This window comes from Streptomyces sp. NPDC094032, from assembly GCF_040303965.1.
Lineage (GTDB): Bacteria > Actinomycetota > Actinomycetes > Streptomycetales > Streptomycetaceae > Streptomyces.
Genome location: NZ_JBEOUE010000001.1, coordinates 450,711 through 680,635, shown reverse-complemented (window position 1 = coordinate 680,635; position 229,925 = coordinate 450,711). Strand labels below are relative to the sequence as shown.

The 229,925-nt window shown below is 73.3% G+C and carries 184 protein-coding genes and 5 pseudogenes (2 of these 189 cut by a window edge); 93 read left to right on the top strand and 96 right to left on the bottom strand.

The features are described from left to right. The 3 genes and pseudogenes from ABTZ54_RS02735 to ABTZ54_RS02720 form a co-directional block, all read left to right on the top strand. A protein-coding gene (locus ABTZ54_RS02735) for a class I SAM-dependent methyltransferase (RefSeq protein ID WP_351656277.1) crosses the window boundary here: on the top strand, positions 1-48 show its 3' portion. It extends 780 nt beyond the left edge of the window; the window shows 48 of its 828 coding nt (coding positions 781-828); its start codon lies beyond the left edge, outside the window; its stop codon occupies positions 46-48. A 204-nt stretch (positions 49-252) separates the two neighbouring features. Continuing rightward, positions 253-837: pseudogene (locus ABTZ54_RS02730) on the top strand (RNA polymerase sigma factor); the annotation flags it as partial. Positions 838-959: 122 nt separating this feature from the next. Then, the gene (locus ABTZ54_RS02720; RefSeq protein WP_351656459.1) at positions 960-1,268 is read left to right on the top strand and encodes a hypothetical protein; all 309 of its coding nucleotides are present in this window, start codon (positions 960-962) and stop codon (positions 1,266-1,268) included. On the opposite strand, the gene ABTZ54_RS02715 is transcribed toward ABTZ54_RS02720, so the two are convergent. After that, complete coding sequence (locus ABTZ54_RS02715) at positions 1,265-2,170, bottom strand: LysR family transcriptional regulator (RefSeq protein ID WP_351656274.1); 906 nt, start codon at positions 2,168-2,170, stop codon at positions 1,265-1,267. The two genes, ABTZ54_RS02720 and ABTZ54_RS02715, sit on opposite strands and share 4 nt — an antisense overlap. A 151-nt stretch (positions 2,171-2,321) precedes the next feature. Between ABTZ54_RS02715 and ABTZ54_RS02710 the strand changes: the two genes are divergently transcribed. The 4 genes and pseudogenes from ABTZ54_RS02710 (at position 2,322) to ABTZ54_RS02695 (ending at position 5,507) form a co-directional block, all read left to right on the top strand. Continuing rightward, positions 2,322-3,380, top strand: coding sequence for a YncE family protein (locus ABTZ54_RS02710; RefSeq protein ID WP_351656272.1), 1,059 nt, complete (start codon positions 2,322-2,324; stop codon positions 3,378-3,380). Between the two features lie 123 nt (positions 3,381-3,503). Continuing rightward, a pseudogene (locus ABTZ54_RS02705) lies at positions 3,504-4,295 on the top strand (Tat pathway signal sequence domain protein); the annotation flags it as partial. Then, positions 4,269-4,715, top strand: a complete 447-nt coding sequence (locus ABTZ54_RS02700) for a discoidin domain-containing protein (protein ID WP_351656456.1) — start codon at positions 4,269-4,271, stop codon at positions 4,713-4,715. The pseudogene ABTZ54_RS02705 and the gene ABTZ54_RS02700, both read left to right, overlap by 27 nt. A 42-nt stretch (positions 4,716-4,757) precedes the next feature. Then, a complete protein-coding gene (locus ABTZ54_RS02695; RefSeq protein WP_351656268.1) occupies positions 4,758-5,507 on the top strand; it encodes an NUDIX hydrolase in 750 nt (249 codons plus the stop codon). A 170-nt stretch (positions 5,508-5,677) separates the two neighbouring features. Here the strand turns inward: ABTZ54_RS02695 and ABTZ54_RS02690 are convergent, their stop codons facing one another. Together ABTZ54_RS02690 and ABTZ54_RS02685 are read right to left on the bottom strand one after the other, a co-directional pair. Further along, the gene (locus ABTZ54_RS02690) at positions 5,678-6,190 is read right to left on the bottom strand and encodes a hypothetical protein (RefSeq protein ID WP_351656266.1); all 513 of its coding nucleotides are present in this window, start codon (positions 6,188-6,190) and stop codon (positions 5,678-5,680) included. Between the two features lie 139 nt (positions 6,191-6,329). After that, complete coding sequence (locus ABTZ54_RS02685) at positions 6,330-6,962, bottom strand: TetR/AcrR family transcriptional regulator (RefSeq protein WP_351656263.1); 633 nt, start codon at positions 6,960-6,962, stop codon at positions 6,330-6,332. Positions 6,963-7,103: 141 nt separating this feature from the next. Here ABTZ54_RS02685 and ABTZ54_RS02680 point away from each other — a divergent pair, with 141 nt between their 5' ends. Beyond that, positions 7,104-8,192, top strand: a complete 1,089-nt coding sequence (locus ABTZ54_RS02680; RefSeq protein WP_351656260.1) for a Gfo/Idh/MocA family protein — start codon at positions 7,104-7,106, stop codon at positions 8,190-8,192. A gap of 35 nt (positions 8,193-8,227) precedes the next feature. On the opposite strand, the gene ABTZ54_RS02675 is transcribed toward ABTZ54_RS02680, so the two are convergent. From ABTZ54_RS02675 to ABTZ54_RS02660, 4 genes are all read right to left on the bottom strand, one after another. Continuing rightward, a complete protein-coding gene (locus ABTZ54_RS02675) occupies positions 8,228-9,088 on the bottom strand; it encodes an amidohydrolase family protein (RefSeq protein ID WP_351656257.1) in 861 nt (286 codons plus the stop codon). 90 nt (positions 9,089-9,178) lie between these two features. Further along, positions 9,179-10,063, bottom strand: coding sequence for a 3-hydroxyacyl-CoA dehydrogenase NAD-binding domain-containing protein (locus tag ABTZ54_RS02670; RefSeq protein ID WP_351656254.1), 885 nt, complete (start codon positions 10,061-10,063; stop codon positions 9,179-9,181). Beyond that, positions 10,060-12,069 (bottom strand): acetoacetate--CoA ligase, encoded by a 2,010-nt coding sequence (locus tag ABTZ54_RS02665; protein WP_351656252.1) that lies wholly within the window; start codon positions 12,067-12,069, stop codon positions 10,060-10,062. The genes ABTZ54_RS02670 and ABTZ54_RS02665 overlap by 4 nt, the downstream gene beginning before the upstream one ends. After that, the gene (locus ABTZ54_RS02660) at positions 12,066-12,884 is read right to left on the bottom strand and encodes a crotonase/enoyl-CoA hydratase family protein (RefSeq protein WP_351656249.1); all 819 of its coding nucleotides are present in this window, start codon (positions 12,882-12,884) and stop codon (positions 12,066-12,068) included. The genes ABTZ54_RS02665 and ABTZ54_RS02660 overlap by 4 nt, the downstream gene beginning before the upstream one ends. 109 nt (positions 12,885-12,993) lie before the next feature. Between ABTZ54_RS02660 and ABTZ54_RS02655 the strand changes: the two genes are divergently transcribed. Then, positions 12,994-13,419 (top strand): MarR family winged helix-turn-helix transcriptional regulator, encoded by a 426-nt coding sequence (locus ABTZ54_RS02655; RefSeq protein WP_351656246.1) that lies wholly within the window; start codon positions 12,994-12,996, stop codon positions 13,417-13,419. 26 nt (positions 13,420-13,445) lie between these two features. Here ABTZ54_RS02655 and ABTZ54_RS02650 read toward each other — a convergent pair whose 3' ends face one another. From ABTZ54_RS02650 to ABTZ54_RS02615, 8 genes are all read right to left on the bottom strand, one after another. Further along, positions 13,446-14,474, bottom strand: a complete 1,029-nt coding sequence (locus ABTZ54_RS02650) for a LacI family DNA-binding transcriptional regulator (protein ID WP_351656242.1) — start codon at positions 14,472-14,474, stop codon at positions 13,446-13,448. Between the two features lie 71 nt (positions 14,475-14,545). Continuing rightward, the gene (locus ABTZ54_RS02645; RefSeq protein WP_351656239.1) at positions 14,546-16,489 is read right to left on the bottom strand and encodes a glycoside hydrolase family 36 protein; all 1,944 of its coding nucleotides are present in this window, start codon (positions 16,487-16,489) and stop codon (positions 14,546-14,548) included. Between the two features lie 5 nt (positions 16,490-16,494). Beyond that, positions 16,495-17,310 (bottom strand): carbohydrate ABC transporter permease, encoded by an 816-nt coding sequence (locus tag ABTZ54_RS02640; protein ID WP_351656236.1) that lies wholly within the window; start codon positions 17,308-17,310, stop codon positions 16,495-16,497. Next, positions 17,307-18,302, bottom strand: coding sequence for a carbohydrate ABC transporter permease (locus ABTZ54_RS02635; RefSeq protein WP_351656232.1), 996 nt, complete (start codon positions 18,300-18,302; stop codon positions 17,307-17,309). The genes ABTZ54_RS02640 and ABTZ54_RS02635 overlap by 4 nt, the downstream gene beginning before the upstream one ends. Before the next feature lie 2 nt (positions 18,303-18,304). Next, positions 18,305-19,648 carry an ABC transporter substrate-binding protein gene (locus ABTZ54_RS02630; RefSeq protein ID WP_351656229.1) on the bottom strand — a complete coding sequence of 448 codons (1,344 nt, stop codon included), beginning with the start codon at positions 19,646-19,648 and terminating at the stop codon, positions 18,305-18,307. Further along, on the bottom strand, positions 19,624-20,907 hold the full coding sequence (locus ABTZ54_RS02625) for an aminotransferase class V-fold PLP-dependent enzyme (protein ID WP_351656225.1): 1,284 nt from the start codon (positions 20,905-20,907) through the stop codon (positions 19,624-19,626). The genes ABTZ54_RS02630 and ABTZ54_RS02625 overlap by 25 nt, the downstream gene beginning before the upstream one ends. A gap of 228 nt (positions 20,908-21,135) precedes the next feature. Next, the gene (locus ABTZ54_RS02620; protein ID WP_351656222.1) at positions 21,136-21,774 is read right to left on the bottom strand and encodes a hypothetical protein; all 639 of its coding nucleotides are present in this window, start codon (positions 21,772-21,774) and stop codon (positions 21,136-21,138) included. Positions 21,775-21,791: 17 nt separating this feature from the next. Then, entirely contained in the window at positions 21,792-22,142 is a 351-nt protein-coding gene (locus ABTZ54_RS02615; protein ID WP_351656219.1) for a hypothetical protein, read from the bottom strand. Positions 22,143-22,229: 87 nt separating this feature from the next. Here ABTZ54_RS02615 and ABTZ54_RS02610 point away from each other — a divergent pair, with 87 nt between their 5' ends. From ABTZ54_RS02610 to ABTZ54_RS02600, 3 genes are all read left to right on the top strand, one after another. Next, positions 22,230-22,823: a TetR/AcrR family transcriptional regulator gene (locus ABTZ54_RS02610; protein ID WP_351656216.1), complete on the top strand. Its 594-nt coding sequence runs from the start codon at positions 22,230-22,232 to the stop codon at positions 22,821-22,823. Between the two features lie 70 nt (positions 22,824-22,893). Continuing rightward, positions 22,894-23,310, top strand: a complete 417-nt coding sequence (locus ABTZ54_RS02605; protein WP_351656213.1) for a hypothetical protein — start codon at positions 22,894-22,896, stop codon at positions 23,308-23,310. 36 nt (positions 23,311-23,346) lie between these two features. Further along, complete coding sequence (locus ABTZ54_RS02600; RefSeq protein WP_351656210.1) at positions 23,347-23,964, top strand: hypothetical protein; 618 nt, start codon at positions 23,347-23,349, stop codon at positions 23,962-23,964. A gap of 90 nt (positions 23,965-24,054) precedes the next feature. On the opposite strand, the gene ABTZ54_RS02595 is transcribed toward ABTZ54_RS02600, so the two are convergent. Beyond that, complete coding sequence (locus tag ABTZ54_RS02595) at positions 24,055-25,041, bottom strand: SH2 domain-containing protein (RefSeq protein WP_351656451.1); 987 nt, start codon at positions 25,039-25,041, stop codon at positions 24,055-24,057. A 97-nt stretch (positions 25,042-25,138) separates the two neighbouring features. After that, a complete protein-coding gene (locus tag ABTZ54_RS02590; RefSeq protein WP_351656206.1) occupies positions 25,139-25,723 on the bottom strand; it encodes a GNAT family N-acetyltransferase in 585 nt (194 codons plus the stop codon). A gap of 66 nt (positions 25,724-25,789) precedes the next feature. Between ABTZ54_RS02590 and ABTZ54_RS02585 the strand changes: the two genes are divergently transcribed. Further along, positions 25,790-26,413, top strand: a complete 624-nt coding sequence (locus ABTZ54_RS02585) for a hypothetical protein (protein ID WP_351656201.1) — start codon at positions 25,790-25,792, stop codon at positions 26,411-26,413. A gap of 53 nt (positions 26,414-26,466) precedes the next feature. On the opposite strand, the pseudogene ABTZ54_RS02580 reads toward ABTZ54_RS02585, so the two are convergent. Further along, positions 26,467-26,877, bottom strand: a pseudogene (locus ABTZ54_RS02580) (GNAT family N-acetyltransferase); the annotation flags it as partial. Between the two features lie 80 nt (positions 26,878-26,957). Here ABTZ54_RS02580 and ABTZ54_RS02575 point away from each other — a divergent pair. Next, complete coding sequence (locus ABTZ54_RS02575; RefSeq protein ID WP_351656193.1) at positions 26,958-28,457, top strand: carboxylesterase/lipase family protein; 1,500 nt, start codon at positions 26,958-26,960, stop codon at positions 28,455-28,457. 12 nt (positions 28,458-28,469) lie between these two features. Here the strand turns inward: ABTZ54_RS02575 and ABTZ54_RS02570 are convergent, their stop codons facing one another. Continuing rightward, the gene (locus ABTZ54_RS02570) at positions 28,470-29,642 is read right to left on the bottom strand and encodes an amino acid aminotransferase (RefSeq protein ID WP_351656189.1); all 1,173 of its coding nucleotides are present in this window, start codon (positions 29,640-29,642) and stop codon (positions 28,470-28,472) included. Then, positions 29,635-30,588, bottom strand: a complete 954-nt coding sequence (locus tag ABTZ54_RS02565; RefSeq protein WP_351656185.1) for a DMT family transporter — start codon at positions 30,586-30,588, stop codon at positions 29,635-29,637. Before ABTZ54_RS02565 ends, ABTZ54_RS02570 begins: the two co-directional genes overlap by 8 nt. A 157-nt stretch (positions 30,589-30,745) precedes the next feature. Here ABTZ54_RS02565 and ABTZ54_RS02560 point away from each other — a divergent pair, with 157 nt between their 5' ends. Both ABTZ54_RS02560 and ABTZ54_RS02555 read left to right on the top strand, forming a co-directional pair. Continuing rightward, positions 30,746-31,216, top strand: coding sequence for an Lrp/AsnC family transcriptional regulator (locus ABTZ54_RS02560; RefSeq protein ID WP_351656179.1), 471 nt, complete (start codon positions 30,746-30,748; stop codon positions 31,214-31,216). Between the two features lie 405 nt (positions 31,217-31,621). Further along, entirely contained in the window at positions 31,622-34,984 is a 3,363-nt protein-coding gene (locus ABTZ54_RS02555; protein ID WP_502997162.1) for a S8 family peptidase, read from the top strand. Positions 34,985-35,078: 94 nt separating this feature from the next. Here ABTZ54_RS02555 and ABTZ54_RS02550 read toward each other — a convergent pair whose 3' ends face one another. The 3 genes from ABTZ54_RS02550 to ABTZ54_RS02540 all read right to left on the bottom strand — a co-directional run bounded on the left by ABTZ54_RS02550 (position 35,079) and on the right by ABTZ54_RS02540 (position 38,748). Beyond that, the gene (locus tag ABTZ54_RS02550) at positions 35,079-36,101 is read right to left on the bottom strand and encodes a polyprenyl synthetase family protein (RefSeq protein ID WP_351656445.1); all 1,023 of its coding nucleotides are present in this window, start codon (positions 36,099-36,101) and stop codon (positions 35,079-35,081) included. Positions 36,102-36,211: 110 nt separating this feature from the next. Then, positions 36,212-37,363, bottom strand: a complete 1,152-nt coding sequence (locus tag ABTZ54_RS02545; RefSeq protein ID WP_351656174.1) for a tetratricopeptide repeat protein — start codon at positions 37,361-37,363, stop codon at positions 36,212-36,214. Between the two features lie 194 nt (positions 37,364-37,557). Further along, positions 37,558-38,748 carry a helix-turn-helix domain-containing protein gene (locus ABTZ54_RS02540; protein WP_351656171.1) on the bottom strand — a complete coding sequence of 397 codons (1,191 nt, stop codon included), beginning with the start codon at positions 38,746-38,748 and terminating at the stop codon, positions 37,558-37,560. 79 nt (positions 38,749-38,827) lie between these two features. Between ABTZ54_RS02540 and ABTZ54_RS02535 the strand changes: the two genes are divergently transcribed. Further along, entirely contained in the window at positions 38,828-39,931 is a 1,104-nt protein-coding gene (locus tag ABTZ54_RS02535) for an alpha/beta hydrolase family protein (protein ID WP_351656168.1), read from the top strand. Between the two features lie 69 nt (positions 39,932-40,000). On the opposite strand, the gene ABTZ54_RS02530 is transcribed toward ABTZ54_RS02535, so the two are convergent. Both ABTZ54_RS02530 and ABTZ54_RS02525 read right to left on the bottom strand, forming a co-directional pair. Then, positions 40,001-40,882 carry a diacylglycerol/lipid kinase family protein gene (locus ABTZ54_RS02530; RefSeq protein ID WP_351656165.1) on the bottom strand — a complete coding sequence of 294 codons (882 nt, stop codon included), beginning with the start codon at positions 40,880-40,882 and terminating at the stop codon, positions 40,001-40,003. A 72-nt stretch (positions 40,883-40,954) separates the two neighbouring features. Next, a complete protein-coding gene (locus ABTZ54_RS02525) occupies positions 40,955-42,550 on the bottom strand; it encodes an FAD-binding oxidoreductase (RefSeq protein WP_351656161.1) in 1,596 nt (531 codons plus the stop codon). A gap of 74 nt (positions 42,551-42,624) precedes the next feature. On the opposite strand from ABTZ54_RS02525, the gene ABTZ54_RS02520 reads away from it, so the two are divergent. Beyond that, positions 42,625-43,224 carry a TetR/AcrR family transcriptional regulator gene (locus tag ABTZ54_RS02520; RefSeq protein WP_351656156.1) on the top strand — a complete coding sequence of 200 codons (600 nt, stop codon included), beginning with the start codon at positions 42,625-42,627 and terminating at the stop codon, positions 43,222-43,224. After that, positions 43,221-44,789 (top strand): glycerol-3-phosphate dehydrogenase/oxidase, encoded by a 1,569-nt coding sequence (locus ABTZ54_RS02515; RefSeq protein WP_351656150.1) that lies wholly within the window; start codon positions 43,221-43,223, stop codon positions 44,787-44,789. Before ABTZ54_RS02520 ends, ABTZ54_RS02515 begins: the two co-directional genes overlap by 4 nt. A gap of 98 nt (positions 44,790-44,887) precedes the next feature. Here ABTZ54_RS02515 and ABTZ54_RS02510 read toward each other — a convergent pair whose 3' ends face one another. Both ABTZ54_RS02510 and ABTZ54_RS02505 read right to left on the bottom strand, forming a co-directional pair. After that, positions 44,888-45,961 (bottom strand): chitinase, encoded by a 1,074-nt coding sequence (locus ABTZ54_RS02510; RefSeq protein WP_351656144.1) that lies wholly within the window; start codon positions 45,959-45,961, stop codon positions 44,888-44,890. Between the two features lie 124 nt (positions 45,962-46,085). Then, complete coding sequence (locus tag ABTZ54_RS02505; protein ID WP_351656138.1) at positions 46,086-47,522, bottom strand: amidase; 1,437 nt, start codon at positions 47,520-47,522, stop codon at positions 46,086-46,088. A gap of 167 nt (positions 47,523-47,689) precedes the next feature. Between ABTZ54_RS02505 and ABTZ54_RS02500 the strand changes: the two genes are divergently transcribed. The 4 genes from ABTZ54_RS02500 (at position 47,690) to ABTZ54_RS02485 (ending at position 51,763) form a co-directional block, all read left to right on the top strand. Further along, complete coding sequence (locus ABTZ54_RS02500; protein ID WP_351656133.1) at positions 47,690-48,238, top strand: NUDIX hydrolase; 549 nt, start codon at positions 47,690-47,692, stop codon at positions 48,236-48,238. Between the two features lie 1,219 nt (positions 48,239-49,457). Then, entirely contained in the window at positions 49,458-49,997 is a 540-nt protein-coding gene (locus tag ABTZ54_RS02495; RefSeq protein ID WP_351656126.1) for an ArsR/SmtB family transcription factor, read from the top strand. Then, positions 49,994-51,223, top strand: a complete 1,230-nt coding sequence (locus ABTZ54_RS02490; protein WP_351656120.1) for an MFS transporter — start codon at positions 49,994-49,996, stop codon at positions 51,221-51,223. The genes ABTZ54_RS02495 and ABTZ54_RS02490 overlap by 4 nt, the downstream gene beginning before the upstream one ends. 129 nt (positions 51,224-51,352) lie before the next feature. Then, entirely contained in the window at positions 51,353-51,763 is a 411-nt protein-coding gene (locus ABTZ54_RS02485) for a PPOX class F420-dependent oxidoreductase (protein WP_351656114.1), read from the top strand. 355 nt (positions 51,764-52,118) lie between these two features. Here the strand turns inward: ABTZ54_RS02485 and ABTZ54_RS02480 are convergent, their stop codons facing one another. Next, positions 52,119-53,300 carry a glycosyltransferase family 2 protein gene (locus ABTZ54_RS02480; protein ID WP_351656108.1) on the bottom strand — a complete coding sequence of 394 codons (1,182 nt, stop codon included), beginning with the start codon at positions 53,298-53,300 and terminating at the stop codon, positions 52,119-52,121. A 475-nt stretch (positions 53,301-53,775) separates the two neighbouring features. Continuing rightward, positions 53,776-53,874: pseudogene (locus ABTZ54_RS35660) on the bottom strand (IS6 family transposase); the annotation flags it as partial. A 157-nt stretch (positions 53,875-54,031) separates the two neighbouring features. Here ABTZ54_RS35660 and ABTZ54_RS02470 point away from each other — a divergent pair. Both ABTZ54_RS02470 and ABTZ54_RS02465 read left to right on the top strand, forming a co-directional pair. Next, positions 54,032-54,952 carry an LLM class F420-dependent oxidoreductase gene (locus ABTZ54_RS02470; RefSeq protein WP_351656103.1) on the top strand — a complete coding sequence of 307 codons (921 nt, stop codon included), beginning with the start codon at positions 54,032-54,034 and terminating at the stop codon, positions 54,950-54,952. A gap of 292 nt (positions 54,953-55,244) precedes the next feature. Beyond that, positions 55,245-56,369 (top strand): Gfo/Idh/MocA family protein, encoded by a 1,125-nt coding sequence (locus ABTZ54_RS02465; RefSeq protein WP_351656098.1) that lies wholly within the window; start codon positions 55,245-55,247, stop codon positions 56,367-56,369. A 21-nt stretch (positions 56,370-56,390) separates the two neighbouring features. Here ABTZ54_RS02465 and ABTZ54_RS02460 read toward each other — a convergent pair whose 3' ends face one another. From ABTZ54_RS02460 to ABTZ54_RS02435, 6 genes are all read right to left on the bottom strand, one after another. Beyond that, positions 56,391-57,362, bottom strand: coding sequence for a phosphotransferase (locus ABTZ54_RS02460; protein ID WP_351656094.1), 972 nt, complete (start codon positions 57,360-57,362; stop codon positions 56,391-56,393). Positions 57,363-57,410: 48 nt separating this feature from the next. Continuing rightward, the gene (locus ABTZ54_RS02455) at positions 57,411-58,295 is read right to left on the bottom strand and encodes an aminoglycoside phosphotransferase family protein (RefSeq protein WP_351656091.1); all 885 of its coding nucleotides are present in this window, start codon (positions 58,293-58,295) and stop codon (positions 57,411-57,413) included. Positions 58,296-58,317: 22 nt separating this feature from the next. Continuing rightward, entirely contained in the window at positions 58,318-59,376 is a 1,059-nt protein-coding gene (locus ABTZ54_RS02450; protein WP_351656088.1) for a Gfo/Idh/MocA family protein, read from the bottom strand. Next, positions 59,373-60,491, bottom strand: a complete 1,119-nt coding sequence (locus tag ABTZ54_RS02445; RefSeq protein ID WP_351656084.1) for a DegT/DnrJ/EryC1/StrS family aminotransferase — start codon at positions 60,489-60,491, stop codon at positions 59,373-59,375. Before ABTZ54_RS02445 ends, ABTZ54_RS02450 begins: the two co-directional genes overlap by 4 nt. 148 nt (positions 60,492-60,639) lie before the next feature. Beyond that, positions 60,640-61,533, bottom strand: coding sequence for a glycosyltransferase family 2 protein (locus tag ABTZ54_RS02440; protein WP_351656078.1), 894 nt, complete (start codon positions 61,531-61,533; stop codon positions 60,640-60,642). Positions 61,534-62,415: 882 nt separating this feature from the next. Then, positions 62,416-63,801: a pyridoxal phosphate-dependent decarboxylase family protein gene (locus tag ABTZ54_RS02435; protein ID WP_351656073.1), complete on the bottom strand. Its 1,386-nt coding sequence runs from the start codon at positions 63,799-63,801 to the stop codon at positions 62,416-62,418. A gap of 257 nt (positions 63,802-64,058) precedes the next feature. On the opposite strand from ABTZ54_RS02435, the gene ABTZ54_RS02430 reads away from it, so the two are divergent. The 5 genes from ABTZ54_RS02430 to ABTZ54_RS02410 are packed head-to-tail and all read left to right on the top strand — an operon-like array spanning position 64,059 to position 69,607. Then, the gene (locus tag ABTZ54_RS02430; protein ID WP_351656067.1) at positions 64,059-65,180 is read left to right on the top strand and encodes an aminotransferase class I/II-fold pyridoxal phosphate-dependent enzyme; all 1,122 of its coding nucleotides are present in this window, start codon (positions 64,059-64,061) and stop codon (positions 65,178-65,180) included. Further along, entirely contained in the window at positions 65,177-66,028 is an 852-nt protein-coding gene (locus ABTZ54_RS02425) for an acetoacetate decarboxylase family protein (protein ID WP_351656062.1), read from the top strand. The genes ABTZ54_RS02430 and ABTZ54_RS02425 overlap by 4 nt, the downstream gene beginning before the upstream one ends. Beyond that, positions 65,994-67,712 (top strand): thiamine pyrophosphate-binding protein, encoded by a 1,719-nt coding sequence (locus ABTZ54_RS02420; RefSeq protein ID WP_351656056.1) that lies wholly within the window; start codon positions 65,994-65,996, stop codon positions 67,710-67,712. The genes ABTZ54_RS02425 and ABTZ54_RS02420 overlap by 35 nt, the downstream gene beginning before the upstream one ends. Positions 67,713-67,760: 48 nt before the next feature. After that, on the top strand, positions 67,761-68,834 hold the full coding sequence (locus tag ABTZ54_RS02415) for a PLP-dependent cysteine synthase family protein (protein WP_351656052.1): 1,074 nt from the start codon (positions 67,761-67,763) through the stop codon (positions 68,832-68,834). Beyond that, positions 68,831-69,607, top strand: a complete 777-nt coding sequence (locus ABTZ54_RS02410) for an SDR family NAD(P)-dependent oxidoreductase (protein WP_351656049.1) — start codon at positions 68,831-68,833, stop codon at positions 69,605-69,607. Before ABTZ54_RS02415 ends, ABTZ54_RS02410 begins: the two co-directional genes overlap by 4 nt. 2 nt (positions 69,608-69,609) lie before the next feature. Here ABTZ54_RS02410 and tkt read toward each other — a convergent pair whose 3' ends face one another. Further along, complete coding sequence (gene tkt, locus ABTZ54_RS02405; RefSeq protein ID WP_351656046.1) at positions 69,610-71,688, bottom strand: transketolase; 2,079 nt, start codon at positions 71,686-71,688, stop codon at positions 69,610-69,612. Between tkt and ABTZ54_RS02400 the strand changes: the two genes are divergently transcribed. Next, entirely contained in the window at positions 71,600-72,361 is a 762-nt protein-coding gene (locus ABTZ54_RS02400) for a lipase family protein (RefSeq protein WP_351656044.1), read from the top strand. The genes tkt and ABTZ54_RS02400 overlap by 89 nt on opposite strands. On the opposite strand, the gene ABTZ54_RS02395 is transcribed toward ABTZ54_RS02400, so the two are convergent. From ABTZ54_RS02395 to ABTZ54_RS02375, 5 genes are read right to left on the bottom strand one after another with little or no spacing between them, the layout of a single operon-like run. After that, positions 72,320-73,057: a response regulator transcription factor gene (locus tag ABTZ54_RS02395; RefSeq protein ID WP_351656041.1), complete on the bottom strand. Its 738-nt coding sequence runs from the start codon at positions 73,055-73,057 to the stop codon at positions 72,320-72,322. The two genes, ABTZ54_RS02400 and ABTZ54_RS02395, sit on opposite strands and share 42 nt — an antisense overlap. Before the next feature lie 38 nt (positions 73,058-73,095). Further along, positions 73,096-75,741: an ABC transporter permease gene (locus tag ABTZ54_RS02390; protein ID WP_351656037.1), complete on the bottom strand. Its 2,646-nt coding sequence runs from the start codon at positions 75,739-75,741 to the stop codon at positions 73,096-73,098. Further along, positions 75,738-76,460 carry an ABC transporter ATP-binding protein gene (locus tag ABTZ54_RS02385; protein WP_351656031.1) on the bottom strand — a complete coding sequence of 241 codons (723 nt, stop codon included), beginning with the start codon at positions 76,458-76,460 and terminating at the stop codon, positions 75,738-75,740. The genes ABTZ54_RS02390 and ABTZ54_RS02385 overlap by 4 nt, the downstream gene beginning before the upstream one ends. Beyond that, positions 76,447-77,187, bottom strand: coding sequence for an ABC transporter ATP-binding protein (locus tag ABTZ54_RS02380; RefSeq protein ID WP_502997161.1), 741 nt, complete (start codon positions 77,185-77,187; stop codon positions 76,447-76,449). The genes ABTZ54_RS02385 and ABTZ54_RS02380 overlap by 14 nt, the downstream gene beginning before the upstream one ends. Before the next feature lie 5 nt (positions 77,188-77,192). Then, a complete protein-coding gene (locus tag ABTZ54_RS02375) occupies positions 77,193-77,762 on the bottom strand; it encodes a hypothetical protein (RefSeq protein WP_351656019.1) in 570 nt (189 codons plus the stop codon). Between the two features lie 162 nt (positions 77,763-77,924). On the opposite strand from ABTZ54_RS02375, the gene ABTZ54_RS02370 reads away from it, so the two are divergent. Then, positions 77,925-79,271, top strand: a complete 1,347-nt coding sequence (locus tag ABTZ54_RS02370; RefSeq protein WP_351656013.1) for a HAMP domain-containing sensor histidine kinase — start codon at positions 77,925-77,927, stop codon at positions 79,269-79,271. Here the strand turns inward: ABTZ54_RS02370 and ABTZ54_RS02365 are convergent. After that, positions 79,244-79,837, bottom strand: coding sequence for a class F sortase (locus ABTZ54_RS02365; RefSeq protein WP_351656007.1), 594 nt, complete (start codon positions 79,835-79,837; stop codon positions 79,244-79,246). The two genes, ABTZ54_RS02370 and ABTZ54_RS02365, sit on opposite strands and share 28 nt — an antisense overlap. Before the next feature lie 209 nt (positions 79,838-80,046). Next, on the bottom strand, positions 80,047-80,580 hold the full coding sequence (locus ABTZ54_RS02360) for a sortase (RefSeq protein WP_351656002.1): 534 nt from the start codon (positions 80,578-80,580) through the stop codon (positions 80,047-80,049). A gap of 401 nt (positions 80,581-80,981) precedes the next feature. On the opposite strand from ABTZ54_RS02360, the gene ABTZ54_RS02355 reads away from it, so the two are divergent. Further along, positions 80,982-82,049, top strand: a complete 1,068-nt coding sequence (locus tag ABTZ54_RS02355) for a right-handed parallel beta-helix repeat-containing protein (RefSeq protein ID WP_351655996.1) — start codon at positions 80,982-80,984, stop codon at positions 82,047-82,049. 46 nt (positions 82,050-82,095) lie between these two features. Next, on the top strand, positions 82,096-83,124 hold the full coding sequence (locus tag ABTZ54_RS02350) for a methyltransferase (protein ID WP_351655991.1): 1,029 nt from the start codon (positions 82,096-82,098) through the stop codon (positions 83,122-83,124). Positions 83,125-83,229: 105 nt separating this feature from the next. On the opposite strand, the gene ABTZ54_RS02345 is transcribed toward ABTZ54_RS02350, so the two are convergent. The 7 genes from ABTZ54_RS02345 to ABTZ54_RS02315 form a co-directional block, all read right to left on the bottom strand. After that, entirely contained in the window at positions 83,230-83,562 is a 333-nt protein-coding gene (locus ABTZ54_RS02345) for a TcmI family type II polyketide cyclase (protein ID WP_351656442.1), read from the bottom strand. Between the two features lie 22 nt (positions 83,563-83,584). Continuing rightward, a complete protein-coding gene (locus tag ABTZ54_RS02340) occupies positions 83,585-84,061 on the bottom strand; it encodes an SRPBCC family protein (RefSeq protein WP_351655987.1) in 477 nt (158 codons plus the stop codon). 1 nt (position 84,062) lies between these two features. After that, positions 84,063-84,323 (bottom strand): acyl carrier protein, encoded by a 261-nt coding sequence (locus ABTZ54_RS02335; protein ID WP_351655984.1) that lies wholly within the window; start codon positions 84,321-84,323, stop codon positions 84,063-84,065. A gap of 27 nt (positions 84,324-84,350) precedes the next feature. Then, positions 84,351-85,598 (bottom strand): ketosynthase chain-length factor, encoded by a 1,248-nt coding sequence (locus ABTZ54_RS02330; protein WP_351655981.1) that lies wholly within the window; start codon positions 85,596-85,598, stop codon positions 84,351-84,353. Continuing rightward, positions 85,595-86,863 (bottom strand): beta-ketoacyl-[acyl-carrier-protein] synthase family protein, encoded by a 1,269-nt coding sequence (locus tag ABTZ54_RS02325; protein ID WP_351655978.1) that lies wholly within the window; start codon positions 86,861-86,863, stop codon positions 85,595-85,597. The genes ABTZ54_RS02330 and ABTZ54_RS02325 overlap by 4 nt, the downstream gene beginning before the upstream one ends. Continuing rightward, the gene (locus ABTZ54_RS02320) at positions 86,860-87,330 is read right to left on the bottom strand and encodes a cupin domain-containing protein (protein ID WP_351655975.1); all 471 of its coding nucleotides are present in this window, start codon (positions 87,328-87,330) and stop codon (positions 86,860-86,862) included. The genes ABTZ54_RS02325 and ABTZ54_RS02320 overlap by 4 nt, the downstream gene beginning before the upstream one ends. Before the next feature lie 69 nt (positions 87,331-87,399). Then, positions 87,400-88,521 (bottom strand): SchA/CurD-like domain-containing protein, encoded by a 1,122-nt coding sequence (locus ABTZ54_RS02315; RefSeq protein WP_351656439.1) that lies wholly within the window; start codon positions 88,519-88,521, stop codon positions 87,400-87,402. Between the two features lie 206 nt (positions 88,522-88,727). Here ABTZ54_RS02315 and ABTZ54_RS02310 point away from each other — a divergent pair, with 206 nt between their 5' ends. Together ABTZ54_RS02310 and ABTZ54_RS02305 are read left to right on the top strand one after the other, a co-directional pair. Further along, positions 88,728-90,386 (top strand): FAD-dependent oxidoreductase, encoded by a 1,659-nt coding sequence (locus ABTZ54_RS02310; protein WP_351655972.1) that lies wholly within the window; start codon positions 88,728-88,730, stop codon positions 90,384-90,386. 151 nt (positions 90,387-90,537) lie between these two features. Next, positions 90,538-91,845: an NAD(P)/FAD-dependent oxidoreductase gene (locus tag ABTZ54_RS02305; RefSeq protein WP_351655969.1), complete on the top strand. Its 1,308-nt coding sequence runs from the start codon at positions 90,538-90,540 to the stop codon at positions 91,843-91,845. A gap of 15 nt (positions 91,846-91,860) precedes the next feature. Here the strand turns inward: ABTZ54_RS02305 and ABTZ54_RS02300 are convergent, their stop codons facing one another. Then, on the bottom strand, positions 91,861-92,514 hold the full coding sequence (locus ABTZ54_RS02300; protein ID WP_351655964.1) for a response regulator: 654 nt from the start codon (positions 92,512-92,514) through the stop codon (positions 91,861-91,863). Next, the gene (locus tag ABTZ54_RS02295; RefSeq protein ID WP_351655957.1) at positions 92,511-93,701 is read right to left on the bottom strand and encodes a sensor histidine kinase; all 1,191 of its coding nucleotides are present in this window, start codon (positions 93,699-93,701) and stop codon (positions 92,511-92,513) included. Before ABTZ54_RS02295 ends, ABTZ54_RS02300 begins: the two co-directional genes overlap by 4 nt. Before the next feature lie 216 nt (positions 93,702-93,917). Between ABTZ54_RS02295 and ABTZ54_RS02290 the strand changes: the two genes are divergently transcribed. Beyond that, a complete protein-coding gene (locus ABTZ54_RS02290) occupies positions 93,918-94,442 on the top strand; it encodes a hypothetical protein (protein WP_351655952.1) in 525 nt (174 codons plus the stop codon). Here the strand turns inward: ABTZ54_RS02290 and ABTZ54_RS02285 are convergent. After that, positions 94,432-96,387, bottom strand: a complete 1,956-nt coding sequence (locus ABTZ54_RS02285; RefSeq protein WP_351655946.1) for an alkyl/aryl-sulfatase — start codon at positions 96,385-96,387, stop codon at positions 94,432-94,434. The genes ABTZ54_RS02290 and ABTZ54_RS02285 overlap by 11 nt on opposite strands. 181 nt (positions 96,388-96,568) lie before the next feature. Beyond that, complete coding sequence (locus tag ABTZ54_RS02280) at positions 96,569-97,204, bottom strand: TetR/AcrR family transcriptional regulator (protein ID WP_351655942.1); 636 nt, start codon at positions 97,202-97,204, stop codon at positions 96,569-96,571. Between ABTZ54_RS02280 and ABTZ54_RS02275 the strand changes: the two are divergent. The 3 genes and pseudogenes from ABTZ54_RS02275 to ABTZ54_RS02265 form a co-directional block, all read left to right on the top strand. Then, positions 97,125-97,517: pseudogene (locus ABTZ54_RS02275) on the top strand (hypothetical protein); the annotation flags it as partial. The gene ABTZ54_RS02280 and the pseudogene ABTZ54_RS02275 overlap by 80 nt on opposite strands. A gap of 52 nt (positions 97,518-97,569) precedes the next feature. Then, complete coding sequence (locus ABTZ54_RS02270) at positions 97,570-98,268, top strand: DegT/DnrJ/EryC1/StrS family aminotransferase (RefSeq protein ID WP_351656476.1); 699 nt, start codon at positions 97,570-97,572, stop codon at positions 98,266-98,268. A 373-nt stretch (positions 98,269-98,641) separates the two neighbouring features. After that, on the top strand, positions 98,642-100,969 hold the full coding sequence (locus tag ABTZ54_RS02265) for a M9 family metallopeptidase (protein WP_351655939.1): 2,328 nt from the start codon (positions 98,642-98,644) through the stop codon (positions 100,967-100,969). Positions 100,970-101,054: 85 nt separating this feature from the next. Here ABTZ54_RS02265 and ABTZ54_RS02260 read toward each other — a convergent pair whose 3' ends face one another. Beyond that, entirely contained in the window at positions 101,055-102,332 is a 1,278-nt protein-coding gene (locus ABTZ54_RS02260) for an MFS transporter (protein ID WP_351655935.1), read from the bottom strand. 227 nt (positions 102,333-102,559) lie between these two features. Between ABTZ54_RS02260 and ABTZ54_RS02255 the strand changes: the two genes are divergently transcribed. The 5 genes from ABTZ54_RS02255 (at position 102,560) to ABTZ54_RS02235 (ending at position 118,591) form a co-directional block, all read left to right on the top strand. Further along, positions 102,560-105,736: an amino acid adenylation domain-containing protein gene (locus ABTZ54_RS02255; protein ID WP_502997170.1), complete on the top strand. Its 3,177-nt coding sequence runs from the start codon at positions 102,560-102,562 to the stop codon at positions 105,734-105,736. A gap of 55 nt (positions 105,737-105,791) precedes the next feature. Further along, positions 105,792-106,841 (top strand): MupA/Atu3671 family FMN-dependent luciferase-like monooxygenase, encoded by a 1,050-nt coding sequence (locus tag ABTZ54_RS02250; RefSeq protein ID WP_351655926.1) that lies wholly within the window; start codon positions 105,792-105,794, stop codon positions 106,839-106,841. A 68-nt stretch (positions 106,842-106,909) separates the two neighbouring features. Next, the gene (locus ABTZ54_RS02245; protein ID WP_351655922.1) at positions 106,910-114,652 is read left to right on the top strand and encodes a non-ribosomal peptide synthetase; all 7,743 of its coding nucleotides are present in this window, start codon (positions 106,910-106,912) and stop codon (positions 114,650-114,652) included. Continuing rightward, complete coding sequence (locus tag ABTZ54_RS02240) at positions 114,649-118,026, top strand: non-ribosomal peptide synthetase (RefSeq protein WP_351655919.1); 3,378 nt, start codon at positions 114,649-114,651, stop codon at positions 118,024-118,026. Before ABTZ54_RS02245 ends, ABTZ54_RS02240 begins: the two co-directional genes overlap by 4 nt. Then, positions 117,944-118,591, top strand: a complete 648-nt coding sequence (locus ABTZ54_RS02235) for a thioesterase domain-containing protein (protein ID WP_351656436.1) — start codon at positions 117,944-117,946, stop codon at positions 118,589-118,591. Before ABTZ54_RS02240 ends, ABTZ54_RS02235 begins: the two co-directional genes overlap by 83 nt. 41 nt (positions 118,592-118,632) lie before the next feature. Here the strand turns inward: ABTZ54_RS02235 and ABTZ54_RS02230 are convergent, their stop codons facing one another. Both ABTZ54_RS02230 and ABTZ54_RS02225 read right to left on the bottom strand, forming a co-directional pair. Continuing rightward, a complete protein-coding gene (locus ABTZ54_RS02230; protein WP_351655913.1) occupies positions 118,633-119,502 on the bottom strand; it encodes a D-alanyl-D-alanine carboxypeptidase family protein in 870 nt (289 codons plus the stop codon). Positions 119,503-119,639: 137 nt separating this feature from the next. Further along, positions 119,640-120,878: a serine hydrolase domain-containing protein gene (locus ABTZ54_RS02225; RefSeq protein WP_351655908.1), complete on the bottom strand. Its 1,239-nt coding sequence runs from the start codon at positions 120,876-120,878 to the stop codon at positions 119,640-119,642. A gap of 201 nt (positions 120,879-121,079) precedes the next feature. On the opposite strand from ABTZ54_RS02225, the gene ABTZ54_RS02220 reads away from it, so the two are divergent. After that, a complete protein-coding gene (locus tag ABTZ54_RS02220; protein ID WP_351655904.1) occupies positions 121,080-121,874 on the top strand; it encodes a MerR family transcriptional regulator in 795 nt (264 codons plus the stop codon). 6 nt (positions 121,875-121,880) lie between these two features. Here ABTZ54_RS02220 and ABTZ54_RS02215 read toward each other — a convergent pair whose 3' ends face one another. Continuing rightward, on the bottom strand, positions 121,881-122,384 hold the full coding sequence (locus ABTZ54_RS02215; RefSeq protein ID WP_351655901.1) for a carboxymuconolactone decarboxylase family protein: 504 nt from the start codon (positions 122,382-122,384) through the stop codon (positions 121,881-121,883). A 96-nt stretch (positions 122,385-122,480) separates the two neighbouring features. Between ABTZ54_RS02215 and ABTZ54_RS02210 the strand changes: the two genes are divergently transcribed. The 5 genes from ABTZ54_RS02210 (at position 122,481) to ABTZ54_RS02190 (ending at position 127,934) form a co-directional block, all read left to right on the top strand. Beyond that, positions 122,481-123,407 carry a pirin family protein gene (locus ABTZ54_RS02210; RefSeq protein WP_351655898.1) on the top strand — a complete coding sequence of 309 codons (927 nt, stop codon included), beginning with the start codon at positions 122,481-122,483 and terminating at the stop codon, positions 123,405-123,407. 48 nt (positions 123,408-123,455) lie between these two features. Then, positions 123,456-123,800, top strand: a complete 345-nt coding sequence (locus ABTZ54_RS02205; RefSeq protein WP_351655894.1) for a GNAT family N-acetyltransferase — start codon at positions 123,456-123,458, stop codon at positions 123,798-123,800. A 122-nt stretch (positions 123,801-123,922) separates the two neighbouring features. Further along, a complete protein-coding gene (locus ABTZ54_RS02200) occupies positions 123,923-125,245 on the top strand; it encodes a DUF1254 domain-containing protein (protein WP_351655889.1) in 1,323 nt (440 codons plus the stop codon). A gap of 274 nt (positions 125,246-125,519) precedes the next feature. After that, a complete protein-coding gene (locus ABTZ54_RS02195) occupies positions 125,520-125,909 on the top strand; it encodes a TOBE domain-containing protein (RefSeq protein WP_351655886.1) in 390 nt (129 codons plus the stop codon). A gap of 87 nt (positions 125,910-125,996) precedes the next feature. Next, a complete protein-coding gene (locus tag ABTZ54_RS02190) occupies positions 125,997-127,934 on the top strand; it encodes an ABC transporter permease (RefSeq protein WP_351655883.1) in 1,938 nt (645 codons plus the stop codon). Between the two features lie 31 nt (positions 127,935-127,965). Here ABTZ54_RS02190 and ABTZ54_RS02185 read toward each other — a convergent pair whose 3' ends face one another. Continuing rightward, entirely contained in the window at positions 127,966-128,841 is an 876-nt protein-coding gene (locus ABTZ54_RS02185) for a glycosyltransferase family 2 protein (RefSeq protein WP_351655878.1), read from the bottom strand. Between the two features lie 59 nt (positions 128,842-128,900). Further along, complete coding sequence (locus ABTZ54_RS02180; RefSeq protein WP_351655875.1) at positions 128,901-130,538, bottom strand: NAD-dependent epimerase/dehydratase family protein; 1,638 nt, start codon at positions 130,536-130,538, stop codon at positions 128,901-128,903. Positions 130,539-130,869: 331 nt separating this feature from the next. On the opposite strand from ABTZ54_RS02180, the gene ABTZ54_RS02175 reads away from it, so the two are divergent. Genes ABTZ54_RS02175 through ABTZ54_RS02165 form a run of 3 tightly spaced genes read left to right on the top strand, consistent with a single transcriptional unit; the run spans position 130,870 to position 133,486 of the window. Continuing rightward, positions 130,870-131,940 carry an NAD-dependent epimerase/dehydratase family protein gene (locus tag ABTZ54_RS02175; RefSeq protein ID WP_351655872.1) on the top strand — a complete coding sequence of 357 codons (1,071 nt, stop codon included), beginning with the start codon at positions 130,870-130,872 and terminating at the stop codon, positions 131,938-131,940. Positions 131,941-131,954: 14 nt separating this feature from the next. Then, positions 131,955-132,494 (top strand): NUDIX domain-containing protein, encoded by a 540-nt coding sequence (locus ABTZ54_RS02170; protein ID WP_351655869.1) that lies wholly within the window; start codon positions 131,955-131,957, stop codon positions 132,492-132,494. Between the two features lie 5 nt (positions 132,495-132,499). Continuing rightward, positions 132,500-133,486: a mevalonate kinase family protein gene (locus ABTZ54_RS02165; RefSeq protein ID WP_351655867.1), complete on the top strand. Its 987-nt coding sequence runs from the start codon at positions 132,500-132,502 to the stop codon at positions 133,484-133,486. A 14-nt stretch (positions 133,487-133,500) separates the two neighbouring features. Here the strand turns inward: ABTZ54_RS02165 and ABTZ54_RS02160 are convergent, their stop codons facing one another. The 4 genes from ABTZ54_RS02160 to ABTZ54_RS02145 form a co-directional block, all read right to left on the bottom strand. Further along, a complete protein-coding gene (locus ABTZ54_RS02160) occupies positions 133,501-134,598 on the bottom strand; it encodes a radical SAM protein (RefSeq protein ID WP_351655864.1) in 1,098 nt (365 codons plus the stop codon). A gap of 63 nt (positions 134,599-134,661) precedes the next feature. Then, positions 134,662-135,441, bottom strand: coding sequence for a carbohydrate ABC transporter permease (locus tag ABTZ54_RS02155; protein ID WP_502997169.1), 780 nt, complete (start codon positions 135,439-135,441; stop codon positions 134,662-134,664). A 41-nt stretch (positions 135,442-135,482) separates the two neighbouring features. Then, entirely contained in the window at positions 135,483-136,397 is a 915-nt protein-coding gene (locus tag ABTZ54_RS02150) for a carbohydrate ABC transporter permease (protein WP_351655855.1), read from the bottom strand. After that, positions 136,387-137,688, bottom strand: coding sequence for an extracellular solute-binding protein (locus ABTZ54_RS02145; protein ID WP_351655852.1), 1,302 nt, complete (start codon positions 137,686-137,688; stop codon positions 136,387-136,389). Before ABTZ54_RS02145 ends, ABTZ54_RS02150 begins: the two co-directional genes overlap by 11 nt. Positions 137,689-137,885: 197 nt before the next feature. Here ABTZ54_RS02145 and ABTZ54_RS02140 point away from each other — a divergent pair, with 197 nt between their 5' ends. Together ABTZ54_RS02140 and ABTZ54_RS02135 are read left to right on the top strand one after the other, a co-directional pair. Next, positions 137,886-139,061 (top strand): serine/threonine protein kinase, encoded by a 1,176-nt coding sequence (locus ABTZ54_RS02140; RefSeq protein WP_351655849.1) that lies wholly within the window; start codon positions 137,886-137,888, stop codon positions 139,059-139,061. A gap of 4 nt (positions 139,062-139,065) precedes the next feature. Then, the gene (locus tag ABTZ54_RS02135) at positions 139,066-139,839 is read left to right on the top strand and encodes an HAD family hydrolase (protein ID WP_351655847.1); all 774 of its coding nucleotides are present in this window, start codon (positions 139,066-139,068) and stop codon (positions 139,837-139,839) included. Here the strand turns inward: ABTZ54_RS02135 and ABTZ54_RS02130 are convergent. Further along, a complete protein-coding gene (locus tag ABTZ54_RS02130) occupies positions 139,790-141,130 on the bottom strand; it encodes a N,N-dimethylformamidase beta subunit family domain-containing protein (protein ID WP_351655844.1) in 1,341 nt (446 codons plus the stop codon). The genes ABTZ54_RS02135 and ABTZ54_RS02130 overlap by 50 nt on opposite strands. A 283-nt stretch (positions 141,131-141,413) precedes the next feature. On the opposite strand from ABTZ54_RS02130, the gene ABTZ54_RS02125 reads away from it, so the two are divergent. After that, a complete protein-coding gene (locus tag ABTZ54_RS02125; protein ID WP_351655841.1) occupies positions 141,414-142,259 on the top strand; it encodes a class I SAM-dependent methyltransferase in 846 nt (281 codons plus the stop codon). Positions 142,260-142,314: 55 nt separating this feature from the next. Beyond that, entirely contained in the window at positions 142,315-143,085 is a 771-nt protein-coding gene (locus tag ABTZ54_RS02120; RefSeq protein ID WP_351655838.1) for a GNAT family N-acetyltransferase, read from the top strand. On the opposite strand, the gene ABTZ54_RS02115 is transcribed toward ABTZ54_RS02120, so the two are convergent. Next, complete coding sequence (locus tag ABTZ54_RS02115) at positions 143,054-144,148, bottom strand: hypothetical protein (protein ID WP_351655835.1); 1,095 nt, start codon at positions 144,146-144,148, stop codon at positions 143,054-143,056. The genes ABTZ54_RS02120 and ABTZ54_RS02115 overlap by 32 nt on opposite strands. A 116-nt stretch (positions 144,149-144,264) precedes the next feature. Then, positions 144,265-144,564 (bottom strand): hypothetical protein, encoded by a 300-nt coding sequence (locus ABTZ54_RS02110; RefSeq protein WP_351655831.1) that lies wholly within the window; start codon positions 144,562-144,564, stop codon positions 144,265-144,267. Between the two features lie 168 nt (positions 144,565-144,732). Here ABTZ54_RS02110 and ABTZ54_RS02105 point away from each other — a divergent pair, with 168 nt between their 5' ends. From ABTZ54_RS02105 to ABTZ54_RS02095, 3 genes are read left to right on the top strand one after another with little or no spacing between them, the layout of a single operon-like run. Further along, complete coding sequence (locus tag ABTZ54_RS02105) at positions 144,733-145,878, top strand: PP2C family protein-serine/threonine phosphatase (RefSeq protein ID WP_351655825.1); 1,146 nt, start codon at positions 144,733-144,735, stop codon at positions 145,876-145,878. Positions 145,879-145,880: 2 nt separating this feature from the next. Further along, the gene (locus ABTZ54_RS02100) at positions 145,881-146,162 is read left to right on the top strand and encodes a three-helix bundle dimerization domain-containing protein (RefSeq protein ID WP_351655819.1); all 282 of its coding nucleotides are present in this window, start codon (positions 145,881-145,883) and stop codon (positions 146,160-146,162) included. Then, positions 146,152-147,870: an alpha/beta hydrolase gene (locus ABTZ54_RS02095; RefSeq protein WP_351655813.1), complete on the top strand. Its 1,719-nt coding sequence runs from the start codon at positions 146,152-146,154 to the stop codon at positions 147,868-147,870. The genes ABTZ54_RS02100 and ABTZ54_RS02095 overlap by 11 nt, the downstream gene beginning before the upstream one ends. A 22-nt stretch (positions 147,871-147,892) precedes the next feature. Here the strand turns inward: ABTZ54_RS02095 and ABTZ54_RS02090 are convergent, their stop codons facing one another. Then, on the bottom strand, positions 147,893-148,687 hold the full coding sequence (locus ABTZ54_RS02090) for a CPBP family intramembrane glutamic endopeptidase (protein WP_351655810.1): 795 nt from the start codon (positions 148,685-148,687) through the stop codon (positions 147,893-147,895). A 114-nt stretch (positions 148,688-148,801) separates the two neighbouring features. Continuing rightward, positions 148,802-150,010, bottom strand: coding sequence for an alpha/beta hydrolase family protein (locus ABTZ54_RS02085; RefSeq protein WP_351655807.1), 1,209 nt, complete (start codon positions 150,008-150,010; stop codon positions 148,802-148,804). A 257-nt stretch (positions 150,011-150,267) separates the two neighbouring features. Between ABTZ54_RS02085 and ABTZ54_RS02080 the strand changes: the two genes are divergently transcribed. Next, positions 150,268-151,419 (top strand): sensor histidine kinase, encoded by a 1,152-nt coding sequence (locus tag ABTZ54_RS02080; protein ID WP_351655804.1) that lies wholly within the window; start codon positions 150,268-150,270, stop codon positions 151,417-151,419. Then, the gene (locus tag ABTZ54_RS02075; protein WP_351655801.1) at positions 151,416-152,075 is read left to right on the top strand and encodes a response regulator transcription factor; all 660 of its coding nucleotides are present in this window, start codon (positions 151,416-151,418) and stop codon (positions 152,073-152,075) included. Before ABTZ54_RS02080 ends, ABTZ54_RS02075 begins: the two co-directional genes overlap by 4 nt. Before the next feature lie 35 nt (positions 152,076-152,110). Here the strand turns inward: ABTZ54_RS02075 and ABTZ54_RS02070 are convergent, their stop codons facing one another. The 3 genes from ABTZ54_RS02070 to ABTZ54_RS02060 form a co-directional block, all read right to left on the bottom strand. Then, a complete protein-coding gene (locus ABTZ54_RS02070) occupies positions 152,111-153,712 on the bottom strand; it encodes a M4 family metallopeptidase (protein ID WP_351655798.1) in 1,602 nt (533 codons plus the stop codon). A gap of 134 nt (positions 153,713-153,846) precedes the next feature. After that, the gene (locus ABTZ54_RS02065) at positions 153,847-154,827 is read right to left on the bottom strand and encodes a LysR family transcriptional regulator (protein ID WP_351655795.1); all 981 of its coding nucleotides are present in this window, start codon (positions 154,825-154,827) and stop codon (positions 153,847-153,849) included. Positions 154,828-155,022: 195 nt separating this feature from the next. Then, a complete protein-coding gene (locus ABTZ54_RS02060; protein ID WP_351655792.1) occupies positions 155,023-155,868 on the bottom strand; it encodes a YhjD/YihY/BrkB family envelope integrity protein in 846 nt (281 codons plus the stop codon). Positions 155,869-156,007: 139 nt separating this feature from the next. Between ABTZ54_RS02060 and ABTZ54_RS02055 the strand changes: the two genes are divergently transcribed. Beyond that, positions 156,008-156,265: a LapA family protein gene (locus ABTZ54_RS02055; RefSeq protein ID WP_351655789.1), complete on the top strand. Its 258-nt coding sequence runs from the start codon at positions 156,008-156,010 to the stop codon at positions 156,263-156,265. Between the two features lie 23 nt (positions 156,266-156,288). Here the strand turns inward: ABTZ54_RS02055 and ABTZ54_RS02050 are convergent, their stop codons facing one another. Beyond that, a complete protein-coding gene (locus ABTZ54_RS02050) occupies positions 156,289-157,536 on the bottom strand; it encodes a geranylgeranyl reductase family protein (RefSeq protein ID WP_351656433.1) in 1,248 nt (415 codons plus the stop codon). 232 nt (positions 157,537-157,768) lie between these two features. Here ABTZ54_RS02050 and htpX point away from each other — a divergent pair, with 232 nt between their 5' ends. Both htpX and pspAB read left to right on the top strand, forming a co-directional pair. After that, a complete protein-coding gene (htpX, locus tag ABTZ54_RS02045) occupies positions 157,769-158,680 on the top strand; it encodes a zinc metalloprotease HtpX (protein ID WP_351655786.1) in 912 nt (303 codons plus the stop codon). Positions 158,681-158,690: 10 nt separating this feature from the next. Continuing rightward, complete coding sequence (gene pspAB, locus ABTZ54_RS02040) at positions 158,691-159,299, top strand: PspA-associated protein PspAB (protein ID WP_351655782.1); 609 nt, start codon at positions 158,691-158,693, stop codon at positions 159,297-159,299. Positions 159,300-159,307: 8 nt separating this feature from the next. On the opposite strand, the gene ABTZ54_RS02035 is transcribed toward pspAB, so the two are convergent. Beyond that, the gene (locus ABTZ54_RS02035) at positions 159,308-159,940 is read right to left on the bottom strand and encodes a glyoxalase (RefSeq protein ID WP_351655779.1); all 633 of its coding nucleotides are present in this window, start codon (positions 159,938-159,940) and stop codon (positions 159,308-159,310) included. A gap of 113 nt (positions 159,941-160,053) precedes the next feature. Between ABTZ54_RS02035 and ABTZ54_RS02030 the strand changes: the two genes are divergently transcribed. Then, positions 160,054-161,160 carry an ABC transporter substrate-binding protein gene (locus ABTZ54_RS02030; RefSeq protein ID WP_351655776.1) on the top strand — a complete coding sequence of 369 codons (1,107 nt, stop codon included), beginning with the start codon at positions 160,054-160,056 and terminating at the stop codon, positions 161,158-161,160. 36 nt (positions 161,161-161,196) lie between these two features. Here ABTZ54_RS02030 and ABTZ54_RS02025 read toward each other — a convergent pair whose 3' ends face one another. Genes ABTZ54_RS02025 through ctaD form a run of 3 tightly spaced genes read right to left on the bottom strand, consistent with a single transcriptional unit; the run spans position 161,197 to position 164,729 of the window. Next, positions 161,197-162,450, bottom strand: a complete 1,254-nt coding sequence (locus ABTZ54_RS02025) for a globin domain-containing protein (protein WP_351655773.1) — start codon at positions 162,448-162,450, stop codon at positions 161,197-161,199. Positions 162,451-162,489: 39 nt separating this feature from the next. After that, positions 162,490-162,927, bottom strand: coding sequence for a hypothetical protein (locus tag ABTZ54_RS02020; protein WP_351655771.1), 438 nt, complete (start codon positions 162,925-162,927; stop codon positions 162,490-162,492). Next, positions 162,924-164,729 (bottom strand): aa3-type cytochrome oxidase subunit I, encoded by a 1,806-nt coding sequence (gene ctaD / locus ABTZ54_RS02015; RefSeq protein ID WP_502997160.1) that lies wholly within the window; start codon positions 164,727-164,729, stop codon positions 162,924-162,926. The genes ABTZ54_RS02020 and ctaD overlap by 4 nt, the downstream gene beginning before the upstream one ends. 201 nt (positions 164,730-164,930) lie before the next feature. On the opposite strand from ctaD, the gene ABTZ54_RS02010 reads away from it, so the two are divergent. Beyond that, positions 164,931-166,556 carry a sensor histidine kinase gene (locus tag ABTZ54_RS02010; protein ID WP_351656426.1) on the top strand — a complete coding sequence of 542 codons (1,626 nt, stop codon included), beginning with the start codon at positions 164,931-164,933 and terminating at the stop codon, positions 166,554-166,556. A gap of 15 nt (positions 166,557-166,571) precedes the next feature. Here ABTZ54_RS02010 and ABTZ54_RS02005 read toward each other — a convergent pair whose 3' ends face one another. Beyond that, a complete protein-coding gene (locus ABTZ54_RS02005; RefSeq protein ID WP_351656423.1) occupies positions 166,572-167,255 on the bottom strand; it encodes a response regulator in 684 nt (227 codons plus the stop codon). 389 nt (positions 167,256-167,644) lie between these two features. Here ABTZ54_RS02005 and ABTZ54_RS02000 point away from each other — a divergent pair, with 389 nt between their 5' ends. Then, on the top strand, positions 167,645-168,070 hold the full coding sequence (locus ABTZ54_RS02000; protein ID WP_351655768.1) for a pyridoxamine 5'-phosphate oxidase family protein: 426 nt from the start codon (positions 167,645-167,647) through the stop codon (positions 168,068-168,070). 27 nt (positions 168,071-168,097) lie between these two features. Here the strand turns inward: ABTZ54_RS02000 and ABTZ54_RS01995 are convergent, their stop codons facing one another. Then, positions 168,098-169,288, bottom strand: coding sequence for an MFS transporter (locus tag ABTZ54_RS01995; protein ID WP_351655765.1), 1,191 nt, complete (start codon positions 169,286-169,288; stop codon positions 168,098-168,100). A 200-nt stretch (positions 169,289-169,488) separates the two neighbouring features. Here ABTZ54_RS01995 and ABTZ54_RS01990 point away from each other — a divergent pair, with 200 nt between their 5' ends. After that, positions 169,489-170,655 carry an AfsR/SARP family transcriptional regulator gene (locus ABTZ54_RS01990; protein WP_351655762.1) on the top strand — a complete coding sequence of 389 codons (1,167 nt, stop codon included), beginning with the start codon at positions 169,489-169,491 and terminating at the stop codon, positions 170,653-170,655. Here ABTZ54_RS01990 and ABTZ54_RS01985 read toward each other — a convergent pair. Together ABTZ54_RS01985 and ABTZ54_RS01980 are read right to left on the bottom strand one after the other, a co-directional pair. After that, a complete protein-coding gene (locus ABTZ54_RS01985; RefSeq protein WP_351656420.1) occupies positions 170,541-171,578 on the bottom strand; it encodes an alpha/beta hydrolase in 1,038 nt (345 codons plus the stop codon). The two genes, ABTZ54_RS01990 and ABTZ54_RS01985, sit on opposite strands and share 115 nt — an antisense overlap. 54 nt (positions 171,579-171,632) lie before the next feature. Next, on the bottom strand, positions 171,633-174,074 hold the full coding sequence (locus tag ABTZ54_RS01980) for a penicillin acylase family protein (protein ID WP_502997159.1): 2,442 nt from the start codon (positions 174,072-174,074) through the stop codon (positions 171,633-171,635). Between the two features lie 230 nt (positions 174,075-174,304). On the opposite strand from ABTZ54_RS01980, the gene ABTZ54_RS01975 reads away from it, so the two are divergent. The 6 genes from ABTZ54_RS01975 (at position 174,305) to ABTZ54_RS01950 (ending at position 181,333) form a co-directional block, all read left to right on the top strand. After that, positions 174,305-175,504 (top strand): agmatine deiminase family protein, encoded by a 1,200-nt coding sequence (locus ABTZ54_RS01975; RefSeq protein WP_351655755.1) that lies wholly within the window; start codon positions 174,305-174,307, stop codon positions 175,502-175,504. 184 nt (positions 175,505-175,688) lie between these two features. Then, positions 175,689-176,228, top strand: coding sequence for a hypothetical protein (locus ABTZ54_RS01970; RefSeq protein WP_351655752.1), 540 nt, complete (start codon positions 175,689-175,691; stop codon positions 176,226-176,228). 90 nt (positions 176,229-176,318) lie between these two features. After that, positions 176,319-177,155, top strand: coding sequence for a DUF4097 family beta strand repeat-containing protein (locus tag ABTZ54_RS01965; RefSeq protein WP_351655745.1), 837 nt, complete (start codon positions 176,319-176,321; stop codon positions 177,153-177,155). Between the two features lie 26 nt (positions 177,156-177,181). After that, positions 177,182-178,171 (top strand): ATP-binding cassette domain-containing protein, encoded by a 990-nt coding sequence (locus tag ABTZ54_RS01960; protein WP_351655738.1) that lies wholly within the window; start codon positions 177,182-177,184, stop codon positions 178,169-178,171. Then, on the top strand, positions 178,168-178,956 hold the full coding sequence (locus ABTZ54_RS01955) for an ABC transporter permease (protein WP_351655734.1): 789 nt from the start codon (positions 178,168-178,170) through the stop codon (positions 178,954-178,956). Before ABTZ54_RS01960 ends, ABTZ54_RS01955 begins: the two co-directional genes overlap by 4 nt. Positions 178,957-179,092: 136 nt before the next feature. After that, positions 179,093-181,333: an MMPL family transporter gene (locus ABTZ54_RS01950; protein WP_351655731.1), complete on the top strand. Its 2,241-nt coding sequence runs from the start codon at positions 179,093-179,095 to the stop codon at positions 181,331-181,333. Between the two features lie 79 nt (positions 181,334-181,412). Here ABTZ54_RS01950 and ABTZ54_RS01945 read toward each other — a convergent pair whose 3' ends face one another. Further along, positions 181,413-184,748 (bottom strand): S8 family peptidase, encoded by a 3,336-nt coding sequence (locus ABTZ54_RS01945; RefSeq protein ID WP_351655729.1) that lies wholly within the window; start codon positions 184,746-184,748, stop codon positions 181,413-181,415. 233 nt (positions 184,749-184,981) lie between these two features. Between ABTZ54_RS01945 and ABTZ54_RS01940 the strand changes: the two genes are divergently transcribed. The 4 genes from ABTZ54_RS01940 to ABTZ54_RS01925 all read left to right on the top strand — a co-directional run bounded on the left by ABTZ54_RS01940 (position 184,982) and on the right by ABTZ54_RS01925 (position 191,869). Next, a complete protein-coding gene (locus tag ABTZ54_RS01940) occupies positions 184,982-188,842 on the top strand; it encodes an nSTAND1 domain-containing NTPase (RefSeq protein ID WP_351655726.1) in 3,861 nt (1,286 codons plus the stop codon). A 199-nt stretch (positions 188,843-189,041) separates the two neighbouring features. Further along, the gene (locus tag ABTZ54_RS01935; RefSeq protein ID WP_351655723.1) at positions 189,042-190,328 is read left to right on the top strand and encodes a family 8 glycosyl hydrolase; all 1,287 of its coding nucleotides are present in this window, start codon (positions 189,042-189,044) and stop codon (positions 190,326-190,328) included. Between the two features lie 107 nt (positions 190,329-190,435). Beyond that, entirely contained in the window at positions 190,436-191,260 is an 825-nt protein-coding gene (locus tag ABTZ54_RS01930; RefSeq protein WP_351656417.1) for a VOC family protein, read from the top strand. Between the two features lie 93 nt (positions 191,261-191,353). Next, positions 191,354-191,869, top strand: a complete 516-nt coding sequence (locus ABTZ54_RS01925) for an SRPBCC family protein (protein ID WP_351655720.1) — start codon at positions 191,354-191,356, stop codon at positions 191,867-191,869. A gap of 79 nt (positions 191,870-191,948) precedes the next feature. On the opposite strand, the gene recQ is transcribed toward ABTZ54_RS01925, so the two are convergent. Continuing rightward, positions 191,949-194,036 (bottom strand): DNA helicase RecQ, encoded by a 2,088-nt coding sequence (recQ, locus tag ABTZ54_RS01920; protein ID WP_351655717.1) that lies wholly within the window; start codon positions 194,034-194,036, stop codon positions 191,949-191,951. 105 nt (positions 194,037-194,141) lie between these two features. Between recQ and ABTZ54_RS01915 the strand changes: the two genes are divergently transcribed. From ABTZ54_RS01915 to ABTZ54_RS01895, 5 genes are all read left to right on the top strand, one after another. Continuing rightward, complete coding sequence (locus tag ABTZ54_RS01915) at positions 194,142-194,810, top strand: TetR/AcrR family transcriptional regulator (protein ID WP_351655714.1); 669 nt, start codon at positions 194,142-194,144, stop codon at positions 194,808-194,810. Next, complete coding sequence (locus ABTZ54_RS01910) at positions 194,807-196,219, top strand: carotenoid oxygenase family protein (protein WP_351655710.1); 1,413 nt, start codon at positions 194,807-194,809, stop codon at positions 196,217-196,219. The genes ABTZ54_RS01915 and ABTZ54_RS01910 overlap by 4 nt, the downstream gene beginning before the upstream one ends. 107 nt (positions 196,220-196,326) lie before the next feature. Then, positions 196,327-197,148 carry a slipin family protein gene (locus ABTZ54_RS01905; protein ID WP_502997158.1) on the top strand — a complete coding sequence of 274 codons (822 nt, stop codon included), beginning with the start codon at positions 196,327-196,329 and terminating at the stop codon, positions 197,146-197,148. A gap of 57 nt (positions 197,149-197,205) precedes the next feature. Then, positions 197,206-198,459, top strand: coding sequence for an MFS transporter (locus ABTZ54_RS01900; RefSeq protein WP_351655708.1), 1,254 nt, complete (start codon positions 197,206-197,208; stop codon positions 198,457-198,459). A gap of 81 nt (positions 198,460-198,540) precedes the next feature. Continuing rightward, positions 198,541-198,822, top strand: coding sequence for an EF-hand domain-containing protein (locus ABTZ54_RS01895; RefSeq protein ID WP_351656411.1), 282 nt, complete (start codon positions 198,541-198,543; stop codon positions 198,820-198,822). 6 nt (positions 198,823-198,828) lie between these two features. On the opposite strand, the gene ABTZ54_RS01890 is transcribed toward ABTZ54_RS01895, so the two are convergent. The 7 genes from ABTZ54_RS01890 to ABTZ54_RS01860 form a co-directional block, all read right to left on the bottom strand. Next, complete coding sequence (locus ABTZ54_RS01890) at positions 198,829-199,629, bottom strand: polysaccharide deacetylase family protein (RefSeq protein WP_351655705.1); 801 nt, start codon at positions 199,627-199,629, stop codon at positions 198,829-198,831. Between the two features lie 103 nt (positions 199,630-199,732). Further along, positions 199,733-201,184, bottom strand: coding sequence for a serine/threonine-protein kinase (locus ABTZ54_RS01885; RefSeq protein ID WP_502997157.1), 1,452 nt, complete (start codon positions 201,182-201,184; stop codon positions 199,733-199,735). Positions 201,185-201,188: 4 nt separating this feature from the next. Next, positions 201,189-201,986: a serine/threonine protein kinase gene (locus ABTZ54_RS01880; RefSeq protein ID WP_351655702.1), complete on the bottom strand. Its 798-nt coding sequence runs from the start codon at positions 201,984-201,986 to the stop codon at positions 201,189-201,191. Between the two features lie 153 nt (positions 201,987-202,139). Next, positions 202,140-204,167, bottom strand: coding sequence for a DUF8189 domain-containing protein (locus ABTZ54_RS01875; RefSeq protein WP_351655698.1), 2,028 nt, complete (start codon positions 204,165-204,167; stop codon positions 202,140-202,142). Between the two features lie 108 nt (positions 204,168-204,275). After that, positions 204,276-205,745, bottom strand: a complete 1,470-nt coding sequence (locus ABTZ54_RS01870; protein WP_351655695.1) for a DUF8189 domain-containing protein — start codon at positions 205,743-205,745, stop codon at positions 204,276-204,278. An 11-nt stretch (positions 205,746-205,756) separates the two neighbouring features. After that, the gene (locus ABTZ54_RS01865) at positions 205,757-207,307 is read right to left on the bottom strand and encodes a DUF8189 domain-containing protein (RefSeq protein ID WP_351655691.1); all 1,551 of its coding nucleotides are present in this window, start codon (positions 207,305-207,307) and stop codon (positions 205,757-205,759) included. 13 nt (positions 207,308-207,320) lie between these two features. Next, positions 207,321-208,310: an alpha/beta hydrolase gene (locus ABTZ54_RS01860; protein WP_351655688.1), complete on the bottom strand. Its 990-nt coding sequence runs from the start codon at positions 208,308-208,310 to the stop codon at positions 207,321-207,323. A 242-nt stretch (positions 208,311-208,552) separates the two neighbouring features. Between ABTZ54_RS01860 and ABTZ54_RS01855 the strand changes: the two genes are divergently transcribed. The 4 genes from ABTZ54_RS01855 to mvaD are packed head-to-tail and all read left to right on the top strand — an operon-like array spanning position 208,553 to position 213,420. After that, a complete protein-coding gene (locus tag ABTZ54_RS01855) occupies positions 208,553-210,097 on the top strand; it encodes a hypothetical protein (RefSeq protein ID WP_351655685.1) in 1,545 nt (514 codons plus the stop codon). Between the two features lies 1 nt (position 210,098). Then, positions 210,099-211,361, top strand: a complete 1,263-nt coding sequence (locus tag ABTZ54_RS01850; protein ID WP_351655682.1) for a hydroxymethylglutaryl-CoA reductase — start codon at positions 210,099-210,101, stop codon at positions 211,359-211,361. Then, entirely contained in the window at positions 211,358-212,416 is a 1,059-nt protein-coding gene (locus ABTZ54_RS01845) for a mevalonate kinase family protein (protein WP_351655679.1), read from the top strand. Before ABTZ54_RS01850 ends, ABTZ54_RS01845 begins: the two co-directional genes overlap by 4 nt. Further along, positions 212,413-213,420 (top strand): diphosphomevalonate decarboxylase, encoded by a 1,008-nt coding sequence (mvaD, locus tag ABTZ54_RS01840; RefSeq protein WP_351655676.1) that lies wholly within the window; start codon positions 212,413-212,415, stop codon positions 213,418-213,420. Before ABTZ54_RS01845 ends, mvaD begins: the two co-directional genes overlap by 4 nt. Positions 213,421-213,448: 28 nt before the next feature. Here the strand turns inward: mvaD and ABTZ54_RS01835 are convergent, their stop codons facing one another. The 4 genes from ABTZ54_RS01835 to ABTZ54_RS01820 are packed head-to-tail and all read right to left on the bottom strand — an operon-like array spanning position 213,449 to position 217,590. Continuing rightward, positions 213,449-214,276 carry a tetratricopeptide repeat protein gene (locus tag ABTZ54_RS01835; protein WP_351655673.1) on the bottom strand — a complete coding sequence of 276 codons (828 nt, stop codon included), beginning with the start codon at positions 214,274-214,276 and terminating at the stop codon, positions 213,449-213,451. Positions 214,277-214,317: 41 nt separating this feature from the next. Beyond that, positions 214,318-214,851, bottom strand: a complete 534-nt coding sequence (gene cpt, locus ABTZ54_RS01830) for a chloramphenicol phosphotransferase CPT (RefSeq protein WP_351655670.1) — start codon at positions 214,849-214,851, stop codon at positions 214,318-214,320. A gap of 57 nt (positions 214,852-214,908) precedes the next feature. Beyond that, positions 214,909-216,252 carry a carboxylesterase family protein gene (locus ABTZ54_RS01825; RefSeq protein ID WP_351655667.1) on the bottom strand — a complete coding sequence of 448 codons (1,344 nt, stop codon included), beginning with the start codon at positions 216,250-216,252 and terminating at the stop codon, positions 214,909-214,911. A 12-nt stretch (positions 216,253-216,264) separates the two neighbouring features. Then, positions 216,265-217,590, bottom strand: a complete 1,326-nt coding sequence (locus ABTZ54_RS01820; RefSeq protein ID WP_351655664.1) for a D-arabinono-1,4-lactone oxidase — start codon at positions 217,588-217,590, stop codon at positions 216,265-216,267. 255 nt (positions 217,591-217,845) lie between these two features. Between ABTZ54_RS01820 and ABTZ54_RS01815 the strand changes: the two genes are divergently transcribed. The 3 genes from ABTZ54_RS01815 to ABTZ54_RS01805 all read left to right on the top strand — a co-directional run bounded on the left by ABTZ54_RS01815 (position 217,846) and on the right by ABTZ54_RS01805 (position 220,752). After that, a complete protein-coding gene (locus ABTZ54_RS01815; RefSeq protein ID WP_351656405.1) occupies positions 217,846-219,039 on the top strand; it encodes an amino acid deaminase/aldolase in 1,194 nt (397 codons plus the stop codon). Positions 219,040-219,125: 86 nt separating this feature from the next. Beyond that, positions 219,126-219,770 (top strand): TetR/AcrR family transcriptional regulator, encoded by a 645-nt coding sequence (locus tag ABTZ54_RS01810; protein ID WP_351655661.1) that lies wholly within the window; start codon positions 219,126-219,128, stop codon positions 219,768-219,770. 55 nt (positions 219,771-219,825) lie between these two features. Then, positions 219,826-220,752, top strand: coding sequence for a serine/threonine dehydratase (locus ABTZ54_RS01805; protein WP_351655659.1), 927 nt, complete (start codon positions 219,826-219,828; stop codon positions 220,750-220,752). A gap of 10 nt (positions 220,753-220,762) precedes the next feature. On the opposite strand, the gene ABTZ54_RS01800 is transcribed toward ABTZ54_RS01805, so the two are convergent. After that, the gene (locus tag ABTZ54_RS01800; protein WP_351655656.1) at positions 220,763-221,383 is read right to left on the bottom strand and encodes an L-threonylcarbamoyladenylate synthase; all 621 of its coding nucleotides are present in this window, start codon (positions 221,381-221,383) and stop codon (positions 220,763-220,765) included. A 107-nt stretch (positions 221,384-221,490) separates the two neighbouring features. Further along, the gene (locus ABTZ54_RS01795; RefSeq protein WP_351655653.1) at positions 221,491-226,446 is read right to left on the bottom strand and encodes an FG-GAP-like repeat-containing protein; all 4,956 of its coding nucleotides are present in this window, start codon (positions 226,444-226,446) and stop codon (positions 221,491-221,493) included. Positions 226,447-226,931: 485 nt separating this feature from the next. Here ABTZ54_RS01795 and ABTZ54_RS01790 point away from each other — a divergent pair, with 485 nt between their 5' ends. Continuing rightward, a protein-coding gene (locus tag ABTZ54_RS01790) for a polymorphic toxin-type HINT domain-containing protein (protein WP_351655650.1) crosses the window boundary here: on the top strand, positions 226,932-229,925 show its start. It continues 4,173 nt past the right edge of the window; only the first 2,994 of its 7,167 coding nucleotides appear in the window; it begins with the start codon at positions 226,932-226,934; its stop codon lies beyond the right edge, outside the window.

Below are 229,925 nucleotides of genomic sequence, written 5' to 3'. Positions count from 1 at the left end.
CAAGGCCTTCTCGACTACTACGTGATCACCGCCGTACGCCCTCGCTGAATCCTTTTCCGGGCTTGCCGACTCTTGTCGGTGTACCGGCCGGACGGGCCGGCGGAACCGGGAGGAACTTCCATGATGGTCACTGGTCTCGTACTGGTTGCGATCCTGCTCGTGGGCGCGTGCAGCTGGCACCTGATGCGGCGCTACAAGAGCCGCCACTGACCAGCGCCTGTACGTGGAACGACTCGTGAAGGTGAGTAGTTCGTGAACCATCGCTCCAACTGGCCGGACGAGCGGCTCGTCAGGGCCGCTCAGGACGGCGACGTGGCCTCGCTCACCACCGTCGTCGTGAGATCGCAGCCGCATGTGCGCAGGTTCGCCCTGTCGTTGTGCGCCTCCCCTCAGGACGCGGAGGACGCGGCGCAGGAGGCGCTGATCATCCTCTACCGGAAGATCGGCACCTTGCGGGCCACCGGAGCCCTTGCCTCATGGATGTTCCGGATCGTGCGGAACGAATGCCTCCGGCAGGTGCGGCTGCTTCTCGCCGCTCGGCGCGACGAGCGGCCGGGCGAGTCCGACGGGTGCGCGGAGCCGTCCGCCGAGGAGGCGGTGCTGCGCGGGCTGGAGGCCGAGCGGATCGCGGCCGCGGTCAGCGCTCTTCCCCGTGACCAGCGGCAGGTCCTGGTCATGCGTGACGTCCAGGGACTGCCCGGCAAGACCGTGGCCCGGTCGCTCGGTCTGAGCACCGCCGCCATGAAGTCGCGGCTGCACAGGGCGCGTACGGCGTTGCGTGACGCGCTGGAGGCGACCCATCAAGGCGCGGGAGAGGCCGCCGGGCCCGGTGGCGGGCCCGCCACCGGGCCCGCTGCCGAACCCACTGCCGGACCAACCGCCGAACCAACCGCCGAACCAACCGCCGGACCAACCGCCGGACCAACCGCCGGACCAACCGCCGATCCAGGCATCGGCCGATCAGTCGAAGGGGAACGATCGTGAAGAGCTTCGCCAGTGCGTCTCTCCCCCGTCACCTGGCACGCGGCGCCATCGGGTTCGGGCTGATCGTCGGGTCCATCGCCGCCGTGCCCGTCGTCGGCCCGGTCGCCCTGCTCGCGGCGCCGCTGGCCCTGATCGCCTTCCGGGGGTGCCCCACCTGCTGGGCGGTCGGGCTGGCGCAGACCGTCTCCCGTGGCCGGCTGCGACGCGAGTGCGCCGACGGGGCATGCAGCCTCGTCAAGGCGCGGCCTGCGGAGCGGGCCGTGGCGGAGGACGCCTCGCGCTAGTCGACGGCGGGCCTCGGCCCGGGCAGGACCGCGGCTGCCACGTGGGCGCGGAACCAGCGGTGGGCCGGGTCGGCGGCGTTGCGGGGGTGCCAGGCCATGGCGAGGTCCAGGGGTGGCAGGTCCAGGGGGAGGGGGAAGGTGCGCAGGCCCAGTGCCGTGGTGGTGTCGGGGAGCCAGTCGGCCAGGGTGAGGGCGACCAGGTCGGTGTTGGCCGCGAGCATCATCGCGCTCGTGTGGCTGGGGACGACCACCGCGACCCTGCGCCGGAGTCCCAGGTCCGCCAGCGCGCTGTCGATGGGGCCGCGGCGTTTGCCGAGGCGGGAGATGCCGATGTGGTCGGCGGCGGCGAAACGGCGGGCGTCGATCCGCGCGTCGAAGAGGGGGTGACCGCTGCGGGCTACGCCGACCAGGGGCACCCGGGTGAGCGGCCTGGTCAGGATTTCCGGGTCCAGGTGGCCGAGGACGCCGAGTTCGACGTCCACCCCGCCCTGTCGCAGGGCGGGTCCGCCCTCCAGTGCCTCCGGGAGGAAGACCACGTCCACGTGCGGCGCCTCGGCGTGGATGCGGTCGCTCAAGGTCCCGGCCAGTCCGGCGAGGAGCAGGTCGGTGGCCTGGACCGTGAAGGCGCGCTGGAGGTGCACGGCGTCGAAGCCGGCCCCCGGCCGCAGGACGTTGTCGCAACCGCGCAGCAACACGGCGACCTCCTCGCGGAGTTCCAGGGCGCGCGGGGTCGGGACCATCCCCTGGCCCGCGCGGACCAGCAGGGGGTCGCCGACGGTGCGGCGGAGCCGGGCCAGGGTGCGGCTGGTCGCCGCGGGGGACGTGCCGAGGCGTTCGGCGGCGCGGGTCACGCTGTTCTCCTGGAGCAGGGCGTCCAGGGCGCGCAGCAGGTTGAGGTCCATCCATACTCCTGAGCTGCGTTGTTGCGTCTGAGGCAATGATTGGGTGTCAATTCTTGCATTGATGCGGACGTCGTTCTCGGCCGAGAGTGGGGGTGTCCGCGAAGCCGCGTGACATCTCCCTTTCCTTCACCCTTCCTCACAGGAGTCGTCTGTGCAGCAGTCTCCCCGCGTCGGCCGAGAAGGCGATGTGCTGGCCGTGATCAGCCAGAGCGGCCCGACCGTGTCCTTCTTCGACGCCGCATCCGACCGGTTCATCGGTGCGGTCGAGGTCCCGGCCGAGCCGCACGAGTTGTGTTTCGACCCGACGCGGCGCCTGTTGTGGTGCACCACGGCGTACCACTCGGGCTACTACCACGCGAACAGCGGGCGGCGTACCGAGCTGACCGTCATCGACCCCGACACGCGTCGCGTCGTCGAGGTCGTCGACCTCGCCCCCGAGCACGGCCCGCACGGGCTGGCCCTGGACGCTTCGCGTGGTCGCCTCTACGTGAGCGTGGAGGGCTCGGCGGAGCGGTCCGGCGGTGTGGTCGTGATCGACACCGGGAGCCGTCGGCCGATCGGCCGGATCGACACGGGCGCGCCCGGTCCGCACTGGTTCGCCATCGATCCGGCGGGGACGACGGGCTACGCCGCCAACAAGGAGGCGCCGTTCGTCTCGGTCGTCGACCTCGAACGGGGTGCGCTGACCGCGAAGGTGGAGGTGCCGGGCAGCGAGGGGCTCGCGGTCGCGGGCGACGGGAGGTACGTCTTCGTCGCCTCGCCGTACGCCGGTTCCTTCGCCGCCGGCGACGACGATCGGCGGCCGGCGGCCGGGATTCGGGTCATCGATGCCCGGACGGCGTCCGTCGTCGACTTTCTGCCCACGGGGAACATCGTGCTGCCGGTGCATCTGACCTCGACGGGCAAGCTGCTCGCGGGCGAACTGCGTACGGAACCCGACCCGGGGTCGGCACTCGGTGGCCACGCGCCGGGGCGTCTCACGGTGTTCTCGGCCGACACCCGCGAACGGCTGGGGCAGGTCGAGGTGGGGCGCTTCCCGTTGACCGTCACCTCGTCGCCCGACGGGCGGCTCGCCTATGTGGCCTGCGTCGTCTCGTCCACCGTCGACGTCATCGACCTGGAGTCGCTGCGGAGCCTGGCCCGGCTGCCGGTCGCCAAACGCGCCGAGCCCGGCGCCCACGGCCTGGCCTACATCCCGCGCCCGGCCTGAGGGCGGCGGCGGGTACGTACATCCGGGGGGAGAACTGTCAGGAACCTTTACTGACGACCAGGGGGCGGGCACTATGGCGCGCGTCATCGGCATCAGCCCCAACCCCACCTCTGGAGGCGGTACATGACACGCCGACGCACCATCCCGGTCGCCGTCGGGGCCCTGACGGCGCTCGCCCTGGCCCTGCTCGGTCCGGTCTCTCCCTCGCCCGCCGCCCACGCGGCCGCCGCCTGGACGCTGAAGTGGGCGCCGGACGTCGCCTCCGACGGCCTGGGCGCGTTCGAGACGGTCGAGGACGACCGCGCGGGCTCGCATCCCGGGGGCGCGCCCCACATCAAGGTCGCCGGAGACGCGTACCGGTTCGACATGCACATGGTGGACCGCGACTCGTACTCCGACCGGCAGCGCCAGGAGGTCACCGGCAACCGGACCTCGCCCTCCGGCTACCTGGAGTGGCGGTCCGGTGAGACCTGGCGTGTCACGTACTCGATGTACATCCCGAGCTCGCTGAAGGCCACCTCGACCTTCACCCACATCATGCAGACCAAGCAGCCGGGCAACGGGACCTCGCCGATCACGGTGACCTCGCTGCGCCGGGTCGGCGGGGTGCAGACCATCGAGCACAAGATCTTCGATGGCGACATCCTGGTGGGGCGGACCGACCTGGAGCCGTTGCAGGACAAGTGGATCGACATCGAGTACGAGATCAAGATCGGCGACGGGACGGCCGGTTCGGTGCGCTGGGTGGTGAAGAGCGGCGGCAGCACCGTCGTGGACGCCACCAAGACGGGTGTCGACACCTTCCTCGCCGACCGGGTCCGGCCCAAGTGGGGCATCTACCGGTCGCTCGGCGACACTTCCGGGTCGCTGCGTGACACGTACCTGCTCCTGAAGAACCTGCGCGCGTACCAGCTCACCGGCGGCGGCTCCGCGCCGGAGTCTCTGCTCTCGCAGGGCCGCCCCGCCACGGCCTCGTCCACCGAGGCGGCCGGCCTCGCGCCCGGCAAGGCCGTCGACGGGTCGGGCACCACCCGCTGGGCCTCCGCCGAAGGCAGCGACCCGCAGTGGCTCCGCGTCGACCTCGGCGCCCCCGCCGCCCTCTCACGCGTCCGGCTCGACTGGGAGGCGGCCCACGCGAGCGCCTACCGCGTCCAGGGCTCCCTGGACGGCACGACCTGGACCGACCTCCACACCACCACGACCGGCAACGGCGCCACCGACGACCTGCCGGTCTCCGGCACCGCCCGCTACGTCCGCGTGTACGGCACCAAGCGGGCCACGTCGTACGGCTATTCGCTCTGGGAGTTCAAGGTGTACGGGACCCGGGTGGGGTAGTTCTCCTGGAGGCGAGTACCGGCCGGGCGTCCGGACGGCGGCTTGTCCCGGTCGATCACCTGGGACGAGGGCCGGATCGCGGGGATCCGGCTCCCCGGGCAGGAGATCACGTCGATCGAGTTCGTCGAACCTGCCCGGCTGCCTAGCCTTCTCGCGCCGCGCGACGCCCGTCGCGCGCTTTCCGCGCTGCGGGCGCGGGTGGACGGCGGTGGCGTGGTCCTGTTGGAGGACGGGCTGCCGATCGCCCCGGGTGTCCTGGACCGGGCCGGGATCCTGCGTACCGCCCGAGCCGAACACCGTTTCCCGTTCCACGCCGGCCCCGCCCCGGCCCACCTCACGGTCCGGCAGTCTTGGGGGTGGCTGTTCGACGCCGTCGGTCGCGTGCTGGTGCTCCTGGACCCCGGCACCGGTGCCGCTTGTCTCCCCGGGGGGACTCCCGAGCCCCACGACGGCGGTGACTGGGTGGCCACCCTGCGCCGGGAGGCGGACGAGGAGGCCGCGGCCCGGTTCGGCGAGCCGGTCTTCCTGGGGCACCTCACCGATCCGGACCGGCCGATCGCCCGCGTCCGTTACGCCGCCGCCCTGACCCACATCGGCCCGTCGCGGCCGGACCCGGTCACGGGGCACCCGTACATCCGTGTGCTGGCCTCCCCGGAACAGGCACTGGAGCTGTTCGACTGGGGCCTGCCGGCCGCCCACCAGCTGGCGGCCGTGCACCGGGCCCGGGAACGGCTCGGTATCCCCCGGGCCCCTCGACAGCCCGTCAGCGTGCTGGTCCCGGACTTCGCGTAGGGCCTGCGGCGAGAGTCGTGGCGGCTAGGCGCTCCCTCCTATCCCCGCTGAGGTCGCATCAGGTGCAGGTCCTCGCCCCATGCGTCCAGCACCGAGTCGTGTCCGGCCAGATGCGGTGCGCGGCGTCGAGCAGCAGGAACCTGATGCTGTCGGCGGTCCCGCCGGCTTGATCAGGTCAGCGGGAACAGCGACTCAGGGGTTACGGCGGGGGCGCGGGGTACGAGGAGGGCTACGTGGCCGGGCTCCCATCGGGTCCGGGACCGGTCGACGCGCCAGCCCAGTGGCTCCGCCAGGGCCTCCAGGCCGCCCAGGCCGATGCCCCGGTAGATCTCGGCGCCCAGGGTGACGGGGCCCTGGGGCTGCCGGGTGATCGCCCGGCGCAGCCCGATGTCGGCGCGGCCTGTCCACTCCTCCGTGCTCCCCCGGAGCTCCAGGAGGTACTGGCGCCTGTTCAGAAACAGGCTGTCGCCGCCGTACGGATCCTTCGGCAGTCCTTTCGCTCCCGCGCCCTGCGGGGCCGAGCCGCCGAAACCGCCGCTCAGGCTGAAGACACTGCCGACGAACGCGACGGCCAGCCCCAGCGGGATGTAGAGCCACTGGAGGTAGTACTGGCAAGACAGCGTCCAGCGCGAGCGCTTCGGCAGCGGCCCGGTCCCGAGTTCCCATGGGCGCGGATCCGTCAACGTACCTCTCCCCCTCCTCCACTTACATGACCATGCCAGGGGGTGCGGCGAACACCGCCACCGCGAGCCCCTCTCCGAGGACGACGCCGCCCAACCGTCCCACGGTTCCCTGGCGCCGACCGGGTGGGGTGCGGCGCGGCTACGGAGACGCGGGAGTCGGGGCGAAGATCCGGAGCACGTGGTCGATGTGTGTGCGCACGCGGGCGTGGGAGTACGGGGCCAGGTGTAGAAGGAGCCGGTAGTACAGGGGGCCGTACAGGAGGTCCACGAGCATCGTGAGGTCCGTGCCCGGGGCGAGGTGGCCGTGTTCGCGGGCCTGGAGCAGGCGGGCGCGGGCGGCGGCGATGCGTGGGTCGAGCAGTTGGGTGCGGAGGGCGTCGGCGAGGGTCGCGTCGTGCTGGGTCTCGGCGATGATGCCGGCGTAGACGGTGGCATGCGGGCCCGTCATGACGTTGTCGAGGACGGCCGTCATCTGGGTGTGGAGGTCCTCCGCGATGTCGCCTGTGTCGGGGAACCCGGTGGTCGTACCGGCCAGTTCGATGACGGCTTCTAGGAGGACGGCGCCCTTGGTCGGCCACCACCGGTAGATCGTCTTCTTGCTCACGCCCGCCCGGGAGGCGATGGCCTCGACGGTGACCTTGCCGTAGCCGTGCTCGACGCACAGCTCCATGGCCGCGTCCAGGATCGCCCGGTGGCTCTTCTCGCTGCGGCGCTGCGGGGTGGGTTGGCCGGGTTGGCTGAGCTCGCTGGGTTCGCTGGGGGACGGGAGCATGGTGGCAGCTTAACAGGAAACGATACGTGTCGTATTGACAGGAGGGGTGAGGGGGGATCAGAGTCTGAGGGAGGGAAACGGTACGTGTCGTTTCTTCTGTTCTTCGGTTCGGCTTCAGCACTCTCCTAGGGAAGTAGCAACGTGGCAGACACCATCAAGGTCGGCATCGTCGGCGCGCACGCCTCGCGTGGCTGGGGACGGGCGGTGCACCTGCCCGCCCTGTCCGCGCTGCCCGACTACACCGTCACCGCCGTCGCCGGGACCAGTCGGGAGTCGGCCCGGGACGCGGCGGACATCTGGGGCGCGGAGCACGCCTTCGACGACCCGTACGCACTGATGGCCCACCCCGACGTCGACCTCGTCGTCATCGCCGTACAGCTTCCGCGCCGGGACGGGCTCGTGGACGCGGCGATAGCGGCGGGCAAGCACGTCTACTGCGAGTGGCCGCTCGCCCTGACGGCCGGCTCCGCGGACGGGTTCCGGGCGCGGGCCGAAGCGGCCGGGGTGCGGCACGCGGTCGGGCTGCAGAGCCGTCATCACCCCGCTGTCCTGCTCATGCGCTCGGTGATCGCGGAGGGGCGGATCGGCGAGGTGCTGTCCGCCTCGCTCACCTACTCCCTCAACTCCCCCGAGGTCTGGTCGCAGCGTTACGCGGCGCTGTTCGACGCGACCAAGGGCGTCAACCACCTGGCCGTCGTCGCCGGCCACTCCCTCGACATGTTCCGCTCGGTCGTCGGGGACTTCAGCGACGTGTCGGCGACCCTGGCGACCCGCATCACCAGCGTCACCGTCCAGGAGACCGGGGAGCCGCTCGCCGTGACCTCGCCCGATCAGATCGTGGTCGGCGGGCTCCTGGAATCCGGCGCCGCGGCCTCGGCGCACTTCATGACCGGCGGCCCGGCGGGCGCCGGATTCCGCGTCGAGGTGCACGGTCGCGCCGGGCGGCTCGTACTGAGCGCCTCCGACGACTCCCTGGTGGGACCCGAGTTCACCCTGTACGCGTCCGAGGGCACCGGCGCGCCCGTGCGGCTGCCGGTGCCCGACCGCCGCCTCCTCCCGGACGCGCCGGTCCCCGTCGCGAACGTCGCCGAGGTGTACGCGGAGCTCGCGCACGCCATCCGCACGGGAGGCCCGGTCACGACCGACTTCGGCGCCGCCGCCGGCACCCACCGGCTCCTCGACGCCATTCGTACCGCCGCCGACACCGGCGTACGCCAGCGGCTGGGCTGAGCGGCGGCGGCCGGCGCGCTCCGCGGGTGAGGGACTCAGAGGCCGAGGACCCGGCGGGCGTTCTCCTTCAGGATGAGCGGGCGCACCTCCTCCTTGAGGGCGAGCGTCTCGAAGTCGGACAGCCAGCGGTCGGGGGTGACGACCGGGAAGTCCGAGCCGAAGAGGACCTTGTGCCGGAGAAAGGAGCCCGCCGCCTTGACCAGCTGCGGCGGGAAGTACTTCGGGGACCAGCCGGACAGGTCGATGTACACGTTGGCCTTGTGGGTGGCGATGGAGATCGCCTCGTCCTGCCAGGGCACCGACGGGTGGGCCAGGACGATCGTCAGGCCGGGGAAGTCGGCGGCGACGTCGTCCAGGAGCATCGGGTCCGAGTAGCGCAGCTTGATGCCCCGGCCGCCGGGCAGGCCCGCGCCGATGCCGGTCTGGCCGGTGTGGAAGAGGGCGGGGACGTCCAGTTCCTGGAGCGCCTCGTAGAGGGGGTAGTGCTCGGGGGCGTTCGGGGCGAACGCCTGGAGGCTCGGGTGGAACTTGAAGCCGCGGACGCCGTGGTCGAGGACGAGCGAGCGGGCCCGGGCGACGGCGTCCGGGCGGTGCGGGTCGACCGAGCCGAACGGGATGAGGACGTCCGGGTGGGCGGCCGCCGCCCGGGCGATCTCCTCGCTGGACAGGGCCGGGTGGCCCAGGCCCGTGGTCGCGTCCACCGTGAAGATCACGGCGGCCATCCGGCGCTCGCGATAGTGGGCGGCGATGGCCTCGACGGTCGGGGTGCGGTCCTGGCCGGCCTTGAAGTACGCCGCCGAGGCGTCCATCAGCTCGGCGTCGAGGGCGAGGTGGCCGTGGGCGTCCTGCTCGACGTGGACGTGGAAGTCGATCGCGGTCAGGTCGGCGGGATTCATGGGGGTGCTCACAGGTGCTCGGTCCGGTTGGCGGGAATCATGAGGGCGCTCACAGGTGATCGATCCGGTCGGCGGGAATCATGGGGACGCTCACAGGTGCTCGGTCCGGTTCTTGGCGTCGAGGAGGAGGCGGAGGAGGGTGTCGCGTTCGGCGACTAGGGCTTCCTCCGGGGTTCCGGTCAGTTCGTCGGCCACGCCCTGGGTGATCGCGTGGGTCAGTTCGGGCGTCAGGCGCGGTGCGCCCAGGTCGGCCCACCACTCCTCCATGGGCGGGCCCAGGTGCTCCAGGACGTGGGCGATCCCGCCGGGGCCGCCGGAGAGGTGCTGGTTGAGGAAGGGGCCGAGCAGCGCCCAGCGCAGTCCGGGGCCGTGGGCGATGGCCGCGTCGATGTCCGCGACGCTCGCCGCGCCGCGCTCGACCAGGGAGTACGCCTCCCGCCACAGCGCCGCCTGGAGCCGGTTCGCGACATGGCCGGGGAGCTCCTGGCGCAGTCGGATCGGGTGGCGTCCGAGGGTGCGGTAGAAGGCCATGGCCGTGTCGACGGCCGCCTCGGCCGTGCGCTCCCCCGGCACCACCTCGACCAGCGGGATGAGGTGGGGCGGGTTGAACGGGTGCCCCACGAGGACCCGTTCGGGGTGGGCCGCGCAGGCCTGCTGGATGCGTGACGGCAACAGCCCCGAGGAGCTGCTCGCCAGGACGGTGCCGGGCGGGGCGGCGGCGTCGAGTACGGCGAAGACCTCGTCCTTCAGCTCGGGGCGCTCGGGGCCGTTCTCCTGGACGAAGCCGGCGTCCGCGACAGCCTCGGCGAGGTCGGGGGTGAAGGACAGGCGGTCCTGGTCGGCCGTGACCGCCGCGCGGAGGCGTGCCTCCGCGCCGGGTGCGGGGTCGGTCGCGACGACCTCGTGACCGTACGAGAGGAAGAGCCTGGTCCAGGAGGCGCCGATGACGCCAGTGCCGACTACGGCGACCTTCATGCGGGGCTCCCCTGGGCGGTGCCGGCCGATCGTCCTGCGGCGAACGTGACGAAGGGGGCCAGGGAGTTCGGGTCGGCCAGGACGTCGGTGCTGGCCACGGAATCCGGGTGTGCGCCGAGGAGGATGCGTTTGACCGGGACCTCCAGCTTCTTGCCGGTGCGGTTGCGTGGGACGGCGGGCACCCGCTCGACGAGGTCCGGGACGTGCCGTGGCGACAGCGCCGTGCGCAGGGCGCGGGCGATGCGGGCGCGCAGGGTGTCGTCCAGCTCCTCCGGTCCCGCGATGAAGAGCAGGAGTTCCCCGTTGCCGCCCTCGGGGTCCTCGATGTGGACGACGAGGCTGTCGTCGACCTCGGGCAGGTCCTCGACGACCGCGTAGAACTCGGCCGTGCCGAGCCGGACCCCGCCGCGGTTGAGGGTGGCGTCGGAGCGGCCCGCGACGACGCAGTGGCCCTCGGGCGAGAAGCGCACCCAGTCGCCGTGCCGCCACACGCCCGGGTACTCCTCGAAGTACGCGGCCCGGTAGCGGGAGCCGTCCGTGTCGCCCCAGAAGCCGACGGGCATCGACGGCATCGGCTCGGTGATCACCAGCTCGCCCAGTTCACCGACGACCCGCTCGCCCTCGCTGTCGTACGCGTAGGCGGCGACGCCCAGGCAGGGGCCGGAGATCTCGCCTGCGCGCACGGACTGAAGGGGGCTGCCCTGGAGGATGCCGGTGCACACGTCGGTGCCTCCGCAGCCGACGTTGAGGAGCACCCGGTCCCCGAACTGCTCGGCCACCCAGCGGAAACCCTCCGTGGCGAGCGGGCTGCCCGCCGCGCCGAGCTGTCGCAGGCGCGAGAGGTCGAACTCCTCGGCCGGCTCGATCCCGGCCTTGCGGCAGGCCATCAGATAGCCGGGGCTCACGCCCATCAGCGTCGCCCCGGTGTCGGCCGCGATCCGCCACTGCTCCCGCAGGTCGGGGTGGACCGGGTTGCCGTCGATCATGACGATGGACGCGCGGACGAGCAGGGCGGACACCAGGGTGTTCCACAGCATCCAGGCGGTCGTGCTGAACCAGAGCATCCGGTCGCCCGGCTTGAGATCCCAGCTGAGCGCGTTGTTCTTCAGGTGCTCCAGGAGGATGCCGCCGTGGCGGTGGACGATCGCCTTGGGGATGCCGGTGGTGCCGGAGGAGAAGAGGACGAAGAGGGGGTGGTCGAAGGGGACGGGTTCGAAGGCGAGTTCCGGCTGCTCCGCCTGTCCCGTGGCCTCGGTGGCGAGCAGTTCCGTCCAGCGCAGGGCCTCGGGGAGGGTGTTGCTCCCGTACGGGACGTGGACGATCCGTTCGACGGTCGGGAGCCGGGCGGCGATCTCCGCCACCTCGGTACGGCGGTCGATGTCCCGCTCCCCGTAGCGGTAGCCGGCGACGGTCAGCAGCACCTTCGGTTCGAGCTGGGCGAAGCGGTCGACCACGCTGCGGGAGCCGAACTCCGGTGCGCAGGAGGCCCAGACGGCGCCGATGCTCGCGGTGGCGAGGAAGGCCACCAGCGTCTCGGGGATGTTCGGCAGGTACGCGACGACCCGGTCGCCCTTGCGGACGCCGAGGCGGAGGAGGCCCGCGCGGGCCCGCGCGACCTGGTCGCGGAGCTCGCCGAAGGTCAGCTCGATCGGGGCCCGGGTCTGGGAGTGGGCGACGACCGCGACGGCGTCCGAGTCGTCGGCGGCGGTGGAGCCGGACCGCCCGAGCGCGTGCTCGGCGTAGTTGAGGGTCGCTCCCGGGAACCACTCGGTGTCCGGCATGGACCTGCGGCCCAGGGTCGCCGTGGGCGGGGTGTGCGCGCGGACGCCGAAGAACTCCCAGACCGACGACCAGAAGCCGTCCAGGTCCGTGACGGACCACTGCCAGAGGCTGTCGTAGTCGGGGAAGCTCAGCTGTCGCTCCGACTCCAGCCAGCCGAGGTAGCGGCCGATCTCCGAGTCCTCCCGGACCGTGGGGGCGGGGGTGCTGAGGATCTCGCTGCTCATCGGGCGGCCTTTCCGGGGGTGACCTGGGCGGCGGGGGCGGGGTCCGCCTTCGCCGCGGCGACCTTCGGCGCGCGGCCCTCCAGGAACGCCCGCATCCGGGCCTGGGCGTCGCCGCTGCCGGCCGCTACGGCCGACATGAGGGATTCGAGCAGGAGCCCGCCGGCGGGTGAGGCCTCGGTGATCCTGGGGAGCGCCTGGAGGACGGCGAAGTTGGTCAGCGGTGCGTTGGACGCGATCCGGGCGGCGAGTTCCAGGGCCTTGGCGCGGGCCCCGCCCTCGTCGGTCAGGTAGTGCGAGAGGCCCACGGCCTGGCCCTCGGCGGCGTCGAGGACGCGGCCGGTGAGCATCATGTCCGCCATCCGGTGCCCGCCGATCAGGCGCGGGACGCGGACCGAGCCGCCCCCGCCGACGAAGAGGCCGCGCCGGCCTTCCGGCAGGGCGTAGAACGTGGACGGATCGGCCACGCGGATGTGCGCGGCGGCCGCCAGCTCCAGGCCGCCGCCGATGACCGCGCCCTTCAGCGCGGCCACCACGGGGACCCGCCCGCCCTCGATCGTGTCGAAGACGCGGTGCCACATGAGCGAGTGCTCCAGGGCCTCCTCGGTGGACCGCTCGGTCAGTTCGCCGAGGTCGAGCCCGGCCGAGAAGTGCTCGCCCTCGGCGTCCAGGACGACGGCCCGCACCTCGGGGCCCGGCGTGCGGAAGAACTCCTCGATGCGGAGCACCGTGGCGTCGTCGAGGGCGTTGCGCTTGGCCGGACGGCAGAGCGTCAGGACGGCCACTCCGTCGTGCCGGTCAATGGAAAGCGTGCTCAAGGAAGGCTCCTCAATCATCAGGAATCCTGAGTATCGGAGGGCAAGCCGCCGTCGAGCAAGGGGGGTGGGCTAGAATTTTCGACAGGATTCCTGATGAAGGGGAGGTCATGTGAAGGACGTCGCTCCGCCGTCGTTCCTGTACTCGGTGAAGCAGGTCGAACTGGTCACCCGCGCCCGGCTCGACGAACTGCTCAAGCCCTCGGGCGTCACCGCCCTGCAGTACACGGCCCTGACCGTGCTCGAACGCCGGGACGGCATGTCCGCGGCCGAGCTCGCCCGCAACTCCTTCGTCACGCCCCAGTCGATGTCCGACCTGGTCGGCGCGCTGGAGCGGCGCGGCCTCATCGACCGGACTCCCGATCCGACGAGCAGGCGCCGCCACCTCATCTATCTCACCGAGGAGGGGCGCGCCCTGCTGGCCCTCCACGCCCTGGCCGTACAGGAGTTGGAGGACGCGATGCTGAAGGGCTTCACCGCCCGCGAGCGCGCCGCCTTCCGGGACTACCTCAACCGCGCCCGCGCGGCGCTCGGGTAGCGCTCCCGATCCTTCGCGTACGTGGCCTACCGGCCCGGCGTGCTGCCGCGCACCACCCGTTCCGCCGGGAGCAGCAGCCCCTCCCCGGGGGCGGCTTCGCGGTTCTCGACGGTGCTGATCAGGCGGTCGAGGAGGGCCTGCGCGATGGCCGGCAGGGGCAGCCGGACGCTGGTGAGGGTGGGCTGGAGCAGGGTGCAGAGCGGCATGTCGTTGAAGCCCGTGACGGCGACGTCGGTGCCGACGGTGAGGCCGGCCGCGCGGACCGCCTGGTACGCGGTCAGGGCCAGCCAGTCGCTCGCGCAGACCAGGGCCGTGGGACGGTCGGGGCCGACCAGGAGGCGCTGGAGCGCGTGGGAGAGGGCGGCCGGGTCGTCGTCGGGGACGCCCACCTCGAAGGCTCCGTCGGGGGCGGCGGACGCGGCCTGGAGCAGGCCGGCCCTGCGGTCGGCCAGCCAGGGCAGGGACGCCGCGGAGTTGACGTAACAGATCCTGCGGTGGCCCTGTCCGAGCAGGAGGCCCACGAGGTCCGCCATGGCCGCGGCGGAGTCGATGTCCACCCAGTTCTGGGGGCGGCCCGGGGCCGTACGGCCGAAGGCGACGAACGGGAATCCGGCCTCGGTCAGCACGTCGACCCGGGGGTCGTCGTGGACGACGTCGGAGAGGACGAAGCCGTCGACCTGGCGGGCGGCGATCAGTCCGTTGAAGGACTTGGCGACGGCGCCGGCGCCCTGCTGGGGGTCGCAGCGGAAGAGGAGGACGCGGTGGCCGACGGCGTCGGCGGCGCTGACGAGGGCCTGGAGGAAGCCGCCCATGAGGGGGTTGGGGTCGGCCGGGTTGTCGGCGGGTGCCGGGTAGCCGATGACCTTGCGGGTGCCGGTGCGCAGGCTGCGGGCGGACTGGTCGGGCTGGTAGCCGAGCTCCTCGATGGCGGCGGTGACCCGGGCGAGTGTGGTCGCGCGCAGCCGGTGGGGGGCGTTGAGGGCGTTCGAGACGGTCTGGCGGGAGACTCCCGCCGTGCGTGCGACGTCCTCGATGGTCACCTGTTGAGCGGTCATCGTTCCTCTGTGGGGGCAGGGTGGCCGGTGGCCCGGTGGGCGGCGCGCGGCCGCCCCCGGGCCACCGTCGTTCAGGCCTCGCGGGTCAGGGTGAGCAGTCCGCCGGTCGGCACGGTCACCGGGTTCACCCCGACGACGAGGTCGAGCGTGGTCTCGGACAGGATCTCACCACGGCAGTCCTGGACGAGGGCGAGGGCCCGTTCCGGCCTCGTGGCCGTGAGGAGCACCACGGGGTCGCTGTCCGCGTTGGCGACCAGGAGGGTACGCGGGCCGTCCGCCCCGCCCCCGTCCGGGAGCCCGGCCGGGAGCTCGATGGGCAGCGGCCCGTAGCGTGCGACCACGGTCGTGTGATGGTCGCCGGCGCGGACCAGGGGGTAGCCGAGGTCGGGGCGCGCGGGTTCCAGGGTGCCGCGTTGCAGGACGTCGGCGTAGCGGCGGAAGACGCCGAGCCAGAAGCGCAGGGTGGCGAGCTGGTCCGGGGTCTGGGCGGCGAGGTCGACGGAGATCTGCGGGACCGAGAACAACGCGTTGACGAGATGGACGGCCACCGACTCCGGGGTCTCGGCGGAGTGCCACATGATCATGTCCGCGTGGACGGCGAGCGGACCCGCGACGAGCCGGCAGTCGACGGTGCGCTGGCGGTTCTCGGCGGGACTCAGCGGGCAGTCGGTGGCGCGGACCATGGTGGCGTACGGCCAGAGGCCGGGGCTGACGTACGGCTGGCGGTGCTCGACGATCACGTCGGGTCGGGTGCGGCGCAGCCGGGCGTCGAGGTCGGCGAGGAGCGCGCGTACCCCCTCGTGGACGGTGGCGTGGTCGGCGCCGGCGGGTGCGGGCGGGGGTTCGGGGACGGCGAAGCGGTCGATGAAGTCCAGCTTCACGCCGTCCATGCCCCACTCCTCGACGGCGCGGGCGACCTTGTCGATCAGGTAGGCGCGGACCTCCGGGTGGCGGGGGTCGGGCACGGCCGCGTCGAGACGGGGTTCGTCGCGGAGGATCAGGTCCTTGAAGCGGTCCCAGGCCTCGTTGTGGCGGCCGATGAACGGCAGCGCGTACCAGAGGAGGTAGGCAAGACCGAGGCGGTGCACCTCGGCGACGTGGGCGGCGGGTTCGGGGAAGGCCTTCGGGTTGATGTCCCAGTCGCCGCAGTGTCCGTAGCCGCGGTTACGGTCGGAGGTCTGCCAGCCGTCGTCGACGATGATGCTCTCGCAGCCGACCGCCGCCGCCAGGGCCGCCTGGCGTTCGACGGTGGCGGCGTCGACGTTCTGGTGGAGGCTGTACCAGGTCGAGTACGCGGGCATCCGCGCGGCGGGGGCGACGCCGGGGTGGTCGGTGCCCTCGGCCCACCAGTCGGTGACGGCGCGGAGGGTGGCGGCGAAGTGGCGGCCGCTGAGGTCGATCCGTACGCGCAGCGGGGGGCCGTCCGGGGTGAGGTCCTGCTCGACGGTGAAGGCGAACTCGCCGCTCTCCTCCACCACTCCGGCTCCGACCCGTACGGGCGCGGCCGTCTCGCCCGCCGCCGTGGTGCACAGGGCCCTGTCGTCGGCGCCGATCAGGCTGGCGACGGGGGCGCCCAGGGCGAGCGAGACGGTGCGGGGGGCGCTCCAGGAGGGCGGGAGCCAGCGGTCGGCCTTGCTGTCGGGGGTCCAGTACGCCGTGGCCCCGACGCACGGGACCCGCCATTCGGCACGGACGGTGACCGCTTCCGCCGCCGTGACCTCGACGAGCGCGACGCCGTCGGCGACCCGGGTGGCGGACGCCTGCCAGCGGTCGCTGCCGAGGCCGGTGAGGTGGATGAGGAGCGGGGTGCCGGTGCCGGTGGGGTGGAGGAGGTCGGTGGGGAGTGTGCGGTGGGTGGGGGTGGCGGTGGTGGGGTGGCCGGGGGTGCCGGACGGGCTCCCGGTGGGGGCGTTGGGGCGCCAGGCCGGGGTGGGGACGTCGTGTGCGGGCGTAGCCGATGCGGCGGTATCCGCCGTGGGAACGTCGTGGGCGGGCGTGGCCGGTGTGGGTGTCACGGTGGTCACTCCTTGGTCGCCCCGGCCAGTAGGCCGGAGATGAACTGGCGCTGCAGGACGAGGAAGAGGGCCATCACGGGGATGGCGGCGATGGCGCCGGCGAGCAGGACCTGCGCGTAGTTGGTGGTCGAGAGGCCCTGGAGGGTGGCGGTGGCCACCGGCAGCGTGTGCATCTCCGGGCTGCGCAGGGCGATCAGCGGCCAGACGAACTGGTTCCAGCCGCCGAGGAAGACGAACAGCGCGAGCGCCGCGATGACCGGCCGGTTGACCGGGATGACGATCCGCCACAGCACCCGCAGCTCGCCGGCGCCGTCGACCCTGGCCGCGTCGAGGAGTTCGTCGGGCATGGAGCGCAGCGCCTGCCGCATCAGGAAGATGCCGAAGGGGGTGACCAGGCCGGGCAGGATGACGGACTGGTACGAGTCGATCAGGCCCAGGTCCATCATCATCTGGAAGATCGGGATCAGCATCACCGTGTCGGGGATGACCAGCGTGCTGAGCAGCAGGACGAAGAACAGGTTCCGGCCCCGGAAGTCGAACTTCGCGAACGCGTAGCCGGCGAGGACCGAGACGGCGACCGCGCCGACGGTCTGGAGGCCCGCGACGATGACGCTGTTGAGCAGGACGCGGGTGAGGCCGATGGAGTCCTGGAGGCCCTGGAGGTTGTCCAGGAGGTGGCCGCCGGGCAGCAGCTTGGGCGGCCAGGAGAACACGTCGTTGTCGTTCTGCGTGGCGGCCATGGCGAGCCAGTAGAACGGGCCGACGCACAGCCCGAACGCACCCGCGAGCAGGACGGTGAGCAGGGGGGCGCGGGACTTCATCGGCGTTCTCCCATCAGGCGGACCTGGAGGACGCCGAGCACGGACACGATCAGCGCGAGGGCGTAGGCGAGGGCTGAGGCGTAGCCGAAGTCGAAGTACTTGAAGCCGTTGTCGTAGAGGTACATGGTGACCGTCAGGGTGGCGTTGTCGGGGCCGCCGCCGGTGAGGACGTACGGCTCGTCGAAGAGCTGAAGGGTGCCGATGGTCGAGAGCACGACCGTGAGCAGGAGGATCGGCCGCAGCTGGGGAAGGGTGATGGAGAGGAAGCGGCGGACGGGGCCCGCGCCGTCGACCATGGCCGCCTCGTACAGCTCCTTGGGGACGCCCTGGAGGCCGGCGAGGTACATGACGGCGTTGTAGCCGGTGTAGTGCCAGGTGAGGACGAGGACGACGCCGATGCGGGCCCAGAAGGAGCTGCCGAGCCAGTTGACGGGGTCGATGCCGAACAGGGAGAGGACCCAGTTCAGGAGACCCGCGTCGCGGTTGAGGATCACGGAGAACATCACGCCGGTGGCGACCAGGCCCGTCAGGGACGGGATGAAGACGCCGAGTCGCCACAGCGGGCGCAGCCACACCTTGGAGTGGTTGAGGCCGAGCGCGACGAGCAGGGCGAGGCCGAGCATCAGCGGGACCTGGACGACCAGGATCAGCGCGGTGTTCTTGAGCGCGGTCCAGAAGAGCGGATCCGACAGGAGGCGCCGGTAGTTGGCGAGCCCGGCGAAGCGCGCGGAGTCGCCGTTGCCGGTGGTGAGGCTGATCCAGAACGAGGCGGCGATGGGGTACGCCTTGAAGACGGCGAAGCCCAGGACGGCGGGCATGATCAGGACGTACGGGATGGAGCCGCGGGTCAGCAGTCGGCGTCGGCCGGTGGGGCGGGCGGGGCCGGTGCGCGGCCGTCGGCGTGGGGAGCCGGGTTCCGCGTGCCGTCGGCCGGCGGGGCCTTCGGCGGCGGCGTTCCCGGCCGGGAGGCGTTCGGAAGGAGCGAGGGACATGGTCAGGCCGCCTGCTGCCGGCCGGTCTGCTGGGCGAGCTGCTCGGCCGCGGCCTTCAGCACGGTGGCCGGGTCGGCGCCCTTGAGCAGGACCTGGGTCTGCGCGTCGGCGGCGAACTTCAGGGCGCGGCTGTAGTCGCCGGTGAAGTTGGTCGGTGCCGTCTTCGAGCCGAGGGACGAGACGAAGGACCGCAGCACCTGCTGGCCACCGTAGAAGGGGTGCGGTGCGCTGAACTTCGGGTCGTCGTACGCCGCCTTGAGGGCCGGGAAGACGCCACCCGAGGCGAACATCCTGTTGATCTCGGCCGGCTTGGTGAGCGCGTACTCGATGAACCGCCAGGCGGCCTTGCGCCGCTTACTGGTGGCGGAGACGGACAGGTAGGTGGAGTTGACGAGGGCGCTGCGCCCTCCCCCGGGGACGGCGGCGGGCGGCTGCATGACCCGCCACTTGCCGTTCTGTGCCGGGAACTTGGAGGCCAGGTACTCGACGGCCCAGGCGGGGTCGGGGGCGGTGGCCAGCTTCCCCTGGCCGACCAGTCGCTTCCAGGTGCCCTCGCCCGCGATGTCGCTGACGAGGTCGGCGTCGTTGAGGCGCTTGATGACCGTGAGGGCTTCGACCGCGGGCTTGGCGGCGAGCGTGATCCTGCCGTCGGCGTCGAAGTAGAAGGCGCCCTGGAGTTGCATGAGGTTCTGGAAGAAGTCCACGTCCTGGTTGGCGCCGGGCTTGTCGAGTCCGAGCAGGCGGGCGCCGGTGACGGCGCGGATCTTCGGCCCGGCGGCGATCAGGTCGTCCCAGCTGGTGATCGACGCGGGGTCGACGCCGGCCTTCTCGAAGTAGTCGTGGCGGTAGAAGAGGCCGAGGGGATTGACCTCCCAGGGGAGGGCGTGGACGGCCTTGTCCTTGCCCACGACGGTCGGCCACAGGCCCTCGACGAAGGCGTCCTTGTGCCGGTCGGCGCCCAGCTTGGACAGGTCGGCGAGGCCCTGGGGGAACTTCTCCATGTACCCGGGCAGGTAGTCGACCCCGATGTGGAGGACGTCGGCGAGGCCCTTGCCGCCCGAGGCGAGGCCGACGGTGATCTTGTCCCAGATGGCGGGGTTGCCGAGGTCCTGCACGTCGACCTTGATGCCGGGGTTGTCCCGCTCGAAGGAGGGGACGACCCCGCGCAGGGCCTCGGCCGCGGTGGTCCAGCTCCAGACCGTGATCGGACCACTGTCGCCGTCGGCCCCGCCCGCACCGCCGCCGGAACCGCCGCTGCCGCACGCGGTCAGGCCGAGTCCGGCGGCGGAGGCGGTGGCGAGCTGGAGTATCCGGCGGCGGCTCAGGGGGTGGGAGTGGTGGGACATGTCGGCTCCTGGCTATGGGGGTGGGTGGGGTTGCTGGGGGTGGTGCCTGTGCCTGTGCATATGCGTGTGCGTGGGGTGGTGCTGGGACTGGTGCTGGCGGGGCCGGTGGGGCTCGTGGGAGCGCGGCTCGTGCGCCGGGTGAGCGTGTCGAGCGCGTCGCCGAAGAGGTCCGCCGCGGCGGACGTCGTGGAGGTGTGGGGCGAGAGCCGGATCCACTCCCCCCGGCGTGTGGTGATGACCCCGGCCGTTTCGAGGGCGTGATGGACGCCGGCGGGGTCGTGACCGGGCAGGCGGAAGGTGCCGATGCCGGCCCGTTCCCGCTCCCCCACGCCGTCCAGCAGGACGTCGGCGCCCGCCCGCCGTGCCCGGTCGAGGAGTTCGGCGAGGGTGGCCCGGATACGGGTCCCCACGGCGGCCGGACCGCCCCGGGCCAGCACGCTGTCGATGGCCGCTCCGATGGCGGCGGCCGCCGGGAAGTCCGGGTTGGTGGCGAGGTGTGCGGCGGCGCCGGGTAGCGGTGGTGCCGGATGTCGTGCCGCGAAGGGCTCCGTGACGCCGGCCCAGCCGCCGAGCCCGGGGGTCAGCCGATCGGCGCACCGGTCACGTATCAGCAGCAGCGCGGCTCCCCACCCGGCCCGCAGCCATTTCTGGCCGCCGCTGACGAGGATGTCGGCGGCGTGGGCGTCGAGGGGGACGGCGCCGAGTCCCTGGATGGCGTCGACGATCAGCAGCCGGTCCGGCCCGAGGACCTCCTTGAGGGCGGCGAGCGGCGCCAGGTGTCCGGTGAGCGAGTCGACGGCGCTGACGGCGAGCGCGGTGACGTCGGGGGTGAGGTGTCGGCGCAGGAGGTCGGCCGAGACGCGCCGTCGCGGGTCCGGGTCGAAGAAGCGCACGTCGGGGCCGCCTCGGCCGGCGAAGCGGAGCCAGGGGTAGACGTTGGCGGGGAACTCGTCCCGGGGCACCAGCACGGTGCCGGGCCCGCGCAGGGCGGCGGCGGCGGTGAACAGGCCGTTGCTGGTGGAGGGGGCGAGGGCGATCTCGTGGGGCCGGGCGTCGAGGAGCCGGGCCGCCGAGGCCCGGGCGGCGTCGCTGAGCGCGAAGAGCCGGTCGAGGTCGGCGGGCCCGCACCGGCCCGCGAGGGCGACTGCGTCGGCGAGCGCGGTGGCGGCCTCGGGGGTGAGGGGGCCGACCCGGGCGAAGTCGAGGTAGCCCGGGGTCGGGCCGCCGACGGGGGCCCGATGATCAATTTGATCGTTCAAAATATGTCCCTCGCGAAGCCAGGGGTATGGCTTCCCTGGAATTTGAAGGTTCACATTAGAGAGCCCCGGGGCCCTCGACAAGAGGTCGGGCGAAGGATGTACGGGACGACGGATGTACGGATGTACGGACGTTTCGATACGGGCAGGAGCCCGGGCCGCCCCGGGAACGCGGCCGGGACCGCGCACGCCAGGGCGACCCGGCGCGCGCGGTCCCTGGTGCGGCGCGTCCTAGTTCAGCGCGCTCTCGATCCGGGCGGCGAGTGCGAGGACCGCCTCCGCGGCGAGGGTCCAGCCGCCGGCGGTCGGCCGGTGCAGCGTGCGGGCGAGCAGCAGCCCGCCGTCCGGTCGGGGCTCGACGGTCAGGAGCCGGTCCACCTTCCAGCGGTGGGTGGAGTCGGGGCCCGCGACCGTGGCGGACACGTGGTCGGCCAGGGCGAGGAGTTCGGGGTCGAGGTTGAGCCGTCGCGCCGCGTCGGGGTCGCCCTCGAAGGCGGACGGGCGCCCGCGCCGGGGTTCGCCGAGGGCGGCGGGGCCGGGCACCGGGACGGCGAGCGGCACGGCGTACTGGAGCAGCCCCAGGCCGAAGCTGCGGCGGATCGCGCGGCCGGTCAGCACGGAGGCGCGCAGCTCGAACGGCCTGGGCGCGGGGGCGTCGACGTACACGAAGCAGTGGGTCGGGGCCGGCATCCCGCTGAGCCGCTCGCGGGGCGGCAGGAGGCTTCCGGCCGGGACGCCCTCGCTGTCGCCGGCGAGGACGTGGACGGGCGGCGGGCCGGGGAGGCGGAGTTCGGCGGCGAGGGCGCGGGCGATGTCGGCGGACACGGCGGCGGGGTCGCGGCTGCGGCTGGTCCAGTGGGCGATGGCCACGGGGAGTCCCCGCGCGCTCAGGCCGACCCGGCGCGGCTGCGCAGTTCCTCCAGGCGGCGCAGGGCGGACTGCCGTTCGGCCTGGAAGCGGCCCACGCGGGCCTGGGTGAGGGCGGTCCAGTGCTCGACGGCCGCCCGGGCGTGGTCGAGGGCCTCGGTCACGCGGCCCTGGGTGGCCAGTTCGTCCCGGTGGCGGTCGGCGTCCTCGGCGTGGCGCAGCAGTGTCTGGGTGGGGTCCTCGGTGGAGGTCTGGGCGGCCTCGGCGCGGGCGACCTGCCTGCGGCGGCGGGCGACGCTGGCGTAGCCGACGAGGGCGACCAGGGCGCCCGTGATGGCGGCGGAGACGAGCTTCATCATCACATCATTCATGGCCGCAGTATGTACCCACGAGCGATGCCCCTAGAACTAGTTTCTAGAAAAATATTCCACATCTTCACCTCTGCCTATACTCCCTGCATGGCAAAGCAATCCCGTGGCGAGGCCACCGTCGAACGCCTCCTGACCGCGGCGCTCGATGTGTTCGCCACGTCCGGGCAGGCCGGGTTCACCGTCAACGCGGTGACGCGGGCGAGCGGGGTGAGCCTCGGCAGTCTGTACCACCACTTCGGCAGCTTCGACGGCTTGGCGGCGGCCCTGTACGGCCACTGCCTCCAGCAGACGTACGGGGCGGCGCTCACCGCCGTCGACCGCTCCCGGACCGCGCGCACCGGCATCCGGGCCTTCGTGACGACGTATCTGCGCTTCATCCAGGAGAACCCGGCGGTCGCCCGCTACCTGCACGGCTCGGCGTACTCCAGCTACCTGGCCGTCGACGCCGACCGGGCGCGCGGCGTCGAGCCGGACCACTTCCCCCGGCTCGCCGACCACCTGAGGCGCTGGGTCGACTCGGGCGAGATCGCCCCGCTCCCCGACCCCCTCCTGGAGGTCCTGATCGTCGGCCCGGTGGCGGTGGCCGCCCACCGCTGGCTGGCCACCCCGGAGGAACTCGACCCCGACCGGGCCGCGCGCGTCCTGTCGGACCGCATCTGGGCGTCGGTGCGGGCGGAGTAGGGCGGCGTGCTGCCGAAGCCGGGACAGCAGGACGGGACGTGTCAGACCGCGAGAAGGAGACTTCGTACGGATGCTCAGAAAGCTCTTCGAGACGCTCAGGAACACCCACGACGCGCCCGGCGACGAGACGTTCACGACGACCGGACCGTGTGAATTCGACTCCGCGCGGGACGCGGACTCCGTCGAGGCGGCGTACACGATCAGCACCGCGAGCGGGAACGACTGGCCCGTGCTGCCCGGGATCGACTACGCGACGCTCCTCCAGCCTCGCTCACTGGCCTGCGAGTCGGCCGAGGAAGAGGGCGATCACTCCTTCCGTACGGGGACAGCCCTGGTCTCCGTCTCCTGGGAGCTCGCCGGTACGTGGGCCGTATCCGTCGAGGGCGCGGCTTCGCCCGAAGCCGCCGACCTGATCGTCGAGGAGATGGCACGGCAGCTCGGCGAGGCGACCGGCGAGACGGCGCTCCCTCACAGGGTCGCCGGCTAGTTCCGTACGTCGCGGGTGGCCGGGTCGGGTGGCGTTGTGTTCCGCCTGGACGAACTGCCCCCGGAGCGGGGCTGCGATGATGCCCCGGTGGACCACTTCTCGTACTTCCCCGTCGGCCCTGGTCATGACCGGCAGCTTCCCTCGGCACCCAGGCGAGCCGAGCCCGGCGAGTGGCCGAAGCTGGAGGCCGCGCTCGCTGTGATCAACCGCGATCTGGCGGCGACCCTGCCGGGACAGGGCCCGCTGGTACTGATGGTCGTCCCGTCTGAGCAGTCTTCGCCCCGGAGCGGGATCGGCAGCGATCAGGTCTACGTGGCGATGCCGGACGGCCTTTGGCACGGCAACCCGGTCAATGAGTGCGACCTGGAGGAGGGCGACCCGCCGGAGCCGGACGATCCGGCGGCGGCCCTGACCGCCGTCGCGGATGGGGCGCAGGAGACCATCATGGAGCTGCTCTGGCAGGTCTGGCCGATCTGCGAGGAGCACGAATCCGGAGTGCATCTCCGTCGCGCGGGGACCGCCGACGACGGGTATCAGGGCGAAACGGACGCGGTCGGCCCACCGGTGTGGTGGTGTCGGGGCGGCGCCGGCCGGGACGGCGACTGCCACGATGTCGCCCTGGTGGGTGAGCTGGCCGCCACCCTGCCGGGATAGCAGTGGCGCGGGGAGCGCGTTGCCGCCGACTCGATCGCCCGCGTCGGACCGGACATGTTCGGAGCTTGGTTCGGGCCGGTCCGGCGCTCGTCACCATCGTCGGTCGTAGAGCGCCCGCAGCCACGGTTCCTTGGCGGCGGGTGTGCGGGCGAGTGTGCTCCAGAATGCCTTTCTGGACGGCTCGAACATGAACTGCGGGTGGAGTGGCAGCGGGTCGTCCCGTTCCACGCCCGCCGGTAGCCCGCCCACCGCCGGCAGTCGGGTGCGGTGGGGCGGGAAGGCGAGCTCGGCCCAGAGCGCGGCGTCCATGGGGACCAGCACCGCGCCGGTGCGCGGCTGCCACGGCTCGCCGGTCTGCGGATGGACCGGCACCAGCAGCAGGTCGGCGGCCGGCTCGCCGAAGCCCGGTCCCGCGAGGTCCAGTCGTCTCGCACCGCCCCCGGCGGGGAAGATCGCGCCGAGTGCCCGGCCCAGGAGCTCGGCGACCGGTCCTGGCGCCGCCTCGACCGGCTGTCCGGCGGCGGCTGCCACCGCCTGGGCGAGCGCCACGCCCGCCGGGATGTCCCGGTACTCGCTCAGCCGGTGCCACAACGCGTCGGTGGCCAGCAGCTCCGCCCAGTCCGCCACCGGCCGTTCCGGCGGTCCGGGCAACCGCACGACCGCCCGCGGGTCGAGCCGGACGACCTGCCAGCAGCCGCAGTCGTCCATCCTCGTACCGACCGGAAGGTCGCAGCCCAGGCAGGCGAGGTTCGGCCCGTCGCTCCCGTCGATGCCCATGCAGTAGCCGCCGGCCCGCTCCAGGATCAGCCTCGTGCCGCGTACGTCGCCCGGCGCGAGGAGGACCGTGTCCGAAGGTCCGTCGGACAGCGTGCCGAACGGCGCGAACCACTCCTCCGCCTCGTCCTCCACGACCGCGCGCCACGGCGGCCCGAAAGGCTCGGGGTCGACGGCGTAGGAACCGGCCTCCAGCAGGAGCGGGTGCAGCCGCTCCCAGTGGGTGTCGGCCAGGTGGATCGGCAGCGCCACCTCCGACACCGGCGCCGTCAGGACCGTACCGCAGCCCGCGCACTCGAACACCGCCAAGCCGTTCCCTCCCCTCCCCATCGATCCTGTATCTCATCAAGTGGGCGGAGCTCGGAGCAAAGGGGTTTCGGGGCGGGGGCGGCCACTCGCGTCAGGCGATGTGTCGTGTGTGCAGGTGGCCGTCGAGTGGGTAGGCGGGCGGGGTTGCCGGCAGGAGGTGGTCGAAGGTGTAGCCGGTCTTCTCGGCCACGCGGCACGATGCCTGGTTGTCGACCTGGTGGAGGAGTTCGAGGCGGGTCAGTCCTTCGGCCTCGAAGGTGTGGAAGGCCCAGGCGGTGAGTGCCTCCAGGGCGCGGGGCGCCACGCCGCGCCCGCGGGCGTGCGCCGCCGTCCAGTAGCCCACTTCGGCCGTGTGACCGGCGGCTGCCGCTCGCTTGAGCACCACGTTGCCCGCCAGCCGTCCGTGGTCCGGATCGGCCGGCGTCGTTTCGAGGACCGCGAGGCTGTAGCGGGTGCCCGCGGCCCATCCGTCTTCCTGGGTCCGGACCCATCGCTTCGCGTCGGCCTCGTTCCGCACGCCGGAGGTTGTCCACTTCCGTAGTACGGGGTCCTCGAACGCCTCTACCAGTGCGGCCGCGTCGTCCATCGACCAAGGGCGGAGAAGGAGGGAGGGGGTGGGCGTAGAGGCCCCTACGCGGAGGTGGGTGGTGGCGGTGGTGGCGGTCGTGTCGTTCATCGGCCGATCCTATGGGGGCGTCGGTCGCGAGTGATCGGCCCCGGGGCATCCGACTACAGTTTCGGTGTGGACAGTTGCACGTGCGTACAGAAGGCGCCCGACTGGCGTGTGCTCATCGTCGGGGGTGCTTCCGGGATGGGGAAGACCGAGGTCAGTCGTCGGCTCGCGCGGCTGTACGGCGTTCCCGTCGTGGAGATCGACGATGTCGTGGAGGCGCTGCTGGCCGTGACCCGGCCTGAGCATCTTCCCGCTGTGCACTACTGGCGCACCCACCCGGAAGCCGCCCGCAGGGAGCCGGAGTTCGTGGTCGAGCGGCAGATCGAGATCGCGCGCGCACTCGTTCCGGCGGTCGAGGCGGTCGTGGCCAACCATGTGGACACGGACACTCCGGTGATCGTCGAAGGCGACTACCTGCTCCCCGGGCTCGCGGCGGCGCGCGGGCCGGTGCGGGGTGTCGTCGTCCACGAGGACAGCGAAGCGCGGGTGGTCGCCAACTACCTCGCCCGCGAGCCCGAGGAGGGACCGCAGCACCATCGGGCCCGGGTCAGCGTCCTGTACGGACGGTGGCTGGCGGAGCAGGCCCGGGAGGCGGGGGTGCCGGTGGTCGCCCCGCGTCCGTGGCACGACCTCTCCCAGCGTGTCGACGAGTTGACCGGTGCCGGTGATCCGCGACTTGACCGGTGCCGGTGATCCGCTTCCCTCGTGCTGAGCGCCTCGCCAGGGCGGCTACGCGCTCCGGCGGGTCAGGTGTCCCAGGCGCGCGGGCGGTTCAGCTCCTCCCATTCGGGGCGGAGCAGTGAGAACACGGCGAGGTCGTGGCGGCGGCCGCGGTGGAGGCAGGCCGCGCGACTGATCCCTTCCTGGGTGAAGCCGGACTTGGCGAGGACGGCGAGCGCGGGGGCGTTGTCGGTGTGGGTGTCCGCCGTGAGCCGGTACATCGGGAGCTCGCCGAAGGCCAGGTCCACCATGGCGTCGAGGGCGGCGGTGCCATGGCCGCACCCACGGTGCCGAGCGTCGAGCATCAGCTCGATCTGAGCTGTGCCGCTGGCAAGGTTCTGGTCGCTCAGCGCGATGTGGCCGGCCGGGGTGCCGTCGGGGAGGAGGACGAGGAAGTCGTCGCGGTCGTCGTCCTCGATGTCGCGCTTTTTTGTTGGTGCCCTCGGGCCCGGTCGTGTGAAGTTGAGGGTCTGCCGCCCCCAAGGGCGGTGCGGTGGCGGGGTGAGAGGTGGTTGTCGTGGTGGTGTTCGGGACGGACAGTGGGCGGGTTCGGGGGGTTCGGGTTTTCGGGGGTGTCGTCGCTGTGCTTGGTGTTCCCTATGCCGCGCCGCCGTTCGGTGTCGACCGGTTCAAGGAGCCTCGTCCGGTGGTGGGTTGGGACGGGGTGCGGGAGTGTGGGCGGTTCGGGGGTGTCTCGCCGCAGTCGGCGGAGTTGCCGGGGGCGCCCGTCTGGTCGCCGGGCGACGAGGACGTGCTCACCGTGAACGTGTGGACTCCGGCTCCGGAGGGCGGGTGTCTGCCCGTGCTGGTGTGGATCCATGGCGGCGCCTACACCTTCGGGTCCTCCGCCCAGCCCGACTTCGACGGCACCGTTCTCGCCCGTGCCGGTCTGGTCGTGGTCACCCTCAATTATCGGATCGGGTTCGAGGGCTTCGGGCACGTGCCCGGCGGCGGGACGGTCCGGCCGGACAACCGGGGGCTGCTCGACCAGGTCGCGGCGTTGCGCTGGGTGCGGGCGAACATCGGCGCGTTCGGGGGCGATCCCGGCAACGTCACCGTCGCCGGGCAGTCCTCCGGAGCCGCCTCCGTGGCCTGCCTGATGGTGATGGACCGTGCCCGCGGTCTGTTCCGGCGGGCCATCGCGCACAGCCCGGCCAGCCCCTGCTACCCGCCCGGCATCGCCGCCGCGACGACCCGCGAGATCGCCGCCGCGGCGGGCTGCCCCGCCACGGCCGACGGGCTGGCGGCCACCAGCCCGTGGGACCTGGTGCGTGCCGGGGACCGGGTCGTCGAGGCGTACCGGCGTGATCCCGCCTCCGGGTCCCGTCACTACGACCCCTCGCTGTACGCCCCCGTCCTCGACGGCGACGTGCTGCCCGTCGATCCGCTCACCGGGATGGACCGGGGGCTGGCCCGGGAGGTCGATCTGCTGGTCTGCCACACGACGGAGGAGTACTGGCTCCTCGACGCCGTGGGCAGCAGCGCCAAGGTCACCACGGAGGCGCGACTCCGCGCCTTCGCGGCGGACTTCGGGCTGCCCGACGGCCTGGTGGACGGTTACCGCGCCCTCGCGCCGCACGCCCCGGTCCTCGACGTCTATCTCGCCGTCTTCGGCGACCTGCTCTTCGCCGAGTACGCCCGCCGGCTCGTCGACCGGCACACCCGGGCCGGCGGGCGGGCCCACCTCGCCCGCTTCGACCGGCGGCGCGGCGGCGCCGGAGGAACCGTGCGGGCCTGGCACTGCGCCGACATTCCCTTCGCCTTCGGCAACCTCCACGACGACGCCCTCGCCTTCCTCATCGGCGGCGCGCCCAGCGCCGAGGACCACGACCTGGCCGACCGCATGGTCCGCGCCTGGGCGGACTTCGCCCGTACCGGGGACCCCGGCTGGCCCGCCGCCGACGGTGGCTCCGCCCACGCCATGACGTGGACCACGGATGGCCGGTCCGCCGAGGAGCCGCCCGACGGTACCCGGGCCCTGTGGGAGCCGGTCGCCTTCCCGGTGCTGCGCCCCTGAGGGCGGCGTCCGTCAGACCTCCGCGTGCAGGGCGTCGGCTATGCCCTGGGCCAGGAAGGGGATGCGGTGGGCGGGGACGCCCGCGATGTTGATGCGGCCGGAGGTCGTGCCGTAGATGCCGGAGCGGCGGCGCATCCGGGCCATCTGGTCCGGGCGGAGCGGGAGCATGGAGAACATGCCCTTTTGCCGGGCCAGGGACCGCGCCGGCTGCTCGTGGCCGAGGGCGGTCAGGTGGGCGACGAGGTCCGCGCGGTTGTCGGTGATGCGCAGGCGCATCGTTTCGAGTTCGGTGTGCCAGGCGGTGCGAAGCCGTTCGTCCGCCAGGACCGTGGCGACGACGGCGGCGCCGTGGTCGGGCGGCATCGAGTACAGGGTGCGGGCGGCGTTCTGGAGGGTGGTCTCGACGTGCCGGAGGGTGCGCGGGGAGGTGCCGAGGACGATGGCGCAGCCGGTGCGGTCGCTGTAGAGGCCGAAGTTCTTGGAGCAGCTGACGGCGATCAGGACCTCGGGGAGGCGTGTGGCGAGGAGCCGGGTCGGTGCCAGGTCGGCTTCGAGGCCGTCGCCGAGTCCGTGGTAGGCGAGGTCGACGAAGGGGACCCAGCCGTTGAGGGCGGCGAGGTCGGCCAGTTCGTCCCACGCCTCGGCGGAGGGGGCGACTCCGGTCGGGTTGTGGCAGCAGCCCTGGAGCAGGACGACGTCGCCGCGCCCCGCCTCCCGCAGCTCCGTGAGCATCCGGGCGGGGTCGAGCCAGCCGTACGTGCGGACGGTGAGGCCGGCGCCTTCCAGGATGGGGCGGTGGTTGACGTACGCGGGGTCGCTGATCCACACGGTGGCGCCCGGGCGTGTCTGGCGTACGAGGTCGGCGAGGAGGCGCAGGGCGCCGGTGCCGGCCACGGTCTGGACGGCCGTCGCCCGGGCGGTGAGGGCCTCGCGGCCGAGGACCATGGTCAGCATGGCGCGGTTGAACGCGGCGTTGCCGGAGAGGCCGAGGTACTCCTTGGAGCCGGAGCGTTCCGCCAGGCGTATCTCGGCCTCCTTGACCGCGCCCATGACGGGGGTGTTGCCGGTGTGGTCGCGGTAGACGCCGAGGACGAGGTTGAGGCGTTCGGGGCGCGGGTCGTCCGCGTACTCGGCGGTCAGGTCCCACAGCGGGTCGACGGGCGGGGCGGGGAGGAGCTCAAGCATCGGGTGAAACCTCGGTTCTGGGGCGGCGGTTGGCGAGTACGACGCCGAGGGTGATGAGGGGGACGCCGACCAGGACGGGCGCGGTCGGCGGCTCGTCGAGGAGGAGCGTCGCGAGCAGGACGACGACGGCCGGGCTCAGGCTGCCGACGGTGGCGCTGCGTTCCGGGCCGAGCCTGCGGATGGCGAAGGCGTAGAGCAGCCCGGCGCACAGTCCGACGCCGAGGCCCTGTACGACGAGGAAGAGCGCGATGTCGGAGCCGGTGGCGTGGGCGAGGCCGGAGGGCAGGACGCCGGTGAGGGTCAGCAGGGCGATGACGGCGAGGGAGGGCAGGCAGAGCAGGCCGATGGATCCGACGGGGTCGAGGTCCACCTCGCGCAGGCCGACGGTGTAGAGCGCCCACAGGCCGCTGGCGACGAGCAGGGTGCCCGTGCCGAGCAGGACGTCCGCGTCGAGGGCGGTCAGGTGGCGCCAGACCAGGGCCGCGACGCCCGCCACGATGAGGGCGAGCCCGGCCGCCTGCGTCCCGCGCGGGACGCTCTTCCCGCCGGCGACGACGAGGGCGGAGACGAACAGCGGGACCATGCCGGGCACGATCGCCCCGACGAACGCGGCGGAGGTGAGGGAGCCGCCGTACATCGCGGCGAGGAAGAAGGGGACCCCGGCACCGCAGACGATCTTCAGCGCCGGGCCCGGGCGCACCGCGGCCAGTCGGCGCCTGCGCCGCCACAGGGCGGGCGCCAGGACGACCAGGGGCACGCCGAAGCGCAGCAGGGCGGCGTCGGCGGGCAGCAGCGTGGAGGTGCTCAGCGCGCGGGCGCTGAGCGCGAACGCGGCCCAGATCGCCACGGTGAGCAGCAGGGCCGCCATGCCCACGGCCCGTGGGGAGAGCCCCCGGACCGGTGGCGGCTCCACCGGCCGCCTCTCCGTCGTTCGCGTCGCGGCCACCACAGATTCCTCCCGCTCGTTGCCGTACAGGCGAAATCGGCAGTCGACCTCCCCCGATGAGCAACCGTAGAGCGAGGGGGCGGGCAGATGATTGCTAGTTCTGCCCGCTGCTCCTAGCCTGGGGGCAGAATCTGCCAAGATGCGCCAAGGAGCGACCATGGACGCCGTGGACTTCCAGATCATCCACGAGTTGCAGGCCGACGGGCGCCTGTCGAACCAGGATCTCGCCGACCGGATCAGGCTCTCGCCCTCCCCCTGTCTGCGCCGGGTGCGCCGGCTGGAGGAGACGGGTCTGATCTCCGGCTACACGGCCACCGTGGACCAGGTCGCCTTCGGGCTGCCGATCACGGTCTTCGTACGGATCCGGCTCGATCGCCACACCGCCGAGGCGGTGAACGTGTTCGAACAGCACGTCGGTCTGATCGACCACATCCAGGACTGCTATCTGATGGCCGGCAGCAGCGACTACCTGCTGCGGGTCGTCATCGAGAGCCTGGAGGCGTACGAGGCCCTCGTCCGCACCCGGATCCACGCCATCCCCGGCATCGCGTCGATCGAGTCCAGCTTCGCCTTCGGCAGCGTCAAGCAGACCAGGGTCTACCCGCGTCCGGGGCCGCCGTCCCGGTGACCCGGCCGGATCGGGGTGACCCTGCCGGATCGCGAGGGGTGTTCGACCGCCGTTCGGATACGGCCAATCGGAGCAGCGCGCTCCGACTGCGGGCGCGGCGGTCCGCGTCAAGCGCGTACGGGCCCGTCCTGACCGCGATCCGGGGCGGTCGCCGCGTGCCGGTGTCGCACAAGCATCGTCCCGCCGTCACACGACGGTCACACGCCCATCGCCGTCCCATCCCACTCGGCGACGCCACGATGGCCTGAAGTCGTACGGATCAATCCCCCACGTCCGTACCGGCGTTGATCACGTCCCGGCCGCCTCGCATACTGCGCTGACCGGCGGCGGGCGGCGTTGCGCCCCCTGGCCGGAATCGACCACACCACTTCATTCCAGGCTCCTGGGGGAGACTTGCGTCCATACGTGAAGCGAACACGTGCCTTCACCGTCGCGGCGGCCACATCGGTGGCCCTGGCGGCGGGCATGACCGGCGGCCCCGCGACCGCGATCACCGCCCAGTCGGCGTCCGCGCCGGACACCGCACGGGTCGGGGGCAACGAGCGGATCCCGCTCGTCACGGGCGACCACGTGGTGGTGGACGCCAAGGGCCGGATGGTGGCCTTCGAGGCCGCCGCGGGCCGTGAGCGCATACCCGTCCAGGTGCAGCGCGCCGGGGGCCGCACCCTGGTGGTGCCCGCCGACGCGCAGTCGCTGATCGCCGAAGGCCGGCTGGACCAGCGGCTGTTCGACCTCGACGTGCTGACCGACCCGAGGCTGCGCGAGAGCCACCGCTCCGGGCTCAAGCTGATCGTGCAGTACGAGGGGGGCGCGGCGGCGGCGCGGGCCGAGGTCCGTGCCGCCGGGGCCACCCCGTCGCAGCGCACGTTCCCGACGCTGAACGCCGACGCCGTCACCGCCTCCGGGGACGATCTGGCCGGGGTGTGGAACGCGCTGACCGACCGTCGGAGCACCGGCCTGCGGGCCACCGCCGCCGGTATCCGCACGGTGTGGCTGGACGGGGTGCGCAGTGCGCGCCTGGACCGCAGCGTGCCGCAGATCGGCGCCGACAAGGCCTGGGCGTCCGGCTTCGACGGCAAGGGCGTCAGGATCGCCGTCCTCGACACCGGCGTGGACAAGACCCATGAGGACCTGCGGACCCAGGTCGTGGGCGAGAAGAACTTCTCCGCCTCCCCCGACGCCGTGGACCGGGTCGGGCACGGCACGCACGTCGCCTCGATCGCCGCTGGCACCGGCGCCCTGTCCGGCAGCCGGTACAAGGGGGTCGCGCCGGGCGCCGAGGTGATCAGCGGCAAGGTCCTCGACGACGAGGGCTTCGGCGACGACTCCGCCGTCATCGCGGGCATGGAGTGGGCCGCCGCCGAAGGCGCGGACGTCGTCAACCTCAGCCTCGGCGGCCACGACTCCCCCGGCGTCGACCCGCTGGAGGCGACGGTGAACCGGCTGTCCGCCGAGAAGGGCATCCTCTTCGCCGTCGCCGCGGGCAACGAGGGCGAGGGCGGCGCCTCCACGGTGGGCTCGCCCGGCAGCGCGGACGCCGCGCTGACCGTCGGCGCCGTCGACCACGAGGACCGGCTCGCGCCCTTCTCCAGCATCGGGCCGCGCGCCGGTGACGGCGCCGTCAAGCCGGACCTGACCGCGCCCGGCGTCGCCATCACCGCGGCCGCCGCTCCCGGCAGCGCCATCGACAAGCGCCCCGGCACGCCGCACCCCGCGCCGGGCTACCTCCAGATCGACGGCACCTCCATGGCGACCCCGCATGTCGCGGGCGCCGCCGCGATCCTGAAGCAGCGGCACCCGGACTGGACGGCGGCCGAGCTCAAGGGCGCGCTGACCGGCTCCGCCAAGGGCGGCGCGTACACCCCGTTCCAGCAGGGCGCGGGCCGTGTCCAGGTCGACGCGGCGCTGGCCCAGAGCGTGATCGCCGAGCCGGTGTCGCTGAACTTCGGCACGGCGCTGTGGCCGCACGCCGACGACCGGCCGGTCACCAAGAAGCTGACGTACCGCAACCTCGGGACCGCCGACGTCACCCTCGACCTGTCCGTGGCCGGTCTCGACCCGGCGGGCAAGCCCGCCCCGGCCGGCTTCTTCGCCCTCGGCGCCTCGAAGGTGACCGTGCCGGCGGGCGGCACGGCCGAGGTCGACCTCGTCGCGGACACCAGGATCGGCGACGCCGACGGCACCTACTCCGGCTATGTCACCGCCACCGGCGCGGGCCAGTCCGTACGCACCGCCGCCGTGGCCGTGCGGGAGGCGGAGTCGTACGACGTGACGCTCCGGGCCGTCGACCGCGACGGCTCCGACGCGGCGACCTTCCACAGCACCCTGCTCGGTGTCGGCGGCCCCGCCAAGGGCTTCTACTCCCGCGTCGACAACGAGCCGGGCAGCCACACCATCCGGGTGCCCAAGGGCTCGTACACCTTCGACACCGCCGTCTACCAGGACCCCTCGGACTATGCGAAGGGCACCGACTGGATCTCCCAGCCGAAGCTGGAGGTCACCGGTGACATGACCCTCACGGCGGACGCGCGCACCGCCAAGCCGGTGGACCTGACCGTGCCGGGCATCGACCGCGCGGACTACGCGGGCACGTACTACGAGCGCGACACCGAGTCCGGCCGGGTCGGCAACGGCTGGGTCCTTCGGGGCTTCACCGGTTTCCGCACCGCCCACCTGGGCCCGGCCGTCACCGACGGCTCGCTCCTGCAGACCTGGGACGCGCACTTCCTCAAGGGTGCCACCAGCCAGTATTCGGTGGCCTTCGGCGGCCCGGTGAACACGGTCGCGACCGGCTACACCAAGCACGTGAAGACCGACGAGCTGGCCACCCTCAAGGTCGGTCTCGGCGCCTCCGCGCCCGGGAAGAACGCCATCGCCTCCCCGTTCGCGCAGTTGCCGGGCGCGCCCGAGGGCAACGGTTTCTACGCGCCGCAGGCGGCACCGGGGACCCGCACCTTCCATGTCTCGACCGCCGACGGCGTCAAGTGGCTCACCCGGTTCGGCCAGGAGGGCGCGCCGGACCAGTGGGGCTACCCGGCCTTCGAGGGCAGCCTGGAGATGCCGAAGGCGAAGCGTTACGAGTCCGGGAGGACGTACCGGGAGACCTTCAACACCGGTGTCTTCGGGCCGCTCCTGGGCAAGGAGCAGGGCGTCTTCCGCACCGCGCCCGACCCGGCGACGGGCGAGCAGCAGCTGATCGGCTCCCTGCCCGTCTTCGCCGACGGCAAGGGTCAGCCCGGGTTCAGCCCGTACGGCTCGGCCACGTCGACGCTGTACCGCGACGGCGTCAAGGTCGCCGAGAACGACGACCCGCTGACCGGCTCGAAGCCCTTCACGGTCGACGGCTCCGACGCCGAGTACCGGCTGACGACCTCCGTGGAGCGCCCGGCGGCCCTCGCCGCCGCCTCCAGCCGGATCGAGGCCGGCTTCACGTTCCGCTCGCGGCAGGTCGCGGCCACCACGGCGCTGCCGGTGTCCACGGTCCGCTTCGCGGCCCCCGTCGACCTGGCCACCCGCGCCCCGGCGGACAAGCCGCTCCTGGTCCCGGTGACCGTGCAGGGCTCGGCGGCCGGCCGGAACCTCAAGTCGCTCACGGTGTCCGTGAGTTACGACGACGGGAAGACCTGGCAGCGGGTCCGGGTCACGGACGGGCGGATCTCCGTGCAGAGCCCGGCGAAGGACCGTGGCATCGCGCTCTCGGCCGAGGTCACGGACAAGCAGGGCAACACGTCGACGCTGACCATCCACAACGCGTGGTTCGGTAAGTAGTCCTCACCCGCCCACCAGAAGCGGCGTCACCACCGGGGGGTGGTGACGCCGTTCGGTCATGGTCCCGGTCGACGGGGTGCGGACGGGTGGCGGATCACCAGGTGCGGTCGAGGACGTGCGTGAACAGCGCGTCCAGCTCCCGCGCGGCCGTGTGCGCCAGCGGGGTGTCGCGCAGGGCGCGGTGCGCGCCGTCCAGGTGGCGGCGGGCCTCGTCGCGGGTCGCGGCGCGCCCGCCGGCCTCCTCCACGAGCGCGGCGACGAGTTCGGCGGAGGCGTCGTCGAGGGGCCGGGGCGACGAGAGCAGTGTCACGAGTTCGTGGGCGGCCTCTCCCCCGCCGGCCAGGGCGACGAGGACCGGGTACGTCTTCTTGCGCCGGCGCAGGTCGGCGTGGACGGGTTTGCCCGTCACCACGGGGTCGCCCCAGATGCCGAGGATGTCGTCCACCGCCTGGAAGGCGAGGCCGAGATGGCGCCCGGCCCGGTCGAGCGCGGTCACGGTCCGCTCCGGGGCGCCGCCGAGGACCGCGCCGAGCGCGAGCGCGCAGCCCAGCAGGGCGCCGGTCTTGCCCTCGGCCATCGACCGGTACTGCCCGGGGCCGACCGCGCCGGGCCCGTACCAGGGGCGCTCCTCGAAGCGCAGGTCCTCCGCCTGGCCGGAGACGAGGGCGTTCAGGGCCCAGCAGAGGCGCCGGACCGCCGCGCCCGTGTGGCGGCTCGGGGCCTCGGCGAGGACCGTCACGGCCTGGGCGTGCAGCGCGTCGCCCGCCAGGACCGCCGGGCCCGTCCCGTACGCCTTCCAGACGGCCGGGCGCTGTCGGCGTAAACCGTCGGCGTCCATGATGTCGTCGTGGAGGAGCGAGAAAGTGTGGACCAGCTCGACGGCCACGGCTCCCGGGACGGCGTCGGCGGCGTCGGCGCCGACGGCCTCCGCGCCGAGGACGGCGAGGGCCTGACGGACGCCCTTGCCCTCGGAGCCGCCGGGGTCCGGGCGCCCGGTCGGGTCGGCCCAGCCCAGCGCGTACGCCGACATCTCGCCGATCCAGGGGTGCAGTCGGCCCACCGCGTCCACCAGTGCGGGGCGGGTCAGGTCGCGGCACCGCTCCAGGACCCGGGCCACGTCGGGCGCCGGACCGCGGGGCGCGCGCGGCGGCGTCGGTGCGGGCGGTGTGGGGGCGGCAGGCGGTCCGGCGGGGGCGCGGAGCGGGGAGGGCGGCGTCGGGAGGGTGTTCACCGCAGCGCCTCCACGTCGGCCGCGCGCAGGGCCCGTACCCCGACGGCCGGCAGCACCGGCTCCGTGGCTCCCCGTACGGCACCCTCGGGGTCCGGCAGCGGGCCGACCCCGAGCTCGGCCGCGGCCTTGTCCACCATGTCCCTGGCGTGCCGCAGCCCGATGCGGTCCAACGTCGTACGCAGCTCGGTCAGTTCCGCCGCGGTCCGCGCGGTGTCGCGGCCGAGCCGGGCCTCGGACTTGACGAGGCCCAGCCTGGAAAGGGCCGTCCCGCGCGGCTCCTCCATCCCCCGGAACTCCTCCAGGGCCAGCGTGTACAGGTCACGGGCCTCCGCGTAACGGCCCGCCCGGTACAGCACGTTGCCGCGCATCTTGTGGTTGTACGCGAGGGCGCCGGCCAGGCGTATCTCCCGGCAGGCCTCCTCCGCCTCCGCCAGCAGCGACAGGGCGCGCTCCACGTCCCCGTCCCGTACGGACACCACGTCGGCGATGCCCCGCAGGGCCCAGGCCCAGCCGCGCCGGTCCTCGGCGCTCCTCGCCGTCTCGGCCGCCTCCTCGAACAGGGCGAGGGCCTGGTCGTAGGAGCCGGTGTTGCGGTGCATCTGCGCTATGCCCTCCAGCGCCCACACCGTGTGCCGGGCCTCGCCCCGGCGGCGGGCCTCGGCGAGGAGCTGCTCGTGCAGCCTGCCGACGGCCTCGTAGTCACCCTGGATGCGCCCGGTCTCGGCGAGCCCGGCCAGCGAGTAGCCGCGCACGACGACGTCCCCGCCGCGCTTGCCCGCCTCGGCGGCGAGCCCGAGCAGCCGGTACGCGAGCCGGAGCGCGCCGCGCTGGCGGGCCAGGGTGCCGCCGCTCCACAGGGCCCAGGCCATCGCGCCCTCGTGCCCGGCCGTGCGGGCCGCCCGGAAGCTGGCCTTCCACGCCCGGTCGGCCTCCTCGATCCGCCCGAGCCTGCGGCACGCCTCCGCCACGGCCAGTCCGCAGCGGGCCACCTCCCCGAGGTCGCCGGACCGCTCCGCCGACCGGAGCTCCTCGACGCCCTTGGCGAGCACCTCGGGCAGGGAGGCGTTCACCGACAGCGACCCGAGCGCCCCCTGATACTCCGGCGCGGACGCCTTCTCCCGCGTCGCCGCGCCCATCTGACCTGCCATCAGACCCTCCTCAGGCCGACTCGACGATCAAGCCGGCACGGGGAGCAAGACGGTGCCCGGGGCGCCGGGTTCCGTCCCGGGCGCAAAGATCCCTCTCGGTATGGGCCCCGGGTCATCCTCAAGTGCTACGCGGGGGCCGCCGGGTCCTCAACGAGACGGACGCCGGGGCCGGGTGGGGCGTGAGCGAGACCCCCCTACGGGCCGTCGTGCGCGACGAGCAGCGTCCCGAGCGCCGTCCGCTCGTGCGTCACCGACCTCCCCGTGCGCCGCGTCGTCACAAGACCGGCCCCGCGCAGCGCCGCCGCGTGGGCGGACGCGGTCGCGTTGCTGACGCGCAGGGCACGGGCCAGGTCCGTCGTGGTGTGCGGCTCACCGAGCAGCCGGAGGAGTTCGGCGCGGGTCCGGCCGAGGACGGGCGCCAGGGCTTCGTCCCGCCCGGGTGGCCCTTCCGCTACGAGCGGGAGGCCGGGGCCCGCCGGGTAGGTGAGGACCACGGGGCGCCCGGGGAGGTCCTGGACGAGGGGGCCGGCGGGGTGGTGGAAGGTCGGCAGCAGGAGTAGGCCGCGGCCGGCGAGGTGGATGTCGTGGGGGGTGTGGGTGTCGGCGGGGCTCCCGTGGATTCCGGGTGCGTCGCGGGGCGCGTGGGTGTCGGCTGCGTCGCGGGCCCGGCGGGCCTCGGCTCCGTCGCGGGCCGCCTGGATCTCGGCTCCCGAGCGGCACACACCGATCCCGGATCCCTCGCCGGCCGCTCGGGCGACGTGGAGCCCGGCCACGTCACAGGCCGCCTCCGCCACCTGCGCCTCGGCCGCCTCCCCCACCCCCGGCCACTCCCACACCCCCGCGTGGAACCGGCTGCCCGGGGCCAGTGCGGTCAGCCCGCCGGACAGGCCGTGTTCGGCGACCGACAGGGCGTGGCGGGCGAACTCGTCGCGGTGCAGGTCCTGTACGAGGGGCCAGACGGGGGCGAGCACCGTCTCGTAGGCGGCGCGCTGGGCTCGGCGTACCGTGCGCCATGCCGTCTCCTCGCCCGCGTGCAGGGCGCGGAGCCAGCGGGGCGCGGGGCCCGCCCCGTACACCCGCTCCAGTTCGGAGCGGACGGTGTCGGGGTGGGTCGAGCGGATGTGCTCGAAGCCGGCCGCGAGCGTGTCGCCGACGGCGTCGAGGAAGGAGGGCGGGCGGCCGGCGGGGACGAGGTCGGCGAGTGGTGCGGAGGCGGCGGGCAGAGTACGCAGCACCCTGCCCCGCCACGGTCCGAACAGCGGCTCGGCGCGCGGCGCGACGGCCGTCGTCAGGGCCGCGTGGAGTTCTTGCAGCGGCGCGGGGCGCGGGGCGAAACGGACCCTCGCCAGGTCGTCCGCCGTGAAGTGGATTCGCAGCACCCGCACATCTCCCCGCTCGACACCAGCCTTTCGGGCAGGGCCTGAACCTTCGCGCGGACCCCCGTCCCGTCCCCAGGATGCCGCCATGACCTCGAACCATGCCATCAGCCGCCGCACCCTCGTCCGGGGCGCGCTCCTCGGGGCCGCCTCGGCCGGTCTCCTCGCCGCGACGGGCGGGACCGCGGCCGCCGGGGCGGTGCTCCGGCTTCCGGCGCCGACCGGGCCGCACCCCGTCGGCCTGCGGACCGTCCATCTGACCGACCCGTCCCGTACCGACCCGTGGGTGGGCGGGGTGCGGGAGGTGATGCTCACGGTGCTGTATCCGGCCCGTACGGTACGGGGCTGCCCGCGCGCCCCGCAGCTCACGCCCGCCGCCGCCGGGTTCTTCGCCGAGTACGCCCCGCTCGCGCATCCCGGGCTGCCGCGGGCGGGGGTGGTGGACTGGGGCGCGGTCCTGACCCACGGGCACGTGGGCGCCCCGCCGCTGCCGGGGCGCCGACCGGTGCTGTTGTACAGCCCGGGCGGGGGCGACGCCCGTACCCTCGGCAGCACGCTCGCCGAGGACCTCGCGAGCCACGGCCGGGTCGTCGTCCTCGTGGACCATCCCGGGGACGCGAGCCAGGTGGAGCTCCCGGGCGGGTTGCGGACCACGGTCCTCTACGGGCCGCCGGACCCCGAGACCTTCCGTACGATGATCGACACCCGGGTCGCGGATCTGCGTTTCGTCCTCGACCGGCTCGGCGACCTGCCGTCCGACTCCGTCATGGATCTCGGGCGGATCGGGGTCTACGGGCACTCGGCGGGCGGTACCGCCGCCGTGTACGCGGCCCAGGACGACGTCCGGGTCCGCGCCGTGGCCAATCTGGAGGGCTATCTCGACCTCCGCCCGCCGTCCGGTCCGGGCCGCTTCGACCGGCCGCTGCTGCTCTTCCGTACCGACGGCTTCGAGGGTGCCGCCCGTATCGACCGCTCATGGGCGGGGCTGCGCGCGAGCCGCGCCGTCCTCGCGGCGAGCGATCACGGCGCGTTCAGCGACTTCGCCGCGCTGGTCCCGCAGCTTCAGGCAGCCGGACTCGTGACGGCCGCCACGCGGGCCGCCCTCGTCGGAGCGGGCGACCCGTCGCCGATCAGGGCGGAACTCCGGCGCCGGGTCGGGAACTTCTTCTGCCGAGCGCTGCGGGATGAGTGAGGAAGGCGGGGCGGAGCGCCGGGCCGGAAGGCCGGAAGGGAAGCCGCCCGGGGCTCCGCCCCTGCCCGGTCAGGCCAGCACCCGGAGCGCGCCGGGGCGGACCCGGAGGGTCACCGGCAGGGTCGCGTCGACCTCGCCGTCGGCGCCGTACGGGAGGGGACGGTCGGCTTCGATGCGGACCTCCTCGCCCCGCAGGATCTCGACCTCGGGGCGCCGTACGTGCGCGCCGGTCTTCAGCTCGTTCATCAGGGCGAAGAAGAGGTGCTTCGGGGCGTGCTTGATGACGACGACGTCGAGCAGTCCGTCGTCGACGCGGGCGCTCGGCGCGACCTTCCGGCCGAAGCCGTAGAAGCCGGAGTTGGCGGCGACCACGGTGTAGCCGGTCCGCTCGTGGGATATCCCGTCGACGGTGATCCGGTACGTGGCGGGCTTCCAGGCGAGGACCGCGCGCAGGCCGCCCGCGTAGTACGACGCGGCTCCGCGCAGCAGGCGGGAGGCGTTGGCGTGGCGGTTGGCCACGGCGTCGACGCCCGCGTACACGCTGCCGAGGACGCAGGTCCTGGCGTGGACGGCGGACTCCACCTCGACGGTGTCGACGGCCCGCGGCTCGCCTTCGAGCAGGACCTTCGCGAGGCTCGGGGCGTCGGTCGGGAGCCCCAGAGCGCGGGCGAAGTCGTTGCCCCGGCCCGCCGGGACGAGGCCGAAGACGGTGTCGGTGCCGCTGAGCGCGCCGCCGACGGTGCCGGCCATGCCGTCACCGCCCACGGCGAGCACGACGTGCCCCTTGGCGCCGGCCTCCCGGGCGAGTTCCCGCGCGTGTTCCAGGCTGCGGCTGTAGACGGTGTCGAGCCCCGCCCCCGCCTCCCTCAGCAGCCGGGCCAGCGGGAGCAGGCCCGCCGTGCCGCTGGAACCCCCTGCGGTGGGGTTGACGACGGCGGTGAACTGTCGCATGGATCTGGCCTCCGGCGGCAGGAGAAGGGATCGGCAGGAGCGGGCGGGAAGGGTGGGACCGGTGGTGCGACTTCAGCGGAGCGGGATCAGGACCCCGGGGCTCAGGACCCCGGACGGGTCGACCTCGGCCTTCACGGCCTGCAGCATACGGATGCCGAGGGGGCCGATCTCCTGGGCGTACCAGTCGCGGTGGTCGGTGCCGACGCCGTGGTGGTGGCTGATGGTGCCGCCCGCCGCCAGGATCGCGTCGTTGGCGGCCCGCTTGACCGGGGCCCAGTGCGCGACGGCGTCCTCGCCCTGCGCGGAGACGACCGTGAAGTAGAGCGAGGCCCCGTTCTCGTACGTGTGCGAGATGTGGCACATGACGAGCGGCGGGGTGCCGGCCTCGGTGAGGGTACGGGTCAGGGCGTCGCGCACCGCCGCGTAGAGGCCGGGGATCGCGGACCAGAAGGCGGCCGTCTCCAGCGTCTCCGCGAACGCGCCGGCGTCGAGCAGCGCGTCGCGCAGGTAGGGCGCGTTGTAACGCCCGTGCTCCCACTTGTCGCCGGCCTCCTCCCCGATGAACTCGCCGTCGCAGGCGAGGAGGAGTTCGCGGACGGCGGCGCGGCGGGCGGCCGTCTCGTCCTCGGTGCCCTCGAAGCCGACGATGGCCATGCAGCCGGGGTTCTCGGGGAGTTCGGAGCTGCCGATGGCGTCCGGCTGGGCGAGTCCGATGAAGGTCTCCGACTCGTCGGACAGGCGCAGGACCGTGGGCCGGGGGCCGTCCTGGGCGAGGCGGCGCAGTGCCGCCGTGCCCGCTTCGAAGGAGGCGAAGCGCCAGCCCTCGTAGATCCGCTTCTTCGGGAGGGGCCGGATGCGGACGGTGACGGCGGTGATCACGCCGAGGGCGCCCTCGGAGCCGAGGATCAGCTGGCGCAGGTCGGGGCCCGCGGCCGAGCGCGGGGCGCGGCCGGTCTCCAGGGTGCCTTCGGGGGTGGCGACCGTCAGGCCGAGGACCATCTCGTCGAAGCGGCCGTAGCCGGAGGAGGCCTGGCCGCTGGAGCGGGCCGCGGCGAAGCCGCCGACGGAGGCCCATTCGAAGGACTGCGGGAAGTGGCCGAGCGTCCAGCCCTGTTCGTTGAGCAGTTCCTCGCAGCGGGGGCCGCGCAGGCCGGGCTGGAGCGTCGCGGTGCGCGACACCTCGTCGACGGCGAGGAGCTGGTCGAGGCGGCGCAGGTCCAGGGCGACGAAGGGGCGCTTCGTGGTGGGCGCGAGGCCGCCGACGACGGAGGTGCCGCCGCCGAACGGGACGGCGGACAGGCCGTGTTCGGCGCAGGCGCGCAGCACGGCGAGGACCTCGTCGTGGCTGCCGGGGAGCACGACGGCGGCCGGGATGTCGTCGACCTCGCCGGCGCGGATGCGCAGCAGGTCGGGGGTGGACTTGCCGCGGGTGTGGCGGATGCGGCTCTCGGCGTCGTCCCGTACGCCGTCCGGTGCGGCGACGGCGGCGCGCAGCGCGTCGTTCGCCTCGTCGGTCAGGGTCGGGGCGGGCGCCTCGATCTGGGCGAGGGCGGACGGGCCGCTCTCGCGCGGGGTGACGCCGAGCAGGTCGCGCAGGAGGCCGGTGACGGATTCGGGCAGGGGCGCCGCCTTGGCCGGGTCGCCCCAGCCGCTCCACAACATGTCCACTTCGAGAGGTTCCTCACGGTCTGTTTCACGGACGGCGCTGCCGAACGGCCTGCGCTGGCATTACACTGTGACAGATGACGCCCATTCGTCACAACCATGCGGACGCAGATCCCGTACTCGACGCCGCTCGCGACTGCGTCCTCGCCGTCGGCGTACGCCGGACCACCCTCACCGATGTCGCCCGGCGCGCCGGCGTGTCACGGATGACGCTCTACCGGCGCTGGCCCGATGTGCGCAGCCTCGTCGGCGACCTGATGACCCGTGAGTGGATCGCCGTCGCCGCCGACGCGATGCCGCCCTCCGACGAGGACCGGCCGGAGCGGGAGCGGATCGTCGAGGGACTGGTCGCCGGGGCCACGGCCTTCCGGGCCCACCCGCTCTTCCACAAGATCCTCGACGTCGACCCCGAGCTGCTCCTGCCGTACGTCCTGGACCGGCGGGGCGCCAGCCAGGACGCCCTGCTCGGGCTGCTCCACTCGGCCCTTGAGGACGGCCACGAGGACGGCTCCGTACGGCGCGTCCGGCCGGACCTCCAGGCCCGCACCCTGCTGCTCGTCGTCCAGTCCTTCACGCTGTCGATGCGCACCATGACCGACGAGACCGATCCCGAACTGAGCGAAGCCGCCTTCCTCGACGAGCTGCGCACCCTGTTGGAGAGGACGCTCACGCCATGAACCCCATGAGCAGCACCGCCCGGCCCGGCTCCTCGCTCGACTCCGAGCGGCGCCGCCGCGAACTGGAGCGGCTCGCCGAGGGCGAGAGCGTCGATGTGCTCGTCGTCGGGCTCGGCGCCACCGGGGCGGGAGCCGCACTCGACGCGGCCACGCGCGGGCTCAGTGTGGCCGCGATCGACGCGCACGACCTCGCGTTCGGCACCTCCCGCTGGAGCTCCAAGCTGATCCACGGCGGACTGCGCTACCTGGCTTCCGGCCAGCTGGACGTCGCCCACGAGAGCGCTGTCGAGCGCGGCATCCTCATGGAGCGCACCGCCCCGCACCTCGTGCGCGCCCAGCCGTTCGTCCTGCCGCTCACGCCGCTCGTCAGCCGGGGCCAGGCCTCCCTCGCCCGCGCCGGGTTCCTCGCCGGCGACCTGCTGCGCCTCGGCGCCCGCACCTCGCGGCGCACGCTGCCGCGACCGCGCACGCTGTCCGCCGTCGAGACCCGCCACCTCGCCCCGGCGCTGCGCCCGGTCGGGCTGCGCGGCGGGCTGCTCTCCTGGGACGGGCAGCTCAGCGACGACGCCCGCCTGGTGACCGCCCTCGCCCGCACCGCCGCCGCCCACGGCGCCCGGATCCTCACCCGGACCCGGGCGCTTGAGCTCCACGGGGACGGCGCGCTGGTCCGCGACGAGACCACCGGACAGGAGCTGCGCGTCCGGGCCCGTACCGTCGTCAACGCCGCCGGGGTCTGGGCGGGCGGCCTCGTCCCGGACGTGCGGCTGCGGCCCTCGCGCGGGGCCCATCTCGTGCTGCGCGCCGAGAGCCTCGGCCCGCTCTCCGCGGGCCTGCACATCCCGATCCCCGGCGAGACGAACCGCTTCGTGCTGGTCCTGCCGCAGGGCGACGGACGGGTGTACGTGGGCCTCACCGACGAGCCCGTCGACGGCGAGGTCCCCGATGTGCCGGAGGTGCCCGAGACCGACATCGGCTTCCTGCTCGACGTGCTCGGCTCCGCGCTGGACGTCACGGTCGAGCGCTCCGACGTGGTCGGCGCGTTCGCGGGCCTGCGGCCCCTGCTCGACACGCGGGACGAGGGCGGGCGCACCGCCGACATCTCGCGCAGGCACGCCGTGCTGACCTCGCCCGACGGCGTGGTCACCGTCGTCGGCGGCAAGCTGACCACCTACCGGCGCATGGCGCAGGACGCCGTCGACGCCGCCGTGGCCGCGCGCGGCCTGGGCGCGGGCCCGTGCAGGACCGCGTCGCTGCCCCTCGTCGGCGCGGCGAGGCCGCAGACCCTCGCCCGGCTGGACCTCCCGCCCCGTCTCGTACGGCGCTACGGCACCGAGGCGGCGGGCGTCCACGCGCTCGGGGTCGAGGACCCCGCGCTCGCCCGGCCCGTGCTGCCCGGCCACCCGGTCACCGGAGCCGAACTCGTGTGGGCCGTCCGCCACGAAGGCGCCCTCGACACCTCCGACCTCCTCGACCGCCGTACGCGCATCGGCCTCGTACCGGAGGACCGCGCCCTCGCCGAGGAGGCGGCGCGGGACGCCCTCGCCCGGGGCGCGCGGGTGGGCTGACGCCGACGCGCGGGTGTTCCTCCTGCGGCAGGACGCCGCCTGCCGGAGGAGGAACACCCGCAGCCCCGTGGGGGGACTTCGCGTGCCGGCCCGATCGGTCAGCGGCCCTGGAGGGCCTTGACGTTGTCGCCGAAGGTCCAGCCCTTCGAGCCGTCCCAGTTCGCCGACCAGGTCATCAGGCCCTTGAGCGCCCCGCCGTAGCGGTTCCAGGCCTGGGCGACGAGGGACGGGGACATGTAGCCGCCGCCGGCGCCCGGCTGGGCGGGCAGGCCCGGGACCTGCTTGTCGTACGGGACCTTGATCGTGGTGCCCTGGATCACCAGGCCCTTGTTCAGACAGTCGGTCTGCGCGACGAAGCCGGCGACGGTGCCCGCCGAGTAGGAGTCGCCCGCGCAGCCGTACATGCTGCCGTTGTAGTACTGCATGTTGAGCCACCACAGGCGCCCGTTGTCCGCGTACTTCTTGATGATCGGGAGGTACGCGCCCCAGATCGAGCCGTACGCGACGCTGCCGCCGGTGACGTACGCCGTCTCCGGTGCCATCGTGAGGCCGAATCCGGCGGGCATGCGCGCCAGGACCCCGTCGATGATGTACGTGAGGTTGGCCTGCGAGGCGGAGAGCGTGCCGATGCTGCCGCTGCCGACCAGACCGGTCTCGATGTCGATGTCGATGCCGTCGAAGTTGTACTTCTGGAGGATCGGCACGATGGTCGCGATGAAGCGGTCGGCGACCGCCCGCGAGTTGAGGTCGATGCCCGCGGCGGCTCCGCCGATGGACATCAGGATCGTGGCCCCGGCCGCCTTGGCGTTGCACATCTGGGCGGGGGTGGAGACCCGGACGGTGCTGTCCATGCCGTCCTCCCACAGCACGGTGCCGTCCGAACGGATCACCGGGAAGGCGGCGTTGACGACGTTGTAGCCGTGGGCCGCGAAGTGCGGGTCGTCGATGGGCGCCCAGCCGAACGGCGGGTGCACGCCGTTCGCCGAGCCGTCCCAGTTCTCCCAGTAGCCCTGGAGCACCTTTCCGGCGGGCCTCGGCTTCAGGGCGCAGGTGTCCGCCGCGGGCGCGGCGGGCGAGGCCGCCGCTTCTGCGGCGGGGGCGGCGAGCGCGGTGGCGGCTAACAGGGCGGCGAGACCCGCTCCGAGGGCGCGGGCGATCCGGCGAGCTGGCATGCGTGCTCCTTGGGACGTGGGGGGGGAGAGTCCGGGGAAGGGCGTGCACTCAAGCCGAAGGTAGGTTGGTCCAGACCATTCGTCAACAGGCCTGTCGAAGTGGGCAGTTGAGGCTTCTCGGCCGCTACAGATCCTGGATGCGCCGGAACGGGCGGTCCGCCTCCAGCTCGAAGGCGAGTTCGAGCAGGGTGCGTTCGGCGCCCGGGCGGCCCGAGAACATGACACCGACGGGCAGTCCGGCCCCCGTCGCGGCGGTCGCCGCGGCGGCCGTCGCGCCGACCGGGAGCGAGAGCGACGGCGTGCCCACGACGTTGTCGACCGGGGTGAACGCCACGTACGCGAGGATCCGTTCGATCAACGTCCCGTACGGAACGGCCGGGCTGAGGTGGCCGATCGGCGGCGTGGTGTGGGCGAGCACGGGCGTGAGGACGAGGTCGAGCCCGCGGAACGCCGCCGCGTACGCCTCCCTCGTACGCCTCAGGCGTCGCAGTACGCCCGGCGTGCGCCGCCACTCCTTCACGTACGCCTCACGCAGGCCCCGGCTCAGGCCGTCCATGCGGTGGCGGTCGAAGCCGGTGCCCAGGGTCCGGCCGGTGACGCCGAGGAGGAACGACAGCATCCCCCAGTACGTGAGGAAGTCGTCGGTGAAGCGGGGGTCGATCCTCAGCTCCACCGGCCGCACCGCGTGGCCGAGCCGTTCGAGCCGCGCCACCGTCTCCAGGACCGCCGCGCGGGTGTCGCCGTCGGCGTGGACGCCGTTCGGCGAGTCCACCAGGAAGCCGATGCGCAGCCGGCGCTCGGCGGGGCCCTCGACCAGGCCCACGGGCGGCAGTTCGGGGTTCCGCCAGTGGGTCTCGGCGGCGGCGAGGAACGCGGCCGTGTCCCGTACGGAGCGGCTCAGGACGCCGTCGGAGACGATGTCCAGGGGCAGTTGGCGGCTCTGGGCGTTCGTCACGACGCGCCCGCGGGTCGGCTTGAGTCCGACGAGGCCGCAGCAGGCGGCGGGGATACGGATCGACCCGCCGCCGTCGTTGGCGTGCGCGATCGGGACCGCGCCCGAGGCCACGAGGGCCGCGCTGCCGCCCGACGAACCACCCGCCGAGAAGCCCGTGTTCCACGGGTTGCGGACCGGCTCGGCACCCTCGTACTCCGTACTCGGACTGAACCCGAACTCGGGCAGCCTGGTCTTGCCGAGCACCGTGACGCCGCTGCTCAGGAACTGCCGGGTGAACGGCGCGTGCCGCCGGGCGGGCCGCGGCGCGAAGGCCGCGCTGCCGTGCCCGGTGGGCAGGCCCAGATAGTCGGTGTTGTCCTTCACGAAGGCGGGCACCCCGGCGAGCGCGCCGCCGCCCGACGCCGAGGGCACGGGGTCCTCGACGCGCACCTGGACCGCGTTCAGCCGCGCCTCGACCGCCCGCACGCGCTCCGCCGCGTCCCGGGCGGCCTCCGCCGCACCGACCTCCCCGCGCCGGATCGCCGCCGCGAGCCCGACGGCGTCGTGCTCCCCCAGCGCGTCGTCCCGGAAGGCGTGCACCGTGGCCCGTTCCTCGAAAGCCGTCACCGTCGTCTCAGCCCCTGCCCGCCGTAAGGATGTTGAGGCTCATCATGACTTACCGCCGAGTAACAGGCGAGGGCCCGAGGCTGAAGCTGAGGCTGCGCGAGGGATGGAGTGGGTACGCCCCTCTCACTCGTCGGATACGCCCAGGCCGCCTCAGAAGGGAACCCCTCATGTCCCACCCCTCCGGACCACGCCACACCGAGCCGCTCGACGTACATCTGATGGCCCTCCGGGAAGGCGCGGCGGGCGACGAGGTGCTGCTGTCCCGGCGGGCCGGCGGGGTGTACGCGGCGGGGATGTGGCACCTCCCGTCCGGGCACCTCGACGGGCCGCACGAGGACGTCGTCACCGCCGTCGTCCGCGAGGCGCGCGAGGAGACGGGCCTCGTGGTCGATCCGGCGGACGTACGCGCGGCCTTCACCGTGCACCACCGGGCACCGTCCGGGAGTGCCCGGGTCGGCTTCTTCTTCGAGGTCCGCCGCTGGCGGGGCACACCACGGATCAGGGAGCCGGAGGTGTGCGACGGCATGGCCTGGTTCCCGCTCGACGCCCTGCCGCAACCGATCGTCGCGTACTGCCGAGCGGGCCTCCACGCCTACCGGTCGGGAACCCGGATCGCGGTCCACTTCCAGGAGCCGGGCGACCCCGTCGCGTACGACCCGCGGGTGGACCGGGTGCGTCTGGTGCCGGGCGAGGGAGGGGGGCCGGGGCTTCGGTGAGGGGCGGGCCTGCGCGGCTTCGCCAGGGTGAACGGCGTGCGCGTACTGCTGGTCGAGGATGACGAGAACCTTCGGTCCGGTGTGGCCGCCGCCCTGCGGGCGGCGGGGCTCGCCGTCGACGAGGTGCCCGATCTGCCGCAGGCGGACGAGGCGCTGTTCGTCACCGCGTACGACTGCGGTGTTCGACCGGATGCTTCTCCGCGTGGACGCCGACGCCCCGGACCGGCTGACCGTCCAGCACGCGTCCGCCGAGCCCTGCCTGGACATGAGCCCCGCCGTGGTCATTGAGGCAGGCCGGGGGGCGGTGCGCGTGGACGACACGCCCGCGTGGGACCGGCGTACGCGGGACGGCGGGCCGGTGCGGGTGTTCGCGCAGCCCTTCTGTGCGCCCGAAGCGGCCGCCGACGAGGGCCCGCAGGGCGTTCTCGTCGCCGTGGCCGACGCGGCCGGCCCGTGCGCCGAGCACAAGCGGCTGGTGTGGATCGTGACGGGCGGCTGCGCGGTGCTGGTGCTGCTGTTGGCGGCCGTCGGGCATCTCCTGTCGGGCTGGCAGTACGGCCCGCGCTCGACGTGCTGGGCCGGCGGGAGGCGTTCCTCGCGGACGCGGCGCGCGATCTGCGTACCCCGGCGGCCTCGCTCCGGACGCTCGCCGAGACGGCGCTGCGCGGCGAGACGGGCAGCGCGGAGGTGCACCGGCGCACCCTGCGCCTGGCGGAGGGCATGGGCCGACTGGTCGACAGCCTGCCGACCCGGGCCCGGCCGTACCGGCACGTCAGCCGCTGCGGCTCGACCAGTTGGTGGAGGCGGTCGTCGACGAGACACCGCGCGCGGACCATCGCGTACGGGTCGAGGCCGAGGAGACGGTCGTGGTGGCCGACCCCGATCGTGCTGGTCACAGTGGCCGGGGACGGCACGCTGAGGGTCGAGGACGCGGGTCCCGGACTGCCTCCGGAGGTCGCGGGCGCGCTTCGGTTCGAGCGCTTCCGCAGCGGTTCCGGGTCCACGGGTCTCGGGTTGTCCATCGCGGCCCGGGAGCCCAGGCGCACGCGGGGACGCTCACGCGGAACGGGGCAGGTCCGGCGGGCCGGACGGACGGACCGGTGCGCGCTTCGTCCTGCGGCTGCCCACGTCGCGCTGAGCCACCGGACTCTCGATCGAGATCCCCGTGCCTGCGGATAACCCCTTGCCTAATGGTCAAGAAACGTTGACCATTGCTCGCATGCCAACCGACGATCTTCCCGAGACGTTTCACGTCACCACGGACGAGCAGCTTCGCGCCGTCTCCAATCTGACGCGCCACCGGATCATGGCCGTGCTCCGCTTCGAGCCGGCGACCATCACGCAGATCGCCGAGCGGGTGGGCCTCGCGAAGGGGAGTTCCAGCTATCACGTGCGGCTCCTTGAGCGGGCCGGCCTGGTGAAGGTGGTGCGGACGCGGAAGGTGCGGGGGGTCACCGAGCGGTACTACGCGATGGCCGCGCGGTCGATCGTGCTGCCGGATCCGGGCGAGGGCGGGCCGGATGTGCTGATGCGGCACGCGGTGGCGGACCTAGAGGCGTCGCCGACGGACGGCGAGCGGCACGTGGGGATGGCGCACCTGCGGCTCACCGAGGAGCAGTTCGCGGAGCTGGGGGCGCGGCTTGAGGCGCTGGCGAACGAGTACCGCGAGCTGTCCGATCCCTCGCTGCCGGACGCGTCGCTCGTCTTCGCGCTGTTCCACCCGGCGCCGCGCAGACAGGCCGAGGGGGGCGCCAAGTGACTTCAGCCGTAAAGAAGTTGCCGGTCGGGTTCGGGCGGTTGTGGACCGCTCAGACGGTGTCCTCGCTCGGTGATGGGGTGTCCCATGCCGCGCTGCCGCTGATCGCGCTGACGTTGACACGCGATCCGATGGCGCTCGCCGTCGTCACGGCCGCCGGGACGCTGCCGTGGCTGCTCTTCGGCGTGCTCGGCGGCGCGCTGGTGGACCGCTGGGACCGGCGGCGCACGATGTGGGTCGTGGACGCGGCGCGTGCGGTGCTGCTCGCGATACCGGCGGTGGCGGCCGCGCTCGACGCGCTGAGCATTCCGCTGCTCGCGGCCGTCGCCTTCCTGCTCGGCCTCGGCGGGCTCTTCTTCGACACGGCCGCCACGGCCTATCTGCCGGATCTGCTCGGCCGCGACCCGGCGCTCCTGGAACGGGCCAACTCCCGCCTGCGCGGGGCCCAGACCGCCATGTCCGGCTTCGCGGGACCGCCGACGGGCAGTGCGCTGCTCGCGCTCGGGCGGGCGGTTCCGCTGCTCGCCGACGCCGTGTCGTTCCTGGTCTCCGCCGTGCTCGTACGCTCGCTTCCCGCCATGCCCCGGCCCGCGCCGGAGGCCCGCGAGCCGCTGCTCCGGCAGGCGCGGGCGGGAGCCTCGTACGTCTTCCGGGACCGGCTGCTGCTCGGGCTCGCGCTGCGTCCGGCCGTCGGGAACGTCGCCTTCGTCGCCGTGGAGACCGTTCTCGCGCTCTTCGCGCACGACCGCCTCGGCATCGACACGTACGGCTTCGGCCTGCTCCTCACGGCGGAGGCCACCGGCGGTCTGCTCGGCGCGGCCGTCGCCTCCTCCCTGGGCCGACGACTCGGCACCGGCACCGCGCTGACCTGCACGGCAGCGGTCGAGGGGCTCGCCGTCCTGGGCCTCGCCGCTGCCCCGAACCCGTACGTGGCCGGGCTCGCGCTCGCCGTCTGCGGGGCCGGCATGGGGGCCACGATGGTCCTCGCCCCCTCCCTCCGGCAGGCGATCGTCCCGGCCCACCTCATGGGCCGGGTCGCCTCCACCTCCCGCATGCTGGCCATGTGCGCCGCGCCCGTGGGCGCCTTCGTGGGCGGCTGGCTGGCCACCACGTACGACATCCGCACCCCGCTCTACACCGCCGCCGTCCTCCTCCTCGCGATGACCGCCGTCACGGCGACCATGACCACCAACCGGCGCGTCGAGGCGGCCCTGGCGGCCCGAACGTGAGTGGGCATGGCCCGCCGCTCCGTCACCTAACGGAACAGAACACGCCGCGGTAGTCGGACTGTCCCGTGTACGCGTCGGCGCTGGATATCTCGGTCGACACCGTCTGACGGCCTGGCTAGGGTCGCGGGCGTGACGATCAAGCTGAGCGATGCCGCCCGCAGACTTCTCGACGACGTGAATCCCGCGGTGCTGGCCACCGTGAACCCCGACGGCAGCCCGCAGACCTCGGTGGTCTGGGTCGCCCGGGACGGCGATGACCTGCTGCTCTCCTCGGCCGCCGGCCGCCGCAAGGTCACCAACGTGGAGCGCGACGCGCGGGTCAGCCTGACGGTCTACGACCGGGCCGACCCGCTGCGATACCTGGAGGTACGCGGCACCGCGACGGTGGTCGAGGACCAGGGCCGGAAGCTGGCCGTCGCACTGGCCGAGCAGTACGAGGGGCCCGGCGCGGGCGAGGAGTACCTGGAGCTGCCGCCTGAGGTGGTGCGGGTGGCGGTCAGGATCACCCCGCAGCGGCTGGTCGGCACCTTCGCCGACTGACGGATCGCCGCAAGGCTGGGTTCGCCCGCCGCGGCCGGGGGCTCCTGCTCACCTCGGCCCTCACCGGCCGATCCGGTCCGGTCCGGTCCGGTGGGTCCAGATCGACTCGTACGCGTTGCTCCAGAGGTCCCCGCCCGGGATCGCACATCGCGCGCCAGTCCAGCAGGAGCCAACGGGCGTACACGGCACGTGCGTTGGAGATGTCGTGCCGCCTCGGGTCAAGGCGGGCTCGGGCCTCGGGGTTCAGGCACAGGGCGGGGTCGGTGAGCGGGCGGTACATGTCGTCGCCAGCACTTGCGGGACAGCCCTTAGCACGGCGGCACCGGCCTGTCAGATAGCGGACTGCTGCTAGCTATCAGGCATCATCTGGTTCGCCAACGGCATGGCGTTCGTGGTGCTGACGGGCTTGAGCACCTTGCAGATCTTCCTTCAGTCGAGTGGACCGAAGCCATCCTCGTACGGCGACGATGGCTGGTACCAGGCGACGGGCCGGAGTCGCCACCTGTTCTCGCAGTCCGGAACAGGCGGTGGACGACCCAGGTCCGGGGTGGGCGTCTGGACGGTGGGTACTGAGGCCGCTGACGAGGTGGGCAAGGCGGTAGCCAAGACGCGAAACGGCTCGTTGCCTGGCCAATTTCTCCGGGCCGATGGCGGCCAGTAGGCGGGGAACATGCTGCCGGTATACGGCGCGGTAGGCGCTGCTTCCCAGGTACACCCATGGGAACAAGAAGGGGATGCGGTCGGTGAGGAGGTACTGGTCGAGTGCATCGAGGCAGACTCGGGCGCGGGGTTCGGGTCGGTCCCGGAGCCAGTTCCGGGCGCTTTCCATAGCAGCGACGTGGTCTACCAGCGCGCGTGGAAGCATCGACTGCTGAGTGATGGACAGCTCGCCCCGGTCACGGACCCGCCAGTAGTACACGACATCAGGCAGTACATCGATGCTCGTGGCCAGGAAAGGGACACGGGGCCACACCGCGAGGTCCTCATGGTGAACGCCTTCGGGGAAAGCCAAGCCGGTGCTGTCGAAGAAGGCGCGCCGGAACATCTTGTTCCACACGGCGCAGTCCCCCGCCAGCTGAGGGGTTTCGGTGACGTCGGTTCTCAACCGCCGCCCGACGCCGGCTTTCCAGTCGCCCTGCACAGGGCAGAACCTGCCGGCTGCCAGTCGCACGCACCTGGCAGTGGCCAGCTGCGATCCCGTCGCCTCAAGCGTGGTGATCATATGTTGGTAAGCGTTGGGCGGCACCACGTCATCGCTGTCCACGAACGCCAGATAGCGACCGCTCGGGTCCAGGTGCTGCAGGCCGGTGTTGCGCGCTGCGCCCAGGCCGCGATTGTCCTGGCGCACCAGTCGGAAGCGCCTGTCACGGCTGGCATGAGCTCCGGCGATGTCAGGGCTGGCGTCGGTGGAGCCGTCGTCGACCATGACGCATTCGAAATCGCCGAAGGTCTGCGATGACAGCGAATCGAGGCATTCCTTCAGGTACCGCTCGGTGTTGTAGACCGGCACGACGACAGAAAGCGATGGACTTGGCATGGCTGCGGGAGACCTCCATGGGCGAGTGAGGTGATTCGCCCGGTTTTGATCTTATGAGTCACTGGCGGGCCGTCGAGGACGCCTCACCGCAGCTCGAACGAGCTGAGCTCCCCCGCTCCGCGAGAGGTGCTGATCAGCTCGCCAGTGAGGGTTGACAGGGTTTCAGATTCGTTCGTTCGGCGGTTACCTGGTCGGCGTAGCACTGCTCGTCGAAATCGATCAGACCGAGGAAGCCGAACCGCTTCTGGATGCGCCGGGAGTCGGAGAAGTTGAACTGGCCGGGTCGGACGGGGAAGTCGGCCGCGGAGGTCGCTCGGGACCTGGACGCCCGGGGACGCGCCGCAGACACCACACCGTCGATGCCCGTCACGGGCGAAACAGTGCGGCCGGCGCCAGATGATGCTCGGAGTCGACGATGTACCGGCTGCTGCGCCGCCAGGGTGAGGTCCGTGAACGGCGCCGGCAGGCACTCGGACCCGAACCGGTCACACCAGACCCGGACGGTCTCGTGGGAGACGATGATCCCGCGGGCCAGCAGCAGCTCCTCCACCTCGCGGAAGGAGAGCGGAAAGCGGTGGCGCGCCGCCCCGGCAGTCTTCACGGTCGTTCCCTCCCCCGGGAAGATCAACAAGCCCGGTGATCATCCCGGACCCGAGACACTCCGCTCACTTGACGACACCCCCGGCGGTACCAGCGAGGTTGACGCGGCGTGCGGCATGCAGGATGGACGTATGGACCTTCGAGTCTTCACCGAGCCCCGGCATCGGGCCACCTACGACACCTTGCTCACCGTGGCCAAGGCCACCGAGGACCTCGGCTTCGACGCCTTCTTCCGCTCCGACCACTACCTCCGCATGGGCGGCGCCGACCTGCCCGGACCCACCGACGCCTGGATCACCCTGGCCGGCCTGGCCCGCGAGACCAAGCGCATCCGCCTCGGCACGCTGATGACAGCAGGAACGTTCCGTCTGCCCGGCGTGCTCGCCGTTCAGGTCGCCCAGGTCGACCAGATGTCCGGCGGCCGGGTGGAGCTGGGACTCGGCGCGGGCTGGTTCGAGGAGGAGCACAAGGCGTACGGCATCCCGTTCCCGAAGGAGAGGTGCGCGCGGCTGGAGGAGCAGCTCGCGATCGTCACCGGGCTGTGGGCGACCGCGCCCGGCAAGACCTTCGACTTCCACGGCACGTACTACGACCTGACCGAGTCGCCCGCGCTGCCCAAGCCCGCCCAGGGGAAGCTCCCGGTGCTCGTCGGCGGCCACGGCGCGATCCGTGCCCCGCGGCTGGCCGCGAAGTACGCCGACGAGTTCAACATGCCGTTCGCCTCGGTCGAGGACAGCGAGCGGCAGTTCGGCCGGGTGCGGGCCGCCGCGGAGGAGGCCGGCCGCGGCGCCGAAGCGCTGACGTACTCCAACGCGCTTGAAGTCTGCGTCGGCCGGGACGACCAGGAGGTCGCGCGGCGCGCGGCCGCGATCGGCCGTGACGTCGCCGATCTGAAGGCCAAGGGCCTGGCCGGCTCCCCGGCCGAGGTCGTGGACAAGATCGGCCGGTACGCCGGGATCGGCTCCCGCCGGATCTATCTGCAGATCCTGGACCTCGACGACCTGGACCACCTGGAGCTGATCTCGGCCCAGGTCCAGTCGCAGCTGTCGTAACGCTGCCCCGGTCGTTCCCTCCGTCCCGCACCGGCGGACGGCACCGCGGCCGTCGTCGTGGTGCCGTCGAGCGACGGGCGGGGACCTCTCCTTGAGGAGGAGAGGTCCCCGCTCGCCTCTGGAAGGCCCCGGCCGCGCTTTCGCGTCACACACGGTGACGGTTCCGGGGGCGGGCCGTCGCTGTGCGTGTCACGGTGGAGGGGTCGGGCAGTTCTGCCCGCCCTGAGTCCCGTGGCAGTTCTACCCGTCCCCGGTCCCGTCCCGTCCCGTCCCGTCCCGTGAGGAGTACCCAGTGACAACGCAGCCGTACGCGCCGCCCCAGCCGGTGTACCCACCGCGGGTCGCTGTCATCGGCACCGGATTCATCGTCAACAACAGCCATCTCCCCGGGCTCAGGGCCCATGCAGGGCGCGTCGAACTCGTCGCCGCAGTCGATGTGGACGAGCGCAGACTGGACGCGTTCCGGGCCGCGGCGGGTCCGCGGGTCGCCGGGTTCACCTCGGCCGAGGCCATGCTCGATGTCGTACGCCCCGACCTGGTTCTCATCGGCACCCCACCCGAGCTCCACCGTGAGCAGACCGTGGCCGCGCTCAAGGCGGGCGCCTGGGTGCTGTGCGAGAAGCCGCTGTGTATGTCGCTCGCCGAGTACGACGACATCGCCGCCGCCGAGGAGGCATCCGGCGGCTACGCCTCCGTGGTCTTCCAGCACCGCTACGGTTCCGGTGCCGTCCACGCCCGGGACCTGATCGCGCGCGGCGAGCTGGGTGCCCCGCTGGTGGCGCACTGCCAGACCACCTGGTACGTGCCGTGGCGCGACCGCGGGGTCAGCGAGGGCGGCGGGCCGACCATGGGTCACGGCATCCACCAGTACGACCTGCTGCTGTACCTGCTGGGAGAGTGGGAGGAGGTGCGGGCCATGGCGGCCCGGCTGGTCCACGATTGCGAGAGCGAGGACGTCTCCACCGCCCTGGTCCGCTTCCGGAGCGGCGCGCTCGCCACCGTCGTCAACAGCCTCCTGTCCCCGCACGAGGTCAGCCGCATCCGTGTCGACTGCGCCGACGCCACCCTGGAACTCACCCATCTGTACGGGTACGGCAACGACGACTGGGTCTACACCCCCGCGCCGCACGTCGACCCCGGGCGTGCCGCGGCCTGGCGGACCCCCGCCGCCGACGTGCGCAGCTCGCACACCGCTCAACTCGGAGTCCTCCTCGACGCGTTCGACCGGGGCGAGCGGCCTCCGGGCAGTGGCCCCGAGGCGCGCGCCACCCTGGAGTTCGCCGCCGCCCTGTACAAGGCGGCGTTCACCGGGCGGCCGGTGCGGGCGGGCGAGCTCGTCCCTGGCGACCCCTACTACGAGGCCATGCACGGCGACCACCCCCAGTGGGGGCCTCGTAAAGTTGACCGCGGGGCGTGAGACGATCTTGATGGAGATTGGCTATCGGAGTGAGTCGATGATGGTGTCGCGGGCGGTCCGCTCAGCAAAGAACCGGATCCGCTTGAGGTAGACGTTGTCCGTCGGCATCCTTCCTTCGCCAACGGTCAGGGGCAGGGTGAGCGTGAAGAAGCGGAAGCAGTTCAGCCGCATCGCGTCCACAAGCAGCCGCTCGTCGACCTGGGGCCGGTGCTTGTGGTACCCGTCCAGGAATGCCTGCACGAGATCGAGGCAGAGATCGGTTTCCCCGGTGAAAGAGAGCTGCATGGCAGCGATCGCGACATCGAAGAGCGAAGTGCCGAAATAGGCGTCGTCGAAGTCGATGAATCCGGCGAATGTGCCGTCCTTGATGATCACGTTTCCCGGGAAGAGATCGGCGTGGAGGACACAGAGTGGCAGGCTGTCGTCCGCGAACGGGGCCCGGGCCTCGGCCCAGCCCCTTCGGATCTCCTCCACCAACTCGTCCGCACCTGCCTCGCACAGGGCGTTGTACGACTCACTCACCAGCCCGTCGATGAACTCGACGTCAGCCCGCGGCTTCGAACCTTCCGGTACGAAGCCTTCGAAGGCGTTCTGCATCTGGCCTACTGCCTCGCCGATGGCCACGTTCACGGGTGCCGACAGCGCGTCCTCCTCCAGCGCCTCTCCGTCGAGGAACGTGAACAGGCCGTAGAGGCGGCCGTTCCACTCGCCGCCATAGCCGTGCCCGCCGCGCAGTGGGTGTTGCGCGGGAACGCCACATTCAGCCAGTCGGTGCAGCGCGGACAGTTCGAACTCGATCTCGGCCGGGGAGCGTTCCTCATTGTAGACGCGCAGCAGGTACGGGGCGGCGTCACTGTCGATGCGTATGTTGGTGTTCATCAGGCCGCCTTTGAGCGGGGTCATCGAGATTACTTCGATGCCATACGGGGCGGCCATGTCCCGTGCCTGGTCCAAGGAGAGGGAAAGCGCCTCGTGCAAGCGCAGCTCAGTCATCGCTGTGTCCTTCCCTTGGAGATCGGCAGAGCGGAGCAGTAGACAGGGTCAGTTCGCCGTCAGGACCCGTTCAAGCGTGGCGTAGCCCGCTGGTTCCCAGGCCGGTTTGCCTCCGAGTAGGCCGAGCCTGGCCTTCTGTCCGATTCCGATCAGGTCCAGGGCGCGCAGGACAGCCCAGCCGCGAGCCCGGGTGATGGTGGCTTCGTCGGCGCGTTCATAGGAGTCGAAGAACCGACTCGCCGCGCCGGCAGGCAACAGGATCCAGGCGGCTGAAAGATCGGCCGCGGGATCGCCCGCGCACATCTCGCCGAAGTCGATCACCCCAGCGAGCATCCCGTCCCGGACGACCACGTTTGCCGGATGCAAATCACCATGCAGCCACAGCGGCGGGCCCTGCCAGGCGGACGCCGCGACGGCCTGCTCCCACACCTTCCGCGCAGCGTCAGCGTCCGCGTAGTCGGCAATGACCTCGAACCGATCGTCGACCCGATGCAATGCGGCCGGCGGGATCCCGCGCGTAGGGTTGGTCGGGGCGTCGGCCGGCGCCTGGTGATGCAGCGCTCTCAGGAACCCTGCGAGGATCTCGGCCGCCTCGATACGGGTGATCGGCGCGTGATCGGCCGATTCACCCTCGACCCAGCGTGCGATCGTCCAGGTGAGCTCGAACAGGCTCGAAGGCTTGCCGATGCGGACCGGGGTGGGCGTTGGCAGCGGCAGGCGCTTGGCCAACAGTGGCAGCCACGTGTGCTCCGTGCGCAGGAGAGCCGACGTCTGCTCGGTGCGCGGCAGGCGCACGGCCAGTTCCTCCCCGAGGCGCCACTGCTGATTGTCACAGCCTCCGCTGGCGTCACGCAGCTCGAGGTCCGCGAGATCGGGATGCTGATCCCGCAACAGTGCCCGCACTAGGTCTTGCTCGACCTTCAACTCGTCCATTGTCCGTACGTACCCTTCGCGCTCATGGGGCGGCCGGGATGCGGCTACGCGTGGTGCTGGGCGCAGTGGCGCGGATGATGGCGCCGATGAGGTGCACGATGCGTTCCGCGCGTGGCGCGGAGCACTGCGGTTCGTGGGCCTTGCGGAGCGCGTCGGCGAGGTCCAGAACTCCCAGGCCGCGACTGGAGGGGCCACTGCTCGGGACAGGACTCAGGGGGGTCCAGGTTCGTTGGCCGTAGGGGAGGTACAGCACCTGGCCGTCGTGGGCGTTCGGGTCGGGCAGGACGAGGGTGCCGTCGGTGCCGTGGATCTCCAGATGCGGTGCGCGGGAGCCGGCGGCGTCAAAGCTGGTGATCAGCGTGATGGGCGTCCCGGTGTCGGTGTCGAGCAGAGCAGTCACGTAGGTGGGTGCCTGTGCGGTGAACAGGCGGCCCGCGTGGGGCCCGGAGCCTACGCGCCGATCCGACCGGGTGCGGCAGATAGCGGAGCGGACGTGCAGGGGCCCGAGGAGATAGTCGAGGGCGGTGAGGTAGTAGGGCCCCATGTCGCCGAGCGGGCCGACGTGTTCGGAGTAGAAGGGCTCGGGACTTGGGTGCCACCCTTCGGGGCCGGTGCTGAAGAGGCTGGCCGTGGCGGAGAGGACGTCGCCGACGAGGTTCTGCTTCAGGGCCTCGGAGGCCGTCTGGATGGCGGTTCCGAGCATGGTGTCCGGTGCCACGCCGATCAGCATGTTGGTTCGCTGTGCGAGTTGGAGCAGCGCGGTCGCGTCCTCGGGATCGGTGGTGAACGGCTTCTCGATCCAGACCGCGCGTAGACCTGCGGCTATCGCCTGCCGGGCCAGAGCGGCATGCGTGGACGGCGGCGTGAGGATGAGCGCGAGGTCGAGCGTGGCCGGATCCAGCGCGTGATCGACCGGCACGGCGGTGATGCGATGGCGGTCCGCGAAGGACTGCGCGCGTGCGCCGTCAAGATCAGCGCACACTCCGAGTTCGATGCCATTGGCGGCGGCCAGCGTCTGGGCGTACTCCACCGCGACCATGCCGCAGCCGACGATGCCCGTCCGGACAGGAGAGGTGCTCATCGTGCCTCCTCCAGACTGTGCCCGATGTGGGCAGCCAGTTCGGCCGCCCACCCCTGGTGCTCGGAGGGCGGCAGCCAGGGGATCTGGACGTCGAGGTAGCGGCCCAAGTCGGTCAGGGAATGGGCGGCTTGGACAGGCCAGGTGGAGGCGGTGTGCAGGGCGCCGGGGCCGGGCCACCAAGCGCGGTATCCGCCGCGGACCAGCGCGCCGAAGAGTTGCTCGGCTGTTGCGGCGCTGCGCAGGCGCATGCCGACATGGGAGCCGTTGCCGATCGCTGTGGTCTGGTCGGGAACGAGCGTGAGGGCGGGCTGCGTAGCCAGGGCCTCCATGACCTGCTGCTGGAGTTCCCGCAGATTGCTGACGAGGCTGTGCAGGAAGTCGAGTTGGGGGATGGCCACTCCGGCGGCCAGTTTCGTCATGCGCGCTGTCCACCGCCACATGGCGTGCGGGCTCGGCTCCCGGGTGTCGCATCCTACGGCCCGCATCAGTGCCATCGTGTCGGCGTCGTCACCGACAATGGCGCCTCCCTCACCGGAAGCGATGAGCTTGAAGGTCTGGGTGGAAAAGGTGGCCAGAGTGCCCCAGCCGCCGGCTGGCCGTCCCTCGACGTAGACGCCCCAGGCTTGGGCGCAGTCCTCGATGAGGGCGATGTTCCGTTCTTTGAGGTGACGGGCGATATCCCCGGTGCCGGGGGCCGGGCGGCCGCGGAGATGGGCGATGATCACGGCACGGGTGGTCGTGGTGATCAGCGGCGCGATCTGGTCCCAGGTGGGTGTCAGGGTGTCGGTGACCGGTGCCACGCGGACGGTGGCACCGAGTATGTCGGCGGCGGCGCCGACGGAGACCCAGCTGACCTCCGGGATGATCACTTCGTGTCCGTGGCCGATGCCCAGGCCGCGCAGGGCCAGGCGCAGGGCGGAGGAGCCGGAGTCGACGGCCAGGGCATGGGCGCGTCCGGTGAGGTCTGCTACCCGGTGTTCGAAGTCGCGCAGGAGTTTTCCGTCGAACGTGGCGATCTCTCCTGAGAGTATCCCGTTGCTGATGATCGCGTTCTGCTGCTCGACGGTGAGATGACTGTACTGATAGATCGGTAGGGTCTGTGTGCTTTGTCGCATGACCGTGCATCCCTTCGTGTCAGAAGGAGTTGGATGCGAGCGGCGTAGGTGCGCTCGGGGTGGTCCAGCCCGTACCAGCCGTGGAGGCGGTGGTCTTCCCGGACGCGGCGAAGCCGTCAAGGAGAACGGCGAAGGGCACGCGTGGTGGTTATCCCTCGCGCGACAAGACTGCGTGAGCGCCGTCATCGGTGTACACGTACGGTCGCCAGGCTGTAACGATGCCGCGGGCCTCGCTGGGCCAGGTGGAGGGCATCCGGTGCAGACTCACGCGGCGGAAGGCCAACCTTGGATCACTGACGTTGATCACGCCGTTGTGCTGACCGACGTGGGCCAGCAGGCGGCTGGCCTCGCTTCGTACAGCAGGGCTCTGTTCCTGCCACGTGCCGGTCGAGAAGTGCTGGACCCGTCGGCGGAGGTCGTCCAGGACGCCGGAGTGCCACTTGAAATGGTGCACCACGCAGATATGGTCCGCATCGGGCTGGTGGCCGAAGGCGCAGTGATTGCCTGAGGCGACGGAGACGTCGTGGCGGACGAGGACGCTCTTTCGGGGGTCGCCGTGCAGGAGTCGGTGAGTGAGGTGGCCGCCGAGTGGATAGGCGAGGTCCAGGCCACCGTCGGACGGCCAGTCGACGAGGTGCCCGCCGGCGGCGACGCGGTCGAGCATCAGCCCGCCCACCGTGCGGTGCCCGGACTTCTCGGCCTGCGCGATGACCTCGGTGAGTGGGGCGTGGTACTGCTGGAACTCGTCGGCGTCCGCGAGCAGGTGCCAGCCGGGCCCGGCCGTCCGGCGGAGAGAGTCGCGGATCTGGGTGTTGGTGTGCTCGTGCCACGGTCCGGTGCTTGTGCGAGTGGGGATGACGCCCAACTCGCGGCTGGTGGCCTGGAGTTCGTGCCGACGCCGATCGGTGACGTGCTCGGGGAAGTAGAAGGCGATCAGGAACCGCTCGACGCCCAGGTGCTGGTAGTGGCGGACCCAAGCGGCCAACAGCGAAGGTTCGACCGGGCCGACGACGGCGATCAGGGTGGGATGCGTGCTTGGCATCGTGACTCCTTAGCCGTGAACTAGGTGAAGCACTGGTGAAGCACTGCGAGGAAGCCGGCTGCCCGGCCGCGGTGTGCGTCTCCAGCAGGCCGGGAGCCTCGGATCCGGGCCGTTCGGGTGGCTGGCTGAACGGTGTGCAGGGCCTCGGCCAAGGCGTCAGGGGTCGTGCCCGCGGGGAAGGGTCAGGTCCCAGGGCCGGCTGCGAAGGCGATGGTGGGGCGGTGAGTGCCACATCGTGGTCGGAGACGATGAGGGGGACGCCGAGACGGGGCGGCGTCCCTCATGAGCCCGGATTCCTTGCTGGCTCCGGGGTGCCGAGTGACCAGGCAGCGCTGTAGATCGACCGTAGCACCCTCTCGGCGACCGGGCATGGTGTGCGGGCGGACGTGAGCCAGGGGCCGTCCGCGGACCCGTACGGACTCGTCGAGTGGGGCCTCCCGGGCGGGGAGATCTGGCCGCCACCGTGGCGCGATACGGGACCTTCACCCGTGCGCGATCGTCACTCCGGCATGCGTCCTGTGGAGAGGAGCCCTGAGTCGATGTGAGCACCGAGACGGTAACCACAGGTCTTGAGTGGACTGAACTGGATCATGGATCAGCAGGCTGTCGACACACTTCTCGCAACCGCACCGGTCTCCGGCAGGGCCGATCAGGTGGCTGCCGCACGTTCAGGTCGTTGCCCAGGGCATATGCGGATAGGTTTCAACTCATGACTGAGCTGAACACACCGGCTCACGTGCACGAGATCTCGGCAGACCGTTTTCCGCGGCGACGCTGCGGCAGCAGGCAGCGGGAACGATCAGCGAGGACGGCCTCGGCGCCGAGCACGCACCGTCCCTCTTCGAGCGGGTGCTTGCTCCCTCCTGCCGGTCGGGTCCCCGACTAGGCCATCGTGTCCAGGACTTCGAGCAGCTGTTCCCGGGTCGTCCGCGGATTGACCAGGGCGAAACGCGCCGTCGGTGTGCCGTGGTGCGCGCTGGGCGCGACGAAGGCGAGCTGATCATGGAGCAGTCGCTGCGACCAGGCGGCGTAGTCGGCCGCGTCCCAGCCCGCGCGCCGGAAGACGACCACGGACAGCTCGGGTTCCCGTACCAGGGACAGGTACGGGCGCGCGGAGATCTCGTCCGCGATCTCCCGGGTGAGGCGCAGGGACTGGCTGATGGCCGCGCGGTACGCGCCTGCGCCGTGGGTGGCGAGGGAGAACCACATCGGCAGCCCGCGGGCCCTGCGGGTGAGATGGAGGGCGTAGTCCCGGGGGTTCCAGCTCTCGGTGTCGTCCAGGATGCGCAGGAACTCGGCCTGCTGCGTGTGGGCTTCCCGGGCCCGCTGCGGGTGCCGGTAGAGCAGCGCGCAGGCGTCGAAGGGTGCGAACAGCCATTTGTGGGGATCGACCGTCAGGGAGTCGGCGGACCCGACCCCGTCGAACAGGTCGCGGCGTTCGGGTACGAGCATCGCCGCCAGTCCGTACGCCCCGTCGATGTGCAGCCAGAAGTCGTGGTCGGCGCGCAGCCGGGCCAGGGACGCGAAGTCGTCCACGCCGCCGAAGTTGGTCGTGCCCGCGCTGGCGACGACAGCGAACACCTCCTCCCCGTACCGGTCGAGGAAGGGCCGGACCGCGTCGCCGGTCAGTTTGCCGTCCGCGTCGGCCGGGACCACGGTCGCCTCCACGTCCATGACCCTGGCGGCGATCGGCATCGACGAATGGGCCTCGGAGCTGTAGAGGATCCGCCAGCGGCGCGGCAGCGGCCGCCCCCGCTCGGTCCGCTCCCGCTTGGCGTGCTCGCGGGCCGTGACGAGCGCCGAGAGGTTGCCCAGCGTGCCGCCCTGCACGAACACGCCCGCCGCGCTGTCGGGGAGCCCGAACTCCCGGGCCAGGAAGGCCAGGACCTCGTTCTCCGCGTGGACGACCCCGGAGCCCTCCAGCCAGGAGGTGCCGTACACGCACGAGGCCGAGAGCGCGAGGTCGAAGGCGGTGGCGGCCTTGGTCGGCGCCGCCGGGATGAAGGACAGGTACTGCGGGTGGTCGACCGTGATGCAGGAGGGAGCGAGGACCCGCTCGAACAGCGACAGGGCGTGCTCGGCACCCATGCCGTCCTCGGTGATGGTGCCCGCCGCCCGTTCCCGCAATTCCGCCGCGGTGAGCGGCCGGCCGAGATCCGCTCCTCCGTCGAGAATGCGTCCGCGCCCGTATTCCAGGACGCGGTCGACGATGTCCTCGGTCTCCTTCGAGATCTCGTGCATGCGGGCCGGCGTGTTCAGCTCCGTCATGGGTCAACTCCAGATTCGGCGCCAGCGGACATCGAACTCGCCGTGTTCACCGGTCTGTTCGACCACAGCGTGGAATCTACCCCTCCCTCTCCCCGGAACTCGGTTCCCGGCACCGGGAAGTCACCTGATCAGACCCGCGTGGAGGGGGGTGCGCTTGCGGGAGGCCGCTCCGTCTCGTAGACGTTGTTCGAGGCTCGCCCTCAGCCCTTCGGCGCGCGCCCCGGTCAACCGAAACCATCCATCCCCTTGGAGAATTCGTGTTCCAGCAAGAGAATCTCACCCAGTTCGAATCCCTCGCGGTCGACTCGAAGGTCAATCTCTCGGACGGCCACGCCCGGCAGACGCCGACGCGAACACAGCAGGAGATCATCGACTCCTTCCCGGAGATATTCGCCCGCTCGGCCCGGGTGTCGCGGGCCGTGCTCCGGCGGGAGGCCCACCGCGAGTTCTTCCGGGCGCTCGGTCAGCACGCGTACCCGAAGGATCCCGCGCGGATCCTGGACTGCTACGCCTCCTCGGTGGCCATGGACGTCCTGGCCCGGGCCCTCGCCGAGGACATGCGGCCCGTGGCGCTCGTGCACCCGACCTTCGACAACATCCCCGACCTCCTGCGCGGATTCCGGCTCCGGCTGCTCCCCGTGGAGGAGCACGTGCTGCACGAGGGCGACCTGGCGCTCGCGGTGCCGCGGGAGGCCGGCTGCCTGTTCATCACCACCCCGAACAACCCGACCGGGCGGGTCCTCGGCGCCGACCGGCTCCGCCTCGCCGCCCGGATCTGCACCGAGCGGGACATGGTGCTGGCCCTGGACACCTCGTTCCGCGGCTTCGACATCCGCGCCCAGTACGACCACTACGCCGTCCTGGAGGAGTCCGGCTGCCGCTACGTCGTCATCGAGGACACCGGCAAGCTGTGGCCGACCCAGGATCTGAAGCTGGGCTTCCTCGCCTTCGGCGCCGAAGTCGCGCTTCCGCTCCAACGCATCCACTCCGAGATCCTGTTGGAGGTCTCGCCCTTCCTCCTGGCCCTCGTGCAGGCGCTGGCCCACGACGCCGCCCACGGCGGTCTGGCCGAGCTCCACGAGCACATCGCCGCCAACCGGCTGGAGGTGCGCGACACGCTCGGCGACGTGCCGAGGGTGGCCTTCCCCGACGCGGACAGCCAGGTCAGCGTCGAGCGTGTGCACCTCCCGGGCCTGGACTGCCACGAGCTCTGGCAGCGGCTGCGCCTCCACGGCGTCGAGGTGTTGCCGTGCCATCAGTTCCACTGGGCCGACCACCAGCAGGGTGCGTCCCATCTGCGGCTCGCCCTGGGGCGGGACCGCGACACGGTCGCCGCCGGTGTCGCGCGGCTGCGCGAGCTGCTCCTGGAGCTCGGATGACCACCGGCCTCGGCGCGTCGCGCCTCGCCGGCTACACGCTGCCGCTGTCGCCCTCCGGCCGGGCCGCGATGGTCACCCCGCCGCCCTGGCACTTCTCCGGCACGTTCATCTGGGTCGACTACACCGTCGACCCGGAACGCGCGGCGCGGTTCCTGCCGCCCGGTATGGAGCTCTCCGAGACGGGCGCCGCGGCGGCGGCCTTCAGCTCCTGGCAGTGGTGCGGCGACGGGGGCGCCGAGCTGGAGGAGCCGGCCCACTCGCAGTTCAGCGAGTTCATGGTGCTGCTCTCCGTCACCTACCGCGGGCGGCCGGCGGCGCGGTGCCCGTACGCGTGGGTGGACCACGCGGTCCCGATGATCCGCGGCTGGATCCAGGGCATGCCGAAGCAGTTCGGGAGCGTCCACATGACGCGGACCGTCTCCGCCGGACTCGCCGGACCACGGCGGCGGCCGGGCAGCGTCTACCGGGGTTCGCTGGCCGTGCACGACCACCGCGTCGCCGACGTACGGGTGAGCCTGACGGGTCCGGCGGACGAGCCACCCGCCCTGAACAGCGTGCCCCTGGTCCACACCCGGGTCTTCCCGCCCTGGATCCCCCAGGCCCCGGGGGTGTACGAGACGGTGGCCTCGGACGTCACGGGTGCGGAGTACTCCGCCGTCTGGACGGGCGCGGCCGAGCTCCGCTTCAGCCCGCAGCTGCTCGACGACCCCGACTTCGGCGCCCTGGCGCCGGTCGGCATCGGCCCGGGCTACGTCTTCGAATACGGCGAGACCCTCCTCGGGGGCCTCGACGCCGACACCTGGGAGCATCCCCATGAGCGGAACAGGCCTGCGCAGCAAGACCGGTGAGCGGACGGGCGGCGGGGTGACTGGCGCCTCGTTCCTCCCGCCCTCCGACGAGGCCGGCACGGGGTCCGGCGTCGGCACACCGCTCCGCCACGGCGGAGACCTCGTGATCGAGTGCCTCCAGGCCCTCGGGGCCACCCATCTGTTCGGCCTCCCCGGGCAGCACGCCCTTCCCCTGTTCGACGCCCTCCACCGCTCGGACCTCGTCTACGTCGGAGCGCGGACCGAGAACAACGCGGCCTTCGCCGCCGACGCCTTCGCGCGCCGTACGGGTTCGGTGGCCCCGTTGCTCGTTTCGACCGGGCCCGGCGCTCTCATGACGCTGCCCGCGCTCCAGGAGGCGGCGTCCGCGTCCGCACCGGTCCTCGGGATCAGCAGCCAGGTGCCGTCCGACGGCCTCGACGGGCGGACCCGGGGCTACTGGCATCAACTCACGGATCAGAAGGCCTCGTTCCGGGACATCGTCAAGTCCGTGCACCTCGTGCGCTCGGCCGCCCAGATCCCCTCGGCCCTCGCCGCGGCCTGGGAGGCGGCGCTGACCCCGCCGTGGGGGCCCACCTGGGTGGAGATCCCGGTCGACGTGCTCACGGAGCGGACGGACGTCCCCTTCGTGAGCGCGCTCCCGGCCGTGCCCCGCCGTCCCGCGCCCCGGCCCGAGCTGGTGGCCGAGGCGGCGCGTCTGCTCGGCGGCGCCCGCAGGCCGGTCGTCCTCGCCGGTGGCGGAGTCGTCCGCGCGGGCGCCCACCAGGCCCTGCGGGAACTGGCCGAACGGATCGACGCGCCCGTGGCGACCACCTACGGCGGCAAGGGCGCCTTCCCCTGGGCGCATCCGCTGTCCCTGCGGTCGCACATGGAGGACCCGCACGTCAAGGAGTTCCTGGAGAGCGCGGACGTCCTGCTCGTGGTCGGTTCCGGCCTGAGCCAGGACGCAACCCAGCACTTCGCCTTCGCGCCGCGCGGCCGGCTCGTCCACATCGACGCCGACCTCGACGTACTGGGCGTCAACTACCCGGCGCTCGCCCTGCACGCGGACGCGCGTACGGCCCTGGAGATGCTGGTGGCCGCCACCCCGCCCCGTATCGACGCGGGCGCTGCCCAGGCGGCGGCCGAGGTACGGATCTCCGTGGACCGGAGACTCGACGAGCAGGGGCTGGGCATGGAGCGCGGCCTGCTCGACGCGATCCGCGGGGCGCTCCCGGCGGAGAGCCCCAGCTTCTGGGACATGACGATCATGGGGTACTGGGCCCAGGCGGCGTTCGACCCGCGCGGCCCCGGCACCATGCACTCGGCCCAGGGCGCCTGTGGCCTCGGCTACGCGTTCCCCGCCGCGCTCGGTGCCGCCGTGGCGGACGGCACGGTGCCGGTCCTCGCGGTCAGCGGCGACGGCGGCGCGATGTACTCGCTGGCCGAACTCGGCACGGCCGCGCAGCACCGGCTGAACGTCACGTGGCTCATCGTCGACGACGGCGGTTACGGCATCCTGCGGCAGTACACGGCCGACGGCTACGGGCGGGCCATGCCGGCCCACGACCTCGCGCAGCCCGATTTCGTGGCGCTCGCCGGCGCGTTCGGCGTCGACGCCCTCGTCACCGACCCCGACCGGCTCCGGGCCGACCTGACCGCCGCGCTGCGTTCCCCCGGCCCCAGCGTGCTCGTCCTGCACGCGCGTCCGCGCATGTTCGCCTGACCGAGCCGCCCCCGCGTCGCGGGTACGGGCAGCAGTTGGAGACCCGACATGATCTACGAGAACGCGCTCGAACTGCTCGGCGGCACCCCGGTGCTCCGGGTGCGCCATGTCCTCCCCGACCCGAGGAGCCGGCTCTACGTCAAGATGGAGGGCTTCAACCCCTCGGGCAGCGTCAAGGACCGGGCGGCGTTCCACATGGTGGAGGAGGCCGAGCGGCGCGGGGAGCTGCGTCCCGGTGCGACGATCGTCGAGTCCACGTCCGGCAACCTCGGCAAGGCCCTCGCCCTGATCGGAGCGGTGAAGGGGTACCGGGTCATCCTGGTGGTGGATCCCAAGACCACGCCGTCGGCGCTGTCGTACGCCGTGAGCCTGGGTGCCGAGATCGACGTGGTGCGCGAGCCGAACAGCGCGGGAAGCTACCAGGAGGCGCGCTTCGACCGGGTGCGCGAGCTCCTCGCGGCGATCCCCGGCTCCTACCGGCCCGACCAGTGCGTCAACCCGGACAACCCCGGGGCCCACGCCCTGCACACGGCGCGGGAGATCATCGACGACTTCCCGCAGCTCGACGCCCTGGTGGTGGCGGTCGGCACGGGCGGGCACATCAGCGGCACCAGCTCCACCCTCCGCCGGCACTTCCCCCGTCTGCATGTGCGGGCGGTCGACTCCTTCGGCTCGTCCGCCCTCGGCTTCCCCTTCGCGCCCTACCGGGTGCGCGGCATCGGCAACAGCTGGGTTCCCGGCAATCTGCATACGGAGTTCCTCGACTCGCTGCACCTCGTCGACGATGTCGAGGCCCTGTCGATGTGCCGCGTCATGGCGTCCGAGGAGGGGCTGCTGCTCGGCGAGTCCGGAGGCGCCGTCCTCTTCGCCGCGCTGGCCTACGCGACCGCCCATCCCACCGAGACGGTCCTCGCCATCGCCCCCGACCGGGGCGACAACTACCTCGCCGAGTCCTACGACGACGACTGGCTGCGCGCGGAGGGCGTGGCACCCGAGGAGCTGTGGCGCACGCGGGCGGAGGCACTGCGCCACGCCCGCGCGCCCGGCAACCCGCCCGCTCCCATCACCCACGCACCGGCGCACGCACCGGCGCCTGCCCCAACGGTCTGGAGCCTGTCATGACAACAGCATTCCCCCCCGACCTGTTCTCCCTGAAGGGTCAGGTCGCCGTGGTCACCGGCGGCAACGGCGGACTCGGGCTCGCGATGGCCCGCGCCCTCCAGGACGCCGGTGCCACGGTCGTGGTCACCGGACGCGACCCGGGCAAGAACGCCGCCGTCGCGGACGAGTTCGAGGTCAGACCGCTCGACGTCACGGACAGCCCGGCCGTCACCCGCTTCTTCGCCGACCTCGGGCGCGACCGCGACGTGCACATCCTGGTCAACAACGCCGGCATCTTTCTCGACGACCCCGTGAGCGCGGGCGATCTCTCCGCCTGGGAGCGGATGATCGACGTCAATCTCACCGGGCCGCTGCGCTGCGCCCGCGAGGCCGCCGGGCACATGCGCAGGGCGGGCCGCGGAAAGATCATCAACATCGGATCGATGTACTCGGTGCTCGGGCATCCGCGCTCGGCCGGATACACGGCGACCAAGGCGGGCCTGGTCGGGCTCACCCGTTCGCTGGCCACGGAGCTCGGCGGTCACAACATCCAGGCGAACGCCATCCTGCCGGGCTGGTTCCCCACCGACGGCAACGGCGACCTGCCCCGCAGGCCCGAGGGCGAGGAGATCCGGCGCCGGACCCCGGCCGGCCGCTGGGGCCAGGTCTCGGACCTCGCGGGGGTCACCGTGTTCCTCGCCTCCCGGGCCTCGGACTTCGTCACCGGGGCGGCCGTCCCGGTCGACGGCGGCTATCTGGTCAACGACCGGTTCCTCGACGAGGGCCCCGTCTGAGCTCAGCGCCGCCGGGCGGCCAGAGCCTCCCGCGCGGCGGCCTCGACCGCCTCCCCCGTGAAACCGAACTCTCGGAACAGGGTCTCGCCGTCGGCGGAGGCGCCGAAGTGCTCCAGCGAGACGATCCGCCCCTCCGGGCCCACGTACTCCTTCCAGGTCAAGCGGACCCCGGCCTCGACGGCCACCCTCGCCGTCACCGACGGCGGCAGGACGGCGTCCCGGTATGCCCGGTCCTGCTCCTCGAACCACTCCACCGACGGCATCGACACCGCCCTCGCCGGTACGCCGGTCGCCTGGAGCCGCTCGCGCGCCTCGACGGCGAGGCGTACCTCGGATCCGGTGGCGATGAGGATCACCTCGGGCGCGCCGCCCTCGGCCTCCCTCAGCACGTAACCGCCCCTGGCCGCCTCCTCGTTGAGCTCGTACGTCGGCAGGTCCTCCCCCGCGAGAGCCAGGCCGTGCGGGGCGGGGGCGGTGCCGTGCCGGCGTACGATCTCGCGCCAGGCGATGGCGGTCTCGTTGGCGTCGGCGGGGCGCACCACGTTGAGGCCGGGGATGGCGCGCAGGGCCGCCAGGTGTTCGACGGGCTGGTGGGTGGGGCCGTCCTCGCCGATGCCTACGGAGTCGTGTGTCCACACGTAGGTCACGGGCAGCTTCATCAGCGCGGCAAGCCGGACCGCCGGGCGCATGTAGTCGGAGAAGACCAGGAAGGTGCCGCCGTACATCCGGGTGTTGCCGTGCAGCGCCACGCCGTTCATGGCCGAGGCCATGGCGTGCTCGCGGACGCCGAAGTGCACGGTGCGGCCGTACGGGTCGGCGCCCGGGAGCGGGTTGCCGGCGGGCAGGAAGGACGACAGCTCGTCGATGGTCGTGTGGTTCGAGCCCGCCAGATCGGCGGAGCCGCCCCACAGTTCGGGCAGCACCTCCGCCAGGGCCCTGAGGGTCGCGCCGGATGCCGTCCTGGGCGCGATCGTGTCTCCGGCCCGGAAGACCGGCACCTTCTTCTCCCAGCCCAGGGGAAGCTCACCGGCCGTGACGCGGTCGAACTCGGCCGCGCGCGCGGTGTGGGCGGCCCGCCATTCGTCGAGCCGCCGGTCCCAGGCGGCGTGCGCCGCACGGCCTCGGGCGACGGCCTCGCGGGTGTGCGCGAGGACGGCGTCCTCGACGTGGAAGTGCCGGTCGGGGTCGAGGCCCAGCACCCGTTTGGTGGCCGCGATCTCGTCCGCGCCGAGTGGCCGGCCGTGGGCCTCCTTGGTGTTCCGCGCGTGCGGGGCCGGCCAGCCGATGACCGTGCGGGCCGCGATGATCGACGGGCGCCCGGTCTCGTCCCGGGCCGCTGTCAGCGCCGCGTACAGAGCGTGCACGTCGATGTCGCCGTCGGCGGCCTGCTCGACGCGCTGGACGTGCCAGCCGTAGGCCTCGTAGCGCTTGAGCACGTCCTCGGAGAGCGCGGTCGCCGTGTCGCCCTCGCAGGAGATGTGGTTGTCGTCGTAGAGGACGACGAGGTTGCCGAGCCGCTGGTGCCCGGCGAGCGAGGACGCCTCGGCCGAGATGCCCTCCTCCATGTCGCCGTCGGAGACGATCGCCCAGATCGTGTGGTCGAACGGGGACGTGCCCGAGGGCGCCTCCGGGTCGAAGAGACCGCGCTCGAACCGGGCGGCCATCGCCATCCCGACGGCGTTGGCGATCCCCTGCCCCAGGGGCCCGGTCGTGGTCTCCACGCCGACGGTGTGACCGTGCTCGGGGTGGCCCGGGGTCCTGCTCCCCCAGCGGCGGAAGGCCTTCAGGTCGTCGAGCTCCACCCCGTAACCCGCCAGGAAGAGCTGGATGTAGAGGGTCAGACAGGCGTGCCCGTTGGAGAGGACGAAACGGTCGCGGCCGATCCATCCGGCGTCGGCCGGATCGTGCCGCATCAGGCGCTGGAAGAGGAGGTACGCGGCGGGCGCGAGGCTCATGGCCGTGCCCGGATGCCCGTCCCTCGCGTGCTCCACGGTGTCCGCCGCCAAGGCGCGGGCGGTGTCGACGGCCCGCTGGTCCAGTTCGGTCCACTCAAGATCGGTGGTGGCCGGATTCGTGCGCATACGGAGTCCAGAGCTCCTTCTCCAGGTGGCCCCCCAACCTGCCATCCCGGACCGACCGCACGACGGACCGGAGTCGCGACGTCGCCCATCTCCGCCCGAAGGGACCAGCGGGGAGCCGAGGGAGCGCCGGCGAGGTGACCTGCCCCCGCGCCGCGCTCCGAACAGGTGGCCGACGGCTCAAGCTCCAGACCCCTTCGACTCCCCCACACGATGCCGTTCCCGATCGAGGACACCCAGGCCTACGTCGCCGCGTCCGACCGGGCCATCGTGGTCGCTGCTTCGTGCACCACGCCTTCCAGCAGGCCCTCGCCTCGGTGTACCCGCAGGTGCGCGAGACCGTCGACGAGCTGCGCAGGAACGGGCAGAGGGTGTGGATCCCAGCGAACTGCCTGGCGGCGTCTACACGTTCGGGCAGCCGCGCACCTGCGATCGGCTGCTCGCGGCCGCTCACAGGACGCCGTTCAGCAGCCGGCACCACCGCTTCGTGAACAACAACGACGTCGTCCCCACCCTGCCACCGGAGCCGGCGTGTCCGACCCCTTCGCCCCCGCCTCGGACGGGGTGCGGGACCACGCCGTCAGCGTCTACCCGGCCTGCGTCGAGAAGCACCTCACCCCTTCCCGAGCGGCCCTCAGCCGTGGTGGCGCTCCAGCCGGTAGCCGTGGCCCCGTAGGGTCGTGATGGGGGGCAGGTGTACGGGGTGGGGGGACGCGGCCGTCGCGTCGGTGAGGCGGCGGCGGAGGCCGGCCATGGTGACGTCGAGGGTCTTCGTGGAGCCGGACCAGTTCTCGTCCCAGACCTCGGCCATGAGGGTCTCGCGGGAGACGGCCTCACCGGCGTGCCGGCCCAGGAGCGCGAGGAGTTCGAACTCCTTGGGGCGCAGGGGGAAGTCGGCGCCGTGCAGGGTGCAGCGGCGGGCCGCCTCGTCGACGACGAGGTCGCCGAGCGCGAGCGGTTCCGGGGGCGGGGAGGCGACGGTCCCGCGCCGCAGGTGGGCGCGGAGGCGGGCGAGGAGCACGGTCAGGCTGAAGGGTTTGACGAGGTAGTCGTCGGCTCCGGCGTCCAGGCCGGCGATGACGTCGATGTCGTCGGTGCGGGCGGTGAGGATGACGATCAGGAGCTCGGGGAAGCGGGCGCGGAGCGTGCGGGCGACGTCGAGACCGTCCATGTCGGGCAGGCCGAGGTCGAGGAGCAGCACGTCGTACGCCCCTTGGGACGCCTCCGTGAGCGCGTTCGCGCCGGTACGGCTCCAGACGGGCGCGTAGCCGTTGCCCCGCAGCGCGGTTTCGAGGTGGCGGCCGATGGTGTCGTCGTCCTCCACGACCAGCACGCCTCGGCGGCCGCGGTCCTCGGGTGTCGGGGTGCGCATGGTCGGCAGCGTACGGCCTGGCGGCCCGTCGGGTGGGTTCACAGGTCGCGCAGATCCTCTATGGCGGGGCGCCGGGCCCGGCGCACGCCGTTCAGCGCGGCGGCGAGGACGGCGGCCACGGCGGCGCCCACGGTCAGGGCCAGATAGACCACCGGGACCGCGAGGGCGGCCGGGGGCGGGTCGAAGACGCCCGTGAGCACCTTGACCAGCATCTCGGAGAGCGCCCACCCGATCAGGAGGCCGCCCGTCAGGCCGCCCGCCGTGAGCACGATCGCCTCGGTGAGGACCATGCCGCTCAGCTGGCGGCGGGTGGCGCCCAGCACGGTGGTGATCGCGAAGGTGCGGCGGCGCTCGGCGAGTCCGAGCGCGAGGACGAGACCGCCCGCCCCGGCGGCGAGCAGGACCGCGAAGGCCAGCTCGATCCGGGTCAGGCCGGCCAGGTCGACCGAGGTCAGGCTGGTGCCGACGGTGCCCCGGGTCTGGGTGAGGTCGGTGACGGTGGCACGCGTGCCGAGCTGTCCGCGCAGGTGGGCGGCGACGGCCTGCCGGCTGCCGCCGCCGGTGTCGACGAGGAAGGCGCCCACCGCGTCGCTGCCGGTCGCCTCGGTCACGTAGGAGGCGTTGGCGACGAAGAAGCTGTCCTTCGGCGCGGTCGGGAACTCCTTGACGATCCCGGCGTAGTGGAAGGGCACGGTGCGCAGGGCCCCGGTCCTGGCGTCCTGGACCCGGAGGTTGACCCGGTCGCCCGGGGAGAGCTGGAAGTCCTTCACGGTCTCCGCGCTGACCAGGAGGTTGTCGGGACGCTGGGCCAGCCTCCGCATGAGCTGTCGCGCGGTGCCGCCGGAGAAGTACGCGTCCTGGAGGGAGGTCGCCGAGGCGATCGTGTCCGGGCGCACGCCGTACAGGTCCTGGAGGTCGGAGCCCACGTAGGCGAACCGGTGCTGGAGCGGCTCGACGTGGCGGACCCCGGAGATCCGCAGCGCAGCCGCCGCGCTCGGCGGGATCCGCGCTCCCGGAGGCTCCGTGACCGTCACGTCGGCGCCGTTGGTGAGCCGGGCGTCCACTTCGGCCTGCTGCCGGTACGTCGAGTTGAACACCGAGGTGGAGACGGCGAAGGACACCGCGAGCGCCAGCAGGACCATGGAGCGGGCCAGCGGGCGGCTGCGCCGGGCCAGGACGGCCGCCGTGGTGCCGGCCAGGGTCGACGTCAGGGGCCGCGCGAGGCGGGCCAGGACCGGGCGGCCGTGGGTGAGCGCCAGGAGGGTGAGGCGCCACAGCAGCAGGGCGGCCCCGGTCCACAGCAGGGCGGGACCGAGGAAGGCCCAGTACGACACGGAGATGCCGGGTACGCCCTCGGGGGCGAGGACGAGCGCGTACCGCTTGCCGGAGGAGGCGCTGAAGACCAGCCAGGAGCCGGCCAGGAGCAGGAAGTCCAGACCGGTCCGCATCCACCAGGGCGAGGTGGTGCGGCGGGTGGTCCTGCGGGTGTCGGCGACGGTCACCGTGCGCAGGTCCCGTACGGCGGGGACGAGCACCGCGCCGGCGGCCACGGCCGCGCCGAGGACGAAGGCGATGACGTACCAGACGATCCAGGTGCCGGCGCCCGCGCCGAAGGAGGCGGTGCCGAAGGCGAGCCGGCCGGTCAGGGCCGCGAGCCAGAGGCCGGCGAGTCCGCCGGCGACGCCGACGAGCGCCGCCTCCAGGCCCGCCAGGGCCACGATCCGCCGGGGGGCGAGGCCGCGCAGCCGCAGCAGCGCCTGCTCCTGGCGGCGCCGCTCTCCGCCCGCACCGGCGACCGCGGCGGTCAGCGAGGCGGCGAGGACGGCGCCGGGGACGCCGAGGAAGAGGAAGAGGAGCTGCGCGTACAGGGCGTCCTGGCGGGCCGAGTCGAGTGCGGCGCCCAGGTTGTCGCCGACCAGCACCGAACCCGCGCCCCTGGCTTCCAGATGGTGGGCGGCGCCGGTCACCGAGGTGAACGCGGCGGCCGGGTCGTGGGGCAGGGCGGCGTCGCGGGCGACATGGATCTGCGGGGTGACGGCCGGGGCGCCACGGGTCAGGGAGGCGAACCGGGCGGCGGGCACGAGCAGGACGTTGTCGGGCGGCGCGACGGGCTGGGACTGGGGAGGCGCGCCGATCTTCTGGAACAGGGAGTCGGCCTGCGGGAGGTCGACGATCCCGTCCACCCGGACCTGGCGCACGCCCGTCGTGCCCGGCAGCCGGACACCGACGGTGGAGCCGGGGGCCGCGTGCAGGTTGGAGGCGGTCTGCTGGGCCAGGAGCACGCCGGTGGGACGTCCGGTCAGGGAGCGGATCTCGCCGGGGAAGAGGGTGCGGTACGTGCCGGGGAGACCGAGGAGCATGCCGGGGCCGGTGGTCTGGGTGCTGCCCTGCGCCGTGGCGGTGAAGGCGCTGGTGTGCGCGAAGCCGACCGGGACGGCGGAGCGTACGCCGGGCGTCGCGCGCACCAGCGACAGCGCCGCGTTCGGGTCGGCGCCGGTCTGCACCTCGACCTGCCAGGCCACGGACACCGAGCGCGCCGCCCGCTGGGTCATGGTCGCCTTGGACGCGGTCAGGAAGGAGCCGAGCGCGGCGACGAGGGCGACGGCGAGCGCGATCCCGGTCATGGCCGCGATCAGGCGTCCGGTGCGGTGGCGGGCGAGACCGTTCGCCCATGAGCTGATCATGAGGGCTCTCCTGGACGGGCGGCCGCGTCGGCGTCGGCGCCGTCCGGTGCCGTCAGGCGTCCGTCGCGCATGGCGCGGCGCACGGTGAGGCGGGCGGCGACCGCCGGGTCGTGGGTGGTGACGACGAGGGCCGCGCCCGTGGCGTCGGCCGCGGTCAGGAGCGCGTCCAGCACCCGTCCGCCGGTGGCGTGGTCGAGGCGGCCGGTGGGCTCGTCGGCCAGGATCACCCGGGGCGCCTGTGCCAGTACGCGGGCGGCGGCGACCCGCTGGGCCTGGCCGCCGGAGATCTCCTCCGGCAGCCGGTCGGCCAGGTCGGCCGCGTCGACCAGGGCGAGCGCGGCCAGGGCGGCTTCGTGCGCCCGGTCGTCGGGCGTTCCGGCGAGGACCAGGGGCAGCGCGGTGTTCTCGATGACGTCGAGCGCGGGGATGAGGCTGTCGCCCTGGAAGACGAGCCCGATGTCCCGGGGCCGCCCGGCCGGGCCCGGCCAGGTCACCGTGCCGCTGGTGGGCTGTTCGAGTCCGGCCAGCAGGTGCAGCAGCGTCGACTTGCCCGATCCGGACGGGCCGACGATCGCGAGCCGGTCCCCCGCGCGGATCCGCAGCCGGGCGCCGTGCACCGCGACGACGGCGTTCGGACCTCGGCCGAAGGTGAGGGCGGCGTCCTGACAGTCGATCAGCACGTCAGCCGGCACGTCAGCCAGCACGTCAGCCGGGGGCATGGCGCACCTCCGGACCGTGCGTGCCGGGGATCGGGGCACCGGCCTCGGCCGCCTCCGTGGCCCGGCCGTCGTCCAGGGTGATCACCCGGTCGGCGACGCGGACCGCCGCCGGGCTGTGGGTGACGATCAGGACCGCGCAGCCGTCCGCCGCGCGCTCCCTCAGGAGCTCCAGGACCCGCCGCTCGGTGCCGCCGTCGAGTTCGCCGGTCGGCTCGTCCGCGAGCAGCACGGCGGGCGCGTTCGCCAGGGCGACGGCGAGACCCGCGCGGGCCAGTTCCCCGCCGGACAGCTGCCGGGGCAGCGCGTACCGGCGTTCCCGCAGTCCCACCCGGTCCAGCAGCTCCTCGGCGGAGGAGGCGGGCCGTCCGGGTACGGCGCTCTGGGCGAGGCGTACGTTGTCGCGCACGCTGAGGTGGTGGAGCAGGTTCCGGCTCTGCAGCAGCACGCCGATGTGCCGGGCCCGCAGTCGGGCCCGCTCGGTCTCGGGCCGGTGGCTGACGCGGACGCCGTCCACCCGTACCTCGCCGCCGGACGGCTCGTCGAGCCCGGCCAGGCAGGACAGCAGGGTGGACTTGCCGGCCCCGGACGGGCCGATCACGGCGACCGTCTCGCCGCGCGCGACGCTCAGGGACACCCCGCGCAGCGCGAGGGTCTCCTCCTCCCCGGCCCGGAAGAAGCGGTACAGCTCCCGGGCGGTGAGGGCGTCGGTGTGCGGCCGCGCGGTCAAGGCGCTCACCGCCAGGCGAAGGAGTCGCTGACGATGCGCCACGGGTCGACGTTGTCGGCGTTGACCGGACCGGAGAGCGTGAGGTCCACCTCGTGGCCCTGCCGGTGGAAGGCGTACCGTTCGAAGGCGTCCCGCACGACCTTGCCGGTGACCGGGTCCGGGGCCGAGTCGCCCTGGTAGGTCAACAGCACCACGGGGCCGGCCTTCCGCTGCACCTCGGTCACCTTGGGGCTCGTGAACTTCGCGACCCGCGTGCGCAGTTGCGGTACGACCGTGCGGGTGACCGACGCGACCGTGGGAGCGGCGGAGGCGGGGACGGCGGAGATCTGGACGCGGTTGAGCTTGTCCGTGAAGAGCGTCGTGGTGCCCTGCCCGGTGCGGGCCCAGCCCTCGGGCACCTTCACCGTGAAGCCGGTGAAGCCACTGGACGGCTGGAAGGCGACGTACGCCTGGTTGTCGGGGATGTCCCCGGGCGGATTGGGCTCCGTGGCCGTGGCGGACGTCGCTCCCGCGGTCAGCACCGAGGCGAGCACCAGCCCGGTCACGAGGGCTGCGGACTTCCGTGGACGGGTCATGGCCACTGCCCTCCAGGGGACGTCGGGACCGGACGGTCACGTTCCCGACGTTAGGAGGGCGGCGGTTAACGGCCGGCGCGCCGACGGTTAGACGACGGCAAAGGCGTGCGCCGGGCCTGCCGGGTCCCGTACGGGCCGGTGGGCAGCGGCCATGATGGGGGCATGAGACAGCGCGTGGTGCGGGTGGCGCTGACCGCCGTCCTGGTCGCCCTGGTCCTGCTGGTCGTGCCCCTGGCGCTTGCCATCAGGTCCTCCCTGTACGCCGGCCAGCGCGACGCGCTGGAGCGGGCGGCCCTGGCCGCCGCCGTCCGGGTCAACCCCGACTACACCGGGGGCGACCCGGCGGAGCTTCCCGTGGCCGCGTCGCGTCAGCGGCTCGGGCTGTACGACCCGCTGCTGCGGCTGCGTGCCGGGACCGGCCCGCTACGCGGCGACGACGCGGTCCGCCGGGCCCTGGCCGGCACGGTGACCCGTTCCTCGTCCGGCGGCGAGCTGGTGGCCGCCGTGCCGGTCCCGCACGCCGAGCGGGTGATCGGCGTCGTCCGCGCGTCCTCGCCCGTGACGGACGTGCGGGGCCGGGTGCTCGCCGGCTGGGCGGCCCTGGCGGGCGGGTGCGTGGTCGCGCTCGCCGTCGCCGTCCTGGTCGCCCGCCGGCAGGCGCGGGCACTCGCCGCGCCGCTTGAGGACCTCTCCCGGCACTGCCGGGCCGTCACCGCCGGCGACCTCACCTCCAGGGCCGCGCCGAGCAGCATCGCGGAGATCGACCAGGTCGCCCGTACCCACAACGACATGCTGCGCAGCCTGTCCGAACTGCTGCGCAACGAGCGGGACTTCAGCACGAACGCCTCCCATCAGCTGCGCACCCCGCTGTCCGGCCTCCAGCTCACGCTGGAGGCCGGGCTCGCCCAGGACGACGCCCGGCCGGCGCTGCGGGAGGCGCTGGCCGCCACGCGCCGTCTGCACGAGACCGTGGAGGAGGTGCTCCGGCTCTCCCGGGTCACCGGGCCGCCCCGGCCGATGGTGCCGGACCTGCCGGTGCGGGAGCTGCTGGCCCGGACCGAGGAGCGGTGGCACGGGCTGTTCGCCCGCGACGGCAGGCGGCTGGAGCTCGCGGCCACGGACGTGCCGGACGACGCCCGCGTCCCGGGCGGACCGGTCGCGGAGATCCTGGGCGTGCTGCTGGACAACGCGCGCGTCCACGGACACGGCACGGTACGCGTCGTCTTCCGGGACCTCGACGACGCCTTCGCCTTCGACGTCACCGACGAGGGAACCGTGAACGGCGGGGACGGCGGAGACGGCGGAGACGGCGGGGACGGCGGCGGCGCCCGGCTCTTCGAGCGGGGCCACTCCGGCGGCGGACCGGGCGCCGGCATCGGGCTCTCTCTCGCCCGCGACCTCGCCCTCTCCCTCGGGGGGCGCCTGACGCTGACGCGCGCCGCGCCCACCACGTTCACCCTGCTGGTGCCGGTGGGCGGACCCTATCCCGCCCCCGTCAAGCCGGCGTAGACGACGGTGTTGGACTGGTAGCCGGTGGTGTCCGACCAGGTGCCGCCGCAGGTGATCAGACGGAGTTCGGGGCGGCCGGAGCCGCCGTAGACCTTCTCGTCGGGAAAGCGGTCCTTCGGTACGAGTTCCACGGCGTCGACCGTGAAACGGGCCGTGCGGCCGTCCTGGCGTTCCACGGTGATCTCGGCGCCCGGCGCGAGGGCGTGGAGGCGGTGGAAGACGGCCGGGCCGAAGGGGGTGTCGACGTGGCCGGCCACGAGGGCGGTGCCCGGTGCGCCGGGGGTGGTCCCGTCGGCGTACCAGCCGGCCAGGAGGGGGGCCGTCGCGGGCGGGGGCCGGAGCGCGCCCGCCGCGTCGAGCTCCAGGCGCGTCAGGAAGGCGTCCACGCCGATGGCCGGGATCCGGATGCGTACCGGGTCCGACGCGGGCAGCGGCCGGACCGCCGACCGGTCCGGGGCGGCCGCGGGAGCGGTCCGGGAGAGGGGTGAGCGGGCCTGTGCCACCGTCCCCGTGGCCGTCCCTGTCCCCGTGGCCGGGGCCGTGGCCGGGGCCGGGGCCGTGGTCATGGTCGACGCGGAAGGGGTGCCCGGTGGGTGGACCAGCAGGAGGGTTCCGGCCAGGGCCGTCCAGGCCAGGGCCTTGAAGGACGGGACGCAGCGGGGGCGCGTGCCTGGGGTGTCGGGTTCGCCCGGCGCCGGGCGTGCCCCCGGCCCCCGGCCCCGTCGCGGGGCAGGGGGCCGGGGCGGGAGTCCGTACCCCGGGGGCGGACGTATCGTCATGCCGAGGTACCGGACCGGGCGGCGCGCCGGCGCGCCCGGATCACTCCTCCGGCGACGGCTCCGCCGAGGAGCAGCCCGCCGAGGGCGAGCCGGGTGCCGTTGTCGTCGGCCGTGTCGGCCTCGGCGGCCCAGCCGAAGCCCGCGGCGACGCCGCCGTGCGGGCGGCCGGAGATCTGGTACGTGAGGGTCTCCTTGATCCGCGGCGGGCACTTGAGGGTCACCGTGTCCGTGCCGGAGACGGCGTCCTCCGGCACCTTGAACTCGCCCACCAGGACGCCCTTGCGGTCCCCGGCGAAGAGGTGGAACTGCCCGGCCACCTCCGACTCGCCCTTGCCGTAGGTCTCCTTGCCGCACGCGGTCGTGCTGACGGTGACGGTGCCGCCGGGGTAGGACTTGCCCGGGGTGATGCGGGCGGCGCCCGCGGCCTCGCCCGCGGCGGGCTCCACCGGGGCGGCCAGGGCGATGGGGGCGGACAGCGCGAGGGCTCCGGCGACCAGGGCGATCCGCAGACCGTGACGTGCGAGACGCATGCTTCTCTCCTTGTGCGGATGGTGCGGAGCCTTCTCGGCCGGCTTGCCTGCGTGGCGCCCGTGCTGTGCTCCGTGCACGAGGGAATCTCCGGCTCGTGATCTTCGCAACGCGAGCGGCGTGCGCGGGTGTCCTCCGGTCGGGCGGCTCCTCGCCCCCTCCGCCGACGTCTGCGCAGGTCAGAGCTGTGGGCGCAGGAAGTCGAGAGCGATGGGCAGTCAGGGGCGAACGGGCTAGGGGGCCTTCACCCCCTCGCGCCCGATGTCCGTCGGACGGGTGTACGGGGCGTCGTACCACCGCCGTAGGCGCGGGCGCCCCGCCCCGGAGGCGCATCCGGGGGACGTACAGCCCGCCCGGGGGATCAGTGGTGGCGGGCCGCAACGGGCGCTCATAGCGTCGCCATATGACGAAGCGACAGATCGCCCACCTGGCCTGCACCGCGGCCCTCGTGGCCTCGGGGCTGGGTGCTGCGGCCGCACCGCCCGCCGACCGCGAGACGGTGCACCGGGTGAAGCCCGGCGAATCCATTCAGCAGGCCGTCGACGCCGCACGGCCGGGGGACACCATCCTGCTCTCCCCCGGCACGTACCGCGAGAGCGTCCTGATCACCACCTCCGACCTGACGCTGCGCGGCTCCGGCGTCTCCCCCACAGTCCTCGTGCCCGCCGCGACACCGGGCGCGAACGCGTGCGCCAAGGCCGGCAACGGTCTCTGCGTGACCGGGACCAAGGACCGTCCCGTCGAGGACGTCACCGTCCGTTCGCTGACCCTGAGGGGCTTCGCGAAGAACGGTCTGTGGGCCTCCTGGACCGACCGGCTGAAGGTCCAGCGGGTGATCGCGGAGCGGAACGGGACCTGGGGCATCGGCCAGGAGCGGTCCGAGCGCGGTGTATTCACCCACGACATCGCCCGCGACAACGGCGACGCCGGACTCTTCCTGGCGAACACCGTCGACGCGGAGGGCGGGGCGGCCGACACCAAGGGCACGCTGGTCAGCCACAACCGGGTCTCCGGGAACCGGATCGGCATCACCGTACGGCGCCTGCGCAATCTGACCGTCGACCGCAACGACGCCACGGGCAACTGCGCCGCGGTCTTCGTCGTGGGCGACGAGTCCGCTCCCCGCGCCGGGGCGATGAGCGTGAGCCGGAACCACATCCACGCCAACAACAAGCTCTGCCCCAAGACCCCCCGGCTGCCGTTCCTTCAGGGCTCGGGCATCGTCCTCACCGGCACCGAGCGGACGGTGGTCGCCGAGAACAGGGTCGTGGACAACGTGGGCACCTCGCCGCTGTCGGGCGGCATCGTGCTCTTCAAGAGCTTCGTGGGCGCCCTCAACGAGCACAACGAGATCCGCGACAACGTCGTGCTGCGCAACGGCACCGCCGACCTGGCGAACCGGGACACCGGCAAGGGCAACTCCTTCCGCGGCAACACCTGCACGCTCTCCGAGCCCACGGGCATGTGCTGACCCCGCACACCCCCACCCACGGCACGACAGCAAAGGCGAGGCATCCATGACGACTGTTGATCCGGCTCCCCCGGCCCCCATGCGGCTGCGGGAGCTCGTATTCGGGGCGGCGTGCGCCGCCGCCGTACGCGCCGCGGCGCGGCTGGGCGTGGCGGACGCCCTGGGCGAGACACCCATGACCGTGGAGGACCTGGCGGCGGAGGTGAAGACCCGGCCGCAGACGCTCCGGCGGCTGCTGCGCGCCCTGTCCTGCCAGGGCGTCTTCGCGGAGCTGCCCGACGGCACCTTCACCCACACGGACATGTCCCGGCTGCTGCGCGAGGACGACCCGCACAGCCTGCGGTACATCGCGCTGTGGTGCACCGAGCCGTGGACCTGGGACGTGTGGCCGAAGCTGGACGAGGCGGTGCGCTCCGGCCGTAACGTCTTCGAGGACGTGTACGCGAAGGAGTTCTTCCCGTACCTCAACGAAGAGGCGCCCGAGTCGGCCTACGTGTTCAACCGGGCCATGACCACGTCGAGCGAGCAGTCCGCCCGGGACGTCGCCGAGCTCCTGGACCTGCACGGGGCCTCGTCGGTCGCGGACATCGGGGGCGGCCAGGGGCATGTGCTGGCGAGCCTGCTTGAGCGGCACCCCGCCCTGAGCGGCACGCTGCTCGACCTGCCGGGTGTGGTGCGGAACGTGGACCCGCGCCTGCGGGAGGGCGGTCCGCTGGCCTCCCGGGCCCGGGTCGTGGCCGGTGACTGCCGCGAGGACATCCCGGTCCGGGCGGACGTCTACGTCATCAAGAACATCCTGGAGTGGGACGACGACAGCACCCGCAGGGCGCTGGCCAACGTCCGGAAGGCGGCGCGTCCCGGCGCCCGGGTCGTCGTGATCGAGAACCTCGTGGACGACACCCCGTCGATGCGGTTCACGACGGCGATGGACCTGCTGCTGCTCCTGAACGTCGGCGGTGCGAAGCACACCCGGCAGAGCATGGTCGACCGGCTGTCGGACGCGGGGCTCGTCATCGACGCGATCCGTCCGGTCAACGCGTATCTGCACGCCTTCGAGTGCACGGTCCCGGTCTGATCGCCTGATCCCCCGGTCCGGTCCTCCTCTCCGGACACTCCTGGGCCGCCCGCTCCGCGTCCGTCGCGGAGGGGCGGCCCAGGGGTGTGTCCGCCGGTGGCCGGTTCAGGCGCCGGGCTCCCGCTCCCAGCGGTAGAAGCAGTGCGCCATGGCGTCCTTGGGGCCGCGCCAGGTCTTCGGGTCGTACGCGCTGACGTACGCCGACAGCTTCTCGCTGGTGTCGCGGAACTCCGGGTGCCCGGTCAGTTTCGCGATGGCGGGCGCCGGGTCCCGCTCGGACTCGATGAGGTGCAGGTAGACGTCGCCGAACTGGAAGAGGCTGCGTCGGGTGACGCCGACCAGGTGCGGGAGTTCGCCCCGGTCGGAGGCGGCGAACACGTCGGCGATGGCCGGCGCCGAACCGGGTGCCATGCGGGCGACGATCAGGGCGTGGTGCATCACGCGTCCTTCCTGGAGCCGGTCAGCCGCTGACCGGGGCGGTCCGGCGTTCGCGGGCGGCCTGCTCGATGCGGTCCCGGATCAGGGCCATCTGCGTGCGGGAGTTGCGGTTGATGTTGTCGGTCATCCAGTCGTCGTCGACCGGGGCGTCGGGCTTCATCGCGAAGTCCTGCACCCAGCGCATCGTGACGCCGTGGGGCTGCTGCCCGTACTCCCACCGGATGTTCATGTGGGCGAACGGTCCGGTCTCGACGCGGTGGGCGCGGACGGTGCGCCGCTCGCGGTCGACGGTGCGCTCGGACACCCAGCTCCAGACCTTCCCGTTGTCGTCCGGGTGCATGGTCAGGCGGAAGGTGGTGGCGTCGCCCTCGCGGGAGAGCACGTCGACGGAGGCGTATTCGCTGAAGAGCCGGGGCCAGTTCTCGATGTCGTTGGTGATGTCCCAGACGAGATCGAGGGGGGCGTCGATGGTGATGCTGTTGTCGGTGTGTCCTGACACGTCAGACTCCGGTCCTGAGGGTGCTGTTGACGAGGCCGACGAACTCGGCGGGCGTCTTGCTGCGCTCCGCGTCGGTCGGCAGCGCCAGGCCGTAGCGGTTCTCCAGCTCGCCGACGATGCCGAGCAGGCCGAGCGAGTCGACGCCGAGGGTGCCGAAGGGGGACTCGGCGGACCGCTCCAGCTCGCGGGGGTCGACGGTGACCCCGGCCGACTGCTTCATCAGCGTGGCCAGCTCGTCGTAGGTGAGTTCGGTGATGATCATCTGTGCTCTCTCCTTGTCCGCCCGGTCCTACCGGGCGGCGTCGCCACCGCGGCGCACTACCAGCGCCGCGTTGGATCCCATGAGTCCCCTGCTGAGGACCAGGGCCGTGCGCAGCTCGACGGGGCGAGCGCGGGACATCACCAGATCGATGTCGTGGCAGATGTCGAACACGTGGGGGGTGGGGGGCACCAGGCCGTGTTCCATGGCGAGGACCGCGGCCGCGGTGTCCAGGACGGGTGCCGCGCAGTAGGCGCGTCCGATGCCGGTCTTCGGCGCCGTGACGGGGACCCGGGCGGCGTGGGCGCCGAGGGCGTCGCCGAGGGCCAGCACCTCGGCGCGGTCGGCCGTCGGTACGCCGAGGGCGTCGGCGAAGACGACGTCGATCTCCTCCGGGGCGCAGCCGGCCTCCTCCAGGGCGACCTGGATGGCGCGGGCGAGCCCCTCCCGGGACTCCTCCCAGCGCGAGGCGCCGGTGAAGGTGGCGCCGTGGCCCGCCAGGACCGCCCGGACGGGCGCTCCGCGCTCCCGGGCGCGCTTCTCGTCCTCCACGACGAGCATCGCGCCGCCCTCCGCGGGCGCGAAGCCGCGGGCTGCCGCCGTGAAGGGGCGGTAGGCGCGGTCCGGGTCGTCGGCGGTGCTGAGCTCGGGGTAGCCGAGCTGGCAGGTCATGGAGTACGGGGCGAGCGGGGCCTCCGCCGAGCCGACGACGACCGCTTCGGTGCCGCGCCGTACGGCTCTCGCGGCGTGGGCGAGGGCGTCCAGACCGCCCGCCTCGTCGCTCGCGACCACCCCGCAGGGTCCCTTGAAGCCGCCCCGGATGGAGATCTGGCCGGTGCTGGCGGCGTAGAACCAGGCGATGGACTGGTACGGGCCGACGAACTTGGAGCCCTGTCCCCACAGCTTCTGCAGCTCGCGCTGGCCGAACTCGCCGCCGCCGGACCCGGCGGCGGTGACGACGCCGATGGAGAAGGGCTCCTCGGGGTCGTCCCGGCCGAGACCGGCGTCGTCCAGGGCGAGCGAGGCGCCCGCCATGGCGAAGTGGGTGAAGCGGTCGGTCTGGACGAGGAAGCGTTCCTCGATGAGGGTCGAGGCGTCGAAGGCGCGGACCTCGCCCGCGATCTTGAGCGGCTGGTCCTGGCATCCCTCGCGGGTGATCCGGTCCAGGACGCTGAGTCCTTCCCGTACGGACTTCCCGTACGCGTCGGTGCTCAGTCCGTTGGGGGCGATCACGCCGATCCCGGTGACGGCGGCGCGCCGTGGGTGCTCCGTGCTCATCGTTTCCTCCCGCCCGGCCCGGTCAGGAGCACGGCGGACTGGAAGCCGCCGAATCCGCTGCCGACGGAGAGCACGGTGTTCAGCTTCCGGGGGCGGGCGGTGCGCGGCACGTAGTCCAGGTCGCACTCGGGGTCGGGGGTCTCGTAGTTGGCCGTGGGCGGCACCACCTGGTGCTTCAGGGCGAGCACGCAGGCGGCGACCTCTATCGCGCCGATCGCGCCCAGCGAGTGGCCCACCATGGACTTGATGGAGCTCATGGGCGTGTCGTAGGCGTGCGCGCCCAGGGACCGTTTGACCGCCGCGGTCTCGTGCCGGTCGTTCTGCCGGGTGCCCGAGCCGTGCGCGTTGACGTAGTCGACGCGGGTGGGGTCGAGCCGGGCCTGGTCGAGGGCGCTGTCGATGGCGTGGGCCATCTCCAGGCCCTCGCCGGTCAGACCGGTCATGTGGTACGCGTTGCCGAAGGTGGCGTAGCCGCCGATCTCGCAGTAGATGTGCGCACCGCGGGCCCTGGCGTGTTCGTACTCCTCCAGGACGAGGACCGCCGCGCCCTCGCCCATGACGAAGCCGTTCCGGTTGTCGTCGAAGGGCCGGGAGGCGTGTGCGGGGTCGTCGTTGTCGGGTGACGTGGCCTTGATGGCGTCGAAGCAGGCCATCGTGATCGGGGATATCGGGGAGTCCGACGCCCCGGCGATGCAGACGTCCGCCCGGCCCTCCTCGATGGTGTGGAAGGCGTAGCCGACGGCGTCGAGGCCGGAGGTGCAGCCGGTGGAGACGGTCTGCACGGGGCCGCGGGCGCCGAACTGTTCGGCCACGACCGAGGCGAGCGTGCTGGGCGAGAACGCCAGGTGCAGTTTGGGTCCGGCCGCGCGGTGGTCCACGTCCCATCGCCGGCCGCTCTCGCTGACCAGGACGTAGTCGTGTTCCAGGCGGGTGGTGCCGCCGACCGCGCTGCCCAGGGAGACGCCGACGCGCCAGGGGTCCTCGGTGCCGGTGTCGAGTCCGGAGTCGTCGACGGCCTCCTTGGCGGCGACCATGGCGAACTGGATGTACCGGTCGGCGTGTTCGCTCAGTTCGGGGTCGAGGTCGTGGTCCCGGGGGTCGAAGTCGCACTCGGCGGCTATCCGGGAGCGCAGTCCGGCCGGGTCGAAGAGGGTGATGCCGCGGGTCGCGGTGCGGCCGTCGGAGAGGAGGTCCCAGAACGCCGTCGCGCCGGTGCCGCCCGGAGCGACCACCCCTATGCCGGTGATCGCCACACGCCGCCTCACTCGACGGCCCCGCTTCGTTCGGGCACCTGACCGGGATCGCCCACGGTCAGGTGCGGCCCGGCGTCGGCTTCGATGGCGTCCTCGGTGGCCTCCGTGTCGACATGGCCGAGGCTCGGCCGGGGCGCGAGCGGGCCGAGGTGGAAGACCATCCGGGCCTCGGCGTCGCCGACGTTGCGGAACCGGTGCCGTACGTCGATGGGGATCAGCAGCCCCTGGTCGGGCCGGAGCGCGTGCGTCTCGCCGTCCAGGTCCACTTCGAGGCTGCCGGAGACGACGTACACGAACTCCTCGGAGTACGGGTGGTAGTGCTCGCCGATGCGCTCGCCGGGCTGGATGATCGCCAGGCCCATGAAGCCGCTGGTGGAGCCCACCGTGGCCGGCGTGAGCATGGCCCGCAGGTCGCCTCCGCGTCTGCGGTTGGGTTCCGTCTCGCTGAGGTCCACGATGCGGGGACGGCTCTTCAGCATGGTTGTTACCTCCGGGTGGGGCAGGGACGTGCCAGGGGGACGGCCCGTGGCCTGGGCCGCTGCCGCGGGTCAGGAGCCCGCCGCGCTGCGGTCCGTGACGGGGAGCATGTCGGCGTGGGAGAGCAGGCGGTTGATGTTGCGCTCGGTCTCCAGGGAGCCCTCGACGCCGATCGCGGCGCCGTCGAGGAGACGTTCCAGTTCGGCGGCCTTGCCGGGCCCGGTGAGGCCGAGCGAGGCGATCGGGTCGCGGTCGAGGTCGCCCGTGCTGTCGACGAGGCGGACCACGATGTCGTCGCGCTGGAAGACGGTGCTGCTGTACACGGGGCTCGTCGGATCGGCCGCCGCGGCCTCGTCCTGCCCGGCGAGCAGCCGGGCGAGCTCCATCCCGCGGCCTTCCTTGGCCGGGTAGTACAGCGCGTGCCGCCGCAGTCCCTCGGGGGCCGGCCGGGCCGCCACCACGTGCTGTACGGCGGGGAGCGCGGCGCGGGTGAAGAAGACCCGCGCCGACTCGGGGTCGGTCAGGTCGCGGTCCTGCTCCAGGTACGGGTTGATGGCCTCCTCGACCGCCCGCACCTCGGGCTGGCGGGCCACGTGGCGCAGGGCCGCGAGGAGGTCGCCCTCGACCTCGACGGCGCGCACGACGCGGTTGCCGTGCATGAAGAGCGAGGTGCGGCGCAGCCGGGTGGCCTCGTCGACCTGGGCGTTGGGGGACTCGTACGCCGACAGCAGCTCGGCCACCTTCGACTCGGAGCCGGGCTTGACGGTGAAGGTGAGGGCGTGGCGTGCCACGCCGTCGCCGACGCGGGCGGCGACCTGCTCGCCCGCCGCCGGATCGGGGGTGTGCGGCTGCCGGGGCCCGGTCTCGCGCAGGATGCTGTAGCGCATCGACCGGGTGTCCCGGACGCAGCTGTGCATCGGCTTGACGGTCTCCACGTGCTCCTCGCTGTTCACCCAGGCGAGGAACGGGGGCGCGCTCTCCCACTCGCTGGTGATGAGCCACTGCGAGGGGTTCTCGATGGACTGGCAGAGCTGGTCGCTGAGGTGGCCGGGGACGGAGGCGACCTGTCTGCGCATGAGCTCGTACGCCTCCAGGAACTGCTGCTGGGCGCCTTCGTACAGGTCGAGCAGCAGGATCACCCGCAGCTTCGAGCCGTCGAAGGCGGACTGCGACACGCGTCCCGGAATCGTCATGGTCATCGGGAGGGCCTCTCTCTCACGTGGGCCGGGGTCGTCATGTGCCGATCCTTGGCAGCTGACCGGTGCCACGCGAGTCCCACGGGGCGGATGAGTGAACCGCGTGTCATTCGGGTGCCCCGAACGAAGGAACCGGCCCTCCGGAGGGCATGCATACGCATCCCATCCCCGACCCGCGTCGCAGATGGCGCTGGAGGCGATCAATGAACCGATTCGAAGAGGCCGGCGAGGTCGGTCACCGTACGCCCGTCCTCATCGTCGGTGGCTCTCTGGTGGGCCTGTCCACCTCGCTGTTCCTGGGGCGTCTCGGCGTTCCGCACGTCCTCGTGGAGCGCCATTCGGGCACATCGATCCATCCCCGGGGGCGCGGCAACAACGTGCGCACGATGGAGGTGTTCAGGACGGCGGGTGTCGAGCGGCGCATCGAGGAGGCCGCGTCGGTCCTGGCCGGCAACAACGGCATCCTGCAGACCCCGAGCCTGGTCGGCGACGTCGGCGAGTGGCTGTTCAAGGAGATCGACCCGGGCGGTGGGGTGGCCCGCTTCAGCCCGGCCGGCTGGTGCCTGTGCAGCCAGAACGATCTGGAGCCGGTACTGCTGGAGCGCGCCCGGGAGCTGGGCGGGGATCTGCGGTTCTCGACGGAGCTGATGTCGTTCGAGCAGGACGCCGAAGGGGTGACCGCGCAGGTCAAGAGCCGCGAGACGGGTGAGCACACCACCATCCGGGCGGACTATCTCGTCGCGGCGGACGGCCCGCGCAGCCCGATCCGCGAGCGGCTCGGGATCGGGCAGACCGGTCCGGGCGACCTCTTCCACAACGTGAGCGTCACCTTCGTCTCGCGGGACCTCGCGGCCGTCGTGGGCGACCGGCGCTTCATCGTCTGCTACCTGACGAATCCGGAGGCCGACGGGGCGCTGCTGCCGGTGGACAACCAGGAGCGCTGGGTGTTCCACGCGCCCTGGCATCCCGAACACGGCGAAACTCTGGAGGAGTTCACCGACGAGCGGTGCGCGGAACACATCCGGCGGGCCGTGGGCGTGCCGGACCTCCATGTGGAGATCACCGGCCGGGCGCCGTGGCACGCCGCCGAGCGGATCGCCGAACGGTACGCGGACGGGCGGGTGTTCCTCGTCGGCGACGCGGCGCACGAGATGCCGCCCACCGGGGCGTTCGGCTCCAACACCGGTATCCAGGACGCGCACAACCTCGCCTGGAAGCTGTCCGCCGTGCTGGGCGGCTGGGCCGGGCCGGGCCTGCTCGCGTCCTACGACGCGGAGCGCCGGCCGGTCGCGGAGGCGACGAGCGCCCGCGCCTCCTCGCGTTCGGTGGAGCACAGCCACCCCGGGTACGCCCCCGGCCCCGGCGCCGGCAACCCCGGGGCCAGGAAGGGCGGCATCCTCAATGTGGCGTTGGGCTACCGCTATCCGCAGGGCGCGGTCCTGGGCGCCGACGTGACGGTCCCGGTCGTGCCCGAGGGGCTGCGGCTGACGGGCGAGCCCGGGAGCCGCGCACCCCACCTGTGGCTGAACCGCGCGGGCAACCGGGTCTCCACCCTTGACCTGTACGAGCGGTCGCCGGTGCTGCTCAGCGGTGCGCGGTCCGGCGGCGGCTGGCCCGAGGCGGCCCGGCGCGTCGCCGCGGAGCTCTCGGTGCCGGTCGAGGCGTACCGGATCGGCGACGGTCCCGACGCGGAGCTGTCCCCCGCGGCGGGCGACGCCGACTGGGCGGAGGCGCACGGCGTCGGCCCGGACGGCGCGGTGCTCGTACGCCCCGACGGCTTCGTCGCCTGGCGCTCCGAGGGGCCGTCGGAGGACCCGGAGGCTGAGCTGCGCCGGGTCCTGGCGGCGGTCCTGGACCGGTAGCGACGCGGGGCCTCCCCCAGCCCGCGCGGGGCCTCCCCCACCGCGGGGTGGGAGGGGGCCCCGTCCGTGCGCCCCTTCGGACCGGCGGGAACGCGACGGCTCACGCGATCATCTGACTACACTCCGTATCTACTCGGTTCTGGGGAGTGTCATGGTGGTGCGCGCGGAGGTCGTGGTCGTCGGGGCCGGCATGTTCGGTTCGGCGGCCGCCAAGTACATCGGCCGGGCCGGTGCGGACGTGCTGGTGATCGGGCCCGAGGCGTCCGCCGGTGGCGGGTCGGCGCCGTTGTCCGCGTACAGCGCCCATCGCGACGAGGCGCGGATCGTGCGGCGCCTGGGCTGGGACCGGGTGTGGGGGACCTTGGACACCCGTTCGGCGGATCGACTGCCCACGATCGAGGGGGAGTCCGGGGTCGGCTTCTTCACCGAGTGCGGCGCCCTCGCACTGATGGGCAAGGGGGTGCGGGACCGTACGAGGGAGATGCTGCGGCTGAGCGCGGCGGCCGGCGTCACGGTCGAGGAGGTCTCCGGGACGACGCTGGGGACGGACTTTCCCGACCTGGGCGTTCCCCTGGTGGCCGGCGGGGTCGACGGGCTGCTTGAGCGACGGAACGCCGGGTATCTCAACCCGCGCCTGATGGTCCGGGCGCAGCTGGAGCTGGCCAGGGCGGCCGGTGCCCGGCTGGCCCGCGGGCATGTGGTGGACGTGCGCCACGGGGGCGGCGCGCGGGGGCCGTGGACGCTTCAGGTCGCCACGGGCCAGGGCGAGTTCGAGGTGCGTGCGGAGAAAGTGCTGGTCGCCGCCGGGTCCCTGCTCAACCGGAGCGGGGCCCTGCCCGCCGCACGCGAGCTCGACCTCCAGGCCTTCACCGAGCCCAATCTGCTCTTCGAGGTGGCCGGGGAGCAACTGCGACGCCTCCTGGCCCTCCCCACCGTCGTGGTCGTCGACCCCGAGGACTCGGGGAACGACAACCTGTCCGCCTACCTCCTGCCCCCGGTCCGCTACCCCGACGGCAAGTGGTACGTACGGATCGGCCCGGGCATGCAGCCGTTGGTGCACGAGCTGCGCACCGCCTCGGAGATGCGCGCCTGGTGCGCCGCGCAGACCGTCACGCGTGAACAGGCGCTGTTCCTCCGGAACGCCATGCGTACGCTGATCCCCGCCCTGGAGCCGGTCTCCGTGCACGCGGCATGCTGCGTCGTCGACAAGACGCCCACCCGCCACCCCTACATCGGCGCCCTCGACGAGGACGGCACGCTCACCGTGGCGGTCGGCGGCAACGGTCACGGTGCTCGCGGCTCCGACGAGATCGGGCGCCTCGCCGCGACGGTCGTCCTGGGGCAGGCGTGGGACTTCCCCCTCCCCCAGGAGGTGTTCGCCCCTCGGGCGGCGGCTCCCGACCCCGCGTCGGCGCGGGTCCGGCCCGGCTACCTCACACCGCCGTACGGGCTGTGCTGACCGGCCCCGAACCGGTCAGGGAGTCGGTGGCTGGGCGTATCCGTTCTGGTGTGCCCACGCGACGGCCTCCGCCCGGGTGCGGGTGCCGATCTTCGCGAAGAGGTGGTTCACATGGGTCTTGACGGTCGACTCGCCGATGTGGAGGCGACGCCCGATCGCGCCGTTCGACAACCCCTGCGCCATCAGCCGCAGGACATCCACCTCCCGCGCGGTCAACTCCCCCGTGGCGGGCCGCGGTTCCTCCCTGGCGCGGCCCGCCGCGTCCAGGAGGTGCTGGTGGACGGCGGGTGCCAGCGTGGTGTGGCCGGTGACGGCGGCTTCGAGCGCGCGGACGATCTCCGCCTTGCCCGCGTCCTTCGTCAGATAGCCGCGGGCCCCGGCCCGCAGGGCGTCGAGGATGAGGGGTTCCTCGGCGTACGTGGTGAGCACGACCACGGCCGTGTCCGGGTACTCGGCGGTGACGCGCGCGGTGGCGGCGATCCCGTCGGTCCCCGGCATGCCGAGGTCCATCAGGATCGCGTCCGGACGCAGCGCGGCGACCTGCTCCAGGGCCTGCCGGCCGTCGGCGGCGCCGCCGACGACCTCGATGCCCGGCATCAGGTCGAGCAGCGTCATCAGGCCCTCGCGGACGACTTCCTGGTCGTCGGCGACCACGATGCGCAGGCTCACGCGTCCACCTCCGCCCGCACGGTCCAGCCCTCGGGTCCCGGGCCCGCCGACAGCGTGCCCCCCACCAGGCGCAGCCGCTCGCGCATGCCGGCCAGCCCGTAGCCGCCGGAGTCGCGTGGCCGTACGGGCGCCCCTGCGGGGGCCGGCGGCGCGGAGCGGACCGTCAGCCGGACCCGGGCCGGCTCGTACGCGAGGGTGACGTCGATCTCCTGGCCGGGCGCGTGCTCGGCCGCGTTGGTCAGGGCCTCCTGCGCGACCCTCAGGAGGCAGAGCGACACGTCCTGGGGCAGCGTCCGCACCTGGCCGGTGACCTCGGCGCGCACCTCGCCCGTGTGGCGTTCGCGGACGCCGTCCACCAGGGCGCGTACGGCGTCGGCCAGCGGCGCGGTGTCCGCGCGCAGCGCCGTGATCGCCCGGCGCGTCTCGGTGAGCCCCTCCACCGCGATGCGGCGCGCTCCGCGTACCAGCTCGGCGGCCCGCTCGGTCCTCGGCGGATCCGCCTCCAGCAGCGCGTCGACGGTCTCCAGCTGCACGGCCAGCGCGCCGAGGGAGTGCGCGAGGACGTCGTGGATCTCCCGGGCGATGCGGGCGCGTTCGTCCAGCGCCGCGGCCTTCTGCCGCTCGGTCTGCATCTGCTCGCTCTGGTCGAGCAGGAGCTGTGCCTGCCGGTGCTGGATGCGGGTGCTGCGGAGGGTCAGGCCGATCACATGGAACGTGATCGTCGTCGCCGTCCAGATGACCACCTGCCACCAGTCGGAGCCGGCCGACCCGACCAGCAGGTTGCCGCAGGCCACGGCCAGCACTCCGGCGGTGAGCACGGCCACGCCCGCGAGGACGGGCCCGCGGGCGGCGGCGGCGAGGACCGCGGCGAACAGCAGCGGCACGGTCGCGGCCGCGAGCGACGGCTCCCAGGTCACCACGAGGCCCGCCGCCGTGGCGGTCGCCCCGAGCAGCAGGGGCCGCACCGCGCGGCGGGGCCCGGTGTCCGGGTGCGGGGCGGCCCGCAGTTCGGCCAGGCACCAGAGCGCGTACGCCGCCCACCCCGCGAGCGCCACCCACCCGGCGGCCGGCGGCTCCACCGCGCCCGCCACCCAGGCCCGTACCCCGGCCCCGGCGGAGGCACACAGCACCAGGCCAAGGACCAGCGCCCTGACCAGAGGGCCACGGGCGGGAACGATCAGACGCATACCGCCACCATGCCACGCCCCCGACCGCCTCTCCATCGGGTCGAGGGTGTCCTCGGTATGAAGGGGGTGGAGGAGGGTGGAGATGAGGGTGGAGAAGGGGGGTGGAGCAGGGCGGGGGCCGGGGGTCCACCCTGCTCGGTCGGTGGGCCGATGTGCCGGCGTGGGCGAAACCGGAAGCTCGAAGAGTCACCTCGTTCACCATCGGAGGCACCTCTCATGAGTCTCACCAGCGCCCTCGTCATCAACGCCGTCGTCCTGGCCGCCGTCCTCGGCTCCGACCTGGGCCACCGCCGGTTCGACAGCAGGAGCGTCCGGCGGTCCCTGATCATCTGCGCCGCCGTCGCCGCGTACTTCGTCCGGGACTTCTACACCAGCGGCACCGGACTGGTCGTGCAGATCACCGGTGTGGCCGCGGGTGTCCTGGTCGGTCTGCTCGCCGTCTCCCTCATGAAGGTGACCCGGCACCCCGACGACACCGTCCACACCTACGCCGGGGCCGCGTACGCCACGGTCTGGGTCGGCATGTCCGTCCTCCGGTCCCTCATCTCCATCGGGCTCACCTACTGGTTCGGTACGGCGGTGGGCACCTGGCTCGTGGAGCAGGGCGCCGCGCCCGCCCAGATCACCGGGATCATCACCAACTTCTTCGTCTTCATGGCGGTCACCGCGATCATCACCCGCTCCCTCGCCATCCGCGCCCGCGCGGCCGCCCTCCCCGCGACGCGCGCGTTCACGGGGTGACGATCGGGAAGTCCGGGTCGGGGGTGTCCAGGACCGCCAGGAGGCGGGTCAGGAGAGAGGGGTCGCCGGTCATGGTGATGCCGGCGGTCCCCTTTCCGGCGAGCAGGGCGAGGAGCTGGGGCTTGGTCATCGTCATGGTCAGGCCCGCGTCGGGGGCGGGTCGGGTGTCGGTGGTCCAGGTCAGGAGGCCGTTGGCCAGGCGGAGGTGCCAGTAGGTGCCGCCGATGCGCCAGTCGACGGCGAGGCGCAGCGACCACGCCCTGGGTCCGTCGACGCGGACGGCCATGCCGTCGATCAGCTGCCCGACGGTGAGGGCCATGTACATGTCGGGGCCGAGGGTGGCGCTGGTGCTCGGCGTGACGCCGTGGAGGAGTTCCTGGGCGCCGGTCAGGTAGAAGTTGCGCCAGACGGCGTTCTCGGCGCCCTGGCCGAGGCGGGTGTAGAGCGCGGCGAGCTGGCGCTTGGCCCTGGCGTCGTCGGGGTCGTTGAAGACGGCGTGGTTGAGCAGGGTGACGGCGAAGCGCAGGTCGCCCCGGTCGGCGTAGTGCCGGGCGCGGGCCCGTACCGCGGCCTGACCGCCGAGGGACTCGACCCAGCGGCGGGCCTCCTCCACCGGCGGGTGCTGCCACAGGTGGGCGGGATTGGCGTCGAACCAGCCCATGTAGCGCTGGTAGACCGCCTTGACGTTGTGGCTGATCGAGCCGTAGTAGCCGCGGTTGGCCCACACCTGGTCCAGTTGGGGCGGGAGGGTGAAGTTCTCGGCGATCTCGGTGCCGTTGAGGCCCTTGTTGATCTGGCGGACGGTCTGGTCGTGCAGATATCCGTAGAGGTCCCGCTGGTGCGTGAGCAGGGCGACGATGTTCTCGGCGCCCCACGTGGGCCAGTGGTGGGAGGCGAAGGCCACGTCGGCCGTTCCGGTGTACAGGCCGATGGACTCGGTCAGGTAGCCGGCCCAGGCGTGGGCGTCGCGGACCTGGGCGCCGCGCAGGGTGAGGATGTTGTGCATGGTGTGCGTGGCGTTCTCCGCCATGCAGACCGCGCGCAGGTCGGGGAAGAGGAAGTTCATCTCCTCCTGGGACTCGGTCCCGGGGGTCATCTGGAACCGGATGCGGACCCCGTCGAGGGTGACCTCCTGCCCCGTGGCCCCGATGTACTGGGTGGGGGCGAGCAGCCCGACGGTGCCGAGGGAGACGTTGAGGCCGAGTCCGCAGCCCACCTGGGCGGCGGCGCCCGTGGGCAGCTGGGCGCCGTACATGTAGGCGGCGCGGCGGGCCATCGCGGGCCCGGCGTAGACGTTCTCGCTGACCGCGTGCTCCATGAAGCCCTGCGGGGCGAGGATCGGTATGTCCCCGGCGCCGTCGGGCAGGACGCCGCGGCAGCCGCCGAAGTGGTCGACGTGCGGGTGGGTGTAGATCATCGCCCTGACCTGGCGGTCGCCGCGGTGCTCCCGGTAGAGCCGGAGCGCGGCGGCCGCGGTCTCGGCGGAGATCAGCGGGTCGATGACGATGATGCCGGTGTCGCCCTCGACGATGGTCATGTTGGACAGGTCCAGGCCGCGGACCTGGTAGATCCGGTCGGTGACCTCGTACAGCCCCTGCCGGGAGAGGAGCCGGGCCTGCCGCCACAGGCTCGGGTCGACGGTGTCGGGCGGGGTCGCGGCGTCGGCGCCGGTCAGGAAGCGGTACGCGTCGGGGTCCCAGGCGGTCTTCCCTGCGGCGGTGGTGATCGGCCCGCCGGTGAACGCGGCGACGAAGCCCCGGTCGGCGTCGGTGAAGTCGGCCTCGTCGTCGTAGGGCAGACCGTCGGTCCGGGTGGGCGAGGGCGTCGTGGGGTGCGGGTGACGACGTCCCGGGAGCGCCTCGGCGGTCTGCGGGTTCAGCGCCACGGCCGCCGCCGCGGCGCCCATCGCGGCGGCGACGAAACCGCGCCGGTCCATGGGGGTCATTGCAGTACGCACCCTTCTCGTCGGTCACGGCACGGTGGGGAGACCGCGGCCGGGGGGCCACTATTGCAGTACGACTGCAATAGGAGTCAAGGGTCGTACGGAAGATCCGGGAGGCGCGACCGACCGGTCGGCCGGCCGCCGCGCGGGATCAGCGCCCGATCGGCGCCCGATCAGCGCACGATCAGTCCCCCACCGCCCCCAGCAGCGCCCGAAGCGTCCGGCGGAGTGCCGAGCCGGTGGCCGGTACGTCCAGGCCCCGGCGGGTGCGCAGGTGGTCCCAGGCCGCCCAGGAGGACGCGGCCTCCAGGGCGTCGAGGAGGCCCCCGGGCCGCCGGGCCCCGGGCACGCGCCGCAGTTCCGGGGCGAAGATCGTGGCCAGGTCGTCGCGGAACCAGGCGTCTCCGCGCGCCATCACGAGCCGCAGGCCCGGGGAGCCCGCTTCGAGGCCGAGCCCCACCTTGCGGATCGGGGTCATCACCTCGTACATCCGGCCGCGCTGGGCGATCAGCGCCCGGATCTTGCGCGGCGGCGCCCACTCGGGCGGCACCGGTTCGGCCAGGGCCCGCCACCGCTCCGCCTGCCGTTCGGCGGCGGCGACGTACAGCGCCTCACGGTCGGCGAAGTGCACGAAGACCGTCCGCTCCGACACCCCGGCCCGCTCGGCGACCGCCTTTCGCGTGGGCTCCGGCTGCCCCTCGGCCACCAGCTCCAGGAGGGCGTCCACGAGCACCGCGTGGGTGTGCTCCGGATCCCGCCGCCACCGGCGCTCCCGCCCCGCCGAGGTTTCCCTGCCGTCCCGTTCACCCTGTGCGCTCACAGCACCCATCGTCGCAGTTCCAGGCACCGGAGGCGGGCGCGGTCCGCCGTCCCGGCCGACCGGCGTCGCCTCTCCCGGCCCCACGTACGCGAAACGGCGGTGCGTCCATGCAGCGATCCTCCGCGAGGAGCCCTGGCCGACGTACGAGACCGGCGACACCTTCGTCTCCGACGCCGACGAGGACGCGGCGGTCGCCGCGCTCCGTGCCCGACGTTACTTCCGCTACGACGACCGGCCGTTCGAGGAGACCCACAACGGGCGCCTGGAGCAGCGGATCACCGAGCTGCTCGGCACCCGCTACGCGCTGGCCTGCACCTCCGGTACGGCGGCCATCGCGCTGTCGCTGCTTGCGCTCGGGCTCGCCGGTGGCGTGTTCCGCCTTCACCTTCTCCGCCACGCCGAGCGCGATCCTGCTCGCGGGTCACCGGCCGGTCCTCGTCGGCATGGACGAGGACCAAACACGGGCGAGGGCGGTTTCCTCGTCACCGACGACGCCGAGCTCTTCGCCCGTCAGCGACCGCGAGTTCCCGCACTTCGCGTGGCGCATGGACGAGATCCGCGCCGCCCTCGCCCATTCCATGGTCCGCGCGCTGCCCGACCGTCTCGCCCGCCACCGGGAGAACTACGACGCGATCACCGATGAGCTGGCCCTCCTGGACGGGCTGCGGCTGCGCCGGCCGGTCGCGCCCGGCGCGTACACCGGTCAGTTCCTCACCCTGCGCGTGACGGGGGCGGCCGCCGCCGACGCCGACTGGTACGCGAACGCCCTGCGCGCCGAGGGCATCGCGGCGACGGCGCTCGGCAGCAGCCGGCGCCCCAACGCCCGGGCCTTCTGGAACTGGGCGTACCTGCTCGGCGCCGACCCGGCCACCGCCCGCGCCCACCTTCCGCACAGCGCCCGCAGACTCGGCGAAGCCGTCGACATCCCGCTGTCCGCGCACCTCACCCCCGCCGACCGCGACGACCTCGTCGACGCGATCGGCAAAGTCCACACGGCGTGGACCGTGCGCGGGCGCAGGCGCGGGGCGGGCGTGTCCACGGCCCTCGGGCACACGCCCTCCTGACGGCACGGCAGCGCGGTCACGACGCCGATCGCCGTGATGTGGCGTCATGTGCGCATGCGTCCGATGCGCCCCGTCGGGGCGGCCGGCGGCGGACGAAGAAACGTTCTCCGGCGACGGCCCGGCGTGGAAGGCGGGCTTCCGTCGGCGGCCGCGGATGCGGCGCGAGGCATGTGAGCTGGAGGTTTCGGGATTCCGGCGATGGCCGGGCGCCCCGCCGTCGGGGCGGTCGGCCGGGCGGCTGTCGTGCTGGGCCGGCAAACGAATCCGGTCAGAGGTCTTCCAGAACAATGCGACATGTGAAATTTTACACGTCACGTAACAGTCGCCCGTGTGTCCCCGCACGCGGCCTCAACGGCCCCGGAGGCCCCCACAGATGCATCCCTTCCGGATATCGAAGTCCCGCGCGCGAAGACTTCCCGTCCTCGGCGCAGCCGCCTTCCTCGCGCTCGGCCTGTTCGCGCCGCAGGTCCAGGCCGCCGCCGGCGCCGCCGCCCCGGCCGGCGCGCAGACGCGGAACGCCGCTGCCTCGGCGCCGCGCGCGATCCCGGTCCCCAAGTCGCCCCATGCGATCAGCAGCAAGCCCCGCTTCCGGCTGTCCTCGCAGGACACCGCCGAGGAGTCCGGCCCGGCGTCGGCGCCCGCGGCCACCGCCACGGCGAGCAGGTCGGCGTCCCTCGCCGCCGCGGACGCGTGTCCCGACCTCTCCGGCGTCATCAACTCCACGGGCGCCGCGCTGGTCCAGCAGCTCAAGGCGCTGCCTCAGATCACCTGTACGTACCCGCTGTTCAACCTCACCGGCGACAACGCGCAGAAGGCCTTCCGCGAGCCCCAGATGGTGACCGTCGCCAACGCGCTGCGCGACGCCTCCACCACGTACGCGGGCGACAACCGCGCCGCCATCGGGCAGCTCGTGCTGTTCCTGCGCGCCGGCTACTACGTGCAGGACAACAACGCGGCCGTCGTCGGCCCCTACGGCACGGCCCTCGACGGTGCCGCGCGCGGCGCCCTGGACGCCTTCTTCGCCGCGCCGCGCAGCAAGGACGTCACCGACGCCAACGGCGAGATCCTCAACGAGGTCGTCACGCTGATCGACAGCACCCAGACGGCCGGCCGGTACGCCGGTGTCGTCAAGTGGCTGCTCGGCAGCTACGACGGCACGTGGCCGAGCCAGATGAACCTCTCCATGCAGCACGTCGAGTGGGTCGTCGAGAACGGCTTCAAGGCCAAGAACGACGGCCGCGGCTGGCGGGCCGCCCTCAAGGCCGACCCCGCCATCCTGGACACCTGGGCCGGCTTCATCACCCGCAACGGCGCGCAGCTGAACCGCCTCGACGTCGTCAGCAACGTCGGCCGCTACCTCGGCTACGCCCTCGACATCCCCGAGCTCAAGGACCGCGTCCGGCCGCTCCTCAAGGACCTGATCAACCGGTACCCGAACGTCGGCCCCACCGCCCCGATCACCATGAACCTGGGCTGGTACACGCGCCAGTACGACAAGGGCAACTGCGCCGCCTACGCCATCTGCGACCTCGGCCAGCGCGTACTCCCCCAGGTCCTGCCCATCCAGAAGACCTGCAACGACGGGCTGAAGATCCGCGCCCAGGACGTCTCCCCCGACCAGCTGACGAGCACCTGCACCAGCCTGGTCAACCAGGACGCCTACTTCCACCGGATCATCGGCGACAAGGGCGCGATCCCCGGTGACGTCAACACCAACCTGGAGGTCGTCGTCTTCGACGACTACACCCAGTACGCGCTGTACGCCTGGGCCATCTACGACATCGACGTCGACAACGGCGGCATGTACGAGGAGGGCAACCCGGCCGTTCCCGGCAACCAGGCCCGCTTCATCGCCCACGAGGCCAGCTGGCTGCGCCCGGAGTTCCAGATCTGGAACCTCAACCACGAGTACACCCACTACCTCGACGGCCGCTTCAACATGTACGGCGACTTCGAGGCGGGCATGACCACGCCGACCATCTGGTGGGTCGAGGGCATCGCCGAGACCATCTCGTACGGCTACCGGGGCGAGCGCAACGCCGACGCCATCGCCGAGGCCGCCAAGAACACGTACAAGCTCAGCGAGTTGTTCGACACGGTCTACGGCCAGGAGGAGGACCCCGAGGTCAACTCCAACCGGGTCTACCGCTGGGGCTGGCTCGCGGTCCGCTACATGCTCCAGAAGCACCCCGCGGACGTCCAGACCGTGCTCGGCAAGTACCGCGCCGGTGACTGGGCCGGGGCCCGTACCCTTCTGAAGCAGACCATCGGCACCCGCTACGACGCGGACTTCGCGACCTGGCTTTCGACCGACTGCGCGACCAACGACTGCGGCACCCTGCCGGACGCCTCCACGGCGACTCCCGTGCCGCAGTGCACGCTCAGCGACCCGCGCCAGTTCGACCAGAACTGCCGCCGGGACGGTCTCGCGGCCGCCGCGGGCAACTACAGCTACCACTTCGTGTACCTGCCGGCCGGCGTCAAGCAGCTGACGATCACCAGCAGCGGCGGCACCGGCAACGCCGACCTGTACTACGGCGGCGGCAGCTGGGCCACCACCACCGCCTACCAGGCGAAGTCCACCAACGCCGGTAACGGCGAGACCCTGACGATCGACAACCCGCCGTCCGGGTGGGTCTACTTCAGCCTCGCCGCCGCGCAGGACTTCAGCGGTGTGAGCCTCTCCACGCAGACCAAGTAATCCGCCGTATTCCGAACGGAATGACATAAGGGCGCCTGTCCGGGTATTTCCCCGGGCGGGCGCCTTTCGGCCTGAAAAGGCATTCTCAATCGGCGGTCCCGGGTGCTCCGGGAAGATCGCGGAGGCCCCGCAGGGGGCCCAGGAGGAGGAATCCGCCGGCGGCCAGCAGCGCGGCCGTCACCACCCACATCGTGGCGCGGGCACCCAGCAGGGTGGCGAGGGAGCCGCCGAGGAGGGCGCCCAGCGGGATGGTGCTGTAGTTGAGGAACAGGGTCGTCGCGGTGACCCGGCCAAGGAGTTCGGGCGGGCAGTACGCCTGCCGGAAGCTGACGATGACGACGTTGCAGGCCACGACCCCGGCGAACATCACGCCCGTGCCGAGCACGAAGAGGAGCAGCCTCGGCCCGTCACCGGCGAGCGCGGCGAGCAGACCGAAGGGCGCGGCCGTGAGGTGGACGACCAGCAGGGCACGGGCCGTGCCCAGACGGCGGGCGAGCCGGCCGGCCGCGAGACCGCCGAGCACCCCGCCGAGGCCGCCGCAGGAGACGAGCCAGCCGAGCGTGTCGGAGCCGACGCCGACGGTCCGTACGAGGAAGACGATCTGGACGGCCTGGAAGCCCGCCATCGCCAGGTTGACCGCCGCGCCGAACGCGGTGACGGCCCGGACCCACGCGTCGCCGGCGACGAAGCGCAGCCCGTCGGCGATCTCGCGGCCCAGCCGCCTGCGGGGCGCCGCCGGGGCGGGGCGCGGTCGCTCGGCGCGGATCGCCGTGAGACAGAGCGAGGACACCACGAAGGAGGCCGCGTCGAGCAGCAGTCCCGGCGCGCTCCCCACGGTCTGGGCGATCAGCCCGCCGAGCCCGGGGCCCGCCACCCTCGCCGCCTGGTCCCCCGCCTGGAGCCGCGCGTTGCGCTCCATCAGGGCGTCCGTGGCGACCAGTCGGGGCAGATAGGCCGAGTACGCGGTGGAGAAGAAGACGGCGGCGGTGCCCGAGGCCAGGGCGGCCGCCAGGACGTGCACCATGGTCAGCGCCCCCAGCCACCAGGCGAACGGCACGCTCACGAACACCGCCGCGGAGACGGCGTTGCACACCAGCATCACCCGGCGTGGGGCGAGACGGTCCACCCATGCCCCGGCGGGCAGGCCGATGACCAGCCACGGCAGCCATGGCGCGGCCGTGAGCACGCCCATCATGAACGGCGAGGCGTGGAGCGAGCCGACGGCCACGAGCGGCAGCAGGACCGAGGTCACGCTGGTGCCCAGCTTGCTGGTGGTCTCGCCGACGAGCAGCAGCCGGAAGTTCCGGTGCGGGCGGTGGCCCCGGCCTTTCGCGGACTGCGCGGTGGTTGGCGTGGCGGACACCGGCACGGCCTCCGGACTCGTATGACGCGGCAATGACGCGAACGGAATTCCGAACGCGTCTCAGCGTATGCGTGGGGACCGTGAGTTCGGGACCGGATCGTACAAGTTCCACGCCCTGGAAACCAGGGTGGCCATTTCCCGTTGGTGCCGCTTAGGCTCGACCGCGTCCGTCACCAACGCGCATGACCTCGCGGGAGGACAGAGCCCGGATGACCAGTCCACGCCCGCTGCTCGACCTCTTCGAGGAGCGTGCCGCGTCCGCCCCGGACGCCGTCGCCGTCGTGTTCGGGGCGGACGCGGTCCCGTACGCGGAACTCGACGCCCGCGCGAACCGGCTGGCCCACGTGCTGGCCGCGCGGGGCGCCGGTCCTGAGACCGTGGTCGCCTCGGCGCTCGACCGCTCGGTGGAGCTGGTCGTCGCGGTCCTCGCGGTGCTGAAGACCGGGGCCGCCCACCTCCCCGTGGACCCCCGGTACCCGGAGCGGCGCATCGCCCACATCCTGGGCGACGCCGCGCCCGCGCTGCTCCTCGCGGACTCGGGCACGGTCCTCCCGGCGGGCACCGCCGTGCCCCGCATCGACGTGGACGACATCCCCGACACGGCCGACACGGCCGACATGTCCGGCCCGCCGGGCGGCGCCCGGCGCGACGAGGACGGTCTCGCGGCGTACGTCATCTACACCTCCGGGTCCACCGGCGTGCCCAAGGGCGTGGTCGTCACCCGCGCCGGGCTCGCCAATCTGGCCGCCCACCAGCGCGACACGCTCGGGGTCGGCGCGGGCAGCCGGGTCCTCCAGTTCGCCTCGCCCGGCTTCGACGCCTTCTTCTGGGAGCTGGCGATGGCGCTGTCCGCCGGGGCGGCGCTCGTCCTGGCGCCCGCCCTGAGCCTGCTCCCCGGGCCCGGTCTGCGCCGGCTCGTCGACGAACAGCGGATCACCCACGCGACCCTGCCCCCTTCGGTGCTGCGGGTCCTGCCGTCCGACGCCCTGCCGCACGTCCGTGTCCTGGTCGCCGCGGGCGAGGCGCTGGACGCGGAACAGCGGCGGCGCTGGGCTCCCGGGCGGACGCTGATCAACGCGTACGGACCGACGGAGACCACGGTCTGCGCCACCATGAGCGGGCCCCTCGCGGAGGGCTCGGACCCGCCGCCGATCGGCGGGGCGATCCGGGGCACGCGGCTCCATGTCCTCGACGCCGCCCTGCGGCCGGTGCCCGCCGGAACGGTCGGCGAGCTGTACGTCGCCGGGGCCGGGCTTGCGCGCGGCTATCTCGGCCGGGCCGGTCTGACGGCGCAGCGGTTCGTCGCGGACCCGTACGGACCGGCCGGGACGCGGATGTACCGCACCGGCGACCTGGTCCGCCGGACCGAGTCGGGCGAACTGGAGTTCGTTGGTCGTGCGGACGACCAGGTCAAGGTGCGCGGGCACCGGATCGAGCCGGGCGAGATCGAGGCCCGGCTCGCGGGCCACCCCCGGGTGTCCGCCGCCGCGGTGACCGTGCGCGAGGACGCGGACGGCGACCGGCGGCTCATTGCCTACGTCCGGCGCGAGCCGACGGACTCCGACCGCCCGAGCGACGCGGACCGGGTCGCCGCGTGGCGACGGGTCCACGACGCCGTCCCGGCCGACGCGTCGGCGCCCCTCGGCGAGGACTTCACCGGGTGGAACAGCGCCTACGACGGCAGCCCGCTCCCGCCGGAGCAGTTGCGGGAGTGGCGCGACGAGACGGTACGGAGCATCCGCGCCCTGCGGCCCCGCCGGGTCCTCGAACTCGGCGTGGGCAGCGGGCTGTTGCTGTCCCGTCTCGCCCCCGAGGCGGAGGCCTACTGGGGGCTCGACCTGTCGCCCCGGGTGATCGAGCGGCTGCGGCAGCAGGTGGACGGGCGCCCGGAGCTGTCCGGCCGGGTCGTGCTGTACAGCCGCCCGGCCGACGACCACGAGGGCGTCCCGCGCGGGTACTTCGACGTGGTCGTCCTCAACTCCGTCGTGCAGTACTTCCCCAGCGGCCGGCATCTCGCACACGTCCTCGGGCTCGCGGCGGCCGCCCTGCGGCCGGGCGGTTCGGTGTTCGTCGGCGACGTCCGGCACCTGGGGCTGGCGGAGGCCTTCCACGGGGCGGTCGCGGCCCGCACGACGGGGGCCACGTCGCCGGGCGGCCCGGAGCATCGCCGTGAGACGGCACGGGGTCTGGCCACGGAGCCGGAGCTGCTGGTGGACCCGGAGTTCTTCCGGTCGCTGACGGTCGGGGGCGGGGATTCCCGGGGTCGAGGGGATGCCGGGGGCGCCGGGCACCCCGGGCATCCCGGGGAGGCCGGGGATGCCGGGGACGCCGGGCATCCCGGGGAGGCCGGGGATGCCGGGGACGCCGGGCATCCCGGGGAGGCCGGGGATGCCGGGGAGGCCGGGGAGGCCGGGGGCGCCGCAGATACCGGGGATGCCGAGCATCCCGGCGATCCCGGGCACCCCAGACCGCCCTTCGCCACCTGCGACATCCGCCTGAAGCGCGGGACCCACCACAACGAGCTGACCCGCTACCGCTACGACGTCGTCCTGCGCCGTACCGCCGACGCGCGGCCCCGCTCCCGAGCGGTTGCCGAGCTGCTGTGGGGAGCGGACGTCCGTACGGTCGGCGGGCTCGCCGACGCCCTGCGGGAGCACCGTGCCCAGGACGCCTCGCCCGTCCGGGTCGTCGGTGTGCCGAACGCGCGCCTCGCCGAGGACCTGCGCGCGGCGGGCGGGTCGCCGGGCGCCGGTGCGGACCCGGAGGAGCTGGCTCGGCTTGGCGAGCGGCTCGGGTATGGCGTCGTGGTGCGCTGGTCCGCGAAGGCGGGGCCCGAGTACGTCGACGTCGAGTTCCGTACCGGGGAGCGGGAGTTGCCCGTGGGGGCCGGGGCCGAGCCGATGGTGGATCCCGAGCGGCATGTCAACGTGCCCTTCGCGGCGTCCGACGACGCGGAGTTCGTCCGGTCGGTCACCGCGTGGGCGGGCGCCTACCTCCCCGCGTACATGATGCCGTCCGCGATCGTCGTCCTCGACGTCTTCCCGCTCACCCCGCACGGCAAGCTGGACCGGGCCGCGCTGCCCGCCCCGCGCGGCGACCGGCCAGGGACCGGCCGCCGGCCGCGTACCTCGCGGGAGGTGGCGCTGTGCCGGATGTACGCGGAGGTCCTCGGGCTCCCCGAGGCGGGCGCGCCGGACGCCGTCGGCATCGACGACGACTTCTTCGAGCTCGGCGGCCATTCGCTGCTCGCCACCCGCCTGGTGAGCCGGGTCCGCGCCGAGCTGGGCGTGGAGCTCCAGGTGGGCGCGGTCTTCGAGGCGCCCACCGTGGCCGCCCTCGCGGACCGGCTCGCGGGGGCCCGCAGGGCGAGACCGGCGCTGCGGAGGATGCCCCGCCCCGACTGACGGCGGCGCGGGCCCGTCCTGATCAGCAACGACAAGGGTTACCGAGGGATCCCCTATGGACTTCAGCCTCTTCTACTTCGCCGACGACAGCACGGCGGACGGCGGCGCCGGACGGTACGAACTGCTCCTTGAGGGCGCCCGCTTCGCCGACCGGCACGGTTTCCGCGCGGTGTGGACGCCGGAACGGCACTTCCATCCCTTCGGCGGCCTCTACCCGAACCCGGCCGTGGTGGGCGCCGCCCTCGCCATGGTCACCAGCACCCTCGCCATCCGCGCCGGGAGCGTGGTCGCGCCCCTGCACCATCCGCTGAGGATCGCCGAGGAGTGGGCGGTCGTGGACAACCTGTCCGGCGGGCGGGCCGGGGTGTCCCTCGCCTCCGGATGGCACCCGGTGGACTTCGCGCTGAGCCGGACACCGTACGAGGACCGCAAGCGCACCCTTGCCGACACCATCGAGCAGGTGCGCGGGCTGTGGCGCGGGGACGCCCTCGACGTCGTGGACGGCAACGGCGCCCCGGCGACCGTACGGGTCTTCCCGCCGCCGGTCCGGCGGGAGCTGCCGCTGTGGGTGACGAGCGCGGGCGACGCGGAGACCTTCCGTACGGCGGCGACGGCCCGGGCCGGGGTCCTCACCCATCTCCTGCACCAGGACGTCGACGAGCTCGCCGCCAGGATCGCCGCGTACCGGCGGACGGCGCGCGAGGCCCACGACGGCTGGGAGGGACATGTCGTCCTGATGCTGCACACCTTCCTCGGCGCCGACCGCGACGAGGTGCGCGCCACCGTGGAGGAGCCGCTGCGCGCCTACCTCAGGAGCTCGGTCCATCTCCTGGCCCGCTCCTTCGGCGCCCTCGACCCGGACTTCGACATCGACGCGCTGGAGGACGAGGACCTCGACTTCCTCGTCGACCGCTCCTTCGACTCCTACTTCGAGGAGCGGGGGCTGTTCGGGACGGTCCAGGACGCGACGGCGACGGTCGAGCGGCTGCGCGGGATCGGCGTGGACGAGATCGCCTGCCTGATCGACTTCGGCATCGAGACCAAGACCGTACTGGACGGGCTGCGGCACCTGGACGCCCTCCGCGTGGCATCCGCGGCGCACTGACCCGAGCACGGCGAGACCCCAGCACAGCGAGACCCGAGCACAGCGAGACCCGAAAGGCCGAGACCACCGTGATCCCTCTGTCGTTTTCGCAGCTGCGGTTCTGGTTCCAGGAAGAGATGGACCGCGGGGGCGCGGCGCCGAACGCCTCGATGGCGCTGCGGCTGACGGGCCGGCCTAACGTGGTGGCGCTGCGCGACGCGTTGCGGGACGTGGTGACGCGGCACGAGAGCCTGCGCACCCTCTTCCCGGTCACCGACGGCGTGCCGGGGCAGCGGATCGTCGAGGCGGGGGCGGTCGGCCTGCCCGTGCGCCGGATCGCGGAGGAGGACGTGGAGGCGGCGGTGGCCGAGGCCGCCGGGCATGTCTTCGACCTGGAGCGGGAGCTGCCGCTGTGGGCGGTCCTGCTCGCCGTCGGCGCGGGCGACGACCACCACGTCCTCGCGGTCACCGTGCACCACATCGCCTTCGACGGCTGGTCGGTCGCCCCGTTCCTCCGCGACCTCTCGCACGCGTACGCCGCGCGCCTCGAAGGACGCCCGCCGTCCTGGGAGGAACTCCCCTTCCAGTACGTGGACTTCACCCTGTGGCAGCGCGAGGAGCTCGGCGCGCCCGACGACCCCGACAGCCTCTTCGCCGAGCAGCTGGCCCACTGGACGCGCGCCCTCGCCGACGCGCCGGCCGAGCTGGCGCTGCCCGCCGACCGGCCGCGTCCCGCCACCGCGGGCCACCGGGCCGGCACCGTCCCCTTCCATCTGCCGCCCGCCGCCTTCCGGGAGCTGACCCGGCTCGCGGCCCGGCACGGCGCCAGTACCTTCATGGTGCTCCACGCCGCGCTCGCGGGGCTGCTGCGGCGGCTCGGGGCCGGTACGGACATCCTGGTCGGCAGCCCGGTCGCCGGGCGCACCGACGTCGGTCTCGACGACCTCGTGGGCTGCTTCGTGAACACCGTCGTCGTGCGGACCGACGTCTCCGGCGACCCGGACTTCCACGACCTGGTCGAGAGGGCCCGGACAGGGGTCATGGCCGCGCTCGACCACCAGGACGTGCCCTTCGAGCAGGTCGTGGAGGCCGTCAACCCGGCCCGGTCGGCGGCCCGGCACCCGCTCTTCCAGGTGATGCTGAGCCTCCAGAACACGGCGGGCGCCGCCGTACGCCTCCCCGGCCTCGGCACGAGCCTGCTTGACCCGCCGCCCCACCGGACGGTCGCCTTCGACCTGCTCCTCGACCTCACGGAGACCGACGGGGCGCTGGACGGCAGCCTGGTCTACGCGCGCGACCTGTTCGACCACGCCACCGCCGAGCGGCTGGTCCACCGCTTCACCGCCTTCCTGACGCAGGCGGTCGCCGCGCCGGAGCGGCGCACGAGCGGTCTGGAGCTCCTCTCCCCCGCCGAGCGCCGTACGACGCTGGAGACGTGGAACGGACGGGAAACGCCGCTCCCGGCCGGGTCCGTGCCGGAGCTGTTCCGGCGGCGCGCGGCCGCCGACCCGGACGCCGTCGCGGTGGTGTGCGGCACCTCCCGGCTCACGTACGCGGAGCTGGCGGCGCGGGCCGACCGGCTCGCCCGGCGGCTGCGCCGTCAGGGCGCGGGCCCGGAGCGGCTGGTCGCGGTGGCCATGGACCGCTCGGCGGACCTGGCCGTCGCCCTGCTCGCCGTCCTCACTACGGGCGCCGCCTACCTCCCGCTGGACCCGCGCAACCCCGAGGAGCGGCAGCGCGCCGTCCTTGAGGAGGCACGGCCGTGCCTGCTGCTCGCGGACGCGGCCACGAGGGAGCGGGCCGAGGCGCTGGCGGCACCGGGGCGCCTGCCGCTCGTCATGGCGGAGGACACCGGTCCGGGCGGCTTCGTTCCTGAGGGAAGCGGCCTCGTCCCCGACACGTGCGCGTGGCCGGACATCGACGCCGAGGCGTCGGCGTACGCGATGTACACGTCCGGCTCCACCGGGCGCCCCAAGGGTGTCCTGGTGCCCCACCGGGCCGTCGTCGCCCTCGCCGCCGATCCCTGCTGGGCGGCGGACCGCGGCCATGCGCGGGTGCTCGCGCACTCGCCGCACTCCTTCGACGCGTCGACGTACGAGCTGTGGGTGCCGCTGCTCGGCGGCGGCACGGTCGTGATGGTGCCGCCCGGCGACTCCTCGCCGCGGGCGCTGGAGCGGGCCGCCGCCGAGGGCGGTGCGACGAGCGTGTTCCTCACCACCTCGCTCTTCAACCTGCTGGTGGCGGAGGGGAGTTCGCTGCTCGGACGGGTCGGGCAGGTCTGGACGGGTGGCGAGGAGCCGTCGGCGGGGGCGGTGCGGCGGATGCTGGCGGAGTTCCCCGGCACCGCGCTGACCCATGTGTACGGGCCCACCGAGAACACGACGTTCACCACGTCCAGGCGCCTGGACCCGGCCCGGGACGCCGACGGCGGGAAGCCGCCGATCGGGCGGCCCCTGGCGAACACGCGGGTGTACGTCCTGGACGAGTGGCTGCGGCCGGTGCCGGTGGGGGTGCCGGGCGAGCTGTACGTCGCGGGAGCCGGTCTCGCCCGCGGCTACCTGGGCCGCCCGGAGCTCACGGCGGGGCTGTTCGTCGCGGACCCTTACGGGGCGCCCGGAACCCGCATGTACCGCACCGGCGACCTGGTCCGCTGGACCGCCGACGGCGAGCTCGTCTTCCTCGCCCGCACCGACGACCAGGTCAAGATACGCGGCTTCCGCATCGAACCCCGCGAGATCGAGGCCGTCCTGGAGCGCCACCCGGCCGTCGGGCGCGCCGCCGTCCTCGTACGGGAGGACCGGCCCGGGGAGCGTGGTCTCGTCGCGTACGTCGTGCCCGCCGCGCCCCTCGACGCCGATCCGGCGCCGGAGATCGCCGGGCACGCCCGCCGGGCCCTGCCCGACTACATGGTGCCCGCCGTGGTGGTGCTCCCCGACGGGCTGCCCCTCACGCCCAACGGGAAGCTGGACCGGGCGGCGCTGCCCGCCCCCGTTAAGGGCCCCGGCTCCCGCCCGCCCGCCACGCCCGCCGAGCGGCTGCTGTGCGGGCTGTTCGCCGAGGTCCTCGGGGTGCCGACGGTCGGCGCGGACGACGACTTCTTCGCGCTCGGCGGGCATTCCCTGCTGGCGATCCGGCTGGTGAACCGGCTGCGCGAGGTGCTGGACGACGGGATCGGGATGCGCGCGGTCTTCGAGTCGCCGACACCCGCGGGGCTCGCCGGCCGGTTCGGCGGGGCCACGGGTGCCGGGCGCGGCCCGCTGCGGCCCCGGCCGCGTGGGGACGTACTGCCGCCGTCCTTCTCCCAGTTGAGGTTCTGGCTCCAGGGCGAGTGGGCGGAGGGCGCGGCCTCGCTCGCGGTGACGACCGCCCTGCGCCTGACCGGTCGGCTGGACGCCGGGGCGCTGTCGGCGGCACTGCGGGACGTGGTGATCCGGCACGAGAGCCTGCGCACGGTGTTCCCGGTCTCCGACGGCGTGCCGCGCCAAGTGGTCGTAGAGGCGCCCGAGTTCGAGCTGCCGGTACGGGAGGTGGCGCGGCGGGACGTGGCGGCGGCCGTGGCGGTGGCGGCGGAGCGCGCGTTCGACCTGGCGCGGGAGGTGCCCGTGCGGGCCGAGCTGTTGGTGTGCGGCCCCGAGGAGCACGTCCTCGCGGTCACGATCCATCACATCGCCTTCGACGGCTGGTCCGCCGCCCCCTTCCTGCGCGACCTGTCCGACGCCTACGCCGCCCGACTACGGGGGCACGCCCCCGAATTCCCCGAACTTCCGCTCCAGTACGCCGACTTCACGCTGTGGCAGCGGGACACGCTCGGCGACCCCGACGATCCCGGGAGCCCCTTCGCGCGGCAGCTCGCCCACTGGACCGGCGCCCTGGCCGGCGCCCCGGGCGAACTCGCGCTGCCCGCCGACCGGCCGCGCCCCGCCACCGCCACCCACCGCGCGGGCGAGGTGCCGTTCCGGGTCGCCCCCGAGGATCTCGCGCGCGTCACGGCTCTGGCGCGGAGGCACGGCGCGAGCGTGTTCATGGTGCTGCACGCCGCCCTGGCGGGCCTGTTGCGGCAGCTCGGCGCGGGGGCGGACATCGTCGTCGGCAGCCCGGTCGCCGGACGCGGCGACAGCGGTCTCGACGACCTCGTCGGCTGCTTCGTGAACACGGTGACGGTACGGACCGACGTCTCCGGGGACCCCGGGCTCGGCGAGCTGCTCGACCGCGTCCGCCCGTGCGTCCTCGCCGCCCTGGAGAACCAGGACGTGCCGTTCGAGCGGGTCGTGGACGCCGTCGACCCCGAGCGGTCGGCGGCCCGGCACCCGCTCTTCCAGGTGATGCTGAGCCTCCAGAACAACGCGGACGGGGCCCTGGAGCTGCCCGGTCTCCACGTCGGCGGGCTGGACCACGACCGGCACCGTTCCGTCCCCTTCGACCTGCTCTTCGACCTGACCGAGCGTCATGGCGGTCTCGACGGCACCCTCGTCTTCGCCCGCGACCTCTTCGATCCCGCGAGCGCGGAACGGCTCGCCCGCCGCTTCACCGCCTTCCTCGCCGACGCGGTCGCCCGGCCCGACCGGCCGGTGGGGCGCCTTGAGCTCCTGTCCCCCGCCGAGCGGCACACGGTCCTCACCGAGTGGAGCGGCCCGGAGCCCGGGGCGGAGCCGACGGCCGGTTCGGTGCCGGAGTGGTTCCGGGCGCAGGCCGCCAGGACGCCGGACGCGGCGGCGGTGCTCCAGGGGTCCCGCCGGATCACGTACGCGGAGCTCGACGCGCGGGTGGACCGGCTGGCCGCGCGGCTGCGGGGGCTGGGCGCCGGACCCGAGCGGCTGGTGGCGGTGGCGATGGGCCGGACGCCCGAGCTCCTGGTGGCGCTGCTCGCCGTGCACCGGACCGGTGCCGCGTACCTCCCGGTCGATCCGCAGCACCCCAGGGACCGGGTGGCGTCGGTGCTGGCCGAGGCGGCGCCGCTCCTGGTGCTCTCGGACCCCGGGACCCGCGACGCGCTCGGCACCGACGCCTGGCTCACCCCGGACGACCCCCGGCTCGACGCGGCGGGCGCCGGTGTGGAAGGACCCGGCTCCGAGACCGCTGGTGACGGCACGGCGTACGTGCTCTACACCTCCGGTTCGACGGGCCGGCCGAAGGGGGTCGTGGTCACCCACCGCAACCTGGCCCATCTGCTCGCCGCCCTGCGCCACCGGCTGCCGCTGGGCCCCGCGGACCGGCTGCTCGCCGTGACGACCGTCGCCTTCGACATCGCCCATCTGGAGCTCCTGCTGCCCCTGCTCGACGGTGCCGCGGTGGTCCTCGCCGCTCCCGACGAGGTGCGCGATCCGCATGCCCTCGCGCGGCTGATCGGGCGGCACGGAGTCACCGCCGTCCAGGCGACGCCCTCCCTGTGGTCCGGCCTCGTGGCCGAGGTCCCCGACGCGGTGCGGGGCCTGCGCGTCCTCGTCGGCGGCGAGGCACTGCCGCCCGCCCTCGCCGCCGGACTCGTCGCCCTGGCGAAGGAGGTCATCCATGCGTACGGGCCCACCGAGACGACCATCTGGTCCCTCGCGGCCCGGCTCGGCCCGGACGACACCGACCGGCCGCCGCTCGGCTCCCCGCTGGGCGACACCCGGGTGTACGTCCTGAACGAGGCGCTGCGGCCGGTGCCCGTGGGCGTGCCGGGCGAGTTGTACATCGGGGGCGCGGGCGTGGCCCGTGGCTACCTCGGGCGGCCGGGGGCGACCGCCGAGCGGTTCGTCGCCGATCCGTACGGTCCGCCCGGCGCCCGTCTGTACCGCACCGGCGACCTGGTCCGCTGGACCCCCTCGGGGGAGCTCGTCTTCCTGGGCCGCACCGACGACCAGGTGAAACTGCGCGGATTCCGTATCGAACCCCGTGAGATCGAGGCCGTCCTCGACCGGCACGACCGCGTGGCCCGCAGCGCCGTCGTGGTGCGCGAGGACCGGCCCGGCGAGCGCCGCCTCGTGGCGTACGTCGCCCCGGCGCGGTCCACCGTCCGGTCCACCGTCCGGTCCGCCGACGGCACCGACGGTCTCGCCGAGGCGCTCACCGAGTGGGCGCGGGGGGCGCTGCCGCCGTACATGGTCCCCGGCGTCGTCGTGCTGCCGGACGGGCTGCCGCTCACGCCCAACGGGAAGCTGGACCGGCGGGCGCTGCCCGCCCCGCAGGAGCCTGCCGCCCGGGAGGTCCGGGAGCCTGGTACCCCCGCCGAGAAGATCCTCTGCGAGCTGTTCGCCGCCGTTCTCGGACGGCCCTCCGTCGGTGTCGACGACGACTTCTTCGCGCTCGGCGGCGACAGCATCGTGTCGATCCGGCTGGTGTCCCGGGCCCGCTCCCGGGGTCTTGGCATCTCCGCGCGGGACGTCTTCCGCCACCGTACCGTCGCCGCGCTGGCCGCCCACGCGAAGGCGCGGCCGCCCAAGGCGGGCACGGCGGCGGGACCCGGCCCCGCGCCGTCGGCGGGCGAGGTGCCGCTCACCCCGATCGTGCACTGGCAGCGTGAACGGGGCGGTCCCGTGGCCGGCTTCCACCAGTCCGTGCTGGTCCGCACCCCGGCCGAGCTGTCCCCGCAGCGGCTGCGGGCGCTCCTCCAGTCGCTGCTCGACCGGCACGACGCGCTGCGGACGCGGCTGACGCGCACCCCGGTGTGGCGGCTCGACGTGCTGCCGCGCGACGCCGTCGACGCCGCCGGGCGCCTCGTACGGATCGACGCGGCCGGTCTCCCCGCCGACCGGCTCGGGGAGCTGGTCCGCGCCGAGGCGGACGCGGCGCGGCGCCGACTGGCGCCCGAGGAGGGGAACATGCTCCAGGCGGTGTGGTTCGACGCGGGCCCGGGGCGGCCCGGGCGGCTGCTCCTGATGATCAACCATCTCGTCGTGGACGGCGTCTCCTGGCGGATCCTCCTGGAGGACCTGGCCACCGGCGCCGCCCCGCGCACGGCGGAGCCGGGCTTCGCGCCCGTGTCGTTCGCCGACTGGGGTCGGCTCCTGGAGCGCGAGGCACCCGGGCGGGCGGCCGAACTCCCCTTCTGGCGCGGCCTCGTCGAGGGAGCGGAGGCGCTCGTCCCGGGGGCGGATCTCGTGGCGTCCCGTGATGTGGAGGGCGCGAAGCACACCGTCACCCGGGTCCTGCCCGCCGAGCTGACGGAGCCGCTCCTGGCGCGCGTGCCCGCCCGGCTCGGCGTCGGCGTGAACGCGGTGCTGCTGGGCGCCCTGAGCACGGCGGCGGGGCAGTGGCGTGCCACGCCCGGCGCCGGGGGCCCCGCCCCGTTCCTGGTGGACGTGGAGGGGCACGGTCGCGAGGAGATCGCCGCCGGACTCGATCTGGCGGCGACCGTGGGCTGGTTCACCAGCATGTTCCCGGTCCGGCTCGCGGGGCGCGCGGACGATCCTGAAGGCGCCGTACGGGCCGTGGACGAGCAGCTCGGCTCCATGCCGGACAAGGGGCTCGGCTTCGGGCTGCTGCGCCATCTGCACCCGGAGACCGCGCCCGTGCTCGCGGCGCTCCCCCGGGCGCAGCTCCTGTTCAACTACCTGGGCCGCTTCGACCGGTCGGAGGGCGCCGACGGGGGCGGGGCCGACTGGGGCCTGGCCCCTGAGGCGGGCGCGGTCTCCGGGGGCGGCGACCCCGAGATGCCCCTGACGCACCTCCTGGAGGTGTCGGCGGTCGTCCACGACTGCGGGGACCGGCCGGAGCTGCGGGTCACCTGGGCGTATCCGAAGGCCCTGCTGGCCCGGGAGCGGGTGGAGGCGCTGGCCGACGCCTGGTTCGAGGCGCTGAAGACCCTCACGACACCGACCGCACGTACCGCAGAACCGGGAGAGACGGCGTGAGCACACCGGACCGCACCCCCACCCACCCCCATCCCGACCCCGACCCCGACGAGCGGACGTCGAGGCCCGCGCCGCTCCAGCAGGGGCTGTTCTTCCACACCGTGTTCGACGCGGACGGTCAGGACGTCTACACCACCCAACTGGCCCTGGACTTCGAGGGCCCGGTGGACCCGGTGCTGCTGCGCGAGGTCTGCCAGGTGCTCCAGGACCGGCACGACAGCCTGCGTTCGGGGTTCCGTACGGACGCGTCGGGGGCTCCCGTACGGTTCGTGCCGTCCCGGGTCCCGCTGGACTGGCGGCAGGCCGACCTCACCGGGACCGCGCCCGACGCCCGGGAGGCGGAGGCCGGGCGGCTGGTGGAGGAGGAGCGGCGGCGGCGCTTCGACACCGCGCGGCCGCCGCTGCTCCGCTTCCTGCTGATCCGGCTGGGCGACACGCGCTGGCGGTTCGCGCTGACGAACCATCACATCATCCTGGACGGCTGGTCCACGTCGATCCTGCTCGACGAGCTGTTCCGGCTGTACGAGGCCGGGGCCGGAGCCGCCGGGGCCGACGCGCTCCCGGCGGCCCCCTCGTACGGCTCCTATCTGGACTGGCTCGGCGAGGTGGACCCTGAGTGGTCCCTGGAGGCGTGGGCGGAGGCGCTCGCCGGGATCCAGGGGCCGACGCTGGTGGCGCCACGGGCCCGGGGCGCGGGCACGGTGGTCCCCGAACGGGTGGTGCGCGCGCTGCCCGCCACGACCACGGCCGCGCTGACGGAGCGGGCGCGGGAGGCGGGGGTCACCCTCGGCACGGTCACGCAGGTGGCCTGGGGGCTGGTCCTGCGGCAGCTGACCGGGCAGGGCGACGTGGTGTTCGGGATGACGGTGTCGGGGCGGGGCGCCGACGTCGACGGGGTCGAGTCGATGGTGGGCCTGCTCATCAACACCGTTCCGGCGCGGGTGCGCGCGGATCCCGGGGACACCCTGCTCGACCTGCTCGAACGGGTCCAGGACGAGCAGCTCGACCTGATGGAGCATCATCACGTCGGGCTGACGGAGATCCAGCGGCAGGCGGGCTTCGGGGCCCTGTTCGACACCACGGCCGTCTTCGACAACTACCCGACGGGCTCGGGACGGCGCCGTCTCGGCGAGGCGCCGCTCGTCGGCGTGTCCGGGTTCGACGCCACCCACTATCCGCTGTCCCTGATCTGCACCCCGGCCGAGGAGCTGGGCGTCCGGGTCGACTTCCGGCCCGATGTCCTGGAGCGCGGCACGGTGGAGGGGATCGCCGAGCGGTTCGTACGGATCCTGACGGTGATCGCCGAGGATCCGTACCGCACGGTCGGCAGCCTGCCGGCCCTGTCGGAGGCCGAGCGGCGGCGGACGCTGGAGGAGTGGAACGCCACCGAACGCCCGGTGGCCGCGACGACGCTGCCCGCCCTGATGGAGGCGCGGGCCGCGCGGCTCCCGCACCGGCCCGCCCTGTCGTACGCGGGCCGGACCGTCGACCACGCGGAGCTCCACCGCCGGGCGAACCGGCTGGCGCGGGTGCTGCTGGCCGAGGGCGCGGGGCCGGAGACCCTGGTGGCGCTCGCGCTGCCGAGGAGCGAGGACGCGGTGGTCGCGCTGCTCGCCGTGCTGAAGTCCGGGGCCGCGTACGTGCCGGTCGACGTGCGGTACCCGGCGGACCGGGTGGCGCGGATGCTCGGCGACGCCCGTCCCCGGCTCGCGGTGGTCACGGAGGCGACCCGGGGCGTGCTGCCGGAGGGGACGGCCGCGCTCGTCCTGGACGCGCCCTCCGTGCGGCGGCGGGTGGCGGAGCAGGACGACGCGGACGTCGTGGACGCGGAGCGGCCCCGCCCGCTGCTGCCCCGGCACCCCGCGTACGTCATCTACACCTCGGGCACCACCGGTGTCCCCAAGGGCGTGGTCGTCGAGCACGCGAACGCCGTCGCCTTCGTGGCGACGGTCGAGGAGCACTTCGGCGCGGACGGCATGGCTCGGGTGCTGGCGTCCACCTCGCTCAGCTTCGACGTGTCGGTCTTCGAGATCGTGGCGACCCTGGCGCTCGGGGGCCATCTGGAGCTGGTCGGCGACCTGTTCGCGCTGCTGGAGCGGGACGGCTGGGAGGGGAGTCTGGTCAGCGGTGTCCCTTCGGCGATGGCGAGCATGCTGGCGGGCGGCTCCCTGAAGGTGTCGGCGCGGCATGTGGTGCTGGGCGGGGAGGCGGTGCCGCACGCCCTGCTGCGCGAGCTGTGGGAGCGGGTGCCGGGCTGCGCGGTCACCAACATCTACGGCCCCACGGAGGCGACGACCTACGCGACCTGGTGGCGCGGCGAGGACCTCGTCGACGGCCCCGACGGCGACCCTCCGATCGGCCGCCCGGTGCCCAACGCCCGCGTGTACGTGCTGGATCCGTGGCTCCAGCCGGTCGCGGTGGGGGTGCCGGGAGAGCTGTACATCGCCGGGGCGGGCGTCGCGCGCGGCTATCTCAACCGGCCCGGGCTGACCTCGGAGCGCTTCGTGGCCTGCCCGTTCGGCGCGCCCGGCGGCCGGATGTACCGCACGGGCGACCAGGTGCGGTGGCGGGCCGACGGGCAGCTGGAGTATCTGGGGCGGCTGGACGGCCAGGTGAAGGTCCGGGGCTTCCGGATCGAGCTCGGTGACGTGGAGGCCGCCCTGCTGCGGCACGAGGGGGTGGCGCGGGCGGTCGCGGTCGTGCGGGAGGACCGGCCGGGCGACCGCAGGCTGGTCGCGTACGCCGTGCCGGGGCCGGGGTACGTGCTCGACGGGGCGGAGTTGCGGCGTCTGACCCGCGACACACTGCCGGACCACATGGTGCCGTCGGCGGTGGTGCCGCTTGAGCGGCTTCCGCTGATGCCGAACGGCAAGCTGGACCGGTCGGCGCTGCCGGCTCCCGCGTACGGCGCCGCCGTCCGCCGGGGGGCGGCGCACGCGCACGAGGAGCCGCTGTGCGCGCTCTTCGCCGAGGTGCTCGGGGTGGACCGGGCCGGTCCGGACGACGGCTTCTTCGACCTGGGCGGCGACTCCCTGCTCGCGACCCGGCTGGTGAGCCGGGTACGGGCGGTCCTGGGCACCGAACTGTCGGTGCGGGCCCTGTTCGAGGCGCCGACCCCGGCGGCCCTGGCCCGTCGGCTCGGCGCCGACCCCGGCGGCCCTGGCCCGTCGGCTCGGCGGCGAGCGCGGCGGCTCGGGCCTGGACGTGCTGCTGCCGCTGCGGACCGGCGGACGCCTGAGGCCGCTGTTCGCGGTGCACGCGGCGAGCGGCCTCGCCTGGCCGTACGCCCGGCTGCTGCCCCATCTCGACCCGGACGTCCCGCTGTACGGGCTCCAGGCGCCGAGCCTCGCGGAGCCGGAGGGGGGTGTGCGTGAACCGGCCGAGCTGGTACGGGAGTACGCGCGGCGGATCAGGGAGGTGCAGCCTGCGGGGCCGTACCGGCTGCTCGGCTGGTCGGTCGGCGGAGTCCTCGCCCACGGGGTGGCCGCGGAGCTGGTGGAGACGGGCCACGCGGTGGAGTTCGTGGCGCTGCTCGACGCGTATCCGGCGCCCGAGGAGGGGCTGCCCGGCTGGGAGGAGACGCACCGGCATGTGGCCGGGTCGGCCGGCTTCGCGGCGGACGGGACGCCGCCGGAGCAGATCGCGCTGCTCGGCGAGCGGGTGGTGGAGGGCGCGCGGAGCGCGGTGCGGTCGGCGGTGGACGCCCTGCGGACGCCTCCGGCGCGGACGCGCGGGGTGGACGTCCTCCACTTCCGCGCCGCGGCGGACGGCCCGGACGGTGCCGCGCCCGCCCCGGAGTCCTGGCGGGCGTACGGCGGCGGGCACGTGGCCGCCTTCGACGTCGCGTGCGGCCACTACGAGATGCTGGACCCCGCTCCGCTCGCCGTGATCGGCGCGATCCTGTCCGACCGTGCGGGCGGAGGGGGCTCCGGGCACTGAGCGACCGGCGCGCGGGGGCGCCGGTCGCTCAGCGGGTGGTGCTACTTGGCGAAGCCGTAGTCCAGCAGCTTCTTCACGTCGGCCGCCCGGTTGGCCTCGGTCGGCGCGCCGAGTACCGCGCCGATGACCGTCTTGTTGCCGCGGGTGGCGGCGAAGACGAGGCAGTACTTGGCCTGCGGGCCCGAGCCGGTCTTCACGCCGATCGCGCCGCTGTAGGTGCTCAGCAGCTTGTTCGTGTTGGTCCAGGACATGTTCCGGTAGCCACCGCTCTTGGTGGTGACCTTCTGCGTCGTGGACTTGGTCTTGACGATGGTACGGAACGTGGAGTTCGTCATCGCGCTGCTCGCCAGCTTCGTCAGGTCGCGCGGGGTCGAGTAGTTCGTCCCGTTGCTGATGCCGTCGAAGGAGTCGAAGCGCGTGTTCTTCATGCCCAGCTTGCGGGCCTCGTCGTTCATCTTGCCGATGAACGACTTCACCCGGGCCGCGCGCGTGGTGCCGGTGCCGAACTTGTCGGCCAGCGCGTAGGCGGCGTCGCACCCCGACGGCAGCATCAGGCCGTAGAGGAGCTGTCGGACGGTCACCTTGTCGCCGACGATGAGCCGGGCCGAGGAGGCGTTCTTGGAGACGATGTAGTCGCTGTACGCCTTGTCGATCGTGACCTTGGTGTCGAGGTTCAGGCCGCGCTGGGCCAGCACCACCTTCGCGGTCATGATCTTCGTGGTGGAGCCGGTCGACCGGCGGGTGTCCGCGGCCTTGCCGAACAGCGCCGCACCGGTCCCGTTGTTCATCACGAAGCCGCCGGGGGCGGTGATGGACGGGGCGGGCGGCGTCGCGGCCTGCGCCTGGCCGGCGAAGAGGCCGCCGGCCAGGACGGCGGAGGTCGTGACCGCGACGGTCACGGCACGACGCACGCCCAGAGTGGTGGATATCAAAATGGTCTGCCCTTGCTAGGAGTCGTTGTTCGCGCGGGGTCCGCACGGACCTCGCGCACACAAGATGCACGAGCGGCTCCCAGGGATGCACGGCGGGGGGCGTGACCTAGCTCGCATTAATCGGCGAGGGCCTGGTGGAGGGTGGTCCAGAAGTCGTGGATGAGCCGGGGCGAATCGGGCGTCGACATCCCCACCTGGGTGAGCAGGACGCCCGTGAGCCCGCTGCCCGGGTCGGCGTAGGCGCTGGTGCCGGTGCCGCCGTCCCAGCCGAACTGGCCGAGCGGGGCGTAGTCGCGGCGGGTGGTGCGTACCGCCATTCCGAAGCCCCAGCCGCCCTGCGTCCCCTGGCCGACCGTCAGGGCGGCGATCCGCCCGTACATCGCGTCCCGTCCTGCCCGCTGCCCCGGCGTGAGGTGATCGGTCGTCATCAGCTCGACGGCGGGCCTGGACAGGATCCGTTCGCCCTCGTGCGTCCCGTGGGCGAGCAGCATCCGGAAGTAGGCGTGGTAGTCGTCGACGGTGGAGACCAGACCGCCGCCCGCTCCCTGGAAGACCGGCAGCTCGCTCGACCGGCCGCCCACCGGCTCGTCCCAGACGTGGAAGGCGCCGGTCGCCGGGTCGGGTCCGTACAGCGGCGGCAGTCGGTCGATCTTGCCCGCGGGCACATGGAAGCCCGTGTCGCGCATGCCCAGCGGATCGAGGACGCGTTCGCGCAGGAAGGTCTCCAGCGGGCGGCCGGTGACCCTCGCGACCAGCACCCCGACCACCTCGTTGCTGAGGTCGTACTGCCACCGCTCGCCGGGCTGGTAGGAGAGCGGCAGCTCGCCGAGGCGCCGCATCCACTCGTCCGGCTCGGGCGCGGGCCCGGACGCCACGCTGTAGTCGAGGCGCTCGAAGGTCGCGGCCCTGATCGGCGAGTCCATCAGATCGAAGTCGAGCCCGAGTCCGAACGTGGAGGTCAGCAGATCGCGTACGGTGATCTGCCGCAGGGCCGGGACGGTGTCGTCCAGCGGGCCGTCGGGCCTCTTCAGGACCCGCCGGTCCGCGAGTTCGGGCAGCCAGGGGTCCACCGGGTCGTCCAGCCGCAGCCGGCACTCGTCGAGCAGGACCATCGCCGCCGCCATCGTGACCGGCTTGGACGTGGACGCCATCCGGAAGATGGTGTCCCGGCGCATCGGCGCGCCGCCGTCGTGGCGCATCGTGCCGATCGCCTCGACGTGGGTGTGAGCGCCGCGGCCGACGAGGGCGACGAGTCCGGGGATCCGCCCGGAGTCGACATGCCGCGTCAGGACCTCGCGCAGCCTGCGCAGTCCGGCTTCGGAGAAACCCTTGTCGCCGCCAGTGCCCGTTCCCATGAGGGAGCTCCTCTTCATCGGTGTCCGGCCGCCTACCGGGGCCGTGCGATGAACCCTGCACCCTGACCCGAGGTCAAGGTCAACGTCGCTCGCGGGGCGTCGAAGGGGCACGCGCTACGCTCGGCCCGATGATCGTCCGGGACCATGGCCTCACCGTGAGCGCCGGGGCGGCCGGTCACGATCCGGGGGGGCTCCGCGCCGATGACAGACGGGCTGACGATCGGTCGGGCGGCGGCATTCGTCGGCGTCACGGTCAAGACCGTGCGGCACTATCACCGGCTGGGCCTGGTCGCCGAGCCGGCCCGGGACGGCTCCGGCTACCGGCGTTACCGGTCGGCCGATCTGCTCCGGCTGGTCCGGGCCCGGACGCTGGCCGCCGCCGGGGTGCCGCTGGCCGAGGTCGGCGAGCTGCTCGACGCGGGCCCCGAGCGGTTCGCCGAGGCCCTGGAGGACGTCGACCGCAGGCTCGCCGAACGGATCGAGGAGCTGGTCGGGCGCCGCGACACCCTGCGCCGGCTGGCCGGCGACGGCGACCGGGTGCTGCTGCCCGAGCGGGCCGTCGCGGTGCTTGAGCGGCTCAACGAGCTCGGCTTCGGCCCCGACTACGTGGCGGCGCAGCGCGAAGCCCTGGTGCTGGCGCGGGCGTCGATGCCGGAGCTCTTCGACGCGTTCCTGGCCCGGCTCGGGCGCGCGCTCGACGACCCGGAGCACGTCGAGCTGACGAAGCGGGGCGCGGAGGCGGCCTCCTGGGACCCCGACGACCCCCGGGTCGAGGAGCTGGCGGCCGCGCTGGCCGCCAAGCTGCTCGCCGACCGCGCGCTCCTGGCGATGCCAGCCGCCCGGTCCACGAGCAGGTCCGAGTCCGCCTCCCGCTATGAACTGATCGACCACCACGGCGAGGAGCGGGCACCGGCCGTCGCCCGCCTGAACGCGCTGGTCGAGGCCCGGCTGCGGGCTGCGGGCGTCGACCTGCCGCCGTCGCGGTCGCGGTCCTGACGGCTCTCAGTGGCCGGGGACGTCCCGGACCGGGTGCTTGCTGAGGATCGAGACGCGGTTGAAGGCGTTGATGGTGACGGCCACCCAGAGCACGGCGGAGAGCTCGTCGTCGTCGAAGACCGCCTCCGCCTCCGCGTACGCCCGCTCCTGGGCGAGGGCGTCGGCGGGATGGGTGGTGGCCTCGGCCAGGGCGAGGGCCGCGCGTTCGCGGGCGGTGAAGAGTTCGGTGTCGCGCCAGGCGGCGAGCACGCCGAGGCGGCGCGTGGTCTCCCCGGCGCGCAGCGCGCCCCGGGTGTGCGCGTCGAGGCAGGAGGCGCAGCCGTTGAGCTGGGACACGCGCAGGTTGACCAGTTCGACCAGGATCCGGTCGAGGCCGGCCTCGGCCGCCGTCGCGCGGACGGTCTCGGCGGTGGCCACCAGGGCCCGGTACGCGGCGGGGCTCTGCTTGTCGAGGTAGATCCGGCCGTTCGCCCGGCGGGCCGCGGCCGTGGTCTGGGACGTCTCGGTCACGCTGTGCTCCTTCGCCTGTTGTCGTGGGTTGCCGTCACGGCTATGATCACCCATTATTGTTGAAAACGAAACTACATGGTGAGGAAGGCCAGGGCAATGGATCACACGGAGGTCGAGGTCCTCACGGCCCGGGACGTCCCGCTGGGCGGGCCGCGCGCCATGACCGTACGCCGCACCCTGCCGCAGCGGGCCCGGACGCTCATCGGCGCCTGGTGCTTCGCCGACCACTACGGCCCCGACCAGGTGGCCGCGTCCGGCGGCATGGACGTGGCCCCGCACCCGCACACCGGCCTGCAGACGGTCAGCTGGCTCTTCAGCGGCGAGATCGAGCACCGCGACAGCCTCGGCACCCACGCCTTCGTACGGCCCGGCGAGATCAATCTGATGACCGGTGGCCACGGCATCGCCCACACCGAGGTCTCCACCCCCGGCACGACGGTCCTGCACGGCGTCCAGCTCTGGGTGGCCCTGCCCGACGCGCACCGCCACGCCCCGCGCGCCTTCCAGCACCACGCGCCGAAGCCGTTCCGCGTCGACGGGGCCGAGCTCCGGGTCTTCCTGGGCACGCTGGCGGGAGACACCTCCCCCGTCACCACCTTCACCCCGCTCCTCGGAGCCGAGATCCTGATCGACGCCGGAGCCACCGTCACCCTCGACGTCGACCCGGCCTTCGAGCACGGTCTGCTCGTCGACGAGGGCGACGTCCGCCTCGACGGCACCGCCCTGCGCCCCGCCGAACTCGGCTACGCCGCCCCCGGGCGCACCACGGTCACCCTCACCAACTCCTCCGGCCGCGCGGCCCGCACGGTCCTGCTCGGCGGCCCGCCGTTCGGGGAGGAGATCGTGATGTGGTGGAACTTCATCGGGCGCGACCACCAGGACATCGTGACGGCGCGGGAGGAGTGGGAGCGGGCCTCCGACCGCTTCGGCGAGGTGACCGGCTACCCCGGCGACCGCCTCCCTGCCCCGGCCCTCCCGAACGCCGTACTCACCCCCCGCAGGAACCCGAAGCCGCACGCCTGACCCCCCGGCCCCCGCACCGCGACAAGCCCCCAGGAAGGACCGACCCCCATGAGCGAGCAGACCGCCACCACCCCCGTCGTCCGCCGCGTCGACGCCCGCCACCGCTACGAGATCCTCGTCGCGGACCAGCGCGCAGGCCTGACCGCGTACCGCGACCGCGACGACCGCCGGGTGTTCTTCCACACCGAGGTCGACGACGCCTACGCGGGCCAGGGCCTCGCCTCGATCCTGGTCGAGCAGGCCCTGACCGACGTCCGCGCCGCCGGGATGCGGATCGTCCCGGTCTGCCCGTACGTGGCCAAGTTCCTCAAGAAGCACGAGGAGTTCGCCGACATCACCGACCCGGTGACCCCCGAGGTCCTTTCCTGGCTGGAAACCCAGCTGCGCCACTGACACCCGCCCCGTGCCGCCTGATTCCGCCCGGCACATGACGGCCGGTTTTGGCGCTGTCACATCCCGTGGCCGGCTCTAGGGTCCGTGATTGATCACTCAACATGAACGGAAGGGCACCCAACGTGACCACTCCCACGGATCCGGATGTGCAGGCCATCGCAGGCGAGGCCTACGTCTTCGGCTACCCGCTGCTCCTGATGGACCTCACCCGCCAGGTGCAGACCAACACCGTCGACCCCGACCCGGACCATGGCCTGGCCCCGACCAACCAGTTCTGCAACTACGAGCATCTGGCCACTCCCGAGGACAGGACCGTCGTACGCGCCAACCTGGACACCCTGTACTCCCAGGCCTGGCTCGACCTCGGCCCCGAACCGCTGGTGCTGTCCGTGCCGTCGATGGGCGACCGGTACTGGCTGATGCAGATCCTCGACGACTGGACCAACACCGTCCACGACCCCAGCAGCGTCCGCCCCGAAGGCTCCCTCACGTACGTGCTGACCGGCCCCGACTGGTCCGCGCAGGACACTCCGCTGCCCGACGGCCTCACGCACCTGCCGATGCCCGCCGACACCGCCTGGATCATCGGGCGCATCGAGGTGCGCAGCGACAGCGACCTGGCCGACGTCCAGGCCCTTCAGAAGCAGCTCGAACTCCTCCCCCTGAGCGCCTGGCAGCACGGCCACTACGTCCCTGCCGCAGGGACCGTCACCGACGTCGACATGGTCACCCCGCCCGCCGAGCAGATCGCCGCCCTCAGCGGACGCGACTTCCTCGACCGCCTGTGCACCCTGCTCGCCGGCACTCCGGAAAGGCCCGAAGACGCCCCCGTCCTGGCCGAGTTCGCCACCATCGGCATCGTTCCCGGCGGCAATGTCGACGCCCTCTCCGACGCGGACCTGGACGCCGCCAAGCAGACCGGACTGAGCCGCATACAGGGCCACACCGGCACCGACCCCGTCAACGGCTGGCGCTTCGAGACCACCGACATCGGCAGATACGGCGTCCACTACGAGCAGCGCGCCTACATCGCCATGACCGCCCTGGGCGCCAACCTCCCCCAGGACGCCCTCTACCCCAGCACCGGCGTCAGCGCCGACCAGCGCGACGGCCACCGCGCCTACACCCTCACCTTCCCCGCCGGCCAGACCCCGCCCGTCGACGCCTTCTGGTCGCTGACCGCCTACGACGCCGACGGATACCTCATCGACAACGCCGCGCAGATCTACTCCATCGGGCACCGCTCCACCCCGGCCCCCGCCCCCGGCAGCCAGGACATCGTCCTCCTCATCCAGACCGACGCCCCCGACAGCCCCCTCAGCGCGACCAACTGGCTGCCCATCCCCGCCGACGGCGCCTTCAGCCTCACCATGCGCCTGTACGCCCCACAGGACTCGGCCGTCTCCGGCACCTGGCAGCCCCCGAGCCTGCTCCCCGCCGACTGACCGGACCCGGCCCCCGGACGGACCCGGCGAACCCGACCCGCACGACGACGGCGGCACAGGAGCGAGCTCATGGACCCGATCGACGAGCAGGCCCTCTAGCACCGCGCGTTCCAGGCGGTCGTCCGCCCCCGACGGCTCCTGGGTGCTGCCCGACATCCAGCCCTGGGCTTAGCGGCCCGCGGCTCGGCCGTTCCTCCAAGCACGCTCTCATTCGCGATGGAGGGTCGTACAGCTTTCTTGCAGATGCGAGCCCGCGCGCCCTACGGTGTCGGGCATGCAGTCCTACACCATCGGGCAGGCCGCGCGTCTGCTGGGCGTGAGCCCGGACACCGCGCGGCGCTGGGCCGACGCCGGGCGGGTCGCGACGCACCGCGACGAGAGTGGCCGGCGTGTGATCGACGGGAAGTCGCTGGCCGCGTTCTCCGTGGAGATCGCCCAGGGCGACGACGAGGACGCGTCGTACACCTCGGCGCGCAATGCCTTCCCGGGCATCGTCACGGCGATCAAGCTGGGCGACATCGCGGCCCAGGTGACGATCCAGGCCGGACCGCACCGGCTGGTCTCCCTGCTCACCCGTGAGGCCGTGGAGGAGCTGGGTCTTGAGGTCGGCATGCGGGCCACCGCCCGCGTGAAGTCGACCAGCGTGCACATCGACCGCACCTGACCGCCCTCACGCGTACCGGGGCAGCGTGCCCGTCGGCGCGGGCGGCCCTCTCCCCGCGCTTCCGCCCCCATGTCTCCGGGATCATCGATGAAACGATCAGGCCGCCGTACGTCCGGCGCCCGTCCGCCTCTCCTGCTCGCGCTGCCCGCGCTGGTGGCCGTGGCCTTCCTCTGTCTCCCCCTCATCGGCATCCTCGTCAGGACCGAGTGGAGCGAGCTCGCCGCGCATCTCACCGCGCCGGGCACCGTCGAGGCCCTGCGGCTGTCCCTCCTGGTCTCCTTCTGGGCGCTCGGGCTCTCGCTCCTGCTCGGGGTGCCGCTCGCCTGGCTGCTGGCCCGGGTGCCCTTCCGGGGCAAGGCGTTCGTGCGCTCACTGGTGCTGCTGCCGATGGTGCTCCCGCCGACCGTCGGCGGTGTCGCGCTGCTCCTCGCGTTCGGGCGGCGCGGACTGCTCGGGCCCTGGCTGGAGTCGGCCTTCGGCATCACGCTGCCGTTCCACACCTCCGGCGCCGTCCTGGCGGCCACCTTCGTCGCCATGCCGTTCCTGGTCATCAGCCTGGAAGGCGCACTGGGCGGTCTGCGGCCCCGGTACGAGGAGACGGCGGCCTCGCTCGGCGCCTCACCGGTCCGGGTCTTCTTCACCGTCACACTGCCGATGGTGGCGCCCGGGGTCGTCGCCGGGGCCGCGCTGACCTGGGCGCGGGCGCTCGGTGAGTTCGGCGCCACCATCACCTTCGCCGGCAACCTGCCCGGCACCACCCAGACCCTCCCGCTCCAGGTCTATCTGCTCCTCCAGGACGAGCCCGAGGCCGCGACCTCGGTCTCGCTGCTGCTCCTCGCCATCGCCATGACCGTGCTGATCGCCCTCCGGGGGCGCTGGACGGGCACCCCGACGGGCCGGGTCCGCCACACGGCTCCCGCGCCCGACGCGGACGCCGCCCCCACCGGCCCGCCGGTGGCAGAAGAGCCGCGCCCCGCCCCCTCGGACGCACGCTGGGCGCTGCACGCCGAGGTCACCGGCTACACGCACCTCACCCTCGACGCCGAACCCGGCACCACCATCGCCGTCGTGGGCCCGAACGGGGCCGGCAAGACCACCCTGCTCCGCGCGCTCCTGGGCCTGACCCCGCGCGCCCACGCCGACCTCACGCTCGGCGGCACCGACGTCACGGCCCTGCCCCCGCACCAGCGGCGGGTCGCCTGGGTCCCGCAGGACGGCGCCCTCTTCCCGCATCTGACCGCGCTCGCCAACACCGCGTACGGGCTGCGCGCCCAGGGCGTCCCGCGCGCGGAGGCCCGCCGCGAGGCGCAGAGCTGGCTCGACCGCCTCGGCGTCGGCCATCTGGCCCAGCGCCGTCCCGCCCAGCTCTCGGGCGGTCAGGCCCAACGCGTCGCCCTGGCCCGCGCCCTGGCCGCCCGCCCCCGGCTCCTCGTCCTCGACGAGCCCCTCGCCGCCCTGGACCAGACCACCCGGGCGCATGTACGGCACACCCTGCGCACCCATCTCACCGGGTTCGGCGGCGTCTGCCTGATCGTCACGCACGACCCGGTGGAGGCCGTCTCCCTCGCCGACCGCGTCCTGGTCCTGGAGGACGGGCGCGCCCTTCAGGACGCCGCTCCGGCCGAGGTCACCCGCCACCCCCGTTCCCCCTGGGTCGCCCGGATGCTCGGCCGCAACGCCTGGCCCGGCACCGCCACCGCCGACGGGCTCGCGCTCGACGGGGGCGGAACCCTGGTCGCGGCCGAGCCGCCGCCCGTCGGCACCCCGGCGCTGGCGATCGTCGCGCCCGAGGCGGTCTCCCTGCATCTGGAGAAGCCCGCCGGCAGCCCCCGTAACGTCTGGCCCGGGACCGTACGCGAGATCACGGCGAGCGGCAGCAGGCTGCGGGTCCTGGTGACGTCCGACCGGGCGCCGGACCTCGTCGCCGAGATCACCCCTCGGTCGGCGGCCGAGCTCGGCCTCGCGGAGGGCGTTCCCGTCTGGGTCGGCGTCAAGGCGACGGAGACGACCGTCGTCACCCTCTGACGCCCACGGGGGTGCGCGCCTTCGCGCGTGGTCAGAGGATCGGCGGCCGGCCCAGTCGGGTCATGCGCCAGACCGTGCTCCAGCGCATCGCCGCACGCGGGCCGCACGGGGTCCGCACGCCCTCGAAGAAGCCGCCCCACCAAGCCTTGAGGCCCACGGCCTGCCGGGTGCGCAGATGGGTGATGAGGGTCCAGACGCCGAGGTAGACCGGGATCAGCGGGACCGGGAGGCGGCGGCGGGCCAGCCATACGCGGTTGCGGGCGGTGTAGCGGTAGTGGGTCGCGTGCCGGGCCGGGGAGGTCTTCGGGTGCTGGAGGACGAGCGACGGCTCGTAGACGATCTTCCAGCCGTGGTCCAGGGCGCGCCAGGCGAGGTCGGACTCCTCATGCCCGAAGAAGAACTCCCCCGCCCACAGGCCGGTCTGACGGAGCATCGACATCGAGAAGGCGTGCCCTCCGCCGAGGAAGGCGGTCACCGGACCGCCGCGCATCGGGTCGTCCGCGCGCAGCCGGGGCACCCAGCGCCGCTCGGTGTGGCCGTGCTCGTCGGCGACCCGGAAGCCGATGACGCCCAGCTTCGGGTCCTCCGCGAAGAGCCGCTGGACCGTGCGGAAGACGTCGTCGGCGATGAGCAGGCCGTCGTCGTCCAGTTCGACGACGACGTCCACCTCACCGGAGTCGCGCAGGAGTTCCAGGCCGACGTTGCGGCCGCCGGGGCAGCCCAGGTTCTCGGTCAGCGGGATCTTCGTCGCGTCCGTCATGACGTCGGTCAGCGGGGTCGCGTTGCCCACCAGGACCACCCGGGTCGCGGGGACGTCCTGCTTCTCCACCGAAGCGAGCAGCGCCTCCAGCTCCCGCGGGCGGTTGCCCATGGTGACGATGACGACTCCGATGCGCGGCAAAGGCATGACGGTGAACTCCAGTTGTCGACGACGTGCCGATGCTAACGCCGCCCGCGTCCCGCCCCTCAATCGGCGCTCAGGAGCGTTCCCTCGTACGCCAGCCACTGCGCGAACGCGTGCAGCCCCTTCGCCGCGCCCGTCGCCGGCGTCCACGCGGGCGGGCGGGGGCCGTCGGCGAAACCGGGCCCCGGCTCCCGGGGACCGGGCGCCGACGGCTCCTCCCGTACGGGTACGGGGCGGACGGACGCGTGCACCGCCCGCGCCAACTCCCCCACCGTGCACGGCTTCTCCGCCGCGACGGTCAGGGTGCGGGCATCGGGCCGGTCCCGGAGCACCGCCGCCACCGCGTCGGCGAGATCGTCCACGTACACGGGGTACACCTCGGCGTCCCCGTCGCCCGCCACGACCACGGGCCGGCTGCGCAGGGCGTCCCACACCATGCGGCCGACGAGGGTGTGCCGGGAGCAGCCGGGCCCATACACCTCGCCCACCCTGAGGACGTACGGGCGTGCCGCCCCGCCCGGCCGGACTGTCAGCGCCCGCACGGGGGAGCCGAAGCGCAGGCCGGTCAGGTCGACGACGGCGTCCGGGGCCCCGGACCCGGTCAGGTCCGTCAGGTCGGCCAGGCGGCGCGCGAGGTGCTCGCCGAGCGGCGTCGCCCCACCCCGCACGACGAGCCCACCGCCCCGACGGGACGGCGCCTTCCCCGACAGCGGTGTCGGCGTCCGCCCTGCCGCCTCGCGGCCCGCCGCCAGGGCCCGGTGGGCCACGGCCGCGAGGCTCTCGCGGCGGGCGGCGATCCGCTCCTCGGTGCTGGTGTCGCTGATGCCGCCGGGGCCGATCGTCGCCATGGCCTCCGCGTACACCTCGGCGCGCGGCACCGGTCCGGGGTCCGGGGCGTCCAGGCCGCGCCGGGCGGCCTCGTGGCCCATGGCGAGGGCGGTCAGCCAGGTGCCCCTGACGTCCGGGGCGTCGCGCTCGGTTCCGGGCGGGACGAGCAGCGAGCCGGGCAGGCCCTGGCCGCGCAGGTACTGCTCGGCGTCCATGTGCAGCCATCGTTCGGGGCCGGGTCCGGCGACCCGGACCGCGCAGCGGGCGACGCCGTTCTTGAAGAAGGGCAGCACATCGAGGCCGGTCAGCCGGTCCCCCTCGTCGCCGGGCCGGTCGCCGGGCAGGAAGCAGACCGAACGGCGCGGCCCCCGGAAGGCGTTGCCCGAGAGGGAGCCGCGGTCCTCGTGCTCGGCGAGGCTGGGGACGGAGACGTAGCGGGGGACGCGGTTCTCCTTCAGGTAGCGGTGCATGAGGATGTCGTCGGGCCAGCCGCCGAGCCGCGCGCGGCCGTAGCCGACGAACCCCTCGGCGACGGCCCGGGGCAGCACGATCGCGACGCACGGGAAGTACTCGTTGACCGCGCCCACCCAGCGGGCGCCCGCGAGGGCGCCGAAGCGGACGGCGGCGCCGTTGCGGGAGTCCCACAGGGCGAACAGGGCCAGGGCGGCGTCGGGCATCGCGTCGACCGCGAGCCGGACCCGCTCGAAGAACGTTTCGGACAACATCATGTCGTCCTGGACCACCAGTTGATGCGTGGCACCGTCCTCGATCGCGTCCCAGGCGGCGAGCGCCGTGCGCAGCACCGAGGGGGTGCCCGTGGGGTCCGGGTCCATCACCACGCGCAGGGCGCCCTCGGGCGCCGCGAGAGCCATCCTCTCAGCGGATCGACGGCGCTTGGGGTGGGTCATGACGACCCCGCTGAGCCGATGACGCGTCACGCGGTCTCTCCTCTTCCGGTGGGAAACGGGGGGTGCTCGAACGGCTCCGACCGTCCTCCGGCCGCGCCGCGGTGCGGTCGGGACCGCCGGATCCGGACAGTACGGAGGCCGCGAAAGCCTCGCAAGAGTGCCGAATCCGCCCTCTGGCGGAGTGACGGAAGTGCCACGGATGCTGACCTGACGCGCCTGGGGCCGGCCTCCGTACGGGGCCCCGGGCGGGTCCGCTCGCCATCCGAGTTCGTCGTCGGCCCCGGAAGGGACGTTCATGTCCGCTGGATCGCACGCGTTACCGCACGGAACGACCGACTCCGTCCTGTCGCGGCTTGAGAAGCTCCGCGACGCCCGTGTCGTCGTGACCGGAGGAGGGGGTCTGGTCGGCAGCCGGCTGGTGTCCCTGCTCTGCCGGGTCGGCGCGGAGGTGGCCGTCCTGGACCGGATGGACGCGTATCCGGAGTCCGCCCACACCACGTTCGGGGTGGCGCGGACGGGGGCCAGGCTGGTGGTCGGGGACATATGCGACCGGGAGGCGGTCGCCGAGCTCGTCCGGGACGCCGACTTCGTGGTCCACGCCGCCGCCTTCGCGGACGTGGCGGCCTGCACGCGCCGCCCCGACATCGCCTTCCGGGCCAATGTGCAGGGCACCCAGGTCGTCCTGGAGGAGGCGGCCAGGGCCAGGATCCGGCGCCTGGTGCTGGTCTCCTCGGCGTCCGTGTACGGCGACGGCCCCTCCGACTCGCCGGGCCCGCACGTGTTCCACGAGGACCAGGCGCTGTTCCCGCTGTCGGTGTACGCCAACGGCAAGCTGTGGGCGGAGCACCAGACGCGGCTGATGCTCGGGGCGCAGTCGGGCTGCGAGTACGCGATCGTGCGCTACTTCTCCGTGTACGGGGAGCCGCAGATCCCGAAGCCGGGCAGCCACTCCTGGATGGTGCCCTGGCTCTCCCTCCAGGCCCGGCTCGGCCGCCCCATGCGGCTGAACGGCGGCGGGGTCCAGGTGCGCGACCTGGTGCATGTGGAGGACATCGCCGAGGCGACCGCGCTCGCGCTGGTGGAGGAGGGGATGGCGGAGCAGACCGTGAACGTGGGGACGGGCGTCCCGACCTCGGTCCGGGAGGTGGCGGACCTGATCACCCCCTACTTCCCCGAAGCGCGCCGGATCGTCACCCCGCGCCCCGAGGGCGACCCGCTCGGCGGGTACGCCGACACCGAGCGGTGCGCGGAACTGCTGCGCTGGCGGGCCCGGGTGGACGTGGCGGAGGGCGTCGACCGGTACGTGCGGTGGCTGCTCGCCACGCCGGAGGCCATGCCGCGCTGGCTGGTGGAGGACCGCGCGTGACAGGGTGCGGCCGCGTGGCCGTCCGCCGCGCGGCGGACGGCGGAGGAGGCGGTACGGGCATGGGCTACGTCGGGTCGTACATCTGGTCGCTGCGTCGGGAGGTGGGCGGGCGGAAGCTGCTCGTCCCCGGCGCGCAGGTCCTGCTCCTCGACGCGGAGGGCCGCGGCCTTTTCCAGCAGCGGGCCGACACGGGGGTGTGGGAGCTTCCGGCGGGCGCCTGCGAGGAGGACGGGGACTTCGCCGACGCGGCCGTGCGCGAGGTGGCCGAGGAGACGGGGCTGCGGGTGGACCGGGCGGACCTGGTGGCCTTCGGTTCGCTGTCGGACCCGGCCGTGCACACGCTGACGTACCCGAACGGCGACGTCACCCACTGCTTCGCGCTCTGCTTCGTGACCCGGCGCTGGTCCGGGGAGCTGTCGCCCGGGGCGGACGAGGTGCGCCGGGCGGAGTTCCGGCCGCTCGGGGATCCGCCGGGCCCGCTGCACCCGCCGACACGGGTCGTGCTGTCGATGTATCAGGCGTTCGAACAAGAGGGGAGGTTCCAGGCGAGGTGAGTGACGTGCATCCGATCCGCGCGGTGGTGCCGTGCCGGGCGTGTCTGTCGGGAGAGGACCTGGACTGGCTGGGCGGGGGGCGTTCGGTCAGTCTCGCCCTCGCGCTGCCGACCACGGTCGAGGTCGTGCCGGAGGGCGCCGCGCGGGCGGCCGGTCAGGAGGCGGCCGAGGGCGGCTGGCGGGACGAGGTGTGGGCCTTCCTGCGGGGCCGGCTGCCGGGCCTCGGCCCGGTGCCGCCGCCGGTCCTGGTCCACAGCGAGGCGCCGCCCGCGAGCGGCCTCTCCTCGTCCACGGCGCTGATCGTGGCGCTGTTCCGCGCCTTCGCCGAGGCCGGGACACCGGGGCGCGCGCTGCCCTCCGACCGTACGATCGCGCAGTGGGCGTACGAGTTCGAGTTCGCCCGCTTCCACGGCGGCGGCATGGACCATCTCGCGGTCGTCGAGGGCGGCGCGCTGCTGCTGGACGGGCGCGAGCGGGGTCTTCCGGTGGTACGGGAACGGCTCGCCCTGCCGGAGGAGTGGCGGGTGGTCGTGGTCGACTCGGGCACCCGGAAGGACACCCGGCACCACATCCGGGACGTACGGGCGCAGCTCTCGGCCGGCGACCCGGCGCTCGCCGCGTACCGGCGGGCGGCCGACGGGGCGTCGGAGCGGGTGTGGGAGGCGCTGCGCGGCCGGGACCTGGCGGCGCTGGGGGCGGCGATGAGCGACGCGCACGTGGCCATGCGGGACCACCAGCGCATGTCGACGCCCCTCCTGGAGGACCTGCGGCGGTCCGCGCTGCGCTCCGCCGGCCTGCCGCTGAAGCTCAGCGGGGCCGGCGGAGGCGGTGCGCTGGTCGGCGTCTGCCGGGCGGACGCGCTGGCGGAGACGGTGGAGCGGCTCGGCCGGGCGCTGCGCGTCACCCACCCGGGGGCCCGGATCCTGCCCACGGCGGCGGCGCCGGGCATCCGGGACGCGCCGACGCCGACGCCGACGCCGACGCCGAGCTAAGGGGACTGGAGGAACTAGAGGAAGGGGTCGTAGTCCTCGACGGGCGGGACGTCGCCGGTTCCACGGGCGATACGTTCCAGCTCCAGGTTGGAGCTGTGGCGGGCGCAGTGGAACCGGCAGTCCCGGCTCGGGTCGACGATCCCCCGGTCGGACTTCTCCCAGAGGGTGGCGAGGTCGTCGGTGACGGCGTCGCCTATGCGGGCGAGCGGGTTGCCACGGTGGTAGGAGCACACGTACACCCCGGACGGGGTGATGAGGGTGCGCAGTTCGGCGACCCGGCAGCGGTCGTACGCCTTCGGCTGGACGGCTCCGGACTGGCCGCGCAGGGAGGTGAGGGTGGAGGAGTTGACCAGCTGGAAGCGGTCGCTCTCCAGCCGGGAGGCCTCGGCGAGCTGCCGGTCGACGGAGGCCAGCAGCTCCCCCGGGACCTGCACGATGTGGTGGTCGTCGTCGAACATGGCCTTGGTCTCGAAGTAGTCGCAGCCGATGTCGTGGGCGAGTTCGGCCGCGGTCAGCACCTCGTGGTGGTTGGTGACGGTCGTGCCGTCGGATTCCCGCCGGGACATCACGAGGAAGGAGTAGCCGAGCGCGCCGCTCTTCTCGGCGGCGAGCAGCCGCATGTTCTCGATGACCTTGTCGAAGACGCTGCGCCCCTTGCGGTCGGGCCGGAAACGGCCGTACGTGTCGGCGGTTCCGGCGTCGACGGAGACGCGGACCCAGGAGGCGTACTGGGCGAGCTCGGAGAGGTTCTGGCGGATCATCGTGCCGTTGGTGACGACGCCGACGGCCAGTCCGGCCTCTCCGAGGATGCGTAAGACCCGTCGGGTGCCGCGATGGGCGAGGGGTTCGCCGCCGCCGATGAGGACCACCGCCCGTACGCCCATGGCGACGATCTCCTCGGCGAGGGCGGCGAGCCGTTCGGGGGTGAAGCGGCCCTGGTTGAGGAGCTTTCCGCTGATGCACTCGGGGCAGGCGAGGTCGCAGAACGTGGTCGGGTCGAGGTCCACGACCAGCGGGGCGCCGGTCGGCGAGCCGGACGCGGCCTCCAGGACGCGGGGCCAGCCGGCGGGCTGGTAGAGCTTGGACACGAGGTCGAGGCGGTCGTGCGTCATGAGGTCCTCCTGAGGACGAGGGACGGTGCCGCCGGGGCAGGGTGGGGCCTCCTGCGGTAGGGCTCAGCCCTTGACCGCGCCGACGGCGAGGCCGGAGGCGATCCTGCGCTGGACGGCGAGGAAGAAGACCACGACGGGCAGGGCGGTCAGCGTGGCGCCCGCCATCAGTCCGCCGTAGTCGGTGCCGAATCCGGTCTGGAACGAGACCAGCCAGATGCTGACGGTCTGCTTCTCCGGCGTGGACAGCAGGACGTAGACGAGGACGTACTCGTTCCACGCCTGCACGAGGGCGAAGACGGAGGTGGCGACGAGGCCGGGGGCGAGCAGCGGCAGGGTGACCCGGCAGAACGCGCCGAGCCGGCCGCAGCCGTCGACCAGGGCCGCCTCTTCGAGCTCCACGGGGACGGCGACGACGAAGCCGTGCAGCATCCACACCGTGAACGGCAGGGTGAAGACGAGGTAGACGAGGATGACGCCGGTGAGGCTGTCGGTCATCCCGGCGTCGTTGAGGAGCAGGTACACCGGGATGATCAGCGCCGCGAGCGGGATCATCTGGACGGCGAGCAGCACCAGGACGAAGGCCTTGCGGCCGGTGAAGCGGAAGCGGGCGAGGGCGTAGGCGGCGAGGGTGCCGACGAGGAGGGAGACGACCACGGTGCCCAGGCCGATGACGACGCTGGAGCGGACGTTGGCCCAGAAGGTCTCGGTGGACAGGGCCCGGGCGAAGTTGTCGAGGGTGGGCCGGCCGGGCCAGAACTCCGGGGGCAGGCTGAGGATGTCCGTGGCGGGCCGGAACGCGGTGAGGACCATCCAGTAGACGGGGAAGCCGGTCACCGCGGCGATGAGCAGGCCGAACAGGTCGTGGCGGAGCGGCGGCCGTCGCCTCACTCGATCTCTCCCGTCCGGAGCATCTGGCGCAGGTAGACGACGGATCCGGCGAGCAGCAGCACGACGGTGACGAGCGCGATGGCGGCGCCCGTGCTGTACCGGTTCACGGCGAAGGACTCGATGAACGAGTAGACGCCGAGGAGGTAGTACTCGCGCTCGGGCTGTCCGCCGCGCATCAGCCAGATCTGGTTGAAGACGCCGAAGTCCCAGATGGCGGTCAGCGTGGTGACCATGAGGAACACCGGTTTGATCACCGGGAGGGTGATCAGCCGCAGGATCTGGAGCGGCCCGGCCCCGTCGAGGACGGCGGACTCCTCCAGCTCGGGCGGCACCTGGGCGAGCGCGGCCCGCAGGGTGATGGCGGCGAACGGGAGCGAGCCCCAGACGACCACGGCGACGATGACGGCGAAGCCCTGCCACGGGTCGGTGAACCAGTTGTGCCGGGACAGGTCGACGCCCGGCAGGGTGGAGAGCACCCAGTTCACCACGCCGTAGTCGGCGTCGAAGAGCCAGCGGAAGATGGATCCGGCCACCATGACGGGCATGGCCCACACGGTGACGAGCACCGCGGACATGACGGCGCGCACCCAGGGCGAGACGCGGTGCATCTGGAGGGCGGTGACCAGGCCGCAGAGCATGGTGAGGACGACGCACACGCCCGTGAAGAGGACCGTGCGGGCCACCACCGTCCAGAAGAAGCCGTCGCCGAGGATCCTGCGGAACTGGTCGAGCCCGGCCCACGGCGGGGACGTGCCGCTGAACAGCTGCTCGCGGGTCATGTCCTGGAAGGCGAGCGTGACCATGTCGACGAGCGGATAGCCGAGGACGAGGACGAGCGCGAGGACCGTGGGGCCGATCAGCAGATACGGCAGGAGGGACGGCGAGCGCCGCCGCGCCCGGTCAGCGCTCATTGATCACTTCGTCGATCCGCCGGTCGGCCTCGCGTGCGGCGTCCGCGACGGACGCCTTGCCGGTGGCGATGCGTTCGAGCATCTCGGGCAGGACGTTGGACTTCTCCACGGAGGTCCAGCCGGGGGCGAGCGGGGTGACCCAGCCGCGGGCGGCGGCCTGCGCGGCGGGCCCGTTGATGCCCCCGGCGGCGACGTCGGCGAGCTGCCCGGTGTTGTTGGGCAGGGTGTTGGCGGCGATCAGCGTCTTCTGCGACTCCCGGTCGGTGAACAGCCGGATCCACTCCGTGGCCAGCTCCTTCCGGTCGGACTTCGCGGGGACGGCCAGGGTGGAGCCGCCGAGGAACGGGGGCAGGACCTGCCCGGAGGGCCCGGGGAAGGCGAAGGTGGCGAACTTGCCCTTCAGCTTCGGGTCGCCGCCGGAGCGGCTGTCGGCGGCGGCCTCCGCCTCCCAGGTGTTGCCGTAGAAGACGCCGACGCGGCCCTGCCCGACGACGGCCGGCTGGTCGCCGTTGTCCTTGGCGCGGTCGCCGACGTAGTACGTGTCGATGAGGTGTTTCCAGGCGGTGAGACCGGCGACGGAGCGGGGCTGGGACAGGGCGCCCTTCCAGCGGCCGCCGCCGTCCTTGACGGCCATCTCGCCGCCCGCGTCCTTCACGAAGGCCATCGCCGCGTACCAGTAGCGGCCGGGCATGTAGAAGGCGGAGAAGTTCGGGTCCTTCGCGCCGATGGTGCTCTTGAGCCGGTCGAGCGCGGTGACCAGCTCGGGGTAGCTGCGGGGTGCCTGGTGGACGCCCGCGCGGGTGAAGTAGTCGGTGCGGTAGACCCCGACCCTGGCGCCCGCGTAGTACGGCACGCAGTACGTCTTCCCGTCCTCGCGACACGCGTCCGCCAGGGCCGGCAGCCACCGGTCCGACTGGTCGAAACGGGACGGGTCAAGCGGGGCGAAGGCCTTGTTGACGATGTAGTTGGTGGTCTCGCTGTTGCCCATCTCCACCACGTCCGGCACGTTGCGCCCGGCGAGGACCGCGTCCAGCTTCTGGTTCTTCGTCGTCCACTGCTGGTACTGGACGTCGACCTCGACCCCGGGGTGGGCGTTCGCGAAGCGAGCGTTGACGGAGGCGACCAGCTCCGGCCAGCTCTCCTTGGCGTCCACCGCGAGCCACACCGTCAGTTTGCCGCCCTTCTCGGGCCCCTCGCCTCCCGAGCCCGCACCCCCCGACCCGCATCCGGCGGCGGCCAACGACAGGAGCAGCGCCAGGACGACGGGCCTGCGGGACATGCGAAGGGCCATGGATTCCTCCGTGTGGGCTCCGGCAACGATCTCCTCCCTACCCCGGCGACACTCGCTCCTCGCGGCGACACGGACATTCGGCCGGAACATGCCGCTGGCTGTCCCACGGAGGGACGCCCACCTTGACGCCCCCGGCGTCGCACCCTCAGGTTGGGCCTCTGCGTCACCCACACGACCCCGAATCGAAGGGCTTGTACGTGACCGAGCAGAAGACGACCGTGTCCGACGCCACCCCCGACATCTCCGCGCGACCGGTACGGGTCAACTCCTGGAACGGATGGGACCCGCTGCGCCATGTGATCGTCGGCAGGGCCGAGGGCACCGTGGTCCAGGCACCCGAGCACGCCGTCCGCCGGGACTATCCCGACGACGGCTTCCCGCTGGGTACCTACGGCCCCATGCCGGCGGACATGGTCGCCGAGGCCGACGAGCAGCTCGACGCCTTCGCCGCGATGCTGCGCCGCCGCGGCATCCGGGTGGACCGCCCGACCCCGGTCGACTTCAACCGGCCGGTGAGCACCCCGGACTGGACGCAGGACTCGATGTTCGGCTGCATGCCGCCCCGCGACCTGCTGCTGACCGTCGGCAACGAGGTCCTGGAAGCGACGATGTCGTACCGCAGCCGCTGGCACGAGTACCTCTGCTACCGGCCGCTGCTCCAGGACCTGTTCGACTCCGACGAGCGGATGCGGTGGGAGGCGGCGCCGAAGCCGCGCCTCACGGACGCCTCGTACAACGTCGGCTTCTGGGACACGTACAACGACCTGCCGACCGAGGAGCAGCTGGCCCGGGTCCGGGACTACGACCTGGTGCTGACCGAGGCGGAGCCGCTGTTCGACGCGGCCGACGTGGCGCGCTTCGGCAAGGACCTGTTCGTCCAGTTGTCGTTCGTCACCAACAAGAGCGGCTACCAGTGGCTCAAGCGGCACTTCCCGGACCACCGGGTGCACGCGGTGACCTCGACCAACACCCATCCGCTGCACATCGACGCGACCTGGGTGCCGCTCCGTCCCGGCCTGGTGCTGCACTGCGGCGAGCGGCTCGCGGACGCCGAGCTGATGGAGTTCTTCAAGCTCAACGACTGGGAGATCGTCGAGGCGGTGCAGCCCGCGAGCTGGGACCATCCGCCGAAGCTGTCGTTCTGCAGCCCGTGGCTCGCCGGGAACATGCTGAACCTCGACGAGAACACGCTCTGCGTCGAGGAGAACGAGGTCCGGCTCTCGGAGCAGCTGGCGTCGTACGGCTTCGAGATCGTCCCGGTGCCCTTCCGGGCCGTGGGCCCGTTCGGCGGCGGGCTGCACTGCGCGACCGTCGACATCGAGCGGGACGGCGCGCTTCAGGACTACTTCCCGCGCCGGTACGGCCGGTACTGAGGCCGTGCCGACAGGCGATCCGGCGTACGCGCTGCCGCCGGAGGTCCGGGCCGTCGTCTTCGACTTCTACGGGACGCTGGTCCGGATGGTGGAGCCGTTGCCGCCGGACCACCGGGCGATCTTCGCCCGCCGGGGTCTCGCCGCGCAGGGCGCCCGCTGGGGCGACCAGTGGGCGGTGGGCCCCGGCGAGGGCGAGGAGCACACGGCGCACTCGGTGAGCGAGACGGCGTACACGCGCTGGGAGCGGGGCCGGCTGACCGGCAGGGCCCGTGCCTGCGGGGTGCCGGAGGGCGCGCTTGAGGAGCTGGTCGGGGAGATCGACCAGGCGATGAAGGCGGTCCACCTGGAGCTCTTCGGGGACGCCCGCGCCGTCCTCGGAGGGCTCCGCTCCCGGGGGCTGCTCGTCGGGGTGTGCTCCAACTGGTTCTGGAACCTGGAGGAGTGCGTCGCCGGGGTCGGCCTCGGCGCGGACGTGGACGTGGTGGTCGGCTCGGCGCGGACCGGGGCGCGCAAGCCGCATCCGCTGATCTACCGGGTGCTGCTCGACCGGTGCGGGCTGCACCCCTCCCAGGTGCTGTTCGTCGGCGACATGTGGGAGCCGGACGTGCGGGGGCCGCTGGCCGCCGGGATGCGGGCCGCGCATCTGTGCCGGCCCGACCCGGCGGTCCGCGGGCCCGAGCCGCCGCTGCCCGCGGGGGCGGCCCGGATCCGCGGGCTCGCGGAGCTGCTCAGGGGGCCGGGGCGCGGTGGCGCAGCCGGTCGAGGAGGTTGCGGGTGACCCGGACGACGCCGGCGTCCTCCTCACGTCCGCAGACCACCGGCCAGTCGGTGGTGCCTGCGGTGAAGACGGTGCCGCCCGCGGTGTAGAGGCCCATGGTGGCGGCCCGGGGGCCGGTGTGTTCCGGCTCCCGGACCGGCCCGTTCCAGTGGCCCCACTTGAAGTCGTGGAAGTCGTCGTGGAAGGGCTCCAGGAGGTGGATGCCGAGAATGAGGAAGGAGCCGGGTGTTCCGTCGGCTCCGGTCGGCCGCGCGATGCCCCGTTCGTCGTACGCGAAGGCGGCGCCGTCGCATTCGTATCCGATGAGCGGGGTGCCCGCGCCGAGCCGGTCCGGCTCCTTTCCGCCGGATCCGTCGTTCAGTCCGGTGCCCGCGTAGATCCAGTGGTCGGCGTGCTGCACGGTGTATCCGTGGGACGGCCGGTCCCCGGGCCATTCGGTGCTCGGCCACATTCCGCCGTTGCGGAAACTCACCCCGGTCAGGGAGTTCTCGGGGCGGCCGACGCCGTCGGGTGAGGGCGCCCACCATTGGTCGGTCGCGGGAAGGTGTGGATATTCCTCGCCCACATGGTGGTCGGTGTCGGACACGAAGGCCGTGTTGCCGTCGGTGGGGTGGACGCGCCACCAGCAGGTATTGGCGCTGAGAAAGGCGATGTTCCCGCCCTCCCCGACGAATCGTTCGGCGTGGTCGCGCATCGCCTCGCTCCAGTATTCGTCGTGTCCGACGCTGAGCAGCAGATCGTAGGAGGAGAGGAGTTCGGGGTCCTCGTGCAGATCGAGGTCGGTGCAGAATTCGACCGGATAGGAGTGCCGTTCGAGCCAGGCGATGAACGGCGCGTCCCAGTAGGCGAGGTCGATCACCCCGCCGGGGCGGTGCAGGCTGACCTTGTGCCCGCGGGGGGTGCCGTCGTCGCCGGTCAGGTGGACGGGGTGGTCGTAGAGGCTGACGGCGCGTTCCTCGCCCGGCCGGTCGGAGCGGTTGTAGGCGTGCCGGGTGAAGGTGGACTTCTTGTAGAGGATGCGGGACCGGCTGCCGGCCCTTCGGGGCCGTACGACGAAGAATTCCCGGGCGGCTCCCTCGATTCCCGAGGCGTCGAGGAGTGGCGGTGCGGGGGCGTCCGCCCGGTCCTCGACGAACTCGGCGAGGTACATTCCCGGGGTCCAGGTCTCCGGGACGGGCAGGGTGATCTCCGGCCAGTTCCAGTCGTCGGCGGGTGAGGCCCGTCCGGGAACGCCGTCGGGGTGCGGGGGCGGGAGGTGGAGGGAGCCTGGGAACCATTCGGTGTCGGCCACATGGGCGAGTTCTCTGCCCAGGCGGTAGAACCGTATCCGGAATCGTGGCGCGTCGGTGGAGAGGTGAAGGGACAACTCCCCTCCGGAGAGCACGCTTTCCCGGCCCGCGTATCCTTCTATCATTCCGGAGATGCTAGGCAGTCGGGAAATGCGGGGCAATGCCGCCGCGAACCGGCCATTCTGGATCCCCTTTCGGACAGCGCGCGGGGCGGCCGAATCGCTCTTGGACGAGCCGGGTAGTGCGGAAGCGCCCGTCACACTCTGCCACCGAAAAGGGGCTCGCATGAGCGGTGAATTCCGCGTACGGGAACTGGTCCTGGGAATAGAGGGACTCGCGCTGCTGCGCCACGCGCTGGACGGGGACGAGAAGTTCCTCCGGGCCCGTGTCGAGGACATCCGGCGTTTCGTCTCGGACGACGAGCGGCTGCCGGACGGCGGCGCCGAGGTCAGCGAGCTCGACGCCTCGGCGGGCTACGCCTCCTGGTCGGCGGTGTACGACTCGCTGCCCAGCTCGTACATCGAGGTCGAGGAGCCCGAGGTGCACGCGATCCTCGACTCCCTTCCGACGGGCGTCGCCCTCGACGCCGCCTGCGGCACCGGACGCCAGACCGAGGCCCTCGTCGCGCGCGGACACCGCGTCATCGGCGTGGACCAGTCGCCCGAGATGCTGGCCAAGGCCCGGGAGCGCGCGCCCGAGGCGGAGTTCCGGGTCGGGCGCCTGGAGGACCTGCCGCTCGACGACGACTCGGTCGACGTCGCCGTCTGCTCGCTGGCCATGACGCATCTGCCGGACCTGAAGGCGGGCGTGTCCGAGCTGGCCCGCGTGGTCCGCCCGGGTGGCCGGATCGTCGTCTCGGACATGCACCCCTTCGTCATCGCCCTCCAGGGCCAGTGCCTCTTCGTGCACGACGCGGACCGGCTGGCGTTCGTCCGCAACCACGTGCATCTGCCGGGGCGTTACCTGGAGGCGTTCACGGAGGCCGGGCTGCGGGTCCGGGGCTGTCGTGAGCCGCTCTTCAACGGGCGTCTGGCGCCCGGCGGTTACGAGGAGTTCATCGCCGACGCGGCGCGGGCGGCCTGGGAGGACCTGCCGATCGTCGTCGTCTGGGACGTCGAGGTCCCGGCGTAACCGTCGGACCGCACCGGACACCGAAGACGGACAGCGACAGGAGAGGAGGGGCCCGATGGCCCTGGTGGTGGTCACCCACGCGGAGCGCCCCGAGCTGTGGGACCGCATGCCCGAACGGTTCGCCGGAGTCGTGCCCGAGTACAACCTGCACGGCGACGTCAACGACACCTACTGGAAGCGCCTGTTCGACGAGTTCCCCGCGTACCAGTTCGTGCTGTACGACGAGGAGCGCGAGGAGGTCGCGGGGGCGGGACGCTCGCTGCCGCGCGGCTGGGACGGCAGCGCGGACGACCTCGGTCCGGGCCTGGACGACTCCATCGCCCGCGCGTTCACCGACCGTGCGGCGGGCCTGCCCCCGGGCGCGCTGTGCGCCCTGGGCATCGAGGTGGCGGAGGACTACCAGCGCCGGGGCCTGTCGACCCTGCTCCTCGGCGCGATGCGCACCGTGGCGCGGCGGGCCGGACTGCCGACGGTCCTGGTCCCGGTGCGGCCCACCTGGAAGGACCGGTACCCGCTGGTGCCGATCGCCCGGTACGCGGCCTGGACGCGGGACGACGGGAGTCCGCTCGACCCGTGGATCCGCACCCAGGTCGGGGCCGGCGGCACGGTCGCGGGGAGCTCGGAGCGCTCCTCGCGGATCACCGGGACGGTGGCCGAGTGGGAGAGCTGGACCGGCCTCGCCTTCCCCGAGGACGGCGACTACGTCTTCCCGGGCGGGCTCTCCCCGTTGCGCGTCGAGCGGGCGCGCGATCTCGGCTCGTACTGGGAGCCGGGGGTCTGGATCACCCATCCCGTCACTCCTGAGGAAGCCGCTCCCCCTCGCTGACGGCGGTCCACGCGAACGCGGCCATCAGCCGCACCTCGTCGGGACCGGCCTCGGGGCGGCGCTCCGGCGGCAGCCCGGCGGGTCCGGCGGTGGCGACCGCCGCCTCCCGCATCCGGGCCAGGGCGTCCGCGGGCGGCCCGCCGGGCCCGTCGCCGAGCCGGCGGGCGGCTCCGGCCGCCTGCCGGCCGAGCAGCAGGCAGTGGATCCACAGCTCCTCGGCGAAGGCCCAGCCGAAGCGGTGCGCCACGTCGGCCGCGAGCTCCTTCGGCATCGCGTCCACCACGGCCTCGCGCACGGCCTCCTCGGCGAGCCCGGTCGCCGGCAGGGCGTCGCGCCAGCGGTGGTGCCCCCGGCCGCCGTCCGCCGCCCGCTCCTGGCCGACGAGCCGTACGTACCCCTCCCCGTACCGCATGTACGGGATCCAGCCCGGCTCCTCCAGGACGCGGCCCCGCTCCAGGAGCGGCGCCGCGTCCGCCGCGTCCATGGGGCAGACGGCGAGTCTGATGCCCTGGGCCGCGTGGCCGTTGATGCTGCTGGTGCCGATGTGCTCGACGACGTTGGGCACGGCGATCAGGCTCATCCGGCCCCGGGCGCGGAAGAAGACCGAGAACAGTTCGTCGTCGTGGCGTTCGGTGCTCCCGTCGGCGAACCGCCGGAACTCCTCGGCCGTGCCGACGGGCAGGCAGACGGCGAGGGAGGGCGTGAACTCGTCGGGCACCGCCCGCACCCAGGTGGCGCCCGCGAGCGCGGCGAGCCGGGCCGCCCCGCCGTTGCGCGCGTGCCAGTTGGTGTAGAACACGAGCGCCTCGTCGGGGAACCGGTCCGCCGCGCGCCCGACGAGCGCCGTCAGCTCCGGCGGCGCGGACACGTCGTCCTGCACGACGAGATGGTGGCTCGCCCGGGCGTCCGCCGCCGCCCACGCGACCAGCGCCGTCCGCAGCGCCGACGGGGGCCCGTCGGGGTCCGGATCGAGCGCGAGCCCGTCGAGCCGGAGCCGCGCCGCCAGGTCACGGGCCTGCTCCAGACGTACGGGATGGGTCATGACCGCCGAACTCACGCGCACCGTCCGCACCTCCGCTGGCCCTCCGCCCGGCTCGGGAATGTCGCCGTCATCGTGGCAGAAGCGACCGGCGCCGGGGACGCCCGCGCCGCACGTTGGCCGGTTCCGGTGGGCCGCGCTCAGCGCCGGTGGCGGCTGCCCCAGCGGTCCCGCGCGAGCGGTTCGCCGGCGTCCGGCCGGTAGCGCACGGCGGGCCGGTCCCGGGGCCCTCCGGTGCTGTCGGGCACCTGCCCGGCGGCGGAAGCGGGCCTTCGGCGTGCGAGGAGGGCGGTCAGCCACAGCCAGCACAGGGCCACGGCCCCGTCCACCCACAGGGCGAGCGCGAGCGGCAGCCGTCCGTCGGCGTGCACCGCCACCATGACACCGGCCGAAAGCGCCGCCCCACCACCACCCAGCAGCAGACACACGGCTCCGCGCATCGCACCTCCCTCACCGGTCCCGGCCCCTCCAGCAGTGAACGGGAGAGCCGTGGCGGCTGTGACGACGTGTTCAGGCCAGCTTGGCCGCCCCGCACACGCGCGGCCGATCCGGGCGATAATTCTCCTATCGACCGTAGTGTCCGTGCGCGCGATGGCCTGGAGGTCGGCGTGGACATCAGACCCACAGGCCGGCCCGCGCCGTCGTCCGCCCGGCGCGACGGCAACGCCCTGCGGTTGTCCCGCGTCCTTCCCGTGGGGCTGGTCGTCGTCGGCATCGTCTTCCAACTGGTCACTCCCGCCCAGCTCACCGGCACACCGTTCTTCGTGGCCGCCCCGCTCACGGCGGCACCGCTCTACTCCTGGGGCGCGACGCTCGCCTTCGGCGCCGCCGGCCTGGTCTCCGCCGCGCTGCTCCACCTGGTCGCCGGGTCGATATGGGAGTCCACCGCGGCCCTGGACCTGGCGACCGAACTCGCCGCCATCGCGTTCGCCACCGCCATGGCCGCGCTCCTCAACCGGGTCGTCCACCGTGCCCAGGAACAGCTCGCCGCGGCACGCGGAGTGGCCGAGGCGGCCCAGCGCGCGGTCCTGCCGACACCTCCCGAGCGGATCGGCGGCCTGCGGCTCGCCAGCCACTACGAGGCGGCCCAGCGGGACGCGCTCATCGGCGGCGACCTGTTCGCGGCGCGGGCGACACCGTACGGCGCCCGGCTCGTCATCGGGGACGTACGGGGCAAGGGGCTCGGCGCGATCGAGACGGTCTCGGTCATCCTGGGCGCCTTCTGGGAGGCGGTCGACCGGTCCGCCACGCTGGCCGAGCTCTCCGGGAGCCTGGAGCACGCCCTCGCCCGAGAGGCCATGGGCCGCAGCGGCTTCGCCGACGCGGAGGGCTTCGCGACCTGCCTCCTCGTCGAGGTCCCGGCCGATTCCCGGGTGCTGCGCACGCTCAACCTGGGCCACCCGCCCCCGCTGCTGCTCCTGCCCGACGGCGACGTCGCCGACCTCGCGCCCCGGGCCTTCGGCGTCCCCCTGGGCCTCTCCGACCTCTCCCCCTCGCCGCCGGTGCCGGACGAGTGGGAGTTCCCGGCCGGCGCGACCCTGCTCCTGTACACCGACGGCCTGTCCGAGGCACGCGACGGCGACGGCACGTTCTACGACCCCGCGAGCCGCCTCAAGGGCCCGGTCTTCTCCTCGCCCGCGCGGCTGCTCGCCACGATCGTCGGCGACGTCAAGCGCTTCACGGGCGGCCGGGCCACGGACGACATGGCCCTGCTCGCCGCGCACCGGCCACGCGGCCGGGCGCCGAGGACATGACGGTGGACGACCTGACTCCGCACGCCGGTCCGGACGGTTCCGCCGACGAGGCACTCGCGCTCCAGGATCTCGTGGCCCGGCTCGTCGTCGCGTACCCCTCCCTGGACCCGGCCGCCGTCGAGGCGGCGGTCCGGAGCGCGTACGCCCATTTCGAGCAGGCCACGGTCAGGTCGTTCCTCCCGATCCTGGTCGAGCGCCGGTCCCGGAAGGCGCTGGACGCCGCCCGGGTGGCAGCCGGGGTCCGGTCAGGGGATCATGACCGCGGAGGACGCCATGACTCCTGACGACCGACCCGATTCCCCCTCGGACGAGCCACCCGAGCGTGAGCCCGAGCCCGCGCCCGCGCCCGAGGCCGCGCGGCGCCGCCGGTGGTGGCCCCGTCTCACGGTGCCGGGCTGCTGGGGCGCGCTGCTCCTCGCGTGCCTGTCCTTCACGCCGTCGCTGCTCCCGCGCGACGGTCTTCTGCAAGGGCTGATCGCCGGCATCAGCGGCGCCATCGGATACGGGCTCGGCGTCATCGCCGCCTATGTGTGGCGGGCGTTCGCCGACCGGGAGGCCAGGACCGCCGCGCGCAGGTCGTGGCAGGTGCTGCTCGTCGCCGCGGTCGTGCTGTTCGGGGTCTCGTTCGGGCTCGGGCAGTACTGGCAGCACCAGATCCGCCAGCTCATGGGCGTCACCGACTACAACGTCTGGGCCACCATCGCCTGCCCGTTCGTCGCCGCGCTCGTCTTCCTGGCGCTGCTGTTCGTCGGGCGGGGACTGCGACGGCTGTACCGCTGGGCCGCCCGGCAGCTCGGGCGCTGGATCGGCCCGAAGGCGGCGCGGGTCGTCGGCTGGGGCCTGGTCGCGGCGCTGGCCTGGTCGGTGTTCAGCGGGGTGCTGCTCGGCGGCTTCGTGAACGCCATGAACAGCGCCTTCTCGCTGCGGGACACGGAGACCCCGGAGGGCGTCCACCAGCCCACCTCTCCGCTGCGCTCCGGCGGGCCCGGCTCGCTGGTGCCGTGGGACTCGCTGGGCTTCCAGGGCCGGGCCTTCACCGGCAGCGGGCCGACGGCGGCGCAGATCGGCGCGTTCACGCACCGCGCGGCGCAGGAGCCCGTACGGGCGTACGCCGGTCTGGAGACGGCCGACGACACCGAGAGCAGGGCGAAGCGGGCGGTCGCGGACCTCCAGCGGGCCGGCGGCTTCGAACGGAAGGACCTGCTGGTCATCACCACCACGGGCAGCGGCTGGGTCGACCCGGCCGCCGTGGACTCGTTCGAGTACCTCGCCGACGGCGACACGGCGACGGTGGCGCTTCAGTACTCGTACCTGCCGTCGTGGATGTCCTATCTCGTCGACCAGTCCAAGGCCCGCGAGGCGGGCCGCGAGCTGTTCGACGCGGTCTACGACGTCTGGTCCAAGCTGCCCCAGGACCAGCGTCCACGGCTGTTCGTGGCGGGCGAGAGCCTGGGCTCGTTCGGCGGCGAGGCGGCCTTCAGCGGCGAGTACGACCTGCGCAACCGCACCGCCGGGACCCTGTTCGCGGGGCCGCCCAACTTCAACACCCTCTTCCGCGAGTTCAGCGACCACCGGGAGCCGGGCAGCCCGGAGATCGAGCCCGTCTACAAGGAGGGGCGGACGGTCCGGTTCACCGACGACCCGGCCGCCGGGATCCCCCCGAAGGACCGCCCGTGGGACGGGACGCGGGTGCTGTACCTGATGCACGCCTCGGACCCGATCGTCTGGTGGAGCCCCGATCTGGCCCTGTCGGAGCCCGACTGGATCGGGGAGAAGCCGGGCAGCGACGTGCTGGAGTCCATGGTCTGGATCCCGTTCGTGACGTTCTGGCAGGTCACCGCCGACCTGCCGTTCTCCACGGGGGTGCCGGACGGACACGGTCACCGGTACAAGGCCGAGTACGTGGACGGCTGGAACGCCGTCATGCGGCCGTCCGGGTACACGGCGCAGGACCTGGCCCGGCTCAAGGAGATCGTCACCGCGCCGCAGTGACCGGGGCGCCCGGGCGGGGCGGTCAGCGCAGCAGGAACCCGGCGACGTAGCCGAGGGCGTTCACCGCCCAGTGCAGGCCCATCGGCGCCAGCAGGCTGCCGCTGCGCCGCCGGAGTTCGCAGAACAGGACGCCCGCGGCGGCCGTGAACAGCACGGCCGCCCCGATCGCGACCAGCGCGCCGAACGCGGAGTCGCCGAAGACCGTGGTCAGCGCGGGCTTCGCGGTCGACAGGTGCAGCGACGGCAGCACGTGCCACAGGCCGAACAGGAGGCTCGACACAGTGGTCGCCCACCCGGTGCCCCGGGCCCGGGCCACGAGGCCGTAGAGCACGCCGCGAAAGGCGGTCTCCTCCAGCAGGACGGTGCCGACCGGCACGTACACGAGCACGCGCAGCGCCAGCTCGCCCCCGTCCATCCCCGCGTAACGCCGGTCCTCGAACAGTCCCCTGGTGGCGGGAAGCAGCGCCCCGGCCAGGTAGACGGCGCCGACCAGACCGATCAGGGCCAGCGCCCACCGGGCGCCGGTCCCGAGCGTGCCGGGCGCCAGACCCGCGTCCGCGCGGGTGCCGCCGGCCCAGCGCAGCACCCCGAGCAGCAGGGCGCTCACCGCCACGGCCGTCACGAGCTCGACGGGGCCGGACCAGCGGTGCGTGAGCGCGTTCGCGACGGCGAGCACGGCCAGGGTGAGCACGACGGCCGGCCAGGTGCCGATGGGTCCGCGCCACCGGGCGGCCCGGGCTTGCGGGGGCCGGGCGGCATCGGGCTCGTCGGGGTCGGGCTCGTGGGGGTCGGGCTCGTCGGGGTCTCGGGCAGGCACCAGGGTGAGTCCGCCCTTCGATCGCTCCGACGCCGCGTGTCCCCTCCCCTCGGCCACGCTACCCGGCGGCCCCCCGCCGTGCCCGGCACCACGAGGGCAGCCGCGCCGGTCGGCTCAGCGCAGCACCTCCAGCTCCGGGTACCGGCCGCCGGGGTTCTCGAAGAAGGCGGTGGGCCGCAGCTTCAGGTGCAGGTCGAAGAAGGCCGTGAGGGCGGTGCGCTGCGCGGCGAGGGAGCGCCGGGCGGCGATGGTGCCGATGAGCTCGTCGGCCGCGGGGACCGGCGGCCGGCCGGTGAGCTGGGGAAGGAGGACCTGGAGATCGGTGTACGAGCCGTGTGCGGCCTTCCGCAGGCGCAGCGCGCGCTTCCAGCCGGTCGAGGCGGCCCAGAAGGACGCCCAGCTCGCCTCGGTGTCGAGGGTCTTCGCACCGGACGCCATCAGCAGGAACGGCTTGCCGACGCCGCTGTGGGCGACCGTGCCGACGAACTCGCCGTCGAGGTCGGCCGCCGCGCGGACGCGCGGGTCGTCGTGGGCGAGCCGGGCGGCCACGGAGCCGCCCAGGGACTGGCCGAACGCGCCCGTCCTGGAGGGGTCGAGCGCCGCCGCCAGTCCGGTCGGCAGGGGCCTGCCCTCGGCGTCGGGGTGGTGTCCGCGCGCCAGGCGGTCGAGCTGCCGGAGGACGAACCGGGCGTCGGCGAGGCGGGCTCGGTGGTGCCGCGCGAGCAGGGCGGCGATGACCTCGGGGGTGAGCACGTCGGGCAGCGGGACGGCCCGTTCGACACGGCCGCCGGGGAACTCGACCTGGTCGGCCTCGTACGTGGAGTCGAGGGCGACCACGACGTAGCCCCGGCTCGCCAGTTCCTCGACCAGGGTCGTGCCGAGCGCGCGGGTGCCGCCGTCCCCGGAGGAGAACAGCACGACCGGCAGCCTTCCGGCCGAGCGCGCGACGGGCGCGCCGGTCCGCGCGTGGGTGCGGATCCCGCACCAGTCCACCGTCCCGGCGGGGACGCCCAGGGCGGGCGCGGAGTGCTGGTCCCAGTCGGCGGCGGCCGCCGGAGACAGCCAGGGGGCGATCGGATACGCCCCGCCCGCCTCCGCCGGATACCACACCCCGGCCATCAGCTCGCGGAAGGGCCGCGAGGGTACGAGGGGGTCGCGGCGCGTCCGGTCGACCAGGTGCAGGTCGACGGTCCCGACCGGCCAGGGCCCGGTGGGCGCGGGCAGCCTCGGGGTGACCGGCCCGGCCGCGCGGGCGGTGCCCGCTGTGGCGAGGACGGTGGCGGCGCCCAGCTGAAGGAGCAGGGCGCGGCGGGACAGTGACATGGGTCGACTCCTCGTGGGGGGGCTGGCTGGGGAACCCGACCAGCGTTCCAACGCCGGACCGCCCGGGGCGACGTACCCCGGAACGATCCGCCCGGTGGCCACCGGTCTCCCGGGAACCGGCCGTCTCCTCCCCCAGGAGGATCCGATGCCTCCCGGGGACGCCCCCACTCTCCGCCGATGGGCGGAGGCGCTCAGCCGGGGCACGCCCCTAGCGTGGGGCGGGGTCGCAACGGAGCCCCGGCGAGGAGGGACACGACATGAGCGAAGCCATACCTCCGAACCGGCTGTACGCGTCGTACCGGGTGCGCGTGGCGCGCGTACCGGCCGTGGTCCAGGACGCGTCGCTGGCAGCGGCGCTCTTCCTGCTGACGCTGGGACCGGCGCGTCTGGAGGGCGCCTCGGGTCCGGTCCTGCAAGCGGCCCTGGTGCTGCCGCTGGTGTGGCGGCGCCGGGCGCCCCGCGCCGTGTTCGGAGTGATCGCCGCCGTGGCGCTGGTCCAGTGGCTGCTGGGCGTCCAGTCGCCCGCCGACGCCGCGCTGTTGATCGCCCTCGGCACGGTCACGGCCCGGTCGTCCCGGCGGTCGGGATGGGCGGCGGTTGTCGTCGCGACGGCGGGGGCGGTGCTGGCGGCGGCACGCTGGGCGCCCGAGGGGCGGTTCCTGGCCTCCGCCGCCGCGATGACCGCCGCGGTCGCCGCGAGCGCGCTGCTGGGGGCCAACACGCGGATGAGACGGGCCGCCGAGGAGGAGCGCGTCGCCGCCCTTGAGCGCCGGGCACGGCTCGCGGTGGCCGAGGAACGGACCCGAATCGCGCGGGAGTTCCACGACAGCGTGACGCACAGCCTCTCCGTCATGGTGGCCCTCGCCGACGCGGTCGTGCACGCCCGCCCCGACGACGCGCTCACCGTGACGACCCGCATCGCGGAGACCGGACGGCAGGCACTGACCGACATGCGGCGCTCGCTGGGCCTCCTCCAGGAGGACGAAGCCGACGCGGAACGGCATCCGCCACCCGGCCTGGCGGAGCTCGGTCCATTGTGCGAGCGGATGGAGGCAGCGGGCCTGAGGACCCGCCTCCGGCTGAACGGCGACATCGACCGCGTACCCACGGCTGCACAGCTGACGGTCCATCGCCTGGTCCAGGAGTCCCTGACCAACGCCCTGCGCCACACCCCCGAGGGCACACGCGCCGAGGTCCGGGTCTCCTGCACCCCCCAGACCGTCATGGTCGAGGTGTCCGACAACGGACCGGCCGGACCGCCCGGACCGGCCCCCGCGCCGGGACGCGGCCTCGCGGGAATGCGGCAGCGCGCGGCGGCCTACGGCGGGGTCCTGGACGCGGGCCCACTGCCCGACGGCGGCTGGCAGGTCTCCGTACGCCTCGTTCTCGATCCGGACGGTGCCCCATGAGCATCCGTGTGCTACTCGTCGACGACGAGGAACTGCTGCGCCTGGCTTTCACCATGATCCTGCGCGCCGAGGCCGATATGGAGCCGGTGGGCGAAGCGGCGGATGGTGCGGCCGCTGTGCGGATGGCGTGCTCGCTGCGGCCCGATGTGGTGCTGATGGACGTGCGGATGCCGGGGACCGACGGCATCGAGGCGACGCGGCGGCTGCTCCGGGAGGTGCCGGGGGCGCGGGTGCTGGTGCTCACCACGTTCGATCTGGACGCGTACGCCTTCGACGCGCTGCGGGCGGGGGCGTCGGGGTTCCTGCTGAAGAACAGCAGGCCCGAGGAGCTGCTGGCCGCGATCCGTGACGTGGCCCGCGGTGACGCCGTGGTCTCCCCCCGTGTGACCCGGCGTCTGCTCGACCGCTTCGCCCACCGGCTGCCCGCCGCCGCCGAGGACGACGGGGAGCGCCTGAGCCTGCTCACCGCGCGCGAGCGCGAGGTCCTGCTCGGCGCCGCCCGTGGTCTGACCAACGCCGAGCTCGCCGCCGCCCTGGACCTCGCGGAGCCCACGGTGAAGAAGCATCTCGGCCGGGTCCTGGCCAAGCTGGAGCTGCGGGACCGTGTGCAGGCGGTGATCTTCGCGTACGAGAACGGGCTCGTCGGGCCCGGCTGAGGGCCCCGCCGTGACGGCGGGGCCCGCCGGAGGTGTCAGGCGACGTTGACCGCGGTCCAGGCGGCCGCCACCGTGGCGTACTCGGTGCTGGTGGCGCCGTAGAGGTCCTTGGCCGCGCTCAGGGTCGCGACGCGGGCGCCCTTGTAGTCGGTGGTGGAGGTCATGTAGACGGTCAGCGCCCGGTACCAGATGGCGGAGGCCTTCTGGTTGCCGATGCCGGTGACGGTGGAGCCGTTGTACGTCGGGCTGTTGTACGTGATGCCGTTGATCGTCTTGGTGCCGCTGCCCTCGCTGGCGAGGTAGAACCAGTGGTTGCCGACGCCCGAGGAGTTGTGCACGTCGAGCCGGCCGACGGTCTTCGACCAGTAGTCGGCGGAGCGGCCGTCGAGGGAGGGCTTGTCGAAGCGGCGCAGCCACGGCGGGGTGGACTGGTCGCTGAAGAGGTAGTCGGGGGTGTCGACCGGGTTGTTCGCGTACCACTCGACCATCGTGCCGAGGATGTCGCTGGTGGCCTCGTTGAGGCCGCCGGACTCGCCGCTGTAGCGCAGGTTGGCGGTGGCGGAGGTGACGCCGTGGGTCATCTCGTGGCCCATGGTGTCGAGGTCGACCTGCTCGGGGTCGGTGACGCCGTCGCCGTCGCCGGTCATCATGCAGAAGCAGGAGTCCGACCACTGGGCGTTGTCCCAGTTGGTGCCGACGTGGACGAAGACGGTGGCGCCGCGGCCGTCGTTCTTGATGCCGTTGCGGCCGAAGGTGCTCTTGTAGTAGTCGAAGGTCTTCGCGGTGTTGACGTGCGCGTCGACGGCGGCGGTGGAGCGGTCGGTGGAGAACTTCCGGCCGTCGCCCCAGACGTTGTCGGCGTCGGTGAACAGGGTGCCCGAGGAGCTGTTCAGGGAGGAGGCGGAGACGTTGTGCGCGTCCTTGGTGATGTGCTTGCGGGTCGGGTCGATCAGCGCGAAGGTGCCGTCGGCCTGGAGCGTGGTGTCGATGGGGACGTCACCGGTGTACTCGGAGTGGCCGGTGCCGGTCGCCTCGCGCTCGGTTTCGTAGTTCTCGATCGCGGCGCCGCTCCTGGCGTCGGTGACGAAGACCTCGCCGTGCGGCTGGCCCTTGTCGCCCAGGCCCTGCACGGTGGTGCGCCAGGCCAGGCGGGCGGTGCCGTCGGCGGCCCACACGATCAGCTCGGGGGTGGACCGGGCGTCGCGCACCAGTCCGCGCGAGCGCCTGAGGGCGCCGGCCGCGGTGCCCTTGGCGTCGACGGCGGGGGTGACGGAGGCGAGCGCGACCTTGTGGGCGCGGGCGTGGCTGGAGCCCTTGAGCGAGCCGTCGGCCTTCTGGTGGACGACGAAGTCGCCGCCGACGACGGGGAGGCCGCGGTAGGTGCGCTCGAAGCGGACGTGCTGGGTGCCGTCGGCGTCGACGACGACGTCCTTCACCTGGAGGGCCTGGCCCGCGCCGAAGCCGAAGGTGTCGGCGTGCCGGGTCACGTTGGCCTGGGCCCGGGCTATCGCCGTGTCGCGGACCGATATGCCGTGCGGCGCGGCCTGGGGCTGCGAGTAGGCGGGGGCGGCCAGGGCGCCGGTGGTGAGGACACCGGCGGCGACCATCGTGGAAAGGGCAAGCAGGGGACGGGTCATGACGCGGTGTTCCTTCGCTCGTCGTGGGGGGTGACGACGTCCTGGGACGTTGACGCGAAGTGTTCACCAGGTGACATGTTCCTGACGTGATCCCAGGTGGGATATAGCCGGGGAGTTATAGGGGGCCGGGGGCGTCAGCTCTCCGCGCCCAGCGCGAACTCCTCGCCGCCGCCCTCCCACCAGGCCAGGTACGGGGGCCGCTGCCGCACCAGCGCGAGGTAGGCGGCCAGCAGGCGCTCACCCACCGCCTCGGCCAGTTCGGGCGGCACCGTCTCCGTGTTCCAGGCGAGCTGGAGCCGCCGGTGGAACGGGACGTCCACGAGCGGGCGCTGCACGGTGCCCTGGGCCGGGACGTCGGCGGTCGGCCACACCCCGCAGACGGCGCGCCGGCCGGCGACCAGGATCCGCGCCACGGACAGGTCCGAGGTCACATGGGCGATGCGGGGCGTGAACCCGGCCGACTGGCAGGTGAGATGGAGGTAGGCGTGCACCCCGCTCTCGTCCGCCTCCGGCATGACCCATTCCTCCTCGGCGAGGTCACGCAGGCGGACCGTCTCCTGGCGGGCCAGCGGATGCTCCTCGGCGAGCAGGACGAAGACGGGCTCGCGCAGCAGGGTACGGGTGGCCACCGATTCGCCGACGGGAAGAGGGAACCCGGGGAACTCGCCGAACACCGCGATGTCGCATTTCGCCTGCCCCAGCGCCTTCACTAGGGTGTGCACCGAGCGGCGGGCGTCGATGCTGAGCCGGCGCTCCGGGACGAGTTCGAAGAGGGCGGGGATGAGCAGCGAGACCAGGGGGCCCGCGGTGCCGCCCGCCCGCAGCGGCGCCGCTGTCTCCCGGTCCGCCTCTGCGGTCGACCGCGCGTGCGCGCGCAGCCGGTCGAAGCCGGTCACGAGGTCGCGTGCGCAGCGGAGCACGTACTGGCCGTTCTCGTTCGGCTTCACCCCCTCGGCGCTGCGGACGAAGAGCGGGCCGCCCAGCTCGTGTTCGATCCGCTTCAGCTGGGCGCTCGTGGCCGGCTGGGACAGCTGAAGCCGCGCGGCGGCTTTGCGGATGCTGCCGGCCTCGGCGACGGTGAGCAGGACACGGAGGTGCCGGAATTCGAGGTGCATGAACATTCCCCGCTCAGGGCGGAGGGCCCCTTGCACCCCCCGTGACCAGCAGAACCAGTTGCCCGAGGGCATGGTGACCAAGAGTCCGCCGGAGGGGTCGGGGCGGCAACCACGGGCGGGCAAAATCTGGCCGCGCCCACCACGGCTTTGCAGCGGCATCGCGCCACCGCGCCCTGCCCGTGCCCGTGCCCCGCATCAGCCTTCGGGGTCCCGCGTCCCGAGATACCGGTCCAGGGGCGGTTCCTGGGCCACCACGGCACCGATGGTGACCGCGAAGGTGAGGGCCGCGCACACTCCGATGAGCCACGACAGCATCGTCAGGACGAGTCCCAGGGAGCCGTACTCGGCGAGCGCCCTGTTGAGCGCCGTCGGCATGTAGAGACGGGCCGTCAGGGCGAGGGCGGTCGTCGCGGCGGCGGCCAGCAGGGAGCCGGGCAGCAGGGGCAGCCACGGGACGCGGTTGGCGAGCAGGAGGTGCTGGGTCCAGAGCCACACCCCGGCGCTCACGACGAAGTACACGGGCATGCCCAGCCAGGCCCCGGCGCCGAAGCCGTCCCTGATCGGCGCCTGGAACAGCACCACCAGACACAGCGCCAGGAGCCACACCGTCCATCGCCAGGCCGCGATCCGGGTGCCGGCCTTGGGCAGCCCCCAGGCCCGCTCGCAGACCCGCGCCATGGCCCGGCTGAAGCTGGTGGCCGAGATCAGGGCCACGAACGCGCCGATCAGCCCCGTGGTCTCGCGCAGGCCGTCGGCGGTGGCGCCGCCGCTGTCGAAGACCTGCTTCAACTGGTCGTCCGAGGCGCCCGTCAGACCGAACATGGCGCGCAGCGACTCCTGGAGCTGATGGCGCACGCCGTTCGGGGCGAAGGCCGCCAGGGCGAAGAGGAGGGGGACGGCGGCCAGGAACGCCTGGGCCGCGAGCCGGGTGGCCGCGTCGAGGAGGTTCCCGCCCACCAGTCGGCCCGTCAGTTCCGTGACCACCGGGAAGCGGCGCTCGGCCGCACCGCGCAGGGCGCGCACCCGGGCCGCCAACGACATCCCGCCTCCCTCGCCCTACGCCGACCGGTCCTGGCCCATTGGACTCGACCCCGGTCCGCCCGGCGACCCGGGGCGACCGAAGGCCCGGCGAGCCGGAGCCGAGGTCGCCCATTCGGGCGAACCTCACCATACTGGACATATGTCCCGGCAATCCGAGAAGGCGCACGGCCCTTCCACCCTGACGGTCAAGGGGAGGGACGTCCGGCTCCGCACGATCGGTCTGCTGGTGCTCGCGGCCCTGGCCATCTGGTTCATCGCCGTCAACACCGGCTCGATCACCATCAGGCTCTGGATCCCCGAGGTCACCCTCCCCCTGTGGATCGTCCTGACGGTCACCCTCCTCGTCGGCATCGTCATGGGAATGTTCATGGCGTACCGCCGCCGTGCCCGCCGCTGACGACGCGCCCGCGCGGGCGCCGGCTACCGGCGCGGTACGGGAACCAGGCGCAGCAGCCCGTGGAGGAGCCGGTCGGTCGCGTCGTGCGCGGGCTCGTCGCCCACATGCGTCAGAAGCCGGGCAAGCACGCCCAGCAGCTGCGGCGAGGCCATCACACGGGGGTGCAGCACCGGCCGGTAGCCGAACCGCGAGAAGAGCAGGTCCCCCGCGACGTTGCCGAGCCGGAAGTAGCGCGCCCAACGGCGCTGGATCTCCGCCGGGTACTGGAGCAGCGCGTGCTCCCTGCGCGGCCCCGCCGGACGGGCAAGGGCCAGGGCGACGGTTTCCGCGGCCACTTCGGCGGCCTCCATGGCCTGCGCGATGCCCTCGCCGCTCCAGGGGCTGACCATGCCGGCGCTGTCCCCCACGAGGAGCAGGCCCCGCCGGTACTGCGGCCGCCGGTTGAGCCCCATCGGCAGGGGCGCGCTGCGCAGCGGGGACTCGGCGGTCTCCTCGGACAGCCCCCACTCCTCGGGCAGCCGGGGCAGCCAGTGCTCAAGGGCCGCCCGCAGGTCCACGGGCCGGCGGTGGCGCTGCTGCGGCAGGGCACCGAGACCCACGTTGACGCGCCCGTCGCCCAGGGGGAACACCCAGCCGTAGCCGGGCAGGTCCAGGCCGGTGCGGGGGCAGCGCAGGTCGGCCCAGAGCTCCAGGTACGGGTCGTGGGTGCGGGCCTCGCTGCGGTAGTAGCGCCGGGCCGCCGCCGCCACGGGCCGCTTCTCGTCCCGTACGAGCCCCAGGCCGAGCGCCGTACGCGCCGAGGCGCCGTCGGCCGCGACCACCAGCGGGGCCCGGTACCGTACCGGCTCCCCCTCCGGACCGCGCACGGCGGAGACGCCGACGACCCGGCCCGCCCGGTCGGTCAGCGGGCCCGTCACCTTCACCTGGGTGCGCAGCCGCGCCCCCGACGCGCTCGCGTGGGCGGCGAGCAGGTCGTCGAAGTCGTGCCGGCTGCGGGTGAGCCCGAAGTCGGGATGGGCGCCCAGGCGCGGCCAGTCCAGCTCCACCTGGTGACCGCCGCAGACCCAGCGCATCCCCTTGTTGCGCATCCAGCCCGGAGCGTCGATGTCGATGCCCAGCCGGATCAGCTGGAGGACGGCACGCGGGGTCAGACCGTCCCCGCAGACCTTCTCGCGGGGGAAGCCGCTCTTCTCCAGGAGCAGCACGTCCACGCCGGCGCGCGCCAGGTGCGCGGCGGCGGCGGAACCCGCGGGTCCCGCGCCCACCACGATGACCTGCGCCTCCTCGTGGGCGGCGCCCTCGGATCCCCCACGGCCGCCGTCGCGGCCGTCACCGGACTCGTCACTTCTGGTGATCACGCCACTACTATGCCCCCGATCGGAGCCGCCAGACCTCGTGGCGGGGCGTGAAACCACGGGACCCTCGTACGCCACCCGGCTGGGGCACACTGGCTGTGGGGGGCGCGTGCGTCGCGCGCCCGCAGGCCCGGAAGAAGGTGTCCGGATGCCCAGTACTCGGTCCCGGTCGCGCTACGCCCCCGACCGGGGGCTCTCGACCCGCATGGCGACGACCATGTTCCTGATCGGTCTGCTGTACGTGGTCTTCGTCGGCGTCCTGCTGGTGCTGCTGCGCGGTTCCTGGCCCGTCATCCTGCTCATCGTGGGCGTGCTGTTCGTCGGTCAGTTCTGGTTCAGCGACAAGATCGCCGCGCTGGGCATGGGCGCGCGCGAGGTCACCCGCGAGCAGGCTCCCGAGCTGCACGGCACGGTGGACCGGATCTGCGCGCTGGCCGACATGCCCAAGCCGAAGGTGGCCATCGCCGACAGCGACGTGCCCAACGCCTTCGCCACCGGGCGCGGCGAGAAGACCGCGCTGGTCTGCGTCACCACCGGGCTGCTGCGCCGTCTGGAACCGGAGGAGCTGGAGGGCGTCCTCGCCCACGAGATGTCCCATGTGGCGCACCGGGACGTCGCGGTGATGACCGTCGCCTCCTTCCTGGGCGTGCTCGCCGGGATGATGACCCGGGTCGCGCTCTACAGCGGGCTCGGCCGCAGCCGCGACGCCAACGCGGCCGCCGCCCTGATCCTCGTCCCCGTGATCAGCGGAGCGGTGTACGTGCTCAGCTTCCTGCTGACCCGGGTGCTCTCCCGCTACCGCGAGCTGGCCGCCGACCGGGCCGCGGCGCTGCTCACCGGCCGGCCCTCGGCGCTGGCGTCCGCGCTGACCAAGGTGTCCGGGGAGATGGCGCGGATCCCGACCCAGGACCTGCGCAAGGCCGAGCCGTACAACGCCTTCTGGTTCGCTCCGGCCTTCTCCTCGAAGGAGAGCCTGGGCCGGCTGCTCTCCACCCACCCCACCCTGGAGCAGCGGCTCGACCAGCTCGCCCGGATCTCCGACGGCCTGGGCCGGGTCTGAGGGCCGGCCCGTGGGAATCCTCGACAGCCTCCTCGGACGCAGCAAGCCGGTACGGCCCGATCTCGACCGGCTCTTCGCCCTGCCGTCGGCCGCCCTCACCCTCCAGGCCGGCACCGGCTTCGTCCCGACCGGCGAGGGGTCGGTCTGCTTCGCGGGGGTGGAGGGGGGTGCCTTCACCCGGCTGAAGGAGGAGGTACGGGCACTACTCGACGTCGACGCGGAGGCGGAAGCCGCTTCGGCCTCCGATCCAGTGACGTTCTCCGGGGACGCGTACGGATACACCTGGCTCCGCGCCCGGCGCGCACCCGACGACATCGTCACGCTGGTGAACGATCTGCACGCCGTCAACACCCTGCTGGAGGAGTCGGGCTTCGGCCCGCATCTGCTCTGTTCCCTGACGGCGTTCCACGCACCGGACGTCGATCACGATCTCGCGCTCGTCTACCTCTACAAGCGCGGCACGTTCTATCCGTTCGCCCCTCGGGCCGACGGCTCGACGCGCCGGGACAGCGCCCTGGAGCTCCAGGTCAGGGCCCTGCTCGCGGGCGACCTCGCGATCGAGCCGGACCTGGAACGCTGGTTCCCCCTCTGGGGCGCCCCGGGGGTGGGCGGCGACTGAGGGGGCTGCTACGCCTCCCAGACGAAGCCGTCGAGGTCGGCGAAGGCGCTCCCGGTGCCGCCGAGGACGATGCGGTGGGAGCCGGAGCCGTCGGCGGGGACGCCGAGCTCCTTGGCCAGGCCGCGGTGCTTGTAGAGGGCCAGCTTGACGGGGCTGGACGCGGGGGCGGCGAACTCGGCGTACTTGCCGCCGAAGCTCTTGGCCACGGTGAGTCCCCGGCCGACGTAGAACTCCTTGGTCGCCTTGACGTCGTCCACGCCGATCAGGAGGACCATCTCGTCGATCTCGCGGGTGGCCGGTCCGTTGTCCTTCTTCGCCGAGGTCGCCACCTTCCAGATCGTGCCGTCCGGGGCCCGGAAGACGCCGCCGTAGCCCCACAGCGACTTGGCGGCGGGCTTCAGCACCGTGGCGCCGGCGGACACGGCGGCGTCGACGAAGGCGTCGACGGTGGCGGGCCCGGACACGGTGAGGGCCAGGGCGAAGCCACGGAAGCCTTCGGTCGGCGTCTCCGACGCCCGCAGGCGGATGCGCGTGTCGACTCCGAAGGCGGAGTAGAAGCGGTGGGCGGCGTCCAGGTCGGCCACCTCAAGGGTGACGGAGGAGAGGGACGCGGTGGATGCGGAGGAAGTGGTGGTTGCCATGTCCTCAACGGTAGGGACCGGGCCCCCTTCGGCGCTTCTCGAATCCTGATCGGTCTCCCGCGACGGCTCCCTATGATGATCGGCACCGCATCGTCCAGGGGGGACACCGCCCGATGAACACGCCACAGCCGCCGTCCGCCGCACCGCGCACGGACCTGCCCTCGCTCCGTATCGGCGCCCTCGTCCCGCTCACCCGGCCCGGCTGGACCGAGGCGGGCCGGCATCTGCTCGCGGGGCTCGAACTGGGCGTCCACGAGGTCAACGCGGCGGGCGGTGTCGACGGCCGGACGCTGGAGCTGCTGGTCCGGGACACCGCGGCCGATCCGGAGCGGGCCACGGCGGCCGTGACGGAGCTCGCCGGTCTGGGCGTGGCCGCCGTGGCGGGCGAGTACCACAGCGTCGTCGCACGGGCCGCCGCCGCCCGCGCCGACGCCCTCGGCGTACCGTTCCTCTGCTCGTCGGCGGTGCTCGACGCGCTCACCGAGGAGCCGACGGAGTGGGTCGCGCGCCTGCCCCCGGCGCAGTCCCACGGCTGGCGGACCTACGCGGACTTCCTGCGCGGCGCGGGCCGGACCCGGATCGCCGTGGCGATCCAGCCGAGCGTCTACTGGGCGTCCGGGACCCGCCTGCTGCGGGAGCGCCTCGCCGCCCACGGCGGCTCCGTCGTCGAGCTGGACGCGAACGCGCTCGCCCCCGAGGCCCTGTGCGACGCGCTCGTCGAGCACGGCGCGACGGCGCTCCTCCTGCTGGTCGGGCAGCCGGATCCGGCGGTGCCGATCGTCCGGGCCGTGCGGAGCGACCCTCGGCTCGCGGGGCTCCTCGTCGGAGCCCCGGCCGGACAGCCGGAGTTCGCGGGGTGGGCCGAGGCGCTGGGCGGGGACGGCGCGGGGATCCCGTTCCTGCGCTATCTGCCCGAGCGGCCGGGTCCGCTGAGCGAGCGGGTCGGGAAGGAGCTGCGCGAGCGGCTGGGCGAGGCGCCCTCGTTCGTCGCCTTCGAGGGCTGGGACGCGGTCGCCGTCCTCGCCGAGGTCTTCCGCTCGTACGGGACGGACCGCGCCGCCGTCGCCGCCGCCTGGCCGCGCGTGGCGGTCGAGGGCAGCCGGGGGCCGATCCGCTTCACCCGTGCGCCGGGCATCGGCGTCTGGCAGTGGATGTGGCCGCCGGTCCAGGTCGTCGACCGGGATCCGGCCGACCCCGCCCGCTTCCGGGTCCTCTTCTGAGAACGGCGGGCGACGGGCCGGGGGCGGGCCGCCGGGTCACGTCCGGGCCGGTCCCCCGACCGGGTCGTGCAGCACCCGCTGGGCGGGCACGTGCGCGTCGACGAGCCGTCCCGCCACGTCCGCGACCATGCCGGGCGGGCCGCTGACGAAGGCCAGGTGGCGCGACCAGTCGGCGTGCCGGGTCACCGTGTCGCCCAGGGAGCCGCCGTTCGGCGCGCCGGGGCCCACGCCGATCACCGGGACGACGCGCAGCCAGGAGTGCCGTTTCTCCAACTCGGTGAGGGCCACCGTGTCATACAGGTCGGCCGGGGTGCGGGCGCCGAGGAAGAGATGCGTCGGGGGCGGCGGCGTCCTGCGCAGGGCCAGTCCGTCGAGGAGCGCCTTGGCGGTGGCCCATCCGGTCCCGCCGGCCACGATCAGGACGTTCGGCCCCGGGGCGTCGTCCAGGGTCATGGCGCCCTGCGCGGGCCCGAGGCGCAGGGCGTCGCCGACGCGGGTGCGCGTCACCAGCGCCTCGCTCACCCCGCCGGGTCCGGTGCGGCGGACGTGGAACTCCAGCTCGCCGTCCGGCCGGGGCGCGCGGGCGACGGAGTACGGCCGCCAGGCGTGCGGCAGTTGCGGCGACTGGAGGGTGGCGAACTGGCCGGCCCGGTACGGGTAGGGCTCGGCGGTGCGGACCCGGAGGACGGCGAGACCGGGCCCCTGGACCTCGTGCTCCGTCACGGTCGCGTTCCAGTAGGCCGGTTCGGTCAGGGACCGGTTCGCGCCGTCGATCATGGCCGAGACGGCGAACCGCACCATCCGCAGCCAGGCCCCCGCCAGCTCCTCGGACCAGTGCTCTCCGGCGCTGCGGCGCAGGGCCTCGGCGAGCGCCGTCTCGAACGCCGCGAAGTGCGCGGGCCGTACGCCCAGTTTGCGGTGGTCGCGGCCGAGGCGGGTGCAGAAGGCGGTCACCTCCTCGGGCCGGTCCGCGTGCTCGATCAGATAGCGGAAGGCCTGTTCCAGGTGGGCGCGCTGGAAGTCCATCGACGCGGGGAACAGGCGGCGCAGGTAGGGGTGCTGGGCGAACATCGCCCGGTAGAGGTGGTCGATGAGGGTGGGGAGCGGGGTGACCAGCGGCAGCGTCCGCAGCAGCGTCTCCCGGTCGCCGGCCTCCTCGAAGGAGCGCACGGGTTCCGGCGACCGCTCCCCGCCGGCCGGGGCAAGCAGCTGCCGGCGCAGCCGCATGGCGTCCCGCCGCGCGAGGAGCGTGTGGTATTCGTCGTAACTGTCGCTCGTGGTGGGGCTCACGTGCCGGCTCTCTCCTTGCCGAGTCCGCCTGAGGGCACGTCAGTTTCGCATCGCTCCCCCACCGCCGTCCGGCCCCGGCGGAGGGCCGAACGGCCCTGCCTTTCCCGGGTCGTCCGACCCTGTCGCCCCGGGCTCGCGTCGCGTACGCGCGCGGGGCGGGGGGCCGTCGAGGGCCGCCCAGCAGGCCGCGGCCTCCCGCGCCTCCTGGCGCCGCCGGACGATCGCCGACGTCCGTACGGTGCCGCTCGCGGTGGCGCCGGCCACGACGACGGCGAGCAGGAGCGGGGCCGGGAGGTGTACGAGGAGGAGCGGGGCGGTCAGGGCGGCCGTGGCCCATCCGGTGACGCAGGCGGCTGCCGCGAGGCGGCGGGAGGCGGGGCGGTCGGCTCCGGCGCGCAGGTCGACGAGGGCGGGGACGTACCAGACGCAGCCCGCGGCGGTCACGGCGCCGACGCCCAGCGCCAGGACGGGCGTCACCGGGCGTCCGCCGTCTCGTGCGGGCGGTTCTCGATCCGGTCGAGCGCGGCGATCTCGGGGTGGTGGAGGTCGAAGGCCGGGGATTCGGAGCGGATCCTGGGCAGGGTGCGGAAGTTGTGCCGGGGCGGCGGGCAGGACGTCGCCCACTCCAGCGAGCGGCCGTAGCCCCACGGGTCGTCGGCCTCGACCTTCTTGCCGTACTTGGCGGTCTTCCACACGTTGTAGAAGAACGGCAGGAACGACAGGCCGAGCAGGAAGGAGCCGATGGTGGAGACGGTGTTCAAGGCCGTGAAGCCGTCGGCTTCGAGGTAGTCGGCGTAGCGGCGCGGCATGCCCTCGGCGCCCAGCCAGTGCTGCACGAGGAAGGTCGCGTGGAAGCCGGCGGTGAGCGTCCAGAAGGTGATCTTGCCGAGGCGTTCGTCGAGCATCCTGCCGGTGAACTTCGGCCACCAGAAGTGGAAGCCGGCGAACATCGCGTACACGACGGTGCCGAAGAGCGTGTAGTGGAAGTGCGCGACCACGAAGTACGAGTCGGAGACGTGGAAGTCCATCGGCGGCGAGGCCAGGATGACGCCGGTGAGACCGCCGAAGGTGAAGGTCATGAGGAAGCCGGTGGCCCAGAGCATCGGGGTCTCGAAGGAGAGTGAGCCCTTCCACATCGTGCCGATCCAGTTGAAGAACTTCACGCCGGTCGGCACGGCGATGAGGAAGGTCATGAAGGAGAAGAAGGGCAGCAGCACGCCGCCGGTGACGTACATGTGGTGGGCCCACACGGTCACGGACAGACCGGCGATGGCGATGGTCGCGGCCACCAGACCGATGTAACCGAACATCGGCTTGCGGCTGAAGACCGGGATGACCTCGGAGATGATCCCGAAGAACGGCAGCGCCAGGATGTACACCTCCGGATGTCCGAAGAACCAGAAGAGGTGCTGCCAGAGCAGTGCCCCGCCGTTGGCCGCGTCGAAGACGTGCGAGCCGAACTTCCGGTCGCATTCGAGGGCGAACAGCGCCGCCGCCAGGACCGGGAAGACCAGCAGGACGAGCAGCGAGGTCAGCAGCACGTTCCAGGTGAAGATCGACATCCGGAACATGGTCATGCCGGGGGCCCGCATGCACAGGATCGTGGTGATGAAGTTGACCGCGCCCGCGATCGACCCGAAGCCGGAGAGCGCGACGCCCATGATCCACAGGTCGGCGCCGAGGCCGGGCGAGTGGACGGCGTCGGAGAGCGGCGCGTAGAGGAACCAGCCGAAGTCGGCGGCCCCTCCCGGGGTGAGGAAGCCGCCGGCGGCGATCAGCGAGCCGAAGAGGTAGAGCCAGAACGCCAGCATGTTCAGGCGGGGGAAGGCGACGTCCGGGGCGCCGATCTGGAGCGGCATGATCCAGTTGGCGAATCCGGTGAACAGCGGCATCGCGAAGAGCAGCAGCATGATCGAGCCGTGCATCGTGAACGCCTGGTTGAACTGCTCGTTCGACATGATCTGTGTGCCGGGGCGGGCCAGTTCGGCCCGCATCACCAGGGCCATCACGCCGCCGACGCAGAAGAAGAACAACGCGGCGACCAGGTACATCGTGCCGATCCGCTTGTGGTCGGTGGTGGTCAGCCAGTCCACCCACGAGGCGCGGGCCGGGCGCGGGCCGCCCGTGTCCTGCGGGGCCGGGACCCTCGGTCGCCGGGTCTGCCTCTGCACGCTCTTTGCCTCGCCCACCGGACGACGACCTCCCTGTTCACATCTGTTCGGAGCGGCCGGAAGGCGTCCACACGGGGGATGGGGTGCCGCCTCCCGGCCGCGGCCCATGCTTCTCGCCGCCGCCGCGCCGCCGACAGGGTCGAACAGTCCCCGCCCGCGAGCGGGACCAGGGCCGAACGGCCCCTGCGGTCGGGCCTCCCCCGTCACGTAATCTGCGGAGGCAAGAAGGCACCGACAGAGCAGGCAGGCATGTCCGACACAGCGGCACTCCCGGGCACGCCCCTGCCACGGCTCGACGTCCCCGAGCGGATGCACGCCCTTCTCGCGGCGGTCATGGACCTCGGCCGCGACCTCGAACTCCCCCAGGTCCTGCACGGGATCGTGGAGGCGGCCGTCACCCTCACCGACGCCGAGTACGGCGCGCTCGGGGTGATCGGCGACGGTGACCTGCTGTCGCGGTTCCTGCCGGTGGGCATGGCCGACGAACTGGCCGCGCGCATCGGTCCCGCGCCCTGCGGGCACGGCATCCTCGGCGAACTCATCCGCAACCCGGTCCCGTTGCGTCTCGACGACCTCACCCGGCACCCGAGCAGCTTCGGTTTCCCCGCGCACCATCCGCCGATGCGTACGTTCCTGGGGGCGCCGATCCGTATCAGGGACGAGGTGTTCGGCAACATCTACCTGACCGAGAAGCGCGGCGACGGCGGATTCGACGCCGACGACGAGGCGGTCCTGACGACCCTGTCGGCCGCGGCGGGCGTCGCCATCGACAACGCCCGTCTCTACCACGACAGCAGGCGCCGCGAGCACCGTCTTGAAGCGCTGGCGGAGATCACCAGGGCGCTGCTCGCCGGGACCGACCCGGACCGGGTGCTGCGGCTGATCGCGCGGCGGGCGCGGGAGGTGGCCGACGCCGATCTCGCCGCCATCCTGCTGCCGGGAGGGCCGGGCGGTGAGCTCGCGGTCCAGGTCGCGGACGGGGACACCGCCGACACGGTGCTCGGCGCCCGCCTTCCGGCGGGCGGCTCGCTGGCGGGTCTCGCCGCCCGTACGCGAAGGCCCGCCGTCAGCGCGGACGTCCGCACCGACGCCCGGGCCCGGCCGCTGCGCGCGGACGGGGCCGCCGCGCCGGAGCACGGCCCCGTGGTCGCCGTACCGCTGCCCGTCGACGACGCCGACGCGGTGTGCGGGGCGCTGCGGCTGGCCCGGCGGGCGGGGCGGCCCGGGTTCGACGCCACGGAGGTGGAGCTGCTCAGCGGCTTCGCCGACCAGGCCTCGATCGCGCTCGAACTCGCCCGCAGACGGGCCGAGTCCGAGGAGCTGGCCGTGCTGCACGACCGCGACCGCATCGCCCGCGACCTGCACGACCTGGCGATCCAGCGGCTGTTCGCCACCGGGATGACCTTGCAGAGCGCGACCCGCATGATCGGCGATCAGGGCGCGGCCGAGCGGGTCTCGCGGGCGGTCGACGACCTCGACGCCACGATCCAGATCATCCGCTCCACGATCCTTCAGCTCCGTACGACGGCCGAGGACCGGGGCGGTCCGGCGCTGCGCCGCCGGATGGCGGAGACGGTCCAGCTGGCGGCCCAGTCGCTCGGCTTCCCGCCCTCGCTGCGGATCACCGGCGCGGTCGACTCCGCCGTCCCCGAGGAGCTCGCCGAGCAGGTGCTCGCCGTGACGGTCGAGGCCCTCAGCAACAGTGCCCGGCACGCCCGCGCGGGCCGCGCGGACGTCGTGCTCTCGGTCCCGGAGCCGGCCGACCGGATCGTGCTCACGATCACGGACGACGGGGTCGGCCTCGGGGCGGCGGCGCCGACCGGCGGCCTGCTCAACATGCGCTCACGCGCCGAGCAGTACGGCGGGACGCTGGAGCTCCAGGACCCGGGCGGCGGCACGCGGGTGGTGTGGACGGTGCCGCTGCACCAGGACTGACGGCCGGGAGGGCGCCTACTGGTCGCGGAGCCGCTCGGCGAGCATCGCCGCCTGGATGCGGCGGCCGACGCCCAGCTTGCCGAGGATCGCGGACACCCTGTTCTTCACCGTCTTCTCCGCGAGGAAGAGGCGCTCGGCGATCTGGCGGTTCGTCAGGCCCAGGCCGATGAGGTCGAGGATCTCCCGCTCGCGAGGTGAGAGCCGGTCGAGCTCGGCCGTCGTCGCGGTGCGGGGCGCGGGCTCGGGCTCGGGGCCCCGGATCCGGGCCATCACCCGGCTGGTCATCCGGGGGTCGAGCAGCGACTTGCCGGTGGCGACCGTGCGGACCGCGTGCACCAGGTCGGAGCCGCCGATCTGCTTGAGGACATAGCCGGCCGCACCGGCCATGATCGCGTCGAAGAGGGCCTCGTCGTCGTCGAAGGACGTCAGCATCAGGCAGGCCAGCTCCGGCATGGCCGCGCGCAGTTCACGGCAGACCTCGACCCCCTCGTGGTCGCCGCCGGTCGCGCTGCCGAGCCGTACGTCGAGCACGGCGACGTCCGGGCGCACGGCGGGCACCCGGGCCAGCACCTCCCGGGCGGTGGCGGCCTCGCCGACCACCTCGATGTCGGGCTCGGCCTCCAGCAGGTCCCGCACACCGCGCCGGACCACCTCGTGGTCGTCGAGGAGGAAGACCCGGACGGGTGGTACGGCGGGCAGGACGGGGTTCACAGCGGTCTCCTGGGCAGGGGGCGGGGGCTGAGGCCGCGTCAGTATGGCACCGGGGCCCGAGGGCCGTTCGGCCCTGGTCCCGCAGGGCCGAACGGCCCTGTGCGCCGCCCCCGCGCGCGTGGTCGAATCTGCCCCGTGCCCCGGACGCACCGGCCCCGGGCGCGGCCCGGCCGTCCCCCGGGCCGCCCTCGGGGCCGGTGCGCGCGGGGCACGCCCCCTGCCCGGACGGGCCCGTACGAGCAGGGGCCGAACGGCCCTTTCGGTGCCGCGTCCCGGGGGGCTGTACTGCGGGGAACTCCCCTCCCCTGGAAGGCACCGTGAAAGACGACGCCGCTCTCGCCCCTGTTCCGGTCCCCCACCGCCCCGACGCTCCCCCGGTGTCCGCCGGGGCGCGGCGCACCCTCCGTCTGGACACCGCGGAGGCACTGCGCCTGGTCGCCTCCGTGCCCCTGGGCCGGATCGTGTTCACCCGGCGGGCGCTGCCGACGGTCCGCCCCGTCAACCATCTCGTGGACGGCGGCGACATCATCGTGCGCACGCACCACGACGCCGCCCTCGCCCTGATGGCCCGGGTGGGCGGCACCGACGGTGTCGTCGTGGCGTACGAGACGGACGTCATCGACGTCGAGGCGGGCCTCGGCTGGAGCGTCGTCGTCACCGGCTTCTGCCGGCTGGTGACCGACCCCGCCGAGGTGGCCCGGTACCGGGCGGCGATCCGGCCGTGGACGGACCGGCACCTGGACCAGGTGGTCCGCATCCGGCCCGACCTGGTGACGGGCGTCCGGCAGGTCGCGGCCGAGTGACCTCGGCGCCGTGCGGCGGCCCGCCCTTCAGCGCTCCGCGGGCGCCGTCCGGCGCAGCAGATAGCCAGCGGCGGTCGCGACGAGGACGAGCATGCAGGCGATGAAGACGAGACCGGCGCCCTCCAGGCCGAGCGGGTCCGCCAGCAGGCCGACGCCGATCACGGGGATCGAGATGCCCGCGTACGCGACGACGAACAGGGCCGAGATGACCGCCGCGCGCTGGTCCGGGGGCGAGGCCGCCGCGACGGCGGAAAGCGCCGCGCGGAAGGCGAGGCCCTGGCCGGTGCCGCCGACGAGGGCGGCCAGGACGACGAGGACGAACAGGTCCGTGGCGAGCGCGCAGCCGAGCAGGAGCAGGCCCGCGAAGAGCACGGCGCAGCCCAGGGGCAGCGAGCGCGCGGTCCCGAGCCGGCCGGCGGCCACCTGTCCGCCGGTGGAGGCGAAGAACGCCAGGGCGACGACGAGGCCGCTGACGGCGTGGTTGTGCACGTCCAGGTAGCGCGCGAGGAAGGCGGGGCTGACCGAGGTGAAGACGCCGAACAGGGCGAAGCCCACGAAGGAGGCGACGGCGGCCGGGGCGAACACGGCCCGCACCTGCGGCGGCAGCGCGGGCTTGCGCGGCCGCACGGCGGTCAGCGGCCGCCGTTCCCGTACCGTCTCGGGCAGGAACAGCAGGACGACGGCCGAGAGCGCGACGAGCGCCAGGTGCACGGCGAAGGGCAGCAGCAGCGGCTCGGGGGCGTACTCCGCGAGCAGACCCGCGAGGAGCGGGCCGCAGCCGAGGCCGCCCATGTTGGCGGCGGTCGCGACGAGCGTGGCGCCCGAGGCGCGGCCGGGCGGGGCGAGCTCCATGACGTACGCGCTGGCGGCGCCGGTGAACAGACCGGCCGACACGCCCGACATGAGCCGGCCCGCGTAGAGCCATCCCAGGGAGTCGGCGGAGAGGAAGCAGACGGCGCTCGCCGCCGCGAAGCCCAGGCCCCACCAGAGCGTGGGGCGCCGTCCGATGGTGTCGGAGGCGTTGCCCGCGAGGAGCAGCACGCCGATGACACCGAAGGCGTAGACGGCGAACACGATGGTGACGGTGAGTTCGGAGAAGCCGAACTTCTCCTGGTAGAGGGGATAGAGCGGGGTCGGCAGGGTCGTTCCGGTCATGCACACGACGAACACCGCGCCGCCGAGCAGACACCGCAGCCAGCCTTGCCTCTCATCCGCCATGCCGGCGACCGTAACCCGGCCCGTCTCGCGCGGCGCGGTGGCGGGGCGCGCCCGGCCGAGTGATCCGCCGGGCCGCGGTGTCACTCCGGATGCTTCCGGATGCCTCGGCCCGTGCCCCCGCCGCTACCTTGTCGGCGACGTCCTGCCCGGGCCTCGTGCGGGGGTCCCGGGGCGGCCGATCCGGAGACCGGGGAGCAGCGATGCCGACGACCGTCACCATGCTCGGGAACCAGGAGCGCGCGCTGCTCTCCGCGGTGGGCTGCGGGCTGCGGGACGACGAGATCGCCGCCGCCCTGGCCGTGCCCGAGGCCTCGGTGGCCGAACAGCTCGCGCGGCTCCTCGGGAAGCTGGGGCTGCGCGACCGTGCCGCGGCCGTCGTCCACGCCTTCGACTGCGGTCTGGTCGTCCCCGGGCGCGGCCCGCGCGCCCGGCGGGCGGGGGCGGGGCCCCGGACGCGGGTCTCGGTGCTCGGGCCGCTGGAGGCGTGGCGGGACGGGCGGCCGCTGCGGCTGGGCCATCTGCGCCAGCAGGCCGTCCTGGCGGCGCTGGCGCTGGGCGGCGGGCGGGCGCTCGGCCGGCGGGAGCTGCTCGACGGTGTGTGGGGCGTGGAGCAGCCGGCCGCGAACGTGGTGCCGGTGTACGTGTACCGGCTGCGCAAGGCCCTGGGCGCGGGCGACGGCGCGGACTCCCTGGGCGCGGGCGACGGCCCGGACGCGGTCATCGCGTACGACCGGTGCGGCTACCGACTCGTGCCGGGCGCGGTGGACGTGGACGTCGTCCTGCTGGAGGAGCTGGCCGGGCGGGCCGAGGCGGCGGATCTGGCGGGGGATCCGGCCGAGGTGGTCCGGCTGTGCGCGCGGGCGCTGGGCCTGTTCCGGGGGGAGCCGCTGGCCGGGCTGCCCGGGCCGCTGGCCGAACTGGAGCGGCTGCGGCTGACCGGGCGCCGGATCGCCCTGGCGCGGCGCAGGGCGGAGGGCCTGCTGCGGCTCGGCCGGTCCGCCGAGGCGCTCGCCGAGCTGTACGCCCTGTTCGCCGCGCATCCGCTGGACGAGCCGGTGGCCGCGCTGCTGATGGGCGCGCTGCACCGGGACGGGCGGCGGGCGGACGCGGCGGCCGTGTTCGACCGCGCGCGCCGCCGGCTCGCCGACGACCTGGGGGTGGCGCCGGGCGTGCTGCTGCTGCGGACGCACGAGATGGTGCTGCGCGGGGACGAGTCCGGTCCCGGGCTCGTCCCCGTACGGCTTCCGCGCGGTCAGGAGGCGAAGGAGCGCTCCAGCCGCGGGATCAGGTCCCTGAGGTCCTGCTCCCAGCACCAGCCGTTGTGGCCGCCGTTGCAGTTGCTGCCCCAGGCGGCGCCGTCGCCGTAGTTCACGTAGTAGTACGGCATGCCGAGGGCGTCCAGGCTCTCCTTGGCGTGCTTGGCCGCGCCCGCGATCCAGAACTCGGGCTCGGTGGGCGAGCCGCCCCCGTCGCCGGTGTAGATCGAGACGCCGATCCCCCTGAGCTTGTCCATGTGGCCCGCCGGGTCGACCTCGTTCCAGCGCCAGTCGGCGTTGAACACCGGGTACGGCGAGCCGAACGCGGCGTCGCTGTCCACACCGGGCTTGTACGGGGAGGCGTTCGGGTCGCAGGAGCCGGACGAGGAGGCGCAGATCGCGCCCGTCGCGTCGATGAGCGAGGCGACGACGGCGAACCGCAGGTCCATGGACTTGACCGACAGGTCGATGTCGCCGGAGAGGGACGCGGTCTGGCTGAACAGGTCGGGGCGGACCTGGGCGTAGTGCAGGGCCCCGAAGCCGCCCATGGAGACGCCCGCGACGGCCCGGCCGTTCTTGGTGGCGACGGTCCGCAGGTTGGCGTCGATGAACGGGACGACCTGCTTGAGGTGGAAGTTCTCCCAGTTCTGGGCGCCGAGCACGGTCTTCTGGTTGAGCCAGTTGGCGTACCAGCCGCGGGCGCCGCCGTCGGGGATGACGGTGATCATCCGGTCCGACATCCGGAGCGCCGGGTAGTTCTGCGCGATCGGGTCGTCGGGCGACCCGTGCAGGAAGTAAAGGACCGGGTAGCGCCGGTTCGGGTCGTCGTAGTAGCCCGGGGGCAGAATGATCTTGATGTGGTGCTTGCCCGTCACCTCGGGCGTGGTCACGGTGAGGTAGAACTCGGTGGCGTTCCCGTTCACCGCCTCCACCTGGGTCAGACCGAATCCGTTGGCCATCGGCGGCGGCGCGCCGCCGTCGGCGGCCTGGGCCGAACCGGCCGCCGGCATGATCACGGCCACGGCGGCGACCATCCACGCCACCGCCGCCCGCCGTATGTTCGTCGTCCTCTTCACTGCCTTCCCCTCTCAGTCCAGAACCTTGGTCACCAGTACCGGTGAGGCCGCGATCTGCTCCTCGGTGTAGCGCTCGGTCACCCACTGGCCGGCCGAGAACAGCCGGGTCTGGTCGGCGTAGTGGGGCGAGGTCGGGTCGGCCGACTGGGAGTAGGTCAGCACGGAGGAGGCCTCGGGCGGTCCTTCGGCGGTGAAGCGCACCTGCTGGACGAAGCTGGACCCGAAGGTGATGTCCATCTTCCCGTCGACCAGGCCGGGGGTGACGACGTTCAGGACGCCCAGTTCGTGACGCGAGCCGTGGACGGGGATCTGCTCGCCGTTGCGGGTGACCTTCTGGACGTCCGACAGGGCCGCGTTCAGCGGGATGCCCGCGGCGCGCATCGCGAAGACCGCGCGGGCCAGCGAATCGCGTACGGCGTTGTTCCCCGGGTCGAGCGAGTTGGGGGTGTGCACCGGGTCCTTGGGGTCGAACGGCACCCGCCACGGCAGCGACTCGACTCCCTTGCCGCCGGCCAGTTGGTACCAGTAGTTCTCGAACAGCCAGGAGCCCCGGCTGTCCAGGGTGAAGTCATGGCTCTTCCAGGCGGCCAGGATCGGGCAGGCCTCGCTGATGTTCACCAGGTTGCCGTCGACCAGGACGAGCCCGAAGAGGGTGTCCTGACAGGCCTTCACGGTGGCGTTCAGGGCCAGGTCGGCCGCCCGGCTGTTGTCGGCGAACAGCAACTGGCGCATGTTCTCCGGCGTGAAGCCCCGGCCGGGCAGGCCGTCGGTGCCGTTGATGCGGTTCTGCGCGGTCAGGATCAGCTCCTGGGTGCGCAGCGACCGGGGCGCCGCCGTGTCGCCCATGACGCGCGGGAAGGACAGCGGCTGCTCGGGGTTGGCCAGCCAGGCGCTGTCGTTGGCGTTGCCGACGAAGTCGGAGCGGATCAGGCGCGGCTGATCGTGCGGGTCCAGCAGGCCGGGCGCGACCGCGTCGGGGTCGTTCGGCCAGTCGCAGGCGCTGCGCTTGCCGTCGAAGATGGAGACCGGCGGGACGTTCGGCAGCCGGAGCGTCTGGTTGAAGAGCAGCTTGCCGGTCTCGGTGAGGCAGGACTGCGCGTGCGCGTCGGTGATGTTCGGGGTGGCCTGGATGTCCGCGTAGAGCGCGTTGCCCTTGCGGTCGGAGGCGATGGTGTTGAAGAAGGGGACGCCCTGGGTGGTCTCCAGGGTGTTCACCACGTCGTGGACGTCCTTGGCCTGGTCGAGGTGGAACCAGGTGTTCAGGGCCCGCAGGTTGTCCATGTTCACGTCGCGCACGGCGTGGGCGCTCACCACCCAGGGCAGCGGAATGCCCTGGACCGAGGCGGTGACCGGGCCGTAGCGGGTGGACCACAGGGTCCGGGAGACCTTGCCGACGGAGCCGTCCGCGTTGAGCACGTCGACGGAGACCTGCTGGGAGGTCATCTTCTGCCAGCCGCCGTCGACCAGGTAGTACGTCGGGTTCAGCGGGTCGACCTGGACGTCGAAGAGGCCGAAGGGCGCGACCGTGGCCACGGTGTGACTCCAGGCGACGTCGTCGTTGTGCCCGATGTTCACCGCGGGCAGGCCGAGCAGGCTGGCCCCGGAGACGTTGACCTTGCCGGGGATCGTCAGCTGGCTCTGCCACATGCGGTTCTTGCCCTGCCACGGGAAGTGGGGGTTGGCGAGCAGCATGCTCGTACCGCCGGAGACGCCCTGCGCGCCGACCGCGAGCGCGTTGCTGCCCATGCCCTCGCGGCGGCTCTTCGCCATGGCGTCGCGGATCCTGCGCGCGGTGTCCTGCGCGCTCTTCGCGCGCTGCGCGGCGGTGGGCGCCTTGGCCGCGGCCGCGGCGGCGGCCGAGGCCCCGGGGGGAGCGGCGGTCACCAGTCCGTCGAGCAGGGGGTCGGCGGTGCCCATGATGATCTCGGCGTGCGCGTGCCGGTAGACGTCGAGCTCGGTGATGGGCCGCACCCAGGCCGCGCCCCGGCAGGCGGGGTCGGAGATGTTGTCCACGCCGGTCTCGGCCAGGTACCGGTTGTACCCCTGGACGTAGCCGCGGATGCCCTCCTCGACCTCCGGCTCCGGTCCGTTGGGGGCGGGCTGTTCGAGCAGCCGTTCCACCACCCGGTTGTCGTTGATCCGCTGGAAGTACAGATCGCTGTTGAGGTTGGTGGTGCTGTTCTGGCTCTGGCCGGGGCTCGCCTTGCCCGCGGGTCCCAGATAGCGGGACCGCTGGGCGTTCACCATCAGATACGTCTCCGCCAGCGTGCAGATGTTGTCCTTGGCCGCCGCGTAGCCGTAGCCCGTCCCCAGTCCCTGCCAGGTCGAGGCGGTGATGTGCGGGATCCCGTACTCGGTGTAACGGATCGTCGGCCGGTCCGGCCCCGCCTCGGCGGCGGACGGTCCGGCGACGGCCGTCGTGCCCAGCACCGCCACCATGGCCATGACCGCCATCGGCAGCCTCGCCCTTGATCTCCTCCGCGCCATCGAGCCGTCCTTCCCCTGGGTAGCGGCCTGCACAGCGGCCTGCGTCCGAACGGCGCCAGGGTAGGGAGGGGCGATGAAATCCCGATGACGCGGCCGCTCGTGTGAAGCCGGCGCGCGGGGCACCGGCCGCCGCCGCGCGTCCTCGTGCTCCGGGCGGGGCCCTCGGCTAGCGTCGCGATCCCACGATCGGAGGACCGGTGTCCGTTCCCTTCCGCCCCTCCCCCACGCGGCGGGGCGCCCTGCGCACCCTTGCCGGCCTCGGCGGCCTCGCCGGTCTCGGCGGGGCCTTCGCCGTCGGCGCCACGGGCTGCGGGCCCGGGGGCTCCGCCGACGCCGGGGCGACGACCGGTCCGAGCGGCTCGGCCGCCTCCTCCGGCGCGGGCGGGAAGCGCCGGTTCGGCGCCGAGTGGGAGAGCCACACCCGTACCTTCATGTCGTGGCCCGCGCTCGCCTCCGTCTGGGGGGAGGAGCTGCCCGCCGTACGGGAGGACATCGCGCGCATCGCCCGTGCCGTCGGGGAGTTCGAGGCCGTGGTGATGATGGCCCGCCCCGAGCAGGTGGCGGCGGCCCAGCGGGCCTGCGGCTCGCGGGTCGAGGTCATCGCGCTGCCCGTCGACGACCTCTGGGCCCGTGACACCGTCCCCGTCTTCGTCGAGGACGGGCGCGAGCTCGTCGGCGTCGACTTCAACTTCAACGGCTGGGGCGACAAGCAGGAGCACGCGAACGACGCCCAGGTGGGCCGGAAGCTGCTGGCCCGCTACCACATCCCCCGCGAGCAGGCGCCGCTGGTCGCCGAGGGCGGCTCCTTCGAGACGGACGGCGAGGGCACCCTGCTCGTCACCGAGAGCTCGATCGTCAACGCCAACCGCAACCCGGGGAAGAGCCGGGACCAGATCGAGGAGGAGCTGATCGAGACCCTGGGCGTGGACAAGGTGGTGTGGCTGGCGGGCGTGCGCGGCGAGGACATCACCGACGCCCACGTGGACAGTCTGGTCCGCTTCACCGCACCCGGCGTGGTCCTCCTCGACCAGGCGTTCCCCGGCACTCCCCCGGACTCCTGGTCCCGCTCGGCCGACCAGGCACGCTCGGTGCTCTCCACGGCCACCGACGCCCGGGGGCGCCGCTTCGAGATCGTCGACCTGCCCCAGCCCGACCTGGACAAGATCACCGGCGAGGGCCACGACTTCGTGTCGAGCTACGCCAACTTCTACGTCGCCAACGACTCGGTCTTCCTGCCCCGGTTCGGCGACGCGCGGGCGGACGCCCGCGCCAAGGCGATCCTCCAGGAACACTTCCCGACGAGGGACGTCGTGCAGCTGCGGATCGACACCATCGCCTCCGGGGGCGGCGGCATCCACTGCGCGACGCACGACCAGCCGGGGAGGCCGGCGGCTTGATGGGCCGGACCCGCTTCGGTGGCGCCGAGCCCGCTCCAGCGGCGCCGGACCCGCTTCGGTGGCGCCGGACCCGCTCCCCCGGTGGCGCCGCGCGGCGCCATGTGGCGCCACTCGTGCGCCGGCGCGCGCCACATGGCGCCACAATGACTTGCCGTGGCGCCATTCTGGTGCCACTATGGTGCACATGGACCTGACCCCCTTCGTCGATCACCTCCGCCGAGAGCTCGCGGTCGCCGCGAGCGCCGGCGGGGACGAGGCCCGTGCGCTGGCCGAGCGGCTCACCGCGCCGCTCGAGTCGGCCACCCGGCTGACCCTCCTGAACGCGCTGTCCGCGGCCTCGGACGAGATCACCCGCGATCTGGCCCCCGGCTCGGTGGACGTGCGGCTGCGGGGACTCGACCCCGAGTTCGTGGTGACGGCGCCGCCGGCCACCGAGAGCATCGCCGTGGAGCCCGCCAGCCTGACGACCCCGATGGCGCCACCGGTGGCGCCAGTGGCACCATCGGCGCCGGACGCCGAGGACGGGGCCACGGCCCGGATCAACTTCCGGCTCCCCGCACCGCTGAAGGCCCGCGTCGAGGAGGCGGCCGGCCGGGACGGCCTGTCCGTCAACGCCTGGCTCGTACGGGCGGTGGGCGTCGCCCTGGAGCCGGGCGCCGCCCCGGCCAGAGCGACCCCGCGCCCCGCGGGCCACGGGCAGAGCTACCAGGGCTGGGTCCGCTAGCCCGAGCCCTCCACGCTCTCCCCACGCCCCCCTTACACACACCGCCCCACCTGCGGAAACACCCATCAGAGCCAAGAGGACGGGACAGCCATGCCTTCTTACGACACCCCCGAGCCCATCAGCGCGGTCCTCGACTTCGAGGTCGCCAACGTGCGGCTCACCGCGAGCAAGCGCGGCACCACGGTCGTCGAGGTGCTGCCGAGCAACGGCGCCGACGACGCCGACGCGCGGGCCGCCCAGCAGACCACGGTCTCCTTCGCGAACGGCGTCCTCGCCCTCAAGGGCCCCAAGAAGCGCGGCCTGTTCGGCAAGCAGGGGTCGATCGACGTGACCGTCGAGCTCCCCGCCGGATCGCACTTCCGCAGCTCCGCGCCGATGGGCGACTACACCGCCGAGGGCCCGCTGGGCGAGTGCCACATCAAGACCAGCTTCGGCGACATCCGCGTCGAGGAGGCCTCCGCCGTCGACCTGAGGACCGGCTTCGGCGACATCCGCATCGACCGGGCCGTCGGCGACGCCGAGATCCACGGGGCGGGCCGGGTCGACATCGGCGAGATCGTCGGAGCGGCGACCGTCAAGAACGGGAACGGCGAGACGGTCATCGGCGAGATCACCGGCCACCTCAAGGCCAACGCGTCCAACGGGCGCATCACCATCGGCGTCGCCCACTCCTCGGTCGACGCCAAGTCCGCCAACGGCGCGATCGGCGTCAAGCAGGTGGCCCGTGGCGTGATCAACCTCCAGACCTCCGTCGGCGACCTGGAGATCGGCATCCGCGAGTCCACCGCGGCCTGGCTGGACGTCCACTCCAAGTTCGGCACGCTCCGCAACTCCCTCGACGCCGCCGACAACCCCGACACCACCGAAGAGACCGTCGAGATCCACGCCCGTACCAGCGTCGGCGACATCGTGATCCGCCGCGCCTGACCTCCCCGGAAGGGAGAGCGCAGCCCATGACCGCGACCACCACGGGCAGGGCCACCGTCACGGCCCCGCCCGCCATCTCCGCCCAGGGCCTGCACAAGTCCTACGGCGACAAGGTCGTCCTGAACGGCATCGATCTGAGCATCCCCGAGGGCACCGTCTTCGCCCTCCTCGGCCCGAACGGGGCCGGCAAGACCACCACCGTCGAGATCCTCTCGACGCTCGTCGCCCCCGACGCGGGACGGGCCAGGATCGCCGGCCACGACCTCGCCGACCGGCCCGACGGCGTCCGCGCCGCGATCGGCGTCACCGGCCAGTTCGCCGCCGTCGACAACCTCCTGACCGCCGAGGAGAATCTGCGGCTGATGGCGGACCTGCGGCACCTGCCCCGGCCCGAGGGCCGCCGCAGGACCGCCGGGCTCCTGGAGCGCTTCGAGCTCACCGAGGCCGCCCGCAAGCCGGTCTCCACCCTCTCCGGCGGCATGCGCCGCAAGCTGGACCTGGCGATGACCCTGGTCGGCGATCCGCGGATCATCTTCCTCGACGAGCCGACCACCGGGCTCGACCCCCGCAGCCGCCGCACCATGTGGGAGATCATCCGCGGGCTCGTCGCCGACGACGGCGTCACCATCTTCCTCACCACCCAGTATCTGGAGGAGGCCGACCAGCTCGCCGACCGCATCGCCGTCCTCGACCAGGGCCGGCTGGTCGCCGAGGGCACCCCGGAGGAGCTCAAGCGTCTGATCCCCGGCGGGCACATCCGGCTGGGCTTCGCCGGACTCGCCGAACTCGACGCCGCCGCCCGCCACTTCGGAGCCGCCGCCCGCGACCCCGAGGAACTCACCCTCCGCATCCCCAGCGACGGCGGCATCCCGACCCTGCGGGCCGTCCTCGACATCCTCGACGGCGCGGCGCTGCGGGCCGAGTCGCTCACCGTGCACACACCCGACCTCGACGACGTCTTCCTGACCCTCACCGGTCACGGGACGCCCGACTCCACGACGGAGATGGCCCGATGAGCACCCTCAGCTACGCCGTCAGCGACTCCCTCACCATGCTGCGGCGCAACCTCAGGCACGCGCAGCGCTATCCGTCGATGACGATCTCCACGGTCGTCATGCCCGTGATGATGCTGCTGCTCTTCAACTACGCCTTCGGCGGCGCCATCGGCGCCGGGATCTCCGGCCCCGGAGGCGGCGGCGCGTACATCGACTACGTGGCGCCCGGCATCATCCTGATGGCCGCGACGGCCGGCGCGGTCGCCACGGCGGTCGGCGTCTGCGTCGACATGACCGAGGGCATCGTCAACCGCTTCCGTACGATGTCGATCTCGCGCGCCGCGTTCCTCACCGGGCATGTCGTCGGCAGCGTCATCCAGACCCTGATAGCCGTGGCCCTGGTCATCGGCGTCGCCCTCGCCATCGGCTTCCGGCCCGACGCCTCGCCCGTCGAATGGCTCGCCGCCATCGGCCTGCTGGCCCTGCTCATCCTTGCCCTGACGTGGCTCGCCGCCGGCATGGGCCTGGTGGCCAGGACCCCGGGGTCGGCCAGCAACGCGCCCCTGCCGCTGACCTTCCTGCCCTTCCTCGGCAGCGCCATCGTCCCGACCGACTCCATGCCCACCGGACTGCGCTGGTTCGCCGAGTACCAGCCCTTCACACCGGTCATCGAGACCCTGCGCGGACTCCTCATGGGCACGGAGATCGGCAGCAGCGGCTACCTCGCGCTCGCCTGGTGCCTCGGCCTCGCCCTCGCCGGCTACCTCTGGGCCCGCTCCGCCTTCGGCCGCACCGCCAAGCGCTGACCGCCCCGGCCCGAACGGGCCGTCCGGCCACCCCGGTTCACTTCTCGCCTCCTCACGGCTCCCGCGCCGTCGGGACGCCCCGTGCTGCCCGCACGCCTCCTCGACCCTCCCTTCTCACCCGACAGGATCCGCCTCCGTGGCTACCTTCCTCTCCCGGCTCGGCCGCTTCGCCTTCCGAAGGCGCTGGCTGGTCGTCCTCCTCTGGCTCCTCGCCCTCGTCGGTGCGGGCTTCGCCGCCTCGACCGCCCCGCCCCCTCCCGCGGACACCTTCTCGATGCCGGGTACGGAGTCCCAGAAGGCCTTCGACCTGCTCCAGGAGAAGTTCCCGGCCGCCCGCGCCGACGGCGCCGCCGCCAGGGTCGTCATCCGCGCCCCCGGCTCCGAGCGGATCACCTCGCCCGCGCGCCGGGCCCAGGTCGAGGCACTCGTCGCCGACCTGTCCAAGGCGCCTCAAGTCGCCGCGGTAGCCGACCCGTTCGCGACGAACGCGGTGAGCTCCGACCGTACGACCGGCTACGCCTACGTCACGTACGGGGCCTCCGCCACCGCGCTCACCGACCAGGCGCACGACGGTCTCACCCGGGCCATGGAGCGGGCCCGCGGTGCGGGGCTGGTCGTCGAGGCCGGTGGTGACGCCGTCAGGATCGACCAGGCGATGAGCGGCACCGGCGAGAAGCTGGGCATCCTCGTCTCCGCCGTGGTCCTGCTGCTCACCTTCGGCTCCCTGATCGCCGCCGGGATGCCCCTGCTCACGGCTCTCATCGGGGTGGGCATCGGCATCAGCGCCATCACGGCGCTCGGCAGCACCTTCGGTCTGTCGTCCACGACCACGACGCTGGCGATGATGATCGGCCTGGCCGTCGGCATCGACTACGCCCTGTTCATCGTCTCCCGCTACCGCTCCGAGATGGCCGAGGGGCGGGAGCGCGCGGACGCCGCCGCCCGTGCCGTGGGCACCGCCGGTTCGGCCGTCGTCTTCGCCGGGCTCACGGTGGTCATCGCCCTGTCCGGGCTCGCGGTGGTGAACGTGCCGATGCTCACCAAGATGGGCCTCACCGCGGCCGGGACCGTCGCCGTGGCCGTGCTCGTCGCCCTCACCTTCGTCCCCGCCCTCCTCGGCTTCGCCCCGGTCAGGGTGCTGGCCCGCCGGGACCGCAAGCAGTACACCGGCAAGCCGCTGTCGCGGCGTCAGCAGCGGAGGGCCGACCGGCGCGCCGCCCGCACCAGGCCCAACCTGGGCGCCCGTTGGGCCGGTCTCGTGCTGCGCCGCCCGGTCGTCGTGCTGCTGGTCGGGGTCCTGGGTCTCGGGGCCGTCGCCGTGCCGGCCGCGAGTCTCGAACTGGGGCTGCCGGGCGAGGGCACCATGGCCCCGGACACCACCCAGCGCAAGGCGTACGACCTGTTGTCGGACTCGTTCGGCCCCGGGTTCAACGGGCCGCTGACCGTCACCGTCGAGGCGAAGGACGCGAAGGCGGCGGCGGAGCGGGTGCGGACGGCCCTGGAGGGGGTCCGGGGCGTCGCCTCGGTCTCCCCGGTCACGGCCAATCCGGCCGGTGACACGGCCCTGGTGACCGTCGTCCCCGAGACCGGTCCGACCGAGGCGCGGACCGAGGAGCTGGTGCGCTCCCTGCGCGAGGCGGCGGGCGGTCTGGAGAACCGGACGGGTGCCACGGAGATCCTGGTGGCCGGGCAGACCGCGATGTTCATCGACTTCTCCCGGACGCTCGACGACGCCCTGCTCCCCTACCTGGCGCTGGTGGTCGGCCTGGCCTTCCTCCTGCTCATGCTGGTCTTCCGCTCGGTGCTCGTCCCGCTCAAGGCGGCCCTGGGCTTCCTGTTGTCGGTGAGCGCGGCGCTCGGCGCGGTGGTGGCCGTCTTCCAGTGGGGCTGGCTCGCGGACCTGTTCGGCGTCGACCACCCCGGCCCGGTGATGAGCACCCTGCCGATCTTCATGATCGGTGTGGTCTTCGGCCTGGCGATGGACTACGAGGTCTTCCTGGTGTCGCGGATGCGTGAGGCGCACGCCCACGGCGCCGGTACCGGCGAGGCGGTCGTCACCGGATTCCGCTACGGCGGCCGGGTCGTGAGCGCCGCGGCGATCATCATGGCCAGCGTCTTCTCGGGGTTCATCCTGGAGGACAACGACTTCGTGAAGATGATCGGCTTCGGTCTCGCCGCCGCGGTCCTCTTCGACGCCTTCGTCGTCCGCATGGCGATCGTGCCCGCCCTGTTCGCCCTGCTGGGCAGGTCCGCCTGGTGGCTGCCCCGCTGGCTGGACCGGCTCCTGCCGCGCCTCGACGTCGAGGGCGAGCGGCTGGCGGGGGACGGCGGGACCGTGCCGGGGGACGCCGCGCGGGAGCGGCACCTTGTGGGCTGACCCGTACGGGAAGGGGGGCGGCGCGCCGGAGCTCGTCGCTCCGGCGCGCCGCCCCCTTCACGGCGGATCGGTCAGGACGTCACCTGCCGAGGTACGCGTGGTGGACGTCCAGCGAGGAGCGGTTGCCCTGCTTGTCCACGACCACGGCGCGCAGCGAGACCGCCTGGCCCTTGTCCGGGGTGCGCACCAGGGCCTTGCCGTACGCGACGGGGACCGGGGCCCAGTTCCTGCCGGAGTCGTACGAGGCGTACACGGCAAGGGACTTGAGGTTCCCGCCGGCCGCGGCGCCCTGGACGGTCAGCGGCACGACCTGGACCTGCCGGGCCGGTGCGGTGCCGTCGAGGCCGACGGCCGCGCCGAAGCGGACCGTGGAGAGCGGCAGCCGGGTCTCGGCGGCCGTCCGGGCGGAGCGGAACTCCCAGCTCGCGTCGATGCGCGTGGCGGTGGTCGCCACGGCGGGGTCGCGGGTGACGGAGGTCGACAGCCGGTAGGCGCCGTCGGCGGCGGGCAGCGTCAGCCGGGAGCGGTCGACCGGCAGGGCGGTCTCCGTGACCTTCACCCCGTCGCGCAGGAGCGTGGTCTTCGCGGAGGCGAGGACCGAGCGGCCGGCGTGGCCCTGGCCGTCGGTGAAGAACGGGATGTCGCCGGTGATCTCGTCACCGGTGCGGTTGAGCCCGTACCGGGTGTCGAGGCGGGGGCTGAGGACCCCGGCGTTGAAGATCTCGTCGTAGCTCTGTCCGCCCAGGTAGGTCTTGGGGCCCTCCGGCGGGAAGCCCACTTCGGTGGTCCAGCTCTCCGTGGTCCGGCTCATCTGCTGGAAGCCCAGCTCCCAGCGGGCCTTGTCGAGGGACGACAGGTACAGGGTGCGTTCGGCGGGCAGCGGGACGGGCGACGCGGCGAGCGAGAAGAACATCGGCGGCGCGTCGGGGACGGTTGCCGTGGGGAAGACCGCCCCGCTCTTGCCCGGGACCGAGGCGCCGAGGCCGAGGCGGACGGTGGCCAGGTCGTCCGGGCCGAGGTGGCGGGTGTATCCGGTGACGAAGCGGTCGGACCGGCCGCCCATGGAGACCTGGTAGTCCTTGGTGCCGTCGTTCCACGCGCCGGACCACAGGTGGCCGAGCCGGCCGGTGGTGGCGGGCCCGAGGTGGGCGGTGCGCAGCCCGGCGAAGCTCTCCAGGAAGGCGATGGTCGTCTGGCCGAAGTCGCCCAGCTCGTACGAGAAGACGGCGAGGGCGCTGGTGGGCTTGGCGGCCGGGTTCGGGACGGTGATGTCCACCGGCTTCGCGGCGCGCGCGTCGAGGGTGACGGTCTGGGTGCCGGTGATCTCCAGGACCGGCTGGACCAGCCAGTTGGTGCCGCCGGTGGGGCCGTCGATGTGGCTGTCGAGGTAGTAGGAGCCCTTGGGGAGGCGGACCGTGGAGCTGCCCGAGCCGGAGACGACGGACGCCTCCTTGCGGAAGAGGTCCGGCGTCAGGCCGCGGACGGAGCTGCCGAAGCCGGTGGCGGGCTTGCCCTCCTCGCCGATGTGCTCGAAGGTCACGTCGTAGGCCTCGGCCTCGCGCTGGACCACGGCGGGGGTGCGCACGCTCTGCCTGTCGCCCGCCGCGAGGACCTGGACGGAGTACACGCCGTCGAGGGTGCCGCCGGGGCGGGTGTCGTTGGTGAGGTCCACGGTGGCGGTGCCGCCGGCCGGGACGGTCAGCCGGTCGGCGCCGAGGCTGAAGAAGCCGGCCGGGGCCGGGTTGCCCTGCGGGTCGCGGGCGTCGAGCGTGAGGGCGAGCGTGACGGGCTGATCGCCCGTGTTGCGGTAGGTGAGCTGCTTCGTCCGCACCGGGTCGTCGGCGTGCGGCCACTGGGCGACGCCGAAGTTGAGGCCGGTGGGCGTGAAGACGGTCTGCCGCAGGGCCGCGTCGACCTGGACCAGGCCGGTGCCGCCGGCGAGGAGTCCGTACGGGCCGGCCTTGGTGGAGCTGGTGAGGGCGCCCTTCAGCTCGGCGTACGTCCAGTGCGGGTAGCGCTGCTTGAGGATCGCGGCGGCGCCGGCGACGTGCGGGGTCGCCATGGAGGTGCCGGAGATCGTCAGATAGCCGTCGGGGTTCTGGCCGTGGATCCCGGCCAGGGCGCTGCCGGGGGCGGCGGCGGCCGTGATGTCGACGCCGGGCGCGGTGAGGTCGGGCTTGACGCCGCCGTCGCCGACGCGCGGTCCCCGGCTGGAGAAGGGGGCCAGCGCTTCGGCGTCGTCGACGGCGCCGACGGTCAGCGCGGCTTCGGCGCTGCCCGGGGACTCCACGGTGGAGTCGTCGGAGCCGGAGTTGCCCGCGGCGACGGCGAAGAGGACGCCCTTCTCGGCGGAGAGCCGGTTGACGGCGGCCTCCAGCGGGTCGGTCTCGGGGGTGTCCATCCCGCCGAGGCTGAGGTTGACGATGTCGGCGCCCTGGGCGACGGCCCAGTCCATGCCGGCGAGGACCCCGGAGTCGCTGCCGAAGCCGTCGTCGTCGAGGACCTTGCCGTTGAGCAGGCGCGCGCCGGGGGCGACGCCCTTGTAGAGGCCGTTGGACTTGGCGCCGGTGCCGGCGGCGGTGGAGGCGACGTGGGTGCCGTGGCCCTGGCGGTCCTTGGCGTCGGCGGCGGTGCTGAAGTTCTGCTCGGCGACGACCTGGCCGGCCAGGTCGGGGTGGGTGGCGTCGATGCCGGTGTCGAGCACGGCGATCTTGACGCCCTTGCCGTCGTAGCCCGCCGCCCAGGCCTGCGGGGCGCCGATCTTCGCCACGCTCTTGTCCAGGTGGGCCCGGCGTCCGCCGTCGAGCCAGACCCGGTTGACGCCGGGGGTGGCCACGGCGGAGTCGCGCCGGGTGTCGGTGAGCGCGGACCAGAGGGATCCGGCGGCGCCGGACGGGGTCTGGACGGCTTCCGCGTTCAGCGCCTTGAAGGTCTTGCGTACGGCGGTCCCGGGGGCGTCGCGGACCTCGGTGCGGGCGGCGGTCGCCGCGGATCCGGCGTACTCGACGATCACCTTGAGCCCGCCGCGCTGCGCGGCGGCGGTCTCGGGGCGGGTGAGCTCGGTGAGGTCGAACAGGCGCCGGTCGAGCCGGCCGGTGGCGACGAGGCGTTCCGCGTCGGCGGGCACGGCGAGGGTGCGCCCGTTGGTGACGCGTATCCAGACGGGGATCTTCTCGCGGCCCGCGCCGTGTTCGACGCGGACGGGCCTGCCCTTGGCGTCCACGGTCACGCGGTCGCCGGTGATCAGGGTGACGGTCTTCAGGGGCCCGGCGGCGCTCGCCGCCGCCGTCGTGGTGCCCGGGGGCGTGGGCGTCGCCCCGGCGGGGGCGGCCAGGCCCGTGGCGAGGGCGGCGACGGCCGTGGCGAGGGCGAGGGCCCCCGTCCTGCGCCGGGTCGTGCGGAGGGGTCGGTACAACGCTTCTCCTGGTGCTGGAGGTCGCCTGCCCGGGCCGGGTGGGGACGGGCCGGGACGCGGGGTTCCGCGTCGCCGTGGCGCTTGTTCCCGCAGTTCACCGGGTGTGCGGATTGTTCAGCAGCCCCGTTCCGTACTACTGAACAACTGTTTCTCGCGTGGCTGGTGGGGCACTTGCGACGGATCGCGCCGGGTTCCTACCGTGGGAGGCACCTTGATCGACTGAGGGGGGCCCGATGGGACGGCCGGAGAAGGAGCTCGACCCGACGGCGGGTCCGGTGGCGGGCTTCGCCCACGAGTTGCGCGCGCTGCGCCGGGAGGCGGGCGGTCCCTCGTACCGGGAGCTGGCCCGGCGGGCCGGGTATTCGGTGACGGCGCTCTCCCAGGCGGCCGCCGGAGAGAAGCTGCCGACGCTGCCCGTCGCCCTCGCGTACGTCGCCGCCTGCGGCGCCGACCCCCGCGAGTGGGAGCCGCGCTGGCACGCCGCGGAGGCGGAGCGGCTCGCGGGACTCGTCGCCGCGGCGGACGAGCGGAGCGACCCGCCCTACCGTGGCCTGGCCCGCTTCGAACCCCGGGACGAGGCTGTCTTCTTCGGGCGCGAGCAGCTCACCGACGAGCTGACGGAGCTGGTCGCCACGCACCGCTTCAGCGTCGTCTTCGGCCCGTCCGGCAGCGGCAAGTCGTCCCTGCTGCGCGCCGGACTGCTCCCCCGGCTTGCCCGCTCCCAGGCGCCGCTGCCCCGGGCCGCCGCCCTGCGGGTCCTCACGCCCGGCGCCCACCCGATGCGGACCCACGGCGGGCTGCTCGCCCCGGCCGGAGGGGAGGGCGAGACCTGGCTGGTGGTGGACCAGTTCGAGGAGCTGTTCACGCTGTGCGCCGACGCGCGGGAGCGGAACGACTTCCTCGCCGCTCTCCTGGAGGCCCGCCGGGCGGACAGCGGACTGCGGGTGGTGCTCGGTGTGCGCGCGGACTTCTACGGGCGCTGCCTCGCCCACCCAGGCCTGGCCGCCGCCGTCCGGGAGGCCGCCCTCCCGGTGGGTCCGCTGACCCCGGCGGAGCTGCGCGGGGCGATCGTGAAGCCGGCGGCCGCCGCCGGGCTGCTCGTCGAACGGGCCCTGACCGCCCGTCTGGTGGAGGAGGTCGCCGTCGAGCCCGGCAGCCTCCCGCTGCTCTCCCACGCGCTCCTGGAGACCTGGCGCCGCCGGCGCGGCCGCACCCTGACCCTGGAGGGGTACCACGCGGCGAGCGGACTGCACGGCGCCATCGCGCAGACCGCCGAGGAGCTGTACGCGGACCTCACCCCCGGCCAGGCCGAGGCGGCTCGCCGCATCCTGCTGAGCCTGATCACCCCGGGCGACGGCGCCCCGGACACCCGCCGTCCCGTGCACCGCGCCGAACTCGGCCGCGCCGGGTCCGCGTCCGACGCGCGGACCGTCCTCGACCGGCTGGTCCGCGCGCGGCTCGTCACACTCGACCGGGACACCGTCGACCTGGCCCACGAGGCGCTGATCACCGCGTGGCCCCGGCTGCGCGGCTGGATCGACGAGAGCCGCGAGCGGCTGCGCCGGCACCGGCGGCTTGCCCAGGCGGCGCGCAACTGGCGGGGGCGGCAGCGCGACAGCGGGGCCCTGCTGCGCGGCGGCGAACTGGCCGAGGCCGAGCTCAGTTTCGGCGCCGCCCGGGTCCGCGACGAACTGACTCCCCCGGAGCGCGAGTTCCTGCGCGCCAGCACGGCGGCGCGCACCAGGGCCCGGTGGACCCGGCGCGCGGTGAGCTCGGCGGTGGCCCTGCTCGTCGTCCTCGCCACGGTCGCCGGGGCGGCGGCCTTCCAGCGCGGGCGCGACAGCCGGGAGCAGCGGGAGCGGAGCGTCCAGGAGCGTGCGGAGAGCCACCGCCAGCGCGACGAGGCGGCGGCCCGCCGGGTGGCCGCGCTGGCCCAGGGGACCCGCGCCTCGGACCCGGCCCTGGCGATGCGGCTGAGCCTCGCCGCGTGGGCCCTGAAACCGACGACGGAGACCCGCTCGGCGCTGCTCGGGGCGTACGCGCAGCCGGAGTCGGACACGTACGACGTCCCCGACCCGGAGGGATCGCCGCCGAGTTCCGCCATCGCGCCGGTCCGGCTGAGCGCGGACGGCCGCGTCGCCGTCACGGTCGGCGAGACCCGTATGCGCGCGTGGGACGTCACGGCGCGCCGGGCGGCCGGGCCGCCGGTCCCCGTCTCGTACGACCGCTGGGTGAGCGGGGTGGCCCCCGACGGGCGGACGGCGCTCCTGACGTACCCGTTCCAGAGCGCGCGGCCCAGCGTCCAGCGGTGGGACCTGGTCACGGGCCGTGCGGTCGGCACCCCGTGGCGTACGAACTGGTCGGCCCGCGGTTACGCGCCCGACGGCCGCAGCACGGTGGACACCTGGGTCGACGCGGCGGGCCGGTCGGGCCTCGCGCTCCGGGACGTGCGGGACGGCCGGCTGCTGTTCACCCGGCCCACGGGCCGCGACCCGCGGTGGGCGATGAGCCCCGACGGCGGCCTGCTGGCGCTGTGCGCGGAGGGGGCGGACGCGCGGGCGCGGGAGAGGGCGGACGTCCCGCTGGAGATCTGGGACGTCGTCAGGGGCCGCAGGCTGTCCGCGACCTGGCCCGGCGCGTGCGCCGCCGACTCCTTCGGGTTCAGCGGGGCCGGCCGGACGATGACGGCCCGGACCGCCGAGGGGCTGCGCTTCTGGGACCCGGTCACCGGGCGGCGGCCCGCACCGGTCCGGCACGCGGGTCTGACCGACGCGACGACCAGCGCCGACGGGCGGTTCGCCGTCGGGGCGGACGGCCGCGAGATCCTGCTCTGGCGGCTGGCGGCACCCGGGAAGCCGGTGTTCCGCTTCCCGCTGGCCAACGAGGTCGCCACCCAGCTCAGGATCGACACGGCGGCCGGGGTGATCCGCTATCTGACCGAACGCCACCGCTCCGACACCGTCGTGCGCACCGTCTCCTACGGCCCCGCCGCGGACGCCGCCTGGAGCCGGGACCCCGCGTCCCGGGGCGCGTTCAGCCAGGACGCCGGGACGGTCGCGGTGGACCGGCGCCGGGGCGGCTCGACGTACTTCGAGGCGTACCGTGTCGCGGACGGGCGCCGTATCGCGCGCACCCCCGGCACGGTCTGCGCGGAGGACGGCCCGCCGCGGGTCGACGAGGAGTGCCACACGCTGTTCGCGCTCAGCCCCGACGGCCGGACCCTGGTCCACGGCAGGACGAGCCTGGCGGGGGACGAGGAGCGCGCGCCCTACCGGGATCTGACCCTGTGGGACGTACGGGGCGACGCGCCCGCCCGCCCGCTCGCGGACGCCCGGCCGCCGTTCTCCGCGCGCCTGCCGATGACCGGGCTCGCCTTCACCCCGGACGGACGCTCCCTGCTCGTCACCCGCTTCGGCATGGACACCGTCGACATCTGGGACCTGGCCCAGGGACGGCGCACCCGGCCGGGCACCCAGTCCGCGTCCCACTTCAAGCTCTTCGCATCCTCGCTCTCACGCCCCGCGCCGCCCCTGGTGCGCCCCGACGGCAAGCTGGTCGTCACCGCCCGGGACGTGTTCGCGCTGCCCGGCGGCGGGACCACCGCGCGCGGTCTGAACATGGACGACACCGGTGTGCTCGCCTTCGCTCCGGACGGCACCCGGCTGGCCGTCGGCGACAGCGCGGGCGGGGTGACCCTCTGGGACGGCGAGGTCTCCCGTCGCCGGGGCTCCCTGCTCGGCACCGAGCACGCCGCCCGCCGGGGGACCGTCGAAGCCGTGAAGGCGCTGGCCTTCTCCCCGGACGGTGCGACCCTCGCCGTCGCGGGCGACGCCGGCACGCTCCAGCTCTGGGACGTGGCGTCGGGCCAGCCGCTCGGCGGCCCGCTGCCGACACCGGGCGACGGCATCGTCGCCGTGGCCTTCACCGCCGACGGGCGGACCGTACACAGCGTGGGCGAGCACAGCGGTGTCCGCTCGCACCCGGTGGACCCCGGGCGCCTGACGGCGTCCGTGTGCGCGCGGGCGGGCGGCGGACTCTCGCCGGCCGACTGGCGGACGTACCTGCCGGGCATCGCGTACCGGAAGGTGTGCTGACCGGAAGGTGTGCGGAAAGTGTCCGGAAGGTGTGCTGACGGGAAGATCTGCCGATCGGCGTCCGCGGCCTTGCGCGACCGGGCGCGGATCCCTAGTCTCCGGCGCAATGGTTAGGAATATTTCCTAACCATTGCGGTTCCGCTCGGGGTCGCACGCGGCCCACCCCCCACTGGTGCATCACTTCACCCGAGGACGCCCGATGTCACACGCACCTCAGCACCGTTCCGCGCACCGCTCCCCCCGATGGCGTCGCCCCCTCGCGGGCCTCGCCGTCGCCGCCACCGCCGTGACCGGGCTCACCGGTCTCGCGCCCGCCGCCGACGCCGTGGCGGCCGGTCCCGCCGTGCCCTTCGGCAGTCATACCCAGCCGTATGCCGCCGGGACCCTGAAGCCGAGCGGGGCGCAGGCCACGCTCGACCAGAAGACCGTCGACTACTACACCAAGTGGAAGGCGGCCTTCGTCCGCCAGAACTGCGGCAACGGCTGGTACCAGGTCATCTCCCCCGACGCCGACCACCCGTACGTCGCCGAGGCACAGGGCTACGGCATGGTCATCGCCGCCACCATGGCGGGCGCCGACCCGGACGCGAAGAAGATCTTCGACGGACTGACGAAGTGGATGATCGACCACCCGTCCTCCATCAACCGTGACCTGCTCGCCGCCGAACAGGACAGCTCCTGCAAGAGCGTCAACGGCACCGACGCCGCCACCGACGGCGATCTGGACGTCGCGTACGGGCTGCTCCTCGCGGACAGACAGTGGGGCAGCGCGGGCACGTACGACTACAAGGCCCTGGCCCTCAAGCACATCGCCGCCATCAAGAAGGACGAGGTCAACCCCACCACCAAGCTGCTGAAGCTGGGCGACTGGAGCAGCTCGGGCGACCAGTACTACTACATCACCCGCACCTCGGACTGGATGATCGACCACTTCCGCGCCTTCCGCACCGCGAGCGGCGACTCCACCTGGGACACCGTCCGCACCGCCCACCAGAACCAGATCACCAACCTCCAGACGAAGTACGCGCCGAACACCGGCCTGCTGCCCGACTTCGTCGTCAACACCAACACCACCCCGAAGCCCGCGCCCGGCCAGGTCCTGGAGGACCCGAACGACGGCGCCTACTGGTGGAACGCCTGTCGCACGCCCTGGCGGATCGCGGACGACGCGGTGACCAGCGGCGACGCCGCCTCCCTCGCCGCCGCGCGCAAGCTCAACACCTGGATCAAGACCAAGACCGGCGGCGACCCGAAAAAGATCGCCGTCGGCTACAAGCTGAACGGGACGCAGATCTCCTCGGGCAGCGAGGCCGCCTTCTTCGCGCCGTTCACGGTCGCGGCGATGACCGACCCGGGCAGCCAGGCCTGGCTCGACGCGCTGTGGAACAAGATGCTGGCGACCCCGGTCGACACCAGCAGCTACTACTCCGCGAGCATCCAGCTCCAGGTCATGATCACCGCCTCCGGCAACCACTGGGTCCCGTAGCCACGCGCACCCCGGACGCCCGCGCCGCCGACCCGAAGGGCGCGCGGCCGTCCGGGGTGCCAGGCTGGACCGTGGGGGGCGTGACGGACCTGCGATGGGAGCACCCCGTGATCACCACCGACTTCTCCCCCGGCTCCCCCTGCTGGCTCGACCTGGGCACCCCCGACGTCCCGGCCGCCGCGGCCTTCTACGGGGCCGTGTTCGGCTGGGAGTACGAGGCCATGGGCGGGTCGGGGGACGCCCAGGGCGCCGAGGACGCCGAGCAGTTCGAGGGCGGCATGTTCCGCAAGGACGGCAAGGTCGTCGCCGGGCTCGGCACGCTCACCGAGCCGGGGGCGCGCTCCGCTTGGATGATCTACTACAGCGTCGCCGACGCCGATGCCACGACCCGGGCGGTCGAGCGGGGCGGCGGCACGGTCCGGGTCGCCCCGAGAGACCTCGACGAGTGGGGTCGGATGGCGCAGTACAGCGACCCGCTCGGGGGCCAGTTCGCCGTCTGGCAGCCGGGCACGAACAAGGGGGCCGAGCTCGTGGACGAACCGGGCTCGCTGTCCTGGACCGAGCTGTACACGACGGACGCCGCCGCGGCCAAGGCGTTCTACGCCGACGTCCTCGGCTGGTGGTACAGCGACATGGAGATGCCGGGCGGCGAGGGCACGTACAGCCTCATCACGCCCGCCGGGCTCCCCGCCGAGCGCATGCACGGCGGCCTCCTGCAACTCCCCGCGGACCAGCTCCCCCTGGCGGGCGGGCGCCCGTACTGGCACCCGGTCTTCGCCGTGACCGACTGCGACGCCACGGTCGCCGAGGCCACCGGGAACGGCGGCACCGTGCAGATGGGGCCGGCCGACGTGCCGGGCGTGGGCAGGCTGGCGGTCTGTCTCGACCCGGCGAACGCGGACTTCGTCGTCCTGGCACCGGAAGCGGGCTGACTCCCCGCCCCGGCGGCGCCGGGACCCGCTACCGTACCGACGAGTAGGGGGCGGGTCGCCGCCCCGTGGTCCCAGGGCGAGGGGTGAGGGCGAATGGCGATGGCGCGGGCGAGGGAACGGCAGCGGCGCCTGGAGGAGAGCGCGGTGGTCGACGCGCCGCCCGCGACGGTCTACCGGCTCGTGTCGGAGCTGCGGAACATGGGGCGCTGGAGCCCGGAGTGCCGGTCCGTGTGGGTGCTGTCGCGGACGTCGGCGCGGGCCGGGACGCGGTTCGTCGGGTTCAACCGGCGGGGGCCGTTCCTCTGGTTCACGCTGGGCCGGGTGGTCGAGGCACACCAGGACCGCGCGTTCGCCTTCGACGTCGGCGTCTTCGGTCTGCCGATCGCCCGCTGGGGCTACCGGTTCGAGGCGGAGGGCGCGGGCACCCGGGTCACCGAGTTCTGGGAGGACCTGCGGTCCGGCGGGCCCCGGGGCAGGGTCGCCGACCTCCTCGGCATGGTCTTCGCCGGTACGCACCCGGCCCGCCGGATCGCCCTCAACCGGGCCGGAATGCGCGCCACCCTGACCGCGATAGCGGGGACCGCAGCCCTCAGCCGTCCGGGGGCGTGAGGGGCCGACCGGGCTCGTGAGGGCGGCTCCGGCCCCCTCACGCCCGCCTACGGCCCGCCGTCGACCACCCGGCGCCTGCTTACTGCCAGTCGTCCCACGGCGGGGCGACCTCGTCCTCGTCGAACGGGGGCTCCTCGTCCGGGTCGAAGGTCGGCCCGTCACCCTGCGGCGCCGGGCGCCCCGCCCGCGCGCCACCGCCCGCGCCACGGCCCGAGGCAGCGGCCGGAGCCGGGGAGGCGGGTGCCGGAGCGGGTACGGCGGCGGGCTCAGCGTCCGGCGCCCCCGGCGCCGCACCCGACGGGTCCTGCGAGGCCCCGGTGTGCTCCGCCAGCGCGTCCAGGACGCCCTGGCCGTACTTGGTCAGCTTGGCCTCGCCGACGCCTCCGACGGTCGCCAGCTCCTCGATGGTGCCCGGCAGCCGGGTCGCGATCTCCCGGAGCGTCGCGTCGTGGAAGACGACGTACGCCGGGACGCCCTGCTCGCGGGCGGCGGCGGCCCGCCAGGCGCGGAGGGCCTCGAAGACGGGCACAGCGGTGGCCGGGAGGTCGACGGGCACCCGGGCGCCCTTCGAGGAACGGGACCCGGACTCCTTGCGGGACGGAGCGGCCGGGGCCTTCTCCTTCCGCATCGGGACGCTGCGGCGTCCGCCGAGGACCTCGCCGCTGCCGTCCGTGAGGACGAGCGTCCCGTAGTCGCCCTCCACCGCGAGCAGCCCCTGCGCGAGGAGCTGGCGCACGACGCCCCGCCACTCGGCCGTGGTCAGGTCCGCGCCGATGCCGAACACGGAGAGCGTGTCGTGGTCGAACTGGATGACCTTGGCCGTCTTCTTGCCCTGGAGGATGTCGATGATCTGGCCGGCGCCGAACTTCTGGCGCCGCTCCTTCGCCAGCCGCCACACCGTGGACAGCAGCTTCTGCGCGGCGACCGTGCCGTCCCAGGACTCGGCCGGGGTCAGGCAGGTGTCGCAGTTGCCGCACGGCTCGGCCTTCTGCCCGAAGTACGCGAGGAGCCGGACGCGGCGGCACTCGACGGTCTCGCAGAGCGCGAGCATCGCGTCCAGGTGCGCGGCCAGGGAGCGGCGATGGGCGTCGTCGCCCTCGGACCCGTCGATGAGCTTGCGCTGCTGGACGACGTCCTGGAGGCCGTACGCCAGCCAGGCCGTCGCCGGGGCTCCGTCACGGCCGGCGCGGCCGGTCTCCTGGTAGTAGCCCTCGACGGACTTCGGCAGGTCCAGGTGGGCCACGAAGCGGACGTCGGGCTTGTCGATGCCCATGCCGAAGGCGATCGTGGCGACCACCACGACGCCGTCCTCGCGCAGGAAGCGGGCCTGGTTCGCGGCGCGCGTGCCGGCGTCCATGCCCGCGTGGTACGGGACGGCGTCCACGCCGTTCTCCACGAGGAAGGCGGCGGTCTTCTCGACCGAGGCCCGGGACAGGCAGTAGACGACTCCGGCGTCCCCGTCGTGCTCGGTGCGGATCAGCTCCAGGACCTGCTTGAGCGCGTTGTTCTTGGGGGCGATGCGGTACTGGATGTTCGGCCGGTCGAAGCTGGCGACGAAGTGCCGGGCCTCGCGCAGTCCCAGCCGTCCGGCGATCTCGGCGTGGGTGGCCTCGGTGGCCGTCGCCGTCAGCGCGATCCGGGGCACCTTGGGCCAGCGCTCGTGGAGCATGGACAGGGCGAGGTAGTCGGGCCGGAAGTCGTGACCCCACTGGGCGACGCAGTGGGCCTCGTCGATGGCGAAGAGGGAGATCTTCCCCCGGTCGAGCAGCCGCTGCATGCCCTCGGTGCGCAGCCGCTCGGGGGCCAGGTAGAGGACGTCCAGCTCGTCGGCGAGGAAGGCCCGCTCGACCTCCTGCCGCTGATACCCGTCCTGCATCGAGTTGAGGAAGCCGGCCCGCACGCCGAGGGCGGTAAGCGCGTCCACCTGGTCCTGCATCAGCGCGATGAGGGGGGAGATCACCACGCCCGTGCCCTCTCTGACGAGCGCGGGGATCTGGTAGCAGAGCGACTTGCCGCCGCCGGTCGGCATGAGCACGAGGGCGTCGCCGCCTGCGACGACCTGCTCGATGATCTCTTCCTGCTCGCCGCGGAAGGAGCCGTAACCGAAGACGCGGTGCAGTACCCGCAGGGCGTCGGAGGTCTCGGTGGAAGCGTCGGTGAGGGCCATTCGAAAAGCCTATCCGCCCGGACGGACACCCTTGGCCGAGCCACCGCAACCTGTGGATAACCCAAAAAGCGGTAACAGCGTTACCCATAGGCTACGGTGTTACCCATGAGCACGCCGTATCAGGATGCCCAGCGCGCCGGCCAGGACGCCGTCCGCACCACGATCCTCGACCGCTCCATCGATCTGCTGGTCGCGGAGGGGCCCGCCGCGCTGACGATGCGGCGGATCGCCGCCGACATCGGCTCGTCGACCAAGGTCCTCTACACCATGTTCGGCGGGAAGGAGGGGCTGCTCGACGCCCTCTACCGCGAGGGCTTCGCCCGCCTGCGCCGCGCACAGGAAGGGGTGCCCCGCGCCGGCGACCCGCTCGCCCACCTCACCCGGCTCGGCCGGGCGTACCGGGCGCACGCCCTGGCCGAGCCGGCCTACTACCGGGTGATGTTCGAGCAGCCGGTGCCGGGCTTCCGGCCGACCCCGGACGCGCTCGCCGTCGCCGAGGGCGCCTTCGAGGCCTCCGCCGACGCGGTCGCCGCGTGCATGACGGCCGGGATCTTCCGGCCGGGCGACGCCCACGAGCTCGCGAAGCTGCTGTGGGCCGCCTCGCACGGCGCGGTGAGCCTGGAGATCGCCGGCCACTTCACGCCGGAGGAGGCCGCCGCCCGCTACGACGCGCTGATGACGGCGGTGGCCCGGTCCTTCCTCACCGAATCGACCGCTCCCCCGACCGATCCCCCCTCCCCCACCGCCGACGGCAGCGAAGGAGCGACCGCGTGACGATCGAGCGACGACACCGCAACCGCTATCTCTCCGGGCGCTTCGCCCCCGTCACCGAGGAGGTGACCGCCTACGACCTGCCCGTCACCGGACGGATACCGGCCCACCTCGACGGCCGCTATCTGCGCAACGGGCCCAACCCGCTGGGCGTCGAGGACCCCGCCGCGCATCTGTGGACCCTCGGCGCGGGCATGGTGCACGGCGTGCGGATCAGGGGCGGGCGGGCCGAGTGGTACCGCAATCGCTGGGTCCGCTCCGGCGCCGTCGCCGAGCGGCTCGGCGAGCCCCGGCGCGGCACGCCGGTCGACGAGCGCCTCGACATCTCGCCGAACGTGCAGGTCGCGGGCCTGGCCGGGCGCACCTTCGCGCTCCTGGAGGGCGGCATCCGCCCGTACGAACTCGGCTACGAGCTGGAGACGGTGGGCCCCTGCGACCTGGGGGCGACGCCGGAGGGGTACAGCGCGAACGCCCACTCGCGCTTCGACCCGCACACCGGCGAACTGCATTCGCTGGCGTTCCGCTACGGCTCCGACGACGTGCAGCACATCGTGATGGACGCCACCGGGACGGTGCGGCGCACGACGACGGTGAGGGTGCCCGGCAACCCGTACATGCACGACTTCGCGCTCACCGAGCATCACGTCCTGCTCTTCGACTCGCCGGTGGTCTTCAGCCCGGCGCATCTGGCGACCGGGGTCCCGTTCGCCTGGGACGAGCGGCGCGGCGCGCGCGTGGGCGTGATGCCGCGCGAGGGTGGCCCGGTGCGCTGGTTCGGCCTCGCGCCGGGGCTGGTGGGGCACACCCTCAACGCGTACGAGCGGGTGGGCGCGGGCGGCCCGGAGATCGTCGTGGACGTCGTGCGGCACGGCGAGGGCTTCGACATCCGGGACGTCGGGTCGAGCCGGCCGACCCTGGACCGCTGGACGATCGACCTCATCGGCGGGTCCGTGCGGGAGGACCGGCTCGACGATCGCGTCCAGGAGTTCCCGCGCGTCGACGCGCGCCACCTGGGCCGCCCGTACCGCTACGGCTACACCGCCGCCGTCGAGCTGTACGCGGCGCCCGCCGGCCCCGGGGACGACCGGCCCGAGGAGGGGTTCAGCAACGCCCTGCTCAAGCACGACATGGTCCGGGGGACCACGCAGGCGCACGAGTTCGGGCGGGACGGGAGCGTCGGGGAGGGGGTCTTCGTCCCCGCGGAGTCGCCTTCGGCGGAGGACGACGGCTACGTCATGGCGTACGTCTTCTCCCCCGAACGGGCCGCGAGCGACCTGGTGATCCTGTCCGCCAGGGACTTCACCGGAGAGCCGCTCGCCCGGATCCATCTGCCGGTCCGCGTCCCGCTGGGCCTGCACGGCAACTGGGTCCCGGGCGACGAGTCGACGGCCGCCCCCGTCCCGGCGGGCTGAACACGATACGAAATCTTGACGTGTTCCTGACTTGGAACCCGCATCCGCCGCCCCTCCTCCGACGTCTTGCCGGATGTCGAACCGGTGTCATGAGGGAGGGCGTCGCCATGGAGAACGCATGGGCCGCGACCGTAGTCGTCCTGGTATTGCTCCTGTTGCTGCTGCGCGGCGGGATGCGTGTGGTGCAGCAGGTCGAGCGCGGGGTCGTGTTCCGCCTGGGCAAGGCGCTGCCGGGCCATCGGCAGCCCGGCATCACCTTCCTCATCCCCTTCGTGGACCGGATACAGAAGGTGAACGTCCAGGTGGCCACGCTGCCCATCCCGACGCAGGAGGGCATCACCCGCGACAACGTCTCGGTGAAGGTCGACGCGGTCGTCTACTACCGCGTCACGGACCCCTCCCGGGCCACGATCGAGGTGCAGGACTACGCCTTCGCCGTCGGCCAGGTCGCGCAGTCCTCGCTCCGCTCGATCATCGGCAAGAGCGACCTGGACGACCTCCTCTCCGACCGGGAACGCCTGCACGAAGGCCTCGCGTTGATGATCGACAGCCCGGCGGCCGGCTGGGGCGTCCACATCGACCGCGTGGAGATCAAGGACGTGCAGCTGCCGGAGTCCCTGAAGCGGTCGATGTCGCGCCAGGCCGAGGCGGAGCGCGAGCGGCGGGCCCGCGTGATCACCGCGGACGGCGAGTTCCAGGCGGCCCAGCAGCTCGCCAACGCGTCCCGCATCATGTCCGACACCCCGGAGGCGATGCAGCTACGCCTCCTCCAGACCGTCGTCGAGGTAGCCGCCGAGAAGAACTCCACCCTGGTGATGCCCTTCCCGGTCGAACTCCTCCGCTACTTCGACCGCGCGGCCCGCCAGTTCGACACGGGCCCGGAGACACCCCGGGAGGCGCCCCCGGAGACCGGGGACAGGCACAGCTAGGCCACGCGATCTTCCTACCGCGACGGCGCGTTCCACGCCGCTGTTAGCCTGCGGGCCATGATCAAGGGCGAACTGGCGGGTCGAATAGGCCGGATGGCGGGGGACAGCGGGCCGGAGCGGGTGCTGGTTGCCGCCAGTTTCGTCAATCGGGTCGGCAATGGGCTGTTCAACGCCGCGTCGGCGCTCTATTTCACCTTGGTCGTGGGCCTGCCCGCGGTGCAGGTCGGGGCCGCGCTCAGCATCGCCGGTGTGATCGGGCTGTGCGCGGGGATACCTGGGGGGCATCTCGCCGACCGGCGGGGCGCACGCGTGATCATGATGCTGGCGCTCGTGGTCCAGGCGATGTCGATGGCGTCGCTCGTCCTCGTCGAGAGCTGGGCCGCGCTCACGGTCGTCGCGACGGTCGACCAGATCGCCGCGGCGGTCGGCGGGGCGGCGTGGGGGGCTCTGGTGGTCCGGGTCGGGGGTGAACGGCCGGCCAGGTTCCGGGCGAAGCTGCGCACCTTCGTCAATCTGGGCGTCGTCCTGGGCACGGTGGGTGCCGGGACGGCGCTGGCCGCGGGCACCCGCGCGGCCTATGTCACGCTGATTCTCGGCAACGCGGCCAGCTTCGCCCTGTGCGCGGTGCTGCTGCTTCTGCTGCCCCGCTATCCGGTGCTGGCGGCGCCCTCGCGCCAGCGGCGCTGGGTCGTCTTCGCGGACCGTCCGTTCCTGACGTTCACCGCCCTGTACGGGGCCATGGGACTGCAATATCCGGTGGTCTCCCTGCTCCTGCCGATCTGGATCTCCCAGCACACCGAGACACCGCGGTGGACGGTGGCCGCGCTGTTCGCGGTCAACTCCGCCTTCTGCATACTCATGCAGACCAGGATCGGCTCCCGTATCGAGACCCCGTACGACGGCGGCAGGGCGTTTCGCACCGCGGGGCTGTTCTTCCTCGTCAGCTGTCCGATGATGGCGCTGGCGGCGTACGCCTCCGTCTGGGTGGCGGCGGGACTGGTCCTGGCGGCGATCTTCGTCCATAGCCTGGGAGAGGTCTGGGAGTCCTCGGCGTGCTTCGCCCTGGGATTCGGTCTTGCCCCCGACCATGCCCAGGGCCAGTACCAAGGTGTCCTCGGCCTCGGCTTCAACGCGGGCCAGGCGCTCGCCCCCGCGATCCTCACCACGGTCGTGCTGGGCCTCGGCACGGCGGGCTGGCTGCTGCTGGGCGTGTTCTTCGCCGTGCTGGGTGCCGCCGGGCCGTCTCTCGCCCGCTGGGGTGTGCGGACCCGGCCGCAGCCGCCGGGCGTTGCCGTCGAAGCGACGCGATGAGCCACTCCCCCGGGCACGGCACGCCGCCCGCCCGCCCGAGCAACTCCCCGGCCGTCCCCTGCGTCCTTCCGCACAGCCGCGATCACCACGTTTCAGGGAACGGAACACACCATGAGCGACAAGGCTCGGATCCTCTTCGACGCGCTCGATCTCGATCAGGACGGCACCCTGACGCGTGCCGAGGTCATCGGCGCGCTGCGCGCCAAGGGGCCGACGCTCGTCGCCCAGGGGGTGATCCCGGTGTGGGGTGTGGGGGACGACGACTCCGCGTCGGCGTTGTTCGATCAGGCTGATCAGAATGGTGACCGGGTGCTCAGCTTCGAGGAGTTCGCCGCCCTCGTCGACCGTCGGTTCGGGTGGTGACGGGGCTCAGGGGGCGGTGCGTACGGGGAAGCTGAAGGGGTGGCCCTGCTGCTTGAGCCAGGGGAGTACCTGGTTCAGGGCGGACACCGTCTGACCGCGGTCGCCGCCGCCGTCGTGGAAGAGGATCGTCGGGCCGTTGGAGAGTTCGTTCTTGACCGTGCGGACGATGGACGCGGAGCCGGGGCGTTCGAAGTCCTTGGTGTCGACGTTCCAGCCGAGCGGCCGCATGCCGGCCGCCGCGGCGATCTTCCGGCTGTCGGGCGTGAAGGCGCCGCCCGGGGCCCGGTAGTACTCGACCTTCGCGCCGCCGGCCGCGTCCTCGATCATCTTCTTCGCGTCCAGGATCTGCTGCCTCTGGTACGCGACGGACTTCTTGTCCATCGAGGTGTCGTGGTCCATGGTGTGGTCGCAGAGCCGGTGGCCCTCGGCGACGACCCGCCTGACCAGGTCGGGGTGCTGTTTGGCGTTCGGTCCGACCATGCAGAACACGGCCTTGACGTCGTTCTCCTTGAGGATGTCGAGGATCTTGGGCGTCCATCGCGGGTCGGGCCCGTCGTCGATCGTGATGTTGACGGCGGAGCCGCCCGACTCGGCGGCGTGCGCGATGGACTCCGGCATCTTCTCCGGGCGCACCTGCGCCGGGCCCTTTCCGGTCTCCTTGTCCCGTCCCACGGGCGCGTTCGCACCGGGCGCGGCGCCCGCCGCGTCCGGCTCCGTCAGCGCGGTGGCCCCCCATGCCGCCAGGCTGAGGCCGATCGCCGACGCCACCACGGCTATGTGCGTGGTGTACTTGCGCTTCTCTCCCATGGAATGCCCACTCCCCGTAGGTTCCTGACCGTATCCCAGTAGGGAGGACGGCCGAGGCGGCGGGAAGGTTTCCCGCATTTCGGACGCGAATGTCACACCTTCGTCATGGTGAGCGGCGCGTCCCGGTCGGCTCCGACGACGCCGCCGGTGCCGAGGACGTCGGATGCGGGCATCTCGGCAGCGCCGGGCGGTCCTTGGTGCGGACGGCGGGCAGCCACGCCGTGCCGGGCGGGCCCGGGCGCGGGAGCCGGATGCGGAACCACACGGTGGATGTGAGATCTTCCTCATCGATGATGGGCAGCCCGTCCGGCAGCCGGCACTCCGCTTCGAGGACGTCGCCGTGCCAGACCCGGGTCGGCACGACGTTCTGGGCCGTGTAGGGCCGCAGCGGGTCGATCGCCAGGCCGAGGCTGCACTGGCGTTCCCGGTCCGTACGCCCCTGGCAGCCGCGCTCGGCGTTGAACACCCTGATCGGGGCCGGGCCTTCGGCGGTCGATCCGTCCGCCCCGCCACCCGCTCCCCCCGTGTACGACCAGAGCGCCAGGCCCACCGCCGCGCACACGGCCGCGGCGAGCAGTGCGACCAGCGGGCGGGACCGGCCGCGCCCCCTTCGGGTCCGGCGGGCGTCCGGGGCGGGGCGGGCGGCGATCCGGTCCAGCAGGGTCTGGGCCGTGTGGGCGGCGCGGGCCTCGTGGCTGGGGGCGAGGCAGTCGGCGGCGAGCTCGCGCCAGAAGGCGGGGACGGCGTGATCCATACGTAACGGAGCGCGCCCTTCCGCGTACTCCCGTACGGCGGCGGTCCGCGCGGCCGGTGTGGCGCCGGGGAACGGGGAGGCGCCCGAGGCGAAGACCTCGTGGATGACGACGCCCAGCGCCCAGACGTCGGCGCTGGGGCGCACCCGGACACCCCGCTCGCCGAGCGGCTCGCGCCCCCGCTCGGGCGGGAGGTAGTCCAGGGTGCCCATCGGCGGCGTGTAGCCGTGGGTGCCGGTCAGTTCGATGGCGAAGCCGAAGTCCGACAGCTTCACCGAGCCGTCCTCGCCGATGAGGATGTTCTCGGGCTTGAGGTCGGTGTGCACCCAGCCCGACCGGTGCAGATGGGCGAGGCCCTCGCAGATCCCGGCGATCAGCCGGGCCCCCTCCTCCTCGCTCACCCCGGCGTCGAGCAGTTCGCGCAGACTGCACCTGGCGCGCTCCATGACCAGGACGATCGCCCCGTCGAGGGCCGGGTCCTCGGACCCGCCGAGGACGAAGGAGTCCAGCAGCCGCACCAGCCGGGGGTGCGGCGCCCCGCGCCCGAGCCCGACCTCGCGCGCGGCGGCCTCGGCCACGTCGCGGGCCTGGCGCGGCGCGAGCCCCGCGGTCGGCATGATCTTGAGCGCGACCTCCTCGGGCCCGCCCGGCCCTGGGTCGGCCGGCCGCGCCGCGTACACGGTCGCCCAGCCGCCGGAGCCGATCGGCTCGGTGACGGTCCAGTCGCCCACCCGGTAGCCCTCGGGCAGCGGTTCCGGCCGCCCGCTCTCCCACGAGACGGTCCGCTCGTCCACCCGCACCACGCCCCTACCGTCCCCGCTCGGCGGGTTCGGCGGCCGGAGGCAGGAGCGCGAGGTGCTCCTCGCGGACGATGCCGAACTTCAGGGCGAGGCCGACCACGGCCTCGCGCTTGCCGTTCCTGCGGTCGGTGCGGCCGGTGTCGGCGGCGCCGGGGACGCCGATCCGCAGCTTCTCGTCGGCGAGGTAGTCGATGTGCGAGCTGACCGCACGGGCCGTCAGCGTCGCGCGGGCGGCGTGGCCGCGCAGCCGCTCGACGACCTGCGGGGTCGTGGGCACCGCGACGGGTGACCGGTCGCGCAGCCACGGTTCGCAGAGGGCGACGAGCACGAGGAAGTACGTGGCGGTCTCGTCCAGGGAGTACGCGGTGAGGGTGCGGCTCTCGCCGAGGCCGCCCATGCCGCGCGGGTCCAGATAGACGTGGTCCGGCGCGAAGACCTGGAAGAAGACGGTGGTGTCGCGGCGGGTGGGCAGCACGACGCGGGAGAACTCGAAGGGGATGGGCGCGCCCGCGCGGCGCGGCGGGACGCGCAGGTACTCGCCCGCGCCCTCCGGGTTCTCCACGAGATAGCTGTGGGTGGTGCTGTGGTTGCTGAGCTGCCAGTGGTCGTCGGTCGCCCGGATCTCGCCGGCCAGCCGGGAGATGGCCGCGTCGGCGAGCCGGAGCTCGACGGGCGTGCTGGACGAGCCCCGCCCGAACCGGGCCCGCTGCCCCGGCCCGAGCCTCAGGGTCACGGCGTCGCCGCTCGTCTCCCCGTCCACGCCCCCGCCGCTGCCCTGCGGCAGGTGGATGACAATCCCGCTCACCGCTCCCCCGTCCCGCGTGCCGACCACTGTCCGACACACCGAACGTTACCGGTTGCAACGGGTGATGCACCCAGTGGCATCGGCCACTTCCGGAGCCCTCCGCGCGGCCTCTACGTGCGGGTTCGCCCCGCATGTGCCGTTCGTGACGGAGTGTCAGGGGGCCGGGGCGCTCGACCGGAGCGTTGCGACCGCGCGGTCGCCGAACGCGGTCCACGGCAGCCAGCCGCCGCTGGGCCGCGCCTGGACGCGGGTACGGATCCGCCCGTCGGCGGTGACCGCGAAGAGGTGGACGCGGCCGGTGGCGTCGGCCGCGCCGGAGGGTGTCGCGGTGAGCGTGACGCCGGGCTCGCCGAACTCCTCGCCGGGATCCCAGGCGCCGCCGGGGCTGAGCTGCCAGCGGTGGTCGAGGCGCTCGCCGCCGGGGGCCGGCGCGAAGGCCTCCAGGCGGCCGTCGGCGCTCGGGACGAGGAGCGGGGCCGCGGTCGACCAGCCGAACAGCGGCTGCCAGGCGTCCCAGCCGCCGCTGGCGACGGACTGGCGCCGGTGGAAGGAGCCCACGCCGGAGGGGGCGACGGCGGCGACGGTGAGCCGGCCGCTGCCGTCCCTGCCCACCCGGGGCGCGTTGCCCGCGGCGGTGCCGAAGGCGCTCCAGGCGGACCAGGCGCCGTTGGGCGCCAGTTGCCAGCGGTGGCTGAGGGCGGCGCCGCCGGGGGCGAGGACGAACACTTCGAGGCGGCCGTCCGCGTTGGCGGCGACGACCGGCGGCGCGCCCGCGGGCCCGCCGAATCCCGCGTCCCAGGGGTCCCAGGCGGACCCGCCGGGCGAGGTCTGCCTGCGGCGCGCGACGACGGCGCCGTCGGGGCTCAGGGCGAACACCTCCAGTCGGCCGTCGGCGTTGCGGGCGACGGCGGGGGCCGCGGCGGCCGGGCCGCCGAACTCCTCCCAGTCGGACCAGCCGCCGTCCGCCCGCTGCGCCCTGTGGTGCAGATTGACGCCGCCGGGGGCGAGCGAGAAGACCTCCAGCCTGCCGTCGGTGTCGCGCGCGAGCGTGGGGACCGCCCCGGCCGGGCCGCCGAAGCGCTCCCAGTCGGACCAGGTGTCGGTGGCCGGGTCGAGCTGGACGCGCCGCAGCATCGAGCGGTCGGCCGCGTCGAGCGCGAACACGTTCAGGCGCCCGTCGACGTCCAGGGAGACGGCCGGGTTGTCGGGGCTCTGCCACGAGGGCGGGGTGGCGCGCCACTGGAGGGGCGCCAGGTACAGGCCGTCGCCGAACCAGCCGGCCGCGCTCGCGTAGCGGTCGGCCCCGTCGGCGACCGCCTCGACGGCGTGACCGGGGACATGGCCCGCGTAACCGTCGAGGGTGAAGCGGAAGGGGTCCCGGGAGGCGAGGACGTCGGTGCCCTCGTAGCCGACGCGCGGGCCGATGAACAGGTAGTACCAGCCGTCCTGTTCGAGGACGAAGGGCGATTCGGTGACCGAGACCCCGGTGGACTCGGTGGTCTCGTCGGCGTAGGCGGTGCCGGGCTCGCTCCAGTGGACCAGGTCGTCGGAGCGGCGGTGGCACACGAGGTGCCGGCCGTCGGTGGCGGAGACCTCCGTGTAGTATATGACCCACTGGCCGGCGATCCGCGTCACCATCGGGTCGCGGGCGGCGCGCCCCCGGAACAGGGGGCCGGACGGCAGGCGGGTCCAGGTGGTCAGGTCGGTGGAGGTGGCGAGGTTGATCGCGGCCCCGGTGCTGCCCCCGGCGGCGTAGAACATCCAGTAGGTGCCGTCCGCCTCGATGACGTGCGGCGCCCAGAGGTGCTCCTCGCCGTGGTAGCCGGGGTCGAGGGTCAGCGCGTCGGCGTGGCCGGTCCACGGGCCGTACGGGTCGGGGGCGGAGGCGTGCGCGAAGGCGGTCTCGGCGGCGCTGTCCGGGGAGCGGCCGGGGGCGGCGCTGTCGCCGACGATGCCGAACACGTGCCAGCGGCCGTCGGCCTTGAGCAGGGTGTGGTCGTTGAGGTAGCGGCGCCGTCCGGGGGTGGACGGGTCGTAGACGTGGGTGAAGGGGCCGGCGCCGATCCACCGGTGGGGCGGGATCGTCCCGGCGGCGGCCGTGGCCGGGGCGAGGCCGGGAAGGGCGAGGGCGCCGGCGGCGGCGGTCGCCCGCAGCAGCCCGCGTCTGCTGATGGGGTGCATGGCTCTTCTCCTGGTCGGCGGGTCCCCGGGGCCTGTCCGACAGGCCTTGGGTCCCGCGGCCGGCCGGGCCGCTCAGGGGCGGGCCCGGCCGGTCGCGGGGGGGTCGGGTCAGTCGACGGCGGGGCCCGCGGTGTTCTTGAGCCAGGCCCAGTCGGACCAGTCCGAGAATCCGGTCTGCCACTTGTGGAAGACCCCGGCGTGGCTGGTGCCGAAGACCTCGATGCGGCCGTCGGCGTTGGTCGCGGCGGTGATCTCCGTACCGCCGCCGCCGTAGTTCACCCACTGGCCGTACGGGGCGTTGACCCCGTTCTGCCAGAGGTGCTGGGCGACGGTGCCGTTGATGGCGAAGACCTCGACCCGGCCGTCCGGCGAGCGTTCGCTGGTGAGCTGCGCGTCGGCGGGGCCGCCGGTGGGCTCCCAGTCGGACCAGCTCGTCGGGTTGGTCTGGTACTTGTGGAAGACGCCGACCGGGCCTGAGGCGAAGACCTCGATCCGGCCGTCCTGGTTGTGGTCGACGGTCAGGTCCTTGCCGCCGCCGCCGAAGTTCTCCCACGCGGACCAGCCGCCGTTGACGGCCGTCTGGTACTGGTGCTGGAAGACGTCGCCGTTGAGGGCGAAGATCTCCAGGCGTCCGTCGGGGGACTTCTCCACCTCGATGCGTCCGTTGACCGGGCCGCCGCCGGTGGGCTCCCAGTCGGCCCAGCCGCCGTTGGGGGCGGTCTGGTACTTGTGGAAGATCCCGACGGGTCCCGAGGCGAAGACCTCGATCCGCCCGTCGGCGTTCACGCCGGCCGCGATGTCACGCCCGCCGCCGCCGAAGCTCTCCCAGCCGGACCAGCCGCCGGAGGGCTCGGTCTGGTAGCGGTGCTGGAAGGTGTTCCCGTTGATGGCGAACATCTCCAGGCGCCCGTCCGCGTTCGGCGCGATGGCGAGTTCCGCGTTGCCGGGGCCGCCGAGGAACTCCCAGTCGGACCAGGCGCCGTTGACGCCGACCTGCCAGGCGTGGTGCACCCCGTCGGCGCCGGCCGCGAACGCTTCGAGGCGCCCGTCGGCCGAGCGGGCCGAGACCACCCGGCCGGATTCCGCCGGGTACACGACCGGGGCGGGCCCGGGTCCGGGGGTGCCGAGGCGGTCCACCGCGGCGCGCGCCTCGTCCAGGTGGCGCCGGTGGAGGCCCGCGTTGTACGTGGACCAGGGCTGCCAGTTGGTGCCGCCGTTGGAGATGGTGAAGGCCGCGTTCGCGTTGCACTGGGCCTGGTAGGCGCAGTTGTCGTCGACCTCGGGGTGCCAGTAGTCGTTGATCTGCCACAGGCCTCGGTCGCGGGACGGGGGCGTGTTGTTGGTGACGTTGGTCGCCGACGGGTCGCAGCTGGACTCCGCGAGGGCGACGGCGATGGCGGTGACCAGGCCGTCGCCCCGGAATCCGGCGTTGTAGCCGACCTGGGCGCACAGGTCGCTGGAGGCGGCCTGCGCGGGCGGGGCGACGCCGGTCAGGATGCCCGCCGCGAGGAGCAGCGAGGCGAACGCCGACAGGACGGCGCGCTGGGGCGCTCTTCGGGAGCGCTGTCCGTTTCTCACGTGCTGTCTCCTCAGCCGATCGCGGGACCGGCGGCGTTGTTGACCCAGGCCCAGTCGGACCAGCTCGTGGGCCCGGTCTGCCACTTGTGGTAGACGCCGGCCTGGCTGGTGCCGAACACCTCGACGCGTCCGTCGGCATTGGTGGTGGCGGTGATCTCCGTACCGCCGCCGCCGAAGTTCTCCCAGGTGCCGTACGGGGCGTTCACTCCGGTCTGCCACAGGTGCTGGGCGACGCTGCCGTTGATGGCGAACACCTCGACCCGGCCGTCGGCGGTGCGTTCGCTGGTCAGCTGGGAGTCGGCGGGGCCGCCGGTGGGCTCCCAGTCGGACCAGGCGGTGGGGCTGGTCTGGTACTTGTGGAAGACGCCGACCGGTCCTGAGGCGAAGACTTCGAGCCGCCCGTCCTGGTTGTGGTCGACGGTCAGGTCCTTGCCGCCGCCGCCGAAGTTTTCCCAGGCCGACCAGGTGCCGTTGACGGCCGTCTGGAACAGGTGCTGGAAGGTGTTCCCGTTGAGGGCGAAGACCTCCAGGCGTCCGTCCGGGGCCTTCTCCATCTCCAGCCGGGCGTCGGCGGGGCCGCCGCCCGCGGACTCCCAGTCGGCCCAGCCGCTGTTGGGCGCGGTCTGGTACTTGTGGAAGATCCCTACGGGCCCTGAGGCGAAGACCTCGATCCGGCCGTCGGCGTTCACCCCGGCGGCGATGTCGCGCCCGCCGCCGCCGAAGCTCTCCCAGCCGGACCAGCCGCCCGAGGGCGCCGTCTGGTAGCGGTGCTGGAAGGTGTTCCCGTTGATCGCGAACATCTCCAGGCGCCCGTCCGCGTTCGGCGCGATGGCCAGCTCCGCGTTGCCCGGGCCGCCGAGGAACTCCCACGCCGACCACTGGGCGTTCTGTTCGAGCTGCCAGGCGTGGTGCACCCCGTCGGCGCCGGCCGCGAAGACCTCGAGACGCCCGTCGGCCGAGCGGGCCGAGACCACCCGGCCCGACTCCGCCGGGTACGTCAGCGGCCTCGGCTGCGGGACGCCGCCGGGGACGCAGGGCAGGGTGACGCCGCGCTCGGCGAGGTAGACCTCGGGGTCGATGCCGTACGAGGTGGAGGTGTCGCCCCAGATCCGCAGGTGCAGGTGGACGCCCTGCGTGTCGCTGCCCTCGTTGCCCATCAGGGCGATCCGCTGGCCGGCCGTGACCTGCTCGCCGACGGAGACGAACCGCTGGTACATGTGCCCGTACTCGGAGATGCGCCCGTCGGGGTGGAGGATGCGGATCCACTGGCCGTAGCCGTCGGCGTAGCCGGAGTGGGTGACCTGTCCGTCGCCGATGGCGTAGATGGGCGTGCCGAGGTCGTGGGCGATGTCCACGCCGTTGTGGCCGGGGTGGAAGCCCTGGGTGACCACCCCTTCGGCCGGGCAGGCCGCGGAGGCGAAGGCGGCCCGGGCGGCGGCCTGGACCGTGGGCCGGGCCGTGGGCTGGGCGACGGCCTGCGGGGTCAGCAGCAGGCCGGGCGCGAGGGCCGTGGCCGCGGCGAGGAGGACGCGCAGGGCGCGCCGGGGAAGACCGAGCAACACGAGAGGCTCCCCGTCAGGCCTTGCGCAGGCGCGCCACGACGCCGTCGATGTCGCGCTGGAGCATGTCGCGGCGGATGAAGTGACCGCCGGGCAGCTCGTACGACTCGTGCGGGATGCGGGCGTTGTCGAGGGCGGCGCGGAACTCGCGCTGTCCGGCGAGGACCTGGGTCTCGTTGACGGTGTCGAACCAGCTGACCGGGTTGGGGCTGGTGCCGGCGACGAGGAAGACCCGCTTGTTGCGGTAGCTCTCGATGCGCTGCACGGGGTTGTCGGCGGTCACCCGGGCCTCGTCCCAGAACGGGGCGCCGTAGATCGTGCCGCCGTTGAGGTCGAGGGCCGCGGAGGAGGCGTTGGCCCAGTGCACGACGAGGCCGCCGTCGCGACGCAGGCTGGCCGGGCCGGAGTGGGCGCTGACCGAGGCGAAGTGGCCGTAGTACTTCGCGGCGTACTTCAGGGCGCCGAAGCCGCCCATGGAGAAGCCGGAGACCGCGCGGCCGTCGTACTCGGCGAAGGTGCGGAAGTTGGCCTCGACCCAGGGGAGCAGCTGGTTGATGTGGAAGGTCTCCCAGTTGCGGGGGCCGACGTTGGAGCTCACCGGGTTGGAGTACCAGCCCGTGTGGCCGCCGTCGGGCATGACCACGATGATCGGCCGGCCGGCCGTCAGCTCACGGATGTTCTCGCGGTCGAAGGTGATGAAGTCCTGGTCGTTGCCGCCGCCGTGGAAGAGGTAGAGGACCGGGTAGGTGCGGCCGCTCCAGTGGTAGTCGTCCGGGAGCAGGACGTTGACGCCCGGGTTCCAGCCGATCGCGTCGGTCTGGAAGCGGTAGTACCACATGCGCGGGTCGCCCTCGTTGCGGTCCACGATGCGCAGACCGAAGCCGTCACCGGCCGCCGCGGCCGACGAGGCCGAGCCGAGCACGCCTCCGGCGCCGAGGGCCAGGGCGGCGGAGAGCCCGCCGGCGGACTTGAGGATGCTCCTGCGGGTGGGGTGGTGCGCGGTCAACGTGACCTCCAGGTAGACGCGGCGGTACCGAGCGCTGGGCGATAGGACGGTAGCGACGCTTCCCCGGGCGATGCATCCGGAACCTTACGGACTGACAGGTGCGGCCGGTTGGGCTACGGATGGAGGCGGGCCGGTCCGTTCAACAGGGTTCAACACATCCCCTCCCCCGCTCCCGTCTCCCGACCGCGCGATCGGGCCATGCTGTCCGAAAGAAGGTGTTCGCACGGGACGAGGGGGCACGGGTGAGTCCAGGATCGACAGAGCGGAACGCCGTCGGGGAGGGCATCGGGAGCCCGGTCGGGGACACGGTCGGGGTCGGCGCGATGGCGGTCTATCTGCCCCGTCTGCGGGTGGACCTGCGCCGGTGGTGCGCGTGGACCGGGCACGACCCGGACAAGGTCGGGGCCGTCACCGGCCGGGCGTTCCGCATGTGCGGCCCCGACGAGGACGTCTACACGATGGCCGCGACCGCCGTGCTGCGCCTGATCCTCGACAACGCCGTCGATCCGGGCACGGTGGGGTTCCTGGCCCTGGGCACCGAGTCGAGCACCGACAACGCCGTCGGCACGGCCACCGTCCGGGGGATGGTCGACCGGGAGCTGGCCCGCCGGGGGCTGCCGGTGCTGCCCCGGGACGTGGAGATCCCCGAGTACAAGCACGCCTGCCTGGGCGGTATGTACGCGCTGTGCGGCGCGGCCCGGTTCACGCTCTGCGACGCGCGGGGCCGGCGCGGCATCGTGGTGGCCTCGGACGTCGCCGAGTACGAGCGGGGCAGCACGGGCGAGCAGACCCAGGGCGCCGGGGCGGTCGCCCTGCTGGTGGAGCGCTCCCCCGCGCTCTTCACGCTCGACCTGGCCGCCGCCACGGGTGCCTCCGCCTACCGAGGGCCGGACTTCCGCAAGCCGGTGGCCCGCCACCGGCTGCCCGGCTACGCCCCGGCCACCCGCAGGACCAGCGACTTCCCCGTCTTCAGCGGCCGGTACTCGTCTACCGCCTATCTGGACGCGGTCACCGGGGCCGTCGAGTCGCTGTGGCGCCGGGACGCGGCCAGCCCCGCCGAGCAGCTGGACTCCCTGGGCGCGCTGTTCCTGCACCGCCCCTACCGCCACATGCCGCTCCAGGCCCTGTCGTTCCTGTACGTCCGGGCGCTCGCCGCCTCCCCCGAGCGGCGGCGGGAGCTCGACCGGCTCTGCGACGGCGGACCGGAGGCCGCGGAGGTGCGGGCCGAACTGGCGCACCGGCCGGACCTGTTCGCCGCCGTCCTGGCCGGCGACCGGTCCCCCGAGCCCTTCCCCGCCACCGCCGCGCTCGCCGCCCGGCTGCGCCGCACGCCCGCCTTCCGGTCCTTCGCGGACCGCACGCTCGGTCCGGGGCGCGAGCTGCTCGACGAGGTGGGCAACCTGTACACGGCCGCCCTGCCCGCCTGGATCGCCGCCGGACTCGCCTCCGCCGCCGAGGCCGAGGCCGCGGACGAGACCGAGGACGAGACCGAGCCCGCCGGGACTCCGATGCTGGCCGTCGGCTACGGCAGTGGCGACGCGGCGCTGGCCCTGCCGTTCTCGCCGGTCCCCGGCTGGCGCTCCGCCGCCCGGCGCATCGGCTTCGCGCGGGCGCTCGACCATCCGGTCGACCTCGACCGGGAGCTGTACGAGGCCCTGCACGACCGGCGGGAGGTGCCCGGTCTCCATCTGCATCCCCAGGACCGGTTCACCGTCGTCGGCACCGGCGGGGAGTACGGGCGGGACTTCCAGGACCTCGCCGTCGACTACTACGCCTACGAGTACTGAGATGACGCTACGAGACGAGCACGTCGGCGCCCAGGACCCGGTCGTCGAGGAACTGGCCACGGGCCGCAGGGGGCTGCACGCCCTCCCGCCGGGCCTCTCCCCCGACGAGGCCGCCCGGATCCGGCGGACCGCGCTGGAGCGCGGGCACCGGATCGCGCTGCACGGCATCGGCGCGTACACCATGGATCTGGGCCCGGCCCGCTGCGAGAACGTCCTCGGCGCCGTCCAGGTGCCGCTGGGCGTGGCGGGACCGCTGACCCTGCACGGTGAGTACGCACGCGGTGAGGACGTGCATGTGCCGCTGGCCACCACCGAGGGCGCGCTGATCGCCTCGGTGGCCCGGGGGTGCCGGGCGCTGCGGGAGGCGGGCGGGGTCACGGTCCGGGTGGAGGACGTGGGCGTCACCCGCGCTCCGGTCTTCGCGACCTCCGGGGTGGAGGAGAGCCACCGGCTCGTCGCCTGGGTCGAGCGGCACCGGGAGCGGCTGGCCGCCGTCGCCGCCGAGGGCAGCGCCCATCTGCGTCTGGTGGAGATCCGGCCGCAGGTGGTGGGCCGTTCGGTCTACCTGCGCTTCCGCTTCACCAGCGGGGACGCGATGGGGATGAACATGGCGACCGTCGCCTGCGAGCGGATCGTCCGCGAGCACATCGAACCGGCCACCGGCGTGCGCTGTGTCGCCCTCTCGGGCAACTACTGCACCGACAAGAAGCCGTCGGCGGTCAACTTCCTGGAGGGCCGGGGCAAGCGGATCACCGCCGAGGCCCGCCTCGACGGGGCCGTCCTGGCCAGGGTGCTGCACACGGACGCCGAGCGCCTGGCCGAGGTCAACTACCGTAAGAATCTGGTCGGTTCGGCTGCCGCCGGGGCGGTCGGCGGGTTCAACGCGCACTACGCGAACATGGTCGCCGCGTTCTTCCTCGCCACCGGCCAGGACCTCGCCCAGGTCGCCGAGGCCTGCCAGGGGATCACCAGCGTGGAGCCGCAGGGCGACGGGGTCTACGTGTCGGTCTTCCTGCCGGACGTGCCCCTGGCCACCGTCGGCGGCGGCACCGGGCTCGACACCCAGCGGGAGGCCCTCGCGCTCCTCGGCATCGGCACCGGCACCGGCACCGGCCGCCGGTCCGCGCCGGGGCACGACGTCCTGCGCCTGGCGGAGATCCTCGGCGCGGTCGTCCTCGCCGGTGAACTCAACCTGCTGGCCGCCCTGTCCAGCGGCGCCCTTGCCTCCGCCCACCAGCGGCTCGGCCGGCCGGTGGCCCGGTGAGCGCCGTCCTCGCCCGGGTCCCCGGCAAGGTCGTACTGTCCGGCGAGCACGCGGCCGTCCTGGGCCGCCCGGCCCTCGCGGCCGCCGTGGGCCGCCACTGCACCGCGTCCGTACGGGCCAGGCCCGACGCGCGGGTGGGGCTGCTGCTGCCCGACGTGGGCGTGCGGCGGCACACCGACTGGCCGTCGATCCGCCGCTACACGGCCGCCGCGCGGGACCGGTGGACCGCCCACACCGCCGCCGCCCGCCCCGGGGGCTTCACGGCGGTACGGGGTGACGACCCGGCACATCTCGTCCTGGCGGCGCTCGGGGAGACCCTTCCCCATCTGCCGAGACCGCCCGGCGGGCTCACCCTGACGGTCCGCTCGGCGCTGCCCCCCGGCGCCGGTTTCGGCAGCTCGGCGGCGGTCGCGGTCGCCACGGCCGCCGCGCTCCTGGCCCACGCCATCGGCTCCGCCGACGCCCGTACGGTGGCCGGGGCGGCGGGCCGGGCCGAGGAGCTCCAGCACGGCAGCCCGTCCGGCGTCGACACGGCGACCGTGCTCCGGGGCGGCCTGCTGTGGCTGGCCCCCGACGGGCGCGGCGCGGCCCGGGCCGATCCGCTGACCGTCGCCGGGGACGTCCAGGACCTGTTCGAGCTGCACCACACGGGCCCGGCCGCCGAACCGACCGGGCAGGTCGTCGCCGCCGTGCGCGGCCGCCTCACGCCGGGCCTCCTGGACCGCGCCGAGCGGGCGACGGCCGGGCTGCGCGAGGCGCTGACGGCGCCCGTCCCGGACCGGGCCGGGGTGATCGCGAGCGTCCGGGAGAGCGCCCGCTTCCTGGCCGCGCTCGGGGTGGTGCCGCCCTCGGTGGCCGCGATCGTCCGCGCCGTCGAGGCGGCGGGCGGGGCCGCGAAGGTGTGCGGCGCCGGTTCGCTGCGCGGGCCGGGCGCGGGCGCGCTGCTCGTCGTCCGGCCGCCCGGGGAGCCCGTACCGATACCCGGGCTGAGCGACACGACCCGTATCGGCGCGCCGCTCGGCGGGCCGGGACTGCACTGGGAGACCACACGATGACCGACACCGTGACGGCCGTGGCACCGGCCAACATCGCCTTCGTCAAGTACTGGGGGATCCGCGACGAGGCCGAGGTGCTGCCCGCCAACCCCTCCCTGTCCATGACCCTCAGCCGGTGCGTGTCCCGGTGCACCGTGGGGCTGCTCGGCGCGGACGCGGGCGCGGACGAGATCTGGTGGCGGGGCGCCGACGGGGAGACCGGGCCCGCGCCCCGGCCGGTGGCCGAGGGCATCCGCGCCCAGTTGCGGCGGCTGCGGGGCGCCGAAGGACCGGCGCTGCGCGTGGTCACGGGGAACACCTTCCCCACCGCCGCCGGGATCGCCTCCTCCGCCTCGGGGTTCACCGCGCTCACGCTCGCCGTGACGACCCTCCTGGAGGGGGAGCCGGACCCCGGGCGCCTCTCGGTCCTCTCCCGGCTCTCGGGTTCCGGTTCGGCGGCGCGCTCGGCCCTCGGCGGCTACGTCCGCTGGCCGGGCGGCCCGGACACCCCGGCGGGTCCCGCCGTCCAGGTGGCGCCCGCCGACCACTTCAGGCTGTGCGACGTCATCGCGGTCGTCGACGACGGGCCGAAGGCGACGAGCTCCCGGGAGGGCCACCGGCGGGCCCTCACCAGCCCCTACTTCGCGCGCCGCCTGGAGCTGCTGCCCGAACGGATCCGTACGGTCGAACGGGCCCTGTGGGACCGGGACTTCGCCGCCTTCGCCGAGGCCGTGGAGACGGAGGCGGTGGACCTGCACCTGATCGCCATGTCCGCCACGCCGCCGACGTTCTACTGGCAGCCCGGCACCCTGGCCGTCCTCGCGGCCGTCCGCGCGCTGCGCGACCGGGGCGTGGCCGCGTGCGCGACCATCGACGCCGGGCCGAACGTGCACGTCCTCACCGTCCCCGAGCACGCCGAGGAGGTCCGGCGCGCCGTCGCGGCCGTACCCGGCGTCCGGCACACCATCGCCGACGAGGCGGGCTACGGCCCGTACCTCTGCGACGACCATCTCACCCCGCCGTGAGCCGGGGGGCCGCTCGCCCGCGCCCGGCTCAGAGGCTCCCGGGCCCCAGGAGCCTGCGCAGCGCCTCGTAGCCGCGCCGGTCGTGGGGGTCGCGCAGGTCGAGGAAGACGGTGTGCAGCGCGCCGTCGTGGGTGTAGACGTCGAGGTGGCCGCTGGAGTAGGTGGGCCGGCGGCCGGTGGCCCACTCCGCGGACTCGATGTCGGCCGGGTCGAAGGTACGGGAGCCCAGCCTGATCCGCTCGCCCGGCAGGAGGTGCCCGGGATCGAGGTCGTACAGGAGCGTGCGGGCCCGCGCCGCCGTCGCCTCGTCCCCGTCGGCGACGGCCCGCACATAGACCTCGCGCCCCTCGGCCAGACGGCCGGGGGCGACCTCGACGAGGCGCCGGTGCGCCCGGTGGGCGGTGTCGCCGAGGTACGGCGGTTCCATGGCGCGCAGATACAGTCCGCAGGCCTCGTCGACGGCGCCTTCCCCGGCGGCCAGGTTGGCGAGGTTGAGCAGGGCCTTGCGGGCGTGCTCGGGATGCCCGGTCTTGACGGTCCGCCGGTAGAGCTCGCGGGCGTGCGCCGGTTCGCCGTTGCGCTGCTGGAAGATCGCGTAGTTGAACAGGGACTGCGGCGCGTGGTCCGGGTGCCCGGTGGCGACGGCCCGCTCGAACGCGGCCCTGGCCTGCGCGGTGCGGCCGGCCTGCGCCTCCAGGACGGCCAGGTTGGCCAGGGCCATGGGGCCGATGTCGGGGTGGCCGCTGTCGGCCGCCCGGACGAACGCCTCCCGGGCGGCGTCCACCCGTCCTTCGGCCCGTTCGCGTACCGCCTCGTCGAAGGCGTCCCGTGCGGCCTGTTCCGTGTCTCCCGCCATGCCTCCCCCTCCCCCCCTCTCGTCCGGCCCCCGCCGGCCGGTCAGCGCACGTGTGCCGCGATCCGCCGGGCGCACTCCAGCGACTCGGTGCGCGTGGTGTCCACCTCCAGGTCGTACACGACACCCTCATGCACCTGCCCGGCCTGGAGGGCGGCCATGCCCGGCGCCCGGTCCCCGCGGGCGATCTCGCGGCCCGCGGCGACCGTGGCGTCGCAGCGCACGCCCACCCACAGCACGTCGAGCCCGTCGAGGTGCTTGAGCCACCGCCGCTGGGACTCGGCCCCGCCGAGGAAGACCTCGTCGATGACGATCCGGGCCCCGGCGCGCGCCATGACGGCGATGCCCTCGATCCAGGCCTCCTCCAGCCTGCGGAACTCCGGCCCGACGTTGACCTCGCCGTCCGCGCCGATCTCGATCCCCTCGTCGGCCGCCGTCATCCGGGCGGGCAGCGCGTCGACGAACGAGTCGACGCCGAAGGCGAGCCAGGGCTCGGGGAGCACCGACTGGAGGCAGCGCACGATCCCCGACTTCCCCGCGCTGGAGCCGCCGTTGAGAATGATCATCTGAGTCGTCATCGGGCCACGGTAGGCCCGGTGCCTCCGGACGGGAAACGGATTACGGCGCGCCGCGACTCAGTGCCCGCCGATCCGGTGCACGTACGGCTCCACACCGGGCCGGTGGGCGGGCCAGCCCGGGTCGCCGGTGGCGGTGAAGGCGGCCAGCGCCCCGCTGAACGCGCGGGCCAGCGCCCGGTCCCGGTCGTCGACCGGGCCGAGCATCGGCGCCGTCGCGTACGCGTCGAGGCGGTCGAAGGCGAACGGGAGGTCGGAGCAGTGCGGCGCGCCGAGTCCCGGCACGGCGGTCGAGGCGCGGCCGAAGCGGTAGACGTGGGCCGGGGTGCCGTGGGCGGCGCACTCCCGCGCGAGGGTGTCGACGCCCTCGCCGAACGCCGCCCGGGTGACGGCCTCGACCAGTTCGGCCGGGGCGTCGGGCCCGAGGAAGGCGGTGGCCTCGTGCGTGGTGCTCCCGACCAGGACCCCCTTGCCGGCGAGCGCCCCGGCGGAGACGGCCTCCGGCAGGCCGGCCGGGTATCCGGAGCCGCCGAGGACGGGGTACATCGGCGGGGCGGCGTCGCCCGGTCTGGCGAGTTCGGCGGCGACCCGCCCGTAGGTGTCGAGGAGGTCTCCCACCGGTACGTCCCGCAGGGACTTGGCGAGGTGCTCGTCGCGCTCGATCCCGAGCAGGGCGAGGAAGCGGCCGGCCGCGCGGGCGGCGTCCTCGGGAGGCTGCGGGGGCAGGCTCCAGGGGCCGCTCTGCAGGATGAGCCGGTGGATCAGCGGTCCGGTCGCCGGGTCGGCCGCGAGGGCGAGGGCGGAGTACGCGCCGGCGGACTGGCCGCCGACGGTGATCCGGTCCGGGTCGCCGCCGAAGGCGCCGATGGTGTCCCGTACCCAGTGCAGCGCGGCGGCCTGGTCGCGGGCGCCGAGGTTGTCCGCGCCCGCCTCCGGGAGGTGGAGGTAACCCAGCGGCCCGATCCGGTAGTTGGCGGTGACGACGACGATGTCCCCGGCGGCGGCCAGGCGGGACCCGTCGTACCAGTCCCAGCCGCCGGAGCCGCTGGCGAAGCCGCCGCCGTGGAACCAGAGCAGCACCGGGCGCGGCGGCCGTCCGCCGGGAGCCGGGGTCCAGACGTTGAGGGTGAGGCAGCCGTCCTCGTCCCCGTCCGGGATCCGCGCGCCCATGACCGGCGCGAGCCGCCCGGGCCCCTGGGGCACGGAGGGCCCGGGCCGCGTGGCGTCGCGCACCCCGGGCCAGCCGGGGTGCGCGGCCGGCGGGCGGAAGCGCATCCGCCCCACCGGCGGGGCGGCGAAGGGGACGCCCCGGAAGGCGGTCACCCCGCCGTCCGTCGTGCCCCGCAGGCTCCCCTGCCGGATCGCCAGAACCGTCGTGTTCCCGTTCGTGTCTTCCCTCGTCACCCACCCAGTGTCCTATCCGGCGGACGGTGCGCGCCCCAGGACCCGGTCCAGGTAGGCGTTGGCGAAGACTCCGGTGGGGTCGACCTCGTCGCGTACGGCCGTGAAGTCGTCGAAGCGCTCGTAGCGGGGGCGCAGCGCGGCGGCGTCCAGCTGGTGCATCTTGCCCCAGTGGGGGCGGCCGCCGAAGGAGCCGAGGATCTCCTCGCAGGCGCGGAAGTACCGCTCGTGGGGCATGCGGTGGTACTGGTGGAAGGCGATGTAGCAGCTCTCGCGCCCGTACGCGGTGGAGAGCCAGATGTCGTCCGGGGCGGCGAAGCGGACCTCCAGCGGGAACGACACCCGCTCGTCCTCGCGGTCGATCCAGCGCTTGATCTCCCGGAGCGCGTCCACGGCGTGCTCCCGGGGGATGGCGAACTCGCCCTCGTGGAAGCGGACGTCGCGGACCGAGGCGAAGACCTTGTAGGACAGGTCGGTCCACTCGCGGGCGGACATGGCCCGGGCGGCGAACCGCGCGATCGGCCGGACCAGCGCCGGGACGCGGGTGCCGAGCCGGTTGAGCAGGTCGAAGCCGGTGCCGCTGACGGTCTCGTCGAGGCGCCGGGAGAAGTCGCCGATCGGGTTCAGCGGGGCGTCGCCGGGCAGCCGCCGGAAGGAGCGGGTGAGCGTGGTGGTGCTGTGCGGGAACCAGAAGAACTCGAAGTGGTCGTTGGCGTCGGCGAGTTCATGGACGCGGGCCAGGGTCTCCTCGACCGGCCTGGCCTCGTCCCGGGCGTGCAGCGCGAAGAGCGGGACGCACTGGAGGGTCACCCGGGTGAGGATGCCGAGGGCGCCAAGGCCGACACGGGCGGCGGCGAAGAGCTCCGGCCGCTCCTGCGCCGAGCAGGTGACGAGGGTGCCGTCGGCGAGGACCAGCTCCAGGGCCCGGACCTGGGTGGCGATGCCCCCGAAGCGGGTGCCGCTGCCGTGGGTGCCGGTCGAGATGGCTCCGGAGATCGTCTGCCGGTCGATGTCGCCGAGGATCTCCAGCGCGAGCCCGTGCTCGGCGAGCAGCGGGTTGAGGCGCCACAGCGGCATGCCCGCGCCCACGGTGACCAGGCCCGTCGTGCGGTCGACCGACTCCAGGCCGGCGAGCCGGTCCAGGCGCAGCTGGACGTCCGGGGCGACGGCGACGGGGCTGAAGGAGTGGCCCGCGCCGACCGCCTTGACGCGGCTCCCGCCGCGCGCGGCGGCGGTCACGGCGGCCGCCACCTCACCGGCGTCGGCGGGGCGCACCACCCGTACGGGGCTGGCGTGTTCACTGCCCGACCAGTTGCTCCACGTGCCCGCACCGTTCGTCATGCCCGGGGTCCTCTCGCAGGGATCGGCGGTCCGCGCCGTTCCGGTCGCGGTCGACGGAAGACTGAACTCGGTCACTTGTCCAAGTCAAGCGTCCTGAACCATTGACTTGGTCGGGCGACCGGGAGAAGGTGGCGCCCCAGCGGGACCGCCGCAGCGGGACCGTACGCCCCGGGCCCTCGGGGTCCTCGGCACCGAAGTCAGGGGGAGCACGCCATGCCGGTCACCACCACCGCCGTCCGAGCCGCCGTCGCGCCGATGTCCTTCGAGGAGCTGCGCCGGGCCACGGCCGAGCTCAGCCCGCCCTTCGCCGTGGTCGACCTGGGCGCGCTGCACGCCAACGCGGGCGGGATGGCCCGCCGCGCCGGGGGCAAGCCCATCCGGCTGGCCAGCAAGTCGCTGCGCTGCCGCCCGCTGATCGAGCGGGTGCTGCGGCTGCCGGGCTTCTCCGGCGTCCTCGCCTTCACACTGCCCGAGGCGCTGTGGCTGGCGCGCACCGCCGACGACGCCGTGGGCGACATCCTGGTGGGCTACCCCTGCGCCGACCCGGCCCCGCTGCGCGCCCTCGCGGCCGACGAGCGGGCCGCCGCCCGCGTCACCGTCATGATCGACTCGCTGGAGCACCTCGACCTGCTCGACTCCGTCCTCGGCGGGGACGGCCCGGCCGTACGGGTCTGCCTCGACCTGGACGCCTCGCTGCGGCTGCTCGGCGGCCGGGTGCACCTGGGCATGCGCCGCTCACCGCTGCACAGCCCCGGCGCCGCCGCCGAGCTGGCCCGTGCCGTCGTGGCGCGGCCACGGCTCCGACTGGTCGGCGTCATGTCGTACGAGGGGCAGATCGCCGGTGTCGGGGACGACCAGCCCGGCTCGGCGCTCACCCGGCAGGCGCTGCGTCTCGTGCAGCGGGCGTCGGCGCGGGAGCTGCGGAGGCGGCGGGCGGCGGCGGTGCGGTCCGTGCTGGACGTCGCCCCGCTGGAGTTCGTCAACGGCGGCGGGACCGGCAGCCTGGAGGGCACCTCGGCCGAGCCGGCGATCACCGAGCTGGGGGCCGGCTCCGGGCTCTACTCCCCCGCGCTCTTCGACCACTACCGCGCCTTCCGGCCGCTGCCCGCCGCCTACTTCGCCCTCGACGTGGTCCGGCGCCCCGCGCCCCGGCACGTGACGGTCCTCGGCGGCGGCTGGACCGCCTCGGGCCCGGCGGGCGCCGACCGGCTGCCGGTGCCCGTGTGGCCCGCCGGACTACGGATGCTGGCCCAGGAGGGCGCGGGCGAGGTCCAGACCCCGCTCGTCGGCGACGCGGCCGACTCGCTGCGGCTCGGTGACCGGGTCTGGTTCCGCCACGCGAAGGCGGGCGAGCTGTGCGAGCGGGTGGACCGGCTCCACCTGGTGGAGGCGGGCGACATCGTGGACGTGGTCCCCACGTACCGGGGCGAGGGCCACGCCTTCCTGTGACGCCGGGCGGGCGCTCCCCCGCCCGTCCCCGGACCGCCCGGCCGGGGTAGCGTGCCCCGACACCCCTCTCACCCCCGGGAGTTCCCATGAGCCGCCGCTCGGCCGACGAGCGCCGTGAGCAGCTGATCGACGCGGCGATCCGGGTCATGATCCGGGACGGCGTGGCGAAGGCGACGACCCGTGCCGTGGTCGCCGAGGCGGGGCTGCCGCTCGGCGCGTTCCACTACTGCTTCCGGGCCAAGGAGCAGCTGCTGCACAGCGTCATCGAGCGGATCATGCTGCGCGCCCTCGACGCGCCGGACGGGCCGGACGGGCCGGACGGTCCCGACGGGCCGGTCTTCGGGGACGCGCCGGTCGGCGAGGTGGTCCGGGGCACCCTGGGGGCCTACTGGGAGCGGGTGCGCCGGAATCCGGACGAGCACCTCCTGACGTACGAGCTGACGCAGTACGCGCTGCGCAAGCCGGGCCTCGCCGACGTGGCGCGCGGCCAGTACCGGCACTACACCGAGGTCAGCCTGCGGCAGCTGGAGACCATCGCGCGCCGCTCCGGCGCCGAGTGGACCCTGCCGCTGCCGGTCCTGGCCCGGTACGGGCTGAGCGCGCTCGACGGGCTGACCCTCAACTGGCTGATCGACCGGGACGACGAGGCCGCCTCGGCGGCCCTGGACCTGTACGCGAACCACCTGGTCACGCTGCTCAGGCCCGTCACGGAACCCGCCGCCGTCGTCTGACCCGTATGGCAGTGTTCGGAGTCGGCCGCACCACCACCCGATTCTGGAGCCGCACGTGCGCACGTTGAGCCACGCCGACGTCAAGACCGCCGCCGACCGGATCGCCGGACACGTCCGGCCGGTCACGATCGCCCCCGGGGACGGCGACGGGGTGTCGTTCGCGCTCGAACTCATGCAGCACACCGGCTCCTTCAAGGCGCGCGGGGCGCTGAACTTCCTCCTCGCCCACCGGGAGGCCGGCACCCTGCCGGCGGCCGGGGTCACGATCGCCTCCGGCGGCAACGCGGGGCTCGCCTGCGCGTGGGCCGCCCGGGGGCAGGGCGTGCCCGCGACGGTCTTCCTGCCCACCACGGCGCCGAAGGTGAAGGTCGACCGGCTGCGCGGCTACGGCGCCGAGGTGCGGCTCGCCGGCACCGAGTACGCCGAGGCCCTCGCCGCGTGCGACGCGTTCGCGGCGGAGACCGGGGCGCTCGCCTCGCACGCGTACGACCATCCGCTGATCGCGGCGGGCGCGGGCACCCTCCTGGAGGAGATCCAGCGGGGGCTGCCCGGTCTGGACACGGTCGTGGTCTCGGTGGGCGGCGGCGGTCTTTTCGCCGGGGTCGCCACCGCCGCCCGGGCCCACGGCGTCCGGACGGTCGCGGTCGAGCCGGAGCACTGCCGCGCGCTGCACGCGGCCCTGGCGGCCGGCCGGCCCGTGGACGTCACCGTCGACTCGGTCGCGGCGGACTCGCTGGGCGCCCGCAGGGCCTCGGCGGCGGCCCTGGAGGCGGCCCGCCATGACGAGGTCCGCTCGGTCCTGGTCCCCGACGCCGACATCGTCCGGGCCCGCCGTTCGCTGTGGGACGAGCGGCGGCTCGTGGTCGAGCACGCCGCCGCCACGGCCTACGCCGCCATCGGCGGGGCCTACCGTCCGGAGCCCGGCGAGCGGGTCTGCGTCGTCCTGTGCGGCTCGAACACCGACCCGTCCGACCTGGTCTGATCCGCGTCCGTCACTCGAAGCGGGACGGGTCGCCCGCCCCGCGCCGGATGATCTCGGCCTCGCCGCTGGAGAAGTCGACGACCGTCGTGGGCTCCGTGCCGCAGTCGCCGGAGTCCACCACGGCGTCGAGCACGTGGTCGAGCCGCTCCTTGATCTCCCAGCCCTGGGTCAGCGGCTCGGCCTCGTCGGGCAGCAGCAGGGTGCTGGAGACCAGGGGCTCGCCGAGCTCGGCGAGCAGGGCGCGGGTCACGGTGTGGTCGGGGATGCGGACGCCGACCGTCTTCTTCTTGGGGTGCATCAGGCGGCGCGGAACCTCCCGGGTGGCCGGGAGGATGAAGGTGTAGCTGCCGGGGGTGGACGCCTTGATCGCCCGGAACACGTCGTTGTCGACCTGCACGAACTGGCCGAGCTGCGCGAAGTTCTCGCACACCAGGGTGAAGTGGTGCCGGTCGTCGAGGTGCCGGATCGACTTGATGCGCTCGACGGCTTCGTGGTTGCCGAGACGGCAGCCCAGCGCGAAGCAGGAGTCGGTGGGGTACGCGATGAGGGCGCCCGACCTGAGGCTGTCGACCACGGTGCCGATGGTGCGGGTCTGGGGGGTCTGCGGATGAACGTCGAAGTACTTCGCCATCGTCCGACCCTACGGGAATCCACGCCTCCGGCAAGAACACGTCGCCCTCCGGGACCGCTCGGGTCCCGGAGGGCGACGTACTGGACGGGTGAGGGGTCAGGCCGGGGTCACCAGGTGCCCGGCGTGGCCTGCCAGCTCTTCAGGGGGTTCTCGAAGCCGCCGTCGGCCCGGCTCTTGAAGGTGTTGGCCGAGGTGCCGCCGACACCGTCGTTGTACATGATCGCGAGGTCCTCGCGGCCGTCGCGGTCGGTGTCGCCCGAGACCGGGAACGACGCCTCCTGGACGTGCCAGGTGCCCGAGGGCGCCTGCCAGCTGCGGAAGGGCTCGTTGATCGTGCCGTCCGCCTTGGCGGTCAGGGTGAACAGCGAGGAGTTGCCGTAGCCGTAGTCGTACATCACGGCCAGGTCGGCGCGGCCGTCGCCGTTGTAGTCGCCGGCGGTGAGCTTGGAGCGCCACCACTCCCACTGGCCGGGGTTCGTGTGCCAGGACGGGGTCGTCGCGGCGAAGCCGCCGTCGGCCTTGCTCGGGAGGGTCCACGCGGTGACCGAGCCGTCGTTGTAGCCGTAGAGGCCGACGAGGTCGTCCCGGCCGTCGCCGTTGAAGTCGCCGCCGACGAACTTGGTCTGGCCCTGGCACCAGTTGCCGGCGCCGGAGCGCCAGCTGCCGAAGATGTTGTTGAAGGTGCCGTCCGCCTTCGACAGGAAGGTGTACGCGCCGGTGTCGCAGTTGCCGTGGTCGTACAGCATGACCACGTCGTCGCGGCCGTCGCCGTTGTAGTCGCCGGCGACCAGCTTGCCCTTGGTGGCGTCCCAGCCGCCGGGGCCCGTGTTCGCGCTGCGCGGCAGGGTGGTGAAGGTGCCGTCGGCCTTGCCCAGGAAGGTGAACATGCCGTTGGAGCCGTCGCCGTAGCCGTAGAGCGCGGCCAGGTCGTCCCGGCCGTCGCCGTTGAAGTCACCGGCGATCCACTGGGACTGCGAGACCCGCCAGTTCCAGGCGCCGCTGTTGTACGCGAGCACGGGGGCGCCGAAGCCGCCGTCGGCCTTGGCCGGGTGCGTGTACAGGGCCATCGCGTCGCTGCCGTAGTCGTAGACCGTGGCCAGGTCGGTGCGGCCGTCGCCGTCGAAGTCGCCCGAGAGCTCCTTGCGCAGCGTGTCGGTCCTGTCCGACCAGTGGTGCTCGTCGGTGGCGCCGGTGGAGCGGTTGTGGCGGATGTAGCCGTTCTGGAAGTCGGTCCGGGGACCGCCCGCCACGTCGTACTCCTCGGACTGCGGGTAGCCGAGCCAGCTCTTGCCGGCGCCCATCCCGATCCACTTGTTGCGGATGCTGCCCCACACGCCCCAGGCCTGGCCCGTGGTGGTGGTCCAGTAGATGGAGCGGGTGTCGGAGGTCTCGCCGCGGCGGCGGAAGTGGTTGTAGCGGCCGATGCCGTCGTCGACGTTGGTCTCGTCGGTGGTCGGGTAGCCGAAGCCGGACGGACCGCCCAGCTCCAGGTACTTCTTGTAGATGGTGCCGTGGATGGAGCGGCCGCCGAAGTCGAACGTCCAGTAGATGGCGCCGGCGCCGCCCCAGCCGCTGAAGGTGGTGACCCAGGCGTCGCTCTCGAAGGTGGTCGACTCGTCGGAGGTCGGGTAGCCGAGGAAGCTGCGCTCGGCGCCCAGCGACCTCCAGTAGTCCCGGATGCCGTTCTGGATCATCCAGGCGCCGGTGGTCGGGTGCCAGTAGATGGAGGCGTTCTCGCCGCCCTCGTTGTTGGCGCGGATGCCCGCGTACCGTCCCTCGCCGTCCGCGGCGACCAGGACGTCGGTGGTCGGGTAGCCGTAGCCGCCCGGGCCGCCCTTGGCCAGGTACTTCGCCAGGATCGGGCCGCACAGGCTGTGCGTGCCGGTCGCCTGCGAGCTGAAGCTCTGGCACTCGGTCCAGGGGGTGCCGCCGAGCACGAGCCTGCGGCCCGCGTCGAAGGAGGAGCCGCCGCTGGGGGCGCGGCCCGGGAACTCGGTGATCTCGCCGGTGGCGTCGCGCGACCACAGGTCGGCGTAGCCGTTGCCCTCGAAGTCGCCGTTGCTCTGGAGGTTCTGCGGCGTGGTGAAGCCGGTCGCGATGGCGGTGGAGCGGACCGTGGCGTCGCCGTACACCGCGAGGTCGGCGACGGTGAGCGAGGACGTGTCGGTGGTGGCGCGGCTGGTGTACTGGTGGATCTTGCCGGTCACCTTGTCGCGGGCCCAGATCTCCGGCAGGGAGTCGCCGTTGAGGTCGCCGGGGGCGATGAGGGTCATGTGCTGCCAGTCGGCGTTGCCGAGCAGGATCGGCGGGCGGAAGCCGGCCTCGGTCACGTCGAGGTAGGCGCCCGTGGAGCCGAGGTAGAGGTAGAGCTCCGCCCCGGCCTTGACCAGCAGGTCCGGCTGGTCGGCCGCGTCGATCCGGCCGTCCTTGGAGTCGTCGTCGACGCTGCCGATGACGAGGGCCTGGTCGGCCTGGGCCCACTTGTCGTTCTCGGGGATCGCGGTGGCCAGCGGGATGCGGTTGGCGTCGACCGGCTGGAGGTCGCCGTCACCGTTGCCCGGGTAGACGATCAGGTCCTTGCGGGTGCCGTCGGGGGCCGGGCGCAGGGCGACCAGGTCCTCGTAGTAGTCGGTGTTCCAGCTGCCCCGGTGGGACAGGGACACGGCGTCGCCGAACGGGCCGCGGTTGGACAGCTTCCTGGACAGGTCGAAGCTGCCGTCGCCCTTGCCAGGGTGCGTCCACAGCTGGCCGGAGCCCGGGTCGACGCTCCAGATGTCGACGGTGCCGTCGCCGTTGAGGTCGCCGGGCTTGTCGCGGGTCGGCTGGCGCTTGGCGTAGAAGAGGTACGCCTTGAGGTCGGACCGGTTGCTCGCGCCGTCGAGGCTGCGCACGAACAGGGTCTGCGGGCCGGTCGTGGACGGGGTGTAGTCCACCGACGCCTCACCGCCCGGCTGGCCCGTGGAGACCTCGCGCACCTTCGGGTCGGACTCGGTCCACCACTGGTACTTCACGACATCGGACTCGCCGTTGGCGTTGAAGGTGAAGGTGCCCTTGGTGCGGGCCTGGGAGGTCTTGTCCGGCTCGTTCTCGGGGAACTGCGGCGAGCTCACCTTCGGCGGGTGGCCGGGGCGGGTGGCGTCGATGCTGAACACGCACTGGCCCGCCCAGGGGCCGGCCGCGTGGTAGTCGAGGCCGCGGACGTCCCACCGGTAGGTGCCGGTGGGGAGCTCGGCGGCGGGGATGCGCACCTGGGCGACGTTGCCGCTGGCGACCCACACCTCGGGCCGCTTGATGGTGCCCCAGTAGTCCTTGTCGTTCCAGTAGTTGAACTCGGCCCGGATCGAGCCGTCCTCGGCGTCCGAGACGCGGGCGCGCAGGACGACCTCGTCGGTGGTGCCGATCATGCCGCCGCCGCAGGGCACCGAGGGGTCGGAGCCGCGCTCGCCGACGGAGTCGGGCACGGTGTTGTACTCGGTGGATATGCGGGCGCTGTCCGGGTTCATCTTGCGCCAGGACACGTCGACGGTGTCGTTGGCGGACTTGAGGCCCATGGTCCAGGCCGGCCAGTGCCAGCGGGCCGCGTCGGCGACGGCGGAGGTGACGTTGAGCTCGATCGTGTCGCCGTCGCCGGGGCAGTTGCGCCCGCCGAAGGACTGGCCCGAGGAGTCGATCATGCGCTTCCAGGCGGGCTGGTTGTTCCAGGTGGTCCAGCCGCCGATGCCGTCGGTGTCCCAGATCTGGACGTCACCGGACTTGCAGCTCCAGGAACCGGCGTACTTCTGCTGGATGCGGAAGGTGGAGGCCAGGATCTGCTTGTCCCACAGGGCGCCCAGGTTGACCTGGAAGAAGGTCTTCGCGCAGACGACGTTGTTGTTGTTCGCGGCGTCCTTGGCGCAGCCGACGCGGGCTTCCTTGCTGAGCGTGCCACCGTTCCAGTAGTTGGTGTTCGCCGAGTTCGGGAAGGAGTTGTGCTTGTACGCGAGGGCCCAGGCGGACTTCCAGTCGTCGCGCCACTGGGGGTCGATGACCACCGGGTAGGTGGTGCCGGGAGCGGTGAGCAGCTTCCGGTCGGGGGTGAGGGTGAGGGTGTCGCCCTTCAGCGCGACGCCCAGGTCGGCCTGGCGGGTGCCGAGGGAGATGCCGTCGACGGCGGCGACCCGGTCGGCGACCGGGGCCTTCGCCTTGGCGGTGCGCGCGGCGGTACGGGCCTGGGGCGCGGCGGTGGCCTCGGCGGCCGGCCGGTCGGCGCCGGAGTCCCACATCTGCGGCTTGGCCGAGGTGAACAGTGCCTTGCCTGCGGGGTCGAGGGCCCGCAGCTCGCCGTCGGCCTCCTTGCGGAGGGTCAGGCCCTTGCCCTTGAGGCCGAAGCCGAGGGAGGCGAGGGCCGGGTTGTCGGCGGCCGCGCGGTTCTTGACGACCAGCTGGTGCGAGAAGCCGGTGACGTCGGCGGTGACCCGCAGGTCGACGCCGCGCAGGACCTCGGGGTAGACGGCGCTGTCGCCCTCGACGCGCGGGGCGGGCAGCGGCTTGGGCCAGGTCAGGGAGATGTCCCGGCCGTCCTTGCGCATGGTGACGAGCGGGGTCTTGCCGCCGCCGGAGAAGGTGAGCCCGACGCGGGTGGCGCGGGGGGCGATCCGGCCGTCGCTCAGCCGGGCCAGCCCCGTGTCGGCGGCCACCAGCTTGCCGTCGCGCAGGACGCGGATCGGCGTCAGGGCGTGGTTCTGGGTGAACGTCCCGTTCGGGTTGGCCCAGACGTCGTCGGTCTCGGTGCGCTTGGAGGCGAGTTCGACCGGCTTGCCGGTGCGCTTGGCCTCGGCGCTCGCCTTGGCGTGCAGGGCGGTGTCGGCGGCGTTCGCGGCGCGCTTGGCCGCGGCGGCGCCCTTGACGGCCTCGCCCTTGCCGGGGGCGGGCGCCGTGGTGGCGGCGGTGGCCTCGGCGACGGGCAGGGTGCCGAGCAGCAGCGCGGCGAGCGTGACGGCGGCGGTACGGGCCGTTCCGCGGCGACGGGGCGTTCCGCGGCGGGGCGGATCGTCGACGCGGGCGCGCGTCGGGGTGGGTCTCACGGAGAGGTTCCTCGGAGGTCGGGTCGGACACCACGCCGGGGCGGGTGTCCGAGATCTGGTGCGTCCGACCGCTCGCCGAAGGCCGCTTTCGGCCACCCCGACGATAGGCCGTTGGCGTTCGATTATTTGTAGCAGCAGGGCGGCCGAATCTGTGAGGCGAGCCCGTCGGGAGGGCCACCGGACCACGCCCGTGTTGCGGGAACATTGAAGAACATTGACGGAGGCTCAAATTCCGCTCTCCGGAGCCCTCCCTCGGCGACGACCAGTGACTTTCTCCTTGACGCTCCCTCAACTCGCCCGCTAGGGGCCGCCTCGACGCCCACGTGATCCGCTGTTAGGTTCAGCGCCGTCAGCTGAAGCGTGATCATGACACTTTTCACGCTACTCTCATCCTGGTCTCATGGAGTGTTCGAATCTTGAGAAGATCCAAGGCGCACGCCTGGCGTGCGCCTCTCAGGCGTGCCTGGCGGTGGCCGATACCGCTGTTGGCCCTCAGTCTGCTGACCACCGGCCTCACGCCCATCGATGCCAACGCCGCCCCTTCGGACCTGCGGCTGCTCGACACGCAGCGGCTGACGAAGGTCGGTGGCGCACCGGTCACGGGGAAGCCCGCGCCCGGCCCCGCCGAGTCCCAGCGGAAGAGCTGGAAGAATCCGCCGGCCATCGCCTGGCCGAAGGCCGGCTCGGCCGAGATCACCCTGCCCGCACCCGAGTCCGCGCCCACCGGGAAGCGGAATCCGGCCACCCGGGGCGCCCTCGCCGCCACGACGGGGAAGCCCGGCCAGCCCGGTAGGCCCGGCCAGTCCGGTAGGCCCGGGAAGGCCGTCCGCGCGGGCGGCCTGCCGGTGACCGTCGCCGCGCTGCCGCCCCGTACCCCCGCCGCCCCGGCCACAGGACGCACCGCGCGCGCCGTCACGCAGCCCGCCGCCGGTGCGACCACCACCCCGGTCAAGGTGAAGGTCGGCCTGCTCGACCAGGCCGCGGCCCGCCGCGCCGGCCGCGCCGGCAGCCTGCTCCTCTCCGTGCAGCGCACGGACACGGGCAGCGCCTCGGCGCCCGTCTCCGTCGAGCTCGACTACCGGGCCTTCAAGAACGCGTACGGCGGCGGCTGGGGCTCCCGGCTGCGCTTCACCGCGCTCCCGGCCTGCGCCCTGACCACGCCGGACAAGCCGGAGTGCAAGCGCGCCGTCCCGGTCACCACGGTCAACGACCCGGTCACCGGCAAGCTGGTCGCCACCTTCGACGCCCCGGCCCAGCCGGCCGCGGGCGCCACGGGTGCCCGCCGCTCGATGGCCACCGCCGGTGCGGGGGCCGTCACGCTGTCCGCCACCGCGGGCGCCGACGGCGCCAACGGCACGTACAAGGCGACCTCGCTGAACCCCAGCGGCGCCTGGCAGGCCGGCGGCTCGGCGGGTGACTTCTCCTGGTCGTACCCGCTGGACATCCCCGCCTCGCTCGGCGGCCCCAGCCCCTCGCTGACGCTCGGCTACTCCAGCTCGACCATCGACGGCCGCACCAACGCCTCGGCCCAGCAGACCTCCTGGGTCGGCGACGGCTGGGACCTGGCCTCGAACTTCATCGAGCGGTCCTATGTGCCGTGCAGCCAGGACAAGCGGCCGAACTCCGGGTACAACAACCCGAAGGACGACACCGGCGACCTCTGCCACGGCGCCCCGATGGTCACCCTGTCGCTGAACGGCGGCTCCACCCAGCTCGTCCTCGACGACACCACCAAGCAGTGGCGTCCCGCCAAGGACGACGGCTCCCGGGTCGAGCTGCTCCAGGGCGCGCAGAACGGGGACAAGGAGGGCGACCACTGGCGGTTCACCAACCCCCAGGGCATCCAGTTCTACTTCGGCCTCAACCGGGTCCCCGGCTGGACGGCGGGCAAGCCGCTGACCAACTCCGCCTGGACGGTGCCGGTCTACGGCAACCACCCCGGTGAGCCCTGCTACAACGCGACCTTCGCGAACGCCGCGTGCGACCAGGCGTACCGCTGGAACCTCGACTACGTCGTGGACCCGCGCGGCAACGCCATGACGTACTGGTACGAGAAGGAGACCAACTACTACGGCTCCAACTACCAGATCGCCGGCGGCTCGACCGCCCGCTCCTACGACCGTTCGGGCTGGCTCGACCACATCTCGTACGGTCTGCGCAGCGACGCCCTGTTCGCCGAGCCCCCGGCCCAGGTGGACTTCGAGGTCGCCGAACGCTGCCTGGCCACCGCCGACTTCGACTGCGCCCCGGGCAAGCTGAAGCCGGACGTCGACTGGAACACCGCCAAGCAGTGGCCGGACACCCCCGGCGACCAGCTGTGCGCCTCCGGCGAGGAGTGCAAGGGCCGGTTCACCCCGACCTTCTTCACCCGCAAGCGCCTCACCGAGGTCACCACCACCGTCTGGAACGGCACCGACCGCAAGCCGGTCGACACCTGGAAGCTCACCCAGGACTTCCCGATGACCGGTGACGGCACGGACTACCCGCTGTGGCTGTCCGAGATCCGGCACACCGGCCGCAACGGCGCCGACCTGCCGCTGCCGCCCGTGAAGTTCCGCGGCAAGCAGCTCGACAACCGGGTCGACGGCACGGGCGACGGCAAGCCGCCGTACAAGCGCTACCGCGTCGAGGCGATCGACACGGAGACCGGTTCGACGATCCTGGCGCACTACGCCGACACCCAGTGCACCGTCACGTCGCTGCCCTCGTCGCCCCAGGCGAACACGAAGCGCTGCTACCCGGTGATCACGGAGATCCCGGACCCGAACGACCCGAAGCGCGAGCGCAAGCTCTACGTCACCGACTGGTTCCACAAGCACGTCGTGGACTGGGTCCAGGAGGAGGACCGCAACGGCAACTCGCCGACGCGGCGCACCGAGTACCAGTTCCTCGGCGACCCGGCGTGGGCCTACGACGACGAGACCGAGATGATGCGGCCCAAGACCCGCACCTGGTCCCAGTGGCGTGGCTACGAGCGGGTCCGCACCCTGATCGGCGTGGCGCCGGACCGGCGCTCGCAGACGGAGACGCTGTTCTTCCGGGGCCTCGACGGCGACCGGGCGACGCCCACGGGCGGCACCCGCTCGGTCAAGGTCAGGGACTCCGAGGGCAACGAGCTCCCGGACCACCGCCTCTTCGCCGGCCAGACCCGCGAGGTCCTGGCGTACGACGGCGAGGGCGGCCCGCTGGAGGCGGCGACCACGTACACCCCGTGGCTCCGCGGCCCCACGGCCACCCGCCTCCGCAAGGGCGCGGTGCCCGAGGAGGACATCGAGCCGCAGCAGGCGTACGTCCAGCAGACCAGTGACGTGGCCTCCCGCATCCTCCTCTCCGAGGGCCGCGGCTGGCGCCGCACGGCGATGCACACCGACTACGACGACCGCGGCTTCGCCCTGTCGGTCTCGAACCGCGGCGACATCGCCGACGCGTCGGACGACAGCTGCACGCGTTACGAGTACGACGAGGACCCGGCGCGCTGG

What these genes read in the sequence shown, in the direction of transcription:
- ABTZ54_RS02055 (WP_351655789.1), top strand. Translation starts at nt 156,008, where the DNA reads ATGTCCCGGCAATCCGAGAAGGCGCACGGCCCTTCCACCCTGACGGTC.
- ABTZ54_RS02640 (WP_351656236.1), bottom strand. Translation starts at nt 17,310, where the DNA reads ATGAAGTCCCGCGCCCCCCTGCTCACCGTCCTGCTCGCGGGTGCGTTC.
- ABTZ54_RS02420 (WP_351656056.1), top strand. Translation starts at nt 65,994, where the DNA reads ATGAGCGGAACAGGCCTGCGCAGCAAGACCGGTGAGCGGACGGGCGGC.
- ABTZ54_RS01875 (WP_351655698.1), bottom strand. Translation starts at nt 204,167, where the DNA reads ATGCACCCCATCAGCAGACGCGGGCTGCTGCGGGCGACCGCCGCCGCC.
- ABTZ54_RS02510 (WP_351656144.1), bottom strand. Translation starts at nt 45,961, where the DNA reads ATGCCAGCTCGCCGGATCGCCCGCGCCCTCGGAGCGGGTCTCGCCGCC.
- ABTZ54_RS02685 (WP_351656263.1), bottom strand. Translation starts at nt 6,962, where the DNA reads ATGCTCCCGTCCCCCAGCGAACCCAGCGAGCTCAGCCAACCCGGCCAA.
- ABTZ54_RS01915 (WP_351655714.1), top strand. Translation starts at nt 194,142, where the DNA reads ATGAGCACGCCGTATCAGGATGCCCAGCGCGCCGGCCAGGACGCCGTC.
- ABTZ54_RS01995 (WP_351655765.1), bottom strand. Translation starts at nt 169,288, where the DNA reads ATGGCGGATGAGAGGCAAGGCTGGCTGCGGTGTCTGCTCGGCGGCGCG.
- ABTZ54_RS02335 (WP_351655984.1), bottom strand. Translation starts at nt 84,323, where the DNA reads ATGATCATCACCGAACTCACCTACGACGAGCTGGCCACGCTGATGAAG.
- ABTZ54_RS02080 (WP_351655804.1), top strand. Translation starts at nt 150,268, where the DNA reads ATGAGCGAAGCCATACCTCCGAACCGGCTGTACGCGTCGTACCGGGTG.
- ABTZ54_RS02310 (WP_351655972.1), top strand. Translation starts at nt 88,728, where the DNA reads ATGAACCGATTCGAAGAGGCCGGCGAGGTCGGTCACCGTACGCCCGTC.
- ABTZ54_RS01925 (WP_351655720.1), top strand. Translation starts at nt 191,354, where the DNA reads ATGGCGATGGCGCGGGCGAGGGAACGGCAGCGGCGCCTGGAGGAGAGC.
- ABTZ54_RS02060 (WP_351655792.1), bottom strand. Translation starts at nt 155,868, where the DNA reads ATGTCGTTGGCGGCCCGGGTGCGCGCCCTGCGCGGTGCGGCCGAGCGC.
- ABTZ54_RS02500 (WP_351656133.1), top strand. Translation starts at nt 47,690, where the DNA reads ATGTCCCACCCCTCCGGACCACGCCACACCGAGCCGCTCGACGTACAT.
- ABTZ54_RS02615 (WP_351656219.1), bottom strand. Translation starts at nt 22,142, where the DNA reads ATGAATGATGTGATGATGAAGCTCGTCTCCGCCGCCATCACGGGCGCC.
- ABTZ54_RS02610 (WP_351656216.1), top strand. Translation starts at nt 22,230, where the DNA reads ATGGCAAAGCAATCCCGTGGCGAGGCCACCGTCGAACGCCTCCTGACC.
- ABTZ54_RS02010 (WP_351656426.1), top strand. Translation starts at nt 164,931, where the DNA reads ATGCACGCCCTTCTCGCGGCGGTCATGGACCTCGGCCGCGACCTCGAA.
- ABTZ54_RS02290 (WP_351655952.1), top strand. Translation starts at nt 93,918, where the DNA reads ATGAGTCTCACCAGCGCCCTCGTCATCAACGCCGTCGTCCTGGCCGCC.
- ABTZ54_RS01965 (WP_351655745.1), top strand. Translation starts at nt 176,319, where the DNA reads ATGCCTTCTTACGACACCCCCGAGCCCATCAGCGCGGTCCTCGACTTC.
- ABTZ54_RS02570 (WP_351656189.1), bottom strand. Translation starts at nt 29,642, where the DNA reads ATGCTTGAGCTCCTCCCCGCCCCGCCCGTCGACCCGCTGTGGGACCTG.
- ABTZ54_RS02035 (WP_351655779.1), bottom strand. Translation starts at nt 159,940, where the DNA reads ATGGCAACCACCACTTCCTCCGCATCCACCGCGTCCCTCTCCTCCGTC.
- ABTZ54_RS02085 (WP_351655807.1), bottom strand. Translation starts at nt 150,010, where the DNA reads ATGTCACTGTCCCGCCGCGCCCTGCTCCTTCAGCTGGGCGCCGCCACC.
- ABTZ54_RS02160 (WP_351655864.1), bottom strand. Translation starts at nt 134,598, where the DNA reads ATGACGCACGACCGCCTCGACCTCGTGTCCAAGCTCTACCAGCCCGCC.
- ABTZ54_RS02545 (WP_351656174.1), bottom strand. Translation starts at nt 37,363, where the DNA reads ATGGCAGGTCAGATGGGCGCGGCGACGCGGGAGAAGGCGTCCGCGCCG.
- ABTZ54_RS02110 (WP_351655831.1), bottom strand. Translation starts at nt 144,564, where the DNA reads ATGCGCGGAGCCGTGTGTCTGCTGCTGGGTGGTGGTGGGGCGGCGCTT.
- ABTZ54_RS02185 (WP_351655878.1), bottom strand. Translation starts at nt 128,841, where the DNA reads ATGCCTTTGCCGCGCATCGGAGTCGTCATCGTCACCATGGGCAACCGC.
- ABTZ54_RS02030 (WP_351655776.1), top strand. Translation starts at nt 160,054, where the DNA reads ATGAACACGCCACAGCCGCCGTCCGCCGCACCGCGCACGGACCTGCCC.
- ABTZ54_RS01900 (WP_351655708.1), top strand. Translation starts at nt 197,206, where the DNA reads ATGATCAAGGGCGAACTGGCGGGTCGAATAGGCCGGATGGCGGGGGAC.
- ABTZ54_RS02560 (WP_351656179.1), top strand. Translation starts at nt 30,746, where the DNA reads ATGGACGCCGTGGACTTCCAGATCATCCACGAGTTGCAGGCCGACGGG.
- ABTZ54_RS02075 (WP_351655801.1), top strand. Translation starts at nt 151,416, where the DNA reads ATGAGCATCCGTGTGCTACTCGTCGACGACGAGGAACTGCTGCGCCTG.
- ABTZ54_RS02355 (WP_351655996.1), top strand. Translation starts at nt 80,982, where the DNA reads ATGACGAAGCGACAGATCGCCCACCTGGCCTGCACCGCGGCCCTCGTG.
- ABTZ54_RS02125 (WP_351655841.1), top strand. Translation starts at nt 141,414, where the DNA reads ATGAGCGGTGAATTCCGCGTACGGGAACTGGTCCTGGGAATAGAGGGA.
- ABTZ54_RS02530 (WP_351656165.1), bottom strand. Translation starts at nt 40,882, where the DNA reads ATGCGACAGTTCACCGCCGTCGTCAACCCCACCGCAGGGGGTTCCAGC.
- ABTZ54_RS02265 (WP_351655939.1), top strand. Translation starts at nt 98,642, where the DNA reads ATGCATCCCTTCCGGATATCGAAGTCCCGCGCGCGAAGACTTCCCGTC.
- ABTZ54_RS02670 (WP_351656254.1), bottom strand. Translation starts at nt 10,063, where the DNA reads ATGAAGGTCGCCGTAGTCGGCACTGGCGTCATCGGCGCCTCCTGGACC.
- ABTZ54_RS02650 (WP_351656242.1), bottom strand. Translation starts at nt 14,474, where the DNA reads ATGACCGCTCAACAGGTGACCATCGAGGACGTCGCACGCACGGCGGGA.
- ABTZ54_RS02460 (WP_351656094.1), bottom strand. Translation starts at nt 57,362, where the DNA reads ATGACTGAGCTGCGCTTGCACGAGGCGCTTTCCCTCTCCTTGGACCAG.
- ABTZ54_RS02345 (WP_351656442.1), bottom strand. Translation starts at nt 83,562, where the DNA reads ATGCACCACGCCCTGATCGTCGCCCGCATGGCACCCGGTTCGGCGCCG.
- ABTZ54_RS02065 (WP_351655795.1), bottom strand. Translation starts at nt 154,827, where the DNA reads ATGCACCTCGAATTCCGGCACCTCCGTGTCCTGCTCACCGTCGCCGAG.
- ABTZ54_RS02250 (WP_351655926.1), top strand. Translation starts at nt 105,792, where the DNA reads ATGGACTTCAGCCTCTTCTACTTCGCCGACGACAGCACGGCGGACGGC.
- ABTZ54_RS02180 (WP_351655875.1), bottom strand. Translation starts at nt 130,538, where the DNA reads ATGGCTCTCGCGGCGCCCGAGGGCGCCCTGCGCGTGGTGATGGACCCG.
- ABTZ54_RS01990 (WP_351655762.1), top strand. Translation starts at nt 169,489, where the DNA reads ATGCCGACGACCGTCACCATGCTCGGGAACCAGGAGCGCGCGCTGCTC.
- ABTZ54_RS02305 (WP_351655969.1), top strand. Translation starts at nt 90,538, where the DNA reads ATGGTGGTGCGCGCGGAGGTCGTGGTCGTCGGGGCCGGCATGTTCGGT.
- ABTZ54_RS02350 (WP_351655991.1), top strand. Translation starts at nt 82,096, where the DNA reads ATGACGACTGTTGATCCGGCTCCCCCGGCCCCCATGCGGCTGCGGGAG.
- ABTZ54_RS02495 (WP_351656126.1), top strand. Translation starts at nt 49,458, where the DNA reads ATGCCAACCGACGATCTTCCCGAGACGTTTCACGTCACCACGGACGAG.
- ABTZ54_RS01980 (WP_502997159.1), bottom strand. Translation starts at nt 174,074, where the DNA reads ATGGCGGTCATGGCCATGGTGGCGGTGCTGGGCACGACGGCCGTCGCC.
- ABTZ54_RS02535 (WP_351656168.1), top strand. Translation starts at nt 38,828, where the DNA reads ATGACCTCGAACCATGCCATCAGCCGCCGCACCCTCGTCCGGGGCGCG.
- ABTZ54_RS01820 (WP_351655664.1), bottom strand. Translation starts at nt 217,590, where the DNA reads ATGACGAACGGTGCGGGCACGTGGAGCAACTGGTCGGGCAGTGAACAC.
- ABTZ54_RS02295 (WP_351655957.1), bottom strand. Translation starts at nt 93,701, where the DNA reads ATGCGTCTGATCGTTCCCGCCCGTGGCCCTCTGGTCAGGGCGCTGGTC.
- htpX (WP_351655786.1), top strand. Translation starts at nt 157,769, where the DNA reads ATGCCCAGTACTCGGTCCCGGTCGCGCTACGCCCCCGACCGGGGGCTC.
- ABTZ54_RS02480 (WP_351656108.1), bottom strand. Translation starts at nt 53,300, where the DNA reads ATGCCAAGTCCATCGCTTTCTGTCGTCGTGCCGGTCTACAACACCGAG.
- ABTZ54_RS01960 (WP_351655738.1), top strand. Translation starts at nt 177,182, where the DNA reads ATGACCGCGACCACCACGGGCAGGGCCACCGTCACGGCCCCGCCCGCC.
- ABTZ54_RS02435 (WP_351656073.1), bottom strand. Translation starts at nt 63,801, where the DNA reads ATGACGGAGCTGAACACGCCGGCCCGCATGCACGAGATCTCGAAGGAG.
- ABTZ54_RS02630 (WP_351656229.1), bottom strand. Translation starts at nt 19,648, where the DNA reads ATGTCCCACCACTCCCACCCCCTGAGCCGCCGCCGGATACTCCAGCTC.
- ABTZ54_RS02205 (WP_351655894.1), top strand. Translation starts at nt 123,456, where the DNA reads ATGAGCGAGCAGACCGCCACCACCCCCGTCGTCCGCCGCGTCGACGCC.
- ABTZ54_RS02070 (WP_351655798.1), bottom strand. Translation starts at nt 153,712, where the DNA reads ATGACCCGTCCCCTGCTTGCCCTTTCCACGATGGTCGCCGCCGGTGTC.
- ABTZ54_RS02330 (WP_351655981.1), bottom strand. Translation starts at nt 85,598, where the DNA reads ATGAGCACGGAGCACCCACGGCGCGCCGCCGTCACCGGGATCGGCGTG.
- ABTZ54_RS01850 (WP_351655682.1), top strand. Translation starts at nt 210,099, where the DNA reads ATGACGCTACGAGACGAGCACGTCGGCGCCCAGGACCCGGTCGTCGAG.
- ABTZ54_RS01905 (WP_502997158.1), top strand. Translation starts at nt 196,327, where the DNA reads ATGGAGAACGCATGGGCCGCGACCGTAGTCGTCCTGGTATTGCTCCTG.
- ABTZ54_RS02520 (WP_351656156.1), top strand. Translation starts at nt 42,625, where the DNA reads ATGACGCCCATTCGTCACAACCATGCGGACGCAGATCCCGTACTCGAC.
- ABTZ54_RS02095 (WP_351655813.1), top strand. Translation starts at nt 146,152, where the DNA reads ATGACTCCTGACGACCGACCCGATTCCCCCTCGGACGAGCCACCCGAG.
- cpt (WP_351655670.1), bottom strand. Translation starts at nt 214,851, where the DNA reads ATGACGACTCAGATGATCATTCTCAACGGCGGCTCCAGCGCGGGGAAG.
- ABTZ54_RS02395 (WP_351656041.1), bottom strand. Translation starts at nt 73,057, where the DNA reads ATGCGCACCCCGACACCCGAGGACCGCGGCCGCCGAGGCGTGCTGGTC.
- ABTZ54_RS02665 (WP_351656252.1), bottom strand. Translation starts at nt 12,069, where the DNA reads ATGAGCAGCGAGATCCTCAGCACCCCCGCCCCCACGGTCCGGGAGGAC.
- ABTZ54_RS02470 (WP_351656103.1), top strand. Translation starts at nt 54,032, where the DNA reads ATGGACCTTCGAGTCTTCACCGAGCCCCGGCATCGGGCCACCTACGAC.
- ABTZ54_RS01970 (WP_351655752.1), top strand. Translation starts at nt 175,689, where the DNA reads ATGGACCTGACCCCCTTCGTCGATCACCTCCGCCGAGAGCTCGCGGTC.
- ABTZ54_RS02150 (WP_351655855.1), bottom strand. Translation starts at nt 136,397, where the DNA reads ATGAGCGCTGACCGGGCGCGGCGGCGCTCGCCGTCCCTCCTGCCGTAT.
- ABTZ54_RS02195 (WP_351655886.1), top strand. Translation starts at nt 125,520, where the DNA reads ATGCAGTCCTACACCATCGGGCAGGCCGCGCGTCTGCTGGGCGTGAGC.
- ABTZ54_RS02370 (WP_351656013.1), top strand. Translation starts at nt 77,925, where the DNA reads ATGAGACAGCGCGTGGTGCGGGTGGCGCTGACCGCCGTCCTGGTCGCC.
- ABTZ54_RS01955 (WP_351655734.1), top strand. Translation starts at nt 178,168, where the DNA reads ATGAGCACCCTCAGCTACGCCGTCAGCGACTCCCTCACCATGCTGCGG.
- ABTZ54_RS02360 (WP_351656002.1), bottom strand. Translation starts at nt 80,580, where the DNA reads ATGCGTCTCGCACGTCACGGTCTGCGGATCGCCCTGGTCGCCGGAGCC.
- ABTZ54_RS02605 (WP_351656213.1), top strand. Translation starts at nt 22,894, where the DNA reads ATGCTCAGAAAGCTCTTCGAGACGCTCAGGAACACCCACGACGCGCCC.
- ABTZ54_RS02385 (WP_351656031.1), bottom strand. Translation starts at nt 76,460, where the DNA reads ATGCCCCCGGCTGACGTGCTGGCTGACGTGCCGGCTGACGTGCTGATC.
- ABTZ54_RS02440 (WP_351656078.1), bottom strand. Translation starts at nt 61,533, where the DNA reads ATGCCAAGCACGCATCCCACCCTGATCGCCGTCGTCGGCCCGGTCGAA.
- recQ (WP_351655717.1), bottom strand. Translation starts at nt 194,036, where the DNA reads ATGGCCCTCACCGACGCTTCCACCGAGACCTCCGACGCCCTGCGGGTA.
- ABTZ54_RS02320 (WP_351655975.1), bottom strand. Translation starts at nt 87,330, where the DNA reads ATGCTGAAGAGCCGTCCCCGCATCGTGGACCTCAGCGAGACGGAACCC.
- ABTZ54_RS02365 (WP_351656007.1), bottom strand. Translation starts at nt 79,837, where the DNA reads ATGACCACGGCCCCGGCCCCGGCCACGGCCCCGGCCACGGGGACAGGG.
- ABTZ54_RS02120 (WP_351655838.1), top strand. Translation starts at nt 142,315, where the DNA reads ATGGCCCTGGTGGTGGTCACCCACGCGGAGCGCCCCGAGCTGTGGGAC.
- ABTZ54_RS02515 (WP_351656150.1), top strand. Translation starts at nt 43,221, where the DNA reads ATGAACCCCATGAGCAGCACCGCCCGGCCCGGCTCCTCGCTCGACTCC.
- ABTZ54_RS01800 (WP_351655656.1), bottom strand. Translation starts at nt 221,383, where the DNA reads ATGGCGAAGTACTTCGACGTTCATCCGCAGACCCCCCAGACCCGCACC.
- ABTZ54_RS02190 (WP_351655883.1), top strand. Translation starts at nt 125,997, where the DNA reads ATGAAACGATCAGGCCGCCGTACGTCCGGCGCCCGTCCGCCTCTCCTG.
- ABTZ54_RS02635 (WP_351656232.1), bottom strand. Translation starts at nt 18,302, where the DNA reads ATGTCCCTCGCTCCTTCCGAACGCCTCCCGGCCGGGAACGCCGCCGCC.
- ABTZ54_RS01810 (WP_351655661.1), top strand. Translation starts at nt 219,126, where the DNA reads ATGAGCCGCCGCTCGGCCGACGAGCGCCGTGAGCAGCTGATCGACGCG.
- ABTZ54_RS02715 (WP_351656274.1), bottom strand. Translation starts at nt 2,170, where the DNA reads ATGGACCTCAACCTGCTGCGCGCCCTGGACGCCCTGCTCCAGGAGAAC.
- ABTZ54_RS02410 (WP_351656049.1), top strand. Translation starts at nt 68,831, where the DNA reads ATGACAACAGCATTCCCCCCCGACCTGTTCTCCCTGAAGGGTCAGGTC.
- ABTZ54_RS02390 (WP_351656037.1), bottom strand. Translation starts at nt 75,741, where the DNA reads ATGATCAGCTCATGGGCGAACGGTCTCGCCCGCCACCGCACCGGACGC.
- ABTZ54_RS02590 (WP_351656206.1), bottom strand. Translation starts at nt 25,723, where the DNA reads ATGAACGACACGACCGCCACCACCGCCACCACCCACCTCCGCGTAGGG.
- ABTZ54_RS02445 (WP_351656084.1), bottom strand. Translation starts at nt 60,491, where the DNA reads ATGCGACAAAGCACACAGACCCTACCGATCTATCAGTACAGTCATCTC.
- ABTZ54_RS01935 (WP_351655723.1), top strand. Translation starts at nt 189,042, where the DNA reads ATGTCACACGCACCTCAGCACCGTTCCGCGCACCGCTCCCCCCGATGG.
- ABTZ54_RS02315 (WP_351656439.1), bottom strand. Translation starts at nt 88,521, where the DNA reads ATGACGATTCCGGGACGCGTGTCGCAGTCCGCCTTCGACGGCTCGAAG.
- tkt (WP_351656046.1), bottom strand. Translation starts at nt 71,688, where the DNA reads ATGCGCACGAATCCGGCCACCACCGATCTTGAGTGGACCGAACTGGAC.
- ABTZ54_RS01890 (WP_351655705.1), bottom strand. Translation starts at nt 199,629, where the DNA reads ATGGGAGAGAAGCGCAAGTACACCACGCACATAGCCGTGGTGGCGTCG.
- ABTZ54_RS02225 (WP_351655908.1), bottom strand. Translation starts at nt 120,878, where the DNA reads ATGGGAACGGGCACTGGCGGCGACAAGGGTTTCTCCGAAGCCGGACTG.
- ABTZ54_RS02425 (WP_351656062.1), top strand. Translation starts at nt 65,177, where the DNA reads ATGACCACCGGCCTCGGCGCGTCGCGCCTCGCCGGCTACACGCTGCCG.
- ABTZ54_RS02220 (WP_351655904.1), top strand. Translation starts at nt 121,080, where the DNA reads ATGACAGACGGGCTGACGATCGGTCGGGCGGCGGCATTCGTCGGCGTC.
- ABTZ54_RS02145 (WP_351655852.1), bottom strand. Translation starts at nt 137,688, where the DNA reads ATGGCCCTTCGCATGTCCCGCAGGCCCGTCGTCCTGGCGCTGCTCCTG.
- ABTZ54_RS02450 (WP_351656088.1), bottom strand. Translation starts at nt 59,376, where the DNA reads ATGAGCACCTCTCCTGTCCGGACGGGCATCGTCGGCTGCGGCATGGTC.
- ctaD (WP_502997160.1), bottom strand. Translation starts at nt 164,729, where the DNA reads ATGGGCCGCGGCCGGGAGGCGGCACCCCATCCCCCGTGTGGACGCCTT.
- ABTZ54_RS02285 (WP_351655946.1), bottom strand. Translation starts at nt 96,387, where the DNA reads ATGACCCCCATGGACCGGCGCGGTTTCGTCGCCGCCGCGATGGGCGCC.
- mvaD (WP_351655676.1), top strand. Translation starts at nt 212,413, where the DNA reads ATGACCGACACCGTGACGGCCGTGGCACCGGCCAACATCGCCTTCGTC.
- ABTZ54_RS01835 (WP_351655673.1), bottom strand. Translation starts at nt 214,276, where the DNA reads ATGGCGGGAGACACGGAACAGGCCGCACGGGACGCCTTCGACGAGGCG.
- ABTZ54_RS01815 (WP_351656405.1), top strand. Translation starts at nt 217,846, where the DNA reads ATGTCCTTCGAGGAGCTGCGCCGGGCCACGGCCGAGCTCAGCCCGCCC.
- ABTZ54_RS02675 (WP_351656257.1), bottom strand. Translation starts at nt 9,088, where the DNA reads ATGAATCCCGCCGACCTGACCGCGATCGACTTCCACGTCCACGTCGAG.
- ABTZ54_RS01940 (WP_351655726.1), top strand. Translation starts at nt 184,982, where the DNA reads ATGGGACGGCCGGAGAAGGAGCTCGACCCGACGGCGGGTCCGGTGGCG.
- ABTZ54_RS02210 (WP_351655898.1), top strand. Translation starts at nt 122,481, where the DNA reads ATGGATCACACGGAGGTCGAGGTCCTCACGGCCCGGGACGTCCCGCTG.
- ABTZ54_RS02175 (WP_351655872.1), top strand. Translation starts at nt 130,870, where the DNA reads ATGTCCGCTGGATCGCACGCGTTACCGCACGGAACGACCGACTCCGTC.
- ABTZ54_RS02375 (WP_351656019.1), bottom strand. Translation starts at nt 77,762, where the DNA reads ATGACCCGTCCACGGAAGTCCGCAGCCCTCGTGACCGGGCTGGTGCTC.
- ABTZ54_RS01985 (WP_351656420.1), bottom strand. Translation starts at nt 171,578, where the DNA reads ATGGTCGCCGCCGTGGCCGTGATCATGCCGGCGGCCGGTTCGGCCCAG.
- ABTZ54_RS02455 (WP_351656091.1), bottom strand. Translation starts at nt 58,295, where the DNA reads ATGGACGAGTTGAAGGTCGAGCAAGACCTAGTGCGGGCACTGTTGCGG.
- ABTZ54_RS02415 (WP_351656052.1), top strand. Translation starts at nt 67,761, where the DNA reads ATGATCTACGAGAACGCGCTCGAACTGCTCGGCGGCACCCCGGTGCTC.